This window comes from Enterobacter sp. MGH 24, from assembly GCF_000493015.1.
GTDB lineage: Bacteria > Pseudomonadota > Gammaproteobacteria > Enterobacterales > Enterobacteriaceae > Enterobacter.
In genome coordinates this window covers 489,884-718,311 of the sequence record NZ_KI535657.1, presented here as the reverse complement: position 1 = coordinate 718,311, position 228,428 = coordinate 489,884, and the positions used below count along the sequence as shown (strand labels likewise).

At 56.4% G+C, this 228,428-nt stretch carries 214 protein-coding genes, 3 tRNA genes, 1 other RNA gene, 4 pseudogenes and 1 riboswitch (1 of these 223 cut by a window edge); of the genes and pseudogenes, 123 read left to right on the top strand and 99 right to left on the bottom strand.

Features of this window, described 5'->3' with window-relative positions; all coding sequences use genetic code 11:
- From L370_RS18370 to L370_RS0121745, 4 genes are all read left to right on the top strand, one after another.
- Positions 1 to 540: the 3' portion of a phage tail tape measure protein gene (locus L370_RS18370; protein WP_023333464.1), read on the top strand. It extends 1,911 nt beyond the left edge of the window; only the last 540 of its 2,451 coding nucleotides appear in the window; its start codon lies beyond the left edge, outside the window; it ends in the stop codon at positions 538 to 540.
- Between the two features lie 10 nt (positions 541 to 550).
- Positions 551 to 1,015, top strand: a complete 465-nt coding sequence (locus L370_RS18375) for a phage tail protein (RefSeq protein WP_023333463.1) — start codon at positions 551 to 553, stop codon at positions 1,013 to 1,015.
- Positions 1,012 to 2,181, top strand: a complete 1,170-nt coding sequence (locus L370_RS18380; protein ID WP_023333462.1) for a phage late control D family protein — start codon at positions 1,012 to 1,014, stop codon at positions 2,179 to 2,181. Before L370_RS18375 ends, L370_RS18380 begins: the two co-directional genes overlap by 4 nt.
- 64 nt (positions 2,182 to 2,245) lie before the next feature.
- The gene (locus L370_RS0121745) at positions 2,246 to 2,464 is read left to right on the top strand and encodes a DNA-binding transcriptional regulator (protein ID WP_032666539.1); all 219 of its coding nucleotides are present in this window, start codon (positions 2,246 to 2,248) and stop codon (positions 2,462 to 2,464) included.
- Between the two features lie 22 nt (positions 2,465 to 2,486).
- Here L370_RS0121745 and L370_RS18385 read toward each other — a convergent pair whose 3' ends face one another.
- Together L370_RS18385 and L370_RS18390 are read right to left on the bottom strand one after the other, a co-directional pair.
- Entirely contained in the window at positions 2,487 to 3,134 is a 648-nt protein-coding gene (locus L370_RS18385) for a hypothetical protein (RefSeq protein ID WP_023333461.1), read from the bottom strand.
- A 92-nt stretch (positions 3,135 to 3,226) separates the two neighbouring features.
- Positions 3,227 to 3,302: transfer RNA gene (locus L370_RS18390), tRNA-Ile, on the bottom strand.
- Between the two features lie 125 nt (positions 3,303 to 3,427).
- Here L370_RS18390 and mug point away from each other — a divergent pair.
- On the top strand, positions 3,428 to 3,934 hold the full coding sequence (gene mug / locus L370_RS18395; RefSeq protein ID WP_023333460.1) for a G/U mismatch-specific DNA glycosylase: 507 nt from the start codon (positions 3,428 to 3,430) through the stop codon (positions 3,932 to 3,934).
- A gap of 97 nt (positions 3,935 to 4,031) precedes the next feature.
- Here mug and rpoD read toward each other — a convergent pair whose 3' ends face one another.
- The 3 genes from rpoD to rpsU all read right to left on the bottom strand — a co-directional run bounded on the left by rpoD (position 4,032) and on the right by rpsU (position 8,109).
- Complete coding sequence (gene rpoD / locus L370_RS18400) at positions 4,032 to 5,879, bottom strand: RNA polymerase sigma factor RpoD (protein WP_023333459.1); 1,848 nt, start codon at positions 5,877 to 5,879, stop codon at positions 4,032 to 4,034.
- Between the two features lie 153 nt (positions 5,880 to 6,032).
- Positions 6,033 to 7,778, bottom strand: coding sequence for a DNA primase (gene dnaG / locus L370_RS18405; RefSeq protein WP_023333458.1), 1,746 nt, complete (start codon positions 7,776 to 7,778; stop codon positions 6,033 to 6,035).
- A gap of 115 nt (positions 7,779 to 7,893) precedes the next feature.
- Positions 7,894 to 8,109, bottom strand: a complete 216-nt coding sequence (gene rpsU, locus L370_RS18410; RefSeq protein ID WP_001144069.1) for a 30S ribosomal protein S21 — start codon at positions 8,107 to 8,109, stop codon at positions 7,894 to 7,896.
- A gap of 236 nt (positions 8,110 to 8,345) precedes the next feature.
- Here rpsU and tsaD point away from each other — a divergent pair, with 236 nt between their 5' ends.
- Complete coding sequence (tsaD, locus tag L370_RS18415; protein ID WP_023333457.1) at positions 8,346 to 9,359, top strand: tRNA (adenosine(37)-N6)-threonylcarbamoyltransferase complex transferase subunit TsaD; 1,014 nt, start codon at positions 8,346 to 8,348, stop codon at positions 9,357 to 9,359.
- A gap of 72 nt (positions 9,360 to 9,431) precedes the next feature.
- Here the strand turns inward: tsaD and ureG are convergent, their stop codons facing one another.
- The 10 genes from ureG to plsY all read right to left on the bottom strand — a co-directional run bounded on the left by ureG (position 9,432) and on the right by plsY (position 17,245).
- Positions 9,432 to 10,049 carry an urease accessory protein UreG gene (gene ureG / locus L370_RS18420; protein WP_023333456.1) on the bottom strand — a complete coding sequence of 206 codons (618 nt, stop codon included), beginning with the start codon at positions 10,047 to 10,049 and terminating at the stop codon, positions 9,432 to 9,434.
- A 9-nt stretch (positions 10,050 to 10,058) separates the two neighbouring features.
- Positions 10,059 to 10,733 carry an urease accessory protein UreF gene (locus tag L370_RS18425; protein ID WP_023333455.1) on the bottom strand — a complete coding sequence of 225 codons (675 nt, stop codon included), beginning with the start codon at positions 10,731 to 10,733 and terminating at the stop codon, positions 10,059 to 10,061.
- Positions 10,733 to 11,272, bottom strand: a complete 540-nt coding sequence (locus L370_RS18430) for a HupE/UreJ family protein (RefSeq protein WP_023333454.1) — start codon at positions 11,270 to 11,272, stop codon at positions 10,733 to 10,735. The genes L370_RS18425 and L370_RS18430 overlap by 1 nt, the downstream gene beginning before the upstream one ends.
- Positions 11,273 to 11,281: 9 nt before the next feature.
- Entirely contained in the window at positions 11,282 to 11,740 is a 459-nt protein-coding gene (gene ureE / locus L370_RS18435; RefSeq protein WP_023333453.1) for an urease accessory protein UreE, read from the bottom strand.
- Between the two features lie 9 nt (positions 11,741 to 11,749).
- Complete coding sequence (gene ureC / locus L370_RS18440) at positions 11,750 to 13,453, bottom strand: urease subunit alpha (RefSeq protein ID WP_023333452.1); 1,704 nt, start codon at positions 13,451 to 13,453, stop codon at positions 11,750 to 11,752.
- Positions 13,446 to 13,760, bottom strand: a complete 315-nt coding sequence (locus L370_RS18445; protein ID WP_023333451.1) for an urease subunit beta — start codon at positions 13,758 to 13,760, stop codon at positions 13,446 to 13,448. The genes ureC and L370_RS18445 overlap by 8 nt, the downstream gene beginning before the upstream one ends.
- A gap of 10 nt (positions 13,761 to 13,770) precedes the next feature.
- Positions 13,771 to 14,073 carry an urease subunit gamma gene (locus tag L370_RS18450; protein ID WP_006811999.1) on the bottom strand — a complete coding sequence of 101 codons (303 nt, stop codon included), beginning with the start codon at positions 14,071 to 14,073 and terminating at the stop codon, positions 13,771 to 13,773.
- A 10-nt stretch (positions 14,074 to 14,083) separates the two neighbouring features.
- Complete coding sequence (locus L370_RS18455) at positions 14,084 to 14,911, bottom strand: urease accessory protein UreD (protein WP_023333450.1); 828 nt, start codon at positions 14,909 to 14,911, stop codon at positions 14,084 to 14,086.
- Between the two features lie 162 nt (positions 14,912 to 15,073).
- Positions 15,074 to 16,540 (bottom strand): MFS transporter, encoded by a 1,467-nt coding sequence (locus tag L370_RS18460; RefSeq protein ID WP_023333449.1) that lies wholly within the window; start codon positions 16,538 to 16,540, stop codon positions 15,074 to 15,076.
- An 84-nt stretch (positions 16,541 to 16,624) separates the two neighbouring features.
- Positions 16,625 to 17,245 (bottom strand): glycerol-3-phosphate 1-O-acyltransferase PlsY, encoded by a 621-nt coding sequence (gene plsY / locus L370_RS18465; protein ID WP_023333448.1) that lies wholly within the window; start codon positions 17,243 to 17,245, stop codon positions 16,625 to 16,627.
- A 107-nt stretch (positions 17,246 to 17,352) separates the two neighbouring features.
- Here plsY and folB point away from each other — a divergent pair, with 107 nt between their 5' ends.
- Positions 17,353 to 17,721 (top strand): bifunctional dihydroneopterin aldolase/7,8-dihydroneopterin epimerase, encoded by a 369-nt coding sequence (gene folB / locus L370_RS18470; protein WP_023333447.1) that lies wholly within the window; start codon positions 17,353 to 17,355, stop codon positions 17,719 to 17,721.
- A 106-nt stretch (positions 17,722 to 17,827) separates the two neighbouring features.
- A complete protein-coding gene (bacA, locus tag L370_RS18475; RefSeq protein WP_023333446.1) occupies positions 17,828 to 18,649 on the top strand; it encodes an undecaprenyl-diphosphate phosphatase in 822 nt (273 codons plus the stop codon).
- 10 nt (positions 18,650 to 18,659) lie between these two features.
- Here the strand turns inward: bacA and L370_RS18480 are convergent, their stop codons facing one another.
- Both L370_RS18480 and L370_RS18485 read right to left on the bottom strand, forming a co-directional pair.
- A complete protein-coding gene (locus tag L370_RS18480) occupies positions 18,660 to 19,901 on the bottom strand; it encodes a multifunctional CCA addition/repair protein (RefSeq protein WP_023333445.1) in 1,242 nt (413 codons plus the stop codon).
- Positions 19,902 to 19,961: 60 nt separating this feature from the next.
- The gene (locus tag L370_RS18485) at positions 19,962 to 20,582 is read right to left on the bottom strand and encodes a TIGR04211 family SH3 domain-containing protein (RefSeq protein WP_024906484.1); all 621 of its coding nucleotides are present in this window, start codon (positions 20,580 to 20,582) and stop codon (positions 19,962 to 19,964) included.
- Between the two features lie 229 nt (positions 20,583 to 20,811).
- Here L370_RS18485 and L370_RS18490 point away from each other — a divergent pair, with 229 nt between their 5' ends.
- Genes L370_RS18490 through hldE form a run of 3 tightly spaced genes read left to right on the top strand, consistent with a single transcriptional unit; the run spans position 20,812 to position 26,461 of the window.
- Positions 20,812 to 22,113: a CYTH domain-containing protein gene (locus L370_RS18490; RefSeq protein WP_023333444.1), complete on the top strand. Its 1,302-nt coding sequence runs from the start codon at positions 20,812 to 20,814 to the stop codon at positions 22,111 to 22,113.
- A 21-nt stretch (positions 22,114 to 22,134) separates the two neighbouring features.
- Positions 22,135 to 24,990, top strand: coding sequence for a bifunctional [glutamate--ammonia ligase]-adenylyl-L-tyrosine phosphorylase/[glutamate--ammonia-ligase] adenylyltransferase (gene glnE / locus L370_RS18495; RefSeq protein ID WP_023333443.1), 2,856 nt, complete (start codon positions 22,135 to 22,137; stop codon positions 24,988 to 24,990).
- Between the two features lie 40 nt (positions 24,991 to 25,030).
- Positions 25,031 to 26,461: a bifunctional D-glycero-beta-D-manno-heptose-7-phosphate kinase/D-glycero-beta-D-manno-heptose 1-phosphate adenylyltransferase HldE gene (gene hldE, locus L370_RS18500; RefSeq protein WP_023333442.1), complete on the top strand. Its 1,431-nt coding sequence runs from the start codon at positions 25,031 to 25,033 to the stop codon at positions 26,459 to 26,461.
- 115 nt (positions 26,462 to 26,576) lie between these two features.
- On the opposite strand, the gene ubiK is transcribed toward hldE, so the two are convergent.
- Positions 26,577 to 26,873 (bottom strand): ubiquinone biosynthesis accessory factor UbiK, encoded by a 297-nt coding sequence (gene ubiK / locus L370_RS18505; protein WP_003862539.1) that lies wholly within the window; start codon positions 26,871 to 26,873, stop codon positions 26,577 to 26,579.
- A 119-nt stretch (positions 26,874 to 26,992) separates the two neighbouring features.
- A riboswitch (FMN riboswitch) is annotated at positions 26,993 to 27,143 on the top strand.
- 106 nt (positions 27,144 to 27,249) lie between these two features.
- On the opposite strand from ubiK, the gene ribB reads away from it, so the two are divergent.
- Positions 27,250 to 27,903, top strand: a complete 654-nt coding sequence (ribB, locus tag L370_RS18510; protein WP_010435670.1) for a 3,4-dihydroxy-2-butanone-4-phosphate synthase — start codon at positions 27,250 to 27,252, stop codon at positions 27,901 to 27,903.
- A 44-nt stretch (positions 27,904 to 27,947) separates the two neighbouring features.
- On the opposite strand, the gene L370_RS18515 is transcribed toward ribB, so the two are convergent.
- The 9 genes from L370_RS18515 to zupT form a co-directional block, all read right to left on the bottom strand.
- Positions 27,948 to 29,012 carry a fimbrial protein gene (locus tag L370_RS18515; protein WP_023333441.1) on the bottom strand — a complete coding sequence of 355 codons (1,065 nt, stop codon included), beginning with the start codon at positions 29,010 to 29,012 and terminating at the stop codon, positions 27,948 to 27,950.
- The gene (locus L370_RS18520) at positions 28,996 to 29,757 is read right to left on the bottom strand and encodes a fimbrial biogenesis chaperone (protein WP_023333440.1); all 762 of its coding nucleotides are present in this window, start codon (positions 29,755 to 29,757) and stop codon (positions 28,996 to 28,998) included. The genes L370_RS18515 and L370_RS18520 overlap by 17 nt, the downstream gene beginning before the upstream one ends.
- A gap of 9 nt (positions 29,758 to 29,766) precedes the next feature.
- Positions 29,767 to 32,205: a fimbria/pilus outer membrane usher protein gene (locus tag L370_RS18525; RefSeq protein ID WP_023333439.1), complete on the bottom strand. Its 2,439-nt coding sequence runs from the start codon at positions 32,203 to 32,205 to the stop codon at positions 29,767 to 29,769.
- A 74-nt stretch (positions 32,206 to 32,279) separates the two neighbouring features.
- Complete coding sequence (locus L370_RS18530; RefSeq protein WP_023333438.1) at positions 32,280 to 32,840, bottom strand: fimbrial protein; 561 nt, start codon at positions 32,838 to 32,840, stop codon at positions 32,280 to 32,282.
- Positions 32,841 to 33,178: 338 nt separating this feature from the next.
- A complete protein-coding gene (locus tag L370_RS18535; protein WP_023333437.1) occupies positions 33,179 to 34,222 on the bottom strand; it encodes a type 1 fimbrial protein in 1,044 nt (347 codons plus the stop codon).
- Entirely contained in the window at positions 34,219 to 34,959 is a 741-nt protein-coding gene (locus tag L370_RS18540; RefSeq protein ID WP_023333436.1) for a fimbrial biogenesis chaperone, read from the bottom strand. The genes L370_RS18535 and L370_RS18540 overlap by 4 nt, the downstream gene beginning before the upstream one ends.
- Positions 34,960 to 34,974: 15 nt before the next feature.
- Complete coding sequence (locus L370_RS18545; protein WP_023333435.1) at positions 34,975 to 37,500, bottom strand: fimbria/pilus outer membrane usher protein; 2,526 nt, start codon at positions 37,498 to 37,500, stop codon at positions 34,975 to 34,977.
- Positions 37,501 to 37,582: 82 nt separating this feature from the next.
- Positions 37,583 to 38,137 (bottom strand): fimbrial-like protein, encoded by a 555-nt coding sequence (locus L370_RS18550; RefSeq protein ID WP_023333434.1) that lies wholly within the window; start codon positions 38,135 to 38,137, stop codon positions 37,583 to 37,585.
- Positions 38,138 to 38,613: 476 nt separating this feature from the next.
- The gene (zupT, locus tag L370_RS18555; RefSeq protein ID WP_023333433.1) at positions 38,614 to 39,387 is read right to left on the bottom strand and encodes a zinc transporter ZupT; all 774 of its coding nucleotides are present in this window, start codon (positions 39,385 to 39,387) and stop codon (positions 38,614 to 38,616) included.
- A 196-nt stretch (positions 39,388 to 39,583) separates the two neighbouring features.
- Here zupT and ygiD point away from each other — a divergent pair, with 196 nt between their 5' ends.
- Entirely contained in the window at positions 39,584 to 40,372 is a 789-nt protein-coding gene (gene ygiD / locus L370_RS18560; RefSeq protein ID WP_023333432.1) for a 4,5-DOPA-extradiol-dioxygenase, read from the top strand.
- 79 nt (positions 40,373 to 40,451) lie between these two features.
- On the opposite strand, the gene L370_RS18565 is transcribed toward ygiD, so the two are convergent.
- The 3 genes from L370_RS18565 to tolC all read right to left on the bottom strand — a co-directional run bounded on the left by L370_RS18565 (position 40,452) and on the right by tolC (position 43,956).
- Positions 40,452 to 41,612 (bottom strand): glutathionylspermidine synthase family protein, encoded by a 1,161-nt coding sequence (locus tag L370_RS18565; RefSeq protein WP_023333431.1) that lies wholly within the window; start codon positions 41,610 to 41,612, stop codon positions 40,452 to 40,454.
- A 2-nt stretch (positions 41,613 to 41,614) separates the two neighbouring features.
- Complete coding sequence (locus L370_RS18570; RefSeq protein ID WP_023309204.1) at positions 41,615 to 42,283, bottom strand: DUF1190 family protein; 669 nt, start codon at positions 42,281 to 42,283, stop codon at positions 41,615 to 41,617.
- A 194-nt stretch (positions 42,284 to 42,477) separates the two neighbouring features.
- Positions 42,478 to 43,956, bottom strand: coding sequence for an outer membrane channel protein TolC (gene tolC / locus L370_RS18575; protein ID WP_023333430.1), 1,479 nt, complete (start codon positions 43,954 to 43,956; stop codon positions 42,478 to 42,480).
- A gap of 204 nt (positions 43,957 to 44,160) precedes the next feature.
- On the opposite strand from tolC, the gene nudF reads away from it, so the two are divergent.
- From nudF to parE, 5 genes are read left to right on the top strand one after another with little or no spacing between them, the layout of a single operon-like run.
- Positions 44,161 to 44,793 carry an ADP-ribose diphosphatase gene (gene nudF, locus L370_RS18580; protein WP_023333429.1) on the top strand — a complete coding sequence of 211 codons (633 nt, stop codon included), beginning with the start codon at positions 44,161 to 44,163 and terminating at the stop codon, positions 44,791 to 44,793.
- The gene (locus L370_RS18585) at positions 44,790 to 45,212 is read left to right on the top strand and encodes a DUF1249 family protein (protein WP_003862516.1); all 423 of its coding nucleotides are present in this window, start codon (positions 44,790 to 44,792) and stop codon (positions 45,210 to 45,212) included. The genes nudF and L370_RS18585 overlap by 4 nt, the downstream gene beginning before the upstream one ends.
- Positions 45,213 to 45,239: 27 nt before the next feature.
- Entirely contained in the window at positions 45,240 to 46,067 is an 828-nt protein-coding gene (gene cpdA / locus L370_RS18590) for a 3',5'-cyclic-AMP phosphodiesterase (RefSeq protein WP_023333428.1), read from the top strand.
- Positions 46,067 to 46,648: an esterase YqiA gene (gene yqiA, locus L370_RS18595; protein ID WP_023333427.1), complete on the top strand. Its 582-nt coding sequence runs from the start codon at positions 46,067 to 46,069 to the stop codon at positions 46,646 to 46,648. The genes cpdA and yqiA overlap by 1 nt, the downstream gene beginning before the upstream one ends.
- A gap of 28 nt (positions 46,649 to 46,676) precedes the next feature.
- A complete protein-coding gene (gene parE / locus L370_RS18600) occupies positions 46,677 to 48,569 on the top strand; it encodes a DNA topoisomerase IV subunit B (protein ID WP_023333426.1) in 1,893 nt (630 codons plus the stop codon).
- 126 nt (positions 48,570 to 48,695) lie between these two features.
- Here parE and L370_RS18605 read toward each other — a convergent pair whose 3' ends face one another.
- Positions 48,696 to 50,837, bottom strand: coding sequence for a TonB-dependent siderophore receptor (locus L370_RS18605; RefSeq protein ID WP_023333425.1), 2,142 nt, complete (start codon positions 50,835 to 50,837; stop codon positions 48,696 to 48,698).
- 385 nt (positions 50,838 to 51,222) lie between these two features.
- On the opposite strand from L370_RS18605, the gene L370_RS18610 reads away from it, so the two are divergent.
- The 5 genes from L370_RS18610 to L370_RS18630 are packed head-to-tail and all read left to right on the top strand — an operon-like array spanning position 51,223 to position 55,896.
- Positions 51,223 to 52,035: an ABC transporter ATP-binding protein gene (locus L370_RS18610; protein ID WP_023333424.1), complete on the top strand. Its 813-nt coding sequence runs from the start codon at positions 51,223 to 51,225 to the stop codon at positions 52,033 to 52,035.
- Positions 52,032 to 53,015: a FecCD family ABC transporter permease gene (locus L370_RS18615; RefSeq protein WP_023333423.1), complete on the top strand. Its 984-nt coding sequence runs from the start codon at positions 52,032 to 52,034 to the stop codon at positions 53,013 to 53,015. The genes L370_RS18610 and L370_RS18615 overlap by 4 nt, the downstream gene beginning before the upstream one ends.
- Entirely contained in the window at positions 53,012 to 54,052 is a 1,041-nt protein-coding gene (locus tag L370_RS18620; RefSeq protein ID WP_023333422.1) for a FecCD family ABC transporter permease, read from the top strand. Before L370_RS18615 ends, L370_RS18620 begins: the two co-directional genes overlap by 4 nt.
- 9 nt (positions 54,053 to 54,061) lie before the next feature.
- Complete coding sequence (locus L370_RS18625; protein ID WP_023333421.1) at positions 54,062 to 55,012, top strand: iron-siderophore ABC transporter substrate-binding protein; 951 nt, start codon at positions 54,062 to 54,064, stop codon at positions 55,010 to 55,012.
- Entirely contained in the window at positions 55,009 to 55,896 is an 888-nt protein-coding gene (locus L370_RS18630; RefSeq protein ID WP_023333420.1) for a MurR/RpiR family transcriptional regulator, read from the top strand. Before L370_RS18625 ends, L370_RS18630 begins: the two co-directional genes overlap by 4 nt.
- 92 nt (positions 55,897 to 55,988) lie before the next feature.
- On the opposite strand, the gene L370_RS18635 is transcribed toward L370_RS18630, so the two are convergent.
- The 4 genes from L370_RS18635 to qseB all read right to left on the bottom strand — a co-directional run bounded on the left by L370_RS18635 (position 55,989) and on the right by qseB (position 59,015).
- A complete protein-coding gene (locus tag L370_RS18635) occupies positions 55,989 to 56,303 on the bottom strand; it encodes a putative quinol monooxygenase (protein ID WP_023333419.1) in 315 nt (104 codons plus the stop codon).
- Between the two features lie 31 nt (positions 56,304 to 56,334).
- A complete protein-coding gene (locus L370_RS18640; protein ID WP_023333418.1) occupies positions 56,335 to 56,916 on the bottom strand; it encodes an NAD(P)H-dependent oxidoreductase in 582 nt (193 codons plus the stop codon).
- Between the two features lie 105 nt (positions 56,917 to 57,021).
- The gene (qseC, locus tag L370_RS18645; protein ID WP_023333417.1) at positions 57,022 to 58,359 is read right to left on the bottom strand and encodes a quorum sensing histidine kinase QseC; all 1,338 of its coding nucleotides are present in this window, start codon (positions 58,357 to 58,359) and stop codon (positions 57,022 to 57,024) included.
- On the bottom strand, positions 58,356 to 59,015 hold the full coding sequence (gene qseB / locus L370_RS18650) for a quorum sensing response regulator transcription factor QseB (protein ID WP_023333416.1): 660 nt from the start codon (positions 59,013 to 59,015) through the stop codon (positions 58,356 to 58,358). Before qseB ends, qseC begins: the two co-directional genes overlap by 4 nt.
- Before the next feature lie 139 nt (positions 59,016 to 59,154).
- Here qseB and L370_RS18655 point away from each other — a divergent pair, with 139 nt between their 5' ends.
- From L370_RS18655 to ftsP, 4 genes are all read left to right on the top strand, one after another.
- Positions 59,155 to 59,556: a YgiW/YdeI family stress tolerance OB fold protein gene (locus L370_RS18655; protein WP_023333415.1), complete on the top strand. Its 402-nt coding sequence runs from the start codon at positions 59,155 to 59,157 to the stop codon at positions 59,554 to 59,556.
- 118 nt (positions 59,557 to 59,674) lie between these two features.
- Positions 59,675 to 61,933, top strand: a complete 2,259-nt coding sequence (parC, locus tag L370_RS18660) for a DNA topoisomerase IV subunit A (RefSeq protein ID WP_023333414.1) — start codon at positions 59,675 to 59,677, stop codon at positions 61,931 to 61,933.
- Between the two features lie 163 nt (positions 61,934 to 62,096).
- Entirely contained in the window at positions 62,097 to 62,834 is a 738-nt protein-coding gene (gene plsC, locus L370_RS18665; RefSeq protein ID WP_023333413.1) for a 1-acylglycerol-3-phosphate O-acyltransferase, read from the top strand.
- A 58-nt stretch (positions 62,835 to 62,892) separates the two neighbouring features.
- Positions 62,893 to 64,305 (top strand): cell division protein FtsP, encoded by a 1,413-nt coding sequence (gene ftsP / locus L370_RS18670; protein ID WP_023333412.1) that lies wholly within the window; start codon positions 62,893 to 62,895, stop codon positions 64,303 to 64,305.
- 30 nt (positions 64,306 to 64,335) lie between these two features.
- On the opposite strand, the gene L370_RS18675 is transcribed toward ftsP, so the two are convergent.
- Positions 64,336 to 65,811: a TrkH family potassium uptake protein gene (locus L370_RS18675; RefSeq protein WP_032641009.1), complete on the bottom strand. Its 1,476-nt coding sequence runs from the start codon at positions 65,809 to 65,811 to the stop codon at positions 64,336 to 64,338.
- A 201-nt stretch (positions 65,812 to 66,012) separates the two neighbouring features.
- On the opposite strand from L370_RS18675, the gene L370_RS18680 reads away from it, so the two are divergent.
- Positions 66,013 to 68,187 carry a YgiQ family radical SAM protein gene (locus L370_RS18680; protein ID WP_023333410.1) on the top strand — a complete coding sequence of 725 codons (2,175 nt, stop codon included), beginning with the start codon at positions 66,013 to 66,015 and terminating at the stop codon, positions 68,185 to 68,187.
- A 96-nt stretch (positions 68,188 to 68,283) separates the two neighbouring features.
- Here the strand turns inward: L370_RS18680 and dkgA are convergent, their stop codons facing one another.
- Complete coding sequence (dkgA, locus tag L370_RS18685) at positions 68,284 to 69,111, bottom strand: 2,5-didehydrogluconate reductase DkgA (RefSeq protein WP_023333409.1); 828 nt, start codon at positions 69,109 to 69,111, stop codon at positions 68,284 to 68,286.
- Between the two features lie 105 nt (positions 69,112 to 69,216).
- Positions 69,217 to 70,380 (bottom strand): alcohol dehydrogenase, encoded by a 1,164-nt coding sequence (gene yqhD, locus L370_RS18690; protein WP_023333408.1) that lies wholly within the window; start codon positions 70,378 to 70,380, stop codon positions 69,217 to 69,219.
- A 195-nt stretch (positions 70,381 to 70,575) separates the two neighbouring features.
- On the opposite strand from yqhD, the gene L370_RS18695 reads away from it, so the two are divergent.
- Entirely contained in the window at positions 70,576 to 71,475 is a 900-nt protein-coding gene (locus tag L370_RS18695; RefSeq protein WP_023333407.1) for an AraC family transcriptional regulator, read from the top strand.
- Positions 71,476 to 71,524: 49 nt separating this feature from the next.
- Here the strand turns inward: L370_RS18695 and yghB are convergent, their stop codons facing one another.
- Together yghB and metC are read right to left on the bottom strand one after the other, a co-directional pair.
- The gene (gene yghB / locus L370_RS18700) at positions 71,525 to 72,184 is read right to left on the bottom strand and encodes a DedA family general envelope maintenance protein YghB (RefSeq protein WP_023309176.1); all 660 of its coding nucleotides are present in this window, start codon (positions 72,182 to 72,184) and stop codon (positions 71,525 to 71,527) included.
- A 143-nt stretch (positions 72,185 to 72,327) separates the two neighbouring features.
- Positions 72,328 to 73,515, bottom strand: a complete 1,188-nt coding sequence (metC, locus tag L370_RS18705) for a cystathionine beta-lyase (RefSeq protein WP_023333406.1) — start codon at positions 73,513 to 73,515, stop codon at positions 72,328 to 72,330.
- A gap of 251 nt (positions 73,516 to 73,766) precedes the next feature.
- Here metC and exbB point away from each other — a divergent pair, with 251 nt between their 5' ends.
- The gene (exbB, locus tag L370_RS18710) at positions 73,767 to 74,498 is read left to right on the top strand and encodes a tol-pal system-associated acyl-CoA thioesterase (protein ID WP_023333405.1); all 732 of its coding nucleotides are present in this window, start codon (positions 73,767 to 73,769) and stop codon (positions 74,496 to 74,498) included.
- A gap of 4 nt (positions 74,499 to 74,502) precedes the next feature.
- Complete coding sequence (exbD, locus tag L370_RS18715; protein WP_023333404.1) at positions 74,503 to 74,928, top strand: TonB system transport protein ExbD; 426 nt, start codon at positions 74,503 to 74,505, stop codon at positions 74,926 to 74,928.
- A 42-nt stretch (positions 74,929 to 74,970) separates the two neighbouring features.
- Here the strand turns inward: exbD and L370_RS18720 are convergent, their stop codons facing one another.
- Both L370_RS18720 and L370_RS18725 read right to left on the bottom strand, forming a co-directional pair.
- Positions 74,971 to 75,420, bottom strand: a complete 450-nt coding sequence (locus tag L370_RS18720; protein WP_023333403.1) for a hypothetical protein — start codon at positions 75,418 to 75,420, stop codon at positions 74,971 to 74,973.
- Position 75,421: 1 nt separating this feature from the next.
- Positions 75,422 to 75,826, bottom strand: a complete 405-nt coding sequence (locus L370_RS18725; RefSeq protein ID WP_023333402.1) for a hypothetical protein — start codon at positions 75,824 to 75,826, stop codon at positions 75,422 to 75,424.
- 103 nt (positions 75,827 to 75,929) lie between these two features.
- On the opposite strand from L370_RS18725, the gene L370_RS18730 reads away from it, so the two are divergent.
- Positions 75,930 to 76,433 carry an ESA_00282 family adhesion-associated protein gene (locus tag L370_RS18730; protein ID WP_023333401.1) on the top strand — a complete coding sequence of 168 codons (504 nt, stop codon included), beginning with the start codon at positions 75,930 to 75,932 and terminating at the stop codon, positions 76,431 to 76,433.
- 81 nt (positions 76,434 to 76,514) lie between these two features.
- The gene (locus L370_RS18735) at positions 76,515 to 77,003 is read left to right on the top strand and encodes a TIGR00645 family protein (protein ID WP_023333400.1); all 489 of its coding nucleotides are present in this window, start codon (positions 76,515 to 76,517) and stop codon (positions 77,001 to 77,003) included.
- A gap of 122 nt (positions 77,004 to 77,125) precedes the next feature.
- Here L370_RS18735 and L370_RS18740 read toward each other — a convergent pair whose 3' ends face one another.
- Both L370_RS18740 and L370_RS18745 read right to left on the bottom strand, forming a co-directional pair.
- Positions 77,126 to 78,166 carry an aldo/keto reductase gene (locus tag L370_RS18740; RefSeq protein WP_023333399.1) on the bottom strand — a complete coding sequence of 347 codons (1,041 nt, stop codon included), beginning with the start codon at positions 78,164 to 78,166 and terminating at the stop codon, positions 77,126 to 77,128.
- 181 nt (positions 78,167 to 78,347) lie between these two features.
- Positions 78,348 to 80,948 carry an autotransporter outer membrane beta-barrel domain-containing protein gene (locus tag L370_RS18745; protein WP_023333398.1) on the bottom strand — a complete coding sequence of 867 codons (2,601 nt, stop codon included), beginning with the start codon at positions 80,946 to 80,948 and terminating at the stop codon, positions 78,348 to 78,350.
- 504 nt (positions 80,949 to 81,452) lie between these two features.
- Here L370_RS18745 and L370_RS18750 point away from each other — a divergent pair.
- From L370_RS18750 to L370_RS18765, 4 genes are all read left to right on the top strand, one after another.
- The gene (locus tag L370_RS18750; RefSeq protein ID WP_023333397.1) at positions 81,453 to 83,000 is read left to right on the top strand and encodes a methyl-accepting chemotaxis protein; all 1,548 of its coding nucleotides are present in this window, start codon (positions 81,453 to 81,455) and stop codon (positions 82,998 to 83,000) included.
- A gap of 128 nt (positions 83,001 to 83,128) precedes the next feature.
- Entirely contained in the window at positions 83,129 to 83,383 is a 255-nt protein-coding gene (locus L370_RS18755; RefSeq protein ID WP_023333396.1) for a hypothetical protein, read from the top strand.
- A gap of 295 nt (positions 83,384 to 83,678) precedes the next feature.
- Positions 83,679 to 84,128: a hypothetical protein gene (locus L370_RS18760; RefSeq protein WP_023333395.1), complete on the top strand. Its 450-nt coding sequence runs from the start codon at positions 83,679 to 83,681 to the stop codon at positions 84,126 to 84,128.
- Between the two features lie 179 nt (positions 84,129 to 84,307).
- A complete protein-coding gene (locus L370_RS18765) occupies positions 84,308 to 84,580 on the top strand; it encodes a hypothetical protein (RefSeq protein ID WP_023333394.1) in 273 nt (90 codons plus the stop codon).
- 44 nt (positions 84,581 to 84,624) lie between these two features.
- Here L370_RS18765 and L370_RS18770 read toward each other — a convergent pair whose 3' ends face one another.
- From L370_RS18770 to L370_RS18780, 3 genes are all read right to left on the bottom strand, one after another.
- Entirely contained in the window at positions 84,625 to 84,951 is a 327-nt protein-coding gene (locus tag L370_RS18770; RefSeq protein WP_023333393.1) for a helix-turn-helix domain-containing transcriptional regulator, read from the bottom strand.
- A 12-nt stretch (positions 84,952 to 84,963) separates the two neighbouring features.
- Positions 84,964 to 85,296, bottom strand: a complete 333-nt coding sequence (locus tag L370_RS18775; protein ID WP_023333392.1) for a type II toxin-antitoxin system RelE/ParE family toxin — start codon at positions 85,294 to 85,296, stop codon at positions 84,964 to 84,966.
- Positions 85,297 to 85,453: 157 nt separating this feature from the next.
- Positions 85,454 to 86,044, bottom strand: a complete 591-nt coding sequence (locus tag L370_RS18780) for a TetR/AcrR family transcriptional regulator (protein WP_023333391.1) — start codon at positions 86,042 to 86,044, stop codon at positions 85,454 to 85,456.
- Between the two features lie 140 nt (positions 86,045 to 86,184).
- On the opposite strand from L370_RS18780, the gene L370_RS18785 reads away from it, so the two are divergent.
- Genes L370_RS18785 through L370_RS18795 form a run of 3 tightly spaced genes read left to right on the top strand, consistent with a single transcriptional unit; the run spans position 86,185 to position 89,053 of the window.
- A complete protein-coding gene (locus L370_RS18785; protein ID WP_023333390.1) occupies positions 86,185 to 87,240 on the top strand; it encodes a sugar phosphate isomerase/epimerase family protein in 1,056 nt (351 codons plus the stop codon).
- Positions 87,241 to 87,264: 24 nt separating this feature from the next.
- A complete protein-coding gene (locus L370_RS18790; RefSeq protein ID WP_023333389.1) occupies positions 87,265 to 88,161 on the top strand; it encodes an alpha/beta fold hydrolase in 897 nt (298 codons plus the stop codon).
- The gene (locus L370_RS18795; RefSeq protein ID WP_023333388.1) at positions 88,151 to 89,053 is read left to right on the top strand and encodes an alpha/beta hydrolase; all 903 of its coding nucleotides are present in this window, start codon (positions 88,151 to 88,153) and stop codon (positions 89,051 to 89,053) included. Before L370_RS18790 ends, L370_RS18795 begins: the two co-directional genes overlap by 11 nt.
- Before the next feature lie 73 nt (positions 89,054 to 89,126).
- On the opposite strand, the gene L370_RS18800 is transcribed toward L370_RS18795, so the two are convergent.
- Positions 89,127 to 89,459: a glycine zipper domain-containing protein gene (locus L370_RS18800; protein ID WP_023333387.1), complete on the bottom strand. Its 333-nt coding sequence runs from the start codon at positions 89,457 to 89,459 to the stop codon at positions 89,127 to 89,129.
- Positions 89,460 to 89,619: 160 nt separating this feature from the next.
- On the bottom strand, positions 89,620 to 90,486 hold the full coding sequence (gene yghU / locus L370_RS18805) for a glutathione-dependent disulfide-bond oxidoreductase (RefSeq protein WP_023333386.1): 867 nt from the start codon (positions 90,484 to 90,486) through the stop codon (positions 89,620 to 89,622).
- Between the two features lie 245 nt (positions 90,487 to 90,731).
- On the opposite strand from yghU, the gene L370_RS18810 reads away from it, so the two are divergent.
- The 7 genes and pseudogenes from L370_RS18810 to L370_RS23340 all read left to right on the top strand — a co-directional run bounded on the left by L370_RS18810 (position 90,732) and on the right by L370_RS23340 (position 99,716).
- A complete protein-coding gene (locus L370_RS18810; protein WP_023333385.1) occupies positions 90,732 to 92,321 on the top strand; it encodes an ABC transporter substrate-binding protein in 1,590 nt (529 codons plus the stop codon).
- 45 nt (positions 92,322 to 92,366) lie between these two features.
- Positions 92,367 to 93,320 carry an ABC transporter permease gene (locus L370_RS18815; protein ID WP_010435561.1) on the top strand — a complete coding sequence of 318 codons (954 nt, stop codon included), beginning with the start codon at positions 92,367 to 92,369 and terminating at the stop codon, positions 93,318 to 93,320.
- A 5-nt stretch (positions 93,321 to 93,325) separates the two neighbouring features.
- Positions 93,326 to 94,171, top strand: a complete 846-nt coding sequence (locus tag L370_RS18820; protein WP_023294546.1) for an ABC transporter permease — start codon at positions 93,326 to 93,328, stop codon at positions 94,169 to 94,171.
- A pseudogene (locus L370_RS23795) lies at positions 94,164 to 95,140 on the top strand (ABC transporter ATP-binding protein). The gene L370_RS18820 and the pseudogene L370_RS23795 overlap by 8 nt, the downstream one beginning before the upstream one ends.
- The gene (locus tag L370_RS18830) at positions 95,137 to 96,114 is read left to right on the top strand and encodes an ABC transporter ATP-binding protein (RefSeq protein ID WP_032666537.1); all 978 of its coding nucleotides are present in this window, start codon (positions 95,137 to 95,139) and stop codon (positions 96,112 to 96,114) included. Before L370_RS23795 ends, L370_RS18830 begins: the two are co-directional and overlap by 4 nt.
- A 185-nt stretch (positions 96,115 to 96,299) precedes the next feature.
- Positions 96,300 to 98,165 (top strand): bifunctional glutathionylspermidine amidase/synthase, encoded by a 1,866-nt coding sequence (gene gss / locus L370_RS18835; protein WP_023333382.1) that lies wholly within the window; start codon positions 96,300 to 96,302, stop codon positions 98,163 to 98,165.
- A 199-nt stretch (positions 98,166 to 98,364) separates the two neighbouring features.
- Positions 98,365 to 99,716 (top strand): IS3 family transposase gene (locus L370_RS23340; protein WP_155858014.1). Its coding sequence is split into 2 segments (ribosomal slippage): positions 98,365 to 98,815 and positions 98,815 to 99,716, totalling 1,353 coding nucleotides; the frame shifts between segments, so codons are not numbered across the junction.
- Between the two features lie 81 nt (positions 99,717 to 99,797).
- Here the strand turns inward: L370_RS23340 and pgaD are convergent.
- The 4 genes from pgaD to pgaA are packed head-to-tail and all read right to left on the bottom strand — an operon-like array spanning position 99,798 to position 105,937.
- Positions 99,798 to 100,232, bottom strand: coding sequence for a poly-beta-1,6-N-acetyl-D-glucosamine biosynthesis protein PgaD (pgaD, locus tag L370_RS18845; protein WP_023333379.1), 435 nt, complete (start codon positions 100,230 to 100,232; stop codon positions 99,798 to 99,800).
- A complete protein-coding gene (pgaC, locus tag L370_RS18850) occupies positions 100,229 to 101,560 on the bottom strand; it encodes a poly-beta-1,6-N-acetyl-D-glucosamine synthase (RefSeq protein WP_023333378.1) in 1,332 nt (443 codons plus the stop codon). Before pgaC ends, pgaD begins: the two co-directional genes overlap by 4 nt.
- Entirely contained in the window at positions 101,553 to 103,490 is a 1,938-nt protein-coding gene (gene pgaB / locus L370_RS18855; RefSeq protein WP_023333377.1) for a poly-beta-1,6-N-acetyl-D-glucosamine N-deacetylase PgaB, read from the bottom strand. Before pgaB ends, pgaC begins: the two co-directional genes overlap by 8 nt.
- A gap of 8 nt (positions 103,491 to 103,498) precedes the next feature.
- Positions 103,499 to 105,937 (bottom strand): poly-beta-1,6 N-acetyl-D-glucosamine export porin PgaA, encoded by a 2,439-nt coding sequence (pgaA, locus tag L370_RS18860; RefSeq protein ID WP_023333376.1) that lies wholly within the window; start codon positions 105,935 to 105,937, stop codon positions 103,499 to 103,501.
- A 672-nt stretch (positions 105,938 to 106,609) separates the two neighbouring features.
- On the opposite strand from pgaA, the gene L370_RS0121735 reads away from it, so the two are divergent.
- The 8 genes and pseudogenes from L370_RS0121735 to L370_RS23655 all read left to right on the top strand — a co-directional run bounded on the left by L370_RS0121735 (position 106,610) and on the right by L370_RS23655 (position 115,802).
- Positions 106,610 to 107,137, top strand: a complete 528-nt coding sequence (locus tag L370_RS0121735; RefSeq protein WP_050582360.1) for a helix-turn-helix domain-containing protein — start codon at positions 106,610 to 106,612, stop codon at positions 107,135 to 107,137.
- A gap of 343 nt (positions 107,138 to 107,480) precedes the next feature.
- Positions 107,481 to 108,977 (top strand): DUF3375 domain-containing protein, encoded by a 1,497-nt coding sequence (locus L370_RS18865; RefSeq protein ID WP_023333374.1) that lies wholly within the window; start codon positions 107,481 to 107,483, stop codon positions 108,975 to 108,977.
- The gene (locus L370_RS18870) at positions 108,968 to 109,732 is read left to right on the top strand and encodes a DUF4194 domain-containing protein (protein ID WP_255344004.1); all 765 of its coding nucleotides are present in this window, start codon (positions 108,968 to 108,970) and stop codon (positions 109,730 to 109,732) included. Before L370_RS18865 ends, L370_RS18870 begins: the two co-directional genes overlap by 10 nt.
- Positions 109,729 to 109,932, top strand: a pseudogene (locus L370_RS23790) (ATP-binding protein); the annotation flags it as partial. The gene L370_RS18870 and the pseudogene L370_RS23790, both read left to right, overlap by 4 nt.
- Before the next feature lie 1,737 nt (positions 109,933 to 111,669).
- Positions 111,670 to 113,016, top strand: coding sequence for an SbcC/MukB-like Walker B domain-containing protein (locus L370_RS23785; protein ID WP_369796160.1), 1,347 nt, complete (start codon positions 111,670 to 111,672; stop codon positions 113,014 to 113,016).
- 1 nt (position 113,017) lies between these two features.
- Positions 113,018 to 114,160, top strand: a complete 1,143-nt coding sequence (locus tag L370_RS18880) for a DUF3322 domain-containing protein (protein WP_023333371.1) — start codon at positions 113,018 to 113,020, stop codon at positions 114,158 to 114,160.
- 334 nt (positions 114,161 to 114,494) lie between these two features.
- Positions 114,495 to 115,637, top strand: a complete 1,143-nt coding sequence (locus L370_RS18885; RefSeq protein WP_023333370.1) for a Fic family protein — start codon at positions 114,495 to 114,497, stop codon at positions 115,635 to 115,637.
- Positions 115,638 to 115,703: 66 nt separating this feature from the next.
- A complete protein-coding gene (locus L370_RS23655; RefSeq protein WP_255344039.1) occupies positions 115,704 to 115,802 on the top strand; it encodes a helix-turn-helix domain-containing protein in 99 nt (32 codons plus the stop codon).
- Positions 115,803 to 115,897: 95 nt separating this feature from the next.
- Here the strand turns inward: L370_RS23655 and L370_RS18890 are convergent.
- A tRNA-Phe gene (locus L370_RS18890) sits at positions 115,898 to 115,973 on the bottom strand.
- Positions 115,974 to 116,068: 95 nt separating this feature from the next.
- Positions 116,069 to 116,785: a DUF554 domain-containing protein gene (locus tag L370_RS18895; protein WP_023309150.1), complete on the bottom strand. Its 717-nt coding sequence runs from the start codon at positions 116,783 to 116,785 to the stop codon at positions 116,069 to 116,071.
- A gap of 181 nt (positions 116,786 to 116,966) precedes the next feature.
- Between L370_RS18895 and L370_RS18900 the strand changes: the two genes are divergently transcribed.
- Entirely contained in the window at positions 116,967 to 119,102 is a 2,136-nt protein-coding gene (locus L370_RS18900) for an ornithine decarboxylase (RefSeq protein WP_023333369.1), read from the top strand.
- Positions 119,103 to 119,190: 88 nt separating this feature from the next.
- Here the strand turns inward: L370_RS18900 and L370_RS18905 are convergent, their stop codons facing one another.
- Together L370_RS18905 and L370_RS18910 are read right to left on the bottom strand one after the other, a co-directional pair.
- Positions 119,191 to 119,883, bottom strand: coding sequence for a response regulator (locus L370_RS18905; protein ID WP_023333368.1), 693 nt, complete (start codon positions 119,881 to 119,883; stop codon positions 119,191 to 119,193).
- A complete protein-coding gene (locus L370_RS18910) occupies positions 119,873 to 121,498 on the bottom strand; it encodes an ATP-binding protein (protein ID WP_023333367.1) in 1,626 nt (541 codons plus the stop codon). The genes L370_RS18905 and L370_RS18910 overlap by 11 nt, the downstream gene beginning before the upstream one ends.
- A 345-nt stretch (positions 121,499 to 121,843) precedes the next feature.
- On the opposite strand from L370_RS18910, the gene L370_RS18915 reads away from it, so the two are divergent.
- Genes L370_RS18915 through citG form a run of 8 tightly spaced genes read left to right on the top strand, consistent with a single transcriptional unit; the run spans position 121,844 to position 129,155 of the window.
- The gene (locus L370_RS18915; RefSeq protein ID WP_023333366.1) at positions 121,844 to 123,205 is read left to right on the top strand and encodes a 2-hydroxycarboxylate transporter family protein; all 1,362 of its coding nucleotides are present in this window, start codon (positions 121,844 to 121,846) and stop codon (positions 123,203 to 123,205) included.
- A gap of 17 nt (positions 123,206 to 123,222) precedes the next feature.
- Positions 123,223 to 124,086 carry a fumarylacetoacetate hydrolase family protein gene (locus tag L370_RS18920; protein WP_023333365.1) on the top strand — a complete coding sequence of 288 codons (864 nt, stop codon included), beginning with the start codon at positions 123,223 to 123,225 and terminating at the stop codon, positions 124,084 to 124,086.
- Between the two features lie 13 nt (positions 124,087 to 124,099).
- Positions 124,100 to 125,122, top strand: coding sequence for a [citrate (pro-3S)-lyase] ligase (gene citC / locus L370_RS18925; RefSeq protein WP_023333364.1), 1,023 nt, complete (start codon positions 124,100 to 124,102; stop codon positions 125,120 to 125,122).
- 16 nt (positions 125,123 to 125,138) lie between these two features.
- Complete coding sequence (gene citD / locus L370_RS18930; RefSeq protein WP_023333363.1) at positions 125,139 to 125,432, top strand: citrate lyase acyl carrier protein; 294 nt, start codon at positions 125,139 to 125,141, stop codon at positions 125,430 to 125,432.
- Positions 125,429 to 126,304, top strand: coding sequence for a citrate (pro-3S)-lyase subunit beta (citE, locus tag L370_RS18935; protein WP_023333362.1), 876 nt, complete (start codon positions 125,429 to 125,431; stop codon positions 126,302 to 126,304). The genes citD and citE overlap by 4 nt, the downstream gene beginning before the upstream one ends.
- 10 nt (positions 126,305 to 126,314) lie before the next feature.
- Positions 126,315 to 127,838: a citrate lyase subunit alpha gene (gene citF, locus L370_RS18940; protein WP_023333361.1), complete on the top strand. Its 1,524-nt coding sequence runs from the start codon at positions 126,315 to 126,317 to the stop codon at positions 127,836 to 127,838.
- Positions 127,835 to 128,374 (top strand): citrate lyase holo-[acyl-carrier protein] synthase, encoded by a 540-nt coding sequence (gene citX / locus L370_RS18945; RefSeq protein WP_023333360.1) that lies wholly within the window; start codon positions 127,835 to 127,837, stop codon positions 128,372 to 128,374. The genes citF and citX overlap by 4 nt, the downstream gene beginning before the upstream one ends.
- Entirely contained in the window at positions 128,352 to 129,155 is an 804-nt protein-coding gene (gene citG, locus L370_RS18950) for a triphosphoribosyl-dephospho-CoA synthase CitG (RefSeq protein ID WP_023333359.1), read from the top strand. Before citX ends, citG begins: the two co-directional genes overlap by 23 nt.
- 79 nt (positions 129,156 to 129,234) lie before the next feature.
- Here the strand turns inward: citG and L370_RS18955 are convergent, their stop codons facing one another.
- The 4 genes from L370_RS18955 to mutY all read right to left on the bottom strand — a co-directional run bounded on the left by L370_RS18955 (position 129,235) and on the right by mutY (position 133,269).
- Positions 129,235 to 130,491, bottom strand: a complete 1,257-nt coding sequence (locus L370_RS18955; RefSeq protein WP_023333358.1) for a nucleoside permease — start codon at positions 130,489 to 130,491, stop codon at positions 129,235 to 129,237.
- 225 nt (positions 130,492 to 130,716) lie between these two features.
- Complete coding sequence (gene mltC / locus L370_RS18960; RefSeq protein WP_032660036.1) at positions 130,717 to 131,793, bottom strand: membrane-bound lytic murein transglycosylase MltC; 1,077 nt, start codon at positions 131,791 to 131,793, stop codon at positions 130,717 to 130,719.
- A gap of 124 nt (positions 131,794 to 131,917) precedes the next feature.
- Entirely contained in the window at positions 131,918 to 132,190 is a 273-nt protein-coding gene (locus L370_RS18965) for an oxidative damage protection protein (RefSeq protein WP_003862425.1), read from the bottom strand.
- A gap of 26 nt (positions 132,191 to 132,216) precedes the next feature.
- The gene (mutY, locus tag L370_RS18970; RefSeq protein WP_023333356.1) at positions 132,217 to 133,269 is read right to left on the bottom strand and encodes an A/G-specific adenine glycosylase; all 1,053 of its coding nucleotides are present in this window, start codon (positions 133,267 to 133,269) and stop codon (positions 132,217 to 132,219) included.
- 144 nt (positions 133,270 to 133,413) lie between these two features.
- Here mutY and trmB point away from each other — a divergent pair, with 144 nt between their 5' ends.
- From trmB to L370_RS18985, 3 genes are read left to right on the top strand one after another with little or no spacing between them, the layout of a single operon-like run.
- Entirely contained in the window at positions 133,414 to 134,133 is a 720-nt protein-coding gene (gene trmB / locus L370_RS18975; protein WP_023333355.1) for a tRNA (guanosine(46)-N7)-methyltransferase TrmB, read from the top strand.
- Positions 134,133 to 134,459, top strand: coding sequence for a YggL family protein (locus L370_RS18980; RefSeq protein ID WP_023333354.1), 327 nt, complete (start codon positions 134,133 to 134,135; stop codon positions 134,457 to 134,459). Before trmB ends, L370_RS18980 begins: the two co-directional genes overlap by 1 nt.
- Positions 134,460 to 134,516: 57 nt before the next feature.
- Positions 134,517 to 135,233, top strand: coding sequence for a YggN family protein (locus tag L370_RS18985; RefSeq protein ID WP_023333353.1), 717 nt, complete (start codon positions 134,517 to 134,519; stop codon positions 135,231 to 135,233).
- Positions 135,234 to 135,308: 75 nt separating this feature from the next.
- Here L370_RS18985 and L370_RS18990 read toward each other — a convergent pair whose 3' ends face one another.
- From L370_RS18990 to L370_RS19015, 6 genes are all read right to left on the bottom strand, one after another.
- Positions 135,309 to 135,671, bottom strand: coding sequence for an endonuclease domain-containing protein (locus tag L370_RS18990; protein ID WP_023333352.1), 363 nt, complete (start codon positions 135,669 to 135,671; stop codon positions 135,309 to 135,311).
- Between the two features lie 63 nt (positions 135,672 to 135,734).
- Positions 135,735 to 136,877: a radical SAM family heme chaperone HemW gene (hemW, locus tag L370_RS18995; protein ID WP_023333351.1), complete on the bottom strand. Its 1,143-nt coding sequence runs from the start codon at positions 136,875 to 136,877 to the stop codon at positions 135,735 to 135,737.
- Complete coding sequence (locus L370_RS19000) at positions 136,870 to 137,463, bottom strand: XTP/dITP diphosphatase (protein WP_023333350.1); 594 nt, start codon at positions 137,461 to 137,463, stop codon at positions 136,870 to 136,872. The genes hemW and L370_RS19000 overlap by 8 nt, the downstream gene beginning before the upstream one ends.
- A gap of 3 nt (positions 137,464 to 137,466) precedes the next feature.
- Positions 137,467 to 137,763, bottom strand: coding sequence for a DUF167 family protein YggU (gene yggU / locus L370_RS19005; RefSeq protein ID WP_023333349.1), 297 nt, complete (start codon positions 137,761 to 137,763; stop codon positions 137,467 to 137,469).
- Positions 137,760 to 138,326 carry a YggT family protein gene (locus L370_RS19010; protein WP_023333348.1) on the bottom strand — a complete coding sequence of 189 codons (567 nt, stop codon included), beginning with the start codon at positions 138,324 to 138,326 and terminating at the stop codon, positions 137,760 to 137,762. The genes yggU and L370_RS19010 overlap by 4 nt, the downstream gene beginning before the upstream one ends.
- Before the next feature lie 21 nt (positions 138,327 to 138,347).
- Positions 138,348 to 139,049 carry a YggS family pyridoxal phosphate-dependent enzyme gene (locus L370_RS19015; protein WP_023333347.1) on the bottom strand — a complete coding sequence of 234 codons (702 nt, stop codon included), beginning with the start codon at positions 139,047 to 139,049 and terminating at the stop codon, positions 138,348 to 138,350.
- Positions 139,050 to 139,066: 17 nt separating this feature from the next.
- On the opposite strand from L370_RS19015, the gene L370_RS19020 reads away from it, so the two are divergent.
- A complete protein-coding gene (locus tag L370_RS19020) occupies positions 139,067 to 140,047 on the top strand; it encodes a type IV pilus twitching motility protein PilT (RefSeq protein WP_023333346.1) in 981 nt (326 codons plus the stop codon).
- Positions 140,048 to 140,057: 10 nt separating this feature from the next.
- Here L370_RS19020 and ruvX read toward each other — a convergent pair whose 3' ends face one another.
- The 8 genes from ruvX to metK form a co-directional block, all read right to left on the bottom strand.
- Positions 140,058 to 140,474: a Holliday junction resolvase RuvX gene (gene ruvX / locus L370_RS19025; protein ID WP_021242076.1), complete on the bottom strand. Its 417-nt coding sequence runs from the start codon at positions 140,472 to 140,474 to the stop codon at positions 140,058 to 140,060.
- Entirely contained in the window at positions 140,474 to 141,034 is a 561-nt protein-coding gene (locus L370_RS19030) for a YqgE/AlgH family protein (RefSeq protein WP_008499752.1), read from the bottom strand. Before L370_RS19030 ends, ruvX begins: the two co-directional genes overlap by 1 nt.
- An 87-nt stretch (positions 141,035 to 141,121) precedes the next feature.
- Positions 141,122 to 142,069: a glutathione synthase gene (gene gshB, locus L370_RS19035; protein ID WP_023333345.1), complete on the bottom strand. Its 948-nt coding sequence runs from the start codon at positions 142,067 to 142,069 to the stop codon at positions 141,122 to 141,124.
- 19 nt (positions 142,070 to 142,088) lie between these two features.
- Positions 142,089 to 142,820: a 16S rRNA (uracil(1498)-N(3))-methyltransferase gene (gene rsmE, locus L370_RS19040; RefSeq protein ID WP_023333344.1), complete on the bottom strand. Its 732-nt coding sequence runs from the start codon at positions 142,818 to 142,820 to the stop codon at positions 142,089 to 142,091.
- Positions 142,821 to 142,871: 51 nt separating this feature from the next.
- A complete protein-coding gene (gene endA, locus L370_RS19045; RefSeq protein ID WP_023333343.1) occupies positions 142,872 to 143,579 on the bottom strand; it encodes a deoxyribonuclease I in 708 nt (235 codons plus the stop codon).
- A 94-nt stretch (positions 143,580 to 143,673) separates the two neighbouring features.
- Positions 143,674 to 144,171: a SprT family zinc-dependent metalloprotease gene (locus tag L370_RS19050; RefSeq protein WP_032640642.1), complete on the bottom strand. Its 498-nt coding sequence runs from the start codon at positions 144,169 to 144,171 to the stop codon at positions 143,674 to 143,676.
- Between the two features lie 58 nt (positions 144,172 to 144,229).
- Entirely contained in the window at positions 144,230 to 145,627 is a 1,398-nt protein-coding gene (galP, locus tag L370_RS19055) for a galactose/proton symporter (RefSeq protein WP_023309123.1), read from the bottom strand.
- A gap of 434 nt (positions 145,628 to 146,061) precedes the next feature.
- Positions 146,062 to 147,216 carry a methionine adenosyltransferase gene (metK, locus tag L370_RS19060; protein WP_010435443.1) on the bottom strand — a complete coding sequence of 385 codons (1,155 nt, stop codon included), beginning with the start codon at positions 147,214 to 147,216 and terminating at the stop codon, positions 146,062 to 146,064.
- A gap of 663 nt (positions 147,217 to 147,879) precedes the next feature.
- Here metK and yqgB point away from each other — a divergent pair.
- The 3 genes from yqgB (at position 147,880) to speB (ending at position 151,202) form a co-directional block, all read left to right on the top strand.
- The gene (yqgB, locus tag L370_RS22460; protein WP_127312443.1) at positions 147,880 to 148,011 is read left to right on the top strand and encodes an acid stress response protein YqgB; all 132 of its coding nucleotides are present in this window, start codon (positions 147,880 to 147,882) and stop codon (positions 148,009 to 148,011) included.
- An 8-nt stretch (positions 148,012 to 148,019) separates the two neighbouring features.
- On the top strand, positions 148,020 to 149,996 hold the full coding sequence (gene speA, locus L370_RS19065; RefSeq protein ID WP_023309121.1) for a biosynthetic arginine decarboxylase: 1,977 nt from the start codon (positions 148,020 to 148,022) through the stop codon (positions 149,994 to 149,996).
- Between the two features lie 285 nt (positions 149,997 to 150,281).
- Positions 150,282 to 151,202, top strand: a complete 921-nt coding sequence (gene speB / locus L370_RS19070; protein ID WP_014071686.1) for an agmatinase — start codon at positions 150,282 to 150,284, stop codon at positions 151,200 to 151,202.
- 3 nt (positions 151,203 to 151,205) lie between these two features.
- Here the strand turns inward: speB and L370_RS19075 are convergent, their stop codons facing one another.
- Positions 151,206 to 152,417 (bottom strand): MFS transporter, encoded by a 1,212-nt coding sequence (locus L370_RS19075; RefSeq protein WP_023333341.1) that lies wholly within the window; start codon positions 152,415 to 152,417, stop codon positions 151,206 to 151,208.
- A gap of 414 nt (positions 152,418 to 152,831) precedes the next feature.
- Between L370_RS19075 and L370_RS19080 the strand changes: the two genes are divergently transcribed.
- The 14 genes from L370_RS19080 to L370_RS19145 all read left to right on the top strand — a co-directional run bounded on the left by L370_RS19080 (position 152,832) and on the right by L370_RS19145 (position 165,526).
- Entirely contained in the window at positions 152,832 to 153,155 is a 324-nt protein-coding gene (locus L370_RS19080; protein ID WP_023333340.1) for a Rieske (2Fe-2S) protein, read from the top strand.
- Positions 153,152 to 153,460, top strand: coding sequence for a recombinase-like helix-turn-helix domain-containing protein (locus L370_RS19085; protein WP_023333339.1), 309 nt, complete (start codon positions 153,152 to 153,154; stop codon positions 153,458 to 153,460). The genes L370_RS19080 and L370_RS19085 overlap by 4 nt, the downstream gene beginning before the upstream one ends.
- 10 nt (positions 153,461 to 153,470) lie before the next feature.
- Entirely contained in the window at positions 153,471 to 154,493 is a 1,023-nt protein-coding gene (locus tag L370_RS19090) for an aromatic ring-hydroxylating oxygenase subunit alpha (protein ID WP_023333338.1), read from the top strand.
- Positions 154,493 to 155,242 (top strand): SDR family oxidoreductase, encoded by a 750-nt coding sequence (locus tag L370_RS19095; protein WP_023333337.1) that lies wholly within the window; start codon positions 154,493 to 154,495, stop codon positions 155,240 to 155,242. The genes L370_RS19090 and L370_RS19095 overlap by 1 nt, the downstream gene beginning before the upstream one ends.
- A 12-nt stretch (positions 155,243 to 155,254) precedes the next feature.
- Entirely contained in the window at positions 155,255 to 156,043 is a 789-nt protein-coding gene (locus tag L370_RS19100; protein WP_032641016.1) for an IclR family transcriptional regulator, read from the top strand.
- A gap of 78 nt (positions 156,044 to 156,121) precedes the next feature.
- Complete coding sequence (locus L370_RS19105) at positions 156,122 to 157,048, top strand: VOC family protein (protein WP_023333335.1); 927 nt, start codon at positions 156,122 to 156,124, stop codon at positions 157,046 to 157,048.
- Positions 157,045 to 158,232, top strand: a complete 1,188-nt coding sequence (locus L370_RS19110; protein WP_023333334.1) for an NAD(P)/FAD-dependent oxidoreductase — start codon at positions 157,045 to 157,047, stop codon at positions 158,230 to 158,232. Before L370_RS19105 ends, L370_RS19110 begins: the two co-directional genes overlap by 4 nt.
- 25 nt (positions 158,233 to 158,257) lie before the next feature.
- On the top strand, positions 158,258 to 159,514 hold the full coding sequence (locus L370_RS19115; protein WP_023333333.1) for an MFS transporter: 1,257 nt from the start codon (positions 158,258 to 158,260) through the stop codon (positions 159,512 to 159,514).
- 10 nt (positions 159,515 to 159,524) lie between these two features.
- A complete protein-coding gene (locus L370_RS19120; RefSeq protein ID WP_023333332.1) occupies positions 159,525 to 160,055 on the top strand; it encodes a cupin domain-containing protein in 531 nt (176 codons plus the stop codon).
- Between the two features lie 9 nt (positions 160,056 to 160,064).
- Positions 160,065 to 160,835 carry an alpha/beta fold hydrolase gene (locus tag L370_RS19125; protein ID WP_032666529.1) on the top strand — a complete coding sequence of 257 codons (771 nt, stop codon included), beginning with the start codon at positions 160,065 to 160,067 and terminating at the stop codon, positions 160,833 to 160,835.
- Complete coding sequence (locus tag L370_RS19130; protein ID WP_023333330.1) at positions 160,819 to 161,613, top strand: SDR family oxidoreductase; 795 nt, start codon at positions 160,819 to 160,821, stop codon at positions 161,611 to 161,613. Before L370_RS19125 ends, L370_RS19130 begins: the two co-directional genes overlap by 17 nt.
- A gap of 9 nt (positions 161,614 to 161,622) precedes the next feature.
- The gene (locus tag L370_RS19135) at positions 161,623 to 162,393 is read left to right on the top strand and encodes an aspartate dehydrogenase (protein ID WP_023333329.1); all 771 of its coding nucleotides are present in this window, start codon (positions 161,623 to 161,625) and stop codon (positions 162,391 to 162,393) included.
- A 9-nt stretch (positions 162,394 to 162,402) separates the two neighbouring features.
- Positions 162,403 to 163,872: an aldehyde dehydrogenase gene (locus tag L370_RS19140; RefSeq protein ID WP_023333328.1), complete on the top strand. Its 1,470-nt coding sequence runs from the start codon at positions 162,403 to 162,405 to the stop codon at positions 163,870 to 163,872.
- Between the two features lie 13 nt (positions 163,873 to 163,885).
- Positions 163,886 to 165,526, top strand: a complete 1,641-nt coding sequence (locus L370_RS19145; protein WP_023333327.1) for a thiamine pyrophosphate-binding protein — start codon at positions 163,886 to 163,888, stop codon at positions 165,524 to 165,526.
- 77 nt (positions 165,527 to 165,603) lie between these two features.
- On the opposite strand, the gene L370_RS19150 is transcribed toward L370_RS19145, so the two are convergent.
- Both L370_RS19150 and L370_RS19155 read right to left on the bottom strand, forming a co-directional pair.
- Entirely contained in the window at positions 165,604 to 166,872 is a 1,269-nt protein-coding gene (locus L370_RS19150) for an OprD family outer membrane porin (protein ID WP_023333326.1), read from the bottom strand.
- A 209-nt stretch (positions 166,873 to 167,081) separates the two neighbouring features.
- The gene (locus tag L370_RS19155; protein WP_021242066.1) at positions 167,082 to 167,840 is read right to left on the bottom strand and encodes a metalloprotease LoiP; all 759 of its coding nucleotides are present in this window, start codon (positions 167,838 to 167,840) and stop codon (positions 167,082 to 167,084) included.
- 272 nt (positions 167,841 to 168,112) lie between these two features.
- On the opposite strand from L370_RS19155, the gene tkt reads away from it, so the two are divergent.
- From tkt to L370_RS19190, 7 genes are all read left to right on the top strand, one after another.
- A complete protein-coding gene (tkt, locus tag L370_RS19160; RefSeq protein WP_023333325.1) occupies positions 168,113 to 170,104 on the top strand; it encodes a transketolase in 1,992 nt (663 codons plus the stop codon).
- A gap of 328 nt (positions 170,105 to 170,432) precedes the next feature.
- On the top strand, positions 170,433 to 171,452 hold the full coding sequence (gene epd, locus L370_RS19165; RefSeq protein ID WP_023333324.1) for an erythrose-4-phosphate dehydrogenase: 1,020 nt from the start codon (positions 170,433 to 170,435) through the stop codon (positions 171,450 to 171,452).
- 49 nt (positions 171,453 to 171,501) lie between these two features.
- On the top strand, positions 171,502 to 172,665 hold the full coding sequence (gene pgk / locus L370_RS19170) for a phosphoglycerate kinase (protein WP_023333323.1): 1,164 nt from the start codon (positions 171,502 to 171,504) through the stop codon (positions 172,663 to 172,665).
- Between the two features lie 92 nt (positions 172,666 to 172,757).
- On the top strand, positions 172,758 to 173,837 hold the full coding sequence (fbaA, locus tag L370_RS19175; RefSeq protein ID WP_014885155.1) for a class II fructose-bisphosphate aldolase: 1,080 nt from the start codon (positions 172,758 to 172,760) through the stop codon (positions 173,835 to 173,837).
- A gap of 186 nt (positions 173,838 to 174,023) precedes the next feature.
- Positions 174,024 to 174,878 (top strand): small-conductance mechanosensitive channel MscS, encoded by an 855-nt coding sequence (gene mscS, locus L370_RS19180; RefSeq protein ID WP_023333322.1) that lies wholly within the window; start codon positions 174,024 to 174,026, stop codon positions 174,876 to 174,878.
- A 145-nt stretch (positions 174,879 to 175,023) separates the two neighbouring features.
- Positions 175,024 to 175,659, top strand: coding sequence for an arginine exporter ArgO (argO, locus tag L370_RS19185; RefSeq protein ID WP_032640682.1), 636 nt, complete (start codon positions 175,024 to 175,026; stop codon positions 175,657 to 175,659).
- A 91-nt stretch (positions 175,660 to 175,750) separates the two neighbouring features.
- Positions 175,751 to 176,482, top strand: coding sequence for an oxidative stress defense protein (locus L370_RS19190; protein ID WP_023333320.1), 732 nt, complete (start codon positions 175,751 to 175,753; stop codon positions 176,480 to 176,482).
- A 42-nt stretch (positions 176,483 to 176,524) separates the two neighbouring features.
- Here L370_RS19190 and argP read toward each other — a convergent pair whose 3' ends face one another.
- Positions 176,525 to 177,418 (bottom strand): DNA-binding transcriptional regulator ArgP, encoded by an 894-nt coding sequence (gene argP / locus L370_RS19195; protein WP_003860089.1) that lies wholly within the window; start codon positions 177,416 to 177,418, stop codon positions 176,525 to 176,527.
- A 127-nt stretch (positions 177,419 to 177,545) separates the two neighbouring features.
- On the opposite strand from argP, the gene rpiA reads away from it, so the two are divergent.
- Positions 177,546 to 178,205: a ribose-5-phosphate isomerase RpiA gene (gene rpiA, locus L370_RS19200; RefSeq protein WP_023333319.1), complete on the top strand. Its 660-nt coding sequence runs from the start codon at positions 177,546 to 177,548 to the stop codon at positions 178,203 to 178,205.
- Between the two features lie 266 nt (positions 178,206 to 178,471).
- Positions 178,472 to 179,704, top strand: a complete 1,233-nt coding sequence (serA, locus tag L370_RS19205) for a phosphoglycerate dehydrogenase (protein WP_023333318.1) — start codon at positions 178,472 to 178,474, stop codon at positions 179,702 to 179,704.
- Positions 179,705 to 179,800: 96 nt separating this feature from the next.
- On the opposite strand, the gene L370_RS19210 is transcribed toward serA, so the two are convergent.
- The 3 genes from L370_RS19210 to zapA form a co-directional block, all read right to left on the bottom strand.
- A complete protein-coding gene (locus tag L370_RS19210; RefSeq protein WP_023333317.1) occupies positions 179,801 to 180,397 on the bottom strand; it encodes a 5-formyltetrahydrofolate cyclo-ligase in 597 nt (198 codons plus the stop codon).
- Between the two features lie 24 nt (positions 180,398 to 180,421).
- Positions 180,422 to 180,605: non-coding RNA, 6S RNA (gene ssrS / locus L370_RS22450), on the bottom strand.
- Positions 180,606 to 180,646: 41 nt separating this feature from the next.
- Positions 180,647 to 180,976 (bottom strand): cell division protein ZapA, encoded by a 330-nt coding sequence (zapA, locus tag L370_RS19215; RefSeq protein WP_006811891.1) that lies wholly within the window; start codon positions 180,974 to 180,976, stop codon positions 180,647 to 180,649.
- Between the two features lie 168 nt (positions 180,977 to 181,144).
- Between zapA and L370_RS19220 the strand changes: the two genes are divergently transcribed.
- From L370_RS19220 to L370_RS19255, 8 genes are all read left to right on the top strand, one after another.
- Positions 181,145 to 181,723, top strand: coding sequence for a YecA/YgfB family protein (locus L370_RS19220; RefSeq protein ID WP_023333316.1), 579 nt, complete (start codon positions 181,145 to 181,147; stop codon positions 181,721 to 181,723).
- A 31-nt stretch (positions 181,724 to 181,754) separates the two neighbouring features.
- The gene (pepP, locus tag L370_RS19225) at positions 181,755 to 183,068 is read left to right on the top strand and encodes a Xaa-Pro aminopeptidase (RefSeq protein ID WP_155858065.1); all 1,314 of its coding nucleotides are present in this window, start codon (positions 181,755 to 181,757) and stop codon (positions 183,066 to 183,068) included.
- Positions 183,065 to 184,243 carry a 2-octaprenyl-6-methoxyphenyl hydroxylase gene (gene ubiH / locus L370_RS19230; protein ID WP_023333314.1) on the top strand — a complete coding sequence of 393 codons (1,179 nt, stop codon included), beginning with the start codon at positions 183,065 to 183,067 and terminating at the stop codon, positions 184,241 to 184,243. The genes pepP and ubiH overlap by 4 nt, the downstream gene beginning before the upstream one ends.
- Positions 184,244 to 184,255: 12 nt before the next feature.
- Positions 184,256 to 185,458, top strand: coding sequence for an FAD-dependent 2-octaprenylphenol hydroxylase (gene ubiI / locus L370_RS19235; RefSeq protein WP_023333313.1), 1,203 nt, complete (start codon positions 184,256 to 184,258; stop codon positions 185,456 to 185,458).
- A gap of 397 nt (positions 185,459 to 185,855) precedes the next feature.
- Positions 185,856 to 186,950 (top strand): glycine cleavage system aminomethyltransferase GcvT, encoded by a 1,095-nt coding sequence (gene gcvT, locus L370_RS19240; RefSeq protein WP_023333312.1) that lies wholly within the window; start codon positions 185,856 to 185,858, stop codon positions 186,948 to 186,950.
- 23 nt (positions 186,951 to 186,973) lie between these two features.
- On the top strand, positions 186,974 to 187,363 hold the full coding sequence (gene gcvH, locus L370_RS19245) for a glycine cleavage system protein GcvH (RefSeq protein ID WP_008499718.1): 390 nt from the start codon (positions 186,974 to 186,976) through the stop codon (positions 187,361 to 187,363).
- A gap of 127 nt (positions 187,364 to 187,490) precedes the next feature.
- Positions 187,491 to 190,364, top strand: coding sequence for an aminomethyl-transferring glycine dehydrogenase (gene gcvP / locus L370_RS19250; RefSeq protein WP_023333311.1), 2,874 nt, complete (start codon positions 187,491 to 187,493; stop codon positions 190,362 to 190,364).
- A 70-nt stretch (positions 190,365 to 190,434) separates the two neighbouring features.
- The gene (locus tag L370_RS19255) at positions 190,435 to 191,178 is read left to right on the top strand and encodes an SDR family oxidoreductase (protein WP_023333310.1); all 744 of its coding nucleotides are present in this window, start codon (positions 190,435 to 190,437) and stop codon (positions 191,176 to 191,178) included.
- A gap of 78 nt (positions 191,179 to 191,256) precedes the next feature.
- Here the strand turns inward: L370_RS19255 and bglA are convergent, their stop codons facing one another.
- Together bglA and L370_RS19265 are read right to left on the bottom strand one after the other, a co-directional pair.
- Complete coding sequence (bglA, locus tag L370_RS19260) at positions 191,257 to 192,690, bottom strand: 6-phospho-beta-glucosidase BglA (RefSeq protein WP_023333309.1); 1,434 nt, start codon at positions 192,688 to 192,690, stop codon at positions 191,257 to 191,259.
- Positions 192,691 to 192,806: 116 nt separating this feature from the next.
- Positions 192,807 to 193,538, bottom strand: a complete 732-nt coding sequence (locus L370_RS19265; RefSeq protein WP_023333308.1) for a MurR/RpiR family transcriptional regulator — start codon at positions 193,536 to 193,538, stop codon at positions 192,807 to 192,809.
- A gap of 265 nt (positions 193,539 to 193,803) precedes the next feature.
- Between L370_RS19265 and L370_RS19270 the strand changes: the two genes are divergently transcribed.
- Positions 193,804 to 194,463: a PAQR family membrane homeostasis protein TrhA gene (locus tag L370_RS19270; RefSeq protein WP_023333307.1), complete on the top strand. Its 660-nt coding sequence runs from the start codon at positions 193,804 to 193,806 to the stop codon at positions 194,461 to 194,463.
- An 84-nt stretch (positions 194,464 to 194,547) separates the two neighbouring features.
- Here the strand turns inward: L370_RS19270 and ygfZ are convergent, their stop codons facing one another.
- Positions 194,548 to 195,528: a tRNA-modifying protein YgfZ gene (ygfZ, locus tag L370_RS19275; RefSeq protein WP_023333306.1), complete on the bottom strand. Its 981-nt coding sequence runs from the start codon at positions 195,526 to 195,528 to the stop codon at positions 194,548 to 194,550.
- A 294-nt stretch (positions 195,529 to 195,822) separates the two neighbouring features.
- On the opposite strand from ygfZ, the gene sdhE reads away from it, so the two are divergent.
- On the top strand, positions 195,823 to 196,089 hold the full coding sequence (sdhE, locus tag L370_RS19280; RefSeq protein WP_010435322.1) for an FAD assembly factor SdhE: 267 nt from the start codon (positions 195,823 to 195,825) through the stop codon (positions 196,087 to 196,089).
- On the top strand, positions 196,070 to 196,480 hold the full coding sequence (locus L370_RS19285) for a protein YgfX (RefSeq protein ID WP_023333305.1): 411 nt from the start codon (positions 196,070 to 196,072) through the stop codon (positions 196,478 to 196,480). The genes sdhE and L370_RS19285 overlap by 20 nt, the downstream gene beginning before the upstream one ends.
- Positions 196,481 to 196,486: 6 nt before the next feature.
- On the opposite strand, the gene fldB is transcribed toward L370_RS19285, so the two are convergent.
- Entirely contained in the window at positions 196,487 to 197,008 is a 522-nt protein-coding gene (fldB, locus tag L370_RS19290) for a flavodoxin FldB (protein WP_023333304.1), read from the bottom strand.
- A 101-nt stretch (positions 197,009 to 197,109) separates the two neighbouring features.
- Between fldB and xerD the strand changes: the two genes are divergently transcribed.
- From xerD to lysS, 5 genes are all read left to right on the top strand, one after another.
- Entirely contained in the window at positions 197,110 to 198,006 is an 897-nt protein-coding gene (gene xerD / locus L370_RS19295; RefSeq protein ID WP_023333303.1) for a site-specific tyrosine recombinase XerD, read from the top strand.
- A 28-nt stretch (positions 198,007 to 198,034) separates the two neighbouring features.
- On the top strand, positions 198,035 to 198,748 hold the full coding sequence (gene dsbC, locus L370_RS19300) for a bifunctional protein-disulfide isomerase/oxidoreductase DsbC (protein ID WP_023333302.1): 714 nt from the start codon (positions 198,035 to 198,037) through the stop codon (positions 198,746 to 198,748).
- Between the two features lie 5 nt (positions 198,749 to 198,753).
- Positions 198,754 to 200,487 (top strand): single-stranded-DNA-specific exonuclease RecJ, encoded by a 1,734-nt coding sequence (recJ, locus tag L370_RS19305; RefSeq protein ID WP_023333301.1) that lies wholly within the window; start codon positions 198,754 to 198,756, stop codon positions 200,485 to 200,487.
- A 90-nt stretch (positions 200,488 to 200,577) separates the two neighbouring features.
- A protein-coding gene (gene prfB / locus L370_RS19310) for a peptide chain release factor 2 (RefSeq protein WP_096151315.1) occupies positions 200,578 to 201,676 on the top strand; the annotation gives its coding sequence in 2 pieces (ribosomal slippage) (positions 200,578 to 200,652 and positions 200,654 to 201,676; 1,098 coding nt in all).
- 9 nt (positions 201,677 to 201,685) lie between these two features.
- Positions 201,686 to 203,203, top strand: coding sequence for a lysine--tRNA ligase (lysS, locus tag L370_RS19315; protein ID WP_023333300.1), 1,518 nt, complete (start codon positions 201,686 to 201,688; stop codon positions 203,201 to 203,203).
- A gap of 40 nt (positions 203,204 to 203,243) precedes the next feature.
- Here lysS and idi read toward each other — a convergent pair whose 3' ends face one another.
- A complete protein-coding gene (idi, locus tag L370_RS19320) occupies positions 203,244 to 203,786 on the bottom strand; it encodes an isopentenyl-diphosphate Delta-isomerase (RefSeq protein WP_023333299.1) in 543 nt (180 codons plus the stop codon).
- A gap of 163 nt (positions 203,787 to 203,949) precedes the next feature.
- Between idi and actS the strand changes: the two genes are divergently transcribed.
- Complete coding sequence (gene actS, locus L370_RS19325; protein WP_023333298.1) at positions 203,950 to 204,693, top strand: amidase activator ActS; 744 nt, start codon at positions 203,950 to 203,952, stop codon at positions 204,691 to 204,693.
- Positions 204,694 to 204,773: 80 nt separating this feature from the next.
- A tRNA-Gly gene (locus tag L370_RS19330) sits at positions 204,774 to 204,847 on the top strand.
- A 443-nt stretch (positions 204,848 to 205,290) separates the two neighbouring features.
- On the opposite strand, the gene L370_RS22435 is transcribed toward L370_RS19330, so the two are convergent.
- The 3 genes and pseudogenes from L370_RS22435 to L370_RS23780 all read right to left on the bottom strand — a co-directional run.
- A complete protein-coding gene (locus tag L370_RS22435; RefSeq protein WP_071787425.1) occupies positions 205,291 to 206,082 on the bottom strand; it encodes a hypothetical protein in 792 nt (263 codons plus the stop codon).
- A 339-nt stretch (positions 206,083 to 206,421) separates the two neighbouring features.
- Positions 206,422 to 206,883: a hypothetical protein gene (locus L370_RS19335; RefSeq protein WP_023333297.1), complete on the bottom strand. Its 462-nt coding sequence runs from the start codon at positions 206,881 to 206,883 to the stop codon at positions 206,422 to 206,424.
- 306 nt (positions 206,884 to 207,189) lie between these two features.
- Positions 207,190 to 207,360 (bottom strand): annotated as a pseudogene (locus L370_RS23780) (integrase); the annotation flags it as partial.
- A gap of 24 nt (positions 207,361 to 207,384) precedes the next feature.
- Here L370_RS23780 and L370_RS22420 point away from each other — a divergent pair.
- Positions 207,385 to 207,879: pseudogene (locus tag L370_RS22420) on the top strand (transposase).
- 48 nt (positions 207,880 to 207,927) lie between these two features.
- Here the strand turns inward: L370_RS22420 and L370_RS19345 are convergent.
- The 5 genes from L370_RS19345 to L370_RS19365 form a co-directional block, all read right to left on the bottom strand.
- Entirely contained in the window at positions 207,928 to 208,998 is a 1,071-nt protein-coding gene (locus L370_RS19345) for an ABC transporter ATP-binding protein (RefSeq protein ID WP_023333294.1), read from the bottom strand.
- The gene (locus L370_RS19350; protein WP_023333293.1) at positions 208,991 to 210,760 is read right to left on the bottom strand and encodes an ABC transporter permease; all 1,770 of its coding nucleotides are present in this window, start codon (positions 210,758 to 210,760) and stop codon (positions 208,991 to 208,993) included. The genes L370_RS19345 and L370_RS19350 overlap by 8 nt, the downstream gene beginning before the upstream one ends.
- A gap of 80 nt (positions 210,761 to 210,840) precedes the next feature.
- Positions 210,841 to 211,929, bottom strand: coding sequence for an ABC transporter substrate-binding protein (locus L370_RS19355; RefSeq protein WP_023333292.1), 1,089 nt, complete (start codon positions 211,927 to 211,929; stop codon positions 210,841 to 210,843).
- A 168-nt stretch (positions 211,930 to 212,097) separates the two neighbouring features.
- Positions 212,098 to 212,793 carry a response regulator gene (locus L370_RS19360; RefSeq protein WP_155858012.1) on the bottom strand — a complete coding sequence of 232 codons (696 nt, stop codon included), beginning with the start codon at positions 212,791 to 212,793 and terminating at the stop codon, positions 212,098 to 212,100.
- Positions 212,777 to 214,417 carry an ATP-binding protein gene (locus L370_RS19365; protein WP_023333290.1) on the bottom strand — a complete coding sequence of 547 codons (1,641 nt, stop codon included), beginning with the start codon at positions 214,415 to 214,417 and terminating at the stop codon, positions 212,777 to 212,779. The genes L370_RS19360 and L370_RS19365 overlap by 17 nt, the downstream gene beginning before the upstream one ends.
- A 176-nt stretch (positions 214,418 to 214,593) precedes the next feature.
- Here L370_RS19365 and yjdI point away from each other — a divergent pair, with 176 nt between their 5' ends.
- Complete coding sequence (gene yjdI / locus L370_RS19370; RefSeq protein ID WP_008499689.1) at positions 214,594 to 214,824, top strand: 4Fe-4S mono-cluster protein YjdI; 231 nt, start codon at positions 214,594 to 214,596, stop codon at positions 214,822 to 214,824.
- Positions 214,825 to 214,834: 10 nt separating this feature from the next.
- Positions 214,835 to 215,107: a GNAT family N-acetyltransferase gene (locus tag L370_RS19375; protein WP_023333289.1), complete on the top strand. Its 273-nt coding sequence runs from the start codon at positions 214,835 to 214,837 to the stop codon at positions 215,105 to 215,107.
- A gap of 36 nt (positions 215,108 to 215,143) precedes the next feature.
- Here L370_RS19375 and L370_RS19380 read toward each other — a convergent pair whose 3' ends face one another.
- The gene (locus L370_RS19380; protein WP_023309066.1) at positions 215,144 to 216,373 is read right to left on the bottom strand and encodes an amino acid permease; all 1,230 of its coding nucleotides are present in this window, start codon (positions 216,371 to 216,373) and stop codon (positions 215,144 to 215,146) included.
- A 119-nt stretch (positions 216,374 to 216,492) separates the two neighbouring features.
- Entirely contained in the window at positions 216,493 to 216,954 is a 462-nt protein-coding gene (locus L370_RS19385; RefSeq protein ID WP_023333288.1) for a multidrug/biocide efflux PACE transporter, read from the bottom strand.
- Between the two features lie 105 nt (positions 216,955 to 217,059).
- Between L370_RS19385 and L370_RS19390 the strand changes: the two genes are divergently transcribed.
- From L370_RS19390 to L370_RS19420, 7 genes are all read left to right on the top strand, one after another.
- Entirely contained in the window at positions 217,060 to 217,926 is an 867-nt protein-coding gene (locus L370_RS19390) for a LysR family transcriptional regulator (RefSeq protein WP_023333287.1), read from the top strand.
- 93 nt (positions 217,927 to 218,019) lie between these two features.
- A complete protein-coding gene (locus L370_RS19395; protein ID WP_023333286.1) occupies positions 218,020 to 219,198 on the top strand; it encodes an acetyl-CoA C-acetyltransferase in 1,179 nt (392 codons plus the stop codon).
- 236 nt (positions 219,199 to 219,434) lie between these two features.
- Positions 219,435 to 220,271: a 5-dehydro-4-deoxy-D-glucuronate isomerase gene (kduI, locus tag L370_RS19400; protein ID WP_023333285.1), complete on the top strand. Its 837-nt coding sequence runs from the start codon at positions 219,435 to 219,437 to the stop codon at positions 220,269 to 220,271.
- A gap of 63 nt (positions 220,272 to 220,334) precedes the next feature.
- Entirely contained in the window at positions 220,335 to 221,096 is a 762-nt protein-coding gene (kduD, locus tag L370_RS19405) for a 2-dehydro-3-deoxy-D-gluconate 5-dehydrogenase KduD (RefSeq protein WP_023333284.1), read from the top strand.
- A gap of 312 nt (positions 221,097 to 221,408) precedes the next feature.
- A complete protein-coding gene (locus tag L370_RS19410; protein ID WP_023333283.1) occupies positions 221,409 to 222,824 on the top strand; it encodes an arabinose-proton symporter AraE in 1,416 nt (471 codons plus the stop codon).
- A 208-nt stretch (positions 222,825 to 223,032) separates the two neighbouring features.
- Positions 223,033 to 224,157 (top strand): LPS O-antigen length regulator Wzz(fepE), encoded by a 1,125-nt coding sequence (gene wzz(fepE), locus L370_RS19415; protein ID WP_023333282.1) that lies wholly within the window; start codon positions 223,033 to 223,035, stop codon positions 224,155 to 224,157.
- A 91-nt stretch (positions 224,158 to 224,248) separates the two neighbouring features.
- Positions 224,249 to 224,941, top strand: a complete 693-nt coding sequence (locus tag L370_RS19420; RefSeq protein ID WP_023333281.1) for an aspartate/glutamate racemase — start codon at positions 224,249 to 224,251, stop codon at positions 224,939 to 224,941.
- On the opposite strand, the gene L370_RS19425 is transcribed toward L370_RS19420, so the two are convergent.
- Positions 224,936 to 225,862: a LysR family transcriptional regulator gene (locus L370_RS19425; protein ID WP_023333280.1), complete on the bottom strand. Its 927-nt coding sequence runs from the start codon at positions 225,860 to 225,862 to the stop codon at positions 224,936 to 224,938. The two genes, L370_RS19420 and L370_RS19425, sit on opposite strands and share 6 nt — an antisense overlap.
- A gap of 121 nt (positions 225,863 to 225,983) precedes the next feature.
- On the opposite strand from L370_RS19425, the gene lysA reads away from it, so the two are divergent.
- Positions 225,984 to 227,246 (top strand): diaminopimelate decarboxylase, encoded by a 1,263-nt coding sequence (gene lysA, locus L370_RS19430; RefSeq protein WP_023333279.1) that lies wholly within the window; start codon positions 225,984 to 225,986, stop codon positions 227,244 to 227,246.
- Here lysA and L370_RS19435 read toward each other — a convergent pair.
- Entirely contained in the window at positions 227,216 to 228,253 is a 1,038-nt protein-coding gene (locus L370_RS19435; protein WP_023333278.1) for a LacI family DNA-binding transcriptional regulator, read from the bottom strand. The two genes, lysA and L370_RS19435, sit on opposite strands and share 31 nt — an antisense overlap.
- Positions 228,254 to 228,428: the final 175 nt, after the last annotated feature.

Here is a 228,428-nt window from a genome sequence, read left to right as displayed (position 1 = left end):
GCGGATATCTTTGCCCCGCTCGCGCCGGTGTTTGATTCCGTCATCGAAAAATTGCGCGGTGTCTGGCAGTGGTTCACTGACCTGATTGCGCCGGTTAAGGCAACGCAGGAAACGCTCGACCGCTGCAAAAATGTCGGGGTGGCGTTCGGTCAGGCGCTGGCTGATGCCCTGATGGCTCCACTCAATATCTTTAACAGCCTGAGCAGTAAGGTCGGCTGGCTGCTGGAGAAACTCGGGGTTATCAAAAAAGAGTCGGGCGACCTCGACCAGACTGCAGCGAAAGCCAGTGCAGCAGCCGGTGCACAAAACGGGTCTTATATCCCGGCAACGTCTGCGTATGGAGGTTATCAGGCCTATCAGCCAGTAACTGCGCCTGCTGGCCGGTCTTATGTCGACCAGAGCAAAAGCGAGTATCACATCACCCTGCAGGGTGGGGTTGCGCCGGGTAGCGACCTTGAGCGACAGCTAAGTGACGCCGTCGAGACATTAGACCGGAAAAAAAGGGCGCGTCAGCGCTCAAGTATGCGCCACGACGAATGAGGGCTAAAGCATGTTAATGGTATTGGGTTTATTCGTGTTTGAGCGCCGCACGCTGCCGCATCAGTCGATGCAGTATTCGAAGGATTACCGCTGGGCGTCAAACGACCGCGTCGGCAAACCCCCGGCTTATCAGTATCTCGGGGAGGGGGAAACCTCACGCACGCTGTCGGGCGTGCTTTACCCTGAAATCACCGGCGGTCGCCTGTCGCTGACGGCTATCGAGCTGATGGCCGACGAAGGCAGGGCGTGGCCGCTGATTGACGGAACGGGCATGATCCACGGCATGTATGTCATCGACAAAGTGACCCACACGCACAGCGAATTATTCAGCGATGGCGCGGCCAGAAAAATCGAGTTTAGTCTGTCACTGAAGCGGGTCGATGAGTCGCTGGCGGCTATCTACGGCGACCTGAAAACGCAGGCCGACAGTCTGGTGACGTCTGCCGGTAACTGGATTGGAGAGCTGGCAGGATGATTACCGGAATGAAAGTACAGGCAGGGGCGCTCATTGCCCCGGCGTTTATGCTCAAGCAGGATAACGAAGATATTACGCAGGATTTTAGCGACCGGCTTATTAGTCTGACCATGACGGACAATCGCGGATTTGAGGCTGACCAGCTCGACATCGAACTTGATGACAGCGATGGGCAAATCGCACTGCCACCACGCGGCGCTACGTTGACGCTGTGGCTGGGCTGGCAGGGCTCCGCGCTTTTTAAGAAAGGGAGTTTCACGGTTGATGAAATCGAGCACCGGGGCGCACCGGATACGCTGACCATCCGGGGACGTAGCGCTGATTTTCGCGGGACGCTGAACTCACGCCGGGAACAGTCATGGCATGACACCACGCTCGGGGTCATCGTGGAGACCATCGCGGCGCGCAACAAACTGACCGCCAGCGTGGCCGACACACTGAAAGCGATCCCCGTGCCTCACATCGACCAGGCTCAGGAGTCCGATGCGGTGTTTCTGTCCCGTCTGGCTGACCGCAACGGCGCAACGGTTTCGGTAAAGGCCGGGAAACTGTTATTCCTCAAAGCCGGTAACGCTGTGTTGGCCAGCGGTAAACCTATCCCGCAAATGACACTTGAGCGCGGAGACGGCGACCGGCATCAGTTTGCCATCGCCGACCGGGAAGCCTACACCGGCGTGACGGCAAAATGGCTGCACACCAAAGACCCTAAGCCGCAAAAGCAAAAAGTGAAACTGCAGCGTAAGCCGAAGGTGCAGCACCTGCGCGCGCTGCAGCACCCAAAAGCGGCCAAAACCACGGCAAAGACCAAAGCCAAAAAAGAGCCGGAAGCACGCGAGGGCGAATATATGACCGGTGAGTCTGACAACGTGCTGGAGCTAACGACCATCTATGCGACAAAAGCACAGGCCATGCGTGCCGCTCAGGCGAAGTGGGACAAAATACAGCGCGGTGTCGCGGAGTTTTCAATCTCGCTGGCGTTTGGCCGTGCGGATTTATTTCCCGAAACGCCGGTTGCGGTGAAAGGCTTTAAGCGCGTCATAGACGAGCAGGCGTGGATAATCAGTCGGGTGGTGCATAACCTCAACGGGAACGGCTACACGACGGGCCTGGAGCTTGAGGTTAAGGTTTCGGATGTAGAATACTCGTTGGAGGAGGGTGTGGATTAAGGCATTCTCATTTGGTGAGTTATGAGGTATTATTTATTCACATTTTGTGAATTTAGGGTGTTTTATGTTCCATTGTCCGAAGTGTAAGAACGCGGCACATGCGCGCACTAGTCGCTATCTAAGTGAAAACACCAAAGAGCGTTATCATCAATGCACGAACATCAATTGCAGTTGTACGTTCGTGACAATGGAATCAGTGGAGAGATTTATTGTTACTCCGGGCACTGTAAATCCTGCCCCACCTCATCCATTGCCAACTGGACAGCGTCAATTGTGGATGTGACAGAGCCCGCTTTGAGCGGGCTTTATCGTAATAGGCCCTGAGTTAGTTCGTTTCCTGTGCAGAATTGATAAAGAGCTTTTAGGTCTTTATCAATGGTTTCAAGTTCTTCAAGGGCGTAACTGGAAAAGCCTAACATCATGTTATCGTTGTTCATGAGTTGCTGTGTTTGCTCAAGGTCTATGAGTGAGTCATATAGATGCTTCAGTTCAATCACAGCTTCATATGCAGGAACCAGGAGATCGTAAAAATCTGGCTCCAGTTTGGCAATGTCGTAAATATACTTCTGAAAATTCTCTAGATATGGTTTTGTGAGCACGCCAGCGGTTGATTTTTTTCCATCTACATAAATCTCATATCGGGTCTTACCCGAGGGTGAATCGACAAAGCTTAAAGAGTATGGACATTCATTTGAGGGTAGTTTTTCAAAGGGTTCAAACTTTGAGCATAAGCTTTTTACTTGGGTGCGAAGGTTCCAGTTTAGCTGGCATTCGCGTGCAAATATTTTTTTTAGAGCGTTTATATCGTTCAGCTTGGCTATCTTTTTGCGTTTAGATTCAAGATGTTCTTTAGAAAAAAATAGAACTATAGCTACTACCGCAGACGCGGGGATCAGGTTTGTGTGTGTAAATAAATCTGAAAGCGAACTCAAAACCTCATTAACGATATGCATTGGTCACCGCCATTTCATCGCCACTTAAAATCAACTCAACAAAAAAGCCACTCTATCGAGTGGCTTAATTATATGATTTTAAAACTAAAATTTGGTGGCCCCTGCTGGACTTGAACCAGCGACCAAGCGATTATGAGTCGCCTGCTCTAACCACTGAGCTAAGGGGCCGTGGCGATGAATTATAAAGTAACTCCCCGCAGCAATCCAGCCATTCACACCTGCCTGCTGTTTTTATAAACAACGCATAATCAATCCTTTATACTTCCCTGACGACGTATCAAGCGGGAGTAGAGATGATCAACGATATTCTGGCCCCAGGCCTGCGGGTGGTGTTCTGCGGAATCAACCCGGGTAAGTCCTCGGCGCACACCGGTTTTCACTTCGCCCATCCGGGGAATCGCTTCTGGAAGGTGATCTACCAGGCCGGGTTTACCGACAGGCTACTCAAGCCCGAAGAGGAGCAGCATCTGCTGGATACGCGCTGCGGGATCACCATGCTGGTCGAGCGGCCAACCGTGCAGGCGAGCGAGGTCAACCTGCATGAGCTGCGCAGCGGCGGGCGAGAGCTGGTCAAGAAGATCGAAGACTACCAGCCGGCCGCGCTGGCGATCCTCGGCAAGCAGGCCTACGAGCAGGCGTTCAGCCAGCGCGGGGCTAAGTGGGGTAAGCAGAGCATCACTATCGGCGTGACGCAGGTGTGGGTGCTGCCAAATCCGAGTGGGCTCAACAGAGCAACGCTGGATAAGCTGGTAGAGGCGTATCGGGAGCTGGATGAGGCGCTGATGGTGCGGGGGCTGTAATCCTCTGCGGCCTGATGCCCTCACCCTGGCCCTGTCCCACAGGGGGAGGGAATAAAAAAAAGCTCCCGATTGGGAGCTTTTTCACTGTCAGGACCGATTAATCGTCCAGGAAGCTACGCAGCACTTCAGAGCGGCTTGGATGACGCAGCTTGCGCAGTGCCTTCGCTTCGATCTGACGGATACGTTCGCGGGTAACGTCGAACTGTTTACCCACTTCTTCCAGCGTGTGGTCGGTGTTCATATCGATACCGAAACGCATACGCAGGACTTTCGCTTCACGAGCGGTCAGGCCGGCCAGTACGTCGTGCGTCGCAGCACGCAGGCTCTCGGTGGTCGCAGAGTCCAGCGGCAGCTCGAGGGTGGTATCCTCGATGAAATCACCCAGATGCGAATCTTCATCATCACCGATTGGTGTTTCCATGGAGATTGGCTCTTTGGCGATCTTCAGCACTTTACGGATCTTGTCTTCCGGCATCAGCATGCGCTCGGCCAGCTCTTCCGGCGTCGGCTCGCGGCCCATCTCCTGCAGCATCTGGCGGGAGATACGGTTGAGCTTGTTGATGGTCTCAATCATATGCACCGGAATACGGATGGTGCGCGCCTGATCCGCGATAGAGCGGGTGATAGCCTGACGGATCCACCAGGTTGCGTAGGTGGAGAATTTGTAACCACGACGGTATTCAAACTTATCTACCGCTTTCATCAGACCGATGTTGCCTTCCTGAATCAGATCCAGGAACTGCAGACCACGGTTGGTGTATTTCTTGGCGATAGAGATAACCAGACGCAAGTTCGCTTCAACCATCTCTTTCTTCGCACGGCGGGCTTTCGCTTCACCGATGGACATACGACGGTTGATGTCTTTAACCTGCTCGATGGTCAGGCCGGTCTCTTCTTCGATCTGCTGCAGCTTCTGCAGACCGCGATAGACATCGTCCTTCACGTCGTGCAGTTTTTCAGACCACGGCTTGTTCATCGCGATAGCCGCGTTGAACCAGGTTTCGCTGGTTTCGTTGCCGGTGAAGAGGGTGATGAAGTTCTTCTTCGGCATTTTGCACTGCTCAACGCACAGCTTCATGATGATACGTTCCTGGGTGCGCACGCGATCCATCATCACGCGCATGCTGTTTACCAGGTAATCGAACTGTTTTGGCACCAGGCGGAACTGTTTGAATACTTCAGACAGTTTCAGGATCTCTTCCTGAGCGGCGGCATGGCTGCGGCCTTTCGCTTTGATGGTGTCACGCGTGACTTCGTACTGGGTACGCAGCTCGGCAAACTTCTCGCGCGCCAGCTCCGGGTCGATGCTGTTGTCATCGTCCGCGGTGTCGTCGTCGCTCTCTTCCTCATCTTCGTCTTCGTCATCATCCATCTCTTCCTGAGACAGTTCAGAACCGACGTGAGTGGCGGTAGGCGCCATATCTTCTTCAGCGTTCGGGTCGACAAAACCGGTGATCAGGTCAGACAGGCGCGCTTCTTCCGCTTCAACGCGATCGTACTGCTCCAGCAGATAGGTGATCGCTTCCGGGTACTCGGCAACGGAGCACTGAACCTGGTTGATCCCGTCTTCGATGCGTTTTGCGATGTCAATTTCGCCTTCGCGGGTCAACAGTTCAACGGTACCCATTTCGCGCATGTACATGCGGACCGGGTCAGTGGTACGCCCGATTTCAGATTCCACGCTGGACAGTACCTGTGCAGCAGCTTCTTCCGCATCTTCGTCAGTGTTGTTGGAGGTTTCAGCCAGCAACAGATCATCGGCATCCGGTGCTTCTTCCATCACCTGAATGCCCATGTCATTGATCATTTGGATGATATCTTCGATCTGATCTGAATCGACGATATCTTCCGGCAGATGGTCATTGACCTCGGCATAGGTCAGATAGCCTTGCTCCTTACCGCGTTGGACAAGAAGTTTCAGCTGTGACTGCGGGTTTTGCTCCATAAGACGGTATCCACACTTAATTCGTTTGATTGGTGTCGGCGATGGGGCTGCCAACCTTTAAAGCGAGGGCGTACTTATATTTTTGCCGCTGCCTCTCAGTGCGGCTGCCGGGGGCTTCCCGATCGATATTCGGCACTTAAGCCGTTAAATTTTTTATTTCTTCGCCAGTTCCTGGTTAATCATCCAGAGCTCCCGGCGTTCTTCGCTGCTTAAGCCGTGCGTCCGCTCGCGAGCTATCAACTCTTCCTGGCGCAACTCAAGCATCGAATCAAACATATGGTTGAGCGAGTCGGTGAACGTTTTTTCTGCAATGTCCTTATCTGCTATATCGTCCCACATCGACAATTTTTCAAGGGTAGCGGCCTCTTTTGTGCCGCGATAATGCTCTAAAAGTTGTCCGGTGGTCAGACCTGGCTGAGACAAACACGTGTTGACCAGTTCTGAAAATAAGCCAAGTCCGGGCAATTTTTCGTGGTTCAAACCCGCCAGCGACGGCACCTGCGGTGCGAGCTCGGGGTTTTGGACCAGCAACCCTATCAGTATACGCATGGTTGTGCGTTTTAGCTGAGGCGCGGGGCGAACCGCGCCGTTTTCAGCCTGTTTAGGCATTAAACGTTCAAGCTGGCTGTCATCCAGAATGCCAAGCTTGTTGCCTAACTCCTGACGCAGATAGATGCGCAGCGTTTCGCCGGGCACCTGGCTGATTAACGGCAGCGCCAGCGTACTGAGCTGCGCGCGCCCGTCAGGGGTACTCAAATCGACCTGCGGCATCAGGCTGTTAAACAAAAACGTGGAGAGCGGCTGAGCCTGCTCCATCCGCGCTTCAAACGCCGCTTTGCCCTCTTTACGCACCAGAGTATCCGGGTCTTCACCGTCGGGCAGAAACATAAAGCGTAGCTGACGGCCGTCGGTCATGTACGGGAGCGCGGTTTCCAGCGCACGCCAGGCGGCGTCGCGTCCTGCGCGGTCACCGTCGTAACAGCAGATGACGTTGTTGGTCACCCTGAACAGCAGTTGAATATGATCGGCGGTGGTGGACGTACCCAACGACGCAACCGCGTAGTTGATGTCGTACTGCGCCAGTGCCACGACGTCCATATAGCCTTCGACGACCAGAAGACGCGGAGGTTCCGCATTATTCTGCTGCGCCTCATAAAGACCGTACAGCTGGCGGCCCTTATGGAAAATATCGGTTTCCGGGGAGTTGAGGTATTTCGGCAGGGCATCACCCAGCACGCGACCACCAAAACCTATCACCCGGCCACGCTTGTCGCGGATCGGGAACATCACCCGTTCGCGGAAGCGGTCGTAGCTTCGTCCCTGGTCGTTAGTGACCAGCATGCCTGCATCGATGAGAGACTTACGATCTTCGCTATTGCCGCCAAAACGCTTTAACACGTTGTCCCAGCCGGGCGGGGCGTAACCAATAGCGAAACGCGCAATGACATCGTCGCTCAGTCCGCGCTTGTTCAGATACTGACGCGCAGGCTCAGCCGCAGAGTGCTTAAGAGACTGTTGGTAAAACGAATTCAGGCCATCCATCAGTTGATACAGCGTTTGCCGTTGATGGCGCTCGATCTGACTTGGGCCACTGCCTGCTTCATACGGCACTTCAAGGTTATGCATCGCCGCCAGCTCTTCGACGGTTTCAACGAACTCGAGCTTGTCGTAGTTCATTAAAAAATCAACGGCATTACCGTGTGCGCCACAGCCGAAGCAATGGTAGAACTGCTTTTCACCGTTTACGGTGAAGGAGGGGGTTTTTTCGTTATGGAACGGACAGCACGCATGGTAGTTCTTGCCCTGCTTTTTTAGCTTTACCCGCGCGTCGATGAGATCGACGATGTCGGTTCTGGCAAGCAGGTCATTGATGAAAACGCGTGGGATTCTTCCGGCCATATGCCCCGTTATTTTTAGTGACTCATAAACGAAAACAAGCCGCGCATTCCTTCCGGAAGCACGGCCTTACGACTATTACTCTGTCTGTCAATTGAGGGCTGAGGCCCTCAACCAATTAGTACAGACGAGTACGGCGTGCGTTTTCGCGAGCCAGTTTCTTCGCGTGACGTTTCACAGCGGAAGCTTTAGCGCGCTTACGTTCGGTCGTTGGTTTTTCATAAAACTCACGACGACGAACTTCAGCCAGAACACCTGCTTTCTCGCATGAACGTTTGAAGCGACGCAGTGCTACGTCGAACGGCTCGTTTTCACGTACTTTAATTACCGGCATGTAACTCTCACCTTTAATAAATTCGGTTTGCCGCTGGCATCAACGCCAGCTTATTTCAAAATGGTGCGGAATTTTACTGCAAATGCTGCTGCTTTGTAAAGCACCGATGCGATTTTGAAAGGGACTTTAATAAGGGTGAGGAGTATACACGAGCCTTCTTCCTGGGGCGAACAAAGTTTTACATCAACCCGCCCAGGCTCTACACTGCGCGGTATTGAAACGAGGTAAAACAAGTCATGCGTGTACTGGGTATTGAAACATCCTGCGATGAAACCGGCATCGCCATTTACGACGACGAAAAAGGGCTTCTGGCCAACCAGCTGTATAGTCAGGTGAAATTGCACGCTGACTACGGCGGCGTCGTACCTGAACTGGCCTCTCGTGACCACGTGCGTAAAACAGTTCCCCTGATTCAGGCGGCGCTGAAAGAAGCGGGATTAACGGCAAAAGAGATTGATGCAGTGGCGTATACCGCAGGCCCGGGCCTGGTTGGCGCGCTGCTGGTTGGCGCGACGGTAGGGCGTTCGCTGGCCTTCGCGTGGGATGTGCCGGCGATCCCGGTTCACCATATGGAAGGGCACCTTCTGGCGCCGATGCTGGAAGAGAATCCGCCTGAGTTCCCGTTTGTGGCGCTGCTGGTTTCCGGCGGCCATACGCAGCTGATTAGCGTAACGGGCATTGGCAAATACGCGCTGCTGGGCGAGTCGATCGACGACGCCGCCGGTGAAGCGTTCGATAAAACCGCCAAGCTGCTGGGGCTGGATTACCCGGGCGGCCCGATGCTGTCGAAAATGGCGTCGCAGGGAACGGAAGGGCGCTTTGTCTTCCCGCGCCCGATGACCGACCGTCCTGGGCTGGATTTTAGCTTCTCTGGTCTGAAAACCTTCGCGGCGAATACGATCCGTAATAACGATGACAGCGAGCAGACCCGCGCCGATATCGCCCGCGCGTTCGAAGATGCGGTGGTGGATACGCTGATGATCAAGTGCAAGCGCGCGCTGGATCAGACCGGCTTTAAGCGTCTGGTGATGGCGGGCGGCGTGAGCGCTAACCGCACGCTGCGCGCGAAGCTCGCCGAGATGATGCAAAAGCGTCGCGGGGAAGTGTTCTATGCCCGTCCGGAATTCTGTACCGATAACGGCGCGATGATCGCTTACGCCGGAATGGTGCGCCTGAATGCGGGCGCGACGTCCGACCTGAGCGTGTCCGTGCGTCCGCGCTGGCCGCTGGCGGAACTGCCGGAGGCGTGAGTTTCTTTGCCCGGTGGCGCTGCGCTTACCGGGCCTACAACACCCACGTGTGCTAACGTGCAATAAACCACCCTACACCCGCAACATTCCTTTCTCTTCCAGAAACGCAATAATCGTCGCTAAGCCGTCACCCGCCTTCAGGTTGGTAAACGTCCACGGACGATCGCCGCGCATGCGGTTGGTGTCGCGCTCCATCACCTCCAGCGACGCACCGACGTACGGCGCGAGATCGGTTTTGTTGATCACCAGAAAATCGGATTTAGTGATCCCCGGCCCGCCCTTGCGCGGAATTTTTTCCCCTTCGGCTACGTCGATCACGTAGATGGTGAGATCCGCCAGCTCCGGGCTAAACGTCGCGCTCAGGTTGTCGCCGCCGCTTTCAACGAAGATCAGATCCAAATTGCCGAACTTCTCGCTTAGCGCCTCTACCGCCGCCAGGTTCATCGAGGCGTCTTCGCGGATGGCGGTATGCGGGCAGCCGCCGGTCTCCACGCCCACTATGCGCTCCGGCTCCAGCGCGCCCGCCTCGGTCAGGATGCGCTGATCCTCTTTGGTGTAGATATCGTTGGTCACCACCGCGAGATGGTAGGTATCGCGCATCGCCTTGCAGAGCGCTTCCAGCAGTGCCGTTTTGCCCGACCCTACTGGGCCGCCCACGCCCACGCGCAGGGGATGTTTGTAATCAGCCATAATGACTCCTCAGGAACGGAATAGTCGTGAATATTGGGTTTCGTGGCGCGCGGAGGCGATGGCGGACAGCGGCGTTGCTGCCCCCAGCGCGTCGTCGCGACGTAAAAATGCCTGTTCAAAACCAGCGGCGTAGTGATCGCTCAGTTCGATAATCAGCTGCTGCGCGGCCTGTTGCCCAAACGGCACCAGCTTGACGCCCGCCATCACCGCGCTCTCTATCCAGCTGTAGCCAATGCTCAGCGCCAGCTCGCGCACGCCAATGCCCCAGCGCACGCCGAGCCAGGCCATGCCGCCGAGCTGGCTTTGCATAAACAGCGGCAGCCATTCCGGCGGACAGTCAGGTTCCCAGCTCTTAATCAGCCGCGTAAACGCCGCTCCGCGGTTGCGCTCCTCTTCGCGCAGCTCGCGCGTTTCCCGGCAGGCGAGCAGGTATGCCGTCCAGCGTTTTGCAAGTGTAAGATCGCGTTGCCCACAGGCCTGATAAAGACGGATAAACAGCGGCAGATCGACGCAGAAAAAACTCTGCTCCATCTGCTGGATTTGCCAGCGTTTAAAGGCCCCGGCATCCGTGACCCAGCCCGCCTCAACGGCCCATTCCAGCCCCTGCGACCAGGTAAACGACCCGACCGGCAGGCTGCTGCTGGAGAGCTGCATCAGGCGCAGCCTCTGGCGGGCGTGCTCCATCAGCTTATCAGCGCCAGCAGGGCGGAGACGATCAGCCCGCCGCCGAAGGTTTTACGCAGGCCGTCGTGACGGCGCAGCAGCAGCCCTGCGGCAAAGCTGGCGCACAGCACCGTGGCGCTGGCGAGCATGAAGCCGCTGGTGAAGAGCCAGAAGCTGTGGCCGGACATCTCCACGCCGTGCGCCCAGCCGTGGAACATCGCCAGAGCCGGTACCGCCAGCAGCAGGCGGTTTTCGGTTTTAAACATCATCACGCCGGATACCGCCAGCGAGGCGATAATCAGCATCTCCATGCCGCTAAAGCCGCCGAGCAGGCTGCCCGCAATGGCGCCGACAAGCATCATCCCGAGGGTGGCTAACGGCAGCAGGAGTTTGCGACCGCTCAGCGCCGAGAGCACGCCCGCGCCGGTCAGCATCAGCAGATGATCGAGCCCGGTCAGCGGGTGGAAGAAACCGGCCTGAAAGCTGTCGGCGCCGTGGCCGGGATGCGCGAGCGCCGGAACGGAAAAAGCCAGCAGTAACAGCGGTAAATACTTGCGCATGATTAATCCTTAATGTGAATGAGCGTGAGAATGGCTGTGGGCATCGCTGGTGTAAGCGCCCGCTTCCGGTTCAAACGGCAGGCTGGCGTAGGTCACGTCCAGCCCGAACTGGCGCAGCATGTCGTCGAGAACGTGGTCGTGGTGATAGCGCAGCTCGCCGGGCATGATCTGCAGCGGCACGTGGCGGTTGCCCAAGTGGTAGCAGGCGCGGGCGAGCAGGAACGGATCGGCGCAGCGCACCACGGACACCGACTCCGGCGCGGCGATCACTTCGATCACCTCGCTGCCGTCGTCGGTAGTCAGCAGGTCGCCCCCGCGCAGCAGCAGGCCGCGCGGCAGCATCAGCCCGGCTTCGCGGCCGTCGTTCAGCGCCACGCGGGCGCGGCTTTTCACCCGCACGTCAATCGGCAGCGTGACGCTGGCGGTAATCGGGTGCGCATGGTCCAGGCGTTGGGTTAAATAGATCATCATCACTCCTCAAAACAGGAAATAGCGTTGCGCCATCGGCAGAACGTCAGCCGGTTCGCTGGTTATCAGTTCACCGTCGACGCGCACCTCGTAGGTTTGCGAGTCGACGGTGATATTCGGCTGCAGGCCGTTGTGGATCATGTCCGCCTTTTTCACCGTCCGGCAGCCTTTCACCACCGCCGTGGCGCTCTGCAGATTGAGCTGCTGCGGGATGCCGTTCGCACTGGCGGCCTGCGAGATAAACGTCAGCCGGGTGGCGTGGCGCGCGGCGCCCAGCGATCCAAACATCGGGCGGTAGTGCACCGGCTGCGGCGTGGGGATCGAGGCGTTGATATCGCCCATCGGCGCGCAGGCGATCATTCCACCTTTGACGATGGTGGCGGGCTTGACGCCGAAGAACGCCGGGGACCAGACCACCAGATCCGCCAGCTTGCCCGCCTCAATCGATCCCACTTCGTGGGCGATGCCGTGGGTGAGCGCCGGGTTAATGGTGTATTTGGCGACATAGCGCTTCACGCGGAAGTTATCGTTATCGCCGGTCTCTTCCGGCAGCGCGCCGCGCTGGACCTTCATGCGGTGCGCGACCTGCCAGGTGCGGATAATCACTTCCCCGACGCGGCCCATCGCCTGCGAATCTGACGAAGTAAGCGAGAACGCGCCGATATCGTGCAGCACGTCTTCCGCGGCGATGGTCTCCCGACGAATGCGGGATTCGGCGAACGCTACGTCCTCGGCGATATCCGGATCGAGGTGATGGCAAACCATCAGCATGTCGAGATGCTCGTCGATGGTGTTCACCGTGTAGGGTAAGGTCGGGTTGGTGGAAGAGGGCAGAATATTCGGGTGCGCGCAGGCGGTGATGATATCCGGCGCGTGGCCGCCGCCCGCGCCTTCGGTGTGGAAGGTGTGGATGGTGCGCCCGGCGATAGCTGCCAGCGTGTCTTCGACAAAACCGGACTCGTTCAGCGTGTCGCTGTGCAGCGCCACCTGAATATCCATTTCTTCCGCGACTTCCAGCGAGCAGTTGATCGCCGCAGGCGTCGCGCCCCAGTCTTCGTGGATCTTCAGCCCGACAGCGCCGGCGGCAATCTGCTCGCGCAGGGCATCCGGGTTGGAGCCGTTACCTTTGCCGAGCAGGCCGATATTCACCGGCAGCGTATCGGCAGCCTGCAGCATGCGGGCGATATACCACGGCCCCGGCGTGCAGGTGGTGGCGTTGGTGCCCGCCGCCGGTCCGGTACCACCGCCAATCATCGTCGTGACGCCGGAGACCAGCGCCTCTTCCGCCTGCTGCGGGCAGATCCAGTGGATGTGGGTGTCGATCCCACCGGCGGTGACGATCTTCCCTTCGGCGGCGATCACTTCCGTCGCGGCGCCAATCGGGATCGTCACGCCGGGCTGAATGTCCGGATTACCGGCTTTGCCGACGGCGAAGATCCGCCCGTTCTTGACGCCGATATCGGCTTTCACGATCCCCCAGTGATCGACGATCAGCGCGTTGGTGAGAACCAGATCCACGCAGCCGTCTGCGGTCATCTGCCCCTGACCCATACCGTCGCGGATCACCTTTCCGCCGCCGAACTTAACCTCTTCGCCGTAGACCGTGAGATCGTCTTCCACTTCGATCCACAGCTCGCTGTCGGCCAGCCGCACCTTATCCCCGGTGGTGGGGCCGAACATATCGGCATACGCCCGGCGTGAAATCTCAGCCATGTTTCACCTCTCCCATCACCTCGCCGCGAAAGCCAAAAATGCGCTGCGCTCCGGTGACCTGAACCAGCGTCACTTCCCGCTTCTGGCCGGGCTCGAAGCGCACGGCGGTACCCGCCGGGATGTTCAGCCGGTAGCCTCTGGTGGCTTCCCGATCGAACTTCAGCGCCGGGTTGACCTCGTAAAAGTGGTAGTGCGATCCGACCTGGATCGGCCTGTCACCGTGGTTTTCGACAACCACGCGTTGGGTTTCACGCCCGACGTTGAGGGCAATGTTTCCGGGCTGGATCTGATATTCACCTGGGATCATCACGCGCTCCTTAGACGATCGGGTTATGGACGGTGACGAGCTTGGAACCGTCCGGGAAGGTGGCTTCGACCTGAATATCCGGGATCATCTCCGGGACGCCCTCCATGACCTGGTCGCGCCTCAGGACGTGGCGGCCCGCCTCCATCAGCGAGGCGACGGTTTCGCCATCGCGCGCGCCTTCCATAATGAAGGCGCTGATCAGCGCAACCGATTCCGGGTAATTGAGTTTTACACCGCGCGCAAGGCGGCGTTCGGCAACCAGCGCGGCGGTGAACAGCAACAGCTTGTCTTTTTCTCTGGGGGTCAGTTCCATAACGTTTCTCTTATGTCTGCCAGATACGCGGCGAACAGGCGGTTTTGGTGGTGAGAAGCGGGCGAAGCGACTGCCAGATATCGCGCATCACCCGCTGGCAAATCAGGTTGTCGTGGGAGAGAAAACGCACCGACAGCAGGTCATCGGTGAGCGTTGCACCCGCATAATTTTCCAGCGGTGCGAGCCGTTCGCGTACCGCGTCGAGATGTTCTTCCCGGGCTGGGTAGAACAGCAGCGTGCCGAACCACGGATGCCCGGCGACGGGCGTGAGATCGCCGTCGCTAAGATGCTGGCGCTCAATCAGGCGCGGCTCATCATCTACCCATACCTCCAGGCGGCTCTCCAGGGTGCCGTGGCTGAAGGTCTCACCGATCACCGGGCGACCCAGGCAGTACAGCTCCCACGCCAGCAGCGTGCTGGAGGCCTTCAGGTGGAAGACGGAGTGCAGCGCGGCATTCGCACCGGGAAAAATAATCGTGTCCTGCGGCAGCCACTCCAGGGTGGAATCTTCATCGAGATAAAAATGCTGGCTCAGACGAGCCTGCGGGCCGCTGCTGCGATAGAACTTGCTGGAACCGGGCATGGTGATAAGCACATGACTTTTGGCGTCCAGCCGAACGGAAATGTCCAGCATATCGCCGCCCACAATCCCGCCGGGCGGGTGCAGCAGGTAAAGGTGGCAGGTTTCCCCTTCGGGGTAAAACGGCCGCTGAACGGTGAGCGGCCCGACGTGGTGGGCGGAGTGCAGGAGGGTTTTCTCAGGGGTGTGACAAAACTGCAGGGCAAGCGACGCCTGCCAGCCTTTATACGTATTATCAGTGACCTGAGCTGCTAACATGCTGCATCCATTTCCACACCGTCGGGGTCGTTTCAGTATGCCCTGGCGGAAATGAAGCCTGTCATATGAGTCGCTTATGGATGGCCTGTAATGTAGGCCGGGTAAGCGCAGCGCCACCCGGCAAGAAAGGCGATGACATTATTAATAACGGGGTTTGCGGGATTACCGATAATCCTCCGCGTCCACATCATACCCGGACGGCTCCCAGCGGATCGCCAGCAGCGAGGCCAGGCCGATAAACGGCGCCAGGGCAATCACCCAGAACACGGCGGTGTCGAGAGACGCAACAAGCAGCGGGAACAAGAACAGCGACAGCGTGGAACTGCTGCGCATCAGCGTCTGGTTGAGACCCACGCCGACGCCGCGCAGCGAGGTTGGGTAGCTCAGCGAGGCAAACGTCATGGTATGCGCGCCCGGGCCAAAGCCCTGACCGAACAGGAAAAGCGCCAGCATCGAAACAGCAAGCACGCCTTCAGAGGCACCTTCCGGTCGACCAATCAGCGCCAGGCCAAGCAATGCGACAAGCTGGCAGGCGTAACCCGCAAGCGACATCCGCCAGGCACCGAAGCGCGGCACGTAGCGGACCGCCAGCAGTCCGCCGACAAAGGCAAACAGCAGGTTAAGCACCAGAGAAATGAGAATGGTGGTGAGCATCGACTGGACAAAGAAGCTGGAGATGATCACCGGCAGACCAAACGCCACGGCGTTATAGGCAAACGATGAGACGACGGACAGCAGCGTGGCGAGCGTCGTGCGCCGCAGATAGATGCCGCGGAACAGGTTCAGATAGTTTGACCATTTCGCTTTATTCACGACGGGGGCTGGCTGGCCGAGCGCGTCCTGCGGCACGTGGGCATTGATGTTATACGACTGGCGTAAAATCGACGCCGCCTCTTTCAGGTTGCCCTGATTCGCCGCCCAGACCGGCGATTCGCTCATATAACGGCTGCGGATGGCGATAATCACCAGCGCGGGCACTGCACCAAAGCCGAGAATCAAACGCCACAGCCAGTCGCTGTGGCTCTCCGGCAGCACGGCGTAGAAGAAAAGCACCAGGAGATACGAGATGCTGATGGCGGCATACCAGGTGGGGCACCACATCGCGACGCTGGAAGCTTTGTTTCCCGGACCTTTCAGCCTGGCGAACTCGCTTAAAAACGCCATCGCCACGGGAAGGTCGATCCCGACCCCAAGCCCCATCACAAAGCGGGCGCCCGCGAGCACATATTCGTTCGGGGCCAGCGCACAGGCGATGGCTGCCACCACGAAGAACACCATATCAGCCATAAAAACGCGGTAGCGCCCGATTTTATCCGTGAGATAGCCGCCGAGCAGCGCTCCGACAATCGCGCCAAAGGTAATCGCCGAGGCCACCATACCGGTACCGGCGGGCGTCAGGTTAAATTCGCGGGTGATGTCTTTAATGCCGAACGCCAGCGCGCCCAGATCGTAGGCATCGAGGAAAATTCCGCCCAGCGCGATACCGACCACGATACGGGCGTTTGTCCGGCCCTGAGAACCGTCATTAACGAGGCGTGATACATCCGATGCGCTGCGCACCCACTGGATGTCGCCATCAGGAGGATTACCTGCCGTTGAAAGGGGAGGGGTGTCTGTGATTTCAGCCATTTTCTTCTTATGTGGTTGTGTTGTGTCCCTAACAGTTACCACAGGCAGAAGGTGACCAAAATCACATTTGGCTATAAGGCATAACTAACTCTTCGGCGCGTCTTTTTTCTTTCTCTTGAGCTTCGTCCAGATTTTGGTCTCCTGCCGCCGCCACAGGCGCTGGATATTGTCGTGATGACGCAGCAGGATAAGACAGGAGAGCATCGACACCGGGAAGGTGAACTGGGGTTTGAACCACCAGACGTAGAACGGGGCGATCAGCGCGCTGACGATAGCGCCCAGCGACGAATAGCCGCTCAGAAGAATGGTCAGAAGCCAGGTTCCGGCCATGACGCCGGTTAAGTCCCAGCCGATGGGCGCAATGGCACCAAAGGCGGTCGCCACGCCTTTACCGCCTTTAAAGCCGAAGAATACGGGCCAGATGTGGCCGACGCAGGCCGCAATCGCAATGAGCCCCAGCCAGAACGGCGTGACGCCCAGCGCATACGCGCCCCAGACGGGTAGCATCCCTTTCAGAACATCAAAAATCAAAACCGCTACGGCTGCTCCCTTGCCGCCAATTCGTAGTACGTTGGTCGCCCCCGGATTCCCGGAACCATTTTCACGCGGGTCAGGTAACCCGGCAATGCGGCAGACCAGAATGGCGCTGGAGATTGAGCCGCAAAGGTAGGCGAGGAGGATCATTCCAGGCGCGATTGCACTCATAACGCTGTTCCGTTTTGAAAATGTATCTGTATTCTCAGCATCTGTGGATAATACGCATAATTCGCCGGAAGTGGTATCCGGTTTAGCCAAAAAGCAGGCAGGTCGTGATGGATATTGTATTTATAGAGCAACTTTCGGTAATCACCACAATTGGTGTTTACGACTGGGAACAGACCATCGAGCAGAAGCTGGTGTTCGATATCGAAATGGGCTGGGATAACCGCAAATCGGCAAAAAGCGATGACGTGAATGACTGTCTGAGCTATGCCGATATCAGTGAAACGGTCATCGCACACGTTGAAGGGCAACGTTTTGCGCTCGTCGAACGGGTGGCTGAAGAAGTGGCAGAATTGCTGCTGAAAAAATTCAACTCACCGTGGGTGCGCATCAAGCTGAGCAAACCGGGCGCGGTGGCGCGCGCCGCCAATGTGGGCGTCATCATTGAGCGTGGCACAAATCTGAAAGGCAAGAATTAACGTCATAATTGCTAAACCAATTTAGGTTATACCGGTCTTAAAGCTGTATCTTTCACGGTAGCCGTTGGGGCGACCGTTTTTTTATATCTTTTTTAGGGGTTTATAGATGAGCGATATGCACTCGCTGCTGGTGGCGGCAATACTGGGTGTGGTCGAAGGATTGACGGAGTTTTTGCCGGTTTCCAGTACGGGCCATATGATTATCGTTGGCCATCTGCTGGGCTTTGAAGGCGATACCGCAAAAACGTTTGAAGTGGTGATCCAACTGGGGTCTATTCTGGCGGTGGTCGTGATGTTCTGGCGTCGCCTGTTTGGCCTGATCGGCATCCATTTTGGCCGTCCGCCTCAGCACGAGGGGGCCGGTAAAGGTCGTCTGTCACTGATCCATATCCTGCTCGGGATGATCCCTGCGGTGGTGCTGGGCCTGGTTTTCCACGACGCCATCAAATCTCTGTTTAACCCGATTAACGTCATGTACGCGCTGGTGGTGGGGGGCTTCCTGCTGATCGCCGCGGAAGTGCTGAAGCCAAAAACGCCGCGCGCGGAAGGTCTGGACGATATGACGTATCGTCAGGCGTTTATCATTGGCTGCTTCCAGTGTCTGGCGCTGTGGCCGGGCTTCTCGCGCTCAGGCGCAACGATTTCTGGCGGGATGCTGATGGGCGTGAGCCGTTACGCCGCGTCAGAGTTCTCGTTCCTGCTGGCGGTGCCGATGATGATGGGGGCTACGGTTCTCGACGTCTATAAGAGCTATCACTTCCTGACGGCTGGCGACATTCCGATGTTCGCCGTTGGCTTCATCACCGCCTTTATCGTGGCGCTGATTGCCATCAAAACCTTCCTGCAGCTGATTAAGCGTATCTCGTTTATTCCGTTCGCAATCTATCGCTTTATCGTGGCGGCTGCGGTGTACGTGGTCTTCTTCTGACCGATGGCCCTCAGTCTTTCGGCTGAGGGCAATGCTTTTCCTTCCAGTCCGACACCGCCTGAATTCGCCGTTTCGTGAGCTCTTCGCGAATTTCCGGTCCTTTGAATCCTGCTTCGACAACGTCCTTTGTGGGCACCGCTTTCGCGACGTCCCAGGCTTTACGCAGTAAACGTCCCTGCGGGTAATCGCACGCTTCAAACCCGGTACGGCCGCGCACGTCCGCTTCGCTGGTGAGCGCGATTTGCTCTACGCGCTGGGGTTTGCGCCAGGCGTCGATGTTATCGAAAAGCTTAACGATGGTGGCTGGTTTCAGGATCGGGAAGGTGTGGATCAGGTCGTGGAACTCGGCCACCAGTTTCGCCAGATCGCGGATCTCGTTCGGCACGCGCAGACGCTGGCACAGCCCCTCGACCAGCTTCACCCCAGCCGGGCCGTGCCCGTGGTGGCGAGGCCAGAATTCCTTTGGCGTTAAGCCTTTGCCGAGATCGTGACACAGGGTGGAAAAGCGGACGTCCACGTCAGGGCTGAGCATGGCCGCCATGCTCAGGGTCATCAGCGTGTGTACGCCGGTATCAATTTCCGGGTGCCATTTTGCCGGGGCAGGTACGCCAAACAGCGCGTCTATTTCCGGGAACAGCGCCTTCAGCGCGCCGCAGTCGCGCAGGACCTGGAAAAAGACCTGCGGGTTGCGCGTGGTGAGCGCATTTTCCGTCTCTTTCCAGACGCGCTCTGGCGTCAGGTGTTCAAGCTCGCCCGCCTCGGTCATGGCGGTCATCAGCGCCATTGTCTCATCGGCAATACGGAAACTGAGATGGGCGTAACGCGCGGCAAAGCGCGCCACGCGCAGCACGCGGAGCGGATCTTCAGAAAACGCCGGGGAAACGTGGCGTAAAAGACGGTTGCGCAGATCGTCCTGACCGCCATAGGCGTCAACGATCTGCCCGTGCTCGTCCTGCGCCAGCGCGTTGATGGTGAGATCGCGGCGCAGGAGATCTTGCTCCAGCGTCACGTCCGGCGCGGCATAGCAGGTGAAGCCCGTATAGCCCGAGCCCGATTTCCGCTCGGTACGCGCCAGGGCATACTCTTCACGGCTTTTCGGGTGCAGGAACACGGGAAAATCGCGGCCTACCTGCTGGTAGCCCGCGTCGAGCATCTCTTCAGGGGTGGCGCCCACCACCACCCAGTCTTTATCTTTGACCGGCAGACCTAACAACGCATCACGTACCGCACCACCGACCAGATAACTCTTCACGCCTGACACTCCCGTTTTCTCTTTTCCAGAATGATACGTAAGTCTGGCAGAGAAGACGAATTAGTTCATCCAGCGGTCTTTACGCTTACGGCTTGGGATCAGATGCGGCAGGACCAGACCCAGCACCAGACCCACGCCCAGCACGCCGCCGCCATACATAAACCACTGCATAATGATGGTGCGCTGTTTGTCGTCGAGCTGCAGATTCGCGGCATTCACCTTCTTCTGCGCGACAATCAGCTCGTTTTTCAGCTTCTGGTTCTCTTCTTTCAGACCGTTAATGACACCGTCGCTTTGCGCCACTTTCTGCTGCATTTCAGCGGTGCGCTGGTTCCAGGTACCGTCGATGTTGTTCAGCTTGTCGGTCAGGGTCTTCACCTGGTTTTCCAGATCCGGAACGCGCGTGCGCAGGCTTGGCACGGTGCTCAGCTCTTTCAGCGGGATCCAGGAAGTACGACCGGTACTGTCGCGAACCTGACCATAGTTGGTGTCCGCGTTGGTCTGTAACAGGGTGACTTCCTCGCCGGCATTCACCGTGCCCACGAGGCGATAATTATCTCCGGGGCCGCTGCGTACCCAGGTGTTCAGTTCGTCAGAAACGTAACGCTTCTCTTCAGCGTGCACTGCGGTTGCGGCGCTAAAAGCGAGTAAAGTAAGTCCAATCAGGCGTAATTTAAGCATCATTAGTCGTTATTTTCATAAATAGTGGAACGATAGTAGTGGCAACAGTGTCTCTACGCAAAGCATTCGTCAGCAATCAGAATCATCTGTGTCACGACTCTACAGATTTACGCCCGACAAATTGCTCATTGCATGGCAATTTGGCGCAAAATACTATGTACTGACAAACAAATGGCGAGGAAGTTCGCCCTCATTGACGCGTCTGTGACGCACGCAAAAGTACAAGGCTATGGCACAAGAAATCGAATTAAAGTTTATCGTCGAAAAAGACAGCGTTGACGCACTCCGCCAGCATCTGCATACGCTTTCCGGCGAACACCATGCACCGGTACAACTGCTTAATATCTATTACGAAACGCCAGACAACTGGCTTCGCCGCCACGATATGGGGCTGCGCATCCGCGGCGCGAGCGGGCGCTACGAGATGACGATGAAAATTGCCGGCCGCGTGGTCGGTGGTTTACACCAGCGCCCGGAATACAATATCGACATCAGTAAGCCAGAACTTGAGCTGGAACGCTTCCCGGCGGAAGTCTGGCCGGAAGGCGAGCTGCCTTCCACGCTGGCGGAACAGGTTCAGCCGCTGTTCAGCACCGATTTCTGGCGCGAGAAATGGCTGGTGACGGAAGGCAAAAGCCGCATCGAAATCGCCCTCGATCTGGGTGACGTGAAGGCGGGTGAGTTCCAGGAGCCGATTTGTGAACTGGAGCTTGAGCTGCTGGAAGGGGACGCGAATGACGTGCTGAAGCTGGCGCGCAGGCTGGTAAACCAGTCCGGATTACGTCAGGGAAGCCTGAGTAAAGCCGCACGGGGTTACCATCTGGCCGCCGGAAATGCGCCGCGCGTGCTGAAAGAAACGACCATCCTGCACGTTGCGCCGAAAGCCAGCGTTGAACAGGGTCTGGAAGCCGCGCTGGAGCTGGCGCTTTCTCAGTGGCAGTACCATGAAGAGCTGTGGGTGCGAAATGTGAAAAACGCGAAATCCCACGTGCTGGCGGCGATTGCCCTGGTGCGCCATACCCTGACGCTGTTCGGCGGTATTGTTCCTCGCAAAGCGAGCGCTCACTTACGTGACCTGCTGACGCAAACCGAAACGCTGATGCTCTCTGACGTATCGGCGCAAACGGCGATCTACAGCCCGCAATCCGCTTCGGCAAAACTGGCGTTGACCGAGTTTCTGGTGACGCGCGGCTGGCGCGCCTTCCTGGATGCGAAAGCGGAGACCAAAATCGCGGAAAACTTTAAGCGTTTCGCGGATATTCATCTTTCCCGTCATGCGGCCGAACTGAAGAGCACCTTTGCGTATCCGCTTGGCGATCAGTACGGCGATCAGCTTCCCCGTCTGTCGCGCAATATCGACAGCATGCTGCTCCTTTCCGGTGCCTACGATGGTCCAAAGGCGCAGGCGTGGCTGGAAAACTGGCAGGGGCTGAAGCATGCCATTGAAACCCGCCAGCATATTGAGATTGAGCATTTCCGTAACGAGGCCATTTCGCAGGAGCCGTTCTGGCTGCACAGCGGAAAACGTTAACTCTGGCAAGGAACCCCAATAATGCCGCTTTCTTCAGCGTTACAGCAGCAGTGGCAGACCGTTTGCGAACGTCTGCCTGAGTCATTACCGGCGTCATCGTTAAGCGAGCAGGCAAAGAGCGTGCTCGTATTCAGTGATTTTGTGCAGGAAAGTATCGCCGCCAACCCGGACTGGCTGGCGGAGCTTGAGAACGCACCGCCGCAGGCGGACGAGTGGCGGCATTATGCTGGCTGGCTGCAAACCGCACTTGAAGACGTGGCGGATGAGGCCACGCTGATGCGCGTCCTGCGCCAGTTCCGCCGTCGGGTGATGGTGCGCATCGCCTGGGCGCAGGCGCTGGAGCGGGTGAGCGAAGAGAGCACGCTGCAGCAGTTAAGCGAGCTGGCGCAAACGCTGATTGTCGCCGCGCGCGACTGGCTCTACGCCGCCTGCTGTAAAGAGTGGGGCACGCCGTGCAGTGAGGAAGGGGTTCCTCAGCCGCTGTTGATTCTGGGGATGGGCAAGCTGGGCGGCTGCGAGCTGAACTTCTCCTCCGACATCGACCTGATTTTTGCCTGGCCCGAGAACGGCTCCACGCGCGGCGGCCGTCGCGAGCTGGACAACGCCCAGTTCTTTACCCGCCTCGGTCAGCGTCTGATTAAGGCGCTGGATCAGCCCACGCAGGACGGTTTTGTCTACCGCGTGGATATGCGCCTGCGTCCGTTTGGCGACAGCGGCCCGCTGGTGCTGAGCTTTGCCGCGCTGGAAGATTATTACCAGGAGCAGGGGCGCGACTGGGAGCGTTATGCGATGGTCAAAGCGCGGATCATGGGCGACAGCGACGACGCTTACGCCAACGAGCTGCGCGCCATGCTGCGCCCGTTCGTGTTCCGTCGCTATATCGACTTCAGCGTGATCCAGTCCCTGCGTAATATGAAAGGAATGATCGCCCGCGAGGTGCGCCGCCGCGGGCTGAAGGACAACATCAAGCTCGGCGCGGGCGGCATTCGCGAAATCGAATTTATCGTTCAGGTCTTCCAGCTTATTCGCGGCGGCCGTGAGCCGTCCCTGCAGTCCCGCTCGCTGCTGCCGACCCTGAGCGCCATCGAGCAGCTGCACCTGCTGCCGGACGGCGACGCGCAAACCCTGCGCGAGGCCTATCTGTTCCTGCGCCGTCTGGAAAACCTGCTGCAAAGCATCAACGACGAACAGACCCAGACCCTGCCGGGCGATGACATGAACCGGGCGCGTCTGGCCTGGGGCATGCGCGTGGAGGACTGGTCAGCGTTGACCGAACGGCTCGATGCCCATATGGCAGGCGTACGCCGCATCTTTAACGAGCTGATCGGTGATGACGAAAGTGAATCGCAGGACGATGTGCTTTCCGAGCACTGGCGCGAGCTGTGGCAGGACGCGCTCCAGGAAGATGACACCACGCCGGTGCTGACGCACTTAACCGACGACGCGCGCCATCGCGTGGTGGCGCTGATCGCGGATTTCCGTCTTGAGCTGAACAAACGCGCCATCGGCCCGCGCGGTCGTCAGGTACTCGATCACCTGATGCCGCACCTGCTGAGCGAGGTCTGCTCGCGGGCGGATGCGCCGGTACCGCTGTCGCGGATGATGCCGCTGCTGAGCGGGATTATCACGCGTACCACCTACCTTGAACTCCTGAGCGAGTTCCCTGGCGCGCTGAAGCACCTGATTACGCTCTGCGCCGCGTCGCCGATGGTGGCCAACAAGCTGGCGCGCTACCCGCTGCTGCTGGATGAGCTGCTCGATCCAAATACCCTTTATCAGCCGACGGCGACCGACGCCTACCGTGACGAGCTGCGTCAGTATCTGCTGCGCGTGCCGGAAGAGGACGAAGAGCAACAGCTTGAAGCGCTCCGTCAGTTTAAGCAGGCTCAGATGCTGCGCGTGGCGGCCGCGGATATTGCCGGAACGCTGCCGGTAATGAAAGTGAGCGATCACTTAACCTGGCTCGCGGAAGCGATCATCGACGCGGTGGTCCATCAGGCGTGGGTGCAGATGGTGGCGCGCTACGGCCAGCCGAAACACCTGGCCGAACGTGAGGGACGCGGCTTCGCGGTCGTGGGGTACGGCAAGCTTGGCGGCTGGGAGCTGGGCTACAGCTCCGATCTGGATTTAATCTTCCTGCACGACTGCCCGGTTGACGTGATGACCGACGGCGAGCGTGAGATTGACGGGCGCCAGTTCTATCTGCGCCTGGCGCAGCGCATCATGCACCTGTTCAGCACCCGCACCTCGTCGGGCATTTTGTACGAAGTGGATGCCCGTCTGCGTCCGTCCGGCGCGGCGGGGATGCTGGTCACCTCGACGGACTCTTTCGCCGATTACCAGAAGAATGAAGCCTGGACGTGGGAGCATCAGGCGCTGGTGCGCGCTCGCGTGGTGTATGGCGATCCGCAGCTCAAAACGCAGTTTGACGTCATCCGTAAGGAGGTTATGACCACCCTGCGTGATGGCAGCACGCTGCAAACGGAAGTGCGCGAAATGCGCGAGAAAATGCGCGCGCATCTCGGCAATAAACATCGCGATCGCTTTGATATTAAAGCCGACGAGGGCGGGATTACCGATATTGAGTTCATTACCCAGTATCTGGTGCTGCTGCACGCCCACGACAAGCCGAAGCTAACGCGCTGGTCCGATAACGTGCGCATTCTGGAGCTGCTGGCGCAAAACGACATTATGGACGAGCAGGAGGCGCAGGCCTTAACCCGCGCCTACACGACGCTGCGCGATGAGCTTCATCACCTGGCGCTGCAGGAGGAACCGGGGCACGTGGCGCTGGACAGTTTTGCTCATGAACGTGCTCAGGTAACGGCCAGCTGGCAGAAGTGGCTGGTGGAACCGTGCGTAACAAATCAAGTGTGATATTATCGCGCGCAAATTGTGAATCTTTCTGGAGTCAGGAATGAAAGTAACACTGCCAGAGTTTGAACGTGCTGGGGTAATGGTTGTTGGGGATGTGATGCTGGATCGCTACTGGTATGGTCCTACCAGCCGCATCTCTCCGGAAGCACCGGTACCGGTGGTTAAGGTCGACACCATTGAAGAGCGTCCCGGCGGCGCGGCAAACGTGGCGATGAACATTGCTTCTCTGGGCGCGCAGTCGCGTCTGGTGGGCTTGACCGGCATCGACGATGCGGCGCGCGCGCTGAGCAAGTCGCTGGCGGACGTGAACGTGAAGTGCGACTTCGTTTCTGTTCCGACCCACCCGACGATCACCAAGCTGCGCGTGCTGTCGCGTAACCAGCAGCTGATCCGCCTCGACTTTGAAGAAGGTTTCGAGGGCGTTGATCCTGAGCCGCTGCACGAGCGTATCAATCAGGCGCTGGGCAATATCGGCGCGCTGGTGCTGTCCGACTACGCCAAAGGCGCGCTGGCGAGCGTGCAGACGATGATTCAGCTGGCGCGTAAAGCCAGCGTCCCGGTGCTGATCGACCCGAAAGGGACCGATTTTGAGCGCTATCGCGGCGCGACGCTGCTGACGCCAAACCTCTCCGAGTTTGAGGCGGTGGCGGGCAAGTGCAAAACCGAGGACGAACTGGTTGAGCGCGGCATGAAGATCATTGCTGATTTCGAGCTGTCTGCTTTGCTCGTCACCCGCTCCGAGCAGGGGATGACGCTGCTGCAGCCGGGCAAACAGCCGCTGCATATGCCAACCCAGGCGCAGGAAGTGTACGACGTGACCGGTGCTGGTGATACGGTGATCGGCGTGCTGGCGGCGACGCTGGCGGCAGGAAACTCCCTGGAAGAGGCGTGCTACTTTGCCAACGCCGCGGCGGGCGTGGTAGTCGGTAAACTCGGGACGTCTACCGTTTCGCCAATCGAGCTGGAAAACGCGGTGCGCGGTCGTGCCGATACCGGTTTTGGCGTGATGACCGAAGACGAGCTTAAAGTGGCCGTCGCCGCCGCGCGCAAGCGTGGTGAAAAAGTGGTGATGACCAACGGCGTGTTCGACATCCTGCACGCGGGACACGTTTCGTATCTGGCGAATGCTCGCAAGCTGGGCGATCGCCTGATTGTGGCGGTTAACAGCGATGCATCGACGAAACGCCTGAAGGGTGAAACGCGTCCGGTGAATCCGCTCGAGCAGCGCATGATTGTGCTCGGCGCGCTGGAAGCGGTGGACTGGGTGGTGTCGTTTGAAGAAGACACGCCGCAGCGCCTGATTGCCGGTATTCTGCCGGATCTGCTGGTGAAGGGCGGCGATTATAAGCCGGAGCAAATCGCGGGTAGCGAGGAGGTCTGGGCCAACGGCGGTGAAGTGATGGTGCTCAACTTTGAGGACGGGTGCTCAACCACCAACATCATCAAGAAGATCCAGAAAGACAGTCAGTAAAAAACGGGCCATCTGGCCCGTTTTTTTATGTCGGGTGGCGGCTGCGCCTTACCCGACCTGCGCGTTCATGTTGGCCCGGTAAGGCGTAGCCGCCACCGGGCACAACAGGCCGCACTTACGCCTGGTCATCCACCGGTGGAATAGCCGGTGCTGGCTTCACTTCTTCCGGCGCATTGCGATTTTCCAGCTCGGTCAGACGCTGTTCCAGCAGTGCCAGCTTCTCGCGGGTGCGCAGCAGAACCTGGGTCTGTACGTCAAACTCCTCGCGGCTGACTAAATCAAGGCGAACCAACTGCGCCTGCAGCGTCTGGCGGATTTTCTTCTCAACGTCATCACCAAATTCACGAATACCTTTTGGCATAGATTCATGAACCTGACGCGCAATTTGCTCAATTTTCTTCGGGTCAATCATTGTCGTTTCCCTTGATGGAAAGGTGTCAGTGTCCATTGTAGCGCGTCATGCCCGGGGTAAACAAAATTGTTTGATGCTTATGCATTGCCCAGGATAATCAATAGCGTTATAGTTATCTCGCTTATTCTCAGGGCGGGGCGAAATTCCCCACCGGCGGTAAATCAGCGTCATGCTGAAAGCCCGCGAGCGCTTTGGGTGAAAACTCAAAGGTCAGCAGATCCGGTGTAATTCCGGGGCCGACGGTTAGAGTCCGGATGGGAGAGAGTAACGATCCAGTCGGGCATGGGCCCGCTCACGTTATCTTTTTGCCGCTTATACGGCGCTCCTAAGACTGCCCTGATTCTGGTAACCATAATGTTAATGAGGTTTTTTTACCATGAATCAGACGCTACTTTCCTCTTTTGGCACTTCAACTCAACGTGTTGAACATGCACTGGATGCACTGCGCGAAGGCCGCGGTGTGATGGTGCTTGACGATGAAAACCGTGAAAACGAAGGCGATATGATTTTCGCCGCCGAAAACATGACCGTTGAGCAGATGGCGCTGACCATCCGTCACGGCAGCGGCATCGTATGCCTGTGTATTACCGAAGATCGTCGTAAGCAGCTTGAACTGCCGATGATGGTCGAAAACAACACCAGCGCCTTTGGTACCGGTTTTACCGTGACCATCGAAGCGGCGCATGGCGTGACCACCGGTGTCTCTGCGGCTGACCGTCTGACCACCGTACGTGCCGCGATTGCAGACGGTGCGAAGCCATCCGACCTGCATCGTCCTGGCCATGTCTTCCCACTGCGTGCGCAGGCGGGCGGCGTGCTGACCCGCGGCGGCCACACCGAAGCGACCATCGACCTGGTAACGCTGGCAGGCTTCAAACCTGCAGGCGTGCTGTGTGAACTGACCAACGATGATGGCACCATGGCGCGCGCGCCGGAGTGCATCACCTTTGCGCGTCTGCACAACATGCCGGTCGTGACGATCGAAGATCTGGTTGAGTATCGCCAGGCGCACGAGCGCAAAGCCAGCTGAAATGGCTGATGTGAAAAAGCCGGGGAAACCCGGCTTTTTTGTGTCTAGTGATAGTTAATTTTGAACAGCACTACCGTTTCGAACGGGCCGGACTGAATGGCTTGACCCTCCACGCGCGATAGCTCTGCCGTGTAGGTTTGCTCATATTGCAACGTGCTGCCCGTAAAATCAGCATACTCTTCATAGTGGTTGAAGGTGTAGGGCTGCTGCGTTTCGTTAAGGATCCGCAGCTTTAAGCCGTTCCCTATCAATAACGCCGTATCGTCGGTGCTGAGTGACTCTGTGGTATAGAACGACGAATCCATTTTGAACCCATCTGAACATTGCGCATCCTGCACTTTGGTTGTTCGTACCGAAAATGTGCGAGTGCGCGTCTGCTGATTCACAATATCGCGCGCGCTAAACGTGCCGAAATCAATCTCCTGGTTCTCAGGGTAAATACTGAACGTCGCCCCGCAGTCCAGAACGGTAATATTTTGCAGACCGTTAATATGATATTTGAGGTTTTTCGCGTCCACCATCTGGTTAACCCCACCTTTTCCGTCAAACTGCACGACGATGTAATCCCCCAGCGAGCTGACGTAACCGTGGGGCGGCATGGTCTTAATTTTCACGAACAGGCGCAATCGTGCGATGAACGTCCGCGAAATATGGATATCGTCGGGATTGCCGGAGCAAATCCGATTCTCCCAGCCCATTTGCCGGATTTGATCCGGGGTGTAAATGGTGATGTTGTTGTTATCCAGACACTGGCGGGTATCCACGCCGTTCGGCTGGCCGGTGGCATCGTAATCTATCCCTTCATAGGTAACACCGAGCTCATAGTAGGGATCGGAGGATGACGGGTAGGGGTTTACCCAGGCATAAATGTCTTCGGGTTCAAAGTTACTGGTTACGTTGTGATCGCACGTGACTGGAATTTTAATGTCGTCTGATTCCCAGATTTTTTGCCCTGGCTGAGCGTTACTGGGGATCGAAAAAGGCGAAATGGTCTGCGTCTCTTCAACGGGTCCACCGGAGCCGCCAAGGTAACAGTTAAGCGCCAGGGCTTCTTTGACGGGTAGCAGCGCCAACAGCAGTAAAAACAGAAGGCTAGTGAGCTTTCGCATCTTTATCTACCTTCCGTTCAGTGAGCGTACAGGGGGCTGTCCCTGCGCATTGCACATCGACTTTTCGTAGTGCACCGTAATCGTCGATATAGCCGATGCTGTAGTAGCTGCCGTGATAATCGCCGGTGGATGTTGATGCCGTCGAAAAGGGGGCAATCATCAGGCTGTCAAAGCCAGGCAGCATGGTTTTCGCATTTTTGCTGAGCCACGCCAGGGTGATGTAATACGGGGTAGGGTTATGCACGGTCAGTCCTTTCGCAGTGGCTGAGATCTCCATGCGCATTTCAGCCCGTTCTCCAGGCTTTTTGGTAATGGCTTTTGGGCGCCAGAACAGCTTAATACGACTTTGCATGGCCACCTGCATGACGCTGTGTTCATCGCTTGCGCTGGTGCTTTTGGGCGGCACTTCGCGCAGGTTGAAGTAAAACAGAGACTCTCTGTCTGGCGGCAGCTGGCTGGTTGCGGCCTGTTTAACAATCCTGATCTGCGATGCAGAGCCTGCTTCGATACGTTGAATCGGAGGAAGCGCCATAAAATGCGAGTCTTCTTTACGTCCGTTTTCGTCTTCAATCCAGGAGAGTGCCAGATAGGGTAACGCCTTACTCTGGTTGTCGACCTTCAGGCTGCTGGCCTTGTCGCTTTGCGGAAAGACAATGCGCGTCCGGTCAAGGTTTACGGCGGCATGAGTGGTAAATGCTGCACTGACAATCATCAGGCACAGGCTTTTAAGTACGGGTGATTTCATTATGGTTTCTTACTGGCATGGCAGCATCAATTGCATACCGTTTTTAAGGTGCGAAGGTAGCGAGAAGCGACACTGCTGATTGTCACCCCACGTTACCCGAAACTGTTGTTCTGGCTGTACCGCTCCCAGCCAGACGTGACCGTCATCGGCAACCATACCGACCTGCTGGTCAGTATTTTGCAGGCTTACAAGGGCACCGAGCGGCGGTGTTCCTGAAGACGTACGCAGAATGCCGGCGATATCGTTGCCCGCACGGCTGGCAATCTGGCGATACCCAATTGCTCCTTCTGTCCAGGTCGAGGTGACAACGCGAGTGTCGACATCAACGCCATCGGGCAGATTGTTCATATTGACCTGCAGGCTGGAGGGCGAGTAGCTGGAAAAAGAGGGTAAAACGCCGATGCCAAAGCGGTTCGTCTCATCGCGTGACATATTCAGCGGGATATTACCCACGCCGTCGGTACTGACCATGACCCGGGGTTCGTTGCCGTAACTGCGGCGGTGCAGCGCTGCTCCACGGGCTGTCGAGGTGAACGAACCGTTCCAGCTGGCGCTCAGAGAGTTGTATTCATTCGCCTTATAACTGCCGGAAAGATTGAGATCGCCAAACGGGGAATAATGTTGATAGTTACCGCTAACCTGCGCTCCCGCATCCGTTTTTTCACTTTCCGTGCCAGCAGAAATACCCCAGGTATTATTACGGTCTGAAGTGTCGTACCAGGAGACGCTCTGGCTCAGGGTATCGCTGTTGTGCAGGTCGTAGTTAAGACGGTGGTCTGGATCAAGCGGTACGCTCAATGACAGGTAAAACTGCGTATCGTCATCTTCGTCTTCATAATGTGTTTTGCTCCAGGACAGGGTTACGCCCAGGTTTTTCCAGCGGCCAAGATCGAAGTTGTAACCCGCAGTGACGCTGCCGGTTGTGGACGGGGAATCATCCCACCAGGTCTGGCGTAACATACTCAGGTAAAGATTAAGCGACAGGGCCGGAATATACTGGCTTGCCGTGACGCTTAGCGTCTGTTTTTCGGTCTGCGGGTTATTTTCGTCATAATCCAAAAAACGCGCATAGCTCAGGAATTCCCGGTCAGAATAGCGGTAGCTGGCGAGCGTAAGCTGGCTGCCGGTGGTATCAAAACGCTTGCTGTAGTTGAAACGATAGCTATAGCCTGTGCGCGAGTTCTGACCGGGCAACTGGCTGGTCGCCTGGGTGACGTCAAAGGAGAGCGCACCCAGAATCGCCATATTCTGGCCAAGCCCGGCGGCGATGGAGCGGTAACGATCGCTGTCAGCGAGCGTTCCGCCATAGAGCGACGTCTGCGACAACATCCCCCAGGAAAACTCACCGCTCATGAATGCATTGTCTTCAACATCATGGGATGCGTCTTTACGCGCTTTGCCGGTCGCGAGTTTATAGCGGACCTGTCCTTTACGCGTCAAAAAGGGGACTGATTCTGCGGAAACCTGAAAGGTGCTTACCCGCCCGTCTTCTTCCGTTACTTTGACGTCCAGCGTGCCCTGTACGGACTGATTAAGATCCTGAATAACAAACGGACCTGGCGGCACCTTGCTTTGATAAATAACGCGATCGGCAAGGCTCACCGTCACCGTGGCATTGGTTTGCGCGATGCCGGATATTTGCGGCGCGTAGCCACGTAAGGACCAGGGCAGCATGCGTTCATCGCTAATCAGCGATGCGCCGGTATAGGTAAATGCATCAAAAATAGCCGACTGAAAATCCGTCTCGCCGAGCGTGAGTTTAGCCCCCAGCGAAGGGAGAGGGCGGAACATATAGACGCGCGAGAAACGACCGTCATGCTCAGAGCCGCCATCGGTATGCGTTTGCGCGTACTGATAATCACTGCGCAGTCGCCATGCACCCATATTCGCCCCTGCGGTGCCGTAGGTGTTGGCATTGTCATTGGTACTGCCACTGTTGGGCTGATAATGGCTGGCAAAAAGATTGTAATCCAGCAGGACACCGGGCACGCCGTTATCCCATGTAGAGGGCGGCATCCAGTCAGCGGCACGGTACTGTAACCACGCCTGAGGGATAGTGACCTTTAGCGTTTGGCTGGCTTGTTCGAAGCTAAATGTGATATCGGGTCTCAGGGAGAAATCAACGCATCCCTCTTTTTCAGGCAAGGCATTGCGAACGTCATCCTTTAAGGCAAACGTATCGGCCAGTTCTGGGGGAATGCAGACCTGTACGGTATTGTTTATTTTTTTCCATTCGAGTTGCCAGCCATTTGCCAGCGGAATATCGTTAATGGAAACGGTAACGAAATAATGTCCCGGCGTAACGGAAATGCGATCTTTGAAAAGTGATAAATCGACGCTGGTGCGCTGATCTTTATCGATAGCGTTGATATTAAACTCGGTTGCACAGGTCATTTTCGTCATTAACAGGGAGGTAATGATGATTATCGAATGTAATTTATATGTCATCATCCTGTTACTCAAAAAATAAAGAATGCCGACTGGCAAAAAATACCAGTCGGTTTGTACCGTGGTGCGTTTTCTTATTTGTACATCAGGATATAGTTAGCGGTGGCTTCAACCTGACCTGCCGTTGCCGTTTTACCCGCCGGAACTTCCATCAGCGCTTTGAAGTGCAGCGTCTGGGTGGTTGAACCTGGCAGCAGATCAACTTCATTTGCTGCGCCCAGCGTGATGTTGGCCTCGGCGTTATCCAGCAGACGAACGCCGACATTTTGAGCACCACTTGCATAGGTGTTGCTCATGAGGCTGGTATCCGACGCGTCTGTTGCGGCGCTGGTGAAGGTAACATCCACTTTGGTGATAGGGGTGTCTGTCTCATCACCAGGATCGTCCAGCTGGCAGTTTTCCAGGTTAATATCGACAGCCACAGGAGTGGACTTTTTGTTCGCATTAATAACCGCAGTGGTCACCTGGCCGAGATCAACTTCTTTATCAACGCTGTCTGGCGCAATGCTGCACGGAGCGTCGATCACCACGCCTTTAAATTTAATCTTGCCAGAACCCTGATCGTCAGCAAATGCAGAGCCCGAGATAATGGCCGCCATAGCAACGATTAACAGTGTTTTTTTGCCTGTATGCATGAAAATATCCTTTTTCAAATGAATTCATATTCTGAATGTTATTTTCCAGAATATTTCTCAGGCAGTATAACGATCCGCTTTCATAAAATACGATTACTCATGCTGAAAATTGAATGTAGAAAAAATTAAATATAACGGAAGTTAATCGTTAATATTGATTTCTAACGTGAAAGTAATGTCTCTACAACGAGGGGAGGATGAAAAAGAATAGACCGTATTTCTCCAGAGTATTGCTTGATTAGGTATGGGATTTTCGCTAATGCCTATAGCATGCCATTAATTGCACAATAAAAATACTACCCAACAAAGACCGGAGGAGCCCCGGTCTTTGCTGGGCGTTACTGATAGTTTATCTTCAGCACTACATCTTTACTGAATGGGCCAACGTCAATTTCCCGGTTGGGATTTTTGGTTAGCTTAGCCATGTAATTATGGGTAACCGTCGAGACTCCCCCGTTCGGGTAATACGTTGCAAAGGGGTAATAGGTGTTCATTAACAGATCTTCCCCTAACGTTTCATCGCGGATCTGCATGAGCAACCCGTTTCCCATATCGACATGGCTGGTGTCGTACAGGTCGTCAGTGTTAAAACTCATGGTGACGTCAAACTGCTGTGAACATGCCGCCGTGGCATCGCGTATCGTCGACACGCTAAAGGGCGCTTTTTGTGTCATAACGTCGATGTTATTGACCTGGCCAAAATCTACCGTCTGGTTTTCCGGGAATATTTGTATGTCCACGCCGCAGTCCAGGAAATGAACGTGGTCGAGACCGTCGATATTGTAACGCAAGTTTTTTGCATTTTTGGCAAGGTTGGCCCCGCCCTGACCATCAAATTGCAGGACGTTGATACTGCCGAAATCATAAACGGTATCAGGATCGGTCGGGAAAGCTTTGAGTTTGACATATAAACGAAAGCGGGATGGGAACGTGATGTCTTTCTGTAAGGTTGAACCATTACAGACCGGGTTGTGCCAGATGCCATCGTAATATTGTTCGAATTTATCCAGACAGGCGCCGGTATCAATCCCTTCATCGGTCATCTCATGGTCCACACCATTATAGGTTACGCCGAAGGTAAAATAGGGGTTATTTAACACGTCAGCGTTATTGACGGCCGAGAGTTTTATCCAGGCGAAAACATCTTCTGTTTGATTCGTTTTGGTCCAGCCCGCTGCATTATCACAATAAACCGTAATATTGACGTCAGAACTTTCCCATATTTTACTTCCAATTACCGCATTTGACGGAACCGTAAAGCTGGGTAAGTTGGCGGTGTAAGATAATGCACCACCTTTAGTATTTTGATAACAGTCTACCGCCCAGGAGGAAAATGAGCATAACAGCAGCAATAAGCATGATAGCGAAACAATATTTTTCATGATGATCCCTTCTTCACTGATTCGCTATGGCACACTGGCTGTACCGAGGTACAGCTGATCCTGAAGTTGTTTAAACCCCCGTAATCGCCGATGTAGCCAATCTGGAACGTCCCAGGGAGGTTTTTTATCTCTGACTGGGTTTGAGAAAAGGGATCAACCATAAATCCTTTTGCGCCCTGCAATAACGTTTTACCGTCAATACCAATGTAACCAATGGTGATGTGATACGGGGTACCATTTTTTATCATCACGCCCGTCGCAGTGCGAGAAACCTCCACCTTATCCATTGGAACGGCCTGGCCCTCTTTTAGCACGATAGCTTTAGGACGCCAGAACACCTTGAGGCGGCTTTGCATGGCAATTTGCATGATATTTTTTTGCGTGGAGCGCGGCGGGATCTCCCGCATGTTGTAATAGAAAAGTGATTCTCTGTCCGCCGGCAGCCGGGCAAGGTTTTGCTGGCCCATCAGGCGAATTTGGCTTTGTTCCTCTGCATCGAGACGGATTAAAGGGGGAAGGGGCGTCATATATTCGCGCGTTTTACGGCCCTCTTTATCTTCGATCCAGGACTGAGCCAGATAAGGCGTCGTTTTACTTTGGTTCGTCAATTTTATCGACACGCTCTTATCCGTTTCGTTAAAGATAATACGCGTTCTGTCCGGGGATACTGTTGCATGGGCTACCGAGCACGCGCCGAGAAGAGCGACAATCCCTTTTAATAACAACGTTGGTTTCATTTTATTCATCCTGAATTAATGTGCTGTTTCACATGGCAAAATAATGGATTTACTGTCGGCATTACTTTGGTTCGGCGGTGATATCTCACAGCTATATTTGTCCCAGGTCAGACGTAGTTTGCTGTTTTCCTGAAGACCGCTGAGATAGACATACCCGTCTTCAGCCACTAAACCCACGTTTCTTCCGCTGGCGATATCAATGACATTGACACCTAAGGGAGGAGAGCGGCCATCAGCCAGTCGGATAACGGCCAGGATCTGATATCCTTTCGTTGCATTCAGCCTGGCGTAACCAATGGCCCCTTCCGTCAGGGTGGTATTCACGACGGAATTATTAATGTCGACGCCATCGGGCAATTTATTGCTTTCTACGCGCACCGTAGACGTTGTGTAGTCGCTCACCGAATTGGTGACGGCAATTCCCATGGCATTCGTTACCGTCCTGTTATCGCTAAGGGGAACGCCCGAGATGCCCTCGGCATCCACCATCATGCGTGAGTTATTGCCGCTGCTGTAATCGTGCAGCGCCATACCGTAGCGTGTGGCCGTGAATGACCCGTTCCAGCCAGCGGTCACGGAGTTATAGGCATTAGGCTGAACGCTACCGTTAATGTTCAGGCGGCCATAAGGCGAGTAGTGCTGATAGTTCCCGCGTATTGCAGGTTCAGCCTTGCGGAAGTCGCTTTCATCACCCGACGCAGAAATATTCCAGGTGTTGTTTCGGTCAGAGGAGTCATAGTAAGACAACGTTTGTGACATGCTATCACTGCCGTTTTTCTGCATGCTGTAGGAGAGGCTGCGGCTTTGTTCCAGCGGGACGGTGAATGAGAGATAGTATTGCGTTTCGTCTTGATCGTCCCACTGGGTTTTACCTACCGATAATGAGGCCGAAATGCCTTTGAAATTCCCAATATCAATGTTTCGACTCAGCGAAAAGGTGTAATTGGTGCTGGCACTGTCGTCCCAGTAGGTATTGCGTGTCAGGTTGATATACGCATTCAGCGCCAGTGAATCAAGATACTGGTTGAAGGAGAGGACGTAGCTCTCTTTCTCGTTACTGGTTGAGTCATCCCCGCTGCGGGCCGTCAGATATTCACTCATGGTGACGTATTCTTTATCTGAGAAACGATAACCCGCGAACGTTACCTGGCTCCCCGTTGATTCAAAACGCTTGGCATAGTTAACACGGTAGCTATAGCCGCTCTGCTTTTCATTTTTGTCTTCATTGTGCAGCGTTGCATCTGCGCGCGTCACGTCAAAGGAAAGCGAACCAAAACTGTTCATGTTAAAGCCCAGGCCGGTCGTAGCCGCCTGATAATCGTCGGCAGTGAGTAAAGCCCCGCCATACAGGGAGGTATTCCCCGTCCAGCCGAATGAGAACTCACCCGTCCAGAACAGGGGGTTATTCACATCCGTGTGACCCACAGACGTGGGTTTCCCGGTGGACGTTTTGTAGCGTAATTGCCCTTTACGCGTGAGAAAAGGAATAGATGAGGCGCCTACCTGAAAGGTACTTTTACGCCCGTCTTCTTCTTCCACCGTGACATCCAGTTGACCCTGGAAGGTGTCGCCAATATCCGTAATATTGAAAGGCCCTGGCGCGACGGTGGTTTGATAGACCATGCGCCCGTTTTGAGTGACGGTCACTTTTGCGTTGGTTTGCGCAATGCCGGTTATTTGCGGCGCATAACCCTGTAAATCCGGCGGCAACATATTGTCGTCACTTTCCAGAGACGCCCCGGTAAAGTGAAACGTATCAAAAATATCGGAATTCAGATCGTACTGCCCTACGATGAGTTTTGATGAGAGTGAGGGGATCGGCCTGAAAAGATAAGTACGGTCCATGCTGCTGTTGCTTCCCATAGACTTACCGTCTTCGTAAGCGCGATCGTACTGATAATCTGAACGTAAACGCCATGCGCCGAGGTTAAAACCCAGCGTGCCGTAAGAGCTGATATCCTGACTTTTTTCGCCGCTGTCGGGATCGTACTGGCTGGCGTAGACGTTGTAATCGAAAATGAAACCGGCGACCCCGTTGTCCCAGAATTCGGGAGGTGTCCAGTTTTTTGCCTGGTATTTCATCCACGCCTGCGGTGCGGTAATAGAGACCACCATCTCAGCTCTGTCGAGGTGAATGACCAGTTCAGGTTTGTCGGAGAGCGCAAGACAGCCCTGCTGATTAATAGTATGCAGTTGCTGGATAAACTCGTCGGCGAAACCAAACGCCGTTAAGTCCTCTTTCGTCAGGCAAACTTCAGAGCCGCTTTCGTTATCCGCTTTGATCCATTCAAAGGACCAGCTGTCAGGTAATTTGTTTTTATTGATTTCGACGCGCGCGATATATTGCCCTACGGGAATGAAACCCTTCTTTTCAAACTGGGTGAGGTCGACATTGTTTTTATCTTCTGCATCGATCATGTCGGTGTTAAATTGAACCGCATGGACCGGGGAGACGACCATTGCGGTGAACAGAATCGGGGACAGCGTTTTTTTAATGAAAAGGGATAATTTATTGAAATGAGATCTTTGAATGTTACGCATACAATCCCTTTTTTTAATAAAAATTCAAAAGCCGATGATTCCCTCATCGGCTTGAACCATTTAAATATCACTATCTAATCGATTACTCGTAGTCCAGCACGTAGTTAACATCCGTGGTGACGTTACCGGCGGTTGCTGTCATGGTTGGAGATTCCATGCGTGCTTTGAAATTCAGCACCTGATAAGAATTATCCGCCACCAGATCAACCGGCTGTTTAACACCCATGACCACGTTTTCGCGGCCTTCAGTCAGCAGACGGACACCCACGTTCGTGGCGCCGCCGTAGTTACCTTCCGCGGTGTTTTTCAGCAGGTTAGTGGTTGCATCTGCGTTGGCAGAGGTGAACGTCACGTTGGCTTTTGTGATGGTGTTCGTGCCATCTGTCAGGGTGCAATCCTGCAGGTGGATCTGCACATCTACCGGCAGTGAGGTTTTACCACCGTTCAGTGCGGAATCAGCCACTTCACCGAGATTGACGGTCTGGTTTTCATCGCCCGGAGCGATAGAGCATGGCGCGGTGATAACAATGCCTTCAAACGCAATTTTACCGTGGCCAGCATCAGCAGCAGAGGCGTTGAACGCGGCGCCAGACATCAGAGCGGTAGTGACAACAGCTAACAGTGTTTTATTCAACATGAAATATAATCCTTTACGATATTAAAAAATTTGCTTGCCAGAATCATCACGCAGGCTGGTTAGTCGCGCGATATGAGAAGATCACTCTTCGTCAATATGTATTGCGAAAAGAACGTTATCATGCAGAACAAACGAAGTTCCTTTTAGTTATACTAAAGGGCATTTTTATTAAAATTTTTGTTATTTATACAGGTGATGAATTAGGGTAGGGTGATGAAGAAATGAACGCGTGAAGTAAGTATTTTCTGAAAGTTGTTCGCTGGAATGTTTTTTCGCTGTTTGCCGTTTAAGGAAGGGTGTTATTATTTTTCTTCAGGGGAAAGTGACGGTAAATATAATTTTACTTATATGTAAGTGTATTTTACGGAGTAATAATTAAAATAATCAGTGCTGAATATTATTCGCTCCTATACAGGCATGATTCTTGACATAAAAACTTACACCTTTGAAGCATCGCCCCAAAGGTGTATATCCTGTCAGCCTATTCCCGCCGTCTGGAGTAACACCAGACTCAACCCCATGACCGACATTCCGCACAGCACGCCATAGCTGGGGTTGTTATTCGGATCGATCTCTTTCGCAAGCGGCATTAGCTCATCGACGGAGAGCGCAACCATGATCCCGGCAACCGCAGCCATAATGGCAGCCATCAAAACAGGGGAGACCAGACTTCCCAGGATTAACCACGCCAGCACGCCTCCAAGAATTTCGGCCATCCCGGAAATACCCGCCCAGAACACCGCGGTGCGTTTCGAGCCCGTGGCGGCATACACCGGTCCGGCAACGGCCAGTCCTTCAGGAATATTGTGTAAGGCGACCGCCAGCGCGATACCAAAACCCATCTCAAGATTGCTGCTGGCCGTTACGTAAGTCGCTACCCCCTCAGGGAAATTATGCAGGCTGATGCCAAGCGTCAACAGTATCGCCGTTCGCTTGATATTGCGCGGCATGGACGCCACGTTCTTCTGCATTAAATCCTGCGGATGCGCGTGTGGTAACATCCTGTCGAGGGCAAAATATCCCAGCAGGCCAAAGACAAACATGCCGTAACCCAGTAGCGGAGACATGCCTTCTGTGCCCAGTGCGGCAGGCAGCATCTCCATCAGGGAGATGAGCAGCATGATCCCGGCAGCAAAGCCCAGTGAGAAGGCCAGAACGCGGTTAGAGGGCTTTTGGCCGAGCACGCCGAGGAGTGCACCGATAAAGGTCGCGGCGCCCGCCAGTATGGTCAGGATCAAGGGGACTGACATGCATTGCTCCTTATGATAATGATTCTCATTAATATAAATGATTCATTTCTGGCAAAGCGAGGGGGGAACCCCGGCTTTACACATTCCTTACATTCAAATTTCCTGATGATGATCTTCACGCTTATCTGCGTTCATCTTTGCCACATTGCGCGTAATGTAGCACCATTAAATTGACACCTTCTGTAAGGATATCACCATGACTTCTTCCCGTATGCCAGCCCTGTTTTTAGGCCACGGTAGCCCAATGAACGTTCTGGAAGACAATGTCTATACCCGTGCCTGGCGTCAACTGGGCGAGACGTTGCCGCGCCCGAAAGCGATCGTGGTGGTGTCTGCGCACTGGTTTACCCGAGGGACGGGCGTGACCGCCATGGAAGCGCCTAAAACCATTCATGATTTTGGCGGCTTCCCGCAGGCGCTTTACGACACGCATTATCCGGCCCCCGGCTCGCCTGAGCTGGCACAAAAGCTGGTAGATTTGCTGGCACCTGTCCCTGTAACGCTGGATAAAGAAGCCTGGGGTTTTGACCATGGCTCGTGGGGCGTGCTGATTAAAATGTATCCTGATGCGGATATCCCAATGGTGCAGTTGAGCATCGACAGCACCAAACCGGCCGCCTGGCATCTGGAGATGGGCCGCAAGCTGGCAACCCTGCGTGATGAAGGCATCATGCTGGTGGCGAGCGGTAACGTGGTGCATAACCTGCGTACCGCACGCTGGCACGGTGAGAACACGCCATACCCGTGGGCGACCTCATTTAACGACTACGTCAAAGCCAACCTGACGTGGCAAGGTCCGGCTGAGGCGCATCCGCTGGTGAACTATCTGGATCATGAGGGTGGTTCGCTCTCTAACCCGACGCCGGAGCACTTTCTGCCGCTGCTGTACGTTCTCGGTGCGTGGGATGGTCAGGAGCCGGTGACGACCCCGGTCGACGGTATTGAGATGGGGAGTTTGAGTATGCTGTCGGTGCAGGTAGGGTGAAAACATGCCCGGTGGCGCTACGCTTACCAGGCCTACAAAACCGTAGGCCGGGTCAGGCGAAGCCGCCACCCGGCAGAACTTACTCCACGAAAATATGCGGATAAAACCGTGACAGATCCTGCGTTATCAGCGCGCGATCTTCGCGAATGCCAATCCCGGCCGGCCGATCGTTGATGAGCCAGCTGCCAATCAGGGTATAGCTGTCGCCAAACTTCGGCAGTTGCCAGAACGCCTGGACGATCATCCCTTCTTCACCGTACGGCCCTTCAACCGCTTCCAGCGTCTTACCGTTTTCGATAATCGAGACGTTTGCGCCTTCGCGGGAGAAGATCGGCTTAACGACGTACTTCTCCATTTGCGGGTAATTATCTTCCGCAAAATACGCTGGCAGCAGGTTCGGGTGGTTAGGGAACATCTCCCACAGCATCGGCAGCAGGGCTTTGTTAGAGATAATGCTCTTCCAGGCCGGCTCCAGCCAGCGCACGCCAGCATCTTCCAGCTTGGTGGAGAACATCTCGCGCAGCATGTATTCCCACGGGTAGAGCTTGAACAGGTTGCTGATCACCTGGTCCTGCATATCCGTAAACTGACCTTTTTCACCCAGGCCGATATCCTCGATATAGAGGAACTCGGTCGCCACTTCCGCTTCTGCAGCACAGTCCTGCAGATACTGAACCGTGCCACGGTCTTCTTCCGTGTCGCGGCAGCAGGCGAGATGCAGCAGGTTGAAGCCATGCTGTTCACGCAGCTCGGCAAAACGCTCAATCAGCTTTTCCTGCAGGCTGTTAAACTGGTCGCTGCCTTCCGGCAGGTTTCCGGCACTGGCCTGGTCTTCCAGCCAGATCCACTGGAAGAACGCCGCTTCGTACAGGGAGGTTGGCGTATCGGCGTTGTTTTCCAGAAGCTTCGGTTCACCTTTGCCGTCCCACGCCAGATCCAGGCGAGAGTAAAGCGAAGGCTGATTCGTTTTCCAAGACTGGCGCACAAAGCTCCAGGTGTGTTTTGGAATGCGGAACTTTGCCATCAGCTCGTCGCTGTCGATGACCTTTTCCACGACCTTCAGGCACATCTGGTGCAGCTCGGCCGTTACCTCTTCCAGTTTTTCCACCTGGGCCAGCGTAAGCTTGTAATAGGCGTCTTCACACCAGTACGGCTCGCCGTACATGGTGTGGAAGTTAAAACCGTACTCGGTGGCTTTTTCGCGCCAGTCCGGGCGCTCGGTGATACTGACTCGTTCCATGATCAGCCGCCCATTGAGCGAGTAGAGGAGGTGCCTGTCGCACTGCGCTGCATGCTGGTCTGCTTCGCCACAGATTCACCAAACCCGCCGCGGGTGATGGTGCTGGTCGTTGCTGGCTTTGGCGCCATCGCCGTTTTCGGAACGGTCACGGTGCGGCCAGGGGTTGCTGCGCCGTAGCCTTTGCCGCTGGCATCGGTATATTGACCGTAAGCCGGGCTGGCCGGGTTTTTCGAGCTAAACAGCGGCTGCTGCTGGTAGCCCGCACCGCCGCCCATCAGACGACCCATCATGTAGCCTGCCATCAGCGGCATCCAGAAGCTGCCGCTGGACTGCGCCTGCGCCTGATTTTCAGGTGCGGTGCCAGCCTGAGCCGGTGCCTGCTGGCACTGACCTTCACCAAACTCCGCCACGCAGTCTTCGCGTGAGGCATATTTCGGCGCGGTGCGTTCCGCTTCTTTCAGCGCGCTGGTGTAGGCCGTTTTACATTCGGCGGCTTTGCCGGTTGCGGCAGAGCAGTCGTCCGCGTTCTGATACAGCGAAACCGTTTCGTCATTTTTCTCACAGCCTGCCAGCATAAAGACAGCCGTAACCGCCAGCGCAACAGGGGTGAGGTGACGCGCGTTCCAGCTCTTGCGGAACGAAGCGTGATTTATAGATTTTGTCCGTTTCATCTTTGTCTTCCAGGACCCAGTGGTAATAACGCTCAGGATAGAGGATGAGTGGTTGAAAATGAAGCGAAGAGGGGCGGAATCAGGGGGATCTTTACGTTGGCTTACGTTCGGATGTGATTTTGCGCCGGGTGGCGCTGCGCTTACCCGGCCTACGATCAAGTAGGCCCGATAAGCGAAGCGCCATCGGGCAATGCTTAGTTACGGAACGGATTATTGCCTTTGCTGGCAGGCGCAGCGGTACGTGCGGCAGCAGGCTGTGCAGCAGGGGTGTTGCTGTCAGCGTTGAAGTTATCAACCGCGGCAACCTGCTGTGGGTTCTCCGGCGCGACGCTGTCTGGAGACGTCGAAACGGGTTTGCCCAGCGTGCTGTTCAGCATTTGCAGATCCTGCTCGTTAAGCGTACCCAGCGCCTGCTTGATATTCAGCTGGTTAATCAGGTACTGGTAACGCGCGCTGGAGAGCTGCTGTTTCGCGTTGTACAGCGTGGTGGTCGCGTCCAGAACGTCAACGATGGTACGAGTACCGACGGAGTAGCCCGCTTCGTTCGCATCCAGAGAGCTCTGGGCAGAGACAACGGCCTGTTTATACGCGTTGATGCTGCTGATCGAGGCGTTCACGTTGTTGAAGGAGGAACGCACGGTCTGCACCACGTTGCGGTGGGCGCTTTCCAGCTGCTCGCTCGCGCCAACAAAGTTGTACTGCGCCTGTTTCACCTGCGAGTTAACCTGACCGCCCTGGTACAGCGGCAGGGAGAAGCTCAGGCCCACTTTGTTCTGGCCCATATTGCTGTCGTCATACTGGGACGTATTGGTTTTAGAGCCGCTATAGCTGGTATCAGAGACACCGGTTGACGCGCTCAAGCTCAGGGTTGGCAGGTGGCCGTCCTGCGCCTGGCGAATTTGTTCGCGGGCCAGGTCCTGGCTCAGACGCGCCTGCAGCAACGTCAGGTTGCGGTTTTCCGCCTCTTTCAGCAGGGCGTTTACGGCCTGTGGTTTATCCGTTTTAAAGCTGTCCACGTTCAGGGACGCCAGCTCTGGATAGTAGTTACCGGTGACCTGACGCAGGGATTCCAGTGCGTTATCGAGGTTGTTACGCGCGGTCACCTCGTTAGCCAGCACGGTGTCGTACTGTGAACGGGCGTTCTGCACGTCAGTAATCGCGACCAGACCCACGTTAAAACGCTGGGTCGTTTGATCTAACTGACGGTAAACTGCCTGTTTCTGCGCTTCGGTATAGGAGAGTGCATCAATCGCGCTCAGCACGTTGAAGTACGCCGTGGCGGTGTTCAGGATCAGCGTCTGCTGGTCGGTCTGATAGGTCACATCCTGGATCCCCGCGCTCTTTTCCTGCAGGGTCAGGGCGCGCCATTTGGACATATCAAACAGGGTCTGTGTCAATTGCAGTGAGGCGCTGGTAGCATTGGAGTTAACGCCGTTAGCGTCGCGGAAACCGTTGCTGTAGGTGTAATCTGCACCTAAACCTAACTGCGGCAGCAAGGGGCTACGCGCTTCGTTAATCTTTTCAAACGCAGCATCACGATCGGCCGCTGATTTACGTAAATCAGGGTTGCCCAGACGTGCCTGCTGGTAAACCTGTAACAGGTTTTCCGCCTGGCTCATTGCACTGAAGCCCGTCAGGCTCAGGCCGATAAGGATGGGGAGCAATTTCTTCATTTGCATTCCTTGTTGTGAAGCAGTATTAGCGCTGATCTAATTAAAAAATAATTGCCGATTCTAACAGAATCTTCCATACCAAAAGGTTGGCGTTACGTGCCATCTGGCGGTAATTTGCACCAATCTACCATATAGCCTTACAAACGGCAGCCAAACAGCCTTGAAATTCACAATTTCATCACCATTGCTACCAGGACTCGACTCATGCAAAAACCAGAAAAGTTGCCCGTGACATTCGCCAAAAACGATGTAGAAATTATTGCACGAGAAACGCTTTATAGCGGTTTTTTTTCAATGGATCTTTACCGTTTCAGGCATCGCCTGTTTAACGGGGAAATGAGCGGCGAAATCAGGCGCGAAATTTTTGAGCGCGGGCATGCGGCAGTCTTGCTACCCTTTGACCCAGTGCGTGACGAAGTTGTACTGGTAGAGCAGATCCGCATCGCCGCTTATGACGTCAGTGAAAGCCCGTGGCTGCTGGAGATGGTGGCCGGGATGATCGAAGAAGGTGAGTCGGTTGAAGACGTCGCCCGGCGCGAGGCGCTGGAAGAGGCGGGGTTGGTGGTAGGCCGCACAAAACCGGTGCTGAGCTATCTGGCAAGCCCGGGCGGTACCAGCGAGCGCTTGTCCATTATGGTGGGCGAAGTGGACGCCACGACGGCGGAAGGGATCCACGGTCTGGCAGATGAAAACGAAGATATTCGGGTTCATGTGGTGAGTCGGGAACAGGCTTATCAGTGGGTAGAAGAGGGGAAAATCGACAACGCAGCGTCTGTCATCGCCCTGCAATGGCTACAGCTGCATTATCAGACATTACGAAACGAGTGGAAAAAATGAAGCGCTATACGCCTGACTTCCCAGAAATGATGCGCCTGTGCGAAACCAATTTCGCACAGTTGCGCCGCCTGCTGCCGCGAAACGACGCACCCGGCGAAACGGTAAGCTATCAGGTGAGCAACGCGCAGTATCGGTTAACGATAACAGAATCAACGCGCTACACTACGCTGGTTGAGATTGAGCAAACGGCACCCAGCATTAGCTACTGGAGCCTGCCGTCGATGACGGTTCGCCTCTATCACGACGCGATGGTCGCTGAAGTGTGTTCAAGCCAGCAGATCTTTCGCTTCAAGGCGCGGTATGATTACCCGAATAAAAAGTTGCATCAACGCGACGAAAAGCATCAAATTAACCAGTTTTTAGCCGACTGGCTAAGATATTGTTTAGCACATGGAGCAATGGCGATTCCGGTTTGTTAGCGTCATAAACCTACCTAAGGACACCATTTGGAAAGCCTGTTGAACCTGACTGTTGCTGGTGGGGCGCCAGTCAGGATATTACAAATCACCGATACCCACCTTTTTGCCGAAAAGCATGAAACGCTACTGGGGGTCAACACCTGGGAGAGTTATCAGGCGGTACTTAGCGCCATTCACGCTGAAAACCGTGCATGCGATCTGATTGTCGCAACGGGCGATCTGGCGCAGGATCAGTCCTCCGCGGCCTACCAGCATTTTGCTGAAGGCATCGCGAGCTTTAGCGTGCCTTGCGTCTGGCTGCCAGGAAACCATGACTTCCAGCCTGCCATGTTCAGTTCTCTTCAGGATGCGGGGATTTCTCCGGCGAAATGTGTTTTTGCGGGTGAACAGTGGCAGATCCTGCTGCTGGACAGCCAGGTATTTGGCGTCCCGCACGGTGAGTTAAGCGAGTTTCAGCTCGACTGGCTTGAGACTAAACTGGCTGCTGAACCTGAACGTCACACGTTGCTATTGCTTCATCATCATCCTCTGCCGGCGGGCTGCAGCTGGCTCGATCAGCACAGCCTGCGCAACTCCGCGGCGCTGGATCGCGTGCTGACGAAGTTCCCGCGGGTGAAAAATCTGCTGTGTGGACATATTCACCAGGAACAGGACCTCGACTGGAACGGACGCCGCATGCTGGCGACGCCGTCGACCTGCGTTCAGTTTAAGCCGCACTGCGCCAACTTTACGCTGGATACCATCGCGCCAGGCTGGCGCTGGCTGGAACTGCATTCCGATGGCACGCTGACCACGGAAGTCTGCCGTTTGACCGGTGCTAAATTCCGCCCGGATACCGCTTCAGAAGGCTATTGATGTCTACGCTCCTTTATCTGCACGGATTCAACAGCTCGCCGCGCTCCGCAAAAGCGACACAGTTTCGCCAGTGGCTGAGCGAGCATCACCCCGACGTTGAGATGATTATCCCGCAGCTGCCGCCTTACCCGGCGGAGGCGGCAGAAATGCTCGAATCGATCGTGCTTGAACACGGGGGTGAATCCTTTGGCGTGGTTGGCTCATCATTGGGCGGGTACTATGCCACCTGGCTCTCGCAATGCTTTATGCTGCCTGCCGTTGTGGTTAATCCGGCGGTTCGGCCATTTGAGCTGCTGAGGGACTTTCTTGGCGAAAACGAGAACCCCTACACCGGCCAGCAATATGTGCTAGAGTCACGCCATATTTACGATCTCAAAGTTATGCAGGTCGACCCGCTTGAGGCGCCGGATCTCATCTGGCTGCTGCAACAGACGGGTGATGAAGTGCTGGATTACCGCCAGGCAGTGGCGTATTACGCCTCCTGCCGCCAGACTATAGAAGAGGGCGGAAACCATGCTTTCACGGGCTTTGAGAATCATTTCACCCAGATTGTCGATTTTCTTGGACTGCACAGCCACTGACAATCAATGCGAATTGCTAGTTTAAATCATGACGCAAACCTATAACGCTGATGCCATTGAGGTCCTCACCGGGCTTGAGCCGGTTCGCCGCCGCCCGGGGATGTACACCGATACGACGCGCCCAAACCATCTGGGCCAGGAAGTTATTGATAACAGTGTGGACGAAGCGCTGGCGGGGCATGCCAAACGCGTTGACGTCATTCTGCACGCCGATCAGTCGCTGGAAGTCATCGACGACGGGCGCGGCATGCCGGTGGATATCCACCCGGAAGAGGGCGTGCCTGCCGTTGAGCTGATCCTCTGCCGTCTGCACGCGGGCGGAAAGTTCTCCAACAAGAACTACCAGTTCTCCGGTGGTCTGCACGGCGTGGGTATTTCCGTGGTGAACGCCCTGTCCAAACGCGTGGAAGTCAACGTCCGTCGCGACGGTCAGGTCTACAACATCGCGTTTGAAAATGGCGATAAGGTGCAGGATCTGCAGGTTGTCGGCACGTGCGGCAAACGCAACACCGGCACCAGCGTCCACTTCTGGCCTGACGAAAGCTTCTTCGACAGCCCACGCTTTTCCGTTTCTCGCCTGACGCACCTGCTGAAAGCCAAAGCGGTGCTGTGTCCGGGCGTGGAAATCACCTTTACCGATCACGTTAACAATACCGCACAAACCTGGTGCTACGCCGATGGCCTGAACGACTATCTGTGCGAAGCGGTAAACGGCCTGCCGACGCTGCCGGAAAAACCGTTCGTCGGTAATTTCACCGGCGACACCGAAGCGGTGGACTGGGCGCTGCTGTGGCTGCCGGAAGGCGGCGAGCTGCTGACGGAAAGCTACGTTAACCTGATCCCAACCATGCTCGGCGGTACCCACGTCAACGGCCTGCGTCAGGGGCTGCTGGACGCGATGCGTGAGTTCTGCGAATACCGCAATATCCTGCCGCGCGGCGTGAAGCTGTCGGCGGAAGATATCTGGGATCGCTGCGCCTACGTGCTCTCCGTGAAGATGCAGGATCCACAGTTTGCCGGTCAGACCAAAGAACGTCTGTCGTCACGCCAGTGCGCAGCGTTCGTTTCCGGGGTGGTGAAAGATGCGTTTACCCTGTGGCTGAACCAGAACGTCCAGGCGGCAGAAATGCTGGCTGAAATGGCCATTTCCAGCGCCCAGCGTCGTCTGCGCGCCGCGAAGAAAGTGGTGCGTAAAAAGCTGACCAGCGGCCCTGCGCTGCCGGGCAAGCTGGCAGACTGTACCGCGCAGGATCTCAACCGTACCGAGCTGTTCCTCGTGGAAGGGGACTCGGCGGGTGGATCGGCCAAGCAGGCGCGCGATCGTGAATATCAGGCGATCATGCCGCTCAAGGGGAAGATCCTGAACACCTGGGAGGTCTCTTCTGATGAAGTGCTGGCCTCGCAGGAAGTCCACGATATCTCGGTAGCGATCGGCATCGATCCAGACAGCGACGATCTGAGCCAGCTGCGCTACGGCAAGATCTGTATCCTTGCGGATGCGGACTCCGATGGCCTGCACATCGCCACGCTGCTGTGCGCGCTGTTTGTGAAACACTTCAAAACGCTGGTGAAAAACGGTCACGTCCACGTGGCGCTGCCGCCGCTCTACCGTATCGACCTCGGCAAAGAGGTTTACTACGCGCTGACGGAAGAAGAGAAAGCGGGCGTGCTGGAACAGCTGAAGCGCAAGAAGGGCAAACCGAACGTGCAGCGCTTTAAAGGACTGGGCGAGATGAACCCGATGCAGCTTCGCGAAACGACGCTGGATCCGAACACTCGCCGTCTGGTGCAGCTGACGATCAGCGACGAAGACGAACAGCAAACCAACGCCATGATGGATATGCTCCTTGCCAAGAAACGTTCGGAAGACCGACGTAACTGGCTGCAGGAGAAAGGCGATATGGCGGATATCGAGGCCTGATGCTGAAAAAGCCCTGCTATGCAGGGCTTTTTTTTGCCCGGTGGCGCTGCGCTTACCGGGCCTACGATCGATCCCCTCGCCCCTCTGGGGAGAGGGTTAGGGTGAGGGGAAAGCCTCGCACTGACATCAAAACTCCATCTTCACCGTAAACTGCACTTCGCGCGGATCGCCAATCTGGTTGCCCAGGTTGTTGGTCGCAATGGACGATGTGTAATAGGTCTTATCAAACAGGTTTTTCACGTTCACCTGCAGCGTCACCGGATACTGTAGCTTCATCTTGTACGCCGCAAACGCATCCGCCACGAAATAGCCCGGCAGATAATAATCCGCACCGTTAGTTGCGGAGCGACGGCTTACGCCATGCCCGCCGCCGCCCAGCGTCAGGGTGTTCCCGGCAAACGCATTGTGAATATCGTAGGTCAGGAACAGGGAGCCGGTATGGCGCGGCACGTTCGGCAGCGGCTTGCCCGCATAGTCCGGGTCTTCCAGCACCTTCGCGTCGGTATAGCCGTAGCTGGCGATAATGTTGGTGTTCTCGGTCAATGAGCCGGCAAGATCCACTTCCACGCCCTGAGAGCGCACGCGGCCCGCGGTTTTAGCGACAGTTTCATCACCGACGCTCTCGGTGTACAGCACGTTGCGCTTGTGGATATCAAACAGCGCGATGTTGGCGGTAATGCCGTCGAACAGGTCGAATTTAGCGCCGATTTCATACGCGTTCGACGTTTCCGGCGGCAGGTCGCCGATGTAGCTCGCAATGGACGACTGCGGCATAAACGTCTGGGAGTAGTTGGCAAACAGCGAGACCGCCGGGGTGAGCTTATAAACAAGACCCAGCTTTGGCGTCCACTGGTCGTCGCGGCTGTCAGTGTTCACGTTGAACGGACGGCCTTTGCCCGCGTATTGGGTGTAATACTGATAGCGCAGTCCGGCGACGGCGATCCACTTATCGGTCAGGTACAGCGCGTCCTGCGCGTAGGCGGAGTAGCTCTCCTGCTTAATGGTTTGATCGCTGTCGGATGCCGAGACGGTGGTGCACTTGCCGAGGCTGCCGTAGCTCGGGTTGTAAATATTGAAATCCTTAACGTTCTTACAGCGGATCATGTCCGTACGCAGCAGGTCGTAATTCTCATACGACACGCCGGTCAGGATCTCATTGTAAAAGCCCGCGATGTCCACGTTCCCCTGCAGATCCGCGCGCGTCGTGTGCATACGCTGGGTCGAGCCCTGGGTCGCATCCACGCGGCGGGTCAGGTTGCCGGTTTTTGAATCGTAGGCCATCACGCGGGCCTGGTTATCGCTGTATTTATCCTGGCTGTAGCTGTAGTCGAACTTCGCGGTCCACTGGCTGTTAAGGCGATACTCCGCGTTGAGCTGAGCGAGATCGGACTGGCCGTCGGTCACGTTGAACGGCTCGTCGAAGCGGGTTTTGCGATCGACGTCGACGGCTTTCTTGGTGTTGAGATCGAAGATCGTTCCGCGATCGAACGGCGTTTTATAGTCGCGATGCGAATAGAGCACGGTCACGGTGGCATCATCGCCAAACCAGGTGAGCGACGGGGCGATAAAGGTGCTGCGTTCGTTGCCAAAATTACGCCAGTAATCCTCGTCCTGATATTCGCCCGTCAGGCGATACGCCAGGCGCGTGCCGTCAATCGGGCCGGTAACATCGATCTGACCGGTGCCGCCGCCAAAGCTGGATGAGGTGGCAGAAATTGAACCGCCGAAGGTCTTCTCCGGGCGTTTGGTGACGACGTTAATCAGTCCGCCCGGATCGAGAATGCCATAGAGCGTCGAGGCCGGGCCTTTCAGCACCTCCACGCGCTCGGTTGCGGCATTAAAGCTGCGCGGCAGTACGGTGCGCAGGCCGTTGGTCATGATCGAACCGTCGCGGTTCGCACCAAACCCGCGGCGCACGAAGGCATCCTGCGTGCCGCCCAGAGTGTTGGTCTGCACCACGTTGCTGACGTTATAGAGTGCTTCATCCAGCGTGGTGGCGTGCTGATCCTCCAGCACTTTATCGCTGACGGTATTGACCACCTGCGGGATATCCAGCATCGGCATGTTGGTTAACGTCGCGGTGGAGGTATTCAACGGCTGATAGCCGTTCGTGGCCTCCGCCGTCGTATTTGGATCGGCGGTGACGGTAAGCGTTTCGCCGTCTTTAGCCGCGTTGGTATCAGCTGCCTGCACCAGCGGCGCCATAAACAGCAGTGAAAAGAGCGCGCGCCCTTTTACCCCAGAGAGTGAAGGTGTGAACGTAGCCATTACATCTGTTATCCCGAAATATCCCGCGAATGCGTTTCGCAGCAAAATGTGTGAGTCATTGCCCTTTACGGTCTGTCCGTTAGCCTGCGCTGGCATCAGACATGTAATTGAGAATCATTCAATCATGCGCGAATGTAGTAGTAAATGGAAAAAAGAAAAAAACGGCTACAGCATTTAATCATGTGTATAAGCGCAGCGGGACAATAATTAACGTGTTGATATTACTGTTTTTGTAATGCATGACGTGTTCATCTTCCCTCTGGCTTATCCCTGGTTTTTTCGGGGTGTTTCTTCTCTTGACTACTACATGGCGCAGCGTCAAACTCTCAAAAGAGAATGATTTTTATTTATATTTGTTGCGCTTTTTTATTACGTTGGCATTCACGTGGCTCACAACACAAAACAACCGGGACTGGTTCTGGAGAACCTCTCTGCGGGCTATCAGAAAAAAATCATCGTTGATGATATTTCCCTTGCCATCCCTCAGCAGAAAATGACGGTGCTGGTAGGGGCGAACGGCTGTGGGAAATCCACGCTGTTGAGCACTATCGCGCGGCTGCTCCAGCCGCTGGGTGGCGCCGCACTGCTGGACGGCAAAGCCATTCATGCGCAGCCGACCAAAGCGGTCGCCCGCCAGCTTGGCATTCTCCCGCAGTCTCCGCTGCTCCCGGAAGGATTAACCGTTTTTGAACTGGTCTCGCGCGGGCGTTTTCCCTGGCAGAATTTTATGCGTCAGTGGAGCGACGAGGACGAACTGGCGGTGGAGGAGGCTCTGCGCCTGACCGGCACGGCAGAGTTTGCCCATATGCCGGTGGAAAGCTTGTCCGGCGGCCAGCGTCAGCGCTGCTGGATCGCCATGGCGCTGGCGCAGCAAACGCCGTATATCCTGCTTGACGAGCCCACGACGTTTCTCGATCTCCGCTATCAGGTGGAGATCCTGGAACTGCTGCACGCCCTGACCCGCCAGCACGGGCGTACCGTGGTGGTGGTGCTGCACGATCTCAACTTTGCCGTGAACTACGGCGATTCGCTGGTCTTTTTACGCCAGGGGAAAGTTGAAGGCGTATTGCATGAAGGCGATGCCTGCACGCCGGAGCTGATCAAGGCGGTGTTTGATGTGGACGTGCATATGTCCATTAACCCCTTGACCGGCAAGCCGTTCTTTATGCCGTTTCGCCAGGGCACGGTTCAGCCATGATGCGCTCCTCTCTGGCCTTCCCGATCTTCGCATTGCTGCTGGTAATGGGGGCGATTCTGCACCTGGGCATCGGCGCGCGCTTTATCGCCCCGCAGACGGTGTTGGAGGCATTCTTCCATTTCGACCCGCGCAATTTCGACCACAGCGTCATTATCAAATTACGGCTGCTGCGCCTCTGCGCCGCGATGGTGACGGGCGCCGCGCTCGGCGTGGCGGGCGTGCTGTTGCAGTCCGTGATCCGCAATCCGCTCGGCGAGCCGCATATTCTGGGGCTCAACGCCGGGGCCGCGCTGGCGGTGGTGATTACCAGCGCGCTTGGGCTGTCTCTGCCGTTTGGTCGCCCGCTCGTTGCCGCCGCCGGTGCCGCCACGCTGTTTTTGCTGGTGCTGATGTTCTCCTCGTCCGGTCGCACCGGGCTTACGCCGATGAAGGTCACGCTGTGCGGCGTGGCGTTGTCGGCGTTTGCCTCGTCGATTACCGCCGCGGTGTTAATCCTCGATGAACAGACGCTGCTCGCCATGCGCACCTGGCTGGCTGGAGACCTGGCCGGGATCAGCGTGCAGACGCTCCAGAGCGCCCTGTGGGCTGCAGCAGCCGGTTTTGTTCTCGCTATTGGACTGTCGCCGTCGCTCAACATGCTGGCGCTGGGAGACCGGATGGCGCAGGGGCTCGGCGTGTCGCTGCTGAAAACCCGCCTGCTCGCCCTGCTGGCCATCGCGCTGCTCTGCGGTGCGGCCGTCTCTGTCGCCGGGCCGATTGGCTTTATCGGCCTGGTCGTGCCGCAGCTTATCCGCCGTCTGGTGTCGGTCGATTTACGCGTGATGGTGCCGCTGTCTGCCCTGTGTGGCGCGCTGGTTCTGCTGCTGGCGGATATCGCCGCCCGCACGCTGTTCACGCCCTGGGAGCTGGCAACCGGTATTATGACGGCTCTGGTCGGCGTGCCCGTGTTCATCTTTATGGCCTCGAGGATGTTCAAATGAACCGGGCCGGATTCCGCGCGATCCGTATTGGCCGTATATCGGCGCTGGTTCGCCCGAGGGCGATGGCGTGCCTGATGCTTTTAGCGCTGGTGGCGCTAAGCCTTGTGGGCTTTGGCCTGACGCACGGTTCTCTGCCCATTCCCACCTCCGCCATCGGGCGCGCGCTGTTTTCTCCTGAGAGTCTGACGGTGGAGACGCGCTACATCGTGATGGATATCCGCCTGCCGCGCCTGCTGATGGCGGTGCTGTGCGGCGCGATGCTCGGTATGGCGGGGGCGGCGATGCAGTCCATCACCCGCAATGGCCTGGCTGACCCCGGGCTTATCGGCGTGAAGGAGGGCTGTAGCGCGGCGGTATTGCTGCTGATTTTTCAGTTCCCGGCGCTGGGTCTGGCCTGGCGTCCGCTGGTCGGCATGGCCGGCGGGCTGCTTACCGCGCTGCTGGTCATCGTCCTGGCGCGCGATATCTCGCGCCCGCGATTCATCCTGATCGGCATCGGCGTGTCGTGGGCCTTTGCCGCGGCAATGGGCGTTTTTATCACCACCGCCGACGTGCGGGACGTGCAGACGGCGATGCTGTGGCTGGCGGGAAGCCTGCATGCGGCAAACTGGACGCTGGTGGGGTTAGCCGCGCTCTGGGTGGCCCCCGCGTTTGCGCTACTGCTGTTTACCGCGCGGGCAGCGGACGTGGCGTTGCTCGGCAATCAGGCCGCAGCGGGCCTTGGCGTGCGCATAACCCGGCTGGCGCTGCTGCGGGTTCTCGCCCCGGTGGTGCTGACGGCGGCCAGCGTCTCCTGCGTGGGCAGTATTGGTTTCGTGGGGCTGATTGCCCCGCATATGGCGCGCCTGCTGCTGCGCGGCGGGCAAACCGCGCTCCTGACGGGAAGCGCCGTGCTGGGCGCGCTGCTGGTGCTGCTGGCGGATAACGTCGGACGTCTGGCATTCCTCCCGCTGCAGCTGCCGGCGGGGATTGTGATTTCACTGATTGGCGGACCGTTTTTCCTGCTGCTGCTCTGGCAGCGTCGGGACAGATTTTAGGGGACTTAAATGCGCGTAGTGTTTTTGATGCTGTTGCTGGTGGGATTCGCGGTGAGTGCGGCGGAGCCGACGCAGACGTTTACTGACGATCTGAACCGAAAAGTGGTGGTGCCGGTTCATCCGAAGCGAATCGTCTCCTTACACGATCTGGATATCACCATTCCGCTGATTGAGCTTGGCGTGCCGCCCGTGGCAAGCCATGGCCGCACGCGGCCGGACGGCAGCCACTTTCTGCGCTCAAGCGGCATGTTGACCGGCGTCGACTTCGATAATTCCGACATTAAGTTTATCGGCACGGCCGATATCGACATTGAAGCCATCGCCGCCGCAAAGCCTGATCTCATTATTACCGAGCCGACCCGCAACACCCCGGTGGAACAGCTGGCGAAAATTGCCCCGACGGTGAGTATCGATCATCTCGACGGCGGCGCGCCGGAGATCTACCGCAAGCTGGCTCAGCTGACGGGAACGCAGGCGCGGCTCACGGTTCTGGAGCGCCGCTATAAGGAGCAAATCAAGGCGCTGAAGGCGACTATTGATACCCGCAAGGTGACCGTGTCCGTGATTCAGGCCAATCAGGGAAAAATCAACGCCATGCACAGCTACCACTCGCTGGGCCGCGTGCTGCGCGACGCGGGATTCAAATTCCCGCCGCTGATTGAGAGCATCCCGGACGGAGGGCGCATCGACGTCAGCGCCGAGCGCCTGCCGGAGCTGGATGCCGATTTCGTCTTCGCCACCTGGCGCGGGGATACGGGCGGTAAGCCGCAGGACGAGCTGGCGGCGATGGAGGCGGTCATGCCGGGCTGGTGTCAGTTCCTGAATGCTTGCCGAACCGGGCACTACGTGCTGATCTCGCGTGAAGAGGCCATCTCGAATTCGTTCGCGTCTTTAGGGCTGATGGCCGCGCAGGTGCAGTCGCAGATTGCCGGGCGTCCGCTGCCGGAGGCGACACGGTGATCCGCAAAGAGAAAGGGCGCGTGGATGTCTATGGCGACCGCTTTCGCGCGCGGGCGCATCAGCTGACGCCGCGTCTTCGGCAGGTTGCACGCTACATCCATGACAACCGCGAAGCGGTGATGGAGCAGACCGCAATGGAGATCGCGACGCAGTTGAAAACCTCGGATGCCACCGTCGTTCGCGCCATTCAGGCGCTGGGTTTCGCCGGGCTGCGCGATCTCAAGCAGACGCTGGAGCAGTGGTTTGGTCCGGTGGTTACCTCCAGCGAAAAGATGTCCACCACGGTGAATACGCTCGCCAGCGACGTCAACGCGAGCATTGATTTTGTGCTGGAGGGGCATCAACACACCTGCGAAGTGTTATCCGAGCCCCATAACCGCTACGCAATGGCGCAGGCGGTCTCTCTGCTGGCGCAGGCCAGGCAGGTCGCCATATTTGGTATTGGCGCCTCCGGCATTCTGGCCGAGTACACCGCCAGGCTGTTCAGTCGTATGGGGTTACCCGCCACGCCGCTTAACCGTACCGGCATAGGGCTTGCCGAGCAGCTGATTGCGCTTCAGCGCGGCGACGTGCTGGTGATGATGGCGCAGAAATCCGCGCACCGGGAGGGGCAAACCACGCTGCGTGAAGCAAAGCGTCTGGGCATTCCAACCATCCTGCTGACCAACGCCCTTGACTCACGTTTCAGCAAGGAGGCCAGCGTGGTGATCCACGTTCCGCGCGGCGGTGAAAAGGGCAAAATCCCGCTCCACGGCACGGTGCTGCTGTGTCTGGAGATGATCATTTTATCCGTGGCCTCCACCGAGCCGCAGCGCACCATTAAGTCGATGAAGCGCATCAACGAGTTACATCGTGGGTTAAAACCGGGGAAGAAAAACAGCTAAAACAAAGCCCGGTGGCGCTAGCGCTTACCGGGCCTACGGTTCAGGATTTGTAGGCCGGGTAAACGCAGTGCCACCCGGCAAATTCCACGAACTTAAACCCCTTGCTCCAGAATACGGATGTGCGTTTCCAGCACGTCACCCTTCACCGCGTCGCTCCACGCTTTCATGTGCGGGGTCTGCAGGTGCGCTTCAAGGTGCGCGACGGTTTCCCACAGCTCAACCATGATGATCGAGTCTGGCGCGGTCGCCTGGAAGCTGGCGTCAGTGGCGGCATCCACCATCGGCGCGTAGCCGTGGCAGCCTTCTTCTTTCAGTACGGTCGGGATGATTTTCGCGAACTGATCCAGCACCGCCTGGCGGTGATGTTGACCTGGACGAGTACGGATTTCTGCGATAACGGTAAGCATGTTTACTACTCCTTTAATTCCAGGCTACCAGTTAAGCAAAAATTTCCGCGAGATGCTTGCGATATTCTGCGATATAGCTCGGGACGTCAGGCATTTTAATCACGTCGTTGACGATAAACGTTGGCAGCGGATCCATGCCAAGGAACTGGTTAGCCTTGTGGAACGGCAGGTACGCACCGTCTACGCCCACGCCTTCGAAGAACTGATCTTTATCGGTGAAGGCTTCCAGCGGGGCGTTCCAGGTCAGCGAGAGCATATATTTTTTGCCCTGAATCAGGCCGCCTGAACCGTATTTTTTGGATGCGTCAGAGCGGGTGCGGCCATCGCTGGCATACAGCGAACCGTGACCTTCGGTGAACACGTCGTCCATGTATTTTTTTACGGTCCACGGCGCGCCCATCCACCAGCCTGGCATCTGCCAGATCACCACGTCAGCCCACAGGAAGTTCTGTACTTCTGCTTTCACGTCGTAGTTGCTGTCCGCGCGCACGACCTTAACATCATGCCCGGCGTCGCGCAGGAAACCGTCCGCGACCTCGGTCAGGGTGTCATTCAGCTGGCCTTTAGAGTGCGCAAATTCTTTTGCGCCATTGATAATCAGAATGTTGCTCATTATTTGTCCTCGATGATGAGAGTATGGCGAGTATTCTACGCGCGAGGACGGTGCGGTAAAATGAGCAAAATGTGCAAAGTCTTTTGCATTAAACGCAATAATCCCTTACCAGCTGACCTTCGCTTCAAAACCGCCTTCAGGGGCATTGCTCAGCGAAACGCGCATCCCGTGCAGGGCGGCGATGCGTTTTACGATAGATAATCCCAGCCCGCTGCCCGTCGCATCCTGACCCGGCGGACGATAAAAGCGCTCGCCGATGCGCGCCAGCGCGTCCGGTGAAATGCCGGGACCGTTGTCGCGCACGGTAAAGCTACGCGCGTCCAGCGTCACGTCCACCACGCTGCCGCGCGGACTGTAGCGAATCGCGTTATCCAGCAGGTTGCGTACCAGCAGGCTTAACAGCAGCGGCTGGCCCGGGCGTTTAACCTGCGGAGCCGCGTTGTTGAGGCGAATATCAATGCCCGCCTGCTGCGCGGGATGCCAGATATCCAGCACGGCCGACTGCAGTAAGTCGGCAAGCGTTATCGGTTCGATATCGTCCAGGTTATCCAGCGAGTCCAGACGCGACAGCGTGAGGAGCTGATCCACCAGCCGGGAAGCGCGGTCGATGCCCGCATGCAGCTGCATCAGCGCCTTTTCCCGCGCCTGCGGGTCGTCATGAGAGAGCTGCGCCACGTCAGTTTGTACCTTTAGCGCCGCCAGCGGGCTGCGTAATTCGTGGGCGGCGTCGGACGTAAAGCGGCGCTCGCGGGTCATCATCTCCTGCGTGCGCATAAACAGATGATTCAGCGCGTCGAGCAGGGGGCGCACCTCTGTGGGTACCCCTTCCGTCGGCAGTTTATCGGTGGCATCCGGCGAACGAGAACGCAACGTCTGCGCCAGCTTTTTCAGCGGCTTCAGCTCGCGGCTTAACAGAACGATTAGCAACAGCAGCATCACGGGCAGCGCCACCAGCCACGGCGTGAGCTGCGAGCTGACCACGTCCAGCGCCATATCCTGGCGGTACTCCCACTCCTGGCCGACCACCACGCGGTACTTCCCGTCGGGTGAGGTCAGCCATAAAAAACGCCACTCGTCGTTGTCGCCCTGCAGCTGACCGTTATCGAACCCGTCGCGGCGATAGTGGTACGGAATATCGCGTCCGTTTTCACCGTCGTTCAGGAGCATTTTGCCGTCGACGGCGTAAATGGCGAAAGCCAGCGCGTCGTCATCCAGACGACCGTGCTTCACTTTTTTTGGGATGTCACGCATCCGTTCGGGGGCGCGGATCTCGTCCAGATCCATCGTCAGCAGCCGTTTAGCAAACAGCATCTGCTGGGTATCGAACAGCTTGTCGAGCTTGTGGGTGGTCTGCTGCCACGCGACCAGGCTGGCGGTAAACCACGCCGTCAGAGAGAGCAGCAGGAAGAGAAGCGTCAGGCGAAGTTTCAGGCTCAGCTTCATGCGTCACCCAGGGTATAGCCGATGCCGTGCACGGTGCGGATAAACTCGCTGCCAAGCTTGCGGCGCAAATGATGGACGTGAACCTCTATGGCGTTGCTGGAGACGTCATCGTCCCAGGTATAGAGTTTTTCCTCGATAAGCTTTCGCGGCAGCACCCGGCCCGCGTTGCGCATCAGCAGCTCCAGCAGCGCGAACTCTTTCGGCTTGAGCGTCAGCGGCTCACCGTCCAGCGTGGCGACGAGACGGCTCGGATCGAGCGTGACCTTCCCGTGACGCAGTTCGCTACGCGCCTGGCCGTGGCTGCGGCGGACCAGCGCTTCGAGGCGGGCACCCACTTCAATCAGCGCGAACGGCTTACAGAGATAATCATCCGCGCCAAGACGCAGCCCTTCGACGCGCTGGTTAAGCGCATCCCGCGCCGTCAGAATTAATACCGGCTCGCTGCGCCCGCTCTCGCGCCACGCGCGCAGGATCTCCAGACCGTCAATTTCCGGCAGTGTCAGATCCAGCACCACGGCATCATAGGGCGCAGAAGAGAGCGCGGCCTGACCGGTTTTCCCGTCGGTAAACCAGTCCACGCTAAAGCCCATTTTGCTTAACCCCGCCTTGATACCGTCGCCGATTAACCTGTCGTCTTCTACCAGTAAAATGCGCATGTTCCCTCCTTGATGCCGTCAGTAAACCCTCTGCAAGCGCCTGCTGTACAGCAATAATAAATAAATTTTTCCCTTAAGAAGTTGTTAAGGATTACCCTGTTAAATGGATTGCGAAACGACATTAAAGGGAGAGATGAAGATGAAAAAATTCGCTGCAATTGCTGCCATCATGATGATGACCACCGCGCCGGTCTTTGCTGCTCAGGGCGGTTTTACTGGCCCATCGGCCACACAGACCCTGACGCAAACTCAGCAGGGCGGTTTTGTCGATAACAACGCCAACCTCACCACCGCGGCAAAAGTGAAAGACCTGAAGGACGATGCGTGGGTGAAGCTGCGCGGGAACATTACCGAGCGCCTGTCCGATGACCGCTACACCTTCCGCGATGAGTCCGGCACGGTGGTCGTTGAGATTGACCACAAGCGCTGGAACGGCGTGACCGTCACTCCGCAGGATAAAGTTGAACTGCAGGGTAAAGTCGATAAGGACTGGAACGAGTTTGAAATCGACGTGAAGCAGGTTATTAAGCTGAACAAATAACCCAAAAAGGGCCGCCTGTGCGGCCCTTTTTCTTTGTGACTCAATTCATCAGATGAGGTAGTATCTGCGGCAATATTGCCTGAAACCCTTCGGTTTCTGAGTTGAGGAATCACACGTAATGAGCGATATGGCAGAGCGCCTCGCGCTACATGAATTCACGGAAAACGCCTACCTGAACTACTCCATGTACGTCATCATGGACAGGGCGTTGCCGTTTATCGGGGATGGCCTGAAGCCCGTTCAGCGCCGCATCGTCTATGCGATGTCCGAACTGGGGCTGAACGCCACCGCCAAGTTCAAGAAATCCGCCCGAACCGTCGGTGACGTGCTGGGTAAATACCATCCGCACGGCGACAGCGCCTGTTATGAAGCGATGGTGCTGATGGCGCAGCCGTTCTCTTACCGCTACCCGCTGGTGGACGGGCAGGGGAACTGGGGGGCACCGGACGATCCGAAATCCTTCGCCGCAATGCGTTATACCGAATCCCGCCTGTCTAAATACGCCGAAGTGCTGCTGGGCGAGCTGGGTCAGGGGACCGTTGACTGGGTGCCAAACTTCGACGGTACGATGCAGGAGCCGAAGATGCTGCCTGCGCGTCTGCCGAACATCCTGCTGAACGGCACCACCGGTATCGCGGTCGGTATGGCGACGGACATTCCGCCGCACAACCTGCGTGAGGTGGCGAAAGCCGCCATCACCCTGATCGAGCAGCCGAAAACCTCGCTGGACGAGCTGCTGGATATCGTGCAGGGGCCGGACTACCCGACCGAAGCCGAAATCATCACCTCGCGCGCGGAAATCCGCAAAATCTACCAGAACGGTCGCGGCTCCGTGCGCATGCGCGCGGTGTGGAATAAAGAGGACGGCGCCGTGGTGATCACCGCGCTGCCGCATCAGGTTTCCGGCGCGAAAGTGCTGGAGCAAATCGCCTCCCAGATGCGCAATAAAAAGCTGCCGATGGTGGACGACCTGCGCGACGAATCCGACCACGAGAACCCGACCCGTCTGGTGATCGTGCCGCGTTCCAACCGCGTGGACATGGAGCAGGTGATGAACCACCTGTTCGCCACCACCGATCTGGAAAAAAGCTACCGCATCAACCTGAACATGATTGGCCTCGACGGACGCCCGGCGGTGAAAAATCTGCTGGAGATCCTTACCGAATGGCTGACCTTCCGCCGCGATACGGTACGTCGTCGTCTGAATTACCGTCTGGAGAAAGTGCTTAAGCGCCTGCATATCCTTGAAGGTTTGCTGGTGGCGTTCCTCAACATCGACGAAGTGATTGAGATCATCCGTACCGAGGACGAGCCGAAGCCGGCGCTGATGTCGCGCTTTGGCATCAGCGAAACCCAGGCCGAAGCGATCCTCGAACTGAAGCTGCGCCATCTCGCCAAACTGGAAGAGATGAAGATCCGCGGCGAGCAGAACGAGCTGGAAAAAGAGCGCGATCAGCTGCAGGCGATCCTCGCGTCCGAGCGCAAGATGAACACCCTGCTGAAGAAAGAGCTGCAGGCCGATGCTGACGCCTTTGGCGACGACCGTCGTTCTCCGCTGCACGAGCGCGAAGAAGCGAAGGCGATGAACGAGCACGACATGCAGCCGTCCGAGCCGGTGACCATTGTCCTGTCGCAGAGCGGCTGGGTGCGCAGCGCCAAAGGCCACGATATCGACGCGCCGGGGCTCAGCTACAAGGCGGGCGACAGCTTCAAAGCGGCGGTGAAAGGCAAGAGCAACCAGCCGGTGGCCTTTATTGATTCCACCGGCCGCAGCTACGCCATCGATCCGATCACGCTGCCTTCCGCGCGCGGGCAGGGCGAGCCGCTCACCGGCAAGCTGACGCTGCCGCCGGGCGCGACGGTCGACCATATGCTGATGGAGGCCGATGATCAGAAGCTGCTGCTGGCGTCCGATGCGGGCTACGGCTTTATCTGTACCTTTAACGACCTGGTCTCCCGTAACCGTGCCGGTAAGGCGCTGATTAGCCTGCCGGACAACGCCCACGTAATGGCGCCGCTGGTGATCGAGAATGAAAGCGACATGCTGCTGGCAATCACCACCGCCGGACGTATGCTGATGTTCCCGGTCAGCGATCTGCCGGAGCTGTCGAAAGGCAAGGGCAACAAGATCATCAACATCCCGTCGGCGGAAGCTGCGAAAGGCGAAGATGGCCTGGCGCACCTCTTCCTCCTGCCGCCGCAGAGCACGCTGACCATTCACGTCGGCAAGCGTAAGATCAAGCTGCGTCCGGAAGAGCTGCAGAAAGTGGTGGGTGAGCGCGGTCGCCGCGGCTCGCTGATGCGCGGCCTGCAGCGCATCGACCGCGTGGAGATTGACTCTCCTGCACGCAGCGCGGCGGGTGACAGCGAAGAGTAATGTCGTGATATCCCCCTCTGCCCGGAGGGGGAATTTCAATAAAATTTCCCGTAAAATCGTTGTTAATTCGTGCGTTGCGATTAACAATACGCGCTCGTAATAAAGTCCTTACCTGGCCACAGGTGAAGTATAATTGTCAGCTGTTGGGGCTTCAGAGGTCGCTATGCTATATATTGTTCGTCTTATTCTTACCGTTATCTACTGCATTCTGGTCTGTATTTTCGGCTGTATCTATTGCCTGTTCAGTCCGCGTAATCCGAAGCATGTTGCCACCTTTGGCCATATGTTCGGTCGCCTTGCGCCGCTTTTTGGCCTGAAGGTTGAAAAACGTCTGCCTGAAGGGGCGGAAAATTTCGGTAATGCCATCTATATCGCTAACCATCAGAACAATTACGATATGGTGACCGCCGCAAATATCGTTTTGCCGCCGACCGTGACGGTGGGGAAAAAAAGCCTGCTGTGGATCCCGTTTTTTGGCCAGCTGTACTGGCTGACCGGTAACCTGCTGATTGACCGTAACAACCGCGCAAAAGCGCACAGCACCATTGCGGAAGTGGTGAATCATTTTAAAAAGCGCAGGATCTCAATCTGGATGTTCCCGGAAGGAACGCGCAGCCGCGGTCGTGGCCTGCTGCCGTTTAAAACCGGTGCGTTTCATGCCGCAATTGCGGCAGGTGTTCCAATTATTCCTGTGTGCGTTTCCAATACTTCGAATAAGATTAATCTTAACCGCCTGAATAACGGGCTGGTGATTGTCGAAATGCTGCCACCCGTCGATACCAGCAAATACGGTAAAGACCAGGTGCGCGAGCTGGCAGCGCACTGCCGTGAGCTGATGGCTCAGCATATTGCGCAGCTCGACAAAGAAGTCGCAGAGAGAGAAGCCGCCGGTAAGATTTAATCCGGCGTTGAAGGGAAAACGAATTCCCGCGTTGTTAGTCGTTTCAGATGGAGCTTATATGTCACTCAGTCGGCGTCAGTTTATTCAGGCTTCCGGGATCGCCCTTTGTGCGGGTGCGATGCCGCTGACAGCCAGCGCCGCCGGGCAGCAACAGCCGCTGCCTATTCCGCCATTAATTGAATCTCGTCGCGGTCAGCCGCTTTTCCTGACGCTGCAGCGTAGCCACTGGTCCTTCACCCAGGGGACGCGTGCACCCGTCTGGGGCATTAACGGACGTTATCTTGGGCCGACCATACGCGTGTGGAATGGCGATGATGTAAAGCTCATCTACAGCAATCGAACCCCTGAAAATGTTGCCATGACCATCAGCGGCCTACAGGTACCTGGCCCGTTGATTGGCGGCGCGGCGCGAATGATGTCACCCAACGCCGACTGGGCGCCCGTTCTGCCAATCCGCCAGAGTGCGGCAACGCTGTGGTACCACGCCAACACGCCTAACCGCACGGCGCAACAGGTCTATAACGGCCTGGCCGGCATGTGGCTGGTGGAAGATGAGGTCAGCAAATCCCTGCCGATACCGAACCATTACGGCGTGGATGACTTCCCCATTATTATCCAGGATAAACGTCTGGATAATTTCGGTACGCCGGAATACAGCGAGCCGGGCAGCGGCGGCTTCGTCGGCGATACGCTGCTGGTCAACGGCGCGCAAAGCCCGTATGTCGAAGTCTCGCGCGGCTGGGTGCGCCTGCGCCTGCTCAACGCCTCCAACTCGCGCCGCTATCAGCTGCAAATGAGCGATGGCCGTCCGCTGCACGTGATCTCCGGCGACCAGGGCTTTTTACCGGCGCCGGTTTCCGTCAAACAGCTGGCGCTCTCGCCGGGTGAACGTCGCGAAATTCTCGTGGATATGACCAACGGGGATGAAGTGTCGCTGACCTGCGGTGAAGCGGCGAGCATTGTTGATCGTATTCGCGGGTTCTTTGAACCGTCGAGCATACTTGTCTCGACCCTGGTGCTGACCCTGCGTCCAACCGGTCTGCTGCCGCTGGTGACCGATAGCCTGCCAATGCGTCTGCTGCCGCAGGAGATCATGAGCGGCTCGCCGGTGCGCAGCCGTGATATCAGCCTGGGCGACGATCCCGGCATCAACGGCGCGCTGTGGGACGTCAACCGCATCGACATTACCGCGCAGCAGGGCACCTGGGAGCGCTGGACGGTCCGTTCAGATATGCCGCAGTCGTTCCATATTGAAGGGGTATCTTTCCTGATCCGCAACGTCAACGGCGCGATGCCGTTCCCGGAAGATCGCGGCTGGAAAGATACCGTCTGGGTGGACGGCCAGGTCGAACTGCTTGTCTACTATGGTCAGCCTTCGTGGCCACACTTCCCGTTCCTGTTCCACAGCCAGACGCTGGAGATGATGGACAGGGGATCCGTGGGGCAGATGCTGATCAATCCGGCACCGTAATCCTGACATTCCCGGTTCGCCGGGAATGTTTTATGCCCGCCAGAAAAAGCGCGAGAACAGAATCAGCACCGGGTAAATTTCCAGACGCCCTAGTATCATCGCCGCACACATCAGCAGTTTTGCCCCCTCTGTCAACGTGCCAAACGTTGACGCCGTTTCGCCAAACCCTAGCCCCATGTTGTTGATGCAGGCGGCAACCGTTGCGAATGAGGTAAACAGGTCGTAGCCCATCAGATTAAGCGCCCAGACAAAAAAGCCCGTAATCATGACGTAGAGGAAAAAGAAGCTCCATACCGAGCGCAGAACGCGTTCATTCACCACGCTTTTACCGACCTTGATACTCAGCAGCGCCCGTGGATGCGCCAGCTGGTTCATTTCCTGAATACTCTGTTTGAACATGATCAGAAAACGCAGCGCTTTGATCCCGCCACAGGTCGAGCCTACGCAGCCACCAAAAAAACTGGCACTCAACAGCAGGAAGATGGTGTGTGCGGGCCATTGGGCATAGTCAGCTGTTGAAAGGCCGTTATCGGTCATCATCGAACTGGCAAGGAAGAAGGCGTGCACCAGGCTGTCCGTGGCGTTGTACATCCCCGCATGCCAGACCTGCCAGGCGGTGATGGCGATAAGCACCGCGGCGGCGGTCAGAAAAAATCTCACCTCCGGGCTGCGGCGAATCGGTTTCAGGGTGCGTCTGACAATGGCGACGTACCAGAGGGTAAAGTTAAACGCGGAAAGCAGTGAAAACGCCCCGGCGACCAGCTCAATGGCATGGCTGTCATAAAAACCGATGCTCTCGCTGCGGGTGGAGAATCCGCCCAACGACACGGTCGACAGCCCGTGACAGAGGGCGTCAAAAAAGGACATGCCCGCCAGCCAGTAGGCCAGGGTGCAGGCCACGCCCAGCGCGAAGTAGGTCACCCACAGCGTGCGCGCGGTATCGGCAAGGCGGGGCGTCAGACGTTCCTCCTTGAACGGCCCCGGCATCTCTGACTGATAGAGCTTCATGCCACCGATACCCAGCAGCGGCAGGACCGCGACGGCCAGCACGATAACGCCTAAGCCGCCAATGAAATTCAGCTGAGCGCGGTAATAAAGGTACGACTTAGGCAGGGCGCTGACGTCCCCGATTACCGTTGCGCCGGTAGTGGTTATACCGGAAACCCCTTCAAAGAGCGCGTCAGCAAAGGAAAGATGCAGGCCATCGTCCATCCATAGCGGCATGGCGCTGATCAATGAAAACAGCAGCCAGAACAGCACGATAATCACAAACCCGTCGCGGGTACGCAGCTGAATACCGGCATGACGGGTTGCCCTCCACGTCAGTCCACCCAGGCTGAAAAAGGTTAAAAAGGTGGTTAAGAATGCAAAATAGGTCCGCTCTTTATTCAGCAGGGCGATAACCATCGGCGGCAGCATAGAAAGACTATAAAGAAGAACCAGGAAACCGCAGAGGTGAAGCACAACCCGGAGCTGGGACACATGTAATGAATCGTTGAACTTCACAGAGGTACTCCGCGCCATCGCACATTCCGGGAGGCTACTCACCGGAAGATATAGTGGATATTATGATCCAAAATTAACAGGGTGCTGTATTTTAACGACTTCCACGAATATCTGTCTGCTTGCTGCATCCTTTTCTTCAAATCTGGAGGATGAACAGCGTATAATCCCGCTCCTTTTGTCTATTTTTTCTTCGGAAGCATTATGAGCGCAATTTCCCTGATCCAGCCGGATCGTGACCTCTTCTCCTGGCCCCAGTACTGGGCGGCCTGTTTTGGACCGGCGCCGTTCCTGCCGATGTCCCGGGAAGAGATGGACCAACTGGGCTGGGACAGCTGCGATATCATTCTGGTCACGGGCGATGCCTACGTTGACCATCCGAGCTTCGGTATGGCCATCTGTGGCCGTATGCTTGAGGCGCAGGGCTTCCGCGTGGGGATCATCTCCCAGCCTGACTGGAACAGCAAAGACGACTTTATGCGTCTGGGTAAACCGAACCTGTTCTTCGGCGTCACCGCAGGCAACATGGACTCGATGATCAACCGCTACACCGCCGACCGTAAGCTGCGCCATGACGACGCCTACACGCCGGATAACGTGGCGGGTAAACGCCCCGACCGCGCGACCCTGGTCTATACCCAGCGCTGTAAAGAAGCCTGGAAAGACGTGCCGGTGATCCTGGGCGGCATCGAGGCGAGCCTGCGCCGTACCGCGCACTACGACTACTGGTCAGATACCGTTCGCCGCTCGGTGCTGGTGGATTCAAAAGCCGACATGCTGATTTACGGTAACGGCGAGCGTCCGCTGGTGGAAGTGGCGCACCGTCTGTCGCAGGGTGAACCGGTGAGCAGCATCCGCGACGTGCGCAATACCGCGATCATGGTGAAAGAGGCGCTGCCGGGCTGGAGCGGGGTGGATTCCCGCATCATTGATATGCCGGGCAAAATCGACCCGATCCCGCACCCGTACGGTGAAGATCTGCCGTGTGCCGATAACAAGCCGGTTGAGCCGAAAAAAGCGGAAGCGAAGGCTATCGTCGTGCAGCCGCCGCGCCCGAAGCCGTGGGAAAAGACCTACGTTCTGCTGCCGTCCTACGAGAAGGTGAAAGCCGACAAGGTGCTCTACGCGCACGCGTCTCGTATTCTGCACCATGAAACCAACCCGGGCTGCGCCCGCGCGCTGATGCAGAAGCACGGCGAGCGCTTTATCTGGATTAACCCGCCGGCGATCCCCCTCTCCACCGAAGAGATGGACAGCGTCTTTGCGCTGCCGTACAAGCGCGTGCCGCACCCGGCGTACGGCAACGCCCGTATCCCGGCGTATGAGATGATCCGTTTCTCGATCAACATCATGCGCGGCTGCTTCGGCGGCTGTTCCTTCTGCTCCATTACCGAACACGAAGGCCGTATTATCCAGAGCCGCTCTGAAGATTCGATCATCAATGAGATCGAAGCGATTCGCGACTCGGTGCCGGGCTTTACCGGCGTGATCTCTGATCTCGGCGGCCCAACCGCGAACATGTACATGCTGCGCTGCAAGTCGCCGCGCGCGGAGCAAACCTGCCGTCGCCTCTCCTGCGTCTATCCGAGCATTTGCGAGCACATGGACACCAACCACGAGCCGACGATCAACCTCTACCGCCGCGCGCGCGACCTGAAGGGCATCAAGAAGATCCTGATCGCCTCCGGGGTACGTTACGACATCGCCGTGGAAGATCCGCGCTATATCAAAGAGCTGGCGACGCACCACGTCGGCGGTTATCTGAAGATTGCGCCGGAGCATACCGAAGAAGGCCCGCTGTCGAAAATGATGAAGCCGGGCATGGGCAGCTACGATCGCTTTAAAGAGCTGTTCGATACCTATTCGAAGCAGGCGGGCAAAGAGCAGTATCTCATCCCATACTTCATTTCCGCCCACCCGGGCACGCGCGATGAGGACATGGTGAACCTGGCGCTGTGGCTGAAGCAGCGTCGCTTCCGTCTGGATCAGGTGCAGAACTTCTATCCATCACCGCTCGCCAACTCGACGACCATGTATTACACCGGCAAGAACCCGCTGAGTAAGATTGGTTATAAGAGTGAAGAGGTGGTGGTGCCGAAAGGGGATAAACAGCGTCGTCTGCATAAAGCGCTGCTGCGTTACCACGATCCGAAAAACTGGCCGCTGATCCGTCAGGCGCTGGAAGAGATGGGTAAAAAACACCTGATCGGCTCGCGCCGCGACTGTCTGGTACCGGCCCCGACGCTGGATGAGATGCGCGAAGCGCGTCGCCAGAACCGCAATACGCGCCCGGCGCTGACCAAGCACACGCCGATTGTGCATCAGCGTTCGAACGGTGGAGCGGGAACGAAGAAGAACGTAAAACGTAAGATCGGTTAAACCTGTAACAATGCCCAGTGGCGCTGCGCTTACCGGGCCTACAGGTCAGCGCGTAGGCCGGGTAAGGCGCAGCCGCCACCCGGCTTTTTTCTGCGACTACCCGCCAAACTGATCCGGATCCGGGCCTAAACGTTTACCCTTATCCAGCTTCGCAATCTCACCCAGCTCTTCTTTGTCCAGACGGAAATCCCAGACGTCGAAGTTCTCGGCGATGCGCGATGGCGTGACCGATTTCGGGATGACCACCAGGCCGTTGTCCAGATGCCAGCGAATGACGATTTGCGCCGGGGTTTTACCGTATTTATCCGCCAGCTCGCGGATAATCTTTTGATCAAACACCCCTTCGCCGCCCTGCGCCAGGGGGCTCCAGGACTCGGTCTGGATTTTATGCGTGGCGTTCCAGGCATGTAACTGGCGCTGCTGCATCAGCGGGTGCAGTTCGATCTGGTTAATCACCGGCGCGACGCCCGTCTCGTCAATCAGCCGCTGCAGGTGATGAACCTGGAAATTACAGACGCCGATGCTTTTCACCAGCCCCTCTTTCTGCAGTTCAATCATCCCTTTCCAGGCATCAACGTAGTGATCGATAGCCGGAACCGGCCAGTGCATCAGCCAGAGATCGACGAAGTCGAGCTGGAGCTTTTCCAGGCTCTCCTCCAGCGCTTCACGGGGGCGTTTTTGATCGTCGTTCCAGAGTTTCGTGGTGATGAATAACTCATCGCGGGGGACGCCAGCGCCGGCAAGTGCCTTACCCACGCCGTCCTCGTTTTTGTATGCGGCGGCGGTATCAATGGACCGATAGCCGACTTCCAGGGCTTTATGAATGGCGGAGACGACCTCGTCGTTACCGGCTTTCCATACACCTAGCCCCAGCTGGGGCATCACGTTGCCGTCCTGCAGCTTGATTACGGTTTGGTTTGCCATTTTTCCTCCTTCAGGTGCGCATCGCCGGAGGGTTCCTCCGGCGATGGGGTGTGCATTAAGTCTGGACGAAATGTCAAAAAACGAAAGTCGGGAGGGCAAAAACGCTTAGCGCGCCGCTTCGTAGATACGACGGCTCACGTCCAGCGTGATGTCGCCGTGCTCGCCCAGGTGGGTCATGCCGTGCTCTTCAAGTTTTGCCAGCAGGGCAGGAATGGAGCTGCCGTCCAGACCGTAGCCGGACAGACGCGTTGGCACGCCCAGACCTTCGAAGAAGCTGCGGGTTGCTTCGATGGCGGCATCAATCCGCGCATCGTCAGAACCCTCGGTGATGTTCCACACGCGCTCGGCGTACTGCAGCAGTTTGGCGCGTTTGGTGTCGCGTTTTTCGTTCCACAGCGCAGGCAGAACAACGGCCAGGGTCTGGGCGTGGTCCAGACCGTGCATTGCCGTCAGCTCGTGGCCCAGCATGTGGGTTGCCCAGTCCTGCGGCACGCCAGCACCGATCAGGCCGTTCAGCGCCTGCGTTGCGGCCCACATGACGTTGGCACGCACGTCATAGTTTTCCGGCTCTTTCAGCGCTTTCGGACCTTCTTCGACGAGCGTCAGCAGAATGCCTTCCGCGAAGCGATCCTGAATTTTGGCATTCACCGGATACGTTACGTACTGCTCAACGGTATGAACAAAGGCATCGACCACGCCGTTCGCCACCTGACGCGCAGGCAGGGTATAGGTGTAAACCGGATCCAGAATGGCGAACACAGGCTGAACGTGTTCATTCATGAAGGCCTGTTTGTCACCGGTGGTTTTACGGGAGATTACCGCGCCCTTGTTGGATTCAGAGCCGGTCGCTGGCAGGGTCAGCACGGAGCCCATCGGGATGGCGCTTTTAATCTCGCTGCCGCGGGTTTCCAGAATGTGCCACGGATCGATGCCGTCAGCGTAGTGGGCTGCCGCCGCGATGAACTTGGTGCCGTCCAGCACGGAACCGCCGCCGACGGCCAGCAGGAAGGTGATGTTTTCTTCGCGGGCGATTTTCACCGCGTTCATCAGCGTTTCGTAAGACGGGTTTGGCTCAATGCCGCCGAACTCACGCACGTCCAGACCGTCCAGCGCGCTATAAACCTGATCCAGCACGCCGGTTTTTTTCACGCTGCCGCCACCGTAGGTGATCAGTACGCGAGCGTCAGCAGGGATCTGCGCACGCAGATCGGCGATAGCGTCTTTACCAAACAGAATGCGGGTTGGGGTGTGAAGATTAAAGTTATTCATTGCTCGTTCCCTTTAGTGGGTGAAAAACCGTGGTGGCGCGGAGGGCTACCTGATGCTGCACATTGTGGCTTTCCAGGGCTACGTCCTCAATGCACATTCCTGCCGATGTCTTGCCCATTTCTACAGAGCGCTGGAGAAAGCGCGGAAAACGACGCACACTGTCAACGTCGAAAACCGTACCCGGAGTAACACAAGATGAACCGTGAGGCTATCTGCCAGCAGCTCACTGCGCAGATTAAGAGATTGATAGATAATGATAATTGTGCCAGCGAACTGCTGCCGGACATTCGCCTGCTCTATGGCACGCAGCCCGGGACGCGCACGCCGGTCATGTACCAGCCGGGCATCGTTTTTCTCTTCTCGGGCCATAAAATTGGCTATATCAACGAGCGCGTGTTCCGCTACGACACCAATGAATATCTGCTTCTGACAGTACCTTTACCCTTTGAATGTGAAACCTTCGCGACAGAGGCCGTTCCGCTGGCCGGTATTCGCGTCAACGTCGATATTCTTCAGCTGCAGGAGCTGCTGATGGAGATAGGTGAAGACGAACTCTTCCAGCCTTCGATGGCGTCGAGTGGGATTAACTCGGCGACGCTGTCGGAAGAGATCCTCTGCGCCATTGAGCGTCTGCTGGACGTGATGGAGAGGCCGCTGGACGCGCGCATTCTGGGCAAGCAGATTATCCGCGAAATTCTCTACCATGTGCTGCTGGGCCCGGGGGGCGGGGCGTTACTGGCTCTGGTGAGTCGACAGACCCACTTCAGCCTGATAAGCCGCGTGCTCAAGCGTATCGAAAGCCAGTACACGGAAAATCTCAGCGTCGACCAGCTGGCGGCGGAAGCGAACATGAGCGTCTCGGCGTTTCACCATAATTTTAAATCGGTGACCAGCACCTCGCCGCTGCAGTACCTCAAAACCTACCGGCTGCATAAGGCGCGGATGCTGATGATCCACGACGGCATGAAGGCCAGCGCGGCGGCAATGCGGGTGGGTTACGAAAGCGCGTCGCAGTTCAGTCGGGAGTTTAAGCGCTATTTCGGCGTCACGCCGGGGGAAGATGCATCACGCATCCGAACCATGCAGGGCACCTGACGGGAAACGTAGGCCGGGTAAGGCGTAGCCGCCACCCGGCTTTGTTGAATTATGCGCTGCAGTACTTCTTCTTAATCACTACCGCAATAGTCCCTACCAGTCCCGCGACCAGCAGGAACATCGGCAGCACCATCAGGAAGGTCATCACCTGGTCTTCGTGGTGTTTCACAAAGGGGATCATATTCAGCGCGTAGCCGAGCGTGGTGACCACCCCCACCCACAGCAGGGCGCTCAGCCAGTTAAAGAACTGGAAGCGGCGGTTCGACAGACCGGAAATGCCCGCCATCGTAGGCAGAAGCGTGCGAACGAACGCCAGGAAACGCCCGGCTAGCAGCGCCAGCAGGCCGTGTCGGTCAAACATGCAGGTCGCACGCTGATGATATTTATGCGGCAGCTGCGCCAGCCAGCCTTTCACGACGCGAGTATTGCCCAGCCAGCGGCCCTGCAGATAGCTCAGCCAGCAGCCCAGGCTGGCGGCGGAGGTGAGAATAACCATCGTGGGCGTGAAGTCCATAACGCCTTTGCCGATTAACGCCCCGGCCAGTAAAAGCAGGCTGTCACCGGGAAGAAATGAGGCTGGCAGTAATCCATTTTCCAGAAACAGCGTTGCGAACATCACGAGATAGACGATACCGACGACGTGAGGATCCGCCAGCGCGGCAAAGTCGTGTTGCCAGAGCGCCGCGATAATATCTTGAATAACAGCCATGGACTTTCCTGTGGAACAGCAGATATAGCGCTATTGTACTCCCTTATTCGTCCTTCGGGTTTGATCCCGGGCGCAACTCATGCAGACTTTTCTGCTTGCGGTGTCCACAAAAGCGTCCAGGGAGTACATTTTCAGCCAGCACTCTACACGATACGCTCGAACCCTGCTGCTAAATCGGCAATCAGATCGTCAACATTTTCTAAACCGATATGCAGTCGAATCAGGGTGCCGCTGAAGTCCACTTCACCGCCTGGGCGCAAAGCTGCAACCTGTTCCGGCTGGTTAGGCAGGATCAGGGATTCAAAACCGCCCCAGGAGTAGGCCATGCTGAAGAGGGTAAAATTATCCAGATAGCTCGCCAGCTCGTCGTTGTTCAGCCGTTTTTTCAGCACGAACGAGAACAGGCCGCTGCTGCCCGTAAAGTCACGTTGCCAGAATTCGTGGCCTTTACTGCCCGGTAGCGCGGGGTGATTAACGCGCTCAACCAGCGGATGCTGCGCCAGCCATTCGGCCACCTTCAGGCTGCTTTCATGGTGCTGACGCAGGCGAACGCCCAGCGTGCGAAGTCCGCGGCTGGTCATGTAGGCCGTATCTGCGTCCACCATCTGGCCCATCAGGTAGGCATTTTCTCGCAGCTGATCCCAGCAGCGCGCGTTGGAGACCGCGGTTCCAATCATGCCGTCAGAGTGGCCAATCAGGTATTTCGTCGCCGCCTGAATCGAGATATCAATATCGAACTCCAGGGCTTTAAACAGCACGCCTGCCGCCCAGGTGTTATCGATCATGATGATGGCATCCGGCGCTTTGCTGCGTACGGCCTTCACGATAGCCGGCACGTCGTGAACTTCCATGGTGAGCGACCCCGGAGATTCCAGGAACACGATGCGGGTGTTTGGCTGAATAAGTTCGGCAATGCCTTCACCAATCAGCGGGTCGAACCAGCCGGTCGTTACGCCGAGCTTGCTGAGAATTTTGGTGCAGAAGTCCTGGCTGGGCTCATAGGCGGTGTTGGTCATCAGGATATGATCGCCCTGTTCCACAAACGCCAGAATCGTGTTGGCGACCGCAGCCGCCCCGCACGGGAACAGCGCGCAGCCCGCGCCGCCTTCCAGCTCGCACATCGCTTCCTGCAAAGAAAAATGGGTTAGCGTGCCGCGACGGCCATAAAACAGCCCGCCTTTCGCGCGGTTGCGCGTGGCGATTTTTTTCTCCTCAACGGTATCAAACACCAGCGAGGAGGCGCGTTGAATCACGCTGTTGACCGATCCCTGAGTATATTTTTTGCTGCGTCCTGCCTGTACCAGCGTGGTATCAAGATGCTTCTTTGTCATGTTCGCTAACCCTGTCTTTATACGTCTGGACGTCCAGACTACCACGATTGGAAAAAACTGCACCCGGAGGCTTATCGAATAAGCAGAAAATATTAGCAAAAATTCGCATAAGAAATTTTTACTGCGTAAGCGCAAGGAAAGTGAGCGAAAATTACGGCACCATGCAAATACTAATGAGAACTACTATCAATTCGACGACGTTTTGATATTATTACGCTCAGATTTTGTGATTTGCGTCCTGGAGATACAGAGTGGGTAATAATTTGATGCAGACGGATCTCTCCGTTTGGGGCATGTATCAGCATGCTGACATCGTGGTTAAGATTGTGATGATCGGCCTGATTCTGGCGTCCGTTGTCACCTGGGCTATCTTCTTCAGCAAAAGCGCCGAGCTGCTTTCGCAGAAGCGTCGCCTTAAGCGGGAACAGCAGCAGCTGGCTGAAGCCCGCTCTCTGGATCAGGCTTCTGACATGACCTCATCCTTCCACGCGAAAAGCCTGACCACCCTGTTAGTGAATGAAGCTCAGAACGAGCTGGAACTCTCCGCTGGCAGTGAAGATAACGAAGGCATCAAAGAGCGTACCGGTTTCCGCCTGGAGCGTCGCGTTGCGGCCGTGGGCCGACACATGGGACGCGGCAACGGTTATCTGGCGACCATCGGTGCGATCTCGCCGTTTATCGGTCTTTTCGGTACGGTCTGGGGCATCATGAACAGCTTTATTGGTATCGCGCAGACCCAAACCACCAACCTGGCGGTTGTGGCGCCGGGTATCGCGGAAGCGCTGCTGGCAACGGCGATTGGTCTTGTTGCTGCGATCCCAGCGGTCGTAATCTACAACATTTTCGCGCGTATGATTGGCAGCTATAAAGCCACGCTGGGTGACGTTGCCGCGCAGGTTCTGCTGCTGCAAAGTCGCGATCTCGACCTGAATGCCAGCTCGGTTAAGCCGGTGCATGCGGCGTCCAAACTGCGCGCAGGTTAATGCTATGGCGATGCGTCTGAACGAAAATCTGGACGATAACGGCGAAATGCATGAAATTAACGTGACGCCGTTTATCGACGTTATGCTGGTTCTGCTGATTATCTTCATGGTGGCTGCGCCGCTGGCGACGGTGGATGTGAAGGTGAATTTGCCTGCCTCTTCCAGCCAGCCCCAGCCGCGCCCGGAGAAGCCTGTCTACCTGTCGGTGAAGGCGGATAAATCCATGTTCCTCGGGAACGACCCGGTGACGGCAGACTCAGTCATCCCGGCGCTGGAGCAGCTTACCGGCGGTAAGAAAGACACCACGGTCTTCTTCCGTGCGGATAAAACCGTTGATTATGAAACCATGATGAAGGTAATGGACACGCTGCATCAGGCGGGTTACCTGAAGATTGGGCTGGTCGGCGAAGAGAAAGCGGCCTCGAAATGATAAAGAAGCTGGCGAAAGCCGGCTTTTTTTATGCCTGTCGGTTTATGCGTTTTTACTCTCCGTCTGTGCGGTAGAGGGGGTGGCCAGCGCGTCCTCATCAAGCGCCACACAGGTGACGTTAGAAGTACGGTACTCGCCGTCTGACAGTTTACGCGTCAGGCGCAGGGTGGCGATTTCTCTGGCAAGCAGATACTGGTAATTGGCCTCAAGACGTCCGAGAAGCTTCTCTTTCAGTTCTGGCCGCTGTTCCATGATGGCGTTCATCACGGCACCGTAAATTTCTTCTTTGACCTGTAGCGGATAAATTTCACGGCGATTCTGCCATTTCAGACGAACCAGCGTCGCCGGGATCGATACCAGGTCTTGCGTAATACGCGTCATCTCGTCATTTTTAGTGTTTCTCAGCGCGTCGAGATTTTGCTTTAAGATAAATTGATCGCTTTTTTTATCATCTAAAGTCAAATAAACGTCGTTGTTTTTAACTTCTTTCACGTTAATCTTCCCCCAGGCTATAAAAAATAGGGTTGTTTTTTTCGCGCGTAATTAAATTAAGCCAAATTTCATTGCCCGCTTCATTAATTTCTTCGGTTTTCTCTGCCAATATTTGACTTAGTTTCTGGGCATCTATTTCGCCCTCGGCCTGCAGATCATTCAGCAGGTGGACAAAGGCTTCAATTTTTATGGCGCGAAATAAGCGGTCTTTTATATGGCGATCGTGCTCTTCCAGCAACATATTTCGGGATTTGCCAGTTCGGGAAACACCAATTAATATATCGGGCTCGAAATCGGAGAGCTTTCTTTTCCCCTGAGTGAAACTGGCCTCTTTTTCCGCTTCCGTCGGTTGCTGTTCCACAGGCGTAATGTGGTACTTAGCCGGGACGAGATAGTCGGGCAGCATTTTTAATTTCCTTTAATTTCAACAGGGTGGGGTTGGTAAAGGCGTGAGATTCGTTGACAATATCATGAGGCAAATTTAAAATCAAAAAAAATGGAGCCTACCCATGAACAGCATCTTTTTTACGGTCATCACATTACTATTACTGACCGCTGGTGTTCTTTTATTGATGCAGGAGTTCAATAAAACGAAAGTGTCGAAAGACGCCAGTGAACCCCCGCAACCTGAACTGATGACAAAAGAGGAAGGTGAAGACCATTTCTCTGTATTGATGAACTCCGTTACGCCTGTCTGGTACTGGCGGGTGAACCACGAATATATCGACTTTTTACACGCGACAATTAAACGCATGAAAATGTCGGAAATTAATGATACGCCCGGACTGTTTGAGGCGCAGCGTCGCTGCAGCGACCTGAATTCAGCAGTGTATAAATATTATGACAATATCAAAAAGCGCTGCCTAAACGGCGAGAAGGTATCTTATTCCGATCTGGACGTATTAAATTTGCGGCAGTGTTTTCGCGAGTTCAGCCTGGAAGCCTATCCTGAGCTGGTGGCGCTTGTCTGGCCGGAGTTCGCGCGTCCTGAGGTGAACCCGGACAACGTCTGAGTGAGGTACTGTTGAGTTATTGTAAACAGTCAGCGCCGTTGAGATATACTGGGCGCTGGTTTCTTTTGCAAACAGGACTTTATGGAACGCTTTTTTGAAAATGCCATGTACGCCTCTCGCTGGATACTGGCCCCCGTCTATTTTGGCCTTTCGCTGGCACTTGTCGCGCTGACGATTAAGTTCTTTCAGGAAATCCTGCACGTTCTGCCGAACATTTTTTCCATTGCCGAGGCGGATTTGATTCTGGTTCTGCTGTCGCTGGTGGATATGACCCTGGTGGGCGGGCTGCTGGTGATGGTGATGTTCTCCGGCTACGAGAATTTTGTCTCCCAGCTTGATATCGACGAGCGTAAAGAGAAGCTCAGCTGGCTGGGCAAAATGGATGCTTCGTCGCTGAAGAATAAAGTGGCCGCGTCGATTGTGGCGATCTCCTCAATCCACCTGCTGCGCGTGTTCATGGACGCGAAGAACGTGCCGGATAACAAACTGATGTGGTACGTCATCATCCACCTGACGTTTGTGCTGTCTGCGTTTGTGATGGGGTATCTGGATAAGATCAGTAAGAAGTAGAGTACACCTTACCCCTCACCCTAACCCTCTCCCCAAAGGGGCGAGGGGACCGCTCGGTACGGCCTTTCTCCCTCTCCCCTTTGGGGAGAGGGCGGGGTGAGGGGAGAGGGCATCAGACCGCACTATTTATCAGACGATGCCTGCCAAAGATTCAACTCCCCATCCGCAACATGCTGGTCAATCCGCTTGAGTTCGTCCTCCGTAAAGCGCAGGTTGTCCAGCGCCCGAACGTTCTCCTCAATTTGTTCCGGACGGCTTGCGCCAATCAGCACGGACGTCACGCGCGTATCTTTCAGCAGCCAGCTTAGCGCCATCTGTGCCATCGTCTGACCGCGAGCGTGCGCCATCTCATTCAGCAAACGCAGACTGCTCAGGTTGGCGTCGGTCAGCATCTTCTGCGTCAGGCCGCGCGCTTTATTCCCTTCGCGCTGCATGCGTGAACCTTCAGGAATACCGTTCAGGTATTTTCCGGTCAGCAGCCCCTGCGCCAGCGGGGTAAAGGCGATACATCCCGTGCCGTTTGCTTCCAGCGTATCCAGCAAGCCGGTCTTATCGACCCAGCGGTTAAGCAGGTTATAGGACGGCTGGTGGATCAGCAGCGGGATCTTCCACTCGCGCAGCAGCTCGGTCATTTTTTGGGTGCGCTCGGTCGAGTAGGAGGAAATGCCCACATACAGCGCTTTTCCGCTCTGCACGGCGTGGGCCAGCGCAGCGGCCGTCTCTTCCATCGGCGTGTTTTCATCCACGCGGTGGGAGTAGAAAATATCCACGTATTCGACGCCCAGACGCTTCAGGCTCTGGTCGAGGCTGGCGAGCAGATATTTGCGTGAACCGCCCGAACCGTAAGGCCCTGGCCACATGTCGTAACCCGCCTTGGTGGAGATAATTAGCTCGTCGCGGTGCGCGGCAAAATCCTCACGCAGCAGGCGGCCGAAATTCTCTTCCGCGCTACCCGGCGGTGGTCCGTAGTTATTGGCGAGATCGAAATGGGTGATGCCTAAGTCGAAGGCTTTTTGCAGCAGCGCGCGCTGGGCGTCAAGAGGCTGGACGTGGCCGAAGCTATGCCACAGCCCAAGCGACAGCGCGGGCAGGCGAAGGCCGCTCTTGCCACAGTGGCGGTACTGCATGTTCTCGTAGCGGTCAGGGGCAGGGTACCAGGACATGATGTCTCCTTTTCTTATCGATGAATTTTTGAAACGGCGTTTTCATTCTGTCCTTATCAAAACACAAATCCCGGGGAGAAGCGATGGCAGAACTCCCTGCCAGCCATTTTCCTCGGGATGCGTCAGACGTTGCGTTCCGCACTGCCCGGTACACGCTGGTCACCGGGCAATCAGACGACAATCAGAAGCTATAGCTCATACCCGCCTGCACGCTGGCATCGTTATCCACATCACCCGTACCGACATACACGCCGGTGGTCAGGGTAAAGTTATGGGCAATGGTGGCATTGATGCCTGCCCCAAAGATGCCCATGGAGTTGTTGTGACCAGAGGTATTGTGATAATCCGCCGCCTGAATGTCGGTGTTATCGCTGAACTCTTTCTGGAAGCGCGCGTCAATCCACGGCATCACCTTCACGTTCTTGTTCAAATCGCGAAGGGGGGTGGTGAGCCTCACGCCCGCGCCACTGTTCCAGGAAGAGACCTGGCTGTCGGCAAAGGTCACAGCACTATCAGAGAAGCCGTTTGCTTTGGTCTGATCCCAGCCTAACGTGGCGTAAGGCTGCAGCAGCGTTTCGCCCGGCAGCAGCACATTGACGCCGGTACGGGCTTGCGCCATATACAGGCTGCCATCGGTGGAGCCGTTCAGCGCTTCCGTCATGCCGCTGGTATCGCCCGTCACGTTGTTGGCAGACAGCGAATAACGCATATCGCCGTAGCTGAAGCTGCCGTCTGCAAACAGACCCCAGGTTCGGCCGTTCAGCGCCTGCTGCCAGCCGCCATACAGGCTGTAGTAGTTACCGTAAACACTGTCTTTGAAGCTATCCGCACCGTCGCTGGTGTCCTGCACGCGGCTGCGCGTCCACGCCAGCGCGATACCGCCGGTCACGCTGTCGCCGTTGTTCAGATGCGCCGTCCAGTCTACGCCGCCCTGCGCACCCTGAGTGATGCTTTTATAGTCGACATCGTTGCTGAAATTCCCGTTCTGATAAAGGAAATCTCCCCACACCTGCGCGCCGTCCTGCTGCTCACCCAGCAGGTTTGCCAGATGCACCTGGTTCATATGGTTGCTAATATCATCAGCCACCTGATGACCGGCTTGTTCAGCTGCATCCAGACCAGCAACCAGCCCCTGAACGTCGCTTGCGAGATTGCCTCTTTGGCTATTGAATTCAATATTCCAGTTCTGACTATCATCGGCTGCCAGCATCGTCTGCGGCGCGCCGTCGGCAGCAACAATATCCAGGCTATTGTCGTAGTTATAGGCTCCGCTGCGGCTCTCAACATTCTGCTGGCCGTTGGTAAAACTTGCTGCGGCATAATTTTCTGGGGCGCTGCTGCCTGAAGTGGTGAACGTACCCAGAATAACGTTACGTTGATTCAGTGCTGACGGGGTGATGCTATTCACAATGACTGCGTTATTGGCGCCGGTAATATTACCGAAATTCACATAGCTGTCGGTGCTCATGGTAACCAGCGCATTGCTGCCGGTGGTGGAGGCAGTCAGGGTTGAACCGTTTTGCAAACTCCAGCTGGTTGCATCGTTAATTTTATCAATGGCAATGCTGTTATCGCTGGTGGTATTCACCGTTTCAAACTGGCTTATTTGTCCGGAGACGGAACTGCCTGCATCCATTGAAAGGGTATCGCTACCGTCACCGCCGTTAACATTGCCATTTACATGTGAATCATTGGTCAGCACGACCGTATCATCACCTGCACCCGTTGTTATATCACCGTTGACGGTTGCATTGTTTTGCAGCGTGATGGTGCTGCTGCCCTTATTCTGGCTGGTATTTATCTCGCCATTCACGGTACTGTTATCCACCAGAACGGAATTTGCGGAATTGCCCTCGACGGTCACATTACCATTTACAACGCTGTTATTCGTCAGTGAGATATGGGTGGAGCCGTTTTCGTTAATGGCCCCAATGTCTCCGGCGATCGTGCTGTTATTCAGCGCCAGCGAATCGGCCTTCGTTCCGTACATCGCGATGGCGACATCGCCAAAGGCATCCAGGTTGATGTCGCTGAAGGGCTTGTATTCGCTCAGCTTTACCGCCAGCGTGTCGATGTTCTGCGCGATTTCGCTCAGCGAGGCATCCACGGAAGCGTTAGTCAGCGTAATATTGGTATCAGATTTATCGCTACCTGCGTAAATACCGCCTTTATCCATCGTGCTGTCGCTGATGGCAATATTTTGCGCACCGGCCCCCGCGCTGAGAATACTGCCGTGTAGTACGCTGCCGTTCTCAACGTTCACGGTGTGGTAGCCTTTATCCATCGGGTCGAGGTAAATGGCTGAACCCATCATATAGGCTTTCTTTCCCTCGTAGCTTCCGGCGTCATTTTCGCCATTCAGCGTGGAACCATCGATGGTCACCGTCGTATTGGTGGTTGCGCCAGTATTGCCCACTTCGATCATATCGGCGGTGGCGCCGTTATTCAGCGTAATATTAGCCGTGCCCCCGTTGCTGCCCTGAATATAATGGCCGGACATATCGGTGCCGGAAACGGTCAATGACTGGGTATCCCCTGATTCACGACTTCCATCCATAAATATATTATTTGCGGTGGTGTCGGCCATAATGGCATTAGTCACGCCGGGATCCTGATAGAAACTATTATCTTTGTACTTCGATAAACCGCAGGTCTGCGATGTCACGCCGGGCTGGCAGGGCGTGGCGGGCGTGGCGGGCGTGACGGCAGCCTGGGCACCAAATGAGGTTAAAGCTACTAAAACACATTGCGAAAGCAACGTACGATTCATTAATTTGCGCATTTGAAGTTCTCTGGATGAGTCGAAAATTGTCCGGCTCTTTTTAAATGAATTTATTTAAAATAAGAACTTTCTTAGTGGTTAGGGATGTAATGAAATCTAAGAATATATTCCGCGCAATAATTGATGTTTAAATAATTAAACCTGATTAATAAATTTTAATTAATTCATTCGGTAAATGTTTTGGAATGATTTGCATACAAATTAAAGGGTTTCTTGACTGTATGTGCGGTACTTTGACCGTCTCATTCACTGGGATATTAACCCTTTCGGGTTATGTGGTTAATTGATTGTTTGTCTGTTTTACATTTCGACGGCTGGTGAAATATTAAAACACGTATTGTGCAGAGAGATTTCCCCGCAGCGATTATCCTTTTCCAGCGATCGGTAGGGTAGTGAAGATTTTTATAAAATTACGCGCGAAAGATTATACCTTCGTCACTTCCTGCCGATAACGAGAGTAGTACTCGCCTCTGGGCGAACTCACCCTCACGGCAAGGAAGACTTATGAATATGCTCCGTAATTTCACGATCCGCTTCGTCATGCTGACGATTCTCGGGATCTTTTGTTTAATGTGGGCGGGTGTTGGCTTGTACAGCACCTGGTCCCTTTCTCGCGTTTCTGATGGCAACGACGTGGATCGCCAACTGGTTAAACAGATGACGGTGCTCAGCCAGGGCAACGATCAGTATTTCCGCTTTGTGACCCGTCTGAGCCGCGCCATGGAAGTTAAAGCCGCAGGCGGCACGCCGGATCTGGCCTCTGCCCAACAGGCGCTGGATAACATGGGCAAGAAACTGGCCGAGATGAAAGCGATCTCCCCAGGCCCGATGGATGAGCAGATCTCTTCCCGGGTGATCGGCACCTGGCAGGCGCTGCTTGAACAGGGCGTCACGCCGCAAATGCAGCAGGCAAAGCAGGGGGCTCTGGAGGGGTATCGCCAGCAGGCCAACAACGTTACGCCACCGCTGAGCCGCGCGTTCGGTGCGGCTGCCGAGGCGTTCAACAATGCCGCCGCGAAATCGCTCGATAGCACCCGCGTGGTGGTGGACGGCCTGACCAGCATGACCCGCACGGTGATAATCGTCGCCACGATTATCGGCCTGCTGATCCTGCTCTTCACCGACCGTTACCTGGTGGCGATGCTGGTCAAACCGCTGGACCGCATTCGTCAGCAGTTCCGCCAGATTGCCCAGGGCGATCTCAGCCAGCCCATTGAGCCGTTTGGCCGCAACTGCGTGGGACAGCTGGTGCCGCTGCTGAGCGCCATGCAGGACAGCCTGCGCGAAGCGGTCAGCACGATTCGCTCCGGCAGTGAAAATATCTGGCGCGGCGCGACGGAAATCTCCAGCGGTAACAACGATCTCTCTTCCCGTACCGAAGAGCAGGCGGCTGCGCTGGAAGAGACGGCAGCCAGCATGGAACAGCTGACCGCCACGGTGAAGCTGAACGCGGAAAGCGCGCGTCAGGCAAGCCAGCTGGCAGATGTGGCCTCAACCACCGCCAGCCGCGGCGGCTCGCTGGTGGAAGAGGTGGTGACCACCATGAGCGGAATTTCGGAAAGCTCGAAGAAAATTGCTGAAATCACTAACGTTATCAACAGCATTGCCTTCCAGACTAACATTCTGGCGCTTAACGCGGCGGTTGAAGCGGCGCGCGCGGGCGAACAGGGTCGTGGTTTCGCGGTAGTGGCAGGTGAAGTTCGCAACCTGGCAAGCCGCAGCGCCAACGCGGCCAAAGAGATTGAGGGGCTGATTACCGACTCCGTTTCCCGCGTAGAGCAGGGAGCGAAGCTGGTAGGCGACACCGGCACCACCATGGATGCGATTTTGCGCGACGTAACGGAAGTGACGACCATCATGAAGCAAATCGCTTCCGCCTCTGAGGAGCAAAGCAAGGGCATTTCGCAGGTCGGGATTGCCATTACGCAGATGGATGGCGTCACCCAGCAAAACGCCTCGCTGGTGGAGGAAGTTTCCGCGGCGGCGGCGGCGCTGGAGCGCCAGACGGAAGATCTTCAGCGCTCGGTGCAGAAGTTCCGCCTGACGGCATAACACAACGTTGCAAGGCCGCGTTTTGCGGCCTTGAATTATTAAAGCCTTCCCCCTTCAGCGCGCGCTGAAACTGCTATTCTTTTGCTAACCCTCCTGACGTTCTGGGCTCTCTTCTATGAGGTGTTGCTATGAACAGATCGTTATCAGTTATCCCTGTTCTCTCTTTCATTTTTCTGATGCTGTTCTCGGTTTTTGCCAGTGCGACCCAGCAGGCGCAGGAACGGCGCGTGGCGCGTGATGTCAGGCAGGAAACCCGCGACGCGTCACGGCAGGTGAAGCAGGCCTGCGTGGCGAACAATAACCAGAGTAATCACGACTGTCGTCAGGACAAGCGTCAGATGAAACAGTCCGGAAGACAAAAAGCGCGGGACATTAAGTATTAATCAGATTTGCGAGACGGCTTCCGGGAATGCACCTTGTCGCCTCGCGCTAATCGCAGTATCTTTTTGCCGCGCCTGCAAAATCAGGTGTCGGGATTGACCTCCTGGTATAAGTTACAGGTGACATGGATTACTATGTCGCGCGCACGGTTTCACCTCAATGGCGGACCGGGCGGGGGCGTCGAAAGACGCGCCGGTTTCCTGTAACTCCGGTAAGGTCAACCTCGTCTGGCTCCGCCACCCGTGAGATTGACCTCTCCGATGGCGGATATAAATACCGTTACAGGAGGCTGCCATCATGGCTACAACCCCAACCCAGACACACGCGTTATTTACCACGCCTTTTTCTCATACCACCGATTTCACCGAGCTGGCGGACAACTGCGAGCACTACGCTTATTCTCTGGTGGAGCGTGACGACATCACCGAGAAGCTGGCGTTATGCGGGCGTCTCTCCACCTGTCTGGCGCTGCTGCAATCCACGCTCCACGAACCTGTTCCGGCGCATTTGATCCCGCATTTTATCGTGAACGATCTTCCCGCACGGCTGCCTGCTTTCGAACCGGAGAGCGACCAACTCGGTCAATACTGCCAGGTTTTAACCCAGTTGCTGATCGGTCGCGCCCTGCCACAGGAGATGGCGCGCGTGATAGAGGATTTGCTGTGTGAACTGGTGGGATATTACGCCGATACGCTGAAAGCGCCGCGCTGGATAAATACGCCGGAAGGTCATATCGCGATTAATTAAGATTGTTTTATGTTGCCGGGCGGCGGCTGCGCCTTGCCCGGCCTGCGTTATTATTTTCATGTGTTAATGTAACAATATATTTGGCATTTTCTGCACCGTAAAAGCGATGGGCATTAATATAGTCTTAAGCTATTCCCGACATAATTAATTTTCTAATTTTACCGGAAATAATACAGTCTATGAAAAAGCTCTATATCGTATTGGCCGCAATGGCAGGCCTGGTTATGGTCAATTCCGCCATGGCGCAAAGCGTCACCGTGGATGTCCCAAGCGGTTATAAAGTGGTGATTGTCCCGTCATCCACCACGGTTCCGCAGGCGGTAACCGTCGCGCCAGCACCGTCACAAACTGTTTATGCCGCGCCAGCTCCGGTTTATCACCCGCGTGCGCGGCATGTGGCGAGCGTGGCTGAAGGGATGGTGATTGAGCATCAGTACGACGATCATCATTGATGCTTCGCCCGGGTAGCACATCCGGGCCTATTTTGAAGCACCTCTCACGCTGTTGCGTTTAATCCTGCTGTTGCAATTCGGGAAATCGGGTTTCCCGTTGCAGATGCCACTTCTGCGATACGCTTAAATGAGGGATTACCGTTTGGTGAAAGTGATTTGTAGAGTGATTCGCGGGAAATACCTGCACGTTTTGCGATGACGGTCATCCCGCCAGAGGCTTCAATGACATGCCGTAAAGCCAGCATGAACGCCTCATAGCCTCCGGGCTCGTCAATTTCAATAAAAGCCTGATGAAGATATACGGGCGCGAAATCCGGAGAATCTTTCAGGAGTTGTACCATTGCGTCATCATGAAGTACTGATTTAGCCATTGCGATTTCCTCTTATATTCTGCGCTTGTAGTCGTTGAGGTACTCAACGGCCCTTTCAATATCTGCATTTTGCTTTTTTTTCGTTCCAGTCAATAACACCAGACTCACTGCGCCATCTGCCGGATCGGAGACTTCGCTGAAATAGACACGGTAAACCGGCCCCTGGTTAATTCTGAGCTCTGAAACGCTCTCTCTGCATGGCTTGCAATCACCATAGTTACCCGTTGGCATTCTGGCGACACGCGTAGCAATCATGGCTTTTGCTATGGGATCTTTCACACTTCTCAGATATGCATCAAAAGGGTCGTACCCGTCAGCTGTGATGTAGTGTTTAACCTTAGTCATTATTGTAGCCTGTAGTTTACGATAAGCAAATATATTGTGATCTTCAGGCTACGACAGGCAACTGTTCACAGGGTTGTGACAGTGGGGAAGATGTGATTTCTGAAAGCGGATCGCAAAAATGAGAGGCCGCTGTGCCCGGCCTTTCTCAGCATCGCACTCAGCAATGCGGCAGCAGGCTAAGCGCTTGCTTAACCGCCGCCTGCAAACGAGATTCCGGAACACCGTCCCTGGCCTGCACCGACAAACCATGTAAAAAGACGGCAAAATAGTCTCCCAGACTCTCCGCATCGGTCGTATCCGGCAGTTCACCGTTATGCACTGCCTGATGGAGACGGTCGATAATCTGCTGTGTACGCTGCAGGCGATGCTGTGCCAGCCAGGTTTTGAGCGTTTCATTTTCCGCACTGACGCTGGCTGCAGAGGCCACCACCATACATCCTTGCGGCAAGTCCGGATGGCAGTACAGGTGAACCGCATCCATTAACAGCGTCTGGATGGTATCCCGCACGTTGCCCCCTGCGGATAAGGCCCGATCCGCAAAACCTCCTTCCTGTTTTTCGTAATCGGCGATAGCTTCCCGAAAGAGCTGCTCTTTTGAACCGAACGCCTTGTAAATCCGTGCCGATGCAATCCCCAGCTCTGCCACCAGATCAGACATTGAGGTTCCTTCATAACCCTGTCGCCAGAACAGGTTGCGCGCTTTGATAAGCGCCTGGTCACGATCGAACTGGCGCGGTCTGCCTGCCATTTTTTGCTCCGGTTGGTCCTGAATTCAGTGAGACAGGATCGCCTAAATCATCTGGATTACCAATGAATTTATAATTTTCGCTTGCGGTTATCCGGCTTTACTCCTATTGTTTGTCAATCGACAAACAATAGGAGTGTACGATGAAAACCCTCAAAGGTCCCTCTCTCCATCTGGCTCAGTTCAGCGATGATGCGGCCCCATTCAATAATTTGCCTGCGATAGCCCGCTGGGCGGCGGAAACGGGGTTTAGCGCTCTGCAAATCCCGGCATGGGATCGCCGTCTCTTCGACGTGGCAACGGCGGCAGAAAGCCAGACCTACTGCGACGATCTAACCGGTATGCTGGCGGAGCATGGCCTGGTGGTGAGTGAGCTGACCAGCCACATCTTCGGTCAACTGATGGCGGTACATCCTGCTTACGACAGCTTATGCGACAGCTTTGCGCCGCCGGAAGTCCACGGCGACCCACAGGCCCGTAGCGAATGGGCGCAGCAACAGCTGATGATGGCGGTCAAGGCCTCTGCCAGGCTTGGACTCAGCGATCTGGGTACCTTCTCTGGCTCGCTGGCGTGGCCCTATCTGTTCCCGTTCCCGCAGCGTCCGGAAGGGTTAATTGAAACCGCCTTTGACGAGCTGGCCAGGCGCTGGATGCCGGTGCTCAACGCCTGTGACGAGCAGGGTATTAACCTCTGCTATGAGATCCACCCGAGCGAAGATCTGCATGATGGGGTGACGTTTGAAATGTTTTATCAAAGGGTGAAAGAGCATCCCCGCTGCCGGATACTTTTCGACCCCAGCCACATGGTATTACAGCAGCTTAACTATCTGGATTTTATTGATATTTATAAGGATATGATCAACATGTTCCACGTCAAAGACGCTGAATTTAATCCGACCGGGCGTCAGGGTATTTATGGTGGCTATCAGTCCTGGGTCGATCGTGCAGGGCGTTTTCGCTCATTGGGTGACGGCCAGGTTGATTTCAGGGCTATTTTCTCGAAGCTGACCCAATACGATTACGCCGGCTGGGCAACCCTGGAGTGGGAGTGCTGTCTGAAAAACCCGCTGGATGGTGCCAGAGAAGGGGCCGCGTTCATCCGCGACCACATTATTCACATCACCGATAAAGTCTTCGATGATTTCGCCGGTGCGCCAGTTAACCCTCAGCAAATCAACGCATTACTCGGCATTCGCTAAGCCACGACATCACAGGGAGTCCCCATGGAACAACAATACGGTGAGATCGCGCACGCGGATCTCAGGGCAGAACACGTCTATACGAAAGTGAACGGACAGCGCATCCACTGCGTCGTGGCGGGAAAAGGACAACCGGTATTGCTGATACCGGGCTGGCCGCAGACCTGGTATACCTGGCGCTATGTCCTTCAGGCGCTGGCGGCGGCGGGTTTTCAGGCGATAGCGGTCGACCCTCCGGGCATTGGTGAGTCAGATAAGCCGCGCGACGGCTATGACACCGGACGTGTCGGTGCCATGTTGCATACCATGATGGCGCAGTTGGGTCATGCGCGTTATAGCATAGTAGGCCACGATATTGGCATGTGGGTTGGATACGCCATGGCGAGCGATTTTCCTCAGGCAATAGAACGACTTGTGCTGACAGAAGCGGTTATCCCTGGACTGGCCCCACCACCGCCGATTTTTGTCGCACCGGAAGAGAACATCTTTCTCTGGCACTTCATGTTCAATCAACTGGCGGATCTTCCCGAAACCCTGACCAGCGGGCGCGAATCACAGTATCTCAGCTATATTTTCGACCGCTGGTCTCATCGACGTGAACGGGTTGCCGCAGAGGTGTATATCGCCGCCTATTCAACACCCGGCGGGCTGCGTGCGGGCTTCGACTATTATCGCGCTATCCCGGAAACCATCCGGCAGAACCAGCGCCGTGCGCAAACGCCTTTAACCATGCCGGTGTTAACGGTGGGGGCCGAACATGCGACGCGCGATGCGCCGTTGATAACCCTACAGGGCAATGCCCTTGATTTGCGTGGCGAGACGGTGGCGGACTGCGGGCATTTTATTACCGAAGAGTGTCATGAGGCGTTTATTGGGCTAATCGTACCCTTTCTCTCAGAGGACACCAATCGTGCCGCTTGATAAACACATAGCTGACTTTCTGGCTGCGTCATCGGGCGCGCCGCAACCGGCGTCGTTAGCCGACCTTCGTACCGCCACCGAAGTGGATTTGCTGCGGCTACAGGGTGAGGAGGAAACAGGTGGAGGCATTCAACATTACGTTGTTATCGCTGATGATGGTTACGCTATCGGCCTTCGCGCGTATACGCCTGCTGCCTCAAACGCTGAAATTGCTCAGCCTGCAATGCTGTTTGCTCACGGCGGCGGATGGTGTCTGGGCTCGCTGTCGCTATACGATCGGCCCTGTCAGGCATTGGCCAATGCCACTGGCCGGAAAATACTCTCCGTTGATTACCGTCTGGCACCGGAGTTCCCCTTCCCAAGGCCGTTAGAAGATGTTTATCAGGCACTGTGCTGGGCCAGTGAACAGGCCGCGCTTTTGGGGATAGATGCGACCCGTCTGGCGGTGGGCGGCGACAGTGCTGGCGGCAATCTTGCTGCCGCGACAGCTCTGCTGGCCCGGGATCGCGGCGGACCTCACATTGAGCATCAGTTGCTGCTCTATCCGGCGTTAAGTCGCGAAATGTTGTCCCAAAGCTATTGTGAATTTGCTGAAGGTTATTATTTAACCCGTGATGCGATGGCGTTTTGCTGGGAAAACTATCTGGGAGAATGTCGTCATCCTTATGCCGAGCCGCTGCATATGGCCTCGCTGAGGGGGTTACCGCCAGCAACCATCCTGAGCTGTGAATATGATCCCCTGCGCGATGAGGCTGAAGAGTATGCGCTGCGGCTTGAGGAGGCGGGGGTGCCAGTACGCTGTGAACGGTTGCCGGGAATGGTGCATGCCTGCATTCATATGTCAGGGTTAACGCCAGCCGCGCGTCGGTTGTTCGAACGTGCGCGTTTCTGATTCAAAAACACAAAAAACCCAGCGCGATCGCTGGGTTTATTATTCATGCCTGTTCACAAGGTGGCACACTACCTCAGTGCGTCGCTTCACCAATCAGCGCGCCTGTACCTGCACCAACGGCCGCACCTTTCAGCACGCTCTTACCGGTAACCGCCGCTGCACCTGCGCCCACGGCAGCACCTACCGCACCCCCTTTACGCGCGGCTTTACCTTTCTCGCCGTTTTTGAACATGGCGCCGGTTCCTGCGCCCACGACGGCACCGCCAACGGTCGATTTCAGATCTTTGCCCGTGGCCGCGCCAATGGCAGCGCCTGCTACCGCGCCAGCGGCGGTTTTGTCGATGGCCATTCCCGAGGTGGAAAAAATGAGGGCGCTGATAACCAGCGTTGTTTTAATAAGTTTCATAACAGATCCTTTGTGACTGCTGTCGATTGAGACGCCATTTCTCACTCTCTGACGCGAGAAAAACGCCCAGATAGTGCCAGCAATACCGACTCAACCTTTAAGCTAATCATGCCCTGGATAAGGATCTCTGCTGCCGGGCGGCGAACCGCCCGGCGGAACATTACGCCTGACGCTTGTCTTCCGTATTCGTCTCGAAGTCGCTCGCCGCGTGGCGTTCGTGAAGCTGCTCGTTCAGCTCGCCGCTGGTACGGTTAACGATGCGTCCGCGCTTAACGGCATGGCGATTCGCCACGTCTTTCGCCCAGCGCTGTACGTTGGTGTACTTCTCTGCGTCGAGGAACTCGGCGGCGTTATAAACGCTACCCAGCGCCACGCAGCCGAACCATGGCCAGATGGCGATATCCGCGATGGTGTACTCCTCGCCCGCGACGTAACGACCTCGCGCCAGCTGTTTATCCAGCACGTCGAACAGGCGTTTGGCTTCCATGGTGAAGCGGTCAATCGCGTACTCAATTTTCACCGGGGCATAGTTGTAGAAGTGGCCAAAACCACCGCCGAGGAACGGCGCCGCGCCCTGCAGCCAGAACAGCCAGTTCAGCGTCTCGGTGCGTCCCGCCGGATCTTTCGGCAGGAAGTGACCGAACTTCTCTGCCAGGTAGAGCAGGATATTGCCGGATTCAAAGACGCGCGTTGGCGGGTTCGTGGAGTGGTCGCGAAGTGCCGGAATTTTCGAGTTCGGGTTGACGTCAACAAAGCCGCTGGAGAACTGGTCGCCCTCGCCGATGCGGATCAACCATGCGTCATACTCCGCGCCCGTCACGCCCAGCGCCAGCAGCTCTTCGAGCATGATCGTCACTTTCTGGCCGTTCGGCGTACCGAGAGAGTAAAGCTGCAGCGGGTGCGAACCGACGGGCAAATCTTTCTCATGCGTTGCGCCGGAGATCGGGCGGTTAATATTGGCGAACGCGCCGCCGCCATTCTTTTTCCATTCCCACACTTTCGGTGGCTGATACGTGTTGTCTGACATGTTGGTCTGCCTTTTGAGTGATGTGTTGAGGCAGTGTAGCAGGAGATTTGTGAAGCGTTTAACCAACTGAGCGTAATCGATCTGCCGCTATTCCTTCCGGCGCTTATATATATCAAATCCGGCATAAGCTTAATCGAAAATCGCATTTTCATAATTAATGCGTAAACCGATAAAGCTGAATATGATGCTTCAACATAAATAAAAGATGCAGTAATAAACACTTTATAAGGCAAGGAGTTAGTGAGATGCGCAAGCTTCTGTTATCGGCAGTGGTCGTTTCGCTCGCGTTAGGCCTGGCGGGCTGTGATGATGCGAAAAATAAAGAGACAAACAGTGTGGCTGCGGCAAAAAGCGACTCGCCAAAAGAGGGCGGTTCGCTGATTATCGGTATTACCTCCGGCGACCCGTTAGCCGTGAATCCGCTCTATGCCAGTGACCGTACGACGTTAACCATCATGCAGGCGCTTTATGCCCCGCTCTATAGCTTCAACAACGGTAAGATCGAGTGGGGCCTGGCGGAAAGCCTGACCCCCTCTGCCGACAACCTGAGTTATACCCTGACGTTAAAACCCAACCTCAAATGGCAGGACGGACAGCCGCTGACGGCGGATGACGTGGTCTTCACCTTCAATAAGCTGCTGGATGCCAAACAGCACAGCTTCTTCCGCAGCATGTTTACCTACGGCGGCAAGCCTGTTGAGGTGAGCAAGGTTGACGACCGCACCGTGAAGTTCACCCTACCGCAGGTCAGCGCGGCCTTTACCGGCACCCTGGTGCAGATCTACCCGATCCCGCAGCACGTGTTCGCCGGTGAAGGCGACCTGGAAAAGAGCACCAAAAACGATGCGCCGGTCGGCTCCGGGCCGTTCAAATTCAAAGAGTACCGCGCCGGGCAGTATTACGCCCTGACCCGTTTTGACGATTACTGGAACGGCAAAGCGAAGCTTGATTCGGTCACCTACCGTTTCGCCAAAGACAGCAACGCCGCCAACCTGGCGCTGCAAAACGGGGAAATCAACCTGAAGATGGTTGACCCGCAGGACGTGAACCGCCTGAAAAATACCGGGAAGTTTGACTTCGTGGTCTATCCGGAAGGCCGTCTGGCCTATATGACGTTCAACCAGAACGTGCCGGTGATGAAGAGTAAAGAACTGCGTCAGGCCATTGCTTACGCCATCAACAAGGACGAGCTGACCCAGACCGCGTTTACCTCGCTCGACTACGCCAAACCGGCGACCTCCTTCCTGACGCCAGATACGCTTTACAAGACGGATGACGTCGAGCAGTACAAATTCGATCTGCAAACAGCCAAAGACCTGCTGAAAACATCCGGCGCGCCGGACAACCTCAAGCTGCGCCTGGCGTATGTGAACACCAACAAAACCCAGGAGAGCATGGCGCTCTACATTCAGCAGGCGCTGAAGGGCATTGGGGTGAACGTGGAGCTGATGCCGCTGGACTCCAACGCCATGTCTCAGCGCAGTCTTGATATGAACAACACCGCGTGGGAGCTGAATCTGGGCGGCTACATCATGGGCTCAGAGCCGGACGGCTATAAATCGCTGTTCATGAGCAACGAGGCCTATAACTACGCGCACTACAAAAATCCGCAGTTCGATGCCCTGTGGGATAAAGGCGCAGTGGAAACCGACGCCGCGAAACGTGCCGATATCTACAAGCAAATTCAGCAGACCGTGGCGAACGACATGACGTACTACCCGATTGCCTACACCAATGCGACCGTCGCGGTGGACAAGCGCTTCGGCGGCACCCAGGAGGCAGAGCCGAAACCGGTCTATCTGTTCCAGGATCTGTCAAAAATCTATCAGAAATAAGTGATTGCCCCGGCCGTCAGGTCGGGGCTTTTGAAAGGGCACGTCGTGAACACACTCCTCACGCGTCGGCTGCTGCAGCTGCTGCCGATGCTGTTCTTTATTTCACTGGTGGCGTTTTTGCTGGTCAAGCTCGCGCCCGGCGATCCGGTGGCGGCGTACATCACGCCGCGTATGGCCCCGGAAGATATCGAACGTATTCGCCAGAGCCTGGGGCTGGATAAGCCGCTGGTCACGCAGTACGTCCTGTGGCTGAAAAACGTCCTGCAGGGCGATCTCGGCTATTCGCTGATTTACCACCGCCCGGTGCTGGAGATGATCGGCGAACGCATTCCGGCCACGCTGGGGCTGATGGGCGCGTCGCTGCTGATGGCGATCGTGCTGGCGATCCCGCTGGGCCTGCTGGCGGGGGCATTTAAGCACCGCTGGCTGGATCACCTCCTGAACCTGTTCGCCTATATTGGCATTTCGGTGCCGATATTCTGGTTTGGCATTTTGCTCATCACCGTGTTTGCCGTGCAGCTTAACTGGTTCCCCAGCATGGGGATGCGCACCATCGGCATGGAGGACAACGGCCTGGACCTGCTGCGTCACGGCGTGCTGCCGTGTATTGCACTTACGTTCTACAACCTCTCCAGCTACGTGCGCTACATTCGCTCCAACACCATCTCGCAGCTCTCGGCCGACTACGTACAGACCCAGCTTGCTTACGGCGCCACGCGTTCCAGCATTCTGTTCCGCCACGTGCTGAAAAACGTGCTGCTGCCGGTGATTACCCTGTTCGGCCTGTCGTTCGGAGAGCTGATTGTGGGGGCCTATGTGACGGAAAGCGTCTTCTCCTGGCCGGGGATGGGGCTGCTCGGGATCCAGTCGATCGCCTCGCTGGACTACCCGCTGATCATGGCGATCATCATGCTCTCGTCGATGATGCTGATCGTCGGTAACCTGATCGCCGATGTGCTTTATCGCTTCGCCGATCCCCGCATTCGTACGCTGAGGTAACCCGGATGAGCAGACGCTGGCAGCAGGTTCGTCACCAGCTGCGCCGCAACCGTCCGGCGCAGTTCTCTCTGTTTGTGCTTTTTATCTTCGTTGTCGCCGCGCTCTGTGCGGGCTTGAGTCCGTACGATCCGGATCGGATGGCGCTCGGCGCGCGCACGCTACCGCCGGATGCCGCGCACTGGTTCGGCACCGATGAATACGGGCGCGACTACTTCACCCGCGCGCTGTATGGCGGCCAGATCTCCCTGATGGTCGGTTTTCTCGCCATGCTTTTTTCTACGCTTATCGGCACGGTGGTGGGAACGGTAAGCGGCTATTTTGGCGGCTGGCTGGATAACCTGATGATGCGCGCCGTGGATATCCTGATGGCCATTCCGGCCTTCTTCCTGCTGCTGGTGGTGAATGCTTACCTCAAGCCGGGCGTGGATAACATCATTCTCATCATCAGCCTGCTGACGTGGATGAACATGTCGCGGCTGGTGCGTGCTGAAACCCTGTCGGTGAAAGAGCGCGAGTACGTGCTTTATGCCCGCGCGTCGGGGGAACATCCGCTGCGCATTATCGTGCGCCACATCATTCCCGGCGTGCTGCCGACCATTATCGTGGCGGCCACGCTCAATATCGCCTCGGCCATTCTGATGGAGTCAACGCTCAGCTTCTTAGGGCTCGGCGTGCAGGCGCCTGCGGCGTCGTGGGGAAGCATGCTTAACAACGCGCAGTCTTATATCGGCGAAGCGTCGTGGCTGGCGATGTTCCCCGGCATTCTGATCCTGCTGACGGTGTTCAGCTTTAACGTGCTGGGCGATGTGTTCCGTACCGCCTTTGAGCCGGGAGCGAATCGCGATGAGTAACTTATTAGCGCTTGAGAACCTGCAAACCACGTTCCGCACCCGCGAGGGCGAGGTTCACGCGGTGCGCGGCGTGAGCTTTCAGGTTCAGCCGGGCGAGCTCGTCGGTATCGTCGGCGAGTCGGGCTGCGGGAAAAGCGTCACCTGTAAGTCGATTATCCAGCTTCTGGGGAGCAACGGACGGATAACCGGCGGCAGCATTCGCTTCCAGAATGAGGATCTGGCGCAGAAAACCCCCGCGCAGATGCGTGCCATTCGCGGCAACGAGATCGCGATGATTTTTCAGGATCCGATGACCGCCCTGAACCCGGTGCTGACCATCGGCAAGCAGATGGCTGAGATCCTGATGCGCAACAAAGGGCTGAGCAAAAAAGCGGCCAAAGCGGCGGCGATCGCCATGCTGGAACAGGTAGGCATTGCCGAAGCGGAACGCCGATACGACCAGTATCCCCACGAGTTCAGCGGTGGGATGCGCCAGCGGGTAATGATCGCGATTGCGCTCTCCTGCGACCCGAAGCTTCTTATTGCCGATGAGCCGACCACCGCGCTGGACGTGACCATTCAGGCGCAGATCCTGCGCCTGCTGAAAAGCCTGCAACAGCAGACCCAAACCGCGATTTTGCTGATCACCCACGATCTCGGCGTGGTGGCGCAGGTCTGCAGCCGCGTGGTGGTGATGTACGGCGGGCTGGTGATGGAGGAGGGGAGCGTGGAGGACATTTTTTATCGCCCTGCGCATCCTTACACCAGGGGCTGCTGGCCTCGCTGCCGCGCCCGGATGAGGTCAATCAACGTTTATCGCCGATCGAAGGTTCGCCGCCTGGCCTGCTTAACCCGCCGCCGGGCTGTCCGTTCGCGGAACGCTGCCCGAAACGCATGCCCCAGTGTGAACGACAGCCCGCATTTTACACCGCCGGAGAGGACCATCGCGCTGCCTGCTGGCTATGGGCCGATAAGGAGATTCAGGCATGAGCAAACAACAGGCGCCATTAGTGAGCGTGCGCGATCTGCGCAAGCACTATCCGCTCAACGGCGGTTTGCTGCGTAAAGGCGTGGCCGTGAAAGCGGTTGACGGCGTGAGCTTTGATATTCAGCCGGGCGAGACGTTTGGCCTGGTGGGGGAGTCCGGCTGCGGGAAATCCACCCTCGGGCGCGCCATCCTGCGCCTGTTCGATATCACCTCGGGCGAGATCCTCTTCGCCGGGCAGTCTATCGCCCACGCCCGTGAAAAAGAGCTCAAGCCGCTGCGCAAGCGGATGCAGGCGATTTTTCAGGATCCTTATTCCTCGCTTAACCCCGGAATGACCGTGCGGCAGCTGGTGGCGGAGCCGATGCAGATCCACGGCTACAGCCGCGAAGAACAGCGGGAACGTACGGAAACGCTGCTCTACAAAGTGGGGCTGAAGCACGAACACCTAGAACGGTTCCCGCATGAATTCAGCGGCGGGCAGCGCCAGCGCATCAGTATTGCCCGCGCGTTGTCCGTGCATCCTGAATTTGTGCTGTGTGATGAACCGCTCTCGGCGCTGGACGTCTCGGTGCAGGCCCAAGTGGTGAATATTTTGCAGGATCTGCAGCAGGAGCTGGGGCTAACCTACCTGTTCATCGCCCACGATCTCTCCATGGTGCGCCATATCTCCAGCCGCATTGGGGTGATGTATCTCGGCAAACTGGTGGAGGTGGCCCCGGCGAATGAACTGTATCAGCGTCCGGCGCACCCTTACACCCGCGCGCTACTGGCGGCGGTTCCCCAGCCCGATCCGCGCATTCGCAATCTCGACGACGCCACCCTGCGCGGCGACATTCCAGGCCCCACGTCCGCGCTGCCGGGCTGTAAGTTCTGCAGCCGCTGCCCGCACGCCATGCCGGTTTGCCAGACGCAGGAGCCTGCCATGCGGGAGATTGCGCCAGGGCATTTCGCGGCGTGCTGGTTGTTTAAGGTTTGAGCCTTAAACGTGTCGGGTGGCGCTTCGCTTACCCGACCTACAGGGTTGTGTATTTCGTAGGCCGGGTAAGGCGAATAATTTGCCGCGCAGGTGTATGATAAATGTTCCTCTGTCAGGTTAATTACAACGTGCAGACGACGACAACCCTTAAAAAAATTGCCGCCTGCCTGTTTTAGGTTGGATACATGCGTAAAGGAAAGTTAAGCAGTGATGCGCCATTCGGGACGTTGTTAGGCTATGCGCCCGGAGGCGTGGCGATTTACTCTTCAAATTACGGCAGTCTGGACCCGCGCAACTACCCGCAAGACGCGGATTTTCGCAGCTATATCGGCAACGAATACATGGGCCACAAGTGGCAGTGCGTTGAGTTTGCCCGCCGTTTCCTGTTTCTCAACTATGGCTTCGTGTTTACCGACGTCGGCATGGCGTGGGAAATCTTCTCCCTGCGCTTTTTGCGTCAGGTGGTGAACGATAACATCCTGCCCCTCCAGGCCTTTGCCAACGGTTCAAAACGCGCGCCGCGCGCGGGAGCGCTGCTGATCTGGCAAAAGGGCGGCGAGTTTCACGAGACCGGCCACGTGGCGGTGATCACCCAGCTTCTGGACGATAAAGTGCGTATTGCGGAGCAGAACGTGATTCACTCCCCGCTGCCGCTCGGGCAGCAGTGGACGCGCGAGCTGCGTCTGAGCGTGGAGAACGGGTGTTACACCATCCACGACACCTTCAACGACACGGAGATTCTCGGCTGGATGATCCAGACCGACGACACGGAACACAGCATTCCCCAGCCGGAAATCGACGGCGAACTGCTGAAAATCAGCGGCGCGCGGCTGAAAAACAAACGTCAGTTCGACGGAAAATGGCTTAACGAAAATGACGCGCTGCAGCAGGCGTATATCCGCGCCAACGGCCATGTGATCAACAAAGATCCCTGCCAGTACTTCACCATTACCGAAAGCGCCGAGCAGGAGCTGATCAAGGCCACCAACGAACTGCACCTGATGTACCTGCACGCGACGGACAAGGTGCTGAAAGACGACAGCCTGCTGGCGCTTTTCGACATCCCGAAAATCCTCTGGCCGCGCCTGCGCCTCTCCTGGCAGTGGCGTCGCCACCATATGATCACCGGTCGTATGGATTTCTGCATGGATGAGCGCGGGATTAAGGTTTACGAGTACAACGCGGACTCCGCGTCCTGCCATACCGAGGGCGGGCTGATTCTCGAAGAGTGGGTGAAAAATGGCTATCGCGGCAACGGGCATAACCCGGCAGAAGGGCTGCTGGAAGAGCTGACCGGCGCCTGGAAGCACAGCCACGCGCGGCCGTTCGTCCACATCATGCAGGACAACGATGTCGAAGAGGACTATCACGCGCTCTTTATTCAGCGTTCGCTGATGCAGGCCGGGTTTGAAACTAAAATCTTGCACGGGCTTGGCGCCCTAAGCTGGGATACCGCCGGGCAGCTGATTGACGACGAAGGTCGCCACGTCAACTGCGTGTGGAAAACCTGGGCGTGGGAAACGGCGATAGAGCAGATCCGCGAGGTCAGCGAAACCGAATACGCCGCCGTGCCGATCCGCACCGGACATCCCGAGGGCGAGGTGCGCCTGATTGACGTCCTGCTGCGCCCGGAGGTGCTGGTCTTCGAACCGCTGTGGACCGTGATTCCCGGCAACAAGGCGATTCTCCCGGTGCTGTGGCAGCTGTTCCCGAACCATCGCTACCTGCTCGACACTGATTTTGAGGTTAACGATCTGCTCAAGCAGACCGGCTATGCCGTTAAGCCGATTGCCGGACGCTGCGGCAGCAATATCGATCTCATCAGCGCTCAGGACGAACTGCTGGATAAATCCAGCGGCAAGTTTGTCGACCGTAAAAACATCTACCAGCAGCTGTGGTGCCTGCCGAAGGTCGACGGCAAATACATACAGGTCTGTACCTTTACCGTGGGCGGGAACTACGGCGGAACCTGTCTGCGCGGCGATGACTCGCTGGTGGTGAAGAAAGAGAGCGATATCGAGCCGCTGATTGTGGTGAAGGACTCGCTATAAAATAATACCTGCACGGACGACCCCCTCTCCCTTGAGGGAGAGGGCTGGGGTGAGGGGGAACATACGGCTCTGGTGGTCATTCCGTTCACTTTATGTTCCTTGCTACTCTTTAACGACATGGCCTGTGAACGTGCCAGGGTGGCTCAGTTGCACTGAACCCCTAAACCTGGACACCAGATCATAGAATCTGGAGGTTCAGATGAGGTATCCCTTTCACATCCGTCTTGCGGCTGTTCAGCATTACATGACTGGCCAGTCGAGTATCAAAGAAACAGCCCGCCTGTTTTCTGTTGGTCGAACACCTCTCACCCGATGGATACGGACTTACAGGCGCCAGGGTAAGGCTGGGCTGGAGGATCGTCCTGCACGAACCTATACTTCTGCTTTCAGGCTCCGCGTAATCCGTTATGTGGCTGAACACGGATGCAGCTATGCGGAAGCTTCAGCGCGCTTTGCCATTCCAAATGAGTCGCTCATTCTTGACTGGACAAGACGTTACCGGAAAGGCGGCGCACAGGCGCTTAATACAGCCAAATCCGGGCCCGCTATGTCACAGAAAAAGTTTATACCTGACTCCAGACCGCTCAGTGAGATGACTCCCTCAGAACTTCTGAGAGAGCTGGAATACCTGCGGGCGGAAAACGCATATCTAAAAAAGCTCAAAGCCCTGAGGGAAGAAAAGGCTCTCAGGGAACAGCAGAAAAAACGCGAGTAATACAGGGTCTGCTCGCAGACCACCGGCTTGTTTACCTGCTCTGTGCCGCAGGGCTGGCACGCAGCACGTATTATTACCAGATATCCAGACCCGCAAATGAGCCGGTTCGGTATGCGGCGGCTGTCAGTGCTATGTTCACGATCAGCCAGAGAAATGCCCAACGTTATGGCTATCGAAGAATGACGGCGGCACTGCGTAATGAAGCCTTCACTCTGAACCATAAAACGGTTCGTATATTGATGAAAAAGCATGATCTGACATGCCGGTTGCGCCGAAGAAAATACCGCTCCTGTATGGCCGGCGGCGGCCCGGCTTCCGATAATATTCTTGCCCGTAACTTCAGAGCCGAATGCAGTGGGATAAAGTGGTGCACAGACGTGACAGAGTTCCGTGCCGGTGGTCAAAAACTGTTCCTGTCAGCCCTTCAGGATCTGTTCAATAATGAAATTGTGGCCTGGCAAACATCAACCAGTCAGTCACAACCTCTGGTCTGCAGGATGCTAAAAAAAGCGCTTAAAGCATGCAGAAACAAAGAAGGCGCGATGTTGCACAGTGATCAAGGCTGGGCTTACAGAACGCCTGTATGGCGCAGAATGCTGGCTGACGCAGGCATCACACAAAGTATGTCGCGTAAGGGTAACTGTCTGGATAATGCAGTAATGGAAAACTTCTTCAGTCATCTGAAGGTAGAGATGTATTACAGGAAAAAGTACAGTTCAGTGGAAGAGCTTGAAAGCGATATTGGCAGGTATATTCGCTATTACAACACCGAACGAATCAGTTTAAAAATGGGCGGGATGAGTCCGGTTGAATACCGAACTCTGACAGAACAATAAAGAAAGCAAGGTGTCCAGGTTTAGGGGTTCAGTGCAGTCGCCACCACCCTGGCGACCCGGGCATCCAGCGGGGTCTTTTCGTTACAGTTCTTCCTCTTCCTGCTGTTCGCTCACCTTCAAATCAATAATCCGGCCAATCTGGTCGTGGTATACCGTCAGCAGGTTGTACTGGCTCATCTCGGAGATGATCTGCGGTGAGACATTAAAGCTGCGGGCCAGCTCCTCCTGGTGAAAATAGCCCGGCTGACGCCGCCTCACGTGGGCGCGGCGGCGGTTGTACTGATACCACAAAATCAGCAGCCAGCCGTTAAGCGCGGCGAACAGCAGGTAGAGCAACACCGTATTAAAGGACGCGATAATCACGCCCCAGCGGTGGTCGCTCTCATCGGTGAGCTGCATCCAGAGCCGGGCATACAGGAAAAACAGAAATCCACCCCACGCCACCAGCGTTAATGCGGCATCGAAAAGACGTGGCAAGAGCCGATGCTCGGTCAAAATTAAGGTATTTTCGTTCATTGAAGGCTTCCTTTTCCCCGGTCCGGACTGATCCAGCGCGCGCGGGCGCGCTGACGTTTAAGCATGACTTTTGGAAATGCGACGAGGGTGGTAAACAGGCCGATCATCCAGTACACCATCGGGAACCAGATCACCCAGAAAAGCGAGCTGGCTACTTTTCGTTCGTACCGCCGCTCGATGTACAAGCTGACCAAGAACTGTAGCAGGCACATCACGCCCAGCAGCAGCCCGGTAAACTCCGGTGGAAAAAGGCTCTCCACGGTCAGCCTGGCGGGAACAGGCGCAACCTGGCTGAGGAGGAACAGCAGCACCGTCATCGCGTACGCGAAGGCCCACAGCGTTGACAGCGCGTACTCCATGAACAGCGGCCACATCCGGTGATGCTCCCAGCGCACAATCCTGCGCAGGTTGACCAGAAACACCTCCGCGCCGCCCTGGGCCCAGCGCAGGCGCTGTTTCCACAGGCCCTTCAGCGTCTCCGGCATCAGGATCCAGCACAGCGCCCGCGGCTCGAAAAAGATATCCCAGTGGCGCAGCTGGAGCTTCCAGCTGATGTCGATGTCTTCGGTGATCATGTCCGGGCTCCAGTACCCGACGTCCGCCAGCGCCTGTCGGCGAAAGGCGGCGATGACGCCGGAGACGGTAAAGACCCGGCCATAGATCCGCTGCGTCCGCTTGATAAGCCCAATGATGGAGGAGAACTCGCCCACCTGAATGCGGCCAATCAGCGTGGAGCGCGTGCGAATGCGCGGGTTCCCGGTCACCGCGCCGACGTGGGGGTACTGAATCAGCGGTGCCACCAGATAAGCGGCGGTATCGCGATCGAGCAGGGCGTCGCCGTCAATGCAGACCAGCAGATCGCCCCGGGCCGCCGCCGCCCCGGCCTTGAGCGCCAGCGCTTTCCCCTGGTTCTCTGCGAGGTTAATCACCCGCAGGCGCGGCTGTTCCTGCGCCAGCGCCTGCAAAACCTGCGCGGTGTTGTCAGACGAGCCGTCGTTGATGGCGATAACTTCTATATTTTCATACCGCTGATCCAGCGCGGCGCTGATGGTCTCCCGGGCATTTCGTCCCTCGTTGAAACAGGGGATAAGAATTGAGATGAGCGGCTCACCGGCGAGCGTCGGGGCAGGCGTGTCTTTATCCCACGACCAGTGGCGTTCAAGCTGATACCAGAAATAGAGGCCGCCGGTTATCCAGAGCACCGACATGAACAGCGGCCAGAAGAACACAAAATCCAGAATCAGTTCGCCGGTAAAGAGGGCGGCCACACCTAACGGCAACCCGAATACCAGACATAAAATAGAGAATGCAATAATGCGATCAGTCATTGTCAGGGTACCAGTACGAAGAAAATTCAGGCCTGATGCGTGAGATATCAGGTTGGTTGTTGAGGAAGTCGTCGGGGTAGTAACCGTAGTTTTTGACGCCGTTCAGCTGGAGCACGCGCATCCAGTGCGCAAGCTGGCTATCGGACACGGCGCGCTGCGGTTTCTGGTCCCAGTCCCTGGCCTGCAGCTCGAAAAGGGTTTTATCGAGCGCGCCGGGGCGCGTGGCGACCGCCTTAACCAGACGCGTCAGCCAGTCATCGCTCTCGTCTGCCGGGACGGACTCCATCAGCGGCATGGCCATCGGCACCGTCCAGTCATACTCCGCCAGAAAATCATCAAGATTCTGCGCAAACCACGCCTCGCTTTCGGGCTGCAGAATGGGTAAGGCGAACATATTGCGCGCGGTTTTTATCTGCGGGCCGCGGATATGCTTCACCGCCAGGCTCAGGGCGTGGGTAAACCCGATAAGCCGTTGGCTCTTCTGGCGAGTCGTGTCCTGTCCGGCATCGTCCACGTCCGTCAGCACCGCATCGTCATGGAACAAAATCCCATTGAAGCTGGCATAGCGGGCCAAGTCTTCATAGATGTTCGTCACCTGCTGGCGCACCTGCGGGTCCCACGGGGAGAGCCGGATATAGGGCTCGGTGGCTTCGCGCAGCTGGCCGGTTTGACGATCGCGGCGCTGCACGCGCGGCAGGGAAGGATCGAGATCGAACGAGAGCACCGGCATCCACGCGAAGACTTTTACCCCCGCGCGGGTTTGCAGCTGCCAGGAGACAAAATTAAAGAGATCGGCCCGAACCGGCAGCCGACGGTTGGGGAAATAGAGCGCCGTGATCCTGCCGTCGCCCTGCGGATCGGCAAACGCCTGCAGGAAAACGTGGCTGATTTTCATGTCATAGACCCGCTGGATCAGCCTGTTGATGTTTTGAGTCTGCTGAGCCGGATCGGGATCGTAAACGTAGTCGAGATCGACGTGCATGACGCGCACGGGATCGCGTTCCTGAATCTGGCTGACCGTACTGGCAAACGCCTTGAGCGAGGGATTTCCGGCGATCAGCAGGCGGGGGATGTTGCCCAGATCCTGCACATTCCCCAGCCCGTCCTCAAGGGTAAAGGCCAGCTGATAACCCTGCTGTCTGGCGATAGCGAGCGACGTCCCGTTGGCGGCGCCGTAGGGCCAGACCCAGGCGCGAGGCGCTTTGCCCGTCACCTGCGTGATTTTTTCAGTCACTTTGCGAACGTCATCGCCGATCCGCTGGCTGAACTGCTGGTCGGTTTCATAGCGGCCTGTGGCTTTATCATAAAAGCGATTGGCGATCGCCGGTTCCCGGCTGCCCTGCGGGTTAGCCGGAATGCCGTAATGCGAGGCCCAGGTATGCGATCCGATCTCAATCAGTGGGGACTGGCTGAGCTCGCGCACCATGTCCCACGTCGCAAAGCGATCCCGGGGCGTCATCAGGCCGCCAAAATTCACCTTTTGATTTTCCGGCGTATCCACCCAGCTGCCCACCGGCGCCCACAGCGCAGGCACGTTCCACGCCTGAAGCAGCGGCCAGACGCGGGTATAAAAGCTGCTGTAGCCGTCGTCAAAGCTGAGCAGAACGGCTTTCGGCGGCAGCGTTTTTTTTCCGTCATGGGCATCGAGAATGTCCTGCACGCTGATGGCGTGATAGCCGTTGTGCAGAAGCCAGCTTATCTGCTCGTTTAACGCGCTGGTGCGAACGGAGAGATAGCGCTGATCGGCGGCATCGTCTTCGACGTCGTGGTAGGCCAGGACCAGAAACTGGTTCTTCGGCCAGGGTTTACTTGCCTCCAGCTGCGGCCGATCTTTGGGCGCAATGAACGAGATCGCCTGCGCGCAGACGCTCGCGCTGAGGCAGAGCCAGCCGAGGAGTATCAGGCTCACGGAAAAACGTGTGTTCAGCATATTCATCCTTAAAAGCGTAAAGTCGCGTCAAACGTGACGGAGAGATTGCTCTCGCGTTTGCCGTCGTAAGGGCGCTTATCCCAGTTCAGCATCACGCCGGTATCGATAACGTTGTTCCACTGAACGCGCTGTCCGTAACCCAGCAGGGCGATCGCGCCAGCGGACTGATTTTTCTGCCAGTAGCTGCCGCCTCCCGCCACGAACTGCTGGCTCCAGAGGGTGTCGTAATGGCGATACATCTCATGGTCAACGGCCAGGGCAGCCGTCACGGACAGATCCCGCGCCGGGTTGTAATAGAGCGTGTCCCGCAGGCTGTTTTTACTGGCGGCAATCTCCGGTTCGAGATCCAGCGTCAGGGACGGGGTCTGCCAGAGACGCTCCTTGCCCGTGAGGCTGTATTCCTGGCGACGGTTGTGGTCGGAGAAGCGGCTGAGGGCGGCGCTGAACTGGTACTCACGCCGCTCGTTTTGGTACCAGCGCACCCCGCCTTCACCCCGGTTGGCGCTAATTCCGTTGCGTAACGCCCGAAGGGGCGTGGTGCGCGACAGGCGTTCAAGGCTGCCGCTGACCTGCCAGCTATCGGTCACAAAGTACGTCGTTGAGAGGCGAGCGCCCGGCTTGTTTTCACCGTGATAGCGGTTGCTGGAGAGTTCGGCCTCGAGCTGTAAGTCGCGTGGCCGCCATTCGACGCCGCCCAAAAGGTGACGGCTGGTGCCCTTGCCTTCATCGAAATTACTCTGCGCATAGCGGGTGCCGGCAAACAGCCGCCAGTTATCCGCTACGGGGGGGCCATAGAGCGTGGCGTCCCCGCTCAGGTCGTGTGTGCCGCTCACGGGGCTATCGGAGTGCAAGCCCTTGCTGGCGTTGAGGCGCAGTTCGGACATGTGGTGGACCGTTCGGAGCCTGTCGAGACGCCTGGCGCTGCGGTCGGCGGGCGCGCGAGCCAGCACGTCGTCGGCCAGTAAATCCATCTGTCGCCACTCCTGCAGATCCATCGCGACGTAGGCCTGCTGCTGTTCGAGTTCCAGATTCGATGGCTCCAGCGCCTCCGCCGTTTTCAGCTTTTGCTCGGCCGCGCGCGGCAGGCCCCGCGCCTGAAGCAGGGTGGCGTAGTCAATCTGTAGCCCCTGATTGCCTGGCGCCGTTGTCGCCAGACGGTGCGCCAGCGTTTCGGCTTCCGGCAGGGCATTCGTCGCCAGCAAATAGTTAAAGCGGAGCGACTGCCCGGTAAGCCATCGATCGTTAGGCTGAGGGGTAGGGGAGCCGAAATCGTAACGGGTCCAGGGAACGTCGCGGGTCTGGCACTCAACGTACTGGCGGGCGGACTGATACTGTCCCGTATCCAGCCAGGCGTAGAACAGCGCGTGTTCCTCGTCCTGCGGGTCGGAAGCGTATTGCGGGTAGCGTTGCAGAAGCGCGAAGGCGGCGGCCGCGTTTTTTTCCTGCAGATACGCGGAGATCACCCAGCCGATTGCCCAGTCCGGTACCGGATGCTGCGCTGCCGTAAGATCCTGATATTCGTTAATCACCTTTGCGTAATCAGCATGGGCGTACAGCGCGCCAAGCCTGTCGATACGCGCAAGAACGACGTCTTCCGCCGCCTGCGGCTCGTTTTGCCAGCGAGCAAGCAGAGCGTCGTAACGATTCAGCGCGGATTGCGCAAGCTGCAGGCGCTCCTTTTCTGTTCTGCCGGGCACATCGGCAAGGCGCACCCGTTCGGCGGCGGCATTACGCTCAAGACGACGACGCTCCGCGGGGGGCAGCGCCACCTTTTGTGAAAGCTGGAGCGCGGGGGTATTCACCCGGTTATCCGTAAGCGCGTCGATCAGCTCGCTGAGGAGCGCTTTATTCTCAGGTGCAATATTTAGCGCGCGCGTGTCTGCCAGAAGCCGATCCCAGCTTTTTCCCTGGCGTAACCAGACATAGGAGAGCGTCTGAAGATGCGCCTGAGAGGGATTTTCCGCCACCAGACATCGGGCTTCCTGCAGGGCAAGCGTGTCCATGCGGGCATCGGCCAGGGTTTTGATGTAGCCGATACGATAATCGTCGTTATCCGGCGCAAGGCTACGCGCCTCTTTCCAGAGCGCCAGGGCCGGCTGCCACGCTTTTTGATTTCGCCTGGATTGCGCGACGGCAGCCACGCCACGGGCGGGCAGCGGCATATAAATGCCGTAACGCTGCCAGACCTGAATAACCTCGTCATCATGACCCGCCCAGGCTGCAACCTGTAACCAGTCCGCAACCTGTTCAGGCGTCAGGGCATGCTGCTGCTGATAACGCTGAAGATAATCGAGAAACGGCGTGTAATTACCGTTACGCGCCTGTTGAATCTGTTGCTCATATACGGATTCAGTCGCCTGAGCCAGAACAGGAAAGAGGAATAACATAAACAATAATGTTGGGGCGCGATAAAAGAATAACGTATTGAAGCGAAGCGATCTTTCCATATCTATTTGCCATTTGTTTATCATGAATCCATTGCATAACACGGCCGCCTTTAAACTCAGGGTTAAAGGCCATAAATGAGAACATTAAATCTGAATGCAGTGATGTTACGGGGTACTTACCTAAAGGTAATTATGGATCCTTATCTCAGTGGACTGGGTGAAAGCTAATGTACACCTGATATGTTGCCGGATAAATATGTTGAAAAGCGGCTATGTCGTTTTGAGATAATTCTGGATTGAGCGCTTGATGATGATTATTTTGAATTGATCTGTTATTTGTAACCTATTGGAAATAATGAATTTTATTTTTATTGTGACAGTTTTGTATATATTTTTAATGCTGCTTATCTGTGTCAATTAAAGTACTTTCTGGTGCATGTTTGGGAAGTTTCATGACAAAAATTCTTAATGTTTAGAGAAGTGACTTTTCTGCGATTGTTTTTTATTTATAATTAATGGCAGCCATTGAATGATAGTCTACAGGAAGTCTCGCTCATCAATGTCTGTATTGAGAGATGTCCAAAGCCAGAATACATTTATCGTTAATATAACAGCGCTATAAAACGAAGGCGGCCTTCTTTCCGAGGGATCGTTCTTGCTTTAATCTAAAAGGGATGGTTAGTGGCAACTTCAATAGTGTTAGTGACTCAGGATCGCTACCTTGTCAGGGGGATGCGGATATTTTTTCCGGATATTATCCTGCTCGACTCGATTGACAGAAACATATTTGATAACGGTGCAGATGAATATTCTGTATTGATTGATAGTCGTTGTCCGCTCCGTTTATATGATTACCTGATACGCCATCCGGCCAGAACGAAAAAAACAATCTGCTGCGTTATGCTTGATATGCGACACCGCGAGGAGAATCTGCTCAGCATGAAGCTGTTTATGAACACGCCGCTCACCGCGCCGGATATGGCGTCGCTATTTAACCTGGTGCTCAATATGAAGGGCAGGCGCCTGACCACGAAGTGGCTGCTTAACTTACGGCTTAGCACGCACGAAGCGATCATGCTGCGGTTGCTGCGGGCAGGGATGTCGATGGAAGCCATTGCCGATGAGCTGAATACGTCGGTGAAAAGTCTCTATCGCAAACGAACGGCGCTCTCGGAACGCCTGGGAGCGGAGAACTTCAACGAGGCGTGTTTGTTTATCTTTAAAAACAAACTGCTGGACGCGGGTGGGAACGATCCCTAGGGTGGGGAGAAACCTAAAGCAAAAACCCGCCACGAGGGCGGGTTCTTTATGAAGTAGACAGTTATTTTCTTTATGGGAAACCGCATCATTTCCACATTTTTCCGCCAAACATTGTTGTAATGTGCGTTGTAAAGTCGCGCAGGAAATTATCAATCCAAACGTTAAGCTGAACGTGTAGTATGCAAATTCCGATATTTTTTTCTGAAGACCAGGAAGAGTTGCTTTCGAAAGAAAATGTTATAAAAATCAGATGGTAAGTAAGTCTGGTTGCTGGATAAAAAGTCTGTAGCGGCAAATTATCGTGGTCTTTGCAATCTAATCTACCCTTAGAAGGCTTTGCTACATGGAAGAAAACACAAGGCAGCGTACGGAAAAATATATCTCAGCAAAAAATCAGCATCCAGCCTGGATACTTCTTGCCACCCGCCGCGCCCCGCTGGTATTGAGTTGCCTGAAAACGCTGTTTGAAAAATCACATGATGGTATCCCCCTTGAGGAGGCGATTCATTCTCTTACAGGCATTCTTGTTGAGCACGCGAGTCAGGAACAGTATGACATTAACCAGGACAATCCCTCTCTTCAGGCCAGCCGTGAACTCCGAGAATGGATTAAACGCCGTTTAATTGTCGAACGGGATGACCGTGTCTTTGCTACCGATGCGCTTGAGGTCGCGATTACGTTTGTTGAGTCCCTGGATAATCGCTTTATGACTTCTACGGCTTCTCGTTTATCCACCGTACAGCGAGAAATTGAAAACCTGGAAACCCGGCTTAATCCTAATCCGGCAAACCGGGTTTCAACCTTGCGTCGCCGTATTGCCGAATTGGAACGTGAATTACAGGAGGCAGAGGCCGGGCATATTAAAGTGCTGGAAACGCATCAGGCGGTTGAACATATTCGAGAGGTCTTTAATTTAGCTTCCAGCCTGAGGGCTGACTTCCGTCGCGTTGAAGACTCCTGGCGCGAGGCCGACCGCGCGCTTCGGCAATCCATTATTGGTGAGCAATATCATCGCGGCGATATCGTAGAACGTCTGCTCAACGATCAGGACGCGCTGCTTAATACTCCCGAAGGAAGAGTCTTCGACAGTTTTCAGCAGCAACTCCGTCAATCTTCTGAACTTAAGGCGATGAGTGAGCGGCTACGTGTGATCCTTAGCCATCCGTCCGCTTCCGATGCGCTTAACCATCTACAGCGTCATGATTTACGCTGGCTGGTTAAACGCCTGGTCGATGAATCGCAAACCGTACTCCAGGCTCGCGCCCGAAGCGAGCGCGATGTCCGTGGTTTTATGAAAACCGGGCTTGCTGCTGAACATCACCGCGTTGGTCATCTACTTAACGAATTTCTAAACCAGGCGCTGAAACTTGAATGGCAGCGCCAGATCGTTCGCAAACAAGAGGTTCCGCTTCCTGCTGTTGGCTTAGCGGTAACGGGCGTCCCTGCGATTGAACGTTTGCGTCTTAAAGAAGTGGATGATGAAGCGGAACAAACGTTGGATCTCAGTAATAATGCGGCGGATTTAACTCAGATTGGCGATGATTTCTGGGATGCTTTCAACGGCCTAGATCGTGAGGCGTTGATTCAGCAGACGTTGCAGCTTCTGGCAAAAGAAAATCGCCCCGTTGGTCTGGCTGAACTGGCGGCGCTGTTGCCACCGGTTCACGATCTCGAAACATTCGCCGTCTGGATTGGCATGGCGAGAGAAGCGGGTATTGAGGTTATGGATTCACATCGCGAATTTGCTGAGCTTAGTGATGGGGAGGGTCGTCGCTGGCGATTTAATCTGCCTACTACCGGTCTGGAAAGTCAGGCATTAATGGATATTGATTGGGAGTAACAGTCATGGCGGGCTTTTTTGACAAACTAATTAACCGGAGCGTTGCTGCAAATGCAGACAGCGAGCCAGAAACATCGGACGAAGAAGTTACCGATGAGTCGGTTGAAGAAAGTGCAGTCACTAGCGAAATGCGAACGCTGAAAAAAATACGCGAAGCGACTCAGGAATTGCTCAAATACGGCCTGCTGGAAGAGGTCAGTAAACCTAATCTGTATCGCGTTGTACTGACCCATCCTGAAGAAGTGACTCGCATTCTGGAACCTCTCGATCTGGATATTGGCATTGATGAGATCCGCGGTCTGCTGTATGTCAAAGTCAGGCTCGACGAAACGCCGGAGCAGGATGAATGGTCTCACCCTCTGGTGAGACGACAGCGACTTAACCTTGAACAGTCGTTGCTGGTTGCCATATTGCGCCAGCATTTTGTTGCCTGGGAGCAAGAAAGTGGAACTGGAGCCAGCCAGGCGCAGATTGCTATCGACGATCTCCTCCCTCAGCTCCAGATTTACCTTGGCGATCCGGGGAGTGAATCAAAAGAGCGCACCCGGCTACTTACTTTGCTGGATCAATTAAAGGGCCATGGGCTGGTCACATCGCCAGATGCGCATGAGCGGATCGTGATTCGTCCTATTATTGCTCATCTGGCGGACCCGATGAATCTTCAGGCATTACTCGCATGGCTACGGGAACAAATTGCCCAGCAAACCTCTCCAGATGATTCGTCAGAAAAGGAAAATAGTGAGGAGGACGTATGAATCAAATAGCGCGCCTGTCTGGAAAGGAATCTTTTATTCTCACCCGTATTGAGTTGTTCAACTGGGGCGGTTTTCATGGATTGCATCAGGCAGCAATCAATCAGGAAGGTACCGCCGTTATTGGCCCAACCGGGAGTGGAAAAACGACGCTGGTCGATGCCTTGATGACGCTACTCTGCGCCAATCCCCGCTACAATCTGGCCTCAACAGGCGGCCATGAAAGCGACAGGGATCTTATCTCTTATGTGCGCGGCGTATCCGGACCCGGCGATGGCGGTGAGGGGCAATCGCATATTGCCAGACCGGGAAAAACCGTGACCGGCATTGCCGCTACGCTGGAGCGTGAAGGGCAGCAGGTCCGTCTGGGGGCGCTTCTATGGTTTGATTCCACCAGTTCCAGCGTGACGGATATGAAAAGGCTTTGGCTGTTCAGCGATAACCCCGGGCAGACGCTGGAGCACTGGCTGAACGTTTATCATGATGGTGGCACACGATTGCTCCGGCAAATGGAAAAAGAAGCGACCGGGATCTGGACATATCCGAATAAAAAGCAGTATCTGGCGCGCCTGCGGGACTTTTTCGAAGTGGGGGAAAACGCGTTTACGCTGTTAAACCGGGCGGCAGGGTTAAAACAGCTAAACAGCATCGATGAGATTTTTCGCGAGCTGGTGTTGGACGATCGCTCCGCCTTCGATCGCGCAACGGAAGTGGCCAATAGTTTTGATGGTCTGACAGAAATCCATCAGGAGCTGGAAACGGCGCGCAAACAGCAGCAGTCCTTGCAACCTGTCGCCCTGAGTTGGGATAAGTACCAGAAGCAAGAGCGACAGCTTGCTGACAGGCAGGCGCTGGAATCGCTGTTACCCATCTGGTTTGCACAACAGGCAAGTCAGCTGTGGCGTGAAAAGGTCAGCCATCTTGAAGTCGAGCTTGGTGAGGCACAGACTCGCGAAGAACAGATCCAATCGCAGCTTGAGCTGCAAAAAAAGGTGGTCGCTGATTGCATGCAGCTTTATTACCAGGCTGGTGGCGCCAATATTGACGATCTGAATGAGCGCATCAAGGACTGGCAAAAAACGCTCGGCAGTCGGGAGGCTCTGGCGCGCCAGTATCAACAACTGACCCATAATCTTGGATTGCCGACTGACCTGAGTCAGCCGCAGCTGGAGGCGAATCAGCATCAAGCCGAGGCCCGATGTAAACAGCTTGCCAATGATATAAAGCTGAAGCAAGAAGAGACGTATCAAAAGGGCGCACTCAGCCATAACATCACCGTTGAACTGCGTGAACGGGAAACTGAACGCGCCGAAATCGCGCGTCGTCCGGACTCTAACCTTCCCGCACATTATCAGGCGTTTCGTAGCGAGCTGGCAAAAGCGCTGAATGTTGATGAATCTGAACTACCTTTCATCGCGGAACTGATTCAGGTTAAACCGGAAGAGGCGCAATGGCGCGGCGCGATTGAGCGCGCAGTCGGGAGCAACAGGCTGCGTATTCTTGTTTCGCCAGAATCAGCGCCGGAAGCGCTGCGCTGGGTAAATCAGCGCAACAATCGTCTGAATGTGCGGCTACTGGAGGTCAAATTAACACACGCTCCCGTCCGGTTTTTTGACGATGGCTTTACCCGCAAGCTGTTGTGGAAAGATCATCCTTGGCGAGACGTTGTCAAAGCATTGCTGGCAGAAAACGACAGGCATTGTGTTGACAGCCCCGAACAGCTGCGTGACACACCTCATGCCATGACGGTTCAGGGGTTAATGTCTGGGAAACAGCGTTTTTATGACAAGCAGGATCAGAAACGCCTTGATGAAGACTGGTTGACAGGATTCGATAACCGCGATCGCCTGAACTTCCTTGCCAAAGAAATTGCCGTGCTCCAGGAGCGGGTTAAAGCTGCAAACGAGGCATTTGAGTTTGCGAAAGGCGAAGTGGGGCTTTTGCAAAATCAGGCCGTTTTATTACAGAAAATACAACAAATTGATTACGATAGCATCGATGTTCCCGGCGCAAAGAGCCAACTGGATGCGCTTAAGGCGCGGCTCGATAATCTGATCCGCCCGGATTCTGACGCCAGCGTAGCGAAAGCAAAACTTGATGCGGCTCAAACGGTTGAATCTGAACTTGATAAGCAGCTTAGAGCCGCTAATAAAGTCACTAACGGGCTGGATACTGAGCTCACCTCAGCCCGAACCGCAGAACGTAAGGCTCAGCAAACCGCGCAACAAGGTATGCAGGATGAAGAGCGAGAATTGTGCGCGTCACATTTTCCAGCGGTGACTTTGGAGCAACTGCCTGACATTCGCGATCTGGAACGGCAACATGAGCGGGGAATTCAGCAAGAAATTGAGGGTATTAAAGGTGAACTGCATCGACTGAATATTGAGTTGACCAAACGTATGTCAGAAGCCAAACGTGTGGATACCGGGGCGCTCGTTGAGGCCGGGGCTGATTTGGATGATATTCCTGTCTATTTACAGCGTTTGCAAGAACTAACCGAAGAAGCCCTGCCGGAAAAGCTCAACCGTTTCCTTGATTACCTGAACCGTTCATCTGATGACGGCGTTACGCAACTGCTCAGCCATATTGAGCATGAAGTACTGGTGATTGAAGCGCGACTCAGCGAACTCAATGAAACCATGTTCAGGGTCGATTTTCAGCCAGGTCGCTACCTGCGTCTGGATACCAAGAAAGTTGTCCATGAAAGCCTGCGCACGCTTGAAAAAGCGCAGCGTCAGCTAACTGCCGCCCGGTTTGTTGATGACAACGGCGAGAGCCATTATAAGGCTTTGCAGGTGCTGGTGGTGCAGCTGCGGGATGCCTGTGAACGAAACCGTACCCTGGGGGCGAAGGCGCTGCTCGATCCCCGTTTTCGTCTGGAGTTCGCCGTATCGGTGATGGATCGCCAGAGCAAAAGCGTGATTGAGTCGCGTACTGGCTCGCAGGGCGGTAGCGGTGGAGAAAAAGAGATTATCGCGTCTTACGTGCTGACCGCATCACTTAGCTACGCGCTATGCCCTGCGGGAAGTCGTTATCCGCTTTTCGGCACCATTGTCCTTGATGAAGCATTCTCCCGCAGCTCTCATGCCGTAGCGGGCAGGATTATTGCCGCGCTTAGAGAATTTGGGCTACATGCAGTATTTATCACGCCCAATAAGGAAATGCGCCTGCTGCGAGACCATACCCGTTCGGCGATTGTCGTCCACCGGCGTGGCCAGAATTCAAATATGGCTTCGCTGAGCTGGGAGGAGCTTGAACAACACTCCCAGCGACGGGGGAATGCGTAGAATGTATTCTCCTTATGAGTTGAGTAAAAAGCTTGCCCGGCAATGGGATAACGCAAAGCTACGGGCAGAGCGCTTACTTCCACCCGGTAACTGGCCGCTCTGTCTGCCCATTGGCAAACCTTCCGCGAAAATATTTGCAGAGCAGCCCCAGCGAGTTTTACAACACGTGCAGTTATGGCGGCAAGTCGCGGTTGGGCGTGTGGACTGGGAAGAGGTCAGCTACCGGGCGAGCGACGGAGCGGTATCCATGCCGTTGCGCTGGATCCTGAATGGCCCTTCTGACTGGATTAGCGCCGCAGCGGATCTGGCGGTGAGCCGGGAATTTCGTTTGCTGGAGGGAATTATTGAGCAGGTTAACCCCCTCTTTCATCCGCTGTTGGTCAGCCATCGTTCGCTCTGGCGGCACAAAGATCCGCAGGACATTGTCAGCGCCGCCAGGCTGGCCTGCCGATTAGAACCGGGTTGCGCAAGTGGGCTGCCGCTTAGGCTGCTTTCAGGGCTGGGGGTAGATACTAAATTTATCGAGAAAAATAATTCGTTATTAACCCGGCTGTTGGATGTACGTTTTTCCGGCGAAGCCAGCGAGCAGGGGTTAACCACCTTTCTCGATGCTTTTGATGAGGCCAGCCACTGGGTTTTGGTTGCACCGCTATCACCCGGTTTGCTTCCTTTTAATAAATGTCGGGTGACGACGGCGGAACTGGCAGAAACGATATTGCCTGCATCCCGTGTGCTGGTGATTGAAAATGAACAGTGTCTGCATCAACTTCCCGCGTTATCTGACACCATCGCGATTTTAGGGTGCGGTCTTGACGTGCAATGGCTATCAAGTTCTGTGCTGGATGAAAAACGGATTGCCTATTGGGGTGACATGGATAGTTGGGGGCTATTGATGCTGGCGAGAGCCAGGCGCTGTCGTCCGACGCTTGATGTTCTGCTCATGAATCGTGAGTTGTTTGAGCAATATGCCAACCAAAGCGCCGTTCCTGAACCGGTAAAAGTGCAGCAAGCAATACCTGATGGCTTGCTTAATGAAGAGGCCGATTTTTATCGCTACTTAACTGACTTACCGCGTGGTCGTCTGGAGCAGGAATTTTTGCCTGCGGGGATAGTTGAAGAGGCGCTGTGCAGGTGGGGGAAATAGGGTTAAAGAGTTCGTGCTGGCTGCTACGGAAAACCAGCTTTGAAATAGACTATGGCTTCGTTATGGGTGGCGTTAGGTCCACACGTAACGGCCTGAGGTTCACATACAGTTGATGGAACTCCACATATAACGGTCCTAAACAATCCATACTGCATTATGCAGACAAAGCCCCATCGCCTTCACATTGAACATCTCACAAACTTACATTTGATATGTTGGAACAACATTTTTTGAGATAATAAGAAACAGTGATATTGCTAATTTATAGATTCTATTATTATTTTCCCTATAATTTTGAGATATCGTCATGCACCAGTTGAGATAATTAAATATCATGGCTCAATTTAATCACTTTGAACTCTCGTTGCTGAATCCCAGCTTTGATTCCCCTTTGGTTGACGCGCTGACGGAGCTGGAGTTACTTCGGCATCTGCGGCTGGAAACCAATGTTCACCCTATCCTGTTTGCGCAGCTGAAGGCGGTTTTTCACATGCTGGAGAGTCTTGGCTCTGCAAGGATTGAGGGAAACCACACCACGCTTGCAGACTATGTTGAAAGCAAGGTTGAAGGAACGCAGAGTTCGACTGATCAGCTCAAAGAAATCAACAATATTGAAGCCGCGATGGAGTTTATCGACGAATACTTGAGCAATGGCGATGACATAACGGAATATTTCATCCGCGAGTTGCATAGTCTGGCGGTCGCCGGGCTGCAACAGGAAGGCGACAGAACGCCCGGTGCATATCGGCAACATAACGTCAGCATTGCTCAGTCTGACCATTTACCACCGGACCATATTCGTGTTGCTGATTATATGGCGGAACTGACCGCCTTTATTAACCGTGCCGATAAGCCAAAGTACGATCTGATGAAGATTGCACTGGTGCATCACCGCTTTGGCTGGATACACCCCTTTGGCAACGGTAATGGCAGAACGGTCAGATTGCTGACCTATGCGTTGCTTATCAAGTATGGTTTTAATGTTCAGGCGGGTGGTCGAGTTCTCAATCCGACAGCGGTATTCTGTAACGATCGTGAACGCTATTACGCCATGCTTTCGTTAGCTGATAAGGGAACAGAGCAGGGGTTGGAAGAATGGTGCTTATATGTGCTTTCGGGGATCTCTTCTGAGCTGAAGAAAGTTGATCAACTGACAAGCCACGCTTTTCTGAGTGAAAAAATCCTGTATCCGGCTATCGATTTTTCGTCGGAGAGAGGACTGATAAATCCGCTGGAATCGAAGGTTCTGAAACGTGCCGTTGAGCTGGGGACGATAAAAGCGGGCGACCTACGCGCTGTTTTGCCCGATCTGAAACCGACGCAGGTGACTTATCAGCTTGGTAAGCTGATTGAGCGAGGGTTACTTCAGCCAGTAGAAGAGGGGGCCCGTTCCTATACGGCGAAATTTTCTAATTCGTATCTGATTCGTGGGGTGATTAAGGTTCTGCGGGAGGAAGGGTTTATTCCTGATTTATAAGCTTAGAAGTGGTTAATTTTACGGTAGAAAATGATAATGGCATCATCATATATTCTTGTTAGATGAATTAGGAATATTTCTGCCGTTTCCCGCAACTCAGGGCTGGCAAACGCGCTTACCTGTCGCTGGCCCAAAGGTGAAAGGCTGACCGCCGAAGCGCTATAAGCACCGCGTTGTCTAAGAACAAAAAGGGGAAGCATTGAAGAACTGGACTAGCGCAAAAGCAAAAACCCGCCACGAGGGCGGGTTTTCTGAAGAAGTGGTGCCCGGACTCGGAATCGAACCAAGGACACGGGGATTTTCAATCCCCTGCTCTACCGACTGAGCTATCCGGGCAACGGGGCGCATTAAACCCGATCTGCCCCCTGCCGTCAACGAAAAATGTTGTTTTCGTTACAGACTGCGCAATCTCTCACCATTTCGCCGCATCCTTAAGCAAAAAAGTGCGTCCAGAGCGCGGAGAGCGGCATGGCGAGCAGCAGTGCGGGCAGCATGTTCACCACGGCAAACATCTTGATCCCGCAAATGCGCAGCCCGGTAGCCAGCAGCAGCAGGCCGCCGACGGCGGTAAAGTCTGCCATCATTGCCGGCGTGGTGAGCGGGAGAATCAACGTGGCGCAGGTGGCAAGCGCCAGCTGAATAAGCAGCATCGGCACGGAAATCGCGGCAACGGCAACACCGAGCGTGGTGGCAAAAATAGTGGCCGTAAAGAAATCAAGAAACGCCTTCGCAATCAAAATGCTTGGGTCGCCCGTCATTCCCTCCTGCATTGAACCGAAAATCCCGGTGCCGCTGGCGCAAAACAGAATAATGATGGCGACATAGTTTTGAATAAACGACTCGTGCGTGCCGTGTTTCGCTTTGCCGCCCGGTCGGGCAATCAGGTTTTTGGCTTTACTCACCGCGCTGTTAATGCCTTTTTCCAGATAGCAGAACTCGCCAATCAGCGCGCCGAGCAGGGTGGCCAGCACCATCACCGGCAGGTTGGCGCATTTGATCACTAAAAGAATACCGATCCCTAACGATGCCAGGCCGAATATGGAAGGCATGGAGGTGCGAATACGCTCCGGCAACCGCTGGCTCAGCACGGCGCCGAGTACGCCGCCCAGCAATACGGCGCCTGCGTTAATAAATGGCCCGATAACCAAAGTTAACTCCTGTTATTTAATCATTGATATTGCATTATTATGGCACGTCAGGGCTGCGCGGGCCTTAGCTTTGGGTGGTTTCGTGCATACTGATTCCTTCTTGCACCTCAAAATAAAAGGTGACATTATTGCGCGAATTTTCTCCTCCCTGTCTCACCGCTCGGTGAGGGTAACTGCGCCTATGAAAACCATGAAAATTGCCGTCAGCCGCGAGCTGGCCTCCACCGTGTCTACGCACCGCGAAAAGGTGACGCTGGACAGCACTGATTTTACCGATGTGGCGGCCGTGGTCATCACAACAGCGGAAAGTCGCAGCGGCATTCTTGCACTGCTGAAACGCACGGGCTTTCAGCTACCGGTGTTTATTTTCTCGCAGGAGCCAACGGACGTTCCTGACGGCGCCACCGCGGTTATCTCGGGTAAAGCTCAGGAGTTTCTGGAACTGGAGAGCGCTGCCAGCCGTTACGAAGAGAACCTGCTGCCGCCCTTTTTTGACACCCTGAGCCAGTATGTGGAGATGGGCAACAGCACTTTCGCCTGTCCGGGCCACCAACACGGGGCGTTTTTTAAAAAACACCCGGCAGGGCGACAGTTCTATGATTTCTTCGGTGAGAACGTGTTTCGCGCCGACATGTGCAATGCCGACGTGAAGCTGGGCGATCTGCTGATCCACGAAGGGTCCGCCAAGCACGCGCAAAAGTTCGCGGCGAAAGTGTTCAACGCGGATAAAACCTACTTCGTGCTGAATGGCACGTCGGCGGCCAACAAGGTGGTCACCAACGCGCTGCTGACCCGCGGCGACCTGGTACTGTTCGACCGCAATAACCATAAATCGAACCACCACGGGGCGCTGATCCAGGCGGGCGCCACGCCGGTTTATCTTGAGGCCGCGCGTAACCCGTTTGGCTTCATTGGCGGGATTGACGAGCACTGCTTTGACGATGGGTATCTGCGGGAGCTGATCCGCGAGGCGGCGCCGGAGAAGGCCGACGAGGCGCGTCCGTTCCGCCTGGCGATCATTCAGCTTGGCACCTACGACGGGACGATCTACAACGCCCGTCAGGTGATCGACAAGATCGGCCACCTTTGCGACTACATCCTCTTTGACTCCGCCTGGGTGGGCTACGAGCAGTTTATTCCGATGATGGCGGAAACGTCCCCGCTGTTGCTGGAGCTGAACGAGAACGATCCTGGGATTTTCGTGACCCAGTCGGTGCACAAACAGCAGGCCGGGTTCTCGCAAACGTCGCAGATCCATAAAAAGGATAACCACATCCGCGGTCAGGCGCGTTTTTGCCCGCACAAGCGTCTTAACAATGCGTTTATGCTGCATGCCTCCACCAGCCCGTTTTATCCGCTGTTCGCGGCGCTGGATGTCAATGCGAAAATCCACGAAGGGGAAAGCGGGCGCAGGCTGTGGGCCGAGTGTGTGGAGCTGGGCATTGAGGCGCGCAAGGCCATCATCGCCAACTGCCATATGATCAAACCGTTTATCCCACCGGTGGTGGGGGGGCGGCCGTGGCAGGATCATCCGACGCGCGCCATTGCCAGCGAGCTGCGCTTCTTCAGCTTCGAGCCGGGGGCCAAATGGCACGGGTTTGAGGGCTATGCCCGTGAGCAGTACTTTGTCGACCCGTGCAAGCTCCTGCTGACCACGCCGGGTATCGATGCCGAAACCGGGGAGTACACGGATTTCGGGATCCCGGCGACGATTCTGGCGCACTACCTGCGCGAAAACGGCATCGTGCCGGAGAAATGCGACCTTAACTCGATCCTGTTCCTGCTGACGCCTGCCGAAAGCAGCGAGAAGCTGGCGCAGCTGGTGGCGATGCTGGGGCAGTTTGAACAGCATATTGAAGACGACACGCCGCTGGCGGACGTGCTGCCGACGATCTTCCAGAAATACCCGGTGCGCTACCGGGATTACACCCTTCGTCAGCTGTGCCAGGAGATGCACGATCTCTACGTCAGCTTTGACGTGAAGGATCTGCAGAAGGCGATGTTCCGCAAGCAGAGCCTGCCTGAGGTGGTAATGAACCCGCAGGATGCCAACCGGGCCTATATTCGTGGAGAAGTGGAGCTGGTTCGCATTCGGGATGCCGCAGGACGCATTGCTGCTGAAGGGGCGCTGCCCTATCCTCCTGGCGTGCTGTGCGTGGTGCCGGGTGAAGTCTGGGGCGGGGCGGTACAGCGTTATTTCCTGGCGCTGGAGGAGGGCGTCAACCTGCTGCCGGGCTTCTCGCCGGAGCTGCAGGGGGTTTACAGCGAGAAGGATGCCGACGGGATTAAGCGGCTGTATGGGTATGTTTTAAAGTAGACCCTCTCTCGAACGTAGGCCGGGTAAGCGTTAGCGCCACCCGGCGATGTGCCCGGTGGCGCAAGCTTACCGGGCCTACAATACTGCATCAGGCTTCTGCGCGGCGGTACATCCTCCTCGGATGCCCAATCTTGCCGTACAGCATCTCCACCGTCAGAAAACCCACCTCCACGCAGTGTTCCAGGTAGCGCCGGGTGGTGGTTTTGCTTAATCCCGTTTCGCTCACCACCTCATCCACGGTAAAGCAGTGCGTTGCCTTGTCGTTGAACAGCGTCTGCACCCGCGCCAGCGTATTTTCCTCAATGCCTTTGCTGCCGTTGTCCAGGCGATAGTTTTTCGCCTGGAGCTGATACAGCGAATCCACGTTCTGCTGGTCGACAATCTTCCAGACCCGCTGCTGTTCGGCAAACTGCACGAACCGCTCCAGCGACTGGCTGAGCCGCTTCCAGGAGACGGGTTTAAGGATGTAGTCGAACGCGCCATTGCGAATCGCCTGGCTGCAGGTGTCCATATCGCTGGCGGCAGTAATGAAAATCACCGAGCAGTTGGCGCGGGCCAGCATGGGGTTATTGATAAGCGAGATACCTTTGCCGTCCGGCAGATAGTTATCCAGCAGCACCAGCTGGGGCTGTTTGCTTTCAAGCTCTGCCTGGGCCGCAGCCAGCGACGAGGCAATGCCCACCAGCCTCAGACGCGGATGTTTGCCTATCAGCTCCGCGTGCAGTTGCGCCAGTTCGTTCTCGTCTTCAACAATCAGTACGTCAATAAGTTCATGTTGCATAGTCGGTGTCTTCCAGTTGCCGGGCGGTTCCCGTAGCCGGGATAAACAAGGAGAAAATGGCGCCGCGCGGGGTATTATCGGCAACTTCTATCGCGCCGCCAGCCTGTGTGACATAGCTTTCGATCAGATACAGACCAATCCCATGATCGCCGCGCGTTTTGGTGGTGATGCCGCGTTCAAAGATCCGGTCACGGATCGCCGGTGTAATGCCAACGCCCTGGTCGGCCACTTCAATAATCAGCTCCTGTTCGCTGAGTTTGATCAGCACCTCCACCGGCGCATGGGGAAGCGGCGATCGCTGGGTCGCTTCGATGGCGTTATCCAGCAGGTTGCCAATAATTGAAATCAGCTCCTGCTCCCCAAGGGGCAGGAACGGTTTGTCCAGCCGACAGGCCGGGTCGAAGCACAGCTCGACGCCTTTCTCCCGCGCGCGGGCGGCTTTCCCCAGCAGCAGGCCGCACAGGGTCGGGGAACTGAAGCGCGAAGAGATAAAGTCCAGCAGCTCCTGGGCATGCTCCGACTGCGCCTGAATGTAGCCGATGGCCTCCTCATAGCGGCCCATATGCAGCAGGCCGGAGAGGGTCGTCATCCGGTTCAACTGCTCATGACGCATAATGCGCAGGTTATCGACATAGCGTTTGACCTGGCTAAGCTGGGCGCTCAGCGAGTCGATCTCGTTGCGATCGCGGAAGGTGATCACCCAGCCCTGCAGCGACCCCTCAAGCATGATGTGCACCCGGCTGGCAATCACCGTCAGATCGTTAAAACGGCAAATCTCGTCATGGGTATCTTTCGCCAGCATCGTCTGCGTGTCGAAGAACGGGACCGGATCGATCACCTGGCTTATCAGCTGTCCGCGCAGCTCACGGGCCGGCTGGCTCAGACCCAGCAGCTTGCGCGCCGCCTGGTTGATGACTTCAATCCGCCTTTGAGCGTCAATGGCAATCACGCCTTCATAAATAGACTCCATCATCGCCTTCTGCTGGCGCACCAGCAGGCCGATCTCGCGCGGCTCAAGGGAGAAGATCTGCTTCTTGATGCTGCGGGTAAAGAACCAGGAGAAGATAAAGAGGGCGATCAGCAGCAGCACGGCGGCAATCAGGATATTGACCACTTTACTGACGGTAATGGTATCAAGGTAGCTGGTGAGATAGCCTACCGAAACAATGCCGACCACCTGTCCGGCGGCGTTAAAGATGGGGGCTTTACTGCGCAGCGAAATGCCCAGCCCGCCTTTGCGGATGGTGGTGATGCTTTTACCCTGCAAAACGGCTTCATTGTCTCCGCCCACCAGGGTAGTGCCCACTCGGTCGGCAAAGACGGAGTGAAAAAGATGCTGCCCTTTATTATCACCAATCACAATAAAGCTGGCGTCGCTGTGCGCGGACATCTTCTGCATAAAATCATGGATGGCGGAGATATTTTTTTGTTCAACTTCATTACGCAATGTCGGAATAAGCGCAATCTCTTCAGCCTGTATTTTGGCTCGCGTACTCATTTCCTGATAAAGCTGTTTCCCGACGTCGGCATAATAATATCCGCCCAGTAGCGCAAAAAGCACTGAGAAAAAGGCAACCAGCGAAATAAACAGCTTGATCTGGAAAGAGACTTTCATAACTATCACGCGAGGTAGCAGCAAAGATGGCCAATATATCATCTTTTTTCGCGCGGACGCCCGCTTTGCCGAAAACTTGTGATCCCTTGCACAGCAGGCGCTGTAAAAGAGTTATCCTGAAGGCTAACGTGCTTCGGGCTGCGCGAACAAATGTTATTTGATTGTTCGATTCGGAAAAGAAACCATAAAAACCACGATAATAAATAAGGTATAAATCACATTAAATAAAAGAAACCATTAAAACCATAGCTGCCATTAAAACTTCGCTTTTAATATGCCATTCCTCACATAAAGTAAGCCTTTGTGACTCTAAGCTGAACGCACAAAATAACCAAGGGGCTTATTATGAGCACAACTGACGATTCTTTCTCTGTTACCCACGACCCGATTGAAATTCAGCGACCTTCGCTCAAAGAGCGCTGGTGGCATATTATGGATACCTGGAAAATTGGGATTATTCCTCTGCCGCTGTTCGTTCTGGCGGGCGCGCTGATTGCGATTGATTGCCTGGGTGGAAAACTGCCGAGCGACATCGTGGTGATGGTCGCCACGCTGGCCTTCTTCGGCTTTGCCTGCGGCGAGTTTGGCAAACGCCTGCCGATTGTCGGCAAGCTCGGCGCGGCGGCGATTTGCGCCACCTTTATCCCATCCGCGCTGGTCTACTATGGCCTGCTGCCGGACGTGGTGGTCGAGTCCACCACCAAGTTCTACAAATCCACCAACATTCTCTATCTCTACATCTGCTGCATTATCGTTGGCAGCATCATGAGCATGAACCGCACGGTGCTGATCCAGGGCTTCCTGCGCATCTTCTTCCCGATGCTGTGCGGTGAAATCGTCGGCATGCTGGTGGGAATGGGCGTCGGCCTGGCGCTGGGTCTTGAGCCGTTCCAGATCTTCTTCTTTATCATTCTGCCGATTATGGCGGGCGGCGTCGGGGAAGGGGCAATCCCGCTTTCCATCGGCTATGCCACCCTGCTGCACATGGATCAGGGCGTGGCGCTCGGTCGCGTGCTGCCGATGGTCATGCTCGGCGGCCTGACGGCAATCATCATCTCCGGCTGCCTGAACCAGCTTGGTAAACGTTACCCGCACCTGACCGGTGAAGGCCAGCTGATGCCTAACCGCGCGAATGCCGATGCCACCGTCTCTCAGCCTGCATTTTCCGGCAAAGCGGACGTCACCACTATCGCCTCTGGCGCGCTGCTGGCGGTGCTGCTCTACATGCTGGGCATGCTCGGCCACAAGCTGATTGGCCTGCCTGCTCCGGTCGGCATGCTGTTTATGGCGGTGCTGGTGAAGCTCTGCAACGGTGCCTCTCCGCGTCTGCTGGAAGGTTCTCAGGTGGTGTACAAATTCTTCCAGACCTCCGTGACCTACCCAATCCTCTTCGCCGTCGGCGTGGCCATCACCCCGTGGCATGAACTGGTGGCGGCGTTCACCGTCAGCAACCTGCTGGTGATTGTCAGCACCGTTTCTGCACTGGTGGCGACCGGCTTCTTCGTCGGCAAAAAGATTGGTATGCACCCGATTGATGTCGCCATCGTCTCCTGCTGCCAGAGCGGGCAGGGCGGTACCGGCGACGTGGCGATCCTGACCGCAGGCAACCGCATGAGCCTGATGCCGTTCGCCCAGATTGCTACCCGTATCGGCGGGGCGATTAACGTCTCTATCTCACTGCTGATTCTGGGCAACTTCCTCGTTTAAGTTTTCAGGAAAGAACAATGAAACTCGCAAGCTTTTTATACCAGGGAAAACGCAGCTACGGCATCGTCCAGGCCGACGGCGTGATTGACTTAGGCCGCCGTCTCGGCGACCGCTACGGCGACCTCAAGGCGCTGCTGCAGGGCAACGGGCTGGCGCTGGCCACCCGCTACCTGAACGACGCCGTGGACGTGCCGCTGAGCGCCATCACCTTCTTACCGGTGATTGTGCAGCCGGAAAAAATCCTCTGCGTGGGCATGAACTACGCCGACAAGCGCAAGGAGTTTGACCAGCATAACCCGGCCCCGACGCTGTTTGTCCGCTTCCCGGATTCACAGACCGGCCACAACGAGCCGGTGCTGAAGCCGCGCCACTCCAGCGAATTTGACTATGAAGGCGAGCTGGCGGTGATCATCGGCAAAGGCGGGGAGAACATCAGCCGCGACGACGCCCTGCGCCACGTGGCGGGCTACAGCTGCTACATGGACGGCTCCGCCCGCGACTGGCAGCACACCTGGTTTACCGCCGGTAAAAACTGGCGTCAGACCGGCGCGTTTGGCCCGTGGATGGCGACGGCCGATGAGATCCCGGACCCGCACCAGCTGGCAATCCGCACCTGGCTGAATGGCCGCATGGTGCAGGAGGACAACACCAGCAGCATGATCCACAAGGTTGCGGAGCTGATCGAGTACATCAGCACCTTCACCCGCCTCAGCCCGGGGGATGTGATCATCACCGGCTCCCCGGGCGGCGTGGGTAAAAAGCGTAACCCGCCGCTGTTTATGAAAGAGGGGGATCGCATTGAGGTGGAGATCGAGCATATCGGTCATCTGAGCAACGTGATCGTGGAAGCGCCAGCCGTCGGGCTTGCGGCAGCACATTAAGTAAGGCGGCAGCATGCAATCGCAACCCATCGATTTTCGCCACACCCTCGTGGCGAAACACCCGGAACGCTTAAGCCAGATCCGTTACCTGCTGGCAGACAGCGGCCTTGGCCTGGACAACGACATCACGCTGTTTGTCGAAGCCTGGTCCGGCCCGCAGCTGGTGGGTTGCGCAGGGCTTGCCGCCAACGTCATCAAATGCGTGGCGGTCAACGAGCAGCTTCGCGGCGAGAACCTCAGCGCCCGGCTGCTGGCTGAGGTGCAAAATGCGGCGCTGGAGCGCGGCCATTTTCACCTCTTCCTCTGCACCCGCCCGTGCAACCGGGAGCGCTTTGCCCGCAGCGGCTTCTGGCCGATTGCCCAGAGCGGGAACAACGCGGTGCTGATGGAGAACACCCCGCAGGGGATCGAGCGCTACTGCCGTTCGCTGCGCGCGACGCGCAAGTGCGGGGAGAACATTGGCGCGATAGTGATGAACGCCAATCCGTTCACCCTCGGCCACCGCCATCTGGTGGAGCAGGCGGCGGCGCAGTGCGACGCCCTGCATCTGTTTGTGGTGCGTGAAGACGCCTCGTTCTTCCCGTTCAGCGCGCGCCTCGAGATGGTGCGTGCGGGCGTGGCGCATCTGCCGAACGTGGTGGTGCATGAAGGCTCGCAGTACATCATCTCCCGCGCCACCTTCCCGGCCTACTTCCTGAAGGAGACCGGCAAAGTGCAGCAGGCGTGGAGCGAGATCGACGTGCTGATCTTCCGGGACTATATCGCCCCGGCGCTGGGCATCACGCACCGCTTCATCGGCTCGGAGCCGTTCTGCGACATCACGCGGCAGTACAACCAGACGCTGCACGACCTGCTGGCCTCGCACATCGACGTGGTGGAGATGCCGCGCATCAAGGCCACCGGCAACGCCATATCAGCGTCGGAAGTGCGCCGTTTACTCAAGACACAGCAGTTTTCCCGGATCCGGGAGATCGTCCCGGACTCCACCTTCGCGCATCTCGAAGCACATTACCGTGCGAGTGCGGAAGTCGCTTAACTACCAGGAATTTATCATGAAAATTGTAAGGGAGGCGCTGGCCGGAACGCAGGAGTCCAGCGACCTGATGGTGAAAATCGCCCCCGCTCACGGCGAGCTGGAGATAGTCATCCACAGTGAAGTGATTAAGCAGTTTGGCGAGCAAATTCGCCAGGTGGTCAACGACACATTGCGCGCCATGAACGTGCACCAGGGACTTATCATTATTGAAGACAAAGGGGCGCTGGACTGTGTGATCCGCGCTCGCCTGCAAAGCGCGCTGATGCGTGCCGCCGATGATCAGGCCATCAACTGGGGGGCGCTGAAATGAGCAAACTCCGCCGCAGTATGCTGTTCTTGCCGGGCGCCAACGCCGCCATGCTCTCAACCGCGTTTATCTACCGCCCGGACTCCATCATGTTTGACCTTGAAGACGCCGTTGCCCTGCGCGAGAAAGACACCGCGCGCATGCTGGTGTTCCACGCGCTGCAGCACCCGATGTATCAGGATATCGAAACCGTGGTGCGTATTAACCCGCTGAGCACGCCGTTTGGCCTGCTGGATCTGGAGGCCTCCGTGCGGGCCGGCGTGGACGTGATTCGTCTGCCGAAAACCGACACTCCGGACGATATCTACGAGCTGGAAGGCCACCTCGAGCGTATCGAGCAGGAGTGCGGCCGCGAGGTCGGCTCCACCCGCGTAATGGCGGCGATTGAATCGGCCATTGGCGTGATCAACGCCGTGGCGATTGCCCGCAGCTCTGTGCGCCTCATCGGCATCGCGCTGGCCGCCTTTGACTACGTGATGGACATGCAGACCGAGCGCGGCGACGGCACCGAGCTGTTCTACGCCCGCTGCGCCGTGCTGCACGCCGCACGCGCCGCGGGCATCGATGCCTTCGACGTGGTGTGGTCAGACGTTAACGACGAGGCCGGGTTCCTGCGCGAGGTCGATCTGATCCGCAAGATGGGCTTTAACGGCAAATCGCTGATTAACCCGCGCCAGATTGACCTGCTGCACAACGCCTACGCCCCGACGCAGGAAGAGGTGGATCACGCCAAAAGGGTGATTGAGGCGGCAGAAGAGGGCGAGCGTAACGGCCTGGGCGTGGTGTCGCTCAACGGCAAAATGGTGGATGCACCGATTATTAACCACGCGCAGGTGGTGCTGGAGCGCGCGGCGGCCTCCGGCGTGCGTCGGTAAGGATGAGATAATGAATCAGACTGAACTTCTTCACGTGAATTTTCCCCATCTGCGGGACTTAAAACCGTTTGATACCGCCCACAGCGCGACGCCGTGGCTGGCGGACAGCGACGCGAAGCACAGCCGCAAGCTCTGCGCCTCCCTTGAAGAGGCGGTTAAGCGCTGCGGCCTGCAGGACGGCATGACCATCTCCTTCCACCACGCGTTCCGCGAAGGCGACCGGGTGATCAACACCGTCGTGGCGCTGCTGGCGCGAATGGGCTTCAAAAACCTGACGCTGGCCTCCAGCTCGCTGATGACCTGCAACGACGCGCTGATCGAGCATATTGAAAGCGGCGTCATCACCCGGATTTATACCTCCGGTATGCGAGGCAGGCTGGCGGACGCCATCTCCCACGGGCTGATGGACGAGCCGGTGCAAATTCACTCCCACGGCGGGCGCGTGAAGCTGCTCCAGGACGGCGAGCTGAATATCGACGTGGCGTTTCTCGGCGTGCCGTGCAGCGATGAGTTTGGCAACGCCAACGGCACGCACGGTAAATCGTGCTGCGGCTCGCTCGGCTACGCGATGGTGGACGCGCACTTTGCCCGCAAGGTGGTACTGCTGACGGAAGAACTGGTGCCGTTCCCCAATATGCCCGCCAGCCTGGTGCAGGACCAGGTGGACTACATCGTGCAGGTGGAGAGCGTGGGCGACCCGGCGAAAATCAGCGTCGGCGCGGCGCGCGTCACCAGCAACCCGCGCGAGCTGATGATCGCCCGCTATGCGGCGGACGTCATTGAACACTCCGGCTACTTCAAACCGGGCTTCTCGATGCAGACCGGCTCCGGCGCGGCTGCGACCGCCTGCACGCGCTTTATGGAAGAGAAGATGGAGCGCAGCGGCGTGAAGGCGCGCTTTGCGCTTGGCGGCATCACCGGCAGCCTGGTGGATCTGCACGAGAAGGGGCTGATCGAAAAGCTGCTCGACACCCAGTGCTTTGACGGCCAGGCGGCGGCTTCGCTGGCGCGCAACCCGAACCACGTGGAGATTTCCACTAACGTCTACGCCAACCCCGGCAGCAAGGCGGCAAGCTGCGACCAGCTCGACGTGGTGATCCTCAGCGCGCTGGAAATCGACGTCGATTTCAACGTCAACGTTATCACCGGATCCGATGGGGTGATGCGCGGCGCGTCCGGCGGGCACTGCGACGTGGCCGCCGCGGCGAACCTGACCATTGTGGTCGCGCCGCTGCTGCGAAGCCGTATTCCGACGGTCGTGAAGCGGGTGACCACGCGCCTCACGCCGGGCGAGAGCATCGACGTGCTGGTCACCGACCACGGCATTGCGGTCAATCCGGCGCGCCCGGAGATCCGCGAACGACTGATGGAAGCAGGACTGAAGGTTGTAGACATTAGCGCGCTTTACGAGCGGGCGATTTCCCTGACCGGCGTACCGAAACCGATTGAATTTACCGACAAAATCGTCGGGGTGATCCGCTACCGCGACGGCAGCGTGATCGACACCGTGCGACAGGTGAAGGAGGAAGTATGACTTTAGCGACACCCGTGCGGGCGGGTGTCAGCCTGGACGAACTGCTGGCGGCGAAAGATCGCCGCGCAGCGCGCCAGGCTGACATGCTTGAGCACTATCAACAGTCGGTGATTTCCCTCACGCTGGTCACGCCGGGGGAAATCAAAGACAGCCTGCGCTATCGCAATACCATGGGCGTGGCGCTGCAAATGTGCGACCAGCTGCTGTGGGAGAACCGCTGGCAGGTGCTGGACCGCCAGGTGCTGTGGCTCCCGACCGGGCCGGAAGCCCTGTGGTGCGTGGCCCATCCGGCGGCGGAAATCAAAGCGCACTGTACGGATCTGGAGCAGACGCACCCGCTCGGCAGGCTGTGGGATCTGGACGTGATCTGCCCTCAGCATGGCCACGTCGGGCGTCAGTCGCTGGGGGCGAATCTCAGGCGCTGCCTGATCTGCGACGCGCCCGCTCACGCCTGTTCCCGTTCGCGCAATCACCCCGCTGAGCAGGTGGTTTCCCGCGTGGAGAAGACGATCGATGACTGGTTTGCTCGCGACTAAGCCGCGCCCGGTTGACGTGCCTGCACTTGCCGAAGCGGCGCTGTGGCAGGAGCTGGAGCTGACGCCCAAGCCGGGGCTGGTGGACAAGCTCAATAACGGTTCCCATCGCGATATGGACCACGCGCTGTTCGTCCGCAGCATTGCGGCGATCACGCCGTGGTTTTCGCGTTTTGCCGAGCTGGGCAGCGCGCATGCGGATAAACCCGCTGACGCACAGCTTCGGATTATCCGCCCGATGGGGATGGCCTGCGAGCAGGCGATGTACGCCGCGACGAACGGAGTGAACACCCACAAGGGCGGGATTTTTGCCCTGGGTTTACTGTGCTTCGCCGCCGGACGTGTGAAGAATATCTCCGCAGACAGCCTCTGCTGTGAGGTGAGTAACATCTGCCGCGGGCTGGTGTCGCGTGAGCTGGCCGCCCGCAGCGGGCAGAAAACGGCGGGCGAGCGGCAGTTTCAGCAGTATGGCTTAACCGGCGCGCGCGGTGAGGCGGAAAGCGGTTTTGCGACGGCGCGTAGGGCGCTGGCGCAGTGGAACGGACGGTCGCTTCACGGCCTGCTGTTGCGCCTGATGGCGGTTAATCAGGACAGCAATCTCGTTTCGCGCGGCGGCATTGATGGGCTGCGCTACGTTCAGGGCTACGCGCGGGAATTACTGGCTAACGGCTGGGACCGCGAGGCGTTGCTTAAGATGGATAAGGCATTGATTGAACGAAACCTGAGCCCGGGCGGCAGCGCGGATTTGCTGTCGGTGGGGTGGGTGCTCTCTGCAATAAAATAGCCGGGTGGCGGCTTCGCCTTACCCGGCCTACGGTCTGGTTTTGTAGGCCCGGTAAGCGCAGCGCCACCGGGCACAACAATCAATGCGCTATTGGCTGCGCACCGTGTGGTTCACGCACGTGCTTGTACTTGAACAGCGCGATGAACGCGAAGAACAGCACCAGCGAGTACGCCGCGAAGATCAGCCATACAGGCTGCCAGTTGGTGATGCCGTTGGTGGTGTACATCTCAACCACCTTCCCGCTCACCACGCCGCCCAGAATACAGCCGAAGCCGTTGGTCATCATCAGGAACATACCCTGTGCGCTGGCGCGGATTTCAGGCTTCACCTCTTTTTCCACAAACACCGAACCGGAGATGTTGAAGAAGTCGAAGGCGCAGCCGTAAACGATCATCGACAGCACCAGCAGCACGGTGCCGAACGCGCTCGGGTCACCGTAGGCGAACAGGCCGAAGCGCAACATCCACGCGGCGATACTGATCAGCATGACGTTTTTGATGCCGTAGCGGCTCAGGAAGAACGGAATGGTCAGGATGAACAGCGTCTCAGAGATCTGAGAGATGGACATCATCACCGACGCGTGCTCGACGATAAAGCTTCCGGCGAACAGCGGGTTGTTGTCGAAGCTGTGCAGGAAGGTGTTGCCGAACATGTTGGTGATCTGCAGCTCTGCGCCCAGCAGCATGGAGAAGATAAAGAAGATCGCCATGCGCTTGTTTTTGAACAGCGCGAACGCGTCCAGGCCGAGCATGGTACTCCAGCTCTGGTTTTTCTGCTGGTTAGAAACCGGAATGGTTGGCAGCGTCAGGGTGAAGATCGCCAGCACCACGGAGAGCGCTGCACCGATATAGAGCTGCATATGGCTCAGTTCGAAGCCTGCGAAGCTCACGCCCCACATCGCCATGATAAAGCCGATGGTGCCCCAGATACGGATTGGCGGGAAATCGGTCACGATATCCATATCCGCGGATTTCAGACGGTAGTAGGAGATGGTGTTGATCAGGCCAAGCGTTGGCATATAGGCCAGCGAGTTAAGCAGGATCACCATGAACATCGCCCCCGGCGTGTTCACCTGGGCCGCCATAAACAGCGTCCCCGCACCCACCAGATGGCAAAGCATGTACAGCCATTTCGCACTCAACCATTTATCCGCCACGATGCCCAGCAGCGTTGGCATGAAGACAGCCGCAATACCGAGCGAACTGTATACGGCACCGATTGACGCTCCGTCGAACTTGAGCGTTACAAACATATAGGAGCCGAGTGTAGTCAGCCAGCTACCCCACAGGCAGAACTGCAGAAACGACAATATTTTAAGCTGCAGCTTAAGGTTCATGTTACTTTCCTCACAAGTGAGCGGGAGATATGTTGTTATAGGAACATTCAGGGTTGTTATTTGATGCAATTCTATCAGTTGGCAACGATATGTTTTGTTACCTCCCGCAAAAAAATGCAATCCACATTAATTTGCAGTTTGGATTGTGATGCAAATAACATTTTCGTATGGGTGTTCAATTTCCCTCTCCCTTTTGGGGAGAGGGTTAGGGTGAGGGGGCGTTTTTTAGCGACGACGGTAGTTCTTCTGCGCCGTATTCACCTTATACAGATAGCGGCGGGATTCCGCAGACGGGTGGCGGGTCGTGAGGGTTGAGTAGACATCCCCCGGTGCCATGCTGTTGATGATGTTCGCGGCCTGCACTTTGTCATTTGAGAAGACGCGCAGCACGCTGCCCGCGCCGCCGTTATAGGCGGTGATCACCGCATAGCGGCGCGACGTTGGGTTATCAATTCCGCCGAGGTAGACATTGTTCAGCATCGCCAGGTAGGCCGTGCCTGTATCAATGTTGCTCTGCGGATCGAACAGATAGCTGCGGCTCGGCGTGCCGGATTTCCCCTGCGCGCGGAAGACGTCTTTACCGGCGCTGTGCTGCACAACCTGCATCAGCCCCAGGGCGTCGGAACGGCTTACCGCATACGGGTTGAACGAGGATTCGGTCTGCATAATCGCCAGGATCAGCGACTCATCCACGCCGTACTTACGCGAGGCCTGACGCACCATCCCAATGTACTTATGCGCACGCTTGTCGAGGTGGTTCGGGACGAGGTTGATGGTGACGCTGTAGATAATCTTCAGGCCGTTAGAGCGGCTTTTCAGGCGCGTCTGCAGCAGGTAGTCGGCAAATTTCGTGGCGCGACCTTCCCAGCGGATCGGCTGACCGGTCTGATCGACAACCTGGCCGTACAGGAACGGCTCTTTCGAGATCGTGATATCGTCGGCATCGGAGTAGAGATCGATAGATCCCGGATCGTCACCCATCAGCAGGGTTTTGATAATCGCCTGACGGAGTCGTGCCGCAGGGTCTGTGCCTGCAATGGTCTCAATCGTGATCGTACCCTCATCAAAGTTGATGTGGCTACGGGTCTGATAGGCGTCGGTGTACTTAACGTAGTCCTTAGGTCCGGCAATAAGAACTTCGTTAAATCCCCATATATTCTCGATGTTGTGGGCAAACTGCCCCATCAAAATGTCAAAACCGTTGGTGTCCTTGATCCAGGCTTCGTTGTAATCTTCGCCTTTTTTTGACGAACACGAGACAAGCAACGGCGCAACAAGGGCTAGCGCTAAAAGTTTTTTCATCATTCCGGGAGTGCGTGTTGTGTTTGCTTAGTCGTTGCTATTGCCCGGCGGCGCTACGCTTGCACGGGCCTACGGTTTTGTAGGCCGGGTAAGCGCAGCGCCACCCGGCAACAGCCGCTCAATATTATTTTTCCGGTGGCGTATAGCCTTCGATGTGCACGTCTTTACCTTCGAACAGGAAGTTCACCATCTCCTGCTCCAGCAGCTTGCGGTGTTCCGGGTTCATCATGCTGAGTTTTTTCTCGTTGATCAGCATGGTCTGCTTTTTCTGCCACTGTCCCCAGGCTTCTTTGGAGATTTCATTGTAGATGCGTTTACCCAGGTCGCCCGGATAAAGCTGGAAATCCTGGCCTTCAGCGTCACGCTGCAGGAAAGTACAAAAAATCGTTCTGGCCATACTCATTCCTCTTTTTCTTGTCGATGCTAAACCATTGCACCGGCACGTAATTGCTGTAACAGGCGCTCCACGGGAGCCGCCAGTCCGACTGATGGCGGTTGCGCTAAGTTATACCAGAGAGCGGTGCCTTCATCCATGCACGAGGCAAATGACGACACGGGAAGCCACATGGGTACAATATCCAGGTGGAAATGGCTGAAGGTATGGCGAAACGCGGTCAGCTGCGTCAGGTTATCGGCAGCAATCCCGCGCTGTTTAAGCCATTCACGCAGCAAATCTTCATTTTCAAACTGTGGGAAGCAGTATAGACCACCCCACAGGCCGCTCGGCGGCCGCTGGGCAAGGAACACCTCGTCGCCGTGTTGCATCAGCAGCATATAGCCGGTCCGCTCCGGCAGCGTCTGTTTGGGTTTCTTACCGGGGTACTGCGCCCACGAATGGTTGGCATACGCCACGCAGAGATTATTCACCGGGCAGAGTTCGCATTTTGGTTTTGAGCGCGTGCAGACCATCGCGCCCAGATCCATCATCGCCTGGTTAAAACGCTCCACCCCTTTCGCCGGGGTGACCGCTTCGCTGATCTCCCAAAGGCGTTTTTCTACGTCTTTCTTACCCGGCCAGCCGTCGACGGCATAGCAGCGTGCCAGCACGCGCTTCACGTTGCCGTCGAGGATCGGGAAATGCTTCCCTAAAGACAGGGAGAGAATGGCGCCTGCGGTTGAACGTCCGACGCCGGGCAAGTCCGCCACCTCATCGAAGGTTTCCGGGAACTTCCCGTTGTGGCGCGTCGCGACCTGCTGTGCGGCCTTGTGAAGGTTACGCGCGCGGGCGTAATAGCCAAGACCGGTCCACAGGTGCAGGACCTCGTCCAGCGGGGCGTTGGCCAGATCGGTCACCGTCGGGAAGCGCGCCATAAAACGCTCGAAGTAAGGGATAACCGTGGCGACCTGCGTTTGTTGCAACATCACCTCGGAGAGCCATACTTTGTAAGGCGTTTTTTCAATTTGCCAGGGCAGGGTTTTACGCCCGTATTTGTCGTACCAGTCCAGCACCTGGGCTGAAAATTGAGAGGCTTGCATGGTCATCGATTCGCATAATCAGGGACGCAGATTGCAGCACAGCGTCAATCTGCTGTAAACCGGATCTTTCCCATGCTTGCATAGAAGCCTTAACTTTGGATAATGCCCGTTTCCCGAACATTCTCACAAGCAGACAACTCTTTTATGAAAAACGACGTCATTTCACCGGAATTTGATGAAAACGGTCGCCCGCTGCGCCGTATTCGCAGCTTTGTCCGCCGTCAGGGTCGCCTGACAAAAGGGCAGCAACATGCGCTGGACAACTACTGGCCGGTGATGGGCGTTGAGTTCAGCGAGCAGCCTCTGGACTTTACCGAACTGTTCGGCCGCGAAGCCCCCGTCACGCTGGAGATTGGGTTTGGTATGGGCACCTCGCTGGTGACCATGGCGAAAGCGCGACCGGAGCAGAACTTCCTCGGTATTGAAGTCCACTCCCCGGGCGTGGGTGCATGCCTGGCAACGGCCCATGAAGAGGGCGTTGAGAACCTGCGCGTGATGTGTCACGACGCGGTGGAAGTGCTGCATAAAATGATTCCTGACAATTCTTTAACCATGGTTCAGCTCTTTTTCCCTGACCCGTGGCACAAAGCACGTCATAATAAACGCCGTATCGTTCAGGCGCCGTTTGCCGAGCTGGTGAAAAGTAAGCTGAAGCTGGGCGGCGTCTTCCACATGGCGACCGACTGGGAACCGTATGCGGAACATATGCTGGAAGTGATGTCGTCGCTGGACGGGTATAAAAACCAGTCTGCAAGCAACGACTATGTACCGCGTCCGGAATCGCGTCCGGTAACGAAATTTGAACAGCGTGGCCATCGTCTTGGTCACGGTGTATGGGACTTAATGTTCGAGAGGGTGAAATAATGGCAAAGAATCGTAGCCGTCGTCTGCGTAAAAAGATGCACATCGAAGAATTCCAGGAAGTGGGCTTCTCCGTTGCCTGGCGTTTCCCGGAAGGCACCAGTGTAGAACAGATCGATCGGGACGTGGATGCGTTCATCAATGACGTGATCGAGCCAAACAAGCTGGCCTTCGACGGTAGCGGCTACCTGGCATGGGAAGGTCTGATCTGCACCCAGGAAGTGGGTAAATGCACCGAAGAACATCAGGCGCTGGTACGTAAATGGCTTGAGGACCACAAGCTGGAAGATGTCCGCGTCAGCGAACTTTTCGACGTTTGGTGGGACTAATAAAGCAAGTACGGGGCCAGCATTAGCTGGCCCATTTTGTCTGAGGGAGTGTTTAAGATGCGCAAAACGTTGCTGGCTGTTGCTTTGATGGCAACCGGATTCACCGCCCATGCGGAGTATAAATGTAGCGTCACCCCGCGTGATGACGTGGTGTTAAGCCCGCAAACCGTGCAGGTCAAAGGCGAGAACGGCAATCTGGTGATTACGCCACAGGGGAATGTCACCTTTAACGGCAAGCAGTACAACCTGACTGCCGCACAGCGTGAGCAGGCGAAAGACTATCAGGCCGATTTGCGTACCGCGCTGCCATGGATTAATGAAGGTGCCCTGACCCGCGTTGAGAAAAGCCGCGTCGCGCTGGATAAGATCATCACCAAAGAGGTGGGGGAGAGCAGCAACATGCGCACCCGCCTGACGAAGCTCGACAAGCAGCTTAAAGAGCAGATGAACCGCATTATCGAGACGCGCTCCGACGGCCTGACGTTCCACTACAAGGCGATTGATGAAGTGCGTGCTGACGGGCAGCAGCTGGTAAATCAGGCGATGGGCGGCATTCTGCAGGACAGCATTAACGAGATGGGTGCGAAAGCCGTGCTGAAAGGCGGCGGTAACCCGCTGCAGGGCGTGCTGGGCAGTCTGGGCGGCTTGCAGACCTCCATTCAGAACGAGTGGAAGAACCAGGAAGATGATTTCCAGCAGTTCGGCAAAGACGTGTGTAAACGCGTGGTGTCGCTGGAAGATAGCCGTAAGGCGCTGGTGGGGACGCTGAAGTAAGATCTCTGCGCGCTGGGCCCCTCACCCTAACCCTCTCCCCAAAGGGGCGAGGGGATGGTTTGCTCCCTCTCCCTTTCAGGGAGAGGGCCGGGGTGAGGGTTGCAGCATTTGCAGTGTTTCAAGGATCTTTTCTAACACCGCCTCTTCGTTATCCCAGAGTTCGTTATTCCAGAATCGAATGACATGCCAACCTTTCTCGTTAAGCCAGCACGTTCTTTGACGATCGTATTCCTGCTTTTCATCATGTTGCCCGCCATCCAGCTCAACAGCCAGACGAGCCGCGCAGCAGGCGAAATCCAGAATGTAGTTTCCTACCGGATGCTGCCGGCGAAATTTATAATTTTCGAAACGGCGGCTGCGCAGTAGATACCAAAGCCGCCTTTCTTCTTTTGTCAGCTCACGTCTGAGCTGTTTTGCATAAGAACGAATAATTTCCATCCCCGCACTCTGCTAGCCTTTCCCTCAGCCGGCAGAACGGGATGCGAAATCCTGAATCAGCCTTCAGGATTCTTCGGCGAGGAACAGTTCAAGAAGGGAGTTTAAGAACAGTTTGCCGTGCTCGGTGATCTGCCAGTATTCCTCACTTTCCGTGAGATACCCCTGGGCCAGCGCCTCGTCGATCTGCGGGCGAATCACCGACTCCGGCAGACCGGTGTAACGCGCAAACTCCACGCGAGGTGCGGCTTCCAGCAGGCGGAAGCGGTTCATAAAGAACTCAAACGGCTTATCCGCCGCCTCGACGTCGTGCTGACGCTCCAGGTAGCGGCCTTCCATATACCCGCGCGGATGGCGAGTCTTCGCCGTGCGCAGAATGCGCCCGTCAGGGAAGGTGACCTTACCGTGCGCGCCGCAGCCAATCCCCAGATAGTCGCCAAAGCGCCAGTAGTTCAGGTTGTGCTGACACTGATAGCCCGGCTTCGCGTACGCGGACGTTTCATACTGCTGATAGCCCGCAGCGGTTAGCAGCCTGTGGCCCTGCTCGAAGATATCCCACAGCGCGTCGTCGTCCGGCAGCACCGGCGGGCGGGAACCGAACAGCGTGTTTGGCTCGATGGTGAGCTGATACCACGACAGGTGCGGCGGGTTAAGTTCGATCGCCTGGCGCAGGTCGTCCAGCGCCTCTTCCAGCGACTGATCCGGCAGGCCGTGCATCAGATCCAGGTTAAAGCTGCGAAGATTAAGCCCGGTCGCCAGGTGTGCCGCGCGCTTCGCCTCTTCCGGGCCGTGAATGCGCCCCAGACGTTTCAGCTTCGGCTCGCTAAAGCTCTGCACGCCGATGGAAATGCGGTTCACCCCCGCGCGCTGATAGTCGACAAAACGGTCGGCTTCAACGGTGCCGGGGTTGGCTTCCATCGTAATTTCAGCATCCGCCGCCAGGTTCAGGCGCGCACGCACGCCGTCCAGCAGCGTCTGCATCGCCGGGCCGGACAGCAGGCTCGGCGTACCGCCACCAATGAAAATGGTCTTAACTTCACGTCCCTGTGCGTAAGGTACATCGGCGTCCAGGTCGGCCAGCAGATGCGCAACGTAGTCATCGTGCGGCACTTCGCCCTTCAGCGCGTGCGAGTTGAAATCGCAGTACGGGCATTTCTGCACGCACCACGGGATGTGAATATACAGACTCAGAGGCGGCAAATTAGCCATTACGCAGTGCTTCCAGTAACAGTTTCAGCGCGCGTCCACGGTGGGAAATCGCGCTTTTCTCTTCGCGGGTCAGTTCCGCAGCGGTTTTGCCCTCGGAGGGGACAAAGAAAATCGGGTCGTAGCCAAAGCCGCCGTTGCCAGCCGCTTCACGGGTAATCACGCCCGGCCAGCTGCCGTGGCAGACGATCGGCGTCGGGTCTTCCGCGTGACGCATATAGACCAGCACGCAGTGGAACTGCGCGGTGCGCTGTTCGTCGGGAACGTCCTTCAGAGCCACGAGCAGCTTTTCCAGATTCTGCTGGTCGGTGGCGTCCACGCCGGAATAGCGCGCGGAGTAAATGCCCGGCGCACCGCCGAGAAAATCCACGGCCAGGCCGGAGTCGTCGGCAATCGCCGGCAGGCCGGTAATCTGCGCAGCGTGGCGGGCTTTCAGGATCGCGTTTTCGATAAACGTCAGCCCCGTCTCTTCGGCGGACTCCACGCCAAGATCGGTCTGGGCGACTACGTCCAGCCCAAAATCATTTAATAGCGAGGCCAGCTCGCGCACTTTACCGGCGTTGCCGGTTGCGAGAACAACTTTCTGCATGGTTTAGTCCTGTTCTTTCAGAGCCGCGACTTCCGTCGGGATAGATTGCGGATTAAGGATTTTTACCTGTTTATGTCGCCCAAGTTCACCTTTTTCAATGATGACCTGGCTTTTGGCGACGCGAAACTGTTTTGCTAAATATTTGGTCAGATGCGCATTCGCCTGGCCGTCAACCGGCGGGGCGGTGATGGCGACTTTTAACTCGTCGCCATGCAGCCCAACAATACTGTCACGGCTGGCTTTGGGCTGAATGTACAGCCGCAAAACCAGCCCGTCAGCGCAGGTGCTTACTGCACTCATAGCGCCATCCACAGCCCCGGCAGCAGCATGTTGCCCGTGGCCTGTAACAGCTCGGCAATCCCCATATTGGCCACATACAGCAGCAGCACCAGTATCATCGGGGAGAAGTCGATTCCGCCCATTGAAGGCAGCAGGTTGCGAATCGGACGCAGCAGCGGTTCAGTCAGCTGGATCAGGGCATATTCCACTGGACTGCGCCCCTGGCTTACCCAGCTCATGATCGCCATCACCAGCAGCACCCAGAAGATCAGCGACCCGATGGTTTTAATCAGAATCAGGACGGCGGCAATCCAGATAATCGGCTGGAAGGTGATGACCATAAACAGCACGATCGCTTTGATAACGCTCAGAATAAACGCCACCAGCAGAGACGAACTGTCGATGGGACCCATGGCCGGGATAATGCGACGCAGCGGTCCGACAACAGGCTGCGTGATTTTCACGACAAACTGCGAGAACGGATTGTAAAAATCACAGCGGGCCCACTGCATCCAGACGCGCAGCAAAAGCGCCATCGTGTACAGCTCAAGCACAGTTGAGAGCAGGAAAGTCAACGTCTTCATGGCGTTCCTCAGGTTTCCTTATTATTTTGAGTAGTCGCGCGCACCGAAAATTGCCGTGCCGATGCGCACCATAGTGCTGCCTGCCGCGATAGCGGCTTCCATATCATCCGACATGCCCAGTGAAAGCGTGTCTACCGTGTTATAGCGCGCTTTAAGCGCCTCAAATGCTACAGCCATTTGCTGTGCCACGGCAAACTGCCTTTCATAACTTGACTCAGGTGCCGGAATTGCCATCAGCCCGCGCAGGGTCAGGCGCGGCAGTTCGGCCACCTCTGCGGCCAGCGCGTCCAGCTCGCTCAGCGCAATGCCGGACTTGCTGTTTTCATCGCTGATGTTGACCTGAATAAGCACGTTGAGCGCTGGCATTTCCGTCGGGCGCTGGTCATTCAGACGGGTAGCAATACGCAGACGGTCGATGGTATGGCACCAGTCGAAGTGCTCTGCCACCAGACGGCTTTTGTTCGACTGCAGTGGGCCAATAAAGTGCCATTGCAGACTCGTCTTCCCCTGTTCCTGGAAGTAACGAATTTTATCCACGCCTTCCTGCACGTAGTTTTCACCAAACGCCCGCTGGCCTGCATCAATGGCTTCTGCGATGGCGCTCGCAGGCTTGGTTTTGCTGACTGCAAGCAGCGTAATTTCTTCTGAAGCCCGGCCGCAACGCGTTGCAGCGGCTGAGATTTTGTCCCGGACCTGTGCCAGGTTATGCGCAATGTCGTTCATTTTCCGAGGAGTAGTCTATGGATGTGGAAGAAATTGTGGCCCTTAGTGTAAAGCATAACGTCTCCGATCTACACCTGTGCAGTGATTCGCCACCGCGCTGGCGCAGATTAGGCCGACTTGAGCCTGCACCCTTTCCGCCTCCCGACGTTGGGGCGTTATTAAAAGCGTGGCTCAACGATGAGCAGCAGGGAACATGGTGGGCGAACGGGCAGGTGGACTTTGCCGCGACGGTGACGGGAGGCCAGCGCCTGCGCGGCAGTGCCTTTAAGCAGATGAGCGGTATCTCTGTGACGCTGCGGCTGTTGCCGCGTACCTGCCCGCAACTCACTTCGCTGGGCGCGCCGCGGGTAATCCCTGAACTGTTATCCAATGACGCCGGGCTGATTCTGGTGACTGGGGCAACCGGCAGCGGCAAATCCACTACGCTGGCGGCGATGGTCGATTTTCTCAACCGCCATGCTGACGGCCATATCCTCACGCTTGAAGATCCGGTGGAGTTTATCTACCAGAGCGAGCGTTGCCTGATCCAGCAGCGGGAGATAGGTCAGCACAGTACGTCATTTGCCGACGCGCTGCGCGGCGCCTTACGCCAGGATCCGGACGTTATTCTGCTCGGGGAGTTGCGCGACAGCGAAACGATCCGCCTGGCGCTGACGGCAGCGGAAACCGGACATCTGGTGCTGGCGACGCTGCATACGCGCGGGGCATCGCAGGCGATTGAACGGCTGGTCGATACGTTCCCGGCGCAGGAGAAAGATCCGGTGCGTAACCAGCTGGCCGGCAGCCTGCGGGCGGTGCTGGCGCAAAAGCTGCTTCCCGATCTACAGGGCGGGCGCGTCGCGTTGTATGAACTGCTGGTGAACACCGCAGCGGCGGCGAATCTGATTCGTGAAGGGAAAACGTGGCAATTGCCAGGCATCATCCAGACCGGTCAGCAGGCTGGAATGCAGAACTTTGACCAGAGCCTGGCGGAGAGACGGGCGCAGGGGCGGCTGTAGGCCCCTGCGTTCAAAAGCCCTGTTCGAAATAGCTTTCGAGGATGATGACTGCTGAAGCGGAATCCACGCTGCCCTTGTTGAGCGCCCTGAAGCCGCCGTGCTCAAACAGGCCCGCACGCGCTTCGACGGTGCTAAGACGCTCGTCGTGAAGCTTCACGGAGACGCCAAACCGGCCATGGATTTTATTGGCGAACTTACGCGCCCGGGCGGTAAGCGGCTGTTCCGTGCCGTCCATGTTCAGCGGCAGCCCAACAATCACGTCGTCCGGCTGCCACTCTTTGAGCAGACGCTCGATAAGATTCCAGTCAGGCGTGCCGTCATTGGCCTTCAGGGCCGTGAGCGGACGCGCGGTACCGGTGATGCGCTGACCCACGGCAACGCCAATGCTTTTGGTGCCAAAATCGAAGGCCAGAAGCGTTCCGCTCATCAGGCGTGCCCCGCTACGCCTGGCATGGTCAGGATATCAATGCCAATCAGCTTCGCCGCGTCACGCCAGCGATCGGCGATAGGGGTTTTAAACAGGATATTCATGTCCGCAGGCGCGGTAAGCCAGGCGTTATCGAGGATCTCTTGCTCAAGCTGGCCTTTCTCCCATGATGAATAGCCCAGCGCCACCAGCACTTCAGAAGGCTGCTCTGCGGTGCCCAGCGTTTCGAGCACGTCACGCGAGGTGGTGATAACGGTGTTGTCGGAGATGCGAATGCTGGAAGAGAATACCGGCGGCGTATGCAGGATAAAGCCGCGATCTTCTGCAAGAGGTCCACCCAGCATCACCGGTTTATCCAGCCGGATTTCCGGCAGTCGCGCTTCAGCCGGTATTTTCAGCTTGTCCAGAATCCCTTCAACCTGCAGGTTTTCCAGCGGTTTATTGATGATAATGCCCATCGCGCCGTCTTCATTGTATTCACAAATATAAACCACGGCGCGGCGAAAAATCGGGTCCTGGAGAGCAGGCATGGCAATAAGAAAGTGATGCTGTAAATTCATTGTCAGAGGTACTGTTTCCTGGTTTAAAAAGCGACAGCGCCCAGTATGGGGACAAACACAGGCGCTGTCACTAATAGTATTGTTAGGTTATTTCTGTAAACGTTTTTCGATAGCGTCCATCAGCATTCCGGTAATTGAGATCGGGAATTCCGCTTCAATTTCACGAATGCAGGTTGGGCTGGTGACGTTCACTTCGGTCAGACGATCGCCGATGATATCCAGGCCAACGAAGATCAGGCCTTTGGCTTTCAGCGTCGGGCCAACGCGGCGGGCAATTTCCCAGTCGCTTTCGGTCAGCGGGCGCGGCTCGCCGCGGCCGCCGGCCGCCAGGTTACCGCGGGTTTCGCCACCCTGCGGGATACGTGCCAGGCAGTAAGGAACCGGTTCGCCATCTACCACCAGAACGCGTTTGTCGCCGTCTTTGATCGCCGGAATATAGTTCTGTGCCATGCAGTAACGCGTGCCCAGCTCGGTCAGCGTTTCGGCAATCACGCCAATGTTCGGATCGCCTTCCTTCACGCGGAAAATCGACGCGCCGCCCATGCCGTCGAGGGGCTTCATGATGATATCGCCGTGCTTCTGCCAGAATTCTTTCAGCTGTGCTTTGCTGCGGGTCACCAGGGTTTCCGGCGTCAGGTCAGAGAACCAGGCGGTGTAGAGCTTCTCGTTGCAGTCGCGCAGGCTCTGCGGCTTGTTGACGATCAGCGTGCCTTTCTCTTCTGCACGCTCAAGGATGTAGGTGCTGTAGATGTATTCGGTGTCGAACGGTGGATCTTTACGCATCAGGATGACGTTGAGATCGGCCAGGGCAATGTCCTGCTCGGTGCCGAACTCGTACCATTTGTCGTAGTTCTGCTCGACGTTAACGATGCGGGTGCGCGCGCGGGCTTCACCCTTGATCAGGTAAAGATCGTTCATCTCCATATAGTGGAGTTCATAGCCTCGACGCTGCGCTTCCAGCAGCATGGCGAAGCTGGAATCTTTCTTGATGTTAATGTTTGCGATGGGGTCCATCACGATGCCGAGCTTGATCATGTTCTTCTCCGTTAATGCTTCAACCCAGATCGCCAAACCGTACCTGTAGCGCGGTAATGGCCGTGAGTGCCGTTGTCTCAGTGCGCAGAACGCGAGGTCCCAACAGAATATCAGTAAACTGGTAACGTGCCGTCATCGCAATTTCGTCCGCCGACAGGCCGCCTTCGGGGCCAATCAGCAGGCGTACGCGCTCAACGGGCAGGGGCAGCGTATTGATGCTGGCGCTGGCGCGCGGATGAAGATTGAGCTTCAGCCCACTGTCCTCTTCAGCACACCACTCCTCCAGATCCATCGCCGGGCGGATCTCCGGAATACGGTTGCGGCCACTCTGTTCGCAAGCCGCAATGGCAATTTTCTGCCACTGCTGGATCTTTTTGTTCAGACGTTCCGCATCCAGTTTAACGCCACAGCGCTCAGAAAAAAGTGGCGTAATGAGGCTTACACCCAGTTCAATGGATTTCTGTATGGTGAACTCCATTTTCTCACCGCGCGACATCACCTGGCCCAGATGGATATGCAGCGGTGATTCCCGATCATCCACTTCGCCACGCAGGACGTAAACGTGCACGCTTTTTTTATCAGACCGCGTAATTTCCGCGTCGAAAACCTGGTTCGAGCCGTCGAACAGCTGTATTGCCTGACCTGCGCCCATGCGCAGCACGCGGCCAACGTGGTTGGCGGCGTCATCAGACAGGGCGATTTCGCGGCCTGCGGTAATCAGTTCAGGATGGTAAATGCGGGGAATGCGCATAGTCAGAAATTCCATGTGTCATGCGATATAAGCGAATTGCCGTAGTGTAGGTTAGCTCTTTTGCGCCTGGCAAGCCCGCTGGACGTAAGGGTTGTGATTCCCCTGAACTCTGGCGATACGTTCGTCGCGCTGGCATTCCCACTCCGTCACCGGGTACTGCTTGTCCCAGGCGTTGAACAGCTGCGTCTGCTGGCGGGAGAGGTTGAGGTCGTAACGGTCACGCATATAGAAGTAGGTGCGGGCAATGCTGCCGCGCGCGCGGGCAGGGGGCTCGGCGACTTTCTCTTTAAAATCAACCTTCATACCGCACTGGCCGTACTGGCCTTCGCCACCGTTCCACTGGCTGTACATGAAATTACCGCGGTCGCCGTTCACTTCACCTACGGCAGGCTGCAGGTTATGCATATCGCTTTCCATCTGGCGATAAACCGGATCTTTGGCGCAGTTTTTACGTCCGCCATCCTGCCAGCACTGGCGCTGGTGGCCAAACTGCCAGGCCGGAACGACATGCTCCCATTCAATACGGCTGGCGCGATTTTCGTTTTTACGCACCTTATAGCCGCAGGACTCCAGGTCAACGACCCCTTTTTTACCCTGCCAGTTAATTTTACAGCCGCAGTAGAAATCGCCCGGCACATCGGCGTTCACCTTCACGCCTGCTGCCTTAGCCTGGGAAAAACTGTTGATACCGTCGGCCAGAGCATGGCCTGAGAGCGCCGTCGTCAGAAAGGCGACTGCGAGAGAAAAATTACGGGACATCTTACACTCCGTGTCAAAACGAGCCCGCAACGTAACGAATGTTGTTCCTGTATGCAATCAGTCAGATCAGGAAAGTTCCTGAAAGTTCAGGTGATTATTCCGCAACCAGCGGCTCGCCGCATTTGACGCAGCGGTAGGTCGCCTCGCCGCGCACCACGCGATTATGGCGGCGGACGGTAAGCTGGTGCTGCTGACACTGGCAGCGGTAGGGGAAGGTATTGCGGCGCACCGATTCCAGCTCGAACTGATGGGTACGGCGTGCCGGAACGCCGAGCACCGCTTCCATCATCCACTTCCACTCTTTCCCGTGGGGCGCGACGCGCCCAAAGTGTTTCCACACCAGCAGATGCGCCAGCTCGTGCGGTACCACTTCCTCGATAAACGCCTGCTGGTTTTCCATCATCAGCACCGGGTTAAGGCGGATCTCATACGACTCGAGCCAGGCGGTACCGGCCGCGGTGCCGCGCTGCTGATAAACGATCTTCGGTTCAGGGTAATTGCGGCCAAGCTTCAGGTTCGCCTGGGCGAGTTTTTCCCGCAGGCTGCGCATAACGGCTTGCTGAAGGGCGATGGGGAGACGGGGTGCTTTCATAGGGGCAGAGCATAAAGCGCGAAGCGGGGAGGCGCAAGAGGCGCCTCCCGCAAGAGAATTAGTCGTGTGCGCCGATTTCGCGCAGAGGACGACCTTTCATCAGGTTACGTTCAATATGTTCCAGAGATACGTGTTTGGTTTCTGGAACCAGCCAGATTGTCAGCACAATAAAGAAGATATTCAGACCGGCGTAGACCCAGAAGGTGTTCGCGTTGCCCAGGGTATTGAGCATGGTCAGGAACGTTGCGCCGACGATCATGTTGGCAATCCAGTTGGTTGCGGTAGAGCAGGTGATGCCAAAATCACGCCCTTTCAGCGGCTGGATCTCAGAGCACAGCACCCAAATCAGCGGGCCGGCGCTCATCGCAAATCCGACGATAAACATCAGCAGCATGCCTACGGCAAAGTACTGGGCGGTTGGTGAGTGAATGCCCACATGCATCATGGTACCGAGGACACCCATACCGGCCGCCATCACCAGGAAGCCCAGCGTCAGGGTTGGCTTACGTCCCCAGCGGTCCACCAGACCGATGGCGATAAAGGTGGCCAGCACGTTGGTCAGACCCACGATGACGGTCCCCCACATCTGCTCGGTGGTGTTGGTATAGCCCGCCAGCTCAAAGATTTTTGGCGCGTAATACATGATGACGTTCATCCCGGTGAACTGCTGCATCACCTGAAGCAGTACGCCGAGGAACACCGCACGGCGGAAGTTGCTGTTCTCTTTAAACAGCGCCCAGCCGGACTGTTTGACCTTCAGGCTTTCGCGGATCTCTTCCAGCTCGTTTTTCGCTTCGGCGCTGGTGTCGCGCAGGCGCATCAGTACGCGTTCGGCATCGTGGAATCGACGTTTGGCGGCGAACCAGCGCGGGCTGTCCGGCAGGAAGAAGACGCCAATCAGCAGCAGAATGGCCGGGATGATGATCACGCCGAGCATCCAGCGCCATGCGCCGCTGTAGCTAAACGCGGTATCGGAAAGGTACGCGCCCAAAATACCGATGGTGATCATGAGCTGGTACATCGAAATCATGCTGCCGCGGATTTTCTCCGGCGCGATTTCAGACAGGTAAAGCGGGGCGGTATAGGACGCCACGCCCACGGCCAGACCAAGCAGCACGCGGGAAACCAGCAGGACCTCAACGTTAGGCGCTGCGGCAGAGAAGAGTGAACCGGCAACGAACAGAATCGCGCCGATCATCAGGCTCTTTTTACGCCCGAGCTTGAAGGAGAGCCAGCCGCTGCCGACGGCCCCGACGGCCGCGCCAAACATCATGGAGCTGACTACCCACTCCTGGGTGTGAGCGCTGATCTGGAACTCGTCAGTGATGAAAGGTAATGCACCGGCAATCACGCCGATATCCAGGCCAAAAAGTAATCCTGCCAGGGCGGCGAGGAAACAGACGAAGAATGTCATCGCCTTGTTGGACGTACGCCCCTGTTTTTTATTGTCAGGCATTATGCCCTCCAGTTGGGTTATCAGTTTTATTGATGTAAAGGGTAGGTGAGTGACCCGTAAAAATATGTGAGATTAATCACATAGGTGTAATCGGTTACACTAACGCGGAACCGTAAAAATTATTAAAGCTTTGAAAATATAGAGGTAAACGAGGTGATGTGCATCGCGTTTGTTTGAATTTCGGACTTAACTGAAATAAAATGTAACAGCAGAAGAAAGGCGATCAAGCAAAGAGAATATTCTGAAAGCGGGATATATTCGGCATGGTGTAATCGGTTTCAAACATTGCCGTGTGGCGGCTGCGCCTTACCCGGCCTACAAACACCGCAAAACCCGTAGGCCCGTGCAAGCGAAGCGCCGCCGGGCAAAGATGATCGCACAAATGCAAAAGGCCAGCCCGAAGGCTGGCCTTTTATAAAGCACCTGTCAGTCGATTACTTCAGACCGGCAGCTTCACGCAGCAGGGCGGCTTTGTCGGTTTTTTCCCATGGGAAATGTTCGCGACCAAAGTGACCGTATGCCGCGGTTTCTTTGTAGATTGGGTGCAGCAGATCCAGCATCTGAATCAGGCCGTATGGACGCAGGTCGAAGAACTCGCGCACCAGCAACGTCAGCTGTTCTGAAGGCACTTTTTCAGTACCAAAGGTTTCAACCATGATGGAGGTTGGCTCAGCTACGCCGATTGCGTAGGAAACCTGGATCTCACAGCGGTCAGCCAGGCCGGCAGCAACGATGTTTTTCGCCACATAACGTGCAGCGTACGCCGCAGAACGGTCAACTTTAGACGGGTCTTTACCGGAGAATGCACCGCCGCCGTGACGCGCCATGCCGCCGTAGGTATCAACGATGATTTTACGACCGGTCAGACCGCAGTCACCCATTGGGCCGCCGATAACAAAGCGTCCGGTTGGGTTGATGAAGAATTTGGTCGCAGAGCTCAGCCATTCGGTCGGCAGAACCGGCTTGATGATCTCTTCCATCACTGCTTCCTGCAGGGATTTCTGATCGATATCTTCGGAGTGCTGGGTAGACAAAACCACCGCGTCAATACCGACGATTTTGCCGTCGTCATACTGGAAGGTGACCTGGCTTTTCGCATCCGGGCGCAGCCACGGCAGGGTGCCGTTTTTACGCACTTCAGCCTGGCGCTGCACCAGACGGTGTGCGTAGGTGACAGGTGCTGGCATCAGCACGTCGGTTTCGTTGGTTGCATAGCCGAACATCAGGCCCTGGTCACCCGCGCCCTGTTCCAGCGGATCGGCACGGTCAACGCCCTGGTTGATGTCGGGAGACTGTTTGCCAATCGCGCTCAGCACCGCGCAGGAGTTGGCATCAAAGCCCATATCAGAATGCACATAGCCGATCTCACGCACCGTGTTACGGGTGATCTCTTCGATATCAACCCATGCGCTGGTGGTGATCTCACCGCCAACCAGAACCATGCCGGTTTTGACATAGGTTTCACACGCTACGCGCGCTTTTGGATCCTGCGCGAGGATCGCATCCAGCACCGCATCGGAGATTTGGTCAGCAATTTTATCAGGATGTCCTTCTGATACGGACTCGGACGTAAACAGGTGTTTTGCCATGTTTTATTTCACCTAAGAGGAATTTGGTTAGCTCAAGCTGCTGTGTGGAATAGCCAAAGGAGATAATTCTACCAAGGCCTGCAGGTTTTTGACACTGGCAGTATGAGTGTTAATCAGTATAGATGGATTAACATCTGGATGGCTATTTTAGGTCACTTCTTCGCCCGATTTCCAGTTTTTTTTGATTCATCTCTCACTGCGTTGAAATGGCAGCTGGAAATTTTTCCTGACGCTGCTGGCAACACGTGCATTTTTGTTTTGCTTTTTAGCCCCCTTCTCGGTATAAAACGCGGCGCGCGGCTCATATAAAATAAGCGCTCGATGGACTCATCGTGTCGCCACTTCCAGCCGGGTTAAGCAGTGAACTTTTAGCTTTGGCTTGTGGTCCGTTTCAGCAGAGGCGGCCGTGGAGGTGATACGAGATAATGAACCATCGTTTTCCGCACATTCAGCGCAGCCGTTCTGGCGCGCATTTGATTTCCGCAACCCGCATTTCTAGTCTGCAAACCTGCCGATGTTATACCCATCTCGGCGCTTCTCAGGATTCAAGGGCCGGTTACGCTCTGTGAAAACTGAACAAGGGCGCTCTTGTTAATACAAGAGTTTTCTCGTGGTTTCGCCGAACCTTGTCATACAGAGTTCGGATACGTGTTTTACAATGATATGAATAAGAAACCGGTCGCACGGTCTGGTTTTCAGCATACTCTGCTGGGAAACGGAGCCGTTTATGGGTTGTTATCGCCGTATAACGCTGCGATAGTAGTCAACTGTTTTACACTTAATACAAAGAGTTGAGGTTCGCTATGTCTGACGACATGTCTTCTTTTTCGCCTTCGTCAGCGGGCGAACAGGGTGTACTACGTTCTATGCAGGAGGTTGCGATGAGCTCCGAGGAAGCCAGCAAGATGCTGCGCACTTACAATATTGCCTGGTGGGGCAATAACTACTACGACGTCAACGAACTGGGCCACATCAGCGTCTGCCCGGATCCGGACGTCCCTGAAGCGCGCGTGGATCTCGCTAAACTGGTGAAAGCCCGTGAAGCTCAGGGCCAGCGTTTGCCTGCACTGTTCTGCTTCCCGCAGATCCTGCAACATCGCCTGCGTTCTATTAACGCCGCCTTCAAGCGCGCGCGTGAGTCCTACGGCTATAAAGGTGACTATTTCCTGGTTTACCCGATCAAGGTGAACCAGCACCGCCGCGTAATTGAATCCCTGATCCACTCCGGTGAGCCGCTGGGCCTGGAAGCCGGTTCCAAAGCGGAGCTGATGGCGGTTCTGGCGCATGCGGGTATGACCCGTTCGGTGATCGTCTGTAACGGTTATAAAGACCGTGAATACATTCGTCTGGCGCTGATTGGCGAGAAGATGGGCCACAAGGTTTATCTGGTTATCGAAAAGATGACCGAAATCGCCATCGTGCTGGAAGAGGCCGAACGTCTGAACGTGGTGCCACGCCTTGGCGTGCGCGCGCGTCTTGCGTCACAGGGTTCCGGTAAATGGCAGTCCTCCGGCGGTGAAAAATCCAAGTTCGGCCTGGCGGCAAACCAGGTGCTGCAGCTGGTGGAAATCCTGCGCGAGCGCGGTCGTCTGGACAGCATTCAGCTGCTGCACTTCCACCTCGGCTCGCAGATGGCCAATATTCGCGACATCGCTACCGGCGTGCGTGAATCCGCGCGGTTCTACGTGGAGCTGCACAAGCTTGGCGTGAATATTCAGTGCTTCGACGTGGGCGGCGGCCTGGGCGTGGACTACGAAGGGACCCGCTCGCAGTCCGACTGCTCCGTGAACTACGGCCTGAACGAATACGCGAACAATATCATCTGGGCGATCGGCGATGCCTGTGAAGAGAACGGCCTGCCGCACCCGACGGTGATCACCGAATCCGGTCGTGCGGTGACCGCGCACCATACGGTGCTGGTCTCTAACATCATCGGCGTTGAGCGTAGCGAAATCTCCGAAGCGACGCCTCCGGCAGACGATGCCCCGCGTTCTCTGCAAAGCATGTGGGAAACCTGGCAGGAAATGCACGAGCCGGGCACGCGTCGATCCCTGCGCGAATGGCTGCACGACAGCCAGATGGACCTGCACGACATCCACGTCGGCTACTCCTCAGGCACCTTCAGCCTGCAGGAGCGCGCGTGGGCCGAGCAGCTTTATCTGAATATGTGCCATGAAGTGCAGAAACAGCTCGACCCGAGCAACCGCGCACACCGTCCGATTATCGACGAGCTGCAGGAGCGTATGGCGGACAAGATTTACGTCAACTTCTCGCTGTTCCAGTCGATGCCGGATGCCTGGGGTATCGACCAGCTGTTCCCGGTTCTGCCGCTGGAAGGGCTGAACCACGCCCCGGAACGCCGTGCGGTGCTGCTGGACATCACCTGTGATTCCGACGGTGCTATCGACCACTACGTTGACGGCGACGGTATCGCAACGACGATGCCAATGCCGGAATACGACCCGGAGAACCCGCCGATGCTGGGCTTCTTTATGGTCGGCGCGTATCAGGAGATCCTCGGCAATATGCACAACCTGTTCGGTGATACTGAAGCGGTGGACGTGTTCGTCTTCCCTGACGGCAACGTGGAAATCGAGCTGTCCGATGAAGGGGACACCGTGGCGGACATGCTGGAATACGTTCAGCTGGATCCGAAAAAACTGCTCACCCAGTTCCGTGACCAGGTGAAAAACACCGGTCTGGACGACGCGTTACAGCAGCAGTTCCTGGAAGAGTTTGAAGCGGGTCTGTACGGGTACACCTACCTGGAAGATGAGTAAGTAAACCTCCCTCTCCCTGTGGGAGAGGGGCGGGGTGAGGGCAACAGGCTGCTGCGCCGCTGATGCCCGGTGGCGCTGTGCTTACCGGGCCTACGAATGTAGGCCGGATAAGGCGGAGCCGTCATCCGGCAGAATGCTATACTCACTTGAACCCGTCTGCATTACCGGCGATAATTCGCCCCAATTAGCGATTTACGAATCAATCCCTTCCTCGTCGGGTTTAACGACGCGGAGGGGATTTTTTTCATCTGTTTTTAATGTATCGACTTTAAAAGAGGTCAGGACATGAGCACTTTAGGTCATCAGTACGATAACTCTCTGGTATCTAACGCGTTTGGTTTTTTACGCCTTCCGATGAACTTCCAGCCGTACGACAGCGACGCTGACTGGGTCATCACCGGCGTGCCGTTCGATATGGCAACATCCGGTCGTGCGGGCGGTCGTCACGGCCCGGCAGCGATCCGTCAGGTTTCTACCAACCTGGCCTGGGAGCACAACCGCTTCCCGTGGAACTTCGACATGCGCGAGCGCCTGAACGTGGTGGACTGCGGTGACCTGGTGTACGCCTTCGGCGACGCGCGTGAGATGAGCGAAAAGCTGCAGGCGCACGCCGAGAAGCTGCTGGCTGCCGGCAAGCGCATGCTCTCCTTCGGCGGTGACCATTTCGTGACCCTGCCGCTGCTGCGCGCCCACGCCAAGCACTTCGGTAAAATGGCGCTGGTGCACTTCGATGCGCATACCGACACCTACGCGAACGGCTGCGAGTTTGACCACGGCACCATGTTCTTCACCGCGCCGAACGAAGGGCTGATCGACCCGAACCACTCCGTGCAGATCGGTATTCGCACCGAGTTCGATAAAGACAATGGTTTCACCGTTCTGGATGCGGGCCAGGTTAACGACCGCGGCGTCGATGACATCATCGCTCAGGTGAAGCAGATCGTGGGTGATATGCCCGTCTATCTGACCTTCGACATCGACTGCCTGGATCCGGCATTTGCACCGGGCACCGGTACGCCGGTTATCGGCGGCCTGACCTCAGATCGTGCCATCAAGCTGGTGCGCGGCCTGAAGGATCTGAACATTGTCGGTATGGACGTGGTGGAAGTGGCGCCTGCCTATGACCAGTCCGAGATCACCGCGCTGGCCGCGGCGACTCTGGCACTGGAAATGCTCTATATTCAGGCAGCTAAGAAAGGCGAGTAAGCCTTACGCGCTGAGTGCTGCTGCGCGACGCATGCGCAGCAGCAACATTCCGCCCGCCAGCAGGGTGATAGCCTGCGACACGACCAGCACTGAAAAACCTGAACTGACCGACCCCGCCGATTTCATCACTATCCCCATCAGCAGCGGAATAAACGCCGCGCAAATATTCCCAATCCCATTAATTATGCCGTATGCGCTACCTACCGCTTCCCGCGCGGCGTGGTGTTGGATCACCGCGGGTATCGCGGCGCCCTGCAGTCCCCAGAAAGCATTGGCGGACAGCATAAACAGCGCCAGCCATGCGGGCTGATGGCTGAGTATCAGCCCAACCGCGGACAGCGCCGTCAGCGCCCCGCCTACCACAAACAGCACCGGCGCCTGTTCCGGGCGCATTTTGTCGAGCAGTACGCCGCCCAGGAACTTGGATCCCAGACTCAGGAGAAAGGGAATAGCCGCAAGCATGCCCGTGGCGTGCAGCGAGAAGTGATGCTCGTCGCGCAGCCACGCGGGCAGCCACGCGCTGCTGCCCCACAGATAGCTTAGCGTGGCGATTTCAACCAGCAGGATCCAGCCCAGCAGCGGCGTTTGCCAGGCGAGCGTGAAGGTGCGGGCAAGCCCCGGTTTTTTCGCCGTTAAGCGGCTACGAGGAGCAGGAAGAAAACGCCAGATTAACCCGCCGCCCAGCAGCAGATTGATCGCCGCCAGCGCATAGAACGAGCCGACCCAGCCCAGATGCGCCATCAGCCAGGTGACCAGCGGAAAGCCCACGGCCAGCCCGAGCGAGACGCCCAGCGCGGTGACGGCGTTGGGTTTGCCGATCTCTTCCGCGCTAAAGTTGTCGCTGATAAAGCGCGTCTTCAGCGAAAAGAGCGGCCCTTCGGCAATACCCAAAATCACGCGGGCGATGAGCATGCCCATCAGCGATCCCAGCAGTGGAGAAATCGCGCAGACCGCGGCCCAAATCGCAATGCTGCTTAATAATCCCTGCCGATAATGAAGCTTGCTTTCAATAACTGGCGTTAATAGTAAAGCCGAAAAACCATAACCCAGCAGAAAGCAGGTCATAAGCATTCCCTGTAACATTCTGTTTTCATTTAACTGAAAGTGTTCGGCAAAGTCCGGGTTTAAAATCATTACCGAGATATTTACCCTGTCGACGTAGGAAATAATAATGAGTAATAACAGTGCAATTGTGCCATGCCATCTTGCCGTCATCATGCCCGCCTTACGTTTTCATCTATTTATATTTTTATCAAAGTGATTGTCACGGACCTAAAATGATTCACTGGTGAAACTCATTGTTTATTAAGGATAAATAAATTTTCTGTTTCACAGGTGAAACACCAAGGATGTGACGCTGCTTTATTTTTAATGAACAAAAAGAAAAGAAGTCAATATCTTTTATTGAAATGTCGAGGGCATTAATAAATCGTATTTATCACGCCGTAATAATGAAAATTTCATATTGCTGCATTTTTTCGTGATCCTTTGCACACTTAGTTAATTAATACCCGTTTGATTAACAAATTCGTCACATTGCCGCTTGACGAAACATTCATCGCTTTTATATTGACCGTATTAAATAAGAAACAGAGTTTCATATATGAAACAAAAGCCTGGAGGATCGTGATGAGCTGGATAGGCGTATGTGACGCAGAACAAGTACAGGAAGATTTTCCTTTTAGCGGCAGCGTAGACGGTAAAGAGATCGGCGTTTATTTGATTGACGGTGAATATTACGCGCTGGAAGACGTATGCCCGCACGCTTATGCCCTGCTGAGCCAGGGCTTTGTGGAAGACGGCAAAGTGGAATGCCCGCTGCATGAGGCGGTGTTTGACGTCAAAACCGGCCAGTGCCTGCACGGACCCGGAGGTCGCAACCTCAACCGCTACCCGGTTCGGGTCTTTGAAAACCAAATCCAGATTACCTTCGTCGAGGAGACCGTGGCATGAGCGACACCCTGAACTATAACCCGGCGCTGCCGGAAAGCCGTCAGTTTACTCCGCCGGCGGAGGGCGGCAACGGCGCCATCCATAAGCCGGGTGAGTACCAAAACCTGATCTGGCAAACCCGCAGCCGCGTGCCGGAAAGCTGGGAGGTGAACCTGATTGCCACGCTGGAAAATCTCTTCGAACAGGGCGTTGAAACCCTGCCAGAGCTGGTAAACGGCCTGAACGCGGTGCGCATGCACGACCAGCAGGGCGAGCCGTGGAGCGACGCCAGCTTCCAGGCATTCTTACAGGTTAACGGCTACTGAGGACAACGCGATGACGACGACCGTACAAAACTATCTCGATAAAGGCCTGCGCGGCCTCTGGTATCCGGTGCTGGCAAGCTGGGAAGTGCAGTCTGCTCCTGTGGGCATTACCCGCCTGGGCGAGCAGATTGTGGTCTGGCGCAATAAAGACGGCCAGGTGCAGGCGCTGGAAGACCGCTGCCCGCACCGCGGCGCGCGCCTGTCGATGGGCTGGAACCTCGGCGACCGCATCGCCTGCTGGTATCACGGCGTGGAAGTGGCGGGCAACGGTGAGGTAAAAGATGTGCCCGCCGTGGACAAATGCCCGCTGGTCGGCCAGCAGTGCGTGCGCAGCTATAACGTGCAGGAGGCGCACGGCGCCATCTTCCTGTGGTTTGGCGTCACCGCTGACCAGCAGCCGGATGAACTGACCTTCCCGGATGAACTTGCCGATACGGAGAACTTCAGCAACTTCCTCTGCACCGCCGCGTGGAAGTGCAACTACCAGTACGCGCTGGAAAACGTGATGGACCCGATGCACGGCACCTATCTGCATTCATCGTCGCACTCAATGGCGGAAGGGGATCGTAAGGCCGACATGGTGCTCCAGCCGACCAAAACCGGCTTCATCTTTGAGAAGAAAGGGCAGAGCGGCGTCAACTTCGACTGGGTTGAGCTCGGCAACAGCGGCACCTGCTGGATGCGCCTCTCTATTCCCTACAAGAAGCGCTTTGGGCCGGGCGGCCACTTCTTTATCGTCGGCATGGTAGTCCCGGAAGATAACGACAACTGCCGCGTCTTCTTCTGGCGCATCCGCCGCGTGCAGGGCTGGCAGCGCGATATGTGGCGCTTCATGTACCGCAACCGCCTTGAAAAACTGCACTGGGAAGTGCTGGAGCAGGACCGCGTGGTGCTGGAAAGCCTGGCCCCAAACGCCCGCGACCATGAATACCTCTACCAGCACGACGTCGGCCTCTCCCGCCTGCGCCGCATGATGCAAAAGGCCGCGAAAGAGCAGCTGGCGCTGCGCGAAGAACAGCAGGGTGCCGCCTGATGAACGGGCTGCTGAGCGGCAAGCGCATCGTGGTGACCGGCGCCGCGCGCGGGCTGGGCTATCACTTTGCCAAAGCCTGCGCGGAGCAGGGCGCCGCAGTGGTGATGTGCGACATCCTCGAAGGCGAGCTGGCTGAAAGCGCGCACGGGCTGGGCGAGCAGGGCTATGCGATCGAATCGCACGTCATCGATCTGGCCGATCCGCATTCCATCGAGCAGGTCTTTAGCGCCATTGGCGAGCAGGGACAGATTGACGGCCTGGTGAACAACGCGGCGATGGCGACGGGCGTGGGCGGCAAAAACATGCTCGATTACGATCCTGACCTGTGGGACCGCGTGATGAGCGTGAACGTCAAAGGCACCTGGCTGGTGACGCGCGCCGCCGTGCCGCTGCTGCGCGAAGGGGCCGGAATTGTAAACGTGGCGTCCGATACCGCGCTGTGGGGCGCGCCGCGCCTGATGGCCTACGTCGCCAGCAAGGGTGCCGTGATTGCCATGACCCGCTCGATGGCGCGCGAGCTGGGTGAAAAACGCATTCGAATCAACGCCATCGCCCCGGGATTAACCCGCGTCGAGGCGACCGAATATGTTCCGGCCGAGCGGCATCAGCTTTACGAAAACGGTCGCGCGTTAACGGGCGCGCAGCAGCCGGAAGATGTCACCGGCTGCGTGGTCTGGCTGCTCAGCGATCTCTCGCGGTTCATCACCGGGCAGCTGATCCCGGTCAACGGCGGTTTTGTCTTTAACTAAGGTAGGGCGATGATGGCAAACGATCGGGATGTGAAGTATCTGGTGCCGGGGCTGGAGCGCGGCCTGCAGCTGCTGTTGGCCTTCGGCGAGCAGCATCGCGAACTGACCTTTGCCGAGCTGCACCGGCTGGTGGATATGCCGAAGGCCACTGCCTACCGCGTGGTGCAGACCCTGGAGTTCATGGGCTTTCTGGAGCGCAACGCGCGCACCAATACCTTCTCGCTGGGCATGAACGTGCTGCGCCTCGGCTTTGAGTACATCGCCTCGCTGGACGTGGCGCAGGTTGGCCAGCCGGTGATCGAGCAATTGCGCGACGTGAGCCAGTGCAGCAGCCACCTGGCGATCCGCGACGGGCGCGACATTATCTACATCGCCCGCGTCAGCGCCGCCGGGTCGCGCATCAACCAGGTCAGCATCGGCACCCGCCTGCCGGTGCACTGCACCTCGCTCGGCCGCATGCTGCTGACCGATATTTCCCGCGCCGAGTTTGAACAGCTGTTCCCGCACGAGCGTCTGCCGGGCAACACGCCGGGCCAGCTTCACGACCGCGAAGCCCTGTGGCAGATGGTGCAACAGGACAAAGCCCGCGGCTACGTGATCGGCGAATCCTTCTTCCGCCACGGCATCTCCTCCATCGTCTATCCGGTGTATGACCGAAGCGGACGCGTGGCGGCGGTAGTCAGCATTCTGGTGCCGTCGGAAGAGATCCCGCAGGCCGACCGCGAGCGCCTGCAAAATGAGGTTCGCCTCGCGGCGGATAAAATTTCTGGCTTTTTAGGGTATCTGTCACAGGCCAGTTAAATCAGTGAGTTAACGTCAGGCGCTTTGCTGCGTCGGGCATGTTTTACGCCCAATTTGGGCCAGATGAGGCAACGAACGATGAGTGTAACCGGAATTGAAAAGCTGGAATTTGGCGTAGAGGACCTGACGCACTGCGCCAAATTTATGCGTGATTTTGGCCTGACGGGCGATGCCAGCGGCCAGCGTTTTACCACCCTGAGCGGCGCGCGCGTGGAGCTTAACCCGATCGACAGCCCCGACCTGCCGCCGGCGTTTGAAGCGGGCAACACCCTGCGCCGCATGACCTGGGCGGTTGCCACGCAGGCGGATCTGGATGCGTTGCGCCCGAAGCTGGCGCAGCAGCCCGGCTTTCGCGAAGTGGGTGACGCGCTGGAGTGCCTGGACCCGAACGGCATGACGCTGCGCGTGCAGGTGACCCAGCAGACCGACGTGGAGCTGAACGTCGAGCCGATCAACCAGTGGGGCGACGCCCGCCGTATCGACACCCCCAGCCCGGTTTACGATCGCGCCCAGCCCATCAACGTGGGGCACGTGGTGTTCTTCGTGGAAGAACTGGCCGCAGTGGAAAAATTCTACCGCGAGGTGCTCGGCTTCCAGGTCTCGGACCGCTACATCAACCGCGCCGTGTTCCTGCGCTGCGGCGCGCGCGGCGGCCATCACAACCTGTTCCTGCTGCAGCTGCCGAACCGCAGGCGCGGCCTTAACCACGTGGCCTTTACCGTACGCGACATCCACGAGGTGATCGGCGGCGGTATCGCGATGAATAAAAATGAATGGAGCACCTTCATCGGCCCGGGTCGCCATCCGGTGTCATCGGCGTACTTCTGGTACGTCAACAGCCCGACCGGCGGGGCGTTTGAGTATTACACCAACGACGATTATCTGACCGAAAACTGGCAGCCGCGTGAGCTGGAGCACTCGCTGGTCTCCTTTACCGAGTGGGCGGTGGAAGGCGGCATCGACCACGACACGCGCCGCCAGCAGAAAAAGCCGGAGGCGGTATGACGTCGCGCATTGTCATTATCGGCGGCGGCCAGGCGGGCGGTTGGGCGGCGAAAACCCTGCGCGACGAGGGCTTTGCCGGCGAGATTTGCGTGGTGGCGGAAGAAGAGTGGGATTTCTACGAACGCCCGCCGCTGTCAAAAGCGTCTTTGCTGGAGCCGGACGCGGCGCTCCCAAGGCTGTTTACCGACGAGGCGCAGCGGGCGCTGAACCTGACCTGGTACCGACCGCTGCGCGCGGAGCAGATCGACCGCGAGGCGAAAACGGTGCATTTAAGCAACGGCGAGCTTCTTAGTTACAACATTCTTTTAATTGCCACCGGAGGGCGGGCGCGCGTGCCGGGTGAGGCGTGGGCGGCGCATCCGCAGGTCTATACCCTGCGCCACTGGCAGGACGCGCAGCGCCTGAAAGGTCGGCTGGCGGAAAGCCAAACCCTGGCGATTGTCGGCGGCGGCTGGATCGGCCTGGAAATTGCCGCGTCCGCGCGGAAAAGCGGCGTGGCGGTCACCCTGTTCGAGCAGCAGCCCGCGCTCTGCATGCGCTCGGTGAGCGGCGAGGTGTCGCAGCGCTTAGAGGCCCTTCACCGCGAGCAGGGCGTGGATATCCGTACCGGCTGCGGCGCGCTGGAGCTGGAGGACGATAACGGCCTGCCGGTTATCCACTGCGACGGCCAGCGTGAAACCTTTGATGCGGTGGTGGTCGGGATCGGCGTCGATCTCAATCTGGAGCTGGCCCGCGACGCGGGGCTGAAGACTGAACGCGGTATCGTCGTGGATGCCCGGGGGCGAACGTCGGATCCGTTCATCTTTGCCGCCGGCGATGTGGCGCAGCATCATCACTACGGCCTGTGCATCCAGTCCTGGGCCTTCGCCCAGAACCAGGCGGTGGCGACGGCGAAAGCGATGCTCAACCCCGATGCGCCGGGCTACGACGACGCGCCGTGGCTGTGGTCGGATCAATATCAGCACAACATTCAGATCCTCGGCATTCCGCAGCCGGGCAGCAGAACGGTAGTGCGTGAAGAGACGCTGTACTTCTCGCTGGACGACAACGGGCGGCTGACGCAGCTGGTGGCGTTCAACGACGCGCGCACCGTCAAGCTGGCGAAGCGCTGGATGGCAACGGGGCGGGATTTATCAGATGTACCGCTCGGCGACCCGGCTTTTTCACTGATGTCACTGCGATAGCTAACCCGCACCCGTAGGGGGAGACATGACCACATTAGAGACCAACACCGCGCCCGCTGAGGCGAGCGGTGAGGGAACCTGCACGCCCGAAAAAGCGGTGCGCTGGGCCATCCCGCTGTCGCTGCTGGCCTGCGTGCTGCTGGCGTTTTTCGACAAAATCAGCATCGCGGCGCTCTTTTCAGATACCCATTTCCAGCAGGCGATGGGCATTGATTTCGACACCACGCGCCTCGGCATTTTGATGAGCGCCTTTCTGCTCAGCTACGGCTTTTCGTCGGTGTTTTTAAGCGGCTTAGGCGACAAAATCGCGCCGCTGCGCCTGCTCACCGGGATGATGGCGGTGTGGTGCGTGCTGATGGTGGCGATGGGCTTTACCCATAACTACACGCTGATGATCGTCCTGCGCATTTTGCTGGGCGTGGCGGAAGGGCCGCTGTTCCCGCTGGCCTTCGCCATCGTGCGCCACAACTTCCCGCAGCATCTGCAGGCGCGCGCCACCATGCTCTGGCTGCTGGGCACGCCGGTCGGCGCGGCGATTGGCTTCCCGCTTTCCCTCTGGCTGCTGAACACCTTCGGCTGGCAGAGCACCTTCTTCGTGATGGCGATGCTCACCGTGCCGGTGCTGATCTTTGTGCGCGTCGGTCTGCGCGGGATCCGCCTGGAGGCGAAACCCGGCACCTCGCAGGCGTCCCAGGACGAGCGGCGCGCGGCGCGGCGTGAGCTGTTTGTCAGCCCGCACTTCTGGATCATCTGCATCTTTAACATCGCCTTCCTGACCTACCTGTGGGGTATCAACGGCTGGCTGCCGGGCTACCTCATCAAGGGCAAAGGCATTCATCTGGAGCACGCGGGCTGGCTGTCGTCGATGCCGTTCATCGCCATGCTGGCGGGCGAGGTCATTGGCGCGTGGCTCTCTGACCGGGTCGATAAGCGCGCGGCGGCCTGCTTTATCTCGATGGCGGGCGCGGCGGCAGGACTGGCGGCGGTGATGCACCTCGACACCCCGCTGGCCGTCATCGCGGCGATGAGCTTCAGCACCTTTATGTGGGGCACCGGCGCACCCAACATTTTCGCCCTGCTGGCAAAGGCCACCCATCCGCGGGTGAGCGCCACGGCGGGCGGCATTTTCAACGGGCTGGGAAACTTTGCGGGCGCGCTGTCGCCAGCGGTGATGGGGGCGCTAATCGCCTTCACCCACAGCATGGATTCCGGGCTGATTTTTCTGGCAGTGATGGCGGCGGTGGGCTGCGTCCTGTTACTGCCGCTGCTGAGACGTTACTGAGGAGAGTGTCATGACTGATTCAACCGTAACCAACACAACGGGCATCAAACCTGACCATCTGACGATGGAAGAGTGGATCGAGTCGCGCATCGCGCGCTTCGAAGGGCGCAAGTACGACTGGAACGCGCTGAAGTTCCAGGCCGACTTTGACCCGAAATACCGCCGGGCGCAGATGCGCTATATCGGCACCGGCGCAACGGGCGTGGCGAACGATACCAACACCGTGCAGGCGGACCATTTTACCTTCTCCACCATGGTGCTTCCGTCGAAGTGCGAAGGGCCGCTGCACCTGCACGACGACGTGGAAGAGGTGTTCTTCATGCTTAAAGGGCAGATCACGCTGATGATCCAGGACGGCGATAACTACACCGAAACCGTGCTGCGCGAGCGTGACCTGATCTCCGTCCCGCCGGGCATCTATCGTGGGCTGTTCAACCACGGGGAAGAAGAGGCGCTGATGTGCGTCATGCTGGGGACCAACAAGCCAGAAATCCCGACCTATCCATCCGATCATCCGCTTTCGAAAGTGAAACGGAGCTAAGGGGGCATGATGACGGGTTTTCGTGAACAGGGAAGCGGCATTCCGCTGATGCTGCTGCACGGCATCAGTTCCGGCGCGGCCTCCTGGCATAAGCAGATGGCGCTGGCAGGTTTTCGCGTGCTGGCGTGGGACATGCCCGGTTATGGCGAAAGCCCGATGCTGGCGGTTGAGTGGGCAAACGCGGGGGATTATGCCGACGCGCTGGCGGCGATGCTTGACCGCGCGGGCGTCTGGCAGGCGGTGCTGGTCGGCCATTCGCTCGGCGCACTGGTCGCCAGCGCCTTTGCGGCGAAGTTCCCGGATCGCGTCATCCATCTGGTGCTGGCGGACGCCGCGCAGGGCTACGGCAATGCCGCACCGGCGCAGCGCGAGCAGGTCTGGCGCAGCCGCGAACAGCAGATGGCATTGGGCGGTGAGATCCTCGCCCAGACCCGCGCCGCGAAACTGTTGCGCCCCGGCGCGCGGGCGGAAGATATCGCCACCGTTGCGGCGGGCATGCGCGGGCTGCGCCTTGAAGGTTACCTCGCCGCCGCGTGGATGCTGGCACATGACGACATTCACGGCTGGCTTAAGCGCTACCCGGGCCGCTTTGAAGTCTGGTGCGGCGAGCAGGACGCCATCACGCAGCCCGAGCTGGTGCAGGGGCTGGCGCTGCGCTACGGCATGCCGTTTATCGCGATCCCCCAGGCCGGGCACGCCAGCTATCTCGATAACGACGCGTTTTTTAACCAACAGCTTTTACGCATTAACGAAGAGGTGCGCGATGAATGCACAAATTGACGGGCGCGTAGCGGTCGTTACCGGCGGTTCTTCTGGTATTGGCTTTGAAACGCTGCGCCTGCTGCTGGGCGAGGGGGCAAAAGTGGCCTTCTGCGGCCGCGACCCTGACCGTCTCGCCAGCGCCCACGCGGCGCTGCACAACGAATACCCCGACGGGGAGGTTTTCTCTTACCGCTGCGACGTGCTGAACGCTGACGACATGCGGGCCTTCGCGGACGCCGTCCAGGCGCGCTTCGGCGCGGCGGACATGCTGATCAACAACGCCGGGCAGGGCTACGTGGCGCACTTCCAGGATACTCCGCGCGAGGCGTGGCTGCACGAAGCCGAGCTGAAGCTGTTTGGGGTGATCAACCCGGTACAGGCATTTCAGCCTCTGCTGGAACAGTCCGACATCGCCTCTATCACCTGCGTGAACTCCCTGCTGGCGCTGCAGCCCGAGGAGCACATGATTGCCACCTCTGCCGCCCGTGCCGCGCTGCTGAACATGACGCTCACGCTCTCGAAAGAGCTGGTGGGCAAAGGTATTCGCGTCAATTCCATTCTGCTCGGCATGGTGGAATCCGGCCAGTGGCAGCGCCGCTTTGAAAACCGGGCGGACAAAAGCCAGAGCTGGCCGGAATGGACGGCGGATATCGCGCGCAAGCGTGGCATTCCGATGGCGCGCCTCGGCAAGCCGCAGGAGCCCGCGCAGGCGCTGCTGTTCCTCGCCTCGCCGCTGGCCTCGTTTACCACCGGCGCGGCGCTGGACGTTTCCGGCGGCTTCTGCCGCCATCTGTAAGGACACATCATGAAAAAGGTTATGTTGATTGGTTTTGGTGCCATGGCGCAGGCGGTGATTGAGCGTCTGCCCAAGGGCGTGGCTATCGGCTGGATTGTGGCGCGTGAAGCCCACCATGCGGCGATTCAGGCGCAGTTTGGCGATGCGGTGGTGGCGCTGACCTCTCCGATGGATTGCGCGCAAACGCCGGACCTGGTCCTGGAGTGCGCCAGCCAGCAGGCGGTGGCGCAGTACGGCGAAGCGATTTTAAGACGGGGCTGGCATCTGGCAGCGATCTCCACCGGCGCGCTGGCGGACAGCGCGCTGGAGCAACGTCTGCTCGCTGCGGGCGGAAAACTGACCTTGCTTTCCGGTGCGGTGGCCGGTATCGACGGGCTGACGGCGGCGAAAGAGGGCGGACTTGAGCGCGTGACCTACCGGTCACGTAAAAGTCCGGCCAGCTGGCGCGGCAGCTACGCCGAACAGCTCATCGATCTCAATTCAGTTTCTGAAGCAAAGGTCTTCTTCGAGGGCAGCGCCCGCGAGGCGGCGCGTCTGTTTCCGGCCAATGCCAACGTGGCGGCAACCGTGGCGCTCGGCGGCGTGGGAATGGACGACACGCGAGTACAGCTGATGGTCGACCCGGCCACGAAACGCAACACCCACACGCTGCACGTCGAAGGGATGTTTGGCGAGTTCCACCTGGAGCTGAGCGGGCTGCCGCTGGCCAGCAACCCGAAAACCTCCACCCTGGCGGCACTCAGCGCGGTTCGCGCCTGCCGCGAGCTGGCCCTGAGCTGAGGAGTGACGATGGACGATCTGAAGATTTTTATTGGCGGTCACTGGCGTCGCGGCAGCGGCAACCCGATGCAGAGCCACTTCCCGGCTGACGGGTCGATCAACGCGACGCTGAATGCCGCCAGTCTGGATGACCTGCAGGAGGCGATTGACGCCGGAGAGCGCGCCTGGCGGGAGCCAGCCTGGCGCAACAGCCTGCCGCACGTCCGCGCGAAGATCCTGCATAAGGTTGCCGACCTGATTGAATCTCGCGTGGATGAACTGGCGCAGATGCAGAGCCGCGATAACGGCAAGCCGCTGGCGGAAGCGCGCGGGCTGGTAATGAGCGCGGCGGGAACGGCGCGCTACTTTGCCGCCGCCTGCGAGCTGCTGGAAGGCGAGCTTCCGACCCCGCGTCAGCCTGATTTGCTGACGCTGAGCCGCTATGAGCCGCTCGGCGTGGTGGCGGCCATTACGCCGTGGAACTCGCCAATTGCCAGCGAAATGCAGAAGGTCGCGCCGGCGATTGCCGCCGGGAACGCGGTGATCCTCAAGCCCGCCGAAGCCACGCCGCTGATGGCGCTGGAGCTGGCGCGGATATTTGAGCAGGCCGGGCTGCCCGCCGGGCTGCTGAGCGTGCTGCCGGGCAAAGGTTCGGTGATTGGCGATGCGCTGGCGCGCCACCCTAAAGTGCGCAAAATCTCCTTTACCGGCGGCACCACCACTGGCCGCCATCTGGCGCACGTGGCGGCGGAAAAACTGATCCCGGCCTCGCTGGAGCTGGGCGGCAAATCGCCGACCATCGTGCTGGAGGATGCCGATATCGAACAGGCCGCGCGCGGGATCTGCTACGGCATTTTCAGCTCGGCGGGGCAGGCGTGTATTGCCGGTTCGCGGCTGTTTATCCACGAGAGCATTTACGCCCCGCTGATGGCGCGGCTGCTGGAATTAACTCGCGGGCTGCGCGTCGGGCACCCGTTTACAGACGGCGTCCACGTTGGGCCGCTGATTAACGACGGGCATCGTCAGAGCGTGCAGGAATATGTCGAGCTGGCGAAGCGCGAGGGGGGCCGCGTGCTGTGCGGCGGGGAGATCCCGGCCGATCCTAATCTTGCTAACGGCAGCTTTTTCCAGCCCACGATTATCGAAGGGCTGGGCAACGGCGCCCGCGCCTGCCAGGAGGAGATCTTCGGTCCGGTGCTGGTGGCGATGCCGTTTCGCGATGAAGCCACTCTTATCCGCGAGGCGAACGACTCGGTTTACGGCCTGGCGGCGGGGATCTGGACGCGGAATACCGGGCGCGCGCTGCGCCTGAGTGAGCAGCTCGAATCGGGCACGGTGTGGATCAACACCTACAAGGTCTTTGCGATTTCGACCCCGTTCGGGGGCTTTAAAGAGAGCGGTCTGGGCCGCGAAAAGGGTATTCAGGGGCTGAAAGCCTGGATGCTGCAGAAGAGCATTTATCTGGCGACGGGTAACAGCGTCAACCACTGGTGCGACTGAGAGAGGGTGAGCAATGAGCGAAATGATAACCGTCGGCGACGCCATCGCCAGAACGCTGGAGCAGTATCAGGTTGAGGCCATCTACGGCGTCATCTCCATTCACAACCTGCCGATCGCGGATGCAATAGGACAGCGCGGCAACATCCGCTTTGTGCCCGCGCGCGGCGAGGCCGGTTCCGTCACCATGGCCGATGCCCACGGGCGCTTTTCCGGCCTCGGCGTGGCGCTGACCAGCACCGGCGCGGGGGCGGGTAACGCGGTCGGCGCGCTGGTGGAAGCGATGAATGCCTGCACGCCGCTGCTGCATTTAACCGGGCAGGTAGAGAAAGCCTGGCTGGACGCCGACACCGGGTTTATCCACGAAACCCGCGACCAGCTGACCTTCCTGAAGGCCAGCTCAAAACGGGCGTACCGCATCAGCAACGCCAGCCAGGCGATAGCGATTCTGCATAAAGCGATTCAGGACGCCCGGACGCCGCCGTGCGGGCCGGTCTCCGTGGAGATCCCGATTGATATTCAGGGGGCGAAAATCCCGCTGTCGCTGGTGACCGCCCCGGTCAAGCCGGCGTCGGGGGGAAACGTTGATGCAGCCATTGTCGATGCGCTGTGGATGCAGCTTAAGCAGGCAAAACAGCCGTTGCTGTGGCTGGGCGGCGGCGCGCTGTGCAGCGCTGACGCCGTGAAAAAACTGGCGGATGCGGGCATCACCGTTATCTCAAGCACTCACGCGCGCGGCGTGCTGCCGGACAGCCATCGCGCCAGCCTGCGGGCGTTCCACAACTCGCCGTCGGTGGAAGCGCTTATCGCGCAGTGTGATTTTACCCTGGTCGCCGGTTCACGCTTGCGCAGCAACGAAACCCGCTCCTGGACGCTTGAGCTGCCGTCCCCGCGCGTGCAGATTGATATCGACCCGGCGGCGGCCAGCCGTAACTATCTGATGGATAACACGCTGATAGCCGACTGTTCAGCCTTACTTAGCGCGCTTGCCGACAAAATTCAGGGCCGCGAGTGGGGCAGTGCCCAATGGGATATGCAGGTGCAGCAGGCGGTTGAGCAAGCCGAACAGGGGCTGCGCGAGCAGTGCGGCGCCTATGCGAAACTCAACGACGCCATTGAGAAAGCGCTGCCGAAAAATGGCCTGCTGGTGCGCGATATTACCGTTTCCGGCAGCCTGTGGGGGAGCCGACTGTTCCGCGCCAGTGGCCCGCTGATGAACATTCACTCCCTGGCCGGGGCGATCGGCATGGGGCTGCCGATGGCGATCGGCACCGCGATTGCTAACCCGCAGCGTAAGGTTGTGGGGCTGGTGGGCGACGGCGGCCTGAGCCTGAATCTTGGCGAACTGGCGACGCTGGCGCAGGAAAAAGCCAACGTGACGCTGCTCATCATGAACGATGGCGGGTACGGGGTCATGCGCGGCATTCAGGATAAATATTTCGGCGGGCGGCAGTATTACAACGAGCTGCACACCCCGGACTTCACCCTGCTGGCACAGGCGATTGGCCTGCAGGCGTGGAGCGTTGAGCGAGCAGAAGATTTTGATGCCGTGATGACGGAGGCGCTGGCGATGCCGGGACCGTCGGTGGTGGAAGTGCGAATGGAGCATATTGGCGCCCTGAAGTTTGCCGGGCCGCCGCAGAAGACGCTTTACTAGCTGTTTCCCCTCTCCCACAGAGAGAGGGAGAAAACTGTAGGCCGGGTAAGGCGAAGCCGCCACCCGGCTTTTTTTCATCAGAACACGTTAAACGGGTATTCCACGTAAGCGCGGATCTCATCCCCGCCCACGTTGTACTCGCTGGCGTTGCTGGAGACGCGCAGGACGGAGTAGCGCAGGCGCAGCGTCAGGTCTTTCGCCGGGCCATCCTGGACCTTGTACTGGATCTGGTTAAACCACTCGTGCTCTTTGCCGTTGCTGGTTTCAGACGTTTTAATGTTGTCGCCACGCACGTAGGCGGTGGTCCAGCTCAGGCCCGGTAAGCCAAGGCCGGCAAAGTCCAGACCGTAGGATGCCTGCCAGGAGCGTTCGTCTTCGCCGTTAAAATCAGACCAGTAGGAGTTCGCCAGCCAGATGGTGTTGCCGCCGTCACCCACGCCGCCCTTGTCGCGATAGCCGCCGTAGTTGTAGCCGGTGCTGCCGCTGCTCTGCTGGTACGCCACTTTGAACGTGTGAATGTCCCAGATGTAGCTCGCCGCCAGGCTCCAGATGGTGTTGCTGCGGCCGGTGTCGAGGCTGTCCGCGTAACCCTGGTCCAGACGGGAGTTATAGCCGTTGAAGTCGAGCACCAGCTGCTGCCCGGTGCTGAACGGCTGTTTGAAGTTCATACCCAGGTACTGCTTGTTCATCACCTCTTCATTATGAGAGGCGTACAGCGCGCCGCTAAACTGGTCGTTAAACTGATAGCTTGCACCGCCGAAGGAGAGGCTCTTCAGCCCGCTGTCGTGGCGGTCATCGCTTTTACGCTGCTCGTCGGTGAAGTAACCGGCGTTGATTTCCAGACCGTCGATCTCTTTCGAGGTCAGCATGGTGCCGGTGTAGCTTTCAAACAGCAGACGGGAGCTGTCGGCATTGATGATAGGCAGCTCGGGACGCTGATTTCCGTAGCTCAGGACGGTGTTTGATATGCGCATTTTGGCGGTTGCGCCAAACTTTGCCAGATCGGATTTTGCCCGGCCATCGTCTTCCTGCTTAAAGAAGTCGATGCCGCCCGCGCCGCTTTTACCACGGCCGCCGTCCAGGCGCACGCCGTATTGAGCAATACCGTCCACACCAAAGCCCACCAGCCCTTCGGTATAGCCGGATGCAAACGTGGCGATGATCCCCTGGCCCCATTCGGCTTTATCCTGCTGGCCCTGATGGTAGTCGCGGCTGATATACGCATTGCGTAAAAACAGATCCAGATGGCTGTCGTCAATGAAACCCCGGCTGTCGGATTGCTGGCTTGCAGCGGCAGGTAATGCGGCAAATAAACTTAAAGCAATTAATGATAATTCTTTTTTCACGGAGGGAACGTCTCTGTCTGGATATATTAATTTGAATAACTGCAGGATGATAATTACTGGAAAAAGTTACCTTTGCAATAATTATGTGACCAGACATTTCAATGTGATAGTGCAGATTTGGCGGGGCTTTCAGGGGAGTTATCGATACGTGCTGTTAAGTTAACAATTCATGCGAAATAAAAAGGAGGCAAATCTGCCTCCTTCCAAAATTATTTAATTCCGTCTGCGGCCATACGGTCGCGAATATGTTGTGCGCGCTCTTCTGAGGCCGGATGATCGTCAAACATGGAGCTTTGGCGTCCCGCTTCCAGCTTGGCCAGTTTTTCAAAGCTGGTGGCTAAACCTGATGGATTAATGCCGCGTTTGCGCAACAGATCGTAGGAGTAGTCATCCGCCTCGGACTCCTGACGCTGTGAGAACTGAGAGTTAACCAGCTTTTCACCCACGTCGCCAAGCTGTGATTGCGACAGGCTGCCAACGATACCGCCCGCTGAGGCCGCCGCTGCGCGGATGGCATTGGTGCCCAGGGCAACCTGCATCCCTTTCTTCACATGGCCCAGGGCAACGTGGCCCATTTCATGGCCGATGACCGCTTCCACTTCGTTGTCGGTCATCATGTCCATCAGCCCGCTATAGACGCGGATACAGCCGTTCGCCATCGCGAAGGCGTTCACGTCTTTCGCCATGTACACCTTGTAGTTCACCGGCTGGCCGTTGATGTTGTCGCCCAGCGCGGAAGCAATCTTATTCAGACGCTGCGTGTAGGTACTGTTAGCCGGCGCAAGGGTGGCTTTTCCGTCCATATCTTTACAGGCCTGGTCGCTCAGCGCTTTCACCTGTGCATCGCTCAGGGAATAGGCCTGAAAGGCCTCTGCGCCTGACGTCATCAGACCGTTAGAATCCATATTCTGACAGCCGCTCAGCAGGAGCGTTGTACCCAGGGCCAGCACTATTGCACGCATTTTCATGAGATTGCTTCCGTACTCGTTAATCTGAATAAAATCTGAAAAGTGCACCGTCAGCGAAGCCGGTGTCGGGCTAAGTATAAGGAATATCGACAGAGCCGGGCGAGTAGATTGCGCAACATGCGAGCATGATCCAGAGATTTCTTAACAAGCAAAAGAATGCTCCATGTACATGCCTTGCGGCTTGGGTTACATTGTTGGCACTTTTTTCCGGCGTAGCCCAAAACGCGCTGTCGTCAAGGGCATGGCCTTTAACAGTCCGATCTGGAGTTAAAATGTCCTCACGTAAAGAGCTTGCTAATGCTATTCGTGCGCTGAGCATGGACGCAGTACAGAAAGCCAAATCCGGCCACCCAGGGGCCCCTATGGGTATGGCTGATATCGCCGAAGTCCTGTGGCGTGATTTCCTGAACCACAACCCGCAGAACCCGTCATGGGCTGACCGCGACCGCTTCGTGCTGTCCAACGGCCACGGCTCTATGCTGATCTATAGCCTGCTGCACCTCACCGGCTACGATCTGCCAATCGAAGAGTTGAAAAACTTCCGTCAGCTGCACTCTAAAACTCCAGGTCACCCGGAAGTGGGTTACACCGCTGGCGTAGAAACCACCACCGGCCCGCTGGGTCAGGGTATTGCTAACGCTGTGGGTATGGCGATTGCCGAGAAGACGCTGGCGGCGCAGTTCAACCGTCCTGGTCACGACATCGTAGACCACTTCACCTACGCGTTCATGGGCGACGGCTGCATGATGGAAGGCATTTCTCACGAAGTGTGCTCCCTGGCAGGTACCCTGAAGCTGGGCAAACTGGTTGCGTTCTATGACGACAACGGTATCTCCATCGACGGTCACGTTGAAGGCTGGTTCACCGACGACACCGCAGCACGTTTCGAAGCCTACGGCTGGCACGTTGTGCGTGGCGTTGATGGCCACGATGCTGACTCGATTAAACGTGCAGTGGAAAAAGCGCGCGCTGTGACGGACAAACCGTCCCTGCTGATGTGCAAAACCATTATTGGCTTCGGTTCGCCGAACAAAGCGGGTACGCACGACTCCCACGGCGCGCCGCTGGGCGATGCGGAAATCGCACTGACCCGTGAAGCGCTGGGCTGGAAACACCCTGCATTCGAAATCCCATCTGAGATCTACGCTCAGTGGGATGCAAAAGAAGTAGGCCAGGCGAAAGAAGCGGCCTGGAACGAGAAGTTCGCTGCCTATGCGAAAGCGTTCCCGCAGGAAGCGGCTGAATTCACCCGTCGTATGAAAGGCGACATGCCGTCCGACTTCGACGCGAAAGCGAACGAGTTCATCGCTAAGCTGCAGGCGAACCCGTCTAAAATCGCGAGCCGTAAAGCGTCTCAGAATGCGATTGAAGCATTCGGTCCTCTGCTGCCTGAATTCCTCGGCGGCTCCGCTGACCTGGCGCCATCTAACCTGACCCTGTGGTCTGGTTCTAAGCCAATCAACGAAGATACTGCCGGTAACTACATCCATTACGGTGTACGTGAATTCGGTATGACTGCGATTGCCAACGGTATCTCCCTGCACGGTGGTTTCCTGCCGTACACCTCTACCTTCCTGATGTTCGTTGAATATGCACGTAACGCCGTGCGTATGGCTGCGCTGATGAAACAGCGTCAGGTGATGGTCTACACCCACGACTCCATCGGTCTGGGCGAAGATGGTCCAACTCACCAGCCGGTAGAGCAGGTGGCTTCCCTGCGCGTCACCCCGAACATGAGCACATGGCGTCCATGTGACCAGGTTGAATCCGCGGTGGCGTGGAAGTACGGCGTTGAGCGTCAGGACGGTCCAACCGCGCTGATCCTCTCCCGTCAGAACCTGGCACAGCAGGAACGTACTCCAGAGCAGCTGGCGAACATCGCTCGCGGTGGTTACGTGCTGAAAGATTGCGCGGGCCAGCCTGAGCTGATCTTCATCGCCACCGGTTCTGAAGTTGAACTGGCTGTTGCAGCGTGGGAAAAACTGACTGCCGAAGGCGTGAAAGCGCGCGTGGTCTCCATGCCGTCTACCGATGCGTTCGACAAACAGGATGCCGCTTACCGTGAATCCGTCCTGCCTAAAGCGGTTTCCGCGCGTGTGGCAGTGGAAGCGGGTATCGCTGACTACTGGTTCAAATACGTGGGTCTGAACGGCGCTATCGTCGGCATGACCACCTTCGGTGAGTCTGCTCCGGCAGAGCTGCTGTTCGAAGAGTTCGGCTTCACCGTTGAGAACGTTGTCGCGAAGGCGAAAGAACTGCTGTAATTGCTGTTTTGCCCGGTGGCGCGCTAGCGCTTACCGGGCCTACAAATGGCGCGAAAGTAGGCCGGGTAAGCGCTAGCGCGCCACCCGGCTTTTTTGTAGACATTATTCCACCTAAAATGTGACGCAAGTCATATAGCTCGCTTATTCATCTGGACAGACATTCCTTTTATTCCCCGATTCGCTTATTCTTGCTGAAGCGTTTCAGTCGATTAAATGTTCGACAATTGACCAATCAATCGCAGTTTGTGACAGCAAGGATTCCCCTTCGGGCGTAGCTGGATTACTCTTTCAGCCACCTCAAACTCAGGGATTGCTTTGCAGGAGATCTATGACCGTACGCGTAGCGATTAATGGCTTCGGTCGCATCGGACGTAACGTGGTTCGTGCTTTGTATGAATCCGGACGTCGGGCGGAAATAACCGTGGTGGCAATCAATGAACTGGCGGATGCTACGGGCATGGCGCATTTGTTGAAATATGACACCAGCCACGGACGCTTTGCCTGGGATGTACGCCAGGAAAGAGATCAGCTGTTTGTGGGCGATGACGCTATTCGTGTGCTGCATGAGAACAGCATCTCCGGGCTACCCTGGCGTGAACTGGGTGTGGATGTGGTGCTTGACTGTACCGGTGTCTACGGCAACCGAGAACATGGCGAGGCGCATCTGGCTGCTGGTGCAAAAAAAGTCCTGTTTTCTCATCCCGGCAGTAACGACCTCGACGCGACCGTCGTGTTTGGCGTCAACCAGCATGAGCTGCAGGCCGAACACCGTATTGTCTCCAACGCCTCCTGTACCACCAACTGCATTATTCCGGTCATCAAACTGTTAGACGATGCGTATGGTATTGAATCCGGCACCGTGACCACGATTCATTCCGCCATGCACGATCAACAGGTTATCGACGCCTACCATCCGGATTTACGACGCACTCGCGCGGCGAGCCAGTCAATCATTCCGGTGGATACGAAACTGGCGGCAGGGATCACCCGAATCTTCCCGCAGTTTAACGATCGGTTTGAAGCGATTGCTGTGCGTGTCCCGACGATTAACGTCACTGCAATCGACCTTAGCGTGACGGTGAAAAAACCGGTAAAAGCCTGTGAAGTCAACCTGTTGCTGCAAAAAGCGGCACAGGGGGCATTTCATGGTATAGTTGACTATACGGAATTACCGTTGGTCTCAGTAGATTTTAACCACGACCCGCACAGCGCCATCGTTGATGGCACGCAAACGAGAGTCAGTGGTGCACACCTTATCAAGACGCTGGTCTGGTGTGATAACGAATGGGGCTTTGCTAACCGAATGCTCGACACCACGTTAGCAATGGCCGCTCAAGGTTTCAGGTAAGACGCATTGTGCGTCTGCAAAACTTTAAGAATCAACGAGAGGATTCACCATGTCTGTAATTAAGATGACCGATCTGGATCTGGCTGGTAAACGCGTTTTCATCCGTGCCGATCTGAACGTACCGGTTAAAGATGGCAAAGTGACCAGCGACGCGCGCATCCGTGCATCTCTGCCAACCATCGAACTGGCTCTGAAGCAGGGCGCGAAAGTGATGGTCACCTCCCACCTGGGTCGTCCAACTGAAGGCGAGTACAACGAAGAGTTCTCTCTGCTGCCAGTGGTTAATTACCTGAAAGACAAACTTTCCAACCCGGTTCGCCTGGTGAAAGATTACCTGGACGGCGTTGAAGTTGCTGCCGGTGAACTGGTGGTTCTGGAAAACGTTCGCTTCAACAAAGGCGAGAAGAAAGACGACGAAACGCTGTCCAAAAAATACGCTGCACTGTGCGACGTATTCGTGATGGATGCCTTCGGTACGGCTCACCGCGCTCAGGCGTCTACCCACGGTATCGGTAAATTCGCAGACGTAGCGTGTGCCGGTCCTCTGCTGGCTGACGAACTGGAAGCGCTGGGTAAAGCACTGAAAGAACCTGCTCGTCCAATGGTGGCTATCGTTGGTGGTTCTAAAGTTTCTACCAAACTGACCGTTCTGGATTCCCTGTCTAAAATCGCTGACCAGCTGATCGTTGGCGGTGGTATCGCGAACACCTTCGTTGCCGCTCAGGGCCACAATGTGGGCAAATCCCTGTACGAAGCAGACCTGGTTGACGAAGCCAAACGCCTGCTGAGCACCTGCGATATCCCGGTTCCAACTGATGTTCGCGTAGCGACCGAGTTCTCCGAAACCGCAACCGCGACCCTGAAATCTGTTAACGACATCAAAGATGAAGAGCAGATTCTGGATCTGGGCGACGTTTCTGCACAGAAACTGGCTGAAATCCTCAAAAACGCAAAAACTATCCTGTGGAACGGTCCTGTTGGCGTGTTCGAATTCCCGAACTTCCGCAAAGGTACTGAAATCGTTGCTAACGCTATCGCAGACAGCGAAGCGTTCTCTATCGCAGGCGGTGGTGACACCCTGGCAGCAATCGACCTGTTCGGTATCGCTGACAAGATCTCCTACATCTCCACTGGTGGCGGCGCATTCCTCGAATTCGTGGAAGGCAAAGTACTGCCAGCAGTAGCAATGCTCGAAGAGCGCGCTAAGAAGTAAGCCATTCAAGGGCAGGGAAACCTGCCCAATTTTCAGCGCGCTTTTAAGAGCTCGCACCTTTTCTAACGGCCGAAGATACAGGACTAAGCAACATGTCTAAAATTTTTGATTTCGTAAAACCTGGCGTTATCACTGGTGATGACGTACAGAAAGTGTTCCAGGTAGCTAAAGAAAACAACTTCGCTCTGCCAGCAGTTAACTGCGTGGGTACCGACTCCATCAACGCCGTACTGGAAACTGCTGCTAAAGTTAAAGCTCCAGTTATCGTTCAGTTCTCTAACGGCGGCGCTGCGTTCATCGCAGGTAAAGGCGTGAAAACTGACATTCCTCAGGGTGCTGCAATCCTGGGTGCTATCTCTGGTGCGCACCACGTACACCAGATGGCTGAACACTACGGTGTTCCAGTTATCCTGCACACTGACCACTGCGCGAAGAAACTGCTGCCGTGGATCGACGGTCTGCTGGACGCGGGTGAAAAACACTTTGCGGCAACCGGTAAGCCACTGTTCTCTTCTCACATGATCGACCTGTCTGAAGAGTCACTGCACGAAAACATCGAAATCTGCTCCAAATACCTGGCGCGCATGGCCAAAATGGGCATGACCCTGGAAATCGAACTGGGTTGCACCGGTGGTGAAGAAGACGGCGTGGACAACAGCCACATGGACGCTTCTGCACTGTACACCCAGCCAGAAGACGTTGATTACGCTTACACCGAGCTGAGCAAAATCAGCCCACGCTTCACCATCGCAGCGTCCTTCGGTAACGTACACGGCGTTTACAAACCAGGTAACGTGGTTCTGACCCCGACTATCCTGCGTGATTCTCAGGAATATGTTTCTAAGAAACACAACCTGCCGCACAACAGCCTGAACTTCGTCTTCCACGGCGGTTCCGGTTCTTCTGCTCAGGAAATCAAAGATTCCGTAAGCTACGGCGTAGTGAAAATGAACATTGATACCGACACCCAGTGGGCAACCTGGGACGGTATCCTGCAGTACTACAAAGCGAACGAAGCTTACCTGCAGGGCCAGCTGGGCAACCCGAAAGGCGAAGACCAGCCGAACAAGAAATACTACGATCCACGCGTATGGCTGCGCGCTGCCCAGACTTCTATGATTACTCGTCTGGAGCAGGCATTCAAAGAGCTGAACGCGGTAGACGTTCTGTAATTTGAGCTGCTAACAGCATCAGAAGGCCCGCAAATGCGGGCCTTTTTTTATGCTTTTTCAATACCCTGCTGGGGTTGTTTTTGTGATCTGTTTGGCAATACTTGCGCTTTTTGTTTACCCTTTACGGACCTGCCTGTCTCCATGGGGGATGGATTTTGTGTTTTGGGTTAACAAAAGGAAGAATAAATGGAACAACTCGATGTTGTAGACAGCATCAATAACGCCGGTAACTGGCTGGTACGCAACCAGGCGCTGCTGCTGAGCTATGCCGTGAACATCGTCGCGGCGATTGCCATCATCATCGTCGGGATGATCGTGGCGCGTATCGTATCGAACGCGGTTAACCGCGTAATGCTGGCCCGTCACATTGACGCCACGGTGGCTGACTTCCTCTCTGCGCTGGTGCGCTACGGAATTATCGCCTTTACGCTGATTGCGGCGCTGGGCCGTGTGGGCGTACAGACCGCCTCCGTCATTGCCGTTCTCGGTGCCGCCGGTCTGGCTATTGGTCTGGCGCTGCAGGGGTCGCTTTCAAACCTGGCGGCAGGCGTTCTGCTGGTCACCTTCCGTCCGTTCCGCTCCGGCGAATACGTTGACCTTGGCGGCATTGCCGGGACCGTGCTGCAGGTGCAGATTTTCTCAACGACCCTGCGTACCGTCGATGGCCGCATCGTGGTCGTGCCGAACGGGAAAATCATCGCGGGCAACATTATTAACTTTTCCCGTGAACCGGTGCGTCGTAACGAACTGATTATCAGCGTGGCGTACGACTCCGATATCGATCAGGTGAAGTCGCTGATTAGCAACATCATTGCTTCAGACGATCGCATTCTGAAAGACAAAGAGCAGACGGTTCGCCTGAACGAGCTGGGCGCATCCTCAATTAACTTCGTGGTGCGTATCTGGAGCAAGAGCAGCGATCTGCAAAACGTGTACTGGGACGTGCTGGAACGCATCAAGCGCGACTTCGACGCCAACGGCATCAGCTTCCCGTACCCGCAGATGGACGTAAACGTCAAAAAAGTCAAAGAAGCAGAATAATTTCACCCGTAGGCCCGGTAAGCGCTAGCGCCACCGGGCTTTATTTTTATAAGTACTGCTAATACCCAATTAATATTATCCATTTCCTCTAATGCAATTCGCGCAGTATAGTCTGATTCCAGAACAAAACTGTGAGAATTTCGTCATGTTATCCTATTACTTTCAAGGGCTTGCCTTAGGTGCGGCCATGATCCTTCCCCTCGGTCCGCAAAATGCGTTTGTGATGAACCAGGGCATTCGCCGCCAGTATCATCTGATGATTGCCCTGCTGTGCGCGGTAAGCGATTTACTGCTGATCTGTGCCGGGATTTTTGGCGGCAGCGCATTGCTGATGCAGTCTCCGTGGCTGCTGGCGCTGGTCACCTGGGGCGGCGTGGCGTTTCTGCTCTGGTACGGTTTTGGTGCCCTGAAAACCGCGATGAGCAGCAACCTCGAACTGGCGAGCGCGGAAGTCATGAAGCAGGGCCGCTGGAAGATTATCGTCACCATGCTGGCAGTTACCTGGCTTAACCCGCATGTTTATCTGGATACCTTCGTGGTGCTGGGCAGCCTGGGCGGGCAGCTGGACGTTGAGCCGAAACGCTGGTTTGCGCTTGGCACGGTCAGCGCCTCTTTCCTCTGGTTCTTCGGTCTCGCCATTCTGGCGGCATGGCTGGCACCTCGTCTGCGTACGGCCAAAGCCCAGCGCATCATCAACACGCTGGTGGGGCTGGTGATGTGGTTTATTGCTTTTCAGCTGGCTAAAGAGGGAATTCACCACGTTCAGGAATTGTTCATCTAATCCTTGTCTTATGGACAACTGAACAAGACCCGCTAAGCTTGCTGGCATGCGCCCTGTTAATGGGCACTCTTCGCAACATGGAGGAATAACAGTGAAGTTTAAGGTGATGGCCCTGGCGGCATTAGTAAGTTTTGGTGCGGTGTCGGTGCAGGCAAGTGAACTGCCGGATGGCCCGCACATCGTCACTTCAGGCACCGCAAGCGTGGACGCGGTACCCGATGTTGCAACGCTGGCAATTGAAGTCAATGTGGCTGCGAAAGATGCGGCATCTGCCAAGAAGCAGGCTGACGATCGTGTTGCGCAATATCTCTCTTTCCTCGAGCAGAATGGCGTAGGTAAAAAAGATATTAGTTCCGCTAACCTGCGTACCCAACCGGATTATGACTACCAGAACGGGAAAAGCATTCTCAAAGGCTACCGTGCCGTACGTACCGTGGAAGTGACCGTGCGTCAGCTTGATAAGCTGAACTCGCTGCTTGATGGCGCGTTAAAAGCGGGGCTGAATGAAATTCGTTCCGTCTCGCTGGGCGTTGCGCAACCGGAGAAATACAAAGACGAAGCGCGTAAAGCCGCGATTGATGATGCAATCCATCAGGCGGAGCAGCTGGCTTCTGGCTTTAAGAGCAAGCTCGGCCCGGTTTACAGCGTGCGTTACCACGTCTCTAACTACCAGCCAAGCCCGATGGTACGCATGATGAAGGCTGATGCAGCCCCGGTTTCTGCTCAGGAAACCTATGAGCAGCCAACCATTCAGTTCGACGATCAGGTGGATGTGGTGTTCCAGCTGGAACCTGTTGCAGCACAGCCGAAACCGGCTCAGTAACCTGTAGGCCGGGTAAGGCGAAGCCGCCACCCGGCTTATTTTTTAATCCTGTCTCAGCACCTTGTGCCCAAACGCCAGCAGCGCGTCGGTGACGTTGCGCATCATGCGGCTTTCCGGCGCAAAACGGTGCCAGTAGAGCATCCGACGCTGATACAGCCCCGGCGTTAGGTCAATCAGCTCACCGCTTTTCAACTCTTTCTCAATCTGCAGATGCGGGATCATGCAGCAGGTGGTGCCCTGACGCGCAAGCTGCACAAAGGCTTCTGACGAGTTAACGATATGGCACGGCACGCTGCCCGGCGGCAGATCGAAGTTTTGCTGCAGGAACGCCTGATGCATATCGTCCAGATGATCGAACGCTACGGCGGGCGCTTTCAGCAGCGCGGCGCGGGTGACGCCGTTCGGGAAGTAGCGTTCGGCAAAGGCTTTTGAACCTACAAACAGGTAGTCCAGGGCGCCCAGCTGATCGACAAGACAGCTTGGCAGCGCCTGAGGCTGGATACTGACCGCCCCAACCACTTCACCGCGACGCAGGCGTTCCTGGGTACGAGTTTCATCTTCAACCTGTAAGTTCAGGCGGATAGGGGAGTCCGCTAATACCGGCGCAAGGGCCGGCAGCAGCCAGGTTGCCAGACTGTCGGCGTTGACCGCCAGAGAGAGCAGCAGCGGCGTAGAGCCCGTTTGTTCGTCACCCAGCCACTCGTCTTCCAGCAGTTCAACCTGGCGCAGCAGGGCGAGGAGCTTTTGACCTTGCTCGGTTGGACGTGGCGGGACGGTACGCACCAGCAGCGGCTGGCCGAACATGTTTTCAAGCTGTTTTATACGCTGTGATACGGCGGACTGGGTGATGCAAAGCTTTTGCGCCGCGCGCTCAAAACCGCGTTCACGAATAACTGCATCAAGTGCCTGTAGTGTTCTGTAGTCCGGACGTTTCATTGCTCTGGCTGGCTCCTTAATTTTGGTTATTCTGCACTATGACACAATTTTCCCTTCGTGACAGACGAATTCCATTCGACGTGTTCTATAATGCGCCCTGAGTTTTCACACCACAGGCAAAACGATCATGACGCAGGATGAACTGAAAAAAGCAGTAGGATGGGCCGCTCTCCAGTACGTGCAGCCGGGTACCATTGTCGGTGTCGGTACGGGATCAACCGCGGCACACTTTATCGATGCGCTGGGCACGATGAAGGGGCAAATCGAGGGCGCGGTTTCCAGCTCTGATGCTTCCACGGAAAAGCTGAAAAGCCTCGGCATTACCGTTTTCGATCTCAACGAAGTGGATCGTCTGGGGATTTACGTTGATGGCGCGGATGAAATCAACGGCCACATGCAGATGATCAAAGGCGGCGGCGCGGCGCTGACGCGCGAAAAAATCATCGCCTCCGTTGCGGACAAGTTTATCTGCATCGCGGACGCCTCCAAGCGGGTCGACATTCTGGGTAATTTCCCGCTTCCGGTCGAAGTGATCCCGATGGCGCGAAGCGCGGTTGCTCGTCAGCTGGTGAAGCTGGGTGGTCGTCCGGAATATCGTCAGGGCGTCGTCACCGACAACGGCAACGTGATCCTCGACGTTCACGGTCTGGAAATTCTCGACGCGATTGCGCTGGAAAATGCCATCAACGCTATCCCAGGCGTAGTGACCGTAGGGCTATTCGCCAACCGTGGCGCGGATGTGGCGCTGATCGGCACCGCTGACGGCGTGAAAACCATCGTAAAATGATCTGACGGGGGGAGTCCTCCCCCCGCTAAAAAAATTTTGAAAAGCTAAATTCGGTGACTTGTGTCACGTTTTTCAGCCTCTTTTGCCGATCCTGCCGCGTTTGTAAATTTCCATAGCATTTTCCTCTGACATTTTGCCCTGGATGACTTTTCTTCAGAGTGCCGACGCAAACGTTCATATTGCTGCAATAGTTTTTTTTGATATGTTGGCTACAGCGGATTTATATCCAGCACAACATCAGTTCAGACAAAAACAGGGTCGGGTAAATGGCAAAGGTATCACTGGAGAAAGACAAGATTAAATTCCTGCTGGTCGAGGGCGTGCATCAAAAAGCAATCGATAGCCTTCGTGCGGCAGGTTACACCAACATCGAATTTCACAAAGGCGCGCTCGATACCGAAGAGCTGAAAGCGTCCATCCGTGATGCCCACTTCATTGGCCTGCGATCCCGTACTCACCTGACTGAAGAGGTTATTGCCGCGGCGGAAAAGCTGGTGGCTATCGGCTGCTTCTGCATCGGTACCAACCAGGTTGACCTGAATGCTGCCGCCAAACGCGGTATTCCCGTCTTCAACGCCCCGTTCTCCAACACCCGTTCCGTAGCGGAGCTGGTGATCGGCGAACTGCTGCTGCTGCTGCGCGGCATTCCTGAAGCGAACGCTAAGGCGCACCGCGGCGTGTGGAACAAGCTGGCGTCCGGCTCTTTCGAAGCGCGTGGTAAAAAGCTGGGGATTATCGGCTACGGCCACATCGGTACGCAGCTCGGTATTCTGGCGGAATCTCTCGGGATGCATGTCTTTTTCTACGATATCGAAAGCAAGCTGCCGCTGGGCAATGCGACCCAGGTTCAGCACCTGTCTGACCTGCTGAACATGAGCGACGTGGTGAGCCTGCACGTGCCGGAAAATGCGTCCACCAAAAACATGATGGGCGCGGAAGAGTTGGCGCTGATGAAGCCCGGCTCACTGCTGATCAACGCCGCGCGCGGCACGGTTGTCGATATCCCGGCGCTGGCGGATGCGCTGAAGCGTAAGCATCTGGCAGGCGCGGCCATCGACGTGTTCCCGACGGAGCCAGCCACCAACAGCGATCCGTTTACCTCTCCGCTGTGCGAGTTCGACAACGTGATCCTGACGCCGCACATCGGCGGTTCTACCCAGGAAGCGCAGGAGAATATCGGTCTGGAAGTGGCGGGTAAGCTGAGCAAATACTCCGACAACGGTTCTACGCTCTCTGCCGTGAACTTCCCGGAAGTGTCTCTGCCGCTGCACGGTGGTCGTCGTCTGCTTCACATCCACGAAAACCGTCCAGGCGTGCTGACCGCGATCAACCAGATCTTTGCCGAGCAGGGCGTCAACATCGCCGCGCAGTATCTGCAGACGAACTCGCAGATGGGCTACGTGGTTATTGATATCGAAGCGGATGACGATGTTGCCGAGAAAGCGCTGCAGAGCATGAAGGCGATTCAGGGAACAATTCGCGCGCGTCTGCTGTACTGATAGTGCGGTTTGTGGTGTCGGGTGGCGGCTGCGCCTTACCCGACCTACGCTGAGCATTTGTAGGCCGGGTAAGCGTAAGCGCCACCCGGCTTTATTCTACCAGGTCCAGGTTTTACTGGGCGTTACCACCGCCGGCAACGGCACATCCCACTTCTCCACCGGTAACGCCTCCACGCTCTGACAATCATGCGCGTAGCCCACCGGCTGCAGCCCGTACTGCTGCCAGTTTTGCAGCGTCCGGTCGTAAAAACCGCCGCCCATCCCTAAACGCTGGCCCTGTTCATCAAACGCCACCAGCGGCGCGATCAGTACATCCAGCTGTGACAGCGGCAGCACGTCGCGCACGTCAAGTTTCGGCTCGGTGATTTTCAGACGGTTCACCACCAGCTCGCTGTGCGGGTGGTAGTGCAGGAACAGCAGATTGCCTTCGCTGAACGGATGCAGCACCGGCAGATAGACCTTCTTCCCGGCGCGCCAGAGCTGCTCTATAAGCGGTTGGGTATCCAGCTCTCCATCAAACGACAGAAACAGCGCAACGGTGTGCGCCATCACGACAGGGGGATACGCCATCATACGGGCGGCGGCCTGCTGGGCAAAATGCGCTTGCTGATCGGGGGTTAACGCACGGCGGCGCTGACGAATGAGCTGACGGATGTCCTGGCGTGAAGCGGAAACTTCAGGGAATTGGGTCATGGTAGTCGGTAGAAGAAAAGAGAGGGAATCTCCGAGATGCCGCCGCAGGCTGTAACCCTTGAACCCTTGGTTCAAGGTGAATGTGTCGTCATAGTTTTAAGGCTTCTCGGACGGACCGAGCATGCTCACCAACCATGGAGCGCCACATTCTTGTGGTATGAAATATCGGCTCAGGGGACTGGCCCGCTTGCGAACATCTCAGAGAAATTTTGTCTTCACAGTTACTCTACCATAGTCAACTGAGAAGTGTTATTCAAACTTTGGTCCCGGTCTTTCGGGATTGCGACCTTGATCAAGCAACGCCTGTTCTATGGTCTGCTGGAGCATTTTAATGCGCTGCTCCATGCTTGCCGCGTAGTCGCGGGTCTTCGCTTTTTCCTGAGTCAGTTCATAGCTGATGTTCAACGCGGCGATGAAAACCAGCTGCTCAGTATTTGTGACTCTAGTGCGTTCTTTTAGATCTTGCAACCGCTGATTCAAATCGTCCGCTGCCTGATTCAAAGCATCCCTTTGTTCAGGCGGACAATTCACTCGCAGTGAACGGCCAAAAATCTGGAGATCGACGGGTTGTGCAGACATGCCACCTTCCTGCTGATTGACTGCGCTGCCTTCGCTTACTGCCCCGGGGGCTGCGAAGGGGCGACACTATAGCTACCCTGATGTGAAGATACAAGCCCTTTTCTGGTATCACCAGGGTCCAAAGTGGTAGCATATCATGAAACTTCCCCCCTTTGATGACGAATGCTCATGTCTATACAGAACGAAATGCCTGGTTACAAGGATTTAAACCAGTTACTGAACCAGCAGGGAATCGGTTTAACCCCTGCCGAAATGCACGGTCTGATCAGTGGCATGCTGTGCGGCGGAAACAGCGACAGCTCATGGCAGCCGCTGATCCACGACCTCACGAATGAAGGGCTGGCGTTTGGTCACGAGCTGGCGGAAGCGCTGCGTAAAATGCACGCCGCAACCAGCGATTCGCTGGAAGACGATGGCTTCCTTTTTCAGCTTTATCTGCCTGAAGGCGACGACGTCAGCGTGTTCGATCGCGCCGATGCGCTGGCCGGGTGGGTAAACCACTATCTGCTGGGGCTGGGCGTGACGCAGCCTAAACTGGATAAAGTGACCGGCGAAGCGGGTGAAGCAATCGACGACCTGCGCAACATTGCCCAGCTCGGCTACGATGAAGACGAAGATCAGGAAGAGCTGGAAATGTCTCTCGAAGAGATCATCGAGTACGTGCGCGTGGCGGCACTGCTGTGCCACGACAACTTCACGCGCTCACAGCCGACCGCGCCGGAAGTCCGCAAGCCAACCTTACATTAAGAAAAATAACGCACAGGAGGGTGTCATGGTTATCTCGAGTCAAGAGTATTCCCGCCGCCGTCAGGCACTGCTGGCAACAATGCAGCCGGGCAGCGCCGCGCTGATTTTTGCTGCGCCCGAAGTTACGCGCAGCGCCGACAGCGAATATCCCTATCGCCAGAGCAGCGATTTCTGGTACTTCACCGGCTTTAACGAGCCGGAAGCGGTGCTGGTGCTGATTAAGAGCAATGACACCCACAACCACAGCGTGATGTTCAACCGCGTGCGCGATCTGACGGCTGAAATCTGGTTTGGCCGCCGCTTAGGGCAGGAGGCCGCACCGGAAAAGCTGGGCGTTGACCGCGCGCTGGCGTTTAGCGAAATCAACCAGCAGCTCTATCAATTGCTTAACGGCCTCGACGTGCTCTATCACGCGCAGGGCGAATATGCTTACGCCGATGAGATTGTTTTCACCGCGCTGGATAAGCTGCGCAAAGGCTCGCGGCAGAACCTGTCCGCACCGGCCACGCTGACGGACTGGCGCCCTGTGGTCCATGAGTTGCGCCTGTTCAAGTCTGAAGAAGAGCTGAATTTGATGCGCCGCGCGGGTGAAATTAGCGCCCTGGCGCACACTCGCGCGATGGAGAAATGCCGTCCCGGGATGTTCGAATACCAGCTGGAAGGCGAAATTCACTACGAATTTAACCGTCACGGCGCGCGTTATCCTTCCTACAACACCATCGTTGGCGGCGGGGAAAACGGCTGCATTCTGCACTACACCGAAAACGAAAGCGCGCTGCGCGACGGCGATCTGGTGCTTATTGACGCCGGTTGCGAATATCAGTGCTACGCGGGGGATATCACCCGTACCTTCCCGGTGAACGGTAAATTCTCACCGGCACAGCGCGCGATTTACGACATCGTTCTCGAGTCGCTTGAGACGGCGCTCAGGCTGTATCGTCCCGGAACGTCCATGCAGGAAGTGACCGGCGAAGTGGTGCGCATCATGATTACCGGTCTGGTCAGGCTCGGGATCCTGAAAGGGGATGTTGATGCCCTGATTGCTGAGAATGCGCATCGACCGTATTTCATGCACGGCCTGAGCCACTGGCTGGGGCTGGATGTACATGACGTTGGCGCGTACGGCACCGACCGTTCGCGCGTGCTGGAGCCGGGCATGGTGTTAACCGTGGAGCCGGGGCTGTATATCGCGCCGGATGCCGACGTGCCTGAAGAGTACCGCGGGATTGGCATTCGTATTGAAGATGACATCGTTATTACCGAAACCGGTAACGAAAACCTGACCGCGAGCGTTGTGAAAAACGCTGACGATATCGAGGCGCTGATGGCAGCGGCACGCGTATGAGCGTGATTATCGTTGGCGGCGGCATGACCGGGGCCACGCTGGCGCTGGCCATCTCGCAATTGACGAAAGGCCAGCTTCCGGTGCACCTGGTGGAAGCCGTTGCGCCGCAGGCAAAGAATCATCCCGGTTTTGATTCCCGCGCCATTGCCCTGGCACAGGGTACCTGCCAGCAGCTGTCCCGTATTGGCATCTGGCAGGCGATCGCCGACTGCGCCACGGCAATTAACACCGTTCACGTCAGCGATCGCGGCCATGCTGGCTTTGTCACGCTGGACGCGCAGGATTACCGTATCGACGCGCTGGGTCAGGTTGTTGAGCTGCACGACGTCGGATTGCGACTGTTCCGCCTGCTTCAGGACGCGCCGGGCGTTACGCTGCATTGTCCGGCGCGCGTGGCAAGCGTAAGCCGCAGTGAGGCGTCGGTCAGCGTGACGCTGGAAAACGGCACCGTCCTTGAAGGCCAGCTTCTGGTCGCCGCGGACGGCTCGCGCTCGGCGCTCGGCACGCAGTGCGGCGTCGAGTGGCGTCAGCAGCCTTACGGGCAGGTTGCGGTCATTGCGAATGTCGCGACCGCAGCTGAACACAGCGGCCGGGCGTTTGAGCGTTTTACGCAGTACGGCCCGCTGGCGATGCTGCCGATGTCGGACGGGCGCTGTTCCCTGGTCTGGTGTCATCCGCAGGATAAGGCTGAAGAGGTTAAAGCCTGGTCAGACGAACGTTTTTGTACCGAGCTGCAAAAAGCTTTTGGCTGGCGGCTGGGGCGTATTACCCATGCGGGGAAACGTGCGGTCTACCCGCTGTCGTTAACCACCGCATCGCAGTCTGTTTCTCACCGCGTGGCGCTGGTCGGCAACGCCGCGCAGACATTACATCCGATTGCCGGACAAGGATTCAACCTTGGACTGCGGGATGTCATGAGCCTGGCGGAATCGCTGGCGCTGGCATGGAGTGAGCAAAAAGATTGCGGCGCGTATTCGGTGCTAAGCCATTACCAGAAGCGCCGCCAGGTGGATAAAGAGGCGACAATCGGCGTCACCGACGGCTTAGTCCATCTCTTTGCCAATCGTTGGGCACCGCTGGTTGCAGGCCGCAACCTCGGGCTAATGGCGATGGAATTATTCATTCCGGCACGTGACGTGCTGGCGCAGCGGACCCTGGGTTGGGTCGCGCGTTAAGGAGTTATCACCGTGCAAAATGTTGATGTCGCCATCGTTGGCGGCGGTATGGTCGGACTGGCGCTGGCCTGTGGTTTACAGGGCAGCGGCCTGCGCGTGGCGGTGCTGGAGCAAAAGCAGCCTCAGCCCGTTGCACCAGATGCTCCGCCGGAACTCCGCGTCTCGGCGATCAATGCCGCCAGCGAGAAATTGCTGACGCACCTTGGCGTCTGGGCAGATATTGTGGCGCAGCGCGCCAGCTGCTATCACGGCATGGAAGTGTGGGATAAAGACAGCTTTGGTCATATTGCTTTTGATGATGAAAGCATGGGCTATAGCCATCTGGGTCACATCATCGAAAACGCGGTGATCCACCACGCGCTGTGGCAGAAAGCGCAGCAGTGCAGCGACGTAACGCTGGTTGCGCCCGCGCAGATCCAGCAGGTGGCGTGGGGGGAAAACGAGGCGTTTATCACCCTGCAAAGCGGCGACATGCTGACCGCGCGTCTGGTGGTCGGTGCTGACGGTGCCAACTCCTGGCTGCGCAACAAAGCCGATATCCCGCTGACCTTCTGGGATTACCGCCATCATGCTCTGGTCGCGACGATCCGTACCGAGGAGCCGCACGGCGGCGTGGCGCGGCAGATTTTCCACAACGACGGCATTCTGGCGTTCCTGCCGCTTGCCGATCCGCACCTGTGCTCTATCGTCTGGTCACTGGTGCCGGAAAAAGCGCAGCTGATGCAGGCGGCGACGCCGGATGCCTTTAACCAGGCGCTGTGCGTGGCGTTTGATAACCGCCTTGGCTTGTGCACGCTTGAAAGCGAGCGACAGGTGTTCCCATTAACCGGCCGCTACGCGCGTCAGTTTGCCGCGCACCGTCTGGCGCTGGTGGGAGATGCGGCCCATACCATTCATCCGCTGGCCGGGCAGGGTGTTAACCTTGGCTTTATGGACGCGGCGGAGCTGGTTGAGGAACTGCGTCGCCTGCATCGCGAAGGCAAAGATATCGGTCAGCATCTCTACCTGCGTCGCTACGAGCGCAGCCGCAAGCACAGTGCGGCGATGATGCTGGCGGGCATGCAGGGCTTCCGCGAGCTGTTTGCCGGAGCCAATCCGGCGAAAAAACTGCTGCGCGATATCGGACTCAAGCTTGCTGACACCCTTCCGGGTGTTAAACCTCAACTCCTCCGTCAGGCGATGGGTCTTAACGACCTGCCGGACTGGCTACGTTAATTTAGACCCCTGTCACACTTTATTTTCCCGGCCTCTGCGCCGGGGAAATTCCCTCGTTTGAAATATTCTAATTTCACCTCATTTTTCGCATTAGATAATCTAATGTCACGTTTTTGTCGTTACGGAAATTCGGCCCGTTTTTCCGCACGAAATATCACCATGTGCTAAATCCTGTTAGATCATTGTTAATTTTGTGCGGGGTTAATCGCATTTTTCCAGTGAATAACTCTGTAGGCTTTTCAGCGTTTTTTGGTCATAAGCTAATGTGATGACCCGTTTTGCCTTATGGTTAACCGCCGGTTTCGGTGGTAAGTTCAGGTAAAAGAGAACGTTTGCGTCGGCACTCGGGAACGAGGCCGATACCGGGTTTCACGGTGAATTTTTCAACGAGGACAAGATGGCTCAACAGACTCCTTTGTACGAACAACACGTGTTATGCGGCGCCCGCATGGTGGACTTCCATGGCTGGATGATGCCGCTGCACTACGGCTCGCAGATTGATGAGCACCACGCGGTGCGCACCGATGCCGGTATGTTCGACGTGTCCCACATGACGATTGTCGATCTGCGCGGTAGCCGCACCCGGGAGTTTTTGCGTTATCTGCTGGCAAATGACGTCGCCAAACTGAAGACGCCGGGTAAAGCGCTCTATACCGGCATGCTGAATGCCTCGGGCGGCGTGATTGATGACCTTATCGTCTATTACTTCACTGAAGATTTCTTCCGCCTCGTTGTAAACTCCGCCACCCGCGAAAAAGACCTCTCCTGGATCACTCAACACGCCGAACCTTACGCCATTGACATCACCGTCCGTGACGACCTGTCGCTGATCGCCGTGCAGGGGCCGAACGCACAGGCGAAAGCCGCGTCTCTGTTTAACGACGAGCAGCGCAAAGCCACCGAGGGCATGAAGCCGTTCTTCGGCGTGCAGGCGGGGGATCTGTTTATCGCCACCACCGGCTACACCGGTGAAGCGGGCTACGAAATTGCGATGCCGAACGAGAAGGCCGCTGATTTCTGGCGCGCGCTGGTGGAAGCGGGCGTGAAGCCTGCGGGTCTGGGCGCGCGCGATACGCTGCGTCTGGAAGCGGGGATGAACCTCTACGGTCAGGAGATGGACGAAGGCGTCTCTCCGCTGGCCGCCAACATGGGCTGGACCATCGCGTGGGAACCGGCTGACCGTGACTTTATTGGCCGTGAAGCGCTGGAGATGCAGCGCGAGAAGGGCACTGAACAACTGGTGGGTCTGGTGATGACGGAAAAAGGTGTGCTGCGCGGCGAACTGCCGGTGCGCTTCACCGATGCCGACGGCAATCATCGCGAAGGCGTGATCACCAGCGGTACCTTCTCCCCAACGCTGGGCTACAGTATTGCACTGGCACGCGTGCCGGCGGGTATTGGCGAAACGGCGGTGGTGCAAATCCGCAACCGCGAAATGCCGGTCAACGTAACCAAACCGATTTTTGTTCGCGCCGGTAAGCCGGTCGCCTAATCATTTTTATCAGGAGAACTTCAATGAGCAATGTGCCAGCAGAACTGAAATACAGCAAAGAACACGAGTGGCTGCGCAAAGAGGCGGACGGCACTTACACCGTAGGGATCACCGAGCACGCGCAAGAGCTGCTGGGCGACATGGTGTTTGTTGACCTGCCTGACGTGGGCACGACCGTTAGCGCGGGCGACGACTGCGCCGTGGCGGAGTCCGTTAAGGCGGCTTCTGACATTTATGCCCCGGTAAGCGGCGAAATCGTTGCCGTCAACGACGCGCTGAGCGATTCGCCAGAGCTGGTGAACAGCGAGCCTTATGAAGGCGGCTGGATCTTCAAGATCAAAGCCAGCGACGAATCTCAGGTTGCCGCGCTGCTGGATGCGACCGCGTACGAAGCACTACTGGAAGACGAATAACGTTGTGCCGGATGGCGCTGCGCTTATCCGGCCTACAGATCTACGTAGGCCCGGTAAGCGTTAGCGCCACCGGGCAACAGCGTTACAGATAATTACGATTCACTGCACGTTTCAGGAACCATCGCTCATGACACAGACTTTAAGCCAGCTTGAAAACCGTGGCGCCTTCATTGAACGTCACATTGGGCCGGATGCTCAGCAACAGCAGGAGATGCTGAAGACAGTTGGCGCGGATTCATTAAACGCACTGATCGGCCAGATTGTGCCAAAAGACATCCAGCTTGCCACGCCGCCTCAGGTGGGGGAAGCCACTACGGAATTCGCCGCGCTGGCGGAGCTGAAGGCTATCGCAGGCCTGAACAAGCGCTATAAGTCTTACATTGGCATGGGCTACACCAACGTGCAGTTGCCGCCGGTTATCCTGCGCAACATGCTGGAAAACCCGGGCTGGTACACCGCTTACACCCCGTATCAGCCAGAAGTCTCCCAGGGCCGCCTGGAAGCGCTGCTGAACTTCCAGCAGGTGACGCTGGATCTGACCGGTATGGATATCGCCTCCGCCTCGCTGCTGGATGAAGCGACCGCTGCCGCCGAAGCAATGGCGATGGCAAAACGCGTGAGCAAGCTGAAAAATGCCAACCGCTTCTTCGTGGCGGCGGACGTGCATCCTCAGACGCTGGACGTGGTGCGCACCCGTGCGGAAACCTTCGGCTTTGACGTGATCGTCGACGACGCTGACAAAGTGCTGGATCACCAGGACGTCTTCGGCGTGCTGCTGCAGCAGGTAGGTACCACCGGCGAAGTGCACGACTACGGCGCGCTGATTGCCGAGTTGAAAACCCGCAAAGTGGTTGTCAGCGTTGCCGCCGATTTTATGGCGCTGGTGCTGCTGACGGCGCCGGGCAAACAGGGCGCGGATATTGTCTTCGGCTCAGCTCAGCGTTTCGGCGTGCCGATGGGCTACGGCGGCCCGCACGCGGCGTTCTTCGGCGCGAAAGATGAATTCAAACGCTCTATGCCTGGCCGTATTATCGGCGTCTCAAAAGATGCTGCCGGTAACACCGCGCTGCGCATGGCGATGCAGACTCGCGAGCAGCATATCCGCCGCGAGAAAGCGAACTCCAACATCTGTACCTCCCAGGTGCTGCTGGCAAACATCGCCAGCCTGTACGCCGTGTTCCACGGCCCGGCTGGCCTGAAGCGCATTGCCAGCCGCATTCACCGTCTGGCCGATATTCTGGCCTGCGGTCTGCAGCAGAAAGGCCTTAAGCTGCGCCACGCTCACTACTTCGACACCCTGTGTGTGGAAGTGGCGGACAAAGCGGCCGTGCTGGCGCGCGCGAACGCGGCAGAGATCAACCTGCGCAGCGATATCCACAACGCCGTTGGCATTACGCTGGATGAAAGTACCACCCGCGACGATATCCTGAACCTGTTCAGCGTGTTGCTGGGTGACGCACACGGTCTGGATATTGATGCGCTCGACAAAGAGGTCGCGCTCGACAGCCGCTCCATTCAGGAAAGCATGCTGCGCAATGACGCGATCCTGACGCATCCGGTCTTTAATCGCTACCACAGCGAAACCGAGATGATGCGCTATATGCACTCTCTGGAGCGCAAGGATCTGGCGCTGAACCAGGCGATGATCCCGCTGGGCTCCTGTACCATGAAGCTGAACGCCGCGGCAGAGATGATCCCGATCACCTGGCCTGAATTCTCCGAGCTGCACCCGTTCTGCCCGCCAGAGCAGGCGGAAGGTTATCACATGATGATCAACCAGCTTTCCGACTGGCTGGTGAAGCTGACCGGCTACGACGCGCTCTGCATGCAGCCGAACTCCGGCGCGCAGGGTGAGTACGCGGGCCTGCTGGCGATCCGTCACTACCACGAAAGCCGCAACGAAGGCCACCGCGATATCTGCCTGATCCCAAGCTCCGCCCACGGGACCAACCCGGCCTCTGCCCAGATGGCGGGCATGGAAGTCGTAGTGGTGGCGTGCGATAAGAACGGCAACATCGATCTGGCCGACCTGCGTGCGAAAGCCGAGCAGGCGGGCGATAAGCTCTCCTGCATCATGGTGACCTACCCGTCAACCCACGGCGTGTACGAAGAGACTATCCGTGAAGTGTGTGAAGTGGTGCACCAGTTCGGCGGTCAGGTTTACCTCGACGGCGCGAACATGAACGCTCAGGTGGGCATCACCTCTCCGGGCTTTATCGGCGCGGACGTGTCGCACCTGAACCTGCACAAAACCTTCTGCATCCCGCACGGCGGTGGCGGCCCGGGCATGGGTCCTATCGGCGTGAAAGCGCACCTGGCGCCGTTTGTGCCGGGCCACAGCGTGGTGCAGATTGAAGGTATGCTGACCCGTCAGGGCGCGGTCTCTGCGGCACCGTTCGGCAGCGCCTCTATCCTGCCAATCAGCTGGATGTACATCCGCATGATGGGCGCGGAAGGGCTGAAGCAGGCGAGCCAGGTGGCGATCCTGAACGCCAACTATATTGCGACTCGCCTGAAGTCCGCCTTCCCGGTGCTCTATACTGGCCGCGACGGCCGCGTGGCGCACGAGTGCATCCTCGATATTCGTCCGCTGAAAGAGCAGACCGGCATTAGCGAGCTGGATATCGCCAAGCGTCTGATCGACTACGGTTTCCACGCGCCAACCATGTCGTTCCCGGTAGCGGGTACGCTGATGGTGGAGCCAACGGAATCTGAAAGCAAAGCCGAGCTGGACCGCTTTATCGACGCGATGCTGGCCATCCGCATGGAGATCGACCGCGTGCAGGACGGCGAGTGGACGCTGGAAGATAACCCGCTGGTTAACGCCCCGCACACCCAGCACGAAATGGTGGCAGAGTGGAACCACGGTTATTCCCGCGAGCTGGCGGTCTTCCCGGCAGGCGTGGCAAACAAATACTGGCCGACCGTGAAGCGTCTTGATGACGTCTACGGCGACCGTAACCTGTTCTGCTCCTGCGTGCCGATGAGCGAATACCAGTAATATTGCTGATGTAGTAACGTAAGCCGGGTAAGGCGAAGCCGCCACCCGGCTTTTTTATTGGGAGAGGAAAATGGCAATTGCACTGGTCACCGGCGCCAGCCGGGGCATAGGGAAAGCCACCGCGCTGCAGCTGGCACGCGAAGGCTACACCGTGGGGGTGAACTATCATCACAACATTAAGGCCGCGACGGACGTGATCAACCAGATCGTTGAAGCGGGCGGTAAAGCCTTTGTCGTCCGCGCAGATATCAGTGATGAAGCCCAGGTGCTGGCGATGTTTGACAGCCTCGATCGTGAAGGCGAGCCGCTTCGTGCGCTGGTCAATAATGCCGGCATTCTGTTTGAGCAATCGACTATCGAGAATTTGTCCGCAGATCGCATTAACCGCGTTCTGTCGACCAACGTCACGGGCTACTTTCTCTGCTGCCGTGAGGCGGTAAAGCGCATGTCCTTCAAACATGGCGGCAAGGGTGGGGCGATAGTGAATGTCTCTTCCGCGGCATCGCGTCTGGGCGCGCCGGGTGAATATGTGGATTATGCCGCGTCGAAGGGGGCGGTGGATTCGCTGACGACCGGGCTAGCGCTGGAGGTGGCGGCGCAGGGCATTCGCGTCAACTGCGTACGTCCGGGTCTGATTTATACCGATATTCATGCGTCCGGCGGAGAGCCGGGGCGGGTAGATCGCGTTAAGTCGCTGCTGCCGATGCAGCGCGGCGGCCAGCCGGAAGAGGTGGCGCAGGCGATTGTCTGGCTGCTGAGCGAGAAGGCGTCGTACGTAACGGGAAGCTTTATTGAGTTAGCGGGCGGAAAGTAAGCGCCAAGTGGCGGCTTCGCCTTACCCGGCCTACGATCCGTGTAGGCCCGGTAAGCGCAGCGCCACCGGGCAAAAAAATTACAGCGCCTCGCCGTTGCTGGCAATCACGCCCTTATACCACTCGAAGCTCTTCTTGCGGGAACGCGACATATCGCCCGTGCCGTCGTCATGCTTGTTCACGTAAATAAAGCCATAGCGCTTGCTGTACTGGCCGGTGGTGAACGACACGCAATCAATGCAGCCCCATGGCGTATAGCCCATCAGATCCACGCCATCGTGGGTGACGGCTTTGATCATCTCTTCCACGTGGGCACGCAGGTAGTCGATGCGATAGTCGTCGTTGATGCTGCCGTCTTCTTCTACCTTATCGTAGGCCCCGAACCCGTTTTCCACGATAAACAGCGGCTTCTGATAACGTTCGTACAGTTCGCACAGGGCATAACGCAGGCCTACCGGGTCAATCTGCCAGCCCCAGTCGGACGCCTTCACGTGCGGGTTCGGCACGCTGCCCTCGAAACCGGAGATGGCATCGCCGGTACCACCTTCTGCTTTCACCGCGTTGGTCATGTAGTAGCTGAAACCTAAGTAGTCGCAGGTTCCTTCACGCAGGATCTGCTCGTCGCCTGCCTCCATCTTGATGGAGAAGCCGCGGCGCTCCCACTCGTTCAGCACGTAGGACGGGTAGTAACCCCGCAGCTGGACGTCGGTAAAGACATAGCGCTCGCGCATGGATTCCTGGGCGAACATTACGTCTTCCGGTTTGCAGGAGAACGGATAGAGCGCCACCATGGCCAGCATGCAGCCGACTTTCATCTCCGGATTGATGCGGCGCGCGGCTTTCACCGCCAGGGCGCTGGCCACAAACTGGTGGTGCAGGACCTGGTACATGGTCTCTTCCGGATTGTCATGTTCGGTATAGACCACGCCCGAGCAGCAGTAGCCGAACAGCGGCGCGCGCCAGTTACGCTGGTTGTTGATTTCGTTGAAGGTCATCCAGTATTTGACCTTGTTTTTGTAGCGCTCGAAGACCACTTCCGCGAAGCGCACAAAGAAATCGACCACTTTACGGTTGGTCCAGCTACCGTACTCCTGCACCAGGTGCAGCGGCATTTCGAAGTGGGAGAGGGTGATCACCGGTTCGATGTTGTATTTCAGCAACTCGTCGAACATGTCGTCGTAGAACTTCAGCCCCTCTTCGTTTGGCTGCGTTTCGTCACCGTTCGGGAAGATACGCGTCCAGGCAATAGAGGTGCGGAAACACTTGAAACCCATCTCGGCAAACAGCTTGATGTCTTCTTTATAGTGGCCATGGAAGTCGATGGCTTCATGATTGGGGTAGTATTTCCCCGGCACCACTTCCTGCGTGATTTCGCGCGGCACGCCGTGCGCGCCCCCGGTCAATACGTCGCAAATGCTTGGCCCTTTTCCGCCTTTGTTCCAGCCGCCTTCAACCTGGTGAGCCGCAACCGCGCCGCCCCATAAAAAATCTTTTGGTAAGGTCAATTTTTTCATCGCTGCTATTCTCAATAAATGGCTTATTGGCATCGAGTCTAGCAAAGCGAAATTAAATGTCACGATATAACAATTCACAGTAAATGTGATTTGTCACATCAAAAAAACAGGGTGTTTTATTCTGTGAGTTTCTTCGCCAGTTTACGTCCGAGAGACTCCAGAATATAAATGACGGGAATTTGCGTGGTGATGTCGTAGACGCCTGCAATACGCGTCTGAGGAACATGCCAGGAGAGATTAAAGTCCGCCAGTTTTGCGAGACGCGAGTGCTCGTGGCTGGTAATGGAGAGCACCTTGCAGTGATGCAGGCTGAACTGGCTGGCGAAGCGCAGGATCTCCTCGGTCTCACCCGAGACGGAGAGCACAATCGCCAGCGCATTTTTCGCCATATCGTTGGTGACCGGGAAATAAGGGTCATCAATATGGTTACTGAATTTCCCGATATTAGAAAAGAAACGTGCGCCATATTTTGCCAGCGAACCCGATGTTCCGGCTCCGACAAATATAATTCGCTCGGACGATAAAATAATATCTACCGCATTATCCAATAACGCGTCGAACTCTTCATTATTAACGCTTTTAAAAAAGCTGATAATTTCGCTGGCACCGAAGTTCGCCTGCTGGGGCTCGTTCTGTTCAAGATAAAGCTTAAAGCGCACGCGAAACTCCGAGTATCCATCGCAGTTAAGCTTGCGGCAAAAGCGCAGGATAGTGGTGGTTGAGACGCCCGCCGCATCCGCCAGCTCGCGGATGGTCATATACATGACTTTGTCACGATTTTTTATGACATAGTTGTAGACCATCATCTCCAGGTTATTGAGACTGGCAATGGCGGAGTGGGTGAACATACTCACAATGGCATAACTCTCATTCTGACTTCATCGTCACATCATAACATGCACCCGGACGCCAGGATCCATTTTTATGCTCTTGATTCATAATGATTAAATTTTTATGTGAACAATTGTTAGGTGAAAGATTTATTTATATCTATGATTTTTAGGTATAAATTTTGAAATGAATTTTTTTTAGCTAACAGGTGTTCACTGGAATCATTCTCAGTTAGCATAGTCATGCGATGAATAATCATCTTTTGTTTTCCCGGAGTTTTGTATGGTGAGCAGACCATTAATCGCGCAGGGATATTCGCTGGCTGAGGAAGTAGCCAACAGCATCAGCCACGGCATTGGCCTGGTGTTTGGGATTGTCGGTTTAGTGTTATTGCTGGTGCAGGCGGTGGACGCCAATGCCAGCGCGATGGCCATTACCAGCTACAGCCTGTATGGCGGGAGCATGATCCTGCTGTTCCTGGCGTCGACGCTGTACCACGCCATCCCGCATCAGCGGGCCAAGACGTGGCTTAAGAAATTTGACCACTGCGCTATCTATCTTCTAATTGCAGGTACCTATACGCCGTTTCTGCTGGTGGGGCTCAACTCACCGCTGTCGCGTGGCCTGATGATTGTTATCTGGAGCCTGGCACTGCTGGGGATCCTGTTTAAGCTGACCATAGCGCACCGGTTTAAGGTGCTGTCACTGGTCACCTATCTGACCATGGGCTGGCTGTCGCTGATTGTGGTGTATCAACTCGCAGTCAAACTGTCGGTAGGAGGGGTAACGCTTCTGGCCTTAGGCGGCGTGGTGTATTCGCTCGGCGTGATTTTCTACGTCTGCAAGCGCATCCCGTACAACCATGCCATCTGGCACGGCTTTGTGCTGGGCGGCAGCGTTTGCCACTTTTTGGCGATTTATTTGTATGTGGGGCAGGTGTAGTTTTTTGTCGGGTGGCGGCTTCGCCTTACCCGACCTACGGGATAAGTAGGCCCGGTAAGCGCAGCGCCACCGGGCGATACGGCATCACTCTTCCAGAGAGTACGGCAGCGGCTCAATACTCAACGTATTCGCATCGTCACGCACGCGGAACACGCTGTCGGCTTCCATGTCGTTGTTCATGACGGCTTGAACCAAAAGACGTCCATCATCCAGCTGTACGGCGGCTAACACGGTGCCGGTGCGGCGCCAGTTATCACCCATCTTCAGCTCTAAGTCCTCACCCGCTTCAGGTACACGGCTGGCATGGCCTGCCAGCGTCCACAGCGCACGTTTGTTTGCGCCGCGGAATTTTGCACGCGCCACCATCTCCTGGCCGGTGTAACAGCCCTTTTTAAAGCTGATCCCCCCCAGCGCCTGCAGGTTGGTTGCCTGAGGAATAAACTGCGCGCTGTTTGCGGCGTCAATCACCGGCAGACCCGCTTCGATGTTCAACGCCAGCCACTGCTGACTGTTGTTGAGCTGCGCTTCGCCGCGCAGCGCGTCGGTTACGCGTTCGGCGGTTGCCGCATCCGTGACTAACAGGAAACGCTCCGCCGGGTGTTCAAACCACAGGATGGAGGTCGCGCCTTCGCTGACCACCTGCTTTTCTGCATCCGGCAGTTCGCTGAAGAGATTTTTCAGCGCCGCACGCGCCTGGAAACCGGCCACACCCAGCAGGACATGTTCGTCATCCGGGGTGATAGTGACTTTGGAAAAGACCGCGTACTTTTTCAGCTCTTTGAGCTGGGCCTCTTGCAGGCTGCGGCGCTCAATAAAAGCAAAGCCGTCCTGACGGCGGAAGATACGCAGATTGCTCCACATTTTACCTTTTGGATCGCAATGCGCGGCCAGCAGGTGCTGGTGTTCGGTCATCTGGCTGACGTCGGCGGTCACCTGGCCCTGCAGGTATTTTTCGGCGTCGGCACCGGTGAGCGTTGCCAGCGCCCAGTCATCAAGAGAAATAAGCGTCAGCGGCAGACGCGCAGAGGCGGCGGGCTGGCGAGGAGAAAATGGTGTAAAGGCCATAACGATATCCTGAATTGCTTAACGCTTTGATAATGCCTAATGGTAAAAGAGCCTGCAGGCAATGCAAGCGCTTTCAACAGACCATTTGTGCCATAAACCGGTTATGCGTAGCGCTACGCAAAATAATGTAATCCGCTGTCTTTGTAGGGATTATTCTGGAAGCCTGCTCGGCGATCGCAATATTCCAGTAATGAAACGGTCAAAAACACGTTACACTAGCTGGTGTCCCCGTAGAGAAATAAAGAACACTGAACGGGGTACCGACTGTGCCAAACGTAATGCAGGAAACTGAACATGGATATTAACAACAAGGCCCGTATTCACTGGGCGTGCCGTCGCGGCATGCGTGAACTTGATATTTCCATCATGCCTTTCTTCGAATATGAGTATGACAGCTTAAGCGATGACGATAAGCGTCTGTTTGTTCGCCTGCTTGAGTCTGACGATCCGGATTTGTTCAACTGGCTGATGAACCACGGCAAACCCGCCGACACCGAGTTGCAACGGATGGTGCAATTAATTCAAACACGGAATCGGGAACGTGGTCCTGTGGCAATCTGATCTTCGCGTCTCGTGGCGCTCGCAGTGGATGTCTTTATTGCTCCACGGCCTGGTTGCGGCCTTTGTGTTACTGATGCCGTGGCCGCTGAGCTATACGCCGCTGTGGCTGCTGTTACTCTCGTTTGTTGTTTTTGACAGCGTACGCAGCCAGCGTCGCATTAATGCCCGTCAGGGAGAGATTAAATTACTGATGGATTCCCGCCTGCGCTGGCAGGGAAAAGAGTGGGAGATTCTCGGTATGCCCTGGATGCTTAACTCTGGCATGATGTTGCGGTTACGCAAGGTGGACGGTGGGCGTTGCCAGCATCTGTGGCTGGCGGCTGACAGTATGGATGCTGCCGAGTGGCGGGACCTGCGCCGGATGCTGTTGCAACAGACGACGCAGGAGTAACGCGCGTTAGCTAAACTTTTCTGCCATTTCGCCCAGAATCTGCTCGCACCAGCTTTGCAGGCGCTCATCGCTGAGATCGTACTGATTGGTTTCATCCAGCGCGAGCCCAACAAACAGCTCGCCGTCGGCAATAATCGGTTTTTTACTGGTGAACTCGTAACCTTCGGTTGGCCAGTAGCCGATAAACGACACCCCTTTCGGCGCCAGTTTGTCATGCAGCATGCCGAGCGCGTCCAGGAACCATTCCCCGTAACCCAGCTGATCCCCCATGCCGTACATGGCAATGATTTTGCCGTCGAGGTTGAGCGTATCAAGCTGGTCCCAGATAGCTTCCCAGTCTTCCTGTATCTCGCCGAAATCCCATGTCGGTATGCCGAGGATCAGCACGTCATACTGCTCCATCAGGGTTAGCGCGTCATCTTTCAGGTTATGCAACGTCACCAGTTCCGGGCCAATGATGTCGCGAATTTTCTCTGCCGCCATTTCGGTGTAGCAGGTGCTGGAACCATAGAACAGACCAATATTCATCGCGTAACTATCTCAATTCTTGCGTTGACTTTGCGCGTAGTGTACCAGAAACCGGTCGCAATCAGGCATAATGGCCTGACTGCAGAATCAAAGGGGCTGATGTGGAAAAGGATCTCGCACTGATCGAACAGTTTCTCGACGCGCTGTGGCTGGAGAAAAATCTGGCCGAGAATACCCTCAGCGCCTACCGTCGCGATCTCACCATGCTGGTGGAGTGGCTTGCACACCGGGGGTTATCCCTCGCGAGTGCGCAACGTGACGACCTGCAGGCGCTGCTGGGGGAACGTATCGCGGGGGGCTATAAAGCCACCAGTTCCGCGCGTTTGCTCAGCGCCATGCGTCGGCTGTTCCAGCATCTCTACCGGGAGAAGATTCGCGAAGACGATCCCAGCGCGCTGCTGGCATCTCCTAAGCTTCCGCAGCGGCTGCCGAAAGATCTCAGCGAAGCACAAGTTGAGAGATTATTACAGTCACCGGCTGTTGACCTGCCGCTGGAGTTACGCGATAAAGCCATGCTTGAGCTATTGTATGCTACCGGCTTGCGCGTTTCGGAACTGGTTGGCCTGACGATGAGCGACGTCAGCCTGCGTCAGGGCGTGGTGCGCGTCATCGGGAAAGGAAACAAGGAGAGGCTGGTTCCGCTGGGTGAAGAGGCGGTTTACTGGCTGGAAACGTACCTGGAGCACGGTCGTCCGTGGCTGCTCAATGGTACGTCTATCGACGTCCTGTTTCCGAGCCAGCGCGCCCAGCAGATGACGCGGCAAACGTTCTGGCATCGCATCAAGCATTACGCCACACTGGCGGGTATCGACAGTGAAAAGCTTTCGCCGCACGTATTGCGTCACGCCTTCGCGACGCATCTGTTAAACCACGGCGCTGATTTACGCGTGGTGCAGATGCTGCTGGGCCACAGCGATCTTTCCACGACGCAGATTTACACCCATGTCGCGACGGAACGCCTGCGGCAGCTACACCAACAGCACCACCCTCGTGCGTGAGTGCCGACGAATTGTAACAGGATCACATATGAAAAAGTCTTTCGCGCTGTTCACCCTGCTGGCAGCCTCATTTACTGGTTTCGCCCATGCGGACGACGCCGCCATCAAACAGTCGCTGGCTAAGCTTGGCGTCACCGGTAGCGATATTCAGCCTGCACCGGTTGCCGGCATGAAAACGGTACTGACCAACAGCGGCGTGCTGTACGTCACCGAAGACGGCAAACACATTATTCAGGGGCCAATGTACGACGTGAGCGGCGCGCAGCCGGTGAACGTCACCAACCAGCTGCTGATGAAAAACCTGAACGCGCTCGAAAAAGAGATGATCGTCTATAAAGCGGCGCAGGAAAAACACGTCATTACCGTCTTCACCGACATCACCTGCGGCTACTGCCACAAGCTGCATGAAGAGATGAAAGACTACAACGCGCTGGGCATCACCGTGCGTTACCTGGCCTTCCCGCGCGCGGGCGTGCAGAGCCAGCCAGAGCAGGACATGAAGGCGATCTGGTGTGCGAAAGACCGCAACAAAGCCTTTGATGATGCGATGAGCGGAAAAGAGGTTAAGCCAGCCTCCTGCGATATCGACATTGCTAACCACTACGCGCTCGGCGTGCAGTTTGGCGTGAGCGGTACGCCAGCGATTGTCCTGAGCAACGGGTATGTCGTTCCGGGCTATCAGGGACCGAAAGAGATGAAAGAGTTCCTCGACGCGCACCAGAAACAGGTGAGTGGTAAATAATCCGCGTGAAAGCCCCGATAAAATTGCGCCGCCGCGAGGCGGTTGAACCGGTTGATTTACCGGACGATCTCCCGCCGCTGCTGAAGCGCCTCTACGCCAGCCGCTGCGTGCGTCGCGCTGAAGATCTTGAACGCAGCGTGAAAGGGATGCTCCCCTGGCAGCAGCTGAGCGGTATCGAAAAAGCCGCTGAAATGCTCTACAACGCGCTTCTTGAGGGAACGCGGATTGTGGTGGTAGGTGATTTCGACGCCGACGGCGCCACCAGCACCGCGCTGAGCGTGCTCAGCCTGCGCGCGCTGGGCTGCGATAACGTCACGTATCTGGTGCCGAACCGTTTTGAAGACGGCTATGGCCTCAGCCCGGAAGTGGTCGATCAGGCCCACGCCCGTGGTGCACAGATGATCATGACCGTCGATAACGGGATCTCTTCCCATGCGGGCGTCGATCGTGCTCACGCTTTGGGGATCCCGGTGCTGGTCACCGATCACCACCTGCCGGGCGAAACGTTGCCCGCAGCGGAAGCGATTATTAACCCCAACCTGCGCGACTGCGGTTTCCCATCGAAATCCCTTGCGGGCGTGGGCGTGGCGTTTTATCTGATGCTGGCGCTGCGTACCCTGCTGCGCGATAAGGGCTGGTTCGACACTCGCGGTATTGCGGTTCCGAACCTGGCCGAATATCTCGATCTGGTGGCGCTGGGTACCGTCGCGGACGTGGTGCCGCTTGATACCAATAACCGTATTTTGACCTGGCAGGGCTTAAGCCGCATCCGGGCAGGCAAGTGCCGTCCGGGGATCAAGGCGCTGCTGGAGATTGCCAACCGCGATCCGCTCAAGCTGGCGGCAAGCGATTTGGGCTTTGCCCTCGGGCCGCGTCTGAACGCTGCCGGAAGGCTGGACGATATGTCCGTCGGCGTGGCGCTGCTGCTGTGCGATAACATTGGTGAAGCACGCGTGCTGGCCAACGAGCTGGACGCACTCAACCAGACCCGTAAAGAGATTGAGCAGGGGATGCAGGCCGAAGCGCTGACCCTGTGCGAAAAGCTGGAGCGCAGCGGCGATACGTTGCCGGGCGGCCTGGCGATGTACCATCCTGAGTGGCATCAGGGCGTGGTCGGGATTCTGGCATCGCGTATTAAAGAGCGTTTCCACCGTCCGGTCATCGCGTTCGCCCCCGCGGGCGACGGCACGCTGAAAGGCTCCGGTCGTTCGATTCAGGGACTGCACATGCGCGATGCGCTGGAGCGTCTTGATACGCTGTACCCGGGTCTGATGATCAAGTTCGGCGGTCACGCGATGGCGGCAGGCCTGTCGCTGGAAGAGGCGAAGTTCGACGAGTTCCAGCGTCTGTTTGGCGAACTGGTCACCGAGTGGATCGATCCGGCTCTGTTGCAGGGTGAAGTGGTGTCTGATGGCGAGCTTTCACCTCTTGAGATGACGATGGACGTGGCGCAAATGCTCCGCGATGCTGGCCCATGGGGGCAGATGTTCCCGGAACCGCTGTTCGACGGGCGTTTCCGCCTGCTGCAGCAGCGTATCGTCGGCGAACGTCATCTGAAAGTGATGGTCGAGCCCGTGGGCGGTGGTCCGCTGCTGGACGGCATCGCCTTTAACGTTGACACGGCGGTATGGCCGGACAACGGCGTGCGCGAGGTTGAGCTGGCGTACAAACTGGACATCAACGAGTTTCGCGGTAACCGCACCCTTCAGATTATCATCGACAATATCTGGCCAATTTAGCGGCAGTAATCTCTATAAAAAAGGGCGTGGATTCGGTACAATCCCGCTCTTATCACCGCATTTTGACAAGTCCATAAAAGAAAACAGACCATGTTTGAAATTAATCCGGTAAAAAACCGTATTCAGGACCTCACGGAGCGCTCTGACGTTCTTAGGGGGTATCTTTGACTACGATGCCAAGAAAGAGCGTCTTGAAGAAGTAAACGCCGAGCTGGAACAGCCGGACGTCTGGAACGAACCTGAACGCGCACAGGCGCTGGGTAAAGAGCGTTCCTCTCTCGAAGCTATCGTAGATACGCTGGATCAAATGGCCCAGGGGCTGGAAGATGTTTCCGGTTTACTGGAGCTGGCCGTCGAAGCCGACGACGAAGAAACCTTTAACGAAGCCGTGGCAGAACTCGACGTGCTGGAAGAGAAGCTGGCGCAGCTGGAATTCCGCCGTATGTTCTCCGGCGAATACGACAGCGCTGACTGCTATCTCGATATTCAGGCAGGTTCTGGCGGTACCGAAGCGCAGGACTGGGCCAGCATGCTGACGCGTATGTACCTGCGTTGGGCTGAAGCGCGCGGTTTCAAAACCGAAATTATCGAAGAGTCTGAAGGTGAAGTTGCGGGTCTGAAATCCGTCACCATCAAGATCATCGGTGACTACGCCTACGGCTGGCTGCGTACCGAAACCGGCGTTCACCGCCTGGTGCGTAAGAGCCCGTTCGACTCAGGCGGTCGTCGTCATACCTCCTTCAGCTCCGCGTTTGTCTATCCGGAAGTTGATGAAGATATTGATATCGAAATTAACCCGGCGGACCTGCGTATCGACGTTTATCGCGCATCCGGTGCGGGTGGTCAGCACGTTAACCGTACGGAATCTGCGGTGCGTATTACCCACATTCCAACCGGGCTGGTAACACAGTGCCAGAACGACCGTTCCCAGCATAAGAACAAAGACCAGGCCATGAAGCAGATGAAAGCGAAGCTTTATGAGCTGGAGATGCAGAAGAAAAATGCTGAGAAACAGGCGATGGAAGACAACAAGTCCGACATCGGTTGGGGCAGCCAGATCCGTTCTTACGTCCTTGATGACTCCCGCATCAAAGACCTGCGTACCGGGGTTGAAACCCGCAACACGCAGGCGGTGCTGGACGGCAGCCTGGACCAATTTATCGAAGCAAGTTTGAAAGCAGGGTTATGAGGAACCAACATGTCTGAACAACAAGCACAGGGCGCTGACGCGGTAGTCGATCTTAACAACGAACTGAAAACCCGCCGCGAGAAGCTGGCAGCGCTGCGCGAGCAGGGCGTGCCGTTCCCGAACGATTTTCGTCGTGACCACACCTCAGACCAACTGCACGCTGACTTCGACGCGAAAGAGAACGAAGAGCTGGAAGCGCTGAACATCGAAGTGGCCGTTGCAGGCCGCATGATGACCCGTCGTATCATGGGTAAAGCCTCCTTCGTGACCTTGCAGGACGTTGGCGGCCGTATTCAACTGTACGTTTCCCGTGACGACCTGCCGGAAGGCATCTACAACGAGCAGTTCAAGAAGTGGGACTTGGGCGATATCCTGGGCGCGAAAGGTAAACTGTTCAAAACCAAAACCGGTGAACTGTCTATCCACTGCACCGAGCTGCGTCTGCTGACCAAAGCCCTGCGCCCGCTGCCAGACAAATTCCACGGCCTGCAGGATCAGGAAGCGCGCTATCGTCAGCGCTACCTGGATCTCATCTCTAACGATGACTCCCGCAAGACCTTCAAAATTCGCTCCCAGATCATGGCCGGTATCCGCCAGTTCATGGTGAACCGCGACTTTATGGAAGTGGAAACCCCAATGATGCAGGTGATCCCTGGCGGCGCGTCTGCGCGTCCGTTCATCACCCATCACAACGCCCTGGACCTGGACATGTACCTGCGTATCGCGCCGGAACTGTACCTGAAGCGTCTGGTCGTCGGTGGTTTTGACCGCGTGTTCGAAATCAACCGTAACTTCCGTAACGAAGGTATCTCCGTTCGTCATAACCCAGAGTTCACCATGATGGAACTCTATATGGCGTATGCGGATTACAAAGATCTGATCGAGCTGACCGAATCCCTGTTCCGCACCCTGGCGCAGGATATTCTGGGCACCACGCAGGTTCCTTACGGTGAAGAAGTCTTCGACTTCGGCAAGCCGTTCGAAAAACTGACCATGCGCGAAGCGATCAAGAAATACCGTCCGGAAACCAACATGGCGGACCTGGATAACTTTGATTCTGCGAAAGCGATCGCCGAAAGCATCGGTATCAAGGTTGAGAAGAGCTGGGGTCTGGGCCGTATCGTGACCGAGATCTTCGAAGAAGTGGCCGAAGCGCACCTGATTCAGCCGACCTTCATCACCGAATACCCGGCTGAAGTATCTCCGCTGGCGCGTCGTAATGACGAGAACCCGGAAATCACCGATCGTTTCGAATTCTTCATCGGCGGCCGTGAAATCGGCAACGGCTTTAGCGAGCTGAACGATGCGGAAGACCAGGCTCAGCGCTTCCAGGACCAGGTTGACGCGAAAGCGGCAGGCGACGACGAAGCGATGTTCTTCGACGAAGACTACGTGACCGCGCTGGAGCACGGCCTGCCACCAACGGCAGGTCTGGGTATCGGTATCGACCGTATGGTGATGCTGTTCACCAACAGCCACACCATCCGTGACGTGATCCTGTTCCCGGCGATGCGCCCGGTGAAATAAGGCGTCAAGATGTAATAAAAAAGCCCCGAAAGGGGCTTTTTTATTGCGCCGCGAAGGCTTTGAGTTTTTCGCGGGCGGTCTTCGCTTCCATGACCATCCACGGGCTAAAGGCCCAGGGCGTCGCGTCCAGCGCGCGGAATAACGCGTCCAGCTCAACCCACTGATAGTCCATCACTTCATCTTCGTTTATCGTCACGTCATTGGTGATGCGGGCAGCAAATACCGGACAAATTTCATTTTCCACGATCCCCGACGGGTCGGCTTCCCGATAGCGAAATTCAGGGGCGACGGCGGTGATATCGGCCAGTTCAGCGCCCACTTCAAAGCGGCAGCGGCGGATTATCGCCTGTACCGTCTCTTCGCCGGACTGCGGGTGGCCGCAGACGGAGTTGGTCCAGACGCCGGGCCAGGCTTTTTTGCTTAAGGCGCGTCGGGTGATCAGACATTCGCCGTTTGCGTTAAAAAGCCAGGACGAGAAAGCCAGATGCAGCGGGGTATGTAAGGTGTGCGCGGCATATTTTTCCTGAGTGCCAATCACCATTCCCTGGTCGTTTACCAAAATAACGTGTTCTTGAATACTCATTGATGCTCCAGTGCCAAAATGCCGAATGGTTCGGCACCATCAGCCGGATCATTATACTGCATTCTTATACGAACGGTTTGGCTCGTAGAGCGGAAAAGGGCATGACCCATATTCGTTTTGGCTGTTATCATAGTGCGCCATTCACGCTGACCGAGGGTCTGTTTTGTTTGCAGGAAGCCTGACGAAAAATCCCATTACCGCCATTTTTTGCCTGACGCTGACGCTATTACTGGCGGGCTGCTCAGGAAGCAAATCATCAGATATGGGCAGCTATTCCGGTTCGGTCTATACCGTTAAGCGCGGGGATACGCTGTACCGGATTTCGCGCGCAACGGGGACCAGCGTGAAGGATCTGGCGCGGCTGAACAATCTCTCTCCACCCTACACCATTGAGGTGGGGCAGCAGCTGAAGGTGAGCGGCGGATCGTCCTCGGGTAAAAAATCCTCTTCGAAAGGCAAAACCGCCAAAGTGACGCCGTCCTATCAGGTGCCGCAATCGTCCTGGCCGCCGGTCGGTCAACGCTGCTGGATCTGGCCTGCCAGCGGTAAAGTGGTCGCCCCTTACTCACTCTCTGAAGGTGGCAACAAGGGAATTGATATCGCCGCTGCGCGCGGTACGCCGGTTTATGCCTCCGGGGCAGGGAAGGTGGTTTACGTGGGTAACCAGCTGCGCGGCTACGGTAACCTGATCATGATTAAGCATGGCGAAGACTACATCACGGCCTATGCGCACAACGACACGATGCTGGTCAACAACGGGCAGAACGTCAAAGCCGGGCAGAAGATTGCCACTATGGGCAGCACCGGTACGGACGCGGTGAAGCTGCATTTCCAGATTCGCTATAAGGCGACGGCCATCGATCCGCAGCGTTATCTTCCTGCACCCGGCAGCAAACCGAAGTGCTAAGTGATTATTTAATCGCCGGTTAGTTGTGAAGAGGCTTGTATGAAGGTGTGTAAGGTCTATAATGCCTTACGCACCTCAAAGCGGGCGTAGTTCAATGGTAGAACGAGAGCTTCCCAAGCTCTATACGAGGGTTCGATTCCCTTCGCCCGCTCCAGAACTCTTCCCTTGTGGCAAAAATTCAATAAAAGTCTTTGTTTTCAAAAAGTTATTCAACATAAGTTGTCGTTATCGTTCTACCAATGAATGGCAAACTATCACCACAAGATACGCTGTTAGTTGTCACAATTGTCTAAAACTAGGGTGAAGGGGAAAGGCTGGGGAAAGCCAGCCTTTGGCGGTCATCTCACTTTCTTGAAAATGAGCAGAATCAATACGGTAGAAACGAAGTAACCGAAGAGCGAAACATCAATCAGCCTGTCGTAGTACTGATCAAACTCAGCAGCCACAGCATTACAGGCTTCAATAGTGATCGTCTTTTCGTTAAGTATGTCAGTGTATTTTCTCGTTATCCCATAATCTAATATATTGACCAAAATAGAAGCTATATAGAGGAAAGAGATCGTGATTATGCTTCCCCATCGAATGAAACATTTTGTTCTACTCTTCAAGGTCATATGAGCCACCCAAGAATCCCCCAACCGTACCGCCAGAATAGCCAGAAGCTGAACCTAATGTTGAGGCTCCCGCTGCAAGGTTTTTCTCCATAGTGTCTTCTTCACCAAGTGTGTAATTATCTATGTTTGGATACTGCTCTTTGAATTCATTAGTGACTTCAGTTACTTGCATTGAGATTATGCTGCTGCTTTTGCGCATAAGATAATTTTGCAGAGATAAAGGCACTGCAAAATCTTCCTCGCCTTCAATCGGTAATTGCGTTGTAGTCGATGTGTAGCTTGTTTCGAAAATGTTTGATCCAGATTTACGTATTACCTGAACAGTATGAGTTGTACAATTGCTACCAGTCAGATCATAGACGTCAATTACTCTTCCCCTGCGTTTGGTTCTTTCACCCATTTTCTCCGTAGGGATTAGTTTTGCTCCTGAGTTCCATAGATTTTCAAACAATGAGCGTGTCTCCAGTATGGATGCATCATCAATCTTGAATGCTCGAGCATTAACTTTATAAAGTTCTTCACGGTAGTAGCTACGAGCATCCTCTCCAGTAAAGAAGTTAAGTATTCCATCGCCTGTAAAGTTAGCTGGCCCTCTTCGACCAAAGCGTCCGTAGGTATAAACATAAATTGAGTTGTTTTCATGTACGGAAACGAAAGCATGCCCTGCGTCTGTGATTTCAGTCCAGATGTAAACGCCATTCAATAACGGGTTATCTTTTGGCTTGCAGGTGTTAGCAAAGGTGTTTTGCTTCTTCGCTGCCTGTGCATGTTGCACTGGCTCTACGGGCGCTGTCGCCCAAGAAGGGGTATTAACCTCAACAGTGTCTGGGGCAATGAGGAAGTTTGTTCCCCTTGGACATCCACAATGAATCTCTGAACTGCCACGCCTTCTTCGTTTGATACGCGATAATCTCCGCTAACTATTACCCCCACTTCCCCGCATTTAGGGCATGGCGTGGTTTCGTCACCGATATAGAGTTTCAGCTTTCCCATGACAGTGAAGCCGGGGCGGGTAGCGATACATTCTGAGCCTGTAGAAGTTTTATCTCCATGTAGGCCAACATTCTTACCGTGAATGATGCAACCTCTGTGTTCCGATGCCATAGTGACCGCCTTATTTCAGAAAGTTTTCTGGTAACGATTCACCTGCTCGAACTACTTTTCTTCCTGCATTTTGTGGGCAGCTAATAATTTCATCGCCGTTATCCAGCGAGCTACCAACTAGGGCAATAGATTCGCCTGGTGTGTTTCCCGCACCATTGGTAATCTTCGCGGACGTTCCATCTGGATAACGCACTTCATCGCCAACACGAGACACGTTTAGCATTGTGCCGTCATCAAGTTTGATCTGCCGTCCGTTATATTCACTGAAAACTTTCCCACCATTACGTGTCAAGCTGCCCTCTGCCGCGATCAGATAAGCTGCTATAACAGGGTGAGCTGGATTATAGGCGTTTCTTTTAGCGATCAGATTACGGGCTTCTTCGTTCATTTCCGCGAGCTGTTCGGCTGTGAATGGTAGCTGGTCAAATGCTGCCAGCATTTCGTCGGTGGGTTCATTGGTGTGCTGCTTCATAAGTCCCTCTACTTGCTACAGAAATAATTTCAGTGGCTATTTTACAAACAATAACCATATTAACAACAAGCATTAGACTTAAGCGAAACTATGTTTCGTAACAACCAGTAAAGGGGTTAGTCCTCCTTGAATGTCCTGGTGTATTTGCACTGCTCGGACGGTCTGATCGTCACTTTCTCCGTGTAATTGGCGTTGGAATAGACTCAAATCCGCGCGTTATCTGTCTCCTGTTCGTCTGTCAAAGTTAATGTGATCGCTGCATGGGCGAGGGCTGGCAATAGCGCCAGCGTCAGCACAATTAAGTCTTTAATGTTGACACCATTCTAAAGAAAACTGTTTTGTTAAATCGTCCTGCACGTCCTGACCATACCCGATGTAATACATCGTTGAGCGTGGATTTGTGTGTCCTGGGAAATGGGCGATTGTCTCTAAAGCCCCCGCATCGAACATTACACGCCCACGGCTTTTACGTGGTGTACCCGTAATGGCTATTAGTCGAAAATCCTGCTTTACTATGATGGCGAGATTAAGCTGAACACGCCGCGCGATCCTGAAAATACCTTTAAACCTCAGCTAATTAAGAAAAACCAGACGGGTATCACGCAGATGGATAGCCAGATTTTATCCCTCTACGCCAAAGGCATGACCACACGTGAAATCGTCGCCACCTTCAAAGAGATGTACGACGCGGATGTGTCACCCACGCTGATATCTAAAGTTACAGATGCCGTAAAAGAGCAGGTTATTGAGTGACAAAACCGGCAACTGGATGCGATGTATCCCATTGTTTATATCGGCTGTTTTGTCGTAAAAGTCCGTCAGAATGGCCGCGTAATCGACAAAGCGGTTTTTCTGGCGCTGGGTATCAATACCGAAGGTCAGAAAGAATTACTGGCTGAGCGTGCTGACGGAGCTGAAGAGTCGTGGCATGCAGGACACCTGATAGCCTGCGTGGACGGTCTGAAGGGCTTCCCGGATACGATAAACAGCGTCTAGGCGCATCTGAAAAACCTCCGGCTATGCCGGAGGATGTTTATTTCACATTCACCCTTTCGGGAACACCCACACATGCTTCTCCGGCAGCGAAAGATGGCAGTGCTGCGGATCCCGAACCTCATGCCCATACGCACGGATGACAAAATCATCCCCCACCGTGCGGAACAGGTACTCCCAGCGGTCGCCGAGGTACATGCTGGTGAGCAGCGGCAGCTCAAGCTGATTTTCCCCTGGCCCCTCGACCACCGCCACGCGCTCGACGCGGATCACCGCCGTGGCTTCTTCACCGCTCTGCACTCCTTCACCGGCCTGGCCCCACAGCACCCAGCCTTTTCCTTCGATGCGCGCTTTGCCGTCGCGCACTTCGGTGACCTTGCCGTGCAGGCGGTTGTTGCTGCCCATAAACTCGGCGGTAAACAGCGTTTTCGGCGAGCCGTACATCTCCTGCGGCGTGCCCTGTTGCTCAATTTTGCCGTTGTTGAGCAGCAGGATGCGGTCGGATATGGACATCGCTTCGTTCTGGTCGTGCGTCACCATCAGTGCCGATAGCCCGAGCTTGATAATCAGCTCGCGCAGGAACACGCGGGCCTCTTCGCGCAGCTTGGCGTCGAGGTTAGAGAGCGGTTCGTCCAGCAAAATCACCGGCGGGTTGTACACCAGCGCCCGGCCAATCGCCACGCGCTGCTGCTGCCCGCCGGAGAGCTGGTGCGGGTGACGTTTGCCAAGATGGCCCAGACCCAGCTGGTCCAGCACGTCCTGCACGCGCTGCTGGATCTCTTTGGCCGGGACTTTGCGCAGCTTGAGCGGATAGGCCACGTTCTCAAACACGGTCTTGTGCGGCCACAGGGCATAGGACTGGAATACCAGCCCCAGGTTACGCTCTTCCGCCGGGACCTCACTGCGCGGCGTGCCGTCGTAAACTTTATTATTGCCAATCACAATGGACCCCTGCGTCGGTTTTTCCAGACCCGCGACGGCGCGGAGCAGGGTGGTTTTACCGCTGCCGGAGGGGCCTAACAGGGAGACCACTTCGCCGCGCTTCAGGTTCATGGAGACACCTTTTAAAACAGGATTGTCGCCGTAGGTTAAGTGCAGATCGTCAACCGCTAATTCAATCATGTATTTTCACTCCGAAACGAAGGGCAATGCCCAGACCTACCACGACCAGCAGGATGTTAATGAAAGAGAGCGCCGCCACGATATCAATCGCACCCGCGGCCCAGAGGGAAACCAGCATCGAGCCGATGGTCTCCGTGCCGGGTGAAAGCAGGTACACACCCGTTGAGTATTCGCGCTCAAAGATCAGGAACATCAGCAGCCACGAACCGATAAGACCGTAGCGGGAGAGCGGAATGGTGACGTGGCGGGTGATCTGCCCGCGCGTCGCCCCGGTGCTGCGCGCCGCTTCCTCAAGCTCCGGCCCCACCTGCAGCAGCGTGGAAGAGATAAGTCTAAGCCCGTAAGCCATCCACACCACGGTATAGGCCAGCCAGACGCTGAAAATGGTGCTGCGCAGCGAACGCAGCCAGACGATGACGTTTTCACGCATCCAGTCGGTCCAGGCGAACCCGGAAAGCCAGCCGGATTTCAGCGAGTTATCCAGCCACATTGGCAGGAACAGGAACACCCACAGGAACGCCAGACCCGCCAGCAGGCCAGGCACGGCGCGCGGCACCAGCACGCTGTAGTCCAGGAAACGCGTGGTGTTATCCGGCTTACGGTGCATGGCAATGCCGACAAACAGGTAGCACACCACGGCCAGCGCGCCGCCAATGACGCCAATCGCCATGGAGTTGACGATGGCGCGCAGCAGGTTGGGCTGCGCCCAGATGGTGCGGAAGGTGTTCAGAGAAAGCTCGTCCCACAGCGAAACGCCCACGCCCCAGTTGGAGATAAACGCGCGCAGCACCACGCCGAGCAGCGGAACGCCGATGGTGACGGTGAGCCAGAAGGCAATCACCGCGCCAGCCACCCAGCGCCATTTACCCAGCGGCAGCGCGCGGGCCTGAGAGGCCTTACCCTTCATGGTGACGAAGCGGTTGGCGGTGCGCATCAGGCGACGCTGGAGCATCACCAGCGGGATGGTGATGCAGATCAGCACCACGGCAACCGCCGCCATCAGGTTATAGGATGGGGTGCCCATCTTGTTCGTTAGCTTATAGAGATAGGTCGCCAGCACCATGTTACCTTCCGGGTCGCCGAGCACCAGCATCAGGCCAAACACTTCCAGCCCGAGGAAGAACAGCAGCACGGTGGCGTACAGAATGGACGGGCGCACCATCGGCAGGCTGACGGAAGTCATCACCTGCCAGGGCGACGCCCCCGCGGTGCGCGCGGCTTCTTCCACGTCGGAGCCCACGCTGCGCAGCGCTGACGAGATATACAGATAGGCGTGCGGGACGTGCGTCAGGCCGGCGATGACCACAATGCTCGACATGTCGTAGATATTCCACGGCACAAACCCAATCAGCGCCTGAGCCCACTGGGAGAGAAAGCCCACCGGACCGGCGGCCACCACGTAGCCGAAGCCCAGCACCATCGGTGAAACGAAAATCGGGACCAGGATCAGCGGCTCAATCAACCGGCGGCCGGGCAGGTCGGTACGCACCATCAGAAACGCCAGCACGCCGCCCAGCGGAATGGAGATAAAGACCAACCCGAAAGCAAGAATAAAGCCGCTTTTCAGGGCTTTATAAAAATCAGGGTCGGTGAAAATAAATTCAAATGATTCAAAGCTCCACTCTTTTGACGGCGAAAAGAACGGGGCGGACAGGAAGCTCTGTATCACGATAAACGACAGCGGCGTGTAGATAACCAGGGCGGTTATCAGCACGACGATGCCTCGCGGCAGGCTTTGCCACTTTCTGCGTAATGTATTCATGGGGTATCCCTGGTGTTGCAGCCCAGACAAACGAACTCAGTCGATAAGGGAGCGCGGCGGCCTGCGCCGCGCTCAGACGCTTATTTACCGGCGGCGGTACGCCACTCTTTGATGTACTCCAGGCGTTTTTTCGGCTGCAGGTATTCCAGCAGCGTTTCATCAACCGGGATCGGCTTCAGCGCGTTGCCGAGGATTTTGGTCAGGCCGTCGATATCATTTTTCCCTTCGATATCGTTACGAATGGAGGGAATGTCTGCCTGATTGGCCAGAATGTTTTGCCCTTGTTCAGACAGCACATAGTCCAGCCACAGCTTCGCGGCGTTGCCGTTTTGCGCCTGCTGGCTGATGAACGACACGCGCGACAGCACCAGGGTGTAATCTTTTGGATAGGAAATGCCGAGCGACGGATCGTTCTTCGCACGCGCTTCCGCGTAGGAGCCGAGGATGTTGAAGCCGATCAGGTTTTCACCGGAGGAGACACGCTCCATCATGGTGCCGGTAGACGACTGTACCGATAAGCCACCTTTGGCGACGTCAGCCAGGGTTTTAAAGTAGTTAGGATCGGCGTTGTGATCCTGAACCGAGAGCATAAAGCCCAGGCCCGATTTTTCGATGTCATAGGTGGTGACTTTGCCCTTGAATTTGTCCGTCTGGCTGGCAATCAGCTTCGCCAGCGCGGCGTGAGAGTCCGGCACGTCACCGGCCGGGATCAGGCGCTTGTTGTAGATAAAGACCACCGGCTCATAGGTAGTACCGTACGCCTTATCTTTCCAGACCGCCCATTTCGGCAGCTGGCTTTGCTCCGGAGATTTGTACTCCATGGCGTAGTCGGTGGCGAGCTTCAGGCCGGTGTCCATCGAGGAGCTCCAGACCACGTCGCCGCTCACCCCACCGGAGGCCTGTTCGCTGATGAAACGGTTGTACAGCTCGGTGCTGTTCATGTCGTTGTATTCGACTTTAATGCCCGGGTAGGTTTTTTCGAAGCCCTGGATCAGCGGCCCGGCGGCTTTGATGTCGGTGGTGGAGTAAATAACAACCTTGCCCTCTTTCGTTGCGGCATCAACCACTTTTTGATACTCGGCAGGATACCCCTGCGGCAGGGCAGACAGTGCAGAAGCAGAGAACAGTACAGTAGCGGTAAGCAGAGAAATTCGGAATGTGTTCGACATTATAGTTAACCTTTTAGTTACATTTGAGGAACTAATTGTCAACATAGCGTATCGGGCTCCACCCACAATAGGGGGGAGCGGGTAATGATTCCGAAGTGTGATTGTCGCCGTCGTTTCAGCAATTAACACCATAAAATCCGCGAACGTTAGCCTGTGAACGGTTCTGGATTACGGTTTATCGGGCGCTTTGCGGTATAACCTTCGCGGATGACCAATATTGCCATACAGCATTTCGACGCTGATTAACCCGCTCTCCACACAGTATTCAAGGTAGCGACGTCCCGTGGTTTTGCTGATCCCCACGTTTTCCACCACCTCTTCGACCGACATCGCGTTGTCAGGACACTCGGCGAACAGGCGTTTAATCCGTTCCAGCGTTTGGGGTTCAATGCCCTTTGTCGACGGCGTAATGGAGGCTTCCGCAGCAGGCAGATTAAACAGGCGATCCAGCGCATGCTGGTCGACCACCTTCACCTGCTGCACGGTGTGGATGAAGCGCATAAACCGCTCCAGCGAAGCGTGCAGGCGCTGGAAAAAGACGGGTTTAATCAGGTAGTCAAATGCGCCGCTGCGCATGGCGTGGCTGCAGGTCTGCATATCGCTGGCGGCGGTGATGAAGATCACCGAACACTCATAGCTTTTCAGAAGCGGGTTATCGATGAGCTCCACGCCTTTACCATCCGGGAGATAGTTGTCCAGCAGGATAAGCCGCGGCTGATATTGGCGGATCAGGACGTGCGCCTGCTCAATCGACGCGGCGATGCCCACCACGCGCAAATGAAAATTTTGCTCGATATACTCGCGATGCAGCTCCGCCAGGTGCGGCTCATCCTCAACGATCACAACGTCAAGTGGTCGGGTCATGCTGTTGCCCATTTGGAATAAACACAGAAAAAATAGTGCCCTGCGGCGCGTTGTCGGCAATCTCAATACTGCCGCCGGCCTTGTCGATATATCCTGCCACCAAAAACAGGCCAATACCGTGCTCGGTACCCACAATGTCGTTTTCGCTGTCCGGTTTGCTGCTGAACCCCTGGCGGAAAATATGCGGCTTCAACGCATCGTCCACCCCGCAGCCCCGGTCGGCTACCTCAATCAGCAGCTCCTGGTTACGGTCAGAAATGTAGAGTTCTACCGGCGCGTGGACCGGCGCGTTGAGGGTCGCCTCCACGGCGTTGTCCAACAGGTTACCAATAATGGACATCAGCTCCGTTTCACTCAGCGCGGCAGGCATGCGGGTGAGCTGGCAGGCGGGGTCAAACAGCAGCTCGATGCCTTTTTCGCGCGCGCTGACGTATTTTCCGAGCAGCAGCCCGCACAGCGCCGGAGAGACAAAATGGGCCGAGACAAAGTCCAGCACGCGCTGCGCGCCTTCTGACTGCACCTGGATGTAACGGATGGCCTCGTCATAGTGTTTCATCTGCAGCAACCCGACCAGAGTTGCGGTCCAGTTCAGCTGTTCGTGGCGCATAATGCGCAGGTTGTCCGCATAGCGTTTGATCTGGCTGAGCTGGCTGCTGAGCGTGTTAATGTCATTTTTGTCGCGAAAGCTGTACACCCAGCCGCTTTCAACGCCCGGTTCGACCTCAATCGCTACGCGGTTGACGATCACCTCCCGCTGGTTCAGCACCGCAATCTGGTCGTGGCTCCCGCTGCTCACCGAGGCGTAGCGCTGGGATAAAAAGCCCGGCGACGTTTGCAGAATGTCTTCCAGCGGTTTGCCGATGAGGTCTTTCTCGCTTTGCCGAATATCCAGCATTTCTCGTGCCGCGCGGTTAATTAAAATCAGCTGCTTCTCGCCATTAACGGCAAATACCCCTTCGTACATGGCTTCTAATAGCGCGCGCTGCTGCAAAACCAGCTGAGCGATATCTTTTGGCTCCAGTCGGAACATCTGTTTTTTGAGGTTGCGGGTAAACAGCCAGGAGAAAATAAACAGCAGCAGCAGAAGCGCAGCACCGTACAACCCGGACTGCCAGAGAATGCGGGCGTTAATATTGGCGATATACGAGGTCAAATAGCCGACGGAGACAATGCCAATCACCTGATGCTGCGCGTTGAAGATGGGCGCCTTGCTGCGTAGCGACACGCCAATCCCGCCCTGGCGCACGGAAATAATGGTTTTACCCTTTAACACCTCCGCGTTATCCCCGCCGATCATCGGTAAATTAATACGCTCCGGGGATTCTGAATGGTAAAGGTGCTGTTCCTCGGTATCACCAATCACAATATAGCTGGCATCGCTTTCGGCGCGCAGGGGCTGAATTAATCGGGCGATGCCGGGGATATCTCTGGCCGCAACCATTGCCGCCAGACCCGGCATCAGCGCGATCTGGCTGGCCTGAACCCGGGCGCGTTGGCCGAGATCGTGATGGAGCTGTCGGTCAATAAAATGAAACAGGATTGTTCCCAGCAGAACTAACAGCAGGCAGGAGAAGCACACCAGCGCTAAAAACAGCTTTACCTGAAAAGAGAGTCTGCGTTTCATTCAACCTGCGGAAGTTATGTAAAAGTGACATTTACGGAGCCTGACATGTGCCAATAGCGGACGCAATCTGGCGAGAAAAGAGTTGTGACCTGGCTTTTCGTTTTCAGCGTGATAGCCATCAGGATCCCGTAAGGCTATGCTTCATTCAGCACCATAATAATTACAGAGGCAATGTCATGGATAAAGAACTACTGGATGCGGGTTACCGGGCCTATACCGGCGAGAAAATTGACGTTTACTTCAATACCGGGATCTGCAAACACTCAGGTAACTGCGTGCGTGGGAGCGCAAAGCTGTTTAATCTGAAACGTAAGCCGTGGATTATTCCCGATGAAGTGGACGTTGAAACGGTTGTACGCGTGATTGATACCTGCCCGAGCGGTGCGCTGAAGTATCGCCAAAAATAAGCGAGGAACCATGGAAATTCTGGAAGGCCATAACAAGTTTTACGTGAACGATGCGAGCGGCAACCAGGTCGCGGAGATTGTCTTTGTACCGACCGGCGAGCACCTGAGCATTATCGAGCACACCGATGTGGATGAGAGCCTGAAAGGGCAGGGCGTTGGTAAACAGCTGGTGGCGAAAGTGGTGGAGAAGATGCGCGGTGAGAACCGTAAAATTATTCCGCTGTGCCCGTTCGCGAAACATGAGTTTGATAAAACGCGCGAGTATGACGATATTCGGGCGTAAATCACGCGCCCGGCAGCACGCCGGGCACGAGCACGTTTAGCCGACAAACATCACCGACACGCACAGCACGCCGACGATCAGCGTCAGCAGGTTGCCAATGGAACGATACTGTTTCAGGGAGGGGATCAGATACGTCGACAGCGTCGGCATGATAAACAAGATCATGGCGATAAGCGGGCCGCTGATGGCGTAAATCATCGAAATGGCGTTCGGGTTAATGCAGCAGACGGCAAAGGTGATTAACGACACTCCCATAATGGAAATCGCGCGGTTAAAGGCGCGGCTCTTTTTCACGCCCACCTGATTAAGCGACGACTTCACGATCTCCGTCGCCCCTTCAATCACCCCAAAATAGGTGCCGAGGAACGATTTCGACATCGCAATAATCGCCACGATAATCCCGGAAATGCCCAGCCACGCCGGTGAAGAAGGCATCATCGACAGCGCGGACAGGATCGTCACCCCTTGCTCTTTGGCCGCCACAATATACGACGGCGGAATAGAGAGCAGGCAGCTGAAGACAAAGAACAGCACGCTCAGGCAGATAATCAGGTACGCCACCTTCATGATTTTCTTGCATTTATCCATGGCACCGTCGGCAAATTTCTCGCGGCGATCAACGGCAAACGTGGAGATAATCGGGGTATGGCTGAAAGCAAATACCATCACCGGAATCGAAATCCAGACCTGATGCAGGGTATGGCGATCGACGGCCATCTGGCTGGTCAGCAGCGAGGGTTGCCAGCTGCCAATCAGGTAGAGCGAGACAAACAGGAAATAGGCGATCAGCGGAAACACCAGGAAGCCCATCACTTTTATCGTGATATGCCGTCCCATCAGGAAGATCAGATTCAGAACCAGCACCACGCCCAGGCTTACCAGCACGCGAACGGCGGTATCCACCGTCAGGTGTTTTGCCAGCTGTTCCGTTAACGAGTTGGTGATGGCCACCGCATAAATCTGCACCACCACAAAGAAGGCGATGAAATAGAGCGTGGTGATCAAATTGCCAATCTTCCTGCCGTAGTAGTGCGAGACGGCGCCGGTGATCCCTTCATTGCCTTTTGTTTTTGACGACAGGATAAACTGCGCCAGCGCGCGGTGCGGCCAGTAGGTTAAGGGGTAGGCCACGAGGGCGGTAATAAACAGGACAATAGCGCCTGCGGAGCCCAGCTGAATGGGCAAGAACAGCGTTCCTGCGCCCACGGCCGTGCCATAGAGAGCGAAACTCCAGAGAGTCTCATCTTTTGACCAAATTTTCGACATTAGAGCAACGTTTCAACTATCAAACCATCAGAATGGCGTGCAATTTACCATAGTTATGCCTGGAGAGCGCAGTTGCTTCGATGGCGTTTGGCCGGAACAGGCGTCCGGCCAGAGGGCGTTTAGCCAGCCAGAGCGCGTCGTTGCTGGCGACGCTTAAGAAATTTCTCGCGAAGGCAATCGTACGCCCAGTTATAGAACATGGTGTACGGCAGGAAGAACAGGAAGAAACCTATCTCAAGTGTGAATGCCTGAAGCAGGGTGACGCCAAGCACGGCGGCGACAATCGACACGCCAATCACGATAAACCCGCATTCGAACCCCAGCGCATGCAGCGCGCGCACTTTTGCCGTACGTTTGACGCGCTGAACCGGCCAGAAACGGTCGAAGCCGAAGTTATAGATAATGTTCCACAGCATGGCGGTAGTGGCCAGGATAATGGTCAACCCGCCCATCTCCACCACGGAACGCTGCATAAGCCACGCCGCGGTGGGGGCGAGGATCGCCGTCGCAATCCCTTCAAAACAGACCGCATGAAAGATCCGCTCCGGCAGTTTACGTTGGAGTGCATCCTGATGTTGCATAGTCATAGACCTCATTAATTCGCCGGTATGGGCGTTGATGCGGCCTATTTTCATCGCTAAAGATGATATGTTAAAGATAGTATCCATCGTAAAAGTAGATAGGTTATGCGCTATTCACCCGAAGCCCTTAATGCGTTTGTCGAGACCGTTGCGGCCGGCTCTTTTTCGGCTGCCGCACGCCGGCTGCGTAAAAGCCAGTCGACGATCAGCACGTCCATTGCCAATCTTGAGGCCGATCTCGGTTTCGAGCTGTTTGACCGCTCGGCGCGCCAGCCGGTGTTAACGGCCCAGGGGGAACAGGTGCTGGGCTACGTGCAGGCCATCCTGGCCGCCAGCACGCGACTGGACGAGCTGGCGGTGTCGCTCACGGCGCAAACGGAGGCGCGTCTGACGTTTGTCCTTTCCGATACCCTCAACCCGGACGTGCTGGAAGATATGATGAAACAGTTTGACGCGCGTTTTCCCCATACGGAATTCGAATGTCTGATTGGCGAGGAAGAGGACGTGATCGATCTGCTGCAAAAGGAGCGCGCGCAGATTGGCCTGACGGAAGCGCGAGACAGCTACCCCACGGATATCGGCGCCACCCGCCTGCCGATGCAGACCCGCATGGCGATCTATGTCGCGACCACGCACCCGCTGGCCGGTCAGGATGACGTTCAGCATGACGAGCTGCACGGCTGGCGCGAGCTGCGGCTGAGCACCTACCTTGAGCGCGAGGCAGAAATCGCGCGCGGGCCCGTCTGGTCTGCACCGAATTACCTGTTACTCTTGAGTATGGCGGTACAGGGATTTGGCTGGTGCGTATTGCCGTGTGCGCTGGTGGATGAATTTGCCGCTGCGAAATCCCTGGTACAGCTCAATGTTCCCGGCTGGCCGCGGGCGATCGGCATCGATCTGCTGTGGAATAAACGATCCCCTCCTGGTGTTGCCGGAAGCTGGCTGCGGCAGTATCTGCAGGATGCGCGCTGATCCTTGTGATTAAACTCACTATTTTTAAACAATTAAGATAATTGCCAGTAACAATCCTCTACTATCGTCATGTCATTTAACACAGAGGTCGTGATGAAAGATGTCGTAATAGTGGGTGCGTTGCGTACAGCTATCGGCTGTTTTCAGGGAGCGCTTGCGCGTCACTCGGCGGTTGACCTGGGGAGCGTGGTGGTAAAAGCGCTGGTGGAACGTAGCGGGATCGCAGCACATGAAGTTGATGAGGTGATCCTGGGACAGGTTCTCACGGCCGGAGCCGGGCAAAACCCTGCGCGTCAGGCGGCGCTGAAGGGCGGGTTGCCCAATACCGTCTCCGCTATCACCATTAACGACGTCTGTGGCTCAGGATTAAAAGCGCTGCATCTCGCTACGCAAGCTATTCAGTGTGGTGAAGCGGATGTAATCATTGCGGGCGGGCAGGAGAATATGAGCCGCGCGCCGCACGTATTGACCGACAGCCGTACCGGCGCGCAGTTGGGCAACAGTCAGCTGCTCGACAGCCTGGTGCATGACGGGCTGTGGGATGCGTTCAATGACTACCATATGGGCGTGACGGCGGAAAACCTGGCGCGCGAGTACGGCATCAGCCGTGAGGTGCAGGATGCCTATGCGCTAAGCTCGCAGCAAAAAGCGCGTGCGGCGATTGATTCAGGTCGTTTTCGCGACGAAATTGTCCCGGTCAGCACGCAGCGTCAGAGCGGCGAGCCTGTCGTTGTGGATACCGATGAACAGCCCCGCACCGACGCCAGTGCGGAAGGCCTGGCGAGGCTGAACCCGGCGTTTGAAATGCAGGGCTCGGTCACGGCGGGAAATGCCTCTTCTATTAACGACGGCGCTGCCGCCGTTATGATGATGAGCGAAAGCAAAGCCCTTGAACTCGATCTCCCCGTCCTGGCCCGCATTAAGGCATTTGCCAGCGTGGGTGTTGATCCTGCGTTAATGGGGATCGCCCCGGTCTACGCGACGCGCCGCTGCCTGGAGCGCGCGGGGTGGCAGCTTTCGGATGTGGATCTGATCGAAGTGAACGAAGCCTATGCCGCACAGGCGATCTCCGTCGGAAAAATGCTGGAGTGGGATCCGCTGCGGGTCAACGTGAACGGTGGGGCGATCGCGCTGGGGCACCCGATCGGGGCGTCCGGCTGCCGGATCCTGGTTTCGCTGGTCCACGAAATGAAAAAGCGCAATGCCCGCAAAGGGATTGCCACCCTCTGTATAGGCGGCGGGCAAGGGGTGGCGCTGGCCATCGAACGCTAATCTTTCCTCAGTGAAAATGACCTCCTCCGGGAGGTTTTTTTTCGTGTTCTTTTTCTCCCTGCGGCTTAATTGTGATCCGAACATCATTTCTGTTATAAACAAAAATAAAAAATGAAACGTTGTTTTAAATATAATTGAAAAGCCCGCTTTATGCCGATAGTATGTGTTCATTATGAAAAACGGAACGCTGTTTCGTTTATTTCCGCCTTCGGGCATGACCACATCTGGAGGTTACCGTGGACGTCAGAGAAAGCATCCACAGTGCGCACGCCAAAACGCTGGATACTCAGGGGCTGCGCAATGCATTTTTAGTCGAGCAGGTATTCGAGGCCGACAGGTACACCATGGTTTACAGCCATATCGACCGCATTATTGTGGGCGGGATTATGCCCGTCACGAACAGCGTCTCCGTGGGCGGTGAGGTCGGTAAACAGCTGGGCGTGAGCTATTTCCTCGAGCGTCGCGAGCTGGGGGTGATTAACATCGGCGGGCCGGGCACCATCACCGTAGACGGACAGTGCTATGAGATTGGCCACCGCGAGGCGCTGTACGTGGGTAAAGGGGCGAAAGACGTGGTCTTTGCCAGCATCGACGGCAGCAGGCCTGCGAAGTTTTACTACAACTGCGCGCCGGCTCACTCCACCTACCCAACCAAAAAAGTGACCCCGGCAGACGTCGCACCCGTGACGCTGGGCGACAACCTCACCAGCAACCGCCGCACCATCAATAAATACTTCGTGCCGGACGTGCTGGAGACCTGCCAGCTCAGCATGGGACTGACCGAGCTGGCGCCGGGCAACCTGTGGAACACCATGCCGTGCCATACCCACGAGCGCCGCATGGAAGTCTACTTCTACTTCAACATGGATGAGGACGCCTGCGTGTTCCACATGATGGGACAGCCGCAGGAAACCCGCCATATCGTGATGCACAACGAGCAGGCGGTGATTTCACCGAGCTGGTCAATTCACTCCGGCGTAGGGACGAAAGCCTATACCTTTATCTGGGGAATGGTGGGCGAAAACCAGGTCTTTGATGATATGGACCATGTTGCGGTCAGCGATCTGCGCTAGTCGCGGGCAGTGAAGCATAAACCTGCCTGTGAGTGACAGGCTCTGAAAGAGTAAGGAATAAACATGATTCTGGATGCATTCTCTCTGCAGGGAAAAGTGGCCGTGGTTTCCGGGTGTGACACCGGGCTGGGGCAGGGGATGGCGTTAGGCCTGGCGGAAGCGGGCTGCGATATCGTCGGGATTAATATCGTTGAACCGACTGACACCATCGAACGCGTGACGGCCCTGGGCCGCCGTTTCCTGAGCCTGACCGCTGACCTGCGTAAAATCGAAGCCATTCCTGGCCTGCTGGAGCGCGCTGTGGCGGAATTTGGTCATATCGACATTCTGGTGAACAACGCCGGGCTGATTCGCCGTGAAGACGCGATCGGCTTCAGCGAGCGCGACTGGGACGACGTGATGGATTTGAACATCAAGAGCGTATTCTTTATGTCACAGGCAGCGGCAAAGCATTTTATTGCGCAGGGGAAAGGCGGCAAAATCATCAATATTGCCTCTATGCTCTCGTTCCAGGGCGGCATCCGCGTGCCGTCTTACACCGCGTCCAAAAGCGCCGTAATGGGCGTGACCCGCCTGCTGGCAAACGAATGGGCGAAACATAACATCAACGTGAATGCGATTGCGCCAGGCTACATGGCGACGAACAACACGCAGCAACTGCGCGCAGACGAAGATCGCAGCGCGGCGATCCTGGAGCGTATCCCTGCGGGACGCTGGGGCCTGCCGAGCGATCTGATGGGGCCGGTTGTCTTCCTTGCCTCCTCCGCATCGGATTACATCAACGGCTACACCGTGGCTGTAGACGGCGGCTGGCTGGCGCGTTAATTCCACCTGTATTAAGAACCTCTGCCCATGGGCGGAGGTTTTTTTGCGCAAAAATTGGCTTAGTCCATATCGTTAAAGATGAAAAATCCATACTGAAAAATCATAAATGACGGCAATCACACTTTTATTGCTTAGATATTAACTGATTAGTAAAAATACGTGATTTTTCGCCACAAGTTGAAATTGTAATGTCCATCACAGAACCGTATGCCGTAGCGGAATAATCCATAACTTCGCGATTTCCGGCCTGACACTTTTCCTCGCTTTCTCGTAATTTCAGTTAACGAATTTTGCTGTTGAGGCAGGAAAAATATGACATCTATAAATGACTCTACCCTAATGCCCGCTGCGCTGCGTGATACTCGCCGCATGAACCAGTTTGTCTCCATTGCTGCCGCCGTGGCGGGCCTGTTGTTTGGGCTGGATATCGGCGTCATTGCCGGCGCATTACCGTTTATTACCGATCACTTTACCCTCAGTAACCGTCTGCAAGAGTGGGTGGTGAGCAGCATGATGCTCGGCGCGGCCATCGGGGCGCTGTTTAACGGCTGGCTATCGTTCCGCCTGGGGCGCAAATACAGCCTGATGGTCGGGGCAATCCTGTTCGTCGCGGGGTCGATCGGTTCCGCGTTTGCGACAAACGTAGAAGTGCTGCTGCTCTCCCGCGTGCTGCTGGGCGTGGCGGTGGGGATTGCCTCCTACACCGCGCCGCTTTATCTCTCCGAAATGGCGAGTGAGAACGTGCGCGGCAAGATGATTAGCATGTATCAGCTGATGGTCACGCTGGGCATCGTACTGGCGTTCCTGTCTGACACCTACTTCAGCTACAGCGGCAACTGGCGCGCAATGCTGGGCGTGCTGGCCTTACCGGCGCTGGTGCTGATCGTCCTGGTTGTTTTCCTGCCAAACAGTCCGCGCTGGCTGGCGCAAAAAGGGCGCCACGTGGAGGCAGAAGAGGTCCTGCGCATGCTGCGTGATACCTCGGAAAAAGCGCGCGAAGAGCTGAACGAGATCCGCGAAAGCCTGAAGCTGAAGCAGGGGGGCTGGGCGTTGTTTAAGATCAATCGCAACGTGCGCCGCGCGGTCTTCCTCGGCATGTTGCTGCAGGCGATGCAGCAGTTCACCGGCATGAACATCATCATGTACTACGCGCCGCGCATATTCAAAATGGCCGGGTTCACCACCACGGAGCAGCAGATGATTGCGACCCTGGTGGTGGGGCTGACCTTCATGTTCGCCACCTTTATTGCGGTATTCACCGTGGACAAAGCTGGCCGTAAGCCGGCGCTGAAAATTGGCTTCAGCGTGATGGCGCTCGGCACGCTGATCCTGGGCTATTGTCTGATGCAGTTTGATAACGGCACGGCCTCAAGCGGGCTTTCCTGGCTTTCTGTCGGTATGACCATGATGTGTATCGCAGGTTACGCGATGAGCGCCGCGCCGGTGGTGTGGATCCTGTGCTCCGAGATTCAGCCGCTGAAATGCCGTGACTTTGGCATCACCTGTTCCACGACCACCAACTGGGTGTCGAACATGATCATCGGCGCGACGTTCCTGACGCTGCTGGACGCGATTGGCGCAGCGGGAACGTTCTGGCTCTATACGGTGCTGAACGTCGCATTTATTGGCGTTACGTTCTGGCTGATCCCGGAAACCAAAGGCGTGACGCTGGAACACATCGAACGCAAGCTGATGGCTGGGGAGAAGCTGCGTAATATCGGCGTGTGATCGTCTGGCCTGTTTAAGCGTTTAATACAGTCAGAGTTGGTAAGACGGTGCTTTATTACAATAGTAACGTAATGAAACTCACTACCAACTCTGGCAGGGGGAGATAAATATAGGGATTTGAACTTAAGATAATTCTTAGGATAATGTATCATCGGACCACCGCTATTTTTTGCGCAAAATGAAACGCATCCTAAAAAGAAAAATGCCTATGTCTGAGATGGATATCAAAAAAAGCACCGATCTTGATTTTCCCCGTTATACCGCCCCGGCTTTAAGCGAAAAAGAGATAGATCTTCTGGGTATCTTTGCGCTCCTTCTGGCGGCGAAAAAACGTATCGCCACCATTATCTTTGCTTTCGCGCTGGTGGGGTTGGCCCTTTCATTTTTACTGCCGCAGAACTGGACCAGTAAAGCGGTGATCACGCCGGCAGAACAGGTGCAGTGGAACCCGCTGCATCAGATGATGGTGACGTTACAGGTACTTGATGTGGACGTGAAGATTACCCGTCCACAACTTTTCGATCTGTTTATTAAAAAGTTCCAGTCACAGTCATTGTTCGAAGAGTACATGACAACCTCTCCTTACGTGATATCGCTGTTGGATGGGGCCGAGGTTGATCCCATAGAACTGCACCGTGCGATAGACAACATTTCAGACCGATTGAAAGCGGTGAATAACGTTCAGACAAAAGACGTGGATAACGCCCCTTATGTTTCATGGACACTAAGCTTCTCAGCACCGACTGCCGCAGATGCGCAAGCCGTCCTGGCGGGATATATCGATTATATCGCGGCTATTGTTGAAAAAGAGACGGTGCAGAATATTCGCAACCAGATCGCCCTGAAAACGAATGTTGTTGAGCAGCAGCTGGAACTGGATCGCGTCCGTCTGACCAATATTCACAATGCCAACCTGCAGCGACTGAATTATTCGCTGGAAGTGGCAAATGCCGCAGGCATCAAGAAGCCGGTTTACAGCAACGGCCAAGCGGTGAAGGACGATCCTGATTACTCTGTTGCGCTCGGCGCTGACGGGATTGCGCAAAAGCTGCAGATTGAAAAAAATCTGAAGGACGTGACCGAGCTGAATGCAGATTTCCAGAACCGGGAATACCACCTCGCGCAGCTGAAAAAGCTTTCTTTTTCCGATGTTAAACTTGAGCCATTCAGGTATCAGCTTTCGCCTTCCATGCCGGTGAAAAAGGATGGCCCGAGCAAGGCCCTGATTGTCCTTCTGGCGGCGCTCATGGGGGGCCTGTTTGCCTGCGGTAGCGTTTTGCTGCGCGAGGCGATGCTCACCCGTACTCCGCTGACGGAGCCGGTGACGGAATAAACTCTGCAGTTTAAAAAAGGCGCTGAATAGAGCGCCTTTTTTTATTGGCGTTGGTTGTGCTAAAAAAAGAGACCAAAGATAAGGAGGGATGATGAAAACGATCGGCCTGATAGGCGGAATGAGCTGGGAATCGACAATCCCTTATTATCGCCTGATTAACGAAGGAGTTAAGCTGCGTCTGGGGGGGCTGCACTCCGCAAGCCTGCTGCTGCACAGCGTTGATTTCCATGAAATCGAAGCCTGCCAGTCGAGCGGTGAGTGGGATAAAGCCGGGGAGATCCTGGCCCAGGCGGCGCTGGGTCTGGAGCGTGCCGGCGCCGAGGGTATCGTGCTTTGTACCAATACCATGCACAAGGTGGCGTCGCATATTGAGGACCGCTGCTCGCTGCCGTTCCTGCATATCGCGGACGCGACCGGGCGTGCGATTGCGGCCTCCGGGATGCGCCGCGTGGCGCTGCTGGGCACGCGATACACTATGGAACAGGATTTTTATCGCGGACGTTTGCACAGTGAATTTGGGATCGAGTGCCTGATCCCGGATGAAGAAGATCGGGCGCGCATCAATCAGATTATCTTTGACGAGCTCTGCCTCGGTACCTTCAGCGACTCTTCCCGCGCGTATTACGTCAGCGTCATTGATAAACTCGCGCAGCAGGGGGCTGAAGGGGTGATCTTCGGCTGCACCGAGATCGGTTTACTGGTGCCCGTCGAGCGAAGCCCCGTCCCGGTATTCGATACCACCGCCATCCATGCCGCGGATGCCGTGGCGTTTATGCTGTCATAACGGGTTTTGCAGGTCAGGTAAGCGAAGCGCCACCTGACGCGCGTGCTCCTTTAAGTGTTCGGTGAAAGCGTCCACCAGCGCGGAAGCCGGACGGTGCAGCGGGCGGATCAGGCTCACGGTGAACGGGACTGACACGCTAAAACGGCGGATGACGATCCCGCCTCCGGCATAGTCCAGCGCCGTGAGCGGGTTCACCACCGCGACGCCAACGCCTGCACGCACCATCGCGCAAATGGAAGCCGCACTGTGCGTTTCCACAACCATCCGGCGTTTGACCTGATGCTCGGCAAACAGCGTATCCAGCAGCTGTCTGTAACTGTCTGTCTGCGACAGGCTAATGTAGTTTTCCCCGTGGAAATCCTCCGGCGTGAGCACCGCCTTACCGGCAAGCCGATGCCCGGCGGGCAGAACGCACACTTCATCTAACGAGATCAACTCCGTGCGTGCCGTTCCCGCTGGCGTGGAGAGGGTTTCGGTTAAGCCTAAATCATGGCGCTGGGCCGAAAGCCACTCTTCAAGCAGGGGAGATTCCTGAGGCACGATGGTGAGACTGACCTCCGGGTATCGGGCCAGGAAGGGTTGAAGCAGCATCGGCAAAAAAGATTGCGAAAAGACGGGCAGGCAGACGATCGAAAGCTCGCCCTGGCGAAACTCGCGCAGGCTTTCCGCCGCACTCACTATTCTGTCCAGTCCGTACCAGGAGCGCTGTACTTCCTCGAACAGGCGCAACCCCTGCACCGTCGGGTGAAGCCTGCCCCGGGTACGCTCGAACAGCTTCAGCCCCAGCACTTTCTCGAACCGGGCCAGCTCGCGGCTCACCGTCGGCTGCGAGGTATGCAGCATCTGTGCGGCTTCGGTGAGATTGCCGGTGGTCATCACGGCGTGAAAAATCTCAATGTGGCGTAAATTGACGGCAGGCATAGGGCTCCTGAAAGCAGATGACTATTCATATCATTTTTGCATAGACTCGCGATAAAACGATATTTTTTATTCTCTTTGCGCTGTGGCGTAATCATCAAAACGCATTTACCCGGAGAAGACCATGCCACGCCCGCTGAACCAGACTGATACCGATTTGAACGCCGACAACCTGCTGCGCCTGCCTGCCGAGTTTGGCTGCCCGGTGTGGGTCTACGACGCGCAGATCGTTCGCGAGAAGATCGCCGCCCTGCATCGGTTCGACGTGGTGCGTTTTGCCCAGAAAGCCTGCTCCAATATCCATATTCTGCGCCTGATGCGTGAGCAGGGCGTGAAGGTCGACTCCGTCTCCCTGGGCGAAATCGAGCGCGCGCTGGCGGCCGGATTCGATCCGAAAGCCGACGGCGACGCGATCGTCTTTACCGCCGACGTGATCGACGACGCGACGCTTGCGCGCGTCCACGAACTGCAGATCCCGGTGAATGCGGGTTCTGTGGATATGCTGGAGCAGCTGGGTCAGGTTTCTCCCGGCCATCGCGTCTGGCTGCGCGTGAACCCGGGCTTTGGTCATGGTCACAGCCAAAAAACCAATACCGGCGGCGAAAATAGCAAGCACGGGATCTGGTATGCCGATATGCCTGCCGCGCTGGAGGTATTACAGCGCTACAACCTGAAGCTGGTGGGTATTCATATGCACATTGGCTCTGGCGTCGATTACGGCCACCTGGAGCAAGTGTGCGGCGCGATGGTGCGCCAGGTTGTCGACTTCGGCCAGGATCTGGAGGCGATCTCTGCCGGTGGCGGTCTCTCTATTCCCTATCGCGAAGGCGAAGAGGCGATCGATACCGATCACTATTACGGTCTGTGGAGCGCCGCGCGTAATCAAATTGCCGCGCATCTTGGTCACGCGGTGAAGCTGGAAATTGAGCCGGGTCGGTTCCTGGTGGCGGAAGCCGGTGTGCTGGTTTCGCAGGTGCGCAGCGTGAAAGAGATGGGGTCTCGCCACTTCGTGTTGATTGACGCAGGTTTTAACGATCTGATGCGTCCGTCCATGTACGGAAGCTATCACCACATTACCGCCCTGGCAGCCGACGGTCGCGATTTAACGCAGGCGCCGCGGGTTGAGACGGTTGTTGCGGGGCCGCTGTGCGAATCGGGCGACGTGTTTACCCAGCAGGAAGGCGGCAAAGTGGAAACCCGCGCGCTGCCAGAGGTCAAGCCGGGTGATTATCTTGTGCTGCATGATACCGGTGCTTATGGGGCGTCGATGTCATCTAACTACAACAGCCGACCGCTGCTGCCGGAAGTGCTGTTTGACAACGGCAAAGCACGGCTGATCCGTCGTCGTCAGACCATTCAGGAACTGCTGGCTTTAGAACTCATCTGATGAAAGTACGGCCCCGTTGTGACCGAATCGCGTAACACCAGCGTGCCGGTAAACGGCGGGATGGCATCGACCGGCTGGTTTTTTGCCAGCCGGATCGCCTGATCGATGGCCGTGACAATCATGTTGTCGATGGGCAGATAAACCGATGAGAGTGCAGGCTCCAGCCATTTCGCGCTTGGGGCATCGTCAAAGCCGAACAGCGAAATATCCTGCGGGATTTTAAGCCCCGCCTGATGTAACGCTTTCGACGCGCCCAGCGCCATATCATCGTTACAGGCAAACAGGGCGCTAAACGGCACGCCGTCGGCAATCAACGCCTTGCACAGCTCGTATCCCCGCGTCATTCCCGCATCGCCGTACTTTATCCGACGCTCGTCCAGGCGTATGCCATGTTTTTCCAGCGCCTTGCGATAGCCCATCAGCCTCGCTTTCCCGGTTGGGGTATGGATCGGCACGGTGATACAGGCGATCTCCCGATGGCCCTGGCTTATCAGGTAATCCACGGCCTTAAAGGCCGCATCCTGCTGTTCGAAGAACACACAGCGATCCGGCGCTTGGCTCACTTCACGGTTAATGACCACCAGCGGCGTTTTTACGGTGTCCATCAGTTTGACGATCGCTTTTTCGCTCATGTAGCGCGTGTAAAGCACGATGGCATCGCACTGGCGATCGGCCAGCATCTGTACCGCCTGTTCTTCCTGTTCCGGCGCGTCGTGGCCATCGGTGACGATCAGCTGTTTCCCGTGAGTTTCAGTCTGCCGCGAGGCCTGCTGGAGAAGGCGACCAAAGTAAAAGCCGTCGAAGGTAGAGACGACCAGACCAATGCTGTTGCTGGTCTGGTTAGCCAGTGAACGCGCGAGAAAGTTCGGGCGATAGCCCAGCTCTTCCATCGCCGTAAACACCTGCTGACGCGTACTCTCTTTAACCTGACCCGTGCCGTTCAGCACGCGCGAGACGGTAGCCTTCGACACGCCCGCACGCAGTGAGACATCCAGCATTGTTGCCATTCTACATTCCTGCTTCCACGTAATGGTTTGCAGTTTAACACAGACCTCACGGCGTATAAGCGATGCGGGAAGCGCAAAAACTCCGCCACGATCACGCTTTTGGTAACGATGTGTCTGGTTAACCTGAAGTAAAACTAAATAGTCTGACTCTGGTAAAATAATCGCCGAACCGGGC

What these genes read in the sequence shown, in the direction of transcription:
- L370_RS18375 (WP_023333463.1), top strand. Translation starts at nt 551, where the DNA reads ATGTTAATGGTATTGGGTTTATTCGTGTTTGAGCGCCGCACGCTGCCG.
- L370_RS18380 (WP_023333462.1), top strand. Translation starts at nt 1,012, where the DNA reads ATGATTACCGGAATGAAAGTACAGGCAGGGGCGCTCATTGCCCCGGCG.
- L370_RS0121745 (WP_032666539.1), top strand. Translation starts at nt 2,246, where the DNA reads ATGTTCCATTGTCCGAAGTGTAAGAACGCGGCACATGCGCGCACTAGT.
- L370_RS18385 (WP_023333461.1), bottom strand. Translation starts at nt 3,134, where the DNA reads ATGCATATCGTTAATGAGGTTTTGAGTTCGCTTTCAGATTTATTTACA.
- mug (WP_023333460.1), top strand. Translation starts at nt 3,428, where the DNA reads ATGATCAACGATATTCTGGCCCCAGGCCTGCGGGTGGTGTTCTGCGGA.
- rpoD (WP_023333459.1), bottom strand. Translation starts at nt 5,879, where the DNA reads ATGGAGCAAAACCCGCAGTCACAGCTGAAACTTCTTGTCCAACGCGGT.
- dnaG (WP_023333458.1), bottom strand. Translation starts at nt 7,778, where the DNA reads ATGGCCGGAAGAATCCCACGCGTTTTCATCAATGACCTGCTTGCCAGA.
- rpsU (WP_001144069.1), bottom strand. Translation starts at nt 8,109, where the DNA reads ATGCCGGTAATTAAAGTACGTGAAAACGAGCCGTTCGACGTAGCACTG.
- tsaD (WP_023333457.1), top strand. Translation starts at nt 8,346, where the DNA reads ATGCGTGTACTGGGTATTGAAACATCCTGCGATGAAACCGGCATCGCC.
- ureG (WP_023333456.1), bottom strand. Translation starts at nt 10,049, where the DNA reads ATGGCTGATTACAAACATCCCCTGCGCGTGGGCGTGGGCGGCCCAGTA.
- L370_RS18425 (WP_023333455.1), bottom strand. Translation starts at nt 10,733, where the DNA reads ATGGAGCACGCCCGCCAGAGGCTGCGCCTGATGCAGCTCTCCAGCAGC.
- L370_RS18430 (WP_023333454.1), bottom strand. Translation starts at nt 11,272, where the DNA reads ATGCGCAAGTATTTACCGCTGTTACTGCTGGCTTTTTCCGTTCCGGCG.
- ureE (WP_023333453.1), bottom strand. Translation starts at nt 11,740, where the DNA reads ATGATCTATTTAACCCAACGCCTGGACCATGCGCACCCGATTACCGCC.
- ureC (WP_023333452.1), bottom strand. Translation starts at nt 13,453, where the DNA reads ATGGCTGAGATTTCACGCCGGGCGTATGCCGATATGTTCGGCCCCACC.
- L370_RS18445 (WP_023333451.1), bottom strand. Translation starts at nt 13,760, where the DNA reads ATGATCCCAGGTGAATATCAGATCCAGCCCGGAAACATTGCCCTCAAC.
- L370_RS18450 (WP_006811999.1), bottom strand. Translation starts at nt 14,073, where the DNA reads ATGGAACTGACCCCCAGAGAAAAAGACAAGCTGTTGCTGTTCACCGCC.
- L370_RS18455 (WP_023333450.1), bottom strand. Translation starts at nt 14,911, where the DNA reads ATGTTAGCAGCTCAGGTCACTGATAATACGTATAAAGGCTGGCAGGCG.
- L370_RS18460 (WP_023333449.1), bottom strand. Translation starts at nt 16,540, where the DNA reads ATGGCTGAAATCACAGACACCCCTCCCCTTTCAACGGCAGGTAATCCT.
- plsY (WP_023333448.1), bottom strand. Translation starts at nt 17,245, where the DNA reads ATGAGTGCAATCGCGCCTGGAATGATCCTCCTCGCCTACCTTTGCGGC.
- folB (WP_023333447.1), top strand. Translation starts at nt 17,353, where the DNA reads ATGGATATTGTATTTATAGAGCAACTTTCGGTAATCACCACAATTGGT.
- bacA (WP_023333446.1), top strand. Translation starts at nt 17,828, where the DNA reads ATGAGCGATATGCACTCGCTGCTGGTGGCGGCAATACTGGGTGTGGTC.
- L370_RS18485 (WP_024906484.1), bottom strand. Translation starts at nt 20,582, where the DNA reads ATGCTTAAATTACGCCTGATTGGACTTACTTTACTCGCTTTTAGCGCC.
- L370_RS18490 (WP_023333444.1), top strand. Translation starts at nt 20,812, where the DNA reads ATGGCACAAGAAATCGAATTAAAGTTTATCGTCGAAAAAGACAGCGTT.
- glnE (WP_023333443.1), top strand. Translation starts at nt 22,135, where the DNA reads ATGCCGCTTTCTTCAGCGTTACAGCAGCAGTGGCAGACCGTTTGCGAA.
- hldE (WP_023333442.1), top strand. Translation starts at nt 25,031, where the DNA reads ATGAAAGTAACACTGCCAGAGTTTGAACGTGCTGGGGTAATGGTTGTT.
- ubiK (WP_003862539.1), bottom strand. Translation starts at nt 26,873, where the DNA reads ATGATTGACCCGAAGAAAATTGAGCAAATTGCGCGTCAGGTTCATGAA.
- ribB (WP_010435670.1), top strand. Translation starts at nt 27,250, where the DNA reads ATGAATCAGACGCTACTTTCCTCTTTTGGCACTTCAACTCAACGTGTT.
- L370_RS18515 (WP_023333441.1), bottom strand. Translation starts at nt 29,012, where the DNA reads ATGCGAAAGCTCACTAGCCTTCTGTTTTTACTGCTGTTGGCGCTGCTA.
- L370_RS18520 (WP_023333440.1), bottom strand. Translation starts at nt 29,757, where the DNA reads ATGAAATCACCCGTACTTAAAAGCCTGTGCCTGATGATTGTCAGTGCA.
- L370_RS18525 (WP_023333439.1), bottom strand. Translation starts at nt 32,205, where the DNA reads ATGACATATAAATTACATTCGATAATCATCATTACCTCCCTGTTAATG.
- L370_RS18530 (WP_023333438.1), bottom strand. Translation starts at nt 32,840, where the DNA reads ATGCATACAGGCAAAAAAACACTGTTAATCGTTGCTATGGCGGCCATT.
- L370_RS18535 (WP_023333437.1), bottom strand. Translation starts at nt 34,222, where the DNA reads ATGAAAAATATTGTTTCGCTATCATGCTTATTGCTGCTGTTATGCTCA.
- L370_RS18540 (WP_023333436.1), bottom strand. Translation starts at nt 34,959, where the DNA reads ATGAAACCAACGTTGTTATTAAAAGGGATTGTCGCTCTTCTCGGCGCG.
- L370_RS18545 (WP_023333435.1), bottom strand. Translation starts at nt 37,500, where the DNA reads ATGCGTAACATTCAAAGATCTCATTTCAATAAATTATCCCTTTTCATT.
- L370_RS18550 (WP_023333434.1), bottom strand. Translation starts at nt 38,137, where the DNA reads ATGTTGAATAAAACACTGTTAGCTGTTGTCACTACCGCTCTGATGTCT.
- zupT (WP_023333433.1), bottom strand. Translation starts at nt 39,387, where the DNA reads ATGTCAGTCCCCTTGATCCTGACCATACTGGCGGGCGCCGCGACCTTT.
- ygiD (WP_023333432.1), top strand. Translation starts at nt 39,584, where the DNA reads ATGACTTCTTCCCGTATGCCAGCCCTGTTTTTAGGCCACGGTAGCCCA.
- L370_RS18565 (WP_023333431.1), bottom strand. Translation starts at nt 41,612, where the DNA reads ATGGAACGAGTCAGTATCACCGAGCGCCCGGACTGGCGCGAAAAAGCC.
- L370_RS18570 (WP_023309204.1), bottom strand. Translation starts at nt 42,283, where the DNA reads ATGAAACGGACAAAATCTATAAATCACGCTTCGTTCCGCAAGAGCTGG.
- tolC (WP_023333430.1), bottom strand. Translation starts at nt 43,956, where the DNA reads ATGAAGAAATTGCTCCCCATCCTTATCGGCCTGAGCCTGACGGGCTTC.
- nudF (WP_023333429.1), top strand. Translation starts at nt 44,161, where the DNA reads ATGCAAAAACCAGAAAAGTTGCCCGTGACATTCGCCAAAAACGATGTA.
- L370_RS18585 (WP_003862516.1), top strand. Translation starts at nt 44,790, where the DNA reads ATGAAGCGCTATACGCCTGACTTCCCAGAAATGATGCGCCTGTGCGAA.
- yqiA (WP_023333427.1), top strand. Translation starts at nt 46,067, where the DNA reads ATGTCTACGCTCCTTTATCTGCACGGATTCAACAGCTCGCCGCGCTCC.
- parE (WP_023333426.1), top strand. Translation starts at nt 46,677, where the DNA reads ATGACGCAAACCTATAACGCTGATGCCATTGAGGTCCTCACCGGGCTT.
- L370_RS18605 (WP_023333425.1), bottom strand. Translation starts at nt 50,837, where the DNA reads ATGGCTACGTTCACACCTTCACTCTCTGGGGTAAAAGGGCGCGCGCTC.
- L370_RS18615 (WP_023333423.1), top strand. Translation starts at nt 52,032, where the DNA reads ATGATGCGCTCCTCTCTGGCCTTCCCGATCTTCGCATTGCTGCTGGTA.
- L370_RS18620 (WP_023333422.1), top strand. Translation starts at nt 53,012, where the DNA reads ATGAACCGGGCCGGATTCCGCGCGATCCGTATTGGCCGTATATCGGCG.
- L370_RS18625 (WP_023333421.1), top strand. Translation starts at nt 54,062, where the DNA reads ATGCGCGTAGTGTTTTTGATGCTGTTGCTGGTGGGATTCGCGGTGAGT.
- L370_RS18635 (WP_023333419.1), bottom strand. Translation starts at nt 56,303, where the DNA reads ATGCTTACCGTTATCGCAGAAATCCGTACTCGTCCAGGTCAACATCAC.
- L370_RS18640 (WP_023333418.1), bottom strand. Translation starts at nt 56,916, where the DNA reads ATGAGCAACATTCTGATTATCAATGGCGCAAAAGAATTTGCGCACTCT.
- qseC (WP_023333417.1), bottom strand. Translation starts at nt 58,359, where the DNA reads ATGAAGCTGAGCCTGAAACTTCGCCTGACGCTTCTCTTCCTGCTGCTC.
- qseB (WP_023333416.1), bottom strand. Translation starts at nt 59,015, where the DNA reads ATGCGCATTTTACTGGTAGAAGACGACAGGTTAATCGGCGACGGTATC.
- L370_RS18655 (WP_023333415.1), top strand. Translation starts at nt 59,155, where the DNA reads ATGAAAAAATTCGCTGCAATTGCTGCCATCATGATGATGACCACCGCG.
- parC (WP_023333414.1), top strand. Translation starts at nt 59,675, where the DNA reads ATGAGCGATATGGCAGAGCGCCTCGCGCTACATGAATTCACGGAAAAC.
- plsC (WP_023333413.1), top strand. Translation starts at nt 62,097, where the DNA reads ATGCTATATATTGTTCGTCTTATTCTTACCGTTATCTACTGCATTCTG.
- ftsP (WP_023333412.1), top strand. Translation starts at nt 62,893, where the DNA reads ATGTCACTCAGTCGGCGTCAGTTTATTCAGGCTTCCGGGATCGCCCTT.
- L370_RS18680 (WP_023333410.1), top strand. Translation starts at nt 66,013, where the DNA reads ATGAGCGCAATTTCCCTGATCCAGCCGGATCGTGACCTCTTCTCCTGG.
- dkgA (WP_023333409.1), bottom strand. Translation starts at nt 69,111, where the DNA reads ATGGCAAACCAAACCGTAATCAAGCTGCAGGACGGCAACGTGATGCCC.
- yqhD (WP_023333408.1), bottom strand. Translation starts at nt 70,380, where the DNA reads ATGAATAACTTTAATCTTCACACCCCAACCCGCATTCTGTTTGGTAAA.
- L370_RS18695 (WP_023333407.1), top strand. Translation starts at nt 70,576, where the DNA reads ATGAACCGTGAGGCTATCTGCCAGCAGCTCACTGCGCAGATTAAGAGA.
- yghB (WP_023309176.1), bottom strand. Translation starts at nt 72,184, where the DNA reads ATGGCTGTTATTCAAGATATTATCGCGGCGCTCTGGCAACACGACTTT.
- metC (WP_023333406.1), bottom strand. Translation starts at nt 73,515, where the DNA reads ATGACAAAGAAGCATCTTGATACCACGCTGGTACAGGCAGGACGCAGC.
- exbD (WP_023333404.1), top strand. Translation starts at nt 74,503, where the DNA reads ATGGCGATGCGTCTGAACGAAAATCTGGACGATAACGGCGAAATGCAT.
- L370_RS18725 (WP_023333402.1), bottom strand. Translation starts at nt 75,826, where the DNA reads ATGCTGCCCGACTATCTCGTCCCGGCTAAGTACCACATTACGCCTGTG.
- L370_RS18730 (WP_023333401.1), top strand. Translation starts at nt 75,930, where the DNA reads ATGAACAGCATCTTTTTTACGGTCATCACATTACTATTACTGACCGCT.
- L370_RS18735 (WP_023333400.1), top strand. Translation starts at nt 76,515, where the DNA reads ATGGAACGCTTTTTTGAAAATGCCATGTACGCCTCTCGCTGGATACTG.
- L370_RS18740 (WP_023333399.1), bottom strand. Translation starts at nt 78,166, where the DNA reads ATGTCCTGGTACCCTGCCCCTGACCGCTACGAGAACATGCAGTACCGC.
- L370_RS18745 (WP_023333398.1), bottom strand. Translation starts at nt 80,948, where the DNA reads ATGCGCAAATTAATGAATCGTACGTTGCTTTCGCAATGTGTTTTAGTA.
- L370_RS18750 (WP_023333397.1), top strand. Translation starts at nt 81,453, where the DNA reads ATGAATATGCTCCGTAATTTCACGATCCGCTTCGTCATGCTGACGATT.
- L370_RS18755 (WP_023333396.1), top strand. Translation starts at nt 83,129, where the DNA reads ATGAACAGATCGTTATCAGTTATCCCTGTTCTCTCTTTCATTTTTCTG.
- L370_RS18760 (WP_023333395.1), top strand. Translation starts at nt 83,679, where the DNA reads ATGGCTACAACCCCAACCCAGACACACGCGTTATTTACCACGCCTTTT.
- L370_RS18765 (WP_023333394.1), top strand. Translation starts at nt 84,308, where the DNA reads ATGAAAAAGCTCTATATCGTATTGGCCGCAATGGCAGGCCTGGTTATG.
- L370_RS18770 (WP_023333393.1), bottom strand. Translation starts at nt 84,951, where the DNA reads ATGGCTAAATCAGTACTTCATGATGACGCAATGGTACAACTCCTGAAA.
- L370_RS18775 (WP_023333392.1), bottom strand. Translation starts at nt 85,296, where the DNA reads ATGACTAAGGTTAAACACTACATCACAGCTGACGGGTACGACCCTTTT.
- L370_RS18780 (WP_023333391.1), bottom strand. Translation starts at nt 86,044, where the DNA reads ATGGCAGGCAGACCGCGCCAGTTCGATCGTGACCAGGCGCTTATCAAA.
- L370_RS18785 (WP_023333390.1), top strand. Translation starts at nt 86,185, where the DNA reads ATGAAAACCCTCAAAGGTCCCTCTCTCCATCTGGCTCAGTTCAGCGAT.
- L370_RS18790 (WP_023333389.1), top strand. Translation starts at nt 87,265, where the DNA reads ATGGAACAACAATACGGTGAGATCGCGCACGCGGATCTCAGGGCAGAA.
- L370_RS18800 (WP_023333387.1), bottom strand. Translation starts at nt 89,459, where the DNA reads ATGAAACTTATTAAAACAACGCTGGTTATCAGCGCCCTCATTTTTTCC.
- yghU (WP_023333386.1), bottom strand. Translation starts at nt 90,486, where the DNA reads ATGTCAGACAACACGTATCAGCCACCGAAAGTGTGGGAATGGAAAAAG.
- L370_RS18810 (WP_023333385.1), top strand. Translation starts at nt 90,732, where the DNA reads ATGCGCAAGCTTCTGTTATCGGCAGTGGTCGTTTCGCTCGCGTTAGGC.
- L370_RS18820 (WP_023294546.1), top strand. Translation starts at nt 93,326, where the DNA reads ATGAGCAGACGCTGGCAGCAGGTTCGTCACCAGCTGCGCCGCAACCGT.
- L370_RS18830 (WP_032666537.1), top strand. Translation starts at nt 95,137, where the DNA reads ATGAGCAAACAACAGGCGCCATTAGTGAGCGTGCGCGATCTGCGCAAG.
- gss (WP_023333382.1), top strand. Translation starts at nt 96,300, where the DNA reads ATGCGTAAAGGAAAGTTAAGCAGTGATGCGCCATTCGGGACGTTGTTA.
- pgaD (WP_023333379.1), bottom strand. Translation starts at nt 100,232, where the DNA reads ATGAACGAAAATACCTTAATTTTGACCGAGCATCGGCTCTTGCCACGT.
- pgaC (WP_023333378.1), bottom strand. Translation starts at nt 101,560, where the DNA reads ATGACTGATCGCATTATTGCATTCTCTATTTTATGTCTGGTATTCGGG.
- pgaB (WP_023333377.1), bottom strand. Translation starts at nt 103,490, where the DNA reads ATGCTGAACACACGTTTTTCCGTGAGCCTGATACTCCTCGGCTGGCTC.
- pgaA (WP_023333376.1), bottom strand. Translation starts at nt 105,937, where the DNA reads ATGGAAAGATCGCTTCGCTTCAATACGTTATTCTTTTATCGCGCCCCA.
- L370_RS0121735 (WP_050582360.1), top strand. Translation starts at nt 106,610, where the DNA reads ATGCGGATATTTTTTCCGGATATTATCCTGCTCGACTCGATTGACAGA.
- L370_RS18865 (WP_023333374.1), top strand. Translation starts at nt 107,481, where the DNA reads ATGGAAGAAAACACAAGGCAGCGTACGGAAAAATATATCTCAGCAAAA.
- L370_RS18880 (WP_023333371.1), top strand. Translation starts at nt 113,018, where the DNA reads ATGTATTCTCCTTATGAGTTGAGTAAAAAGCTTGCCCGGCAATGGGAT.
- L370_RS18885 (WP_023333370.1), top strand. Translation starts at nt 114,495, where the DNA reads ATGGCTCAATTTAATCACTTTGAACTCTCGTTGCTGAATCCCAGCTTT.
- L370_RS18900 (WP_023333369.1), top strand. Translation starts at nt 116,967, where the DNA reads ATGAAAACCATGAAAATTGCCGTCAGCCGCGAGCTGGCCTCCACCGTG.
- L370_RS18905 (WP_023333368.1), bottom strand. Translation starts at nt 119,883, where the DNA reads ATGCAACATGAACTTATTGACGTACTGATTGTTGAAGACGAGAACGAA.
- L370_RS18910 (WP_023333367.1), bottom strand. Translation starts at nt 121,498, where the DNA reads ATGAAAGTCTCTTTCCAGATCAAGCTGTTTATTTCGCTGGTTGCCTTT.
- L370_RS18915 (WP_023333366.1), top strand. Translation starts at nt 121,844, where the DNA reads ATGAGCACAACTGACGATTCTTTCTCTGTTACCCACGACCCGATTGAA.
- L370_RS18920 (WP_023333365.1), top strand. Translation starts at nt 123,223, where the DNA reads ATGAAACTCGCAAGCTTTTTATACCAGGGAAAACGCAGCTACGGCATC.
- citC (WP_023333364.1), top strand. Translation starts at nt 124,100, where the DNA reads ATGCAATCGCAACCCATCGATTTTCGCCACACCCTCGTGGCGAAACAC.
- citD (WP_023333363.1), top strand. Translation starts at nt 125,139, where the DNA reads ATGAAAATTGTAAGGGAGGCGCTGGCCGGAACGCAGGAGTCCAGCGAC.
- citE (WP_023333362.1), top strand. Translation starts at nt 125,429, where the DNA reads ATGAGCAAACTCCGCCGCAGTATGCTGTTCTTGCCGGGCGCCAACGCC.
- citF (WP_023333361.1), top strand. Translation starts at nt 126,315, where the DNA reads ATGAATCAGACTGAACTTCTTCACGTGAATTTTCCCCATCTGCGGGAC.
- citX (WP_023333360.1), top strand. Translation starts at nt 127,835, where the DNA reads ATGACTTTAGCGACACCCGTGCGGGCGGGTGTCAGCCTGGACGAACTG.
- citG (WP_023333359.1), top strand. Translation starts at nt 128,352, where the DNA reads ATGACTGGTTTGCTCGCGACTAAGCCGCGCCCGGTTGACGTGCCTGCA.
- L370_RS18955 (WP_023333358.1), bottom strand. Translation starts at nt 130,491, where the DNA reads ATGAACCTTAAGCTGCAGCTTAAAATATTGTCGTTTCTGCAGTTCTGC.
- mltC (WP_032660036.1), bottom strand. Translation starts at nt 131,793, where the DNA reads ATGAAAAAACTTTTAGCGCTAGCCCTTGTTGCGCCGTTGCTTGTCTCG.
- L370_RS18965 (WP_003862425.1), bottom strand. Translation starts at nt 132,190, where the DNA reads ATGGCCAGAACGATTTTTTGTACTTTCCTGCAGCGTGACGCTGAAGGC.
- mutY (WP_023333356.1), bottom strand. Translation starts at nt 133,269, where the DNA reads ATGCAAGCCTCTCAATTTTCAGCCCAGGTGCTGGACTGGTACGACAAA.
- trmB (WP_023333355.1), top strand. Translation starts at nt 133,414, where the DNA reads ATGAAAAACGACGTCATTTCACCGGAATTTGATGAAAACGGTCGCCCG.
- L370_RS18980 (WP_023333354.1), top strand. Translation starts at nt 134,133, where the DNA reads ATGGCAAAGAATCGTAGCCGTCGTCTGCGTAAAAAGATGCACATCGAA.
- L370_RS18985 (WP_023333353.1), top strand. Translation starts at nt 134,517, where the DNA reads ATGCGCAAAACGTTGCTGGCTGTTGCTTTGATGGCAACCGGATTCACC.
- L370_RS18990 (WP_023333352.1), bottom strand. Translation starts at nt 135,671, where the DNA reads ATGGAAATTATTCGTTCTTATGCAAAACAGCTCAGACGTGAGCTGACA.
- hemW (WP_023333351.1), bottom strand. Translation starts at nt 136,877, where the DNA reads ATGGCTAATTTGCCGCCTCTGAGTCTGTATATTCACATCCCGTGGTGC.
- L370_RS19000 (WP_023333350.1), bottom strand. Translation starts at nt 137,463, where the DNA reads ATGCAGAAAGTTGTTCTCGCAACCGGCAACGCCGGTAAAGTGCGCGAG.
- yggU (WP_023333349.1), bottom strand. Translation starts at nt 137,763, where the DNA reads ATGAGTGCAGTAAGCACCTGCGCTGACGGGCTGGTTTTGCGGCTGTAC.
- L370_RS19010 (WP_023333348.1), bottom strand. Translation starts at nt 138,326, where the DNA reads ATGAAGACGTTGACTTTCCTGCTCTCAACTGTGCTTGAGCTGTACACG.
- L370_RS19015 (WP_023333347.1), bottom strand. Translation starts at nt 139,049, where the DNA reads ATGAACGACATTGCGCATAACCTGGCACAGGTCCGGGACAAAATCTCA.
- L370_RS19020 (WP_023333346.1), top strand. Translation starts at nt 139,067, where the DNA reads ATGGATGTGGAAGAAATTGTGGCCCTTAGTGTAAAGCATAACGTCTCC.
- ruvX (WP_021242076.1), bottom strand. Translation starts at nt 140,474, where the DNA reads ATGAGCGGAACGCTTCTGGCCTTCGATTTTGGCACCAAAAGCATTGGC.
- L370_RS19030 (WP_008499752.1), bottom strand. Translation starts at nt 141,034, where the DNA reads ATGAATTTACAGCATCACTTTCTTATTGCCATGCCTGCTCTCCAGGAC.
- gshB (WP_023333345.1), bottom strand. Translation starts at nt 142,069, where the DNA reads ATGATCAAGCTCGGCATCGTGATGGACCCCATCGCAAACATTAACATC.
- rsmE (WP_023333344.1), bottom strand. Translation starts at nt 142,820, where the DNA reads ATGCGCATTCCCCGCATTTACCATCCTGAACTGATTACCGCAGGCCGC.
- endA (WP_023333343.1), bottom strand. Translation starts at nt 143,579, where the DNA reads ATGTCCCGTAATTTTTCTCTCGCAGTCGCCTTTCTGACGACGGCGCTC.
- L370_RS19050 (WP_032640642.1), bottom strand. Translation starts at nt 144,171, where the DNA reads ATGAAAGCACCCCGTCTCCCCATCGCCCTTCAGCAAGCCGTTATGCGC.
- galP (WP_023309123.1), bottom strand. Translation starts at nt 145,627, where the DNA reads ATGCCTGACAATAAAAAACAGGGGCGTACGTCCAACAAGGCGATGACA.
- metK (WP_010435443.1), bottom strand. Translation starts at nt 147,216, where the DNA reads ATGGCAAAACACCTGTTTACGTCCGAGTCCGTATCAGAAGGACATCCT.
- yqgB (WP_127312443.1), top strand. Translation starts at nt 147,880, where the DNA reads ATGAATAAGAAACCGGTCGCACGGTCTGGTTTTCAGCATACTCTGCTG.
- speA (WP_023309121.1), top strand. Translation starts at nt 148,020, where the DNA reads ATGTCTGACGACATGTCTTCTTTTTCGCCTTCGTCAGCGGGCGAACAG.
- speB (WP_014071686.1), top strand. Translation starts at nt 150,282, where the DNA reads ATGAGCACTTTAGGTCATCAGTACGATAACTCTCTGGTATCTAACGCG.
- L370_RS19075 (WP_023333341.1), bottom strand. Translation starts at nt 152,417, where the DNA reads ATGACGGCAAGATGGCATGGCACAATTGCACTGTTATTACTCATTATT.
- L370_RS19080 (WP_023333340.1), top strand. Translation starts at nt 152,832, where the DNA reads ATGAGCTGGATAGGCGTATGTGACGCAGAACAAGTACAGGAAGATTTT.
- L370_RS19085 (WP_023333339.1), top strand. Translation starts at nt 153,152, where the DNA reads ATGAGCGACACCCTGAACTATAACCCGGCGCTGCCGGAAAGCCGTCAG.
- L370_RS19090 (WP_023333338.1), top strand. Translation starts at nt 153,471, where the DNA reads ATGACGACGACCGTACAAAACTATCTCGATAAAGGCCTGCGCGGCCTC.
- L370_RS19095 (WP_023333337.1), top strand. Translation starts at nt 154,493, where the DNA reads ATGAACGGGCTGCTGAGCGGCAAGCGCATCGTGGTGACCGGCGCCGCG.
- L370_RS19100 (WP_032641016.1), top strand. Translation starts at nt 155,255, where the DNA reads ATGGCAAACGATCGGGATGTGAAGTATCTGGTGCCGGGGCTGGAGCGC.
- L370_RS19105 (WP_023333335.1), top strand. Translation starts at nt 156,122, where the DNA reads ATGAGTGTAACCGGAATTGAAAAGCTGGAATTTGGCGTAGAGGACCTG.
- L370_RS19110 (WP_023333334.1), top strand. Translation starts at nt 157,045, where the DNA reads ATGACGTCGCGCATTGTCATTATCGGCGGCGGCCAGGCGGGCGGTTGG.
- L370_RS19115 (WP_023333333.1), top strand. Translation starts at nt 158,258, where the DNA reads ATGACCACATTAGAGACCAACACCGCGCCCGCTGAGGCGAGCGGTGAG.
- L370_RS19120 (WP_023333332.1), top strand. Translation starts at nt 159,525, where the DNA reads ATGACTGATTCAACCGTAACCAACACAACGGGCATCAAACCTGACCAT.
- L370_RS19125 (WP_032666529.1), top strand. Translation starts at nt 160,065, where the DNA reads ATGACGGGTTTTCGTGAACAGGGAAGCGGCATTCCGCTGATGCTGCTG.
- L370_RS19130 (WP_023333330.1), top strand. Translation starts at nt 160,819, where the DNA reads ATGAATGCACAAATTGACGGGCGCGTAGCGGTCGTTACCGGCGGTTCT.
- L370_RS19135 (WP_023333329.1), top strand. Translation starts at nt 161,623, where the DNA reads ATGAAAAAGGTTATGTTGATTGGTTTTGGTGCCATGGCGCAGGCGGTG.
- L370_RS19140 (WP_023333328.1), top strand. Translation starts at nt 162,403, where the DNA reads ATGGACGATCTGAAGATTTTTATTGGCGGTCACTGGCGTCGCGGCAGC.
- L370_RS19145 (WP_023333327.1), top strand. Translation starts at nt 163,886, where the DNA reads ATGAGCGAAATGATAACCGTCGGCGACGCCATCGCCAGAACGCTGGAG.
- L370_RS19155 (WP_021242066.1), bottom strand. Translation starts at nt 167,840, where the DNA reads ATGAAAATGCGTGCAATAGTGCTGGCCCTGGGTACAACGCTCCTGCTG.
- tkt (WP_023333325.1), top strand. Translation starts at nt 168,113, where the DNA reads ATGTCCTCACGTAAAGAGCTTGCTAATGCTATTCGTGCGCTGAGCATG.
- epd (WP_023333324.1), top strand. Translation starts at nt 170,433, where the DNA reads ATGACCGTACGCGTAGCGATTAATGGCTTCGGTCGCATCGGACGTAAC.
- pgk (WP_023333323.1), top strand. Translation starts at nt 171,502, where the DNA reads ATGTCTGTAATTAAGATGACCGATCTGGATCTGGCTGGTAAACGCGTT.
- fbaA (WP_014885155.1), top strand. Translation starts at nt 172,758, where the DNA reads ATGTCTAAAATTTTTGATTTCGTAAAACCTGGCGTTATCACTGGTGAT.
- mscS (WP_023333322.1), top strand. Translation starts at nt 174,024, where the DNA reads ATGGAACAACTCGATGTTGTAGACAGCATCAATAACGCCGGTAACTGG.
- argO (WP_032640682.1), top strand. Translation starts at nt 175,024, where the DNA reads ATGTTATCCTATTACTTTCAAGGGCTTGCCTTAGGTGCGGCCATGATC.
- argP (WP_003860089.1), bottom strand. Translation starts at nt 177,418, where the DNA reads ATGAAACGTCCGGACTACAGAACACTACAGGCACTTGATGCAGTTATT.
- rpiA (WP_023333319.1), top strand. Translation starts at nt 177,546, where the DNA reads ATGACGCAGGATGAACTGAAAAAAGCAGTAGGATGGGCCGCTCTCCAG.
- serA (WP_023333318.1), top strand. Translation starts at nt 178,472, where the DNA reads ATGGCAAAGGTATCACTGGAGAAAGACAAGATTAAATTCCTGCTGGTC.
- L370_RS19210 (WP_023333317.1), bottom strand. Translation starts at nt 180,397, where the DNA reads ATGACCCAATTCCCTGAAGTTTCCGCTTCACGCCAGGACATCCGTCAG.
- zapA (WP_006811891.1), bottom strand. Translation starts at nt 180,976, where the DNA reads ATGTCTGCACAACCCGTCGATCTCCAGATTTTTGGCCGTTCACTGCGA.
- L370_RS19220 (WP_023333316.1), top strand. Translation starts at nt 181,145, where the DNA reads ATGTCTATACAGAACGAAATGCCTGGTTACAAGGATTTAAACCAGTTA.
- ubiH (WP_023333314.1), top strand. Translation starts at nt 183,065, where the DNA reads ATGAGCGTGATTATCGTTGGCGGCGGCATGACCGGGGCCACGCTGGCG.
- gcvT (WP_023333312.1), top strand. Translation starts at nt 185,856, where the DNA reads ATGGCTCAACAGACTCCTTTGTACGAACAACACGTGTTATGCGGCGCC.
- gcvH (WP_008499718.1), top strand. Translation starts at nt 186,974, where the DNA reads ATGAGCAATGTGCCAGCAGAACTGAAATACAGCAAAGAACACGAGTGG.
- gcvP (WP_023333311.1), top strand. Translation starts at nt 187,491, where the DNA reads ATGACACAGACTTTAAGCCAGCTTGAAAACCGTGGCGCCTTCATTGAA.
- L370_RS19255 (WP_023333310.1), top strand. Translation starts at nt 190,435, where the DNA reads ATGGCAATTGCACTGGTCACCGGCGCCAGCCGGGGCATAGGGAAAGCC.
- bglA (WP_023333309.1), bottom strand. Translation starts at nt 192,690, where the DNA reads ATGAAAAAATTGACCTTACCAAAAGATTTTTTATGGGGCGGCGCGGTT.
- L370_RS19265 (WP_023333308.1), bottom strand. Translation starts at nt 193,538, where the DNA reads ATGTTCACCCACTCCGCCATTGCCAGTCTCAATAACCTGGAGATGATG.
- L370_RS19270 (WP_023333307.1), top strand. Translation starts at nt 193,804, where the DNA reads ATGGTGAGCAGACCATTAATCGCGCAGGGATATTCGCTGGCTGAGGAA.
- ygfZ (WP_023333306.1), bottom strand. Translation starts at nt 195,528, where the DNA reads ATGGCCTTTACACCATTTTCTCCTCGCCAGCCCGCCGCCTCTGCGCGT.
- sdhE (WP_010435322.1), top strand. Translation starts at nt 195,823, where the DNA reads ATGGATATTAACAACAAGGCCCGTATTCACTGGGCGTGCCGTCGCGGC.
- fldB (WP_023333304.1), bottom strand. Translation starts at nt 197,008, where the DNA reads ATGAATATTGGTCTGTTCTATGGTTCCAGCACCTGCTACACCGAAATG.
- dsbC (WP_023333302.1), top strand. Translation starts at nt 198,035, where the DNA reads ATGAAAAAGTCTTTCGCGCTGTTCACCCTGCTGGCAGCCTCATTTACT.
- lysS (WP_023333300.1), top strand. Translation starts at nt 201,686, where the DNA reads ATGTCTGAACAACAAGCACAGGGCGCTGACGCGGTAGTCGATCTTAAC.
- idi (WP_023333299.1), bottom strand. Translation starts at nt 203,786, where the DNA reads ATGAGTATTCAAGAACACGTTATTTTGGTAAACGACCAGGGAATGGTG.
- L370_RS19335 (WP_023333297.1), bottom strand. Translation starts at nt 206,883, where the DNA reads ATGAAGCAGCACACCAATGAACCCACCGACGAAATGCTGGCAGCATTT.
- L370_RS19345 (WP_023333294.1), bottom strand. Translation starts at nt 208,998, where the DNA reads ATGATTGAATTAGCGGTTGACGATCTGCACTTAACCTACGGCGACAAT.
- L370_RS19350 (WP_023333293.1), bottom strand. Translation starts at nt 210,760, where the DNA reads ATGAATACATTACGCAGAAAGTGGCAAAGCCTGCCGCGAGGCATCGTC.
- L370_RS19355 (WP_023333292.1), bottom strand. Translation starts at nt 211,929, where the DNA reads ATGTCGAACACATTCCGAATTTCTCTGCTTACCGCTACTGTACTGTTC.
- L370_RS19360 (WP_155858012.1), bottom strand. Translation starts at nt 212,793, where the DNA reads ATGACCCGACCACTTGACGTTGTGATCGTTGAGGATGAGCCGCACCTG.
- L370_RS19365 (WP_023333290.1), bottom strand. Translation starts at nt 214,417, where the DNA reads ATGAAACGCAGACTCTCTTTTCAGGTAAAGCTGTTTTTAGCGCTGGTG.
- yjdI (WP_008499689.1), top strand. Translation starts at nt 214,594, where the DNA reads ATGGATAAAGAACTACTGGATGCGGGTTACCGGGCCTATACCGGCGAG.
- L370_RS19375 (WP_023333289.1), top strand. Translation starts at nt 214,835, where the DNA reads ATGGAAATTCTGGAAGGCCATAACAAGTTTTACGTGAACGATGCGAGC.
- L370_RS19380 (WP_023309066.1), bottom strand. Translation starts at nt 216,373, where the DNA reads ATGTCGAAAATTTGGTCAAAAGATGAGACTCTCTGGAGTTTCGCTCTC.
- L370_RS19385 (WP_023333288.1), bottom strand. Translation starts at nt 216,954, where the DNA reads ATGCAACATCAGGATGCACTCCAACGTAAACTGCCGGAGCGGATCTTT.
- L370_RS19390 (WP_023333287.1), top strand. Translation starts at nt 217,060, where the DNA reads ATGCGCTATTCACCCGAAGCCCTTAATGCGTTTGTCGAGACCGTTGCG.
- L370_RS19395 (WP_023333286.1), top strand. Translation starts at nt 218,020, where the DNA reads ATGAAAGATGTCGTAATAGTGGGTGCGTTGCGTACAGCTATCGGCTGT.
- kduD (WP_023333284.1), top strand. Translation starts at nt 220,335, where the DNA reads ATGATTCTGGATGCATTCTCTCTGCAGGGAAAAGTGGCCGTGGTTTCC.
- L370_RS19410 (WP_023333283.1), top strand. Translation starts at nt 221,409, where the DNA reads ATGACATCTATAAATGACTCTACCCTAATGCCCGCTGCGCTGCGTGAT.
- L370_RS19420 (WP_023333281.1), top strand. Translation starts at nt 224,249, where the DNA reads ATGAAAACGATCGGCCTGATAGGCGGAATGAGCTGGGAATCGACAATC.
- L370_RS19425 (WP_023333280.1), bottom strand. Translation starts at nt 225,862, where the DNA reads ATGCCTGCCGTCAATTTACGCCACATTGAGATTTTTCACGCCGTGATG.
- lysA (WP_023333279.1), top strand. Translation starts at nt 225,984, where the DNA reads ATGCCACGCCCGCTGAACCAGACTGATACCGATTTGAACGCCGACAAC.
- L370_RS19435 (WP_023333278.1), bottom strand. Translation starts at nt 228,253, where the DNA reads ATGGCAACAATGCTGGATGTCTCACTGCGTGCGGGCGTGTCGAAGGCT.